This window comes from Bradyrhizobium manausense, from assembly GCF_018130615.1.
GTDB lineage: Bacteria > Pseudomonadota > Alphaproteobacteria > Rhizobiales > Xanthobacteraceae > Bradyrhizobium > Bradyrhizobium manausense_A.
Map to the genome: position 1 here is coordinate 337,025 of NZ_JAFCKB010000002.1, position 224,533 is coordinate 561,557.

Here is a 224,533-nt window from a genome sequence, read left to right on the forward strand (position 1 = left end):
GACGATTTTCCATCCCATCCGATCACCATCATCGTTCCTTTCGCAGCCGGCGGCCCGTCGGATGCGATGGCGCGCGTGCTTGCCGAGCGGATGCGCGTGTCGCTCGGCCAGCCGCTGGTGATCGAGAACGTCACGGGGGCCGGCGGGTCGATCGGGGTAGGGCGTGCCGTGCATTCGCCGGCCGATGGCTACACCATTTCCTTCGGTCATCTTGGCACGCATGTCGCCAACGGCGCGGTCTACAAGCTCAACTACGATCTCGTCGACGACCTTGAGCCAGTGGTGCTGCTGCCGAGCAATCCGATGATTGTGGTCAGCAAGAACGCGGTGCCCGCGACTTCACTGAAGGAGTTGCTGGCGTGGCTGAAGTCGCGCCCGTCGCCGCCAACAGCCGGCACTGCGGGCGCAGGCTCCGGCAGTCACATCGCCGGCGTCTATTTCGAAAGCGTCTCCGGCATCAAGCTGCAATACGTGCCCTATCGCGGCACGGCGCCCGCGCTGAACGATCTCATTGCCGGGCAGATCGACCTCATCGTCGACCAGACCTCCAACTCCATCAATCAGGTCCGCGCCGGTACCATCCGCGCTTATGCCATCACCGACGACAAGCGTCTGGCCTCGGCGCCGGAAATTCCGACCGCGGAGGAGGCCGGGCTGAAGGGCTTCAACATGACGCTGTGGTCGGGAATGTGGGTGCCCAAGGGCACGCCAAAGGAGATCGTGACCAAGCTCAACGCGGCCGCCGTGGAAGCGCTAAATGATCCCGCCGTGAAGAAGCAGCTCGAAAGCCAGGGTCTGGAGATGACGCCGCAGGATCAGCTCGCGCCTGAGGCGCTCGGCAATCGTCAGAAGGCCGAGATTGCCAAATGGTGGCCGATCATCAAGGCGGCGAACATCAAGGTGGAGTGAGGTCGGCGACGTTCCGCCGCGTTTTCCGGACGCCGGGGCCATCACCCCCGGGTTTCGCCGCCCGCCGCCAGCGCCCGCTCCAGGCATCGCATCATATCCGCGGGGGCAAACGGCTTACCGAGAAAACAGGTTGCCCCGGCGTTGAGCGCGCGCGCACGCACGCTCTCATCCGGGTAACCCGTGATGACGATGAACGGGGTAGGCGACCCCTCCGCGCGCATCTGGGTCAGCAGATCGATGCCGGTCATCGATGGCATCTGCATGTCGGCGATCACGCACGAGGTGTCAGTCGCAACGCTCGACCTCAAAAACTCCTCGGCGGAGGCGAATGTGTGGACGATGTATCCGCGGGATTTCAAGAGATTGTTGATCGCGGCCCGCACATAAGGGTCGTCGTCGACCACCGAAATGACCGAAGCCACTGACAAGACGTCCACTCCTTGCCCGGGACAACGCGCTTGCCGTCGTCCGCGGCTGCAGATGGGCACCCAAGGTGGACCTGCCAGTCACCATTGGAAACTCATACTTAGGTTTGTACGTCGCGCTTGCTGGATTGAATTCCGAGCGCCTCGCTCATTCTCACCAGATCGGCGAGCGACTTCGCGCCCATTTTCCGCATGATCTGGCCGCGATAGATCTTGACGGTGATCTCAGCCAATCCAAGCTGGGCGGCCACCTGCTTGTTCATCAGGCCGGCCGTCACCAGCGACAATACGTCTCGCTCGCGCGAGGACAGTGACTCGAAACGCGATTTGACGGTCGAGACCACCCTGTTGAGGTCGCGCCGCTTGCGGTCCCGCTCGATCGCGGCCCGGACTGCGTCCAGGATGTCCTGGTCGCGAACAGGCTTGGTCAGGAAGTCGACGGCGCCGCTTTTCATGGCCCGAACGGTCATGGGAATATCGCCATGACCGGTGATGAAGATGACGGGCGTGTGGATATTGGCCTTGGCAAGGTCGGACTGCAGGTCAAGGCCGCTGGCTCCGGGCAGGCGGATGTCGAGCACCAGGCAACTGGGGACTTCCGGCGGCTTGACCTGGAGGAGCTGCGGAGCCGAGCCGAATGCTTCGACCTTGAGGCCGACCGATTCGAATAGATTGGTGAGCGCACGGCGCATCGACACGTCGTCGTCGACGATGAAGACGATTGGCTGATCGCCATCGTCTTGCGCCGGCGAGGGTTCCGCGCGCTCGGTCACGATGCTTCCTCTCGATGGCGGGGCAGAGCAATCTGAAAAGTCGCGCCGCGCCCCTGGTTCGGTGCTGCGGAAAGACGTCCGCCATGAGCCTCGATGATGGAGCGACAGATCGACAGGCCCATGCCCATGCCGGAGGCCTTCGTTGTAAAGAACGGCGTGAACAGACGGTCTATCGCCTGTTCACTGATGCCGACGCCGCAGTCGGCGACACTTAAAAGCACCGTCTCGTCGTCATCCGCCGCTGAGCGGATGGCCAGCTCGCGCGGGCGATCATCGACGCCTTCCATGGCCTCAATGCCGTTCATGATCAGGTTGATCAGGACTTGTTGCAATTGGATTCGATCGCCAAAGATCTTGGGCACCGCGGACGACAGCGCCATTCGTATCGACACGGAATGGCTGGCCATTTCGCGTTGAACGAGTGCGACGGCCTCGCGCACGACGATATTGGCATCGAGGGGAACCATCTCGATGTCCGACCGCTTGGCGAGCGCACGGACGCGACGGATGACGTCGCTGGCACGGGTGCCGTCCTCGATGATCCATTCCACGGAGCGGCGGGCCGCTTTGAAATCGGGCGGACTGCGCTGCAGCCAGGTCAGGCAGGCGTCGGCATTTGCGATCACGGCTGCAAGCGGCTGATTGATTTCATGAGCGATGGAAGCCGTCAGCTCGCCCAGCGTCGTGACGCGCGTCACATGGGCGAGCTCGGCTTGGGCCTTGCGCAGTGCGTCTTCGGCCTGGTCGGCTCGGATCGCCGCGGTTATGTCGGTGCAGACGCCGCGGTAACCCAGAAAAGCTCCCTCAGCGTCAAAGAATGGCTTGCCGCTGGTCCGGACATAGATCGGCTGGCCGTTGCGGTCTTTGCTGCGATACACCAAGTCGCGGAATGGAACGTGGGCGTCGAGCGCCGCCCGATGTTGCCGCCATTTTTCGGGTTCGAGATCCGCGTCCGGAGCGATGTCCCACCGCGTGAGCCCGATCACGCCCGCTGGGGCGGCGGTGGTATCCGAATGCTCCGAAATCAGGGTAACACGGTGGTCCGGCCCCGTTTCCCAGAACCAGTCAGATGCGGTCTCCGCATAGTCGCGAAAGCGCTGCTCGCTCTCGCGAAGCTTGCGCTCGGCCTCTTTGGTCGCCGTGATGTCGCTCACCGATCCCACGAACTCCACATGACCGGCGGAATCTCGCGTGGCCCGGGCCACCGCACGGACGTACTTGATGGAGCCGTCGGTCATCACGAGCCGATACTCGTGATCGTAATCTTTTCCCGCGCGCGCGGCCCGCCCTGTGGTCCGTTCCACCGCGAGCCGGTCCTCCGGATGGATCCGCTGGAGCATGACCGGGATCTGTGGCTTGCTCCCCTCGTCGCATTCGAAGATGCGGTAGGTCTCCTTGGACCAGGTGATCTCGCTGGTTGCGGCCCGCCAGCCGAAACTGCCGGTGTGGCTCAATTCCTGCGCCTGGGCGAGATAAGCCTCGCTCTGTCGCAGCGCATTCTCGGTTGCCTTGCGCTCGGTGATGTTCTCGCAGGCCACCAGCACGATTGGTCCGCCATCGGCCCGCAGCATGGTCTTGGCGTTCTCGCGCACCCATAGCACCGAGCCGTCCTTACGCACCTTCCGGATCTCCCAGGTGTGGGACTGGTCGACGGTCTGAAGGCACAGCGCAACGCACGCGCGGACGAAGTCGCGATCCTCCTCGAAGAAGACATCCAGCACCGATCGGCCGATCAACTCTGCGGCCGAATAGCCCAACTGCGCGGCGCCGAACGTGTTCACGTTGATCACGGTTCCCGCCGGATCAACCATGAAATACATGACCGGATTATGCTCGAAGACTTGCTGCCACTGCTTGACCGCCTCGAGCAAGCCGCCATCGGGCTCGGATTGCGGCTTGGCGGTTACAGTTTGTCTGACACAGCCGGCGAGGAATTGCGCGGCTGACTTCCCAAACGTCACTGCCCGGCCAGACTTCATCGCAGACGCTCCCGGCGCTCTCTGCGTGACGGCGAGTAGAGCACGTTGCCGCGAGGGGAGCAATTCCGGCCAACCGCTCGCCGCCCTGGCCATCGCTGCGCGGCAACCACGCCCCTGCCGCGAAAATTTCGCCGTGCCCGTGCAGCCGGAGCGTCGTGCGCTGTCTCGTTGAACATGACAAGGGGCGGGACCCCGGGTGAATACGGACAAACCTAGGTATAGCCCCTTCAATCCTAATCATGTCGGCCGTTTACCTCCGTACAATTGAGCGGTTCGTGCTCGGCGCACTACCCTCACGACCAATCGGGAAATGCCGACCAGCCAAATCGCAGAGGGCGCACGAGAACCGGTCCGAGGCTTACGGCCGAAGCGTCTTATCGACAGGCACTTCTCGATGCGCAACGCGATCGCCGCGATTCACGGCCTGCGAGAGGTCGATGGGAACGAACCGGCAAAAGCGCAAGCAACAGAGGGAGACAGCAATGTGTGATGCATCCGCACTTCCCGAGCGTGGCCTAGCGCAGTCCGAGCCTTGCTCTTCAGCCAAAGGCTGTGCGGTCTGTGGCGGAAAATTTGGTCTGATCCGCTACTATTCGTGGCGCACCGCGCTCTGCTCCAAGAAATGCGTCGACCGCTTCCGCACACGCCGCGAACGCGACCGCCGGTGGTTGTTTCGGGCTCAATTCGCGTGAGGCTGAATTAGAAGGCTGACGTCGCTCCGATGGTTTGATCCGGGAGGCCGTGTGTTGAACCGCTCATGCAAGCTCTTGTGCGCGATGGTTCTCCTCTGCTCCACCGCAACGGTCCAGGCGCAGGAAACGGGACAGGGCGCCGTTCATCGCCACCATCCACCCCAGGACCAGGCGCTGCACGAAAAATTCTACTCGACCTGGCAGATGCCGGACAATCCCAGCCTCAGCTGCTGCAACAGCGCTGACTGCTATCCGACCGATATCAAGTACGTCGACGGCCAGATCTACGCGCGGCGCAGGGAGGACGGAAGATACATTCCGGTCCCGCCGCAAAAAGTGGAGCGAAACAGGGATAATCCGGACGGCCGAAACCATCTTTGCGCTCCACCGCCCGCACTGTCTCCATTGGACAGCGTTTACTGCTTCGCTTTGGGAGGTGCCACATGAGATTCGCCTTCGTGCTGGTGAACGGCCGGACGCCGTTCCGGCAGGTGTGTTGCATGCAGTGCTGTGAGCCGATCAGCGGCAGTTATCTCCGCGAGATAGCGACCCGCCTGCCGTACTGCGACTATCAATGCTATGCGCTGTACTGCGAAGCTCTCGCGCAAGATCGCGTTAGGGCGGCTTCATGAAATTCGTGCTGGTCAATCACGAGCCCGCGTTATGCTCGGCGACCTGCAGCACATGCGCGCGCTCGATCCGGTCCGGCTATGTCCGGCACGTGCGGACACAGCGCTGCTACTGTGACTACGACTGCTATCGCCGCGGCGAACTCGGGACGCTGCTGATGCCGTGGCCGATGTTTGGGCGCGGAGAGCCGGGCGGCGGGAACATGATCGAGATGTTGGCGGTCCTGAGTGCCGTCTCGTGCTGGAGCTGTACGATGCAGATCTGGACCTTCGCGAGAGCCGTGAGCGGCGCATTTCTGCACGGTTGCGATCTGATCACGATGGAAGGAGGTGACACCTAGCTGCGCGACTGTACCCGCGCGGGAAGCCGCAGCAACGTAACCTCGCAGGCGCCGCGGTCCAGCCCCGGCGGCGTCGACTAGGGAGCGGGTGCTGCGGCTGCCACGGGTGCCGTTGCGCTGATTTCTTGCGTCACCATGCGCTGGTCGGTCTTGCCGGCGACGGCGCCGCTGCCCTCGAACCTCGCGCGATAGACCAGCACGTTCTCCATCACTCGCTGGACGTAATTGCGGGTCTCCGACAGCGGGATGCGCTCGACCCAGTCGACCGGATCGATTTTGGGGTCGCGCGGGTCGCCATGCGCCTGCACCCATTCGCGCACCCGGCCGCGGCCGGCATTGTAGCCGGCGAAGGTCATGATCTGGTTGCCGCGATATTCCGATAGTAGCGCGCTGAGCTCGGCAGCGCCCATTTGGGTATTGTAGACGGGGTCGGAGACCATCCTGTCCCAATCATAGGTCACGCCGAAACGTTTTGCGGTGTCGCGGCCGGCTTCCGGCGTCACCTGCATCAGGCCGACGGCGTTCGCAGCCGATTTGTCGCGCTGGTCGAACGAGCTTTCGGTGCGTGCCACCGAATAGATCACGCTGGTCTCGATCGCGGGGGCGACCTGCTTGTGCTCGGGGATGCCGATGGTCGGGAAGGCGTAATGGTCGAGCGCCAGCCCGCGAGCCAGCGCCGACTTGCCGATTTCGAGCATGACGCGCGCATCGTTGCGCTGGCCGGCAAGCTCGCCGAGCGCTTCGAGCGCTGCGACATCGGTGCTCTCCTTGGCAAAATCCTCGGCGTAATAGAACACCACGTCGCGCTCGCCGATGCCATACAGCATGTCGGCGGCGCGCACGCGCTCGTCCGTAGCCAGCGTGTCGGCTGCGGCCAGCACGGGCGAGGGGGCGCGCAGCTCGATTCCCTCGATACCGAGCCGTGCACGGGCAAGCTGGCCGTAATAGGCGGTCGGATAGCGCGCGGCAGCCCTGTAGCTCTGCTGCGCATCGGCCGTCGCATTCATCGCTTCGGCCGCACGGCCGCGCCAGTAATGGGCGCGCGACAGCGCGATCGGATTGGCCGAACCTTCGTCGATCGCGGCGAAATGCGCCATCGCCGTCCTGGGATCGTCGAGATAGCGCAGTGCGATCCAGCCGCACATGAAGTGGTAGTCGACGCGGTAGACCTCCATCGCCGGCACCGCGGCCGCGCGCACCACCTCGTAAGCGGTTTGGAATTTGCCCTGGTCGAGCAGCTTTCGCGCCAGCAGGCGCCGCTCGCGCCACCAGGCATCGGTGTCCTGGGCCGCCATCGTGTCGGACGCAGCCGCCAGGATCACTTCGGCCGCATCGTCGATGCGGTCCTTCTGTAGGTGCCATTGTGCGCGGCAGAGGACATAGCCGAGGTCGCGGCGGGCGTCAGCCGGGACGTCGTCGAGATAATCCTTGGCCTTGTCGGCCTTGCCATTGACCGCGGCGCAAGCCTTGACGATGGCGAGGGCGTCCTCACCGAGGCGCTTGGCCGCGCGCTTCGCGCCGGCATAATCCTTGGCGCCCAGGCGCTTGTCCATGCGGGCGCGATGATCTTCAGGCCGCAACAGGTCGTGGAACGCTTCGTAGGAGTCCTCCTCGCTGCGTTCGGACAATTCCTCCGAGCGCCAGGCCGCGCGGACGAAACGCGCGGCCCGGTCGCCGTCGCCCTCGGAGATCAGCACGCGGGCGAGCGCGAAACTGCCCTTGGCGGTGGTCGGCCGGTCCATTGTGAAGGCGTGCACAGTGGCCGCATTGCTCTTCTCCTGCCAAAGCCGTGCCTCGGCGCGGCGGCGCAGCAGCGCGGCGCTCGGCCAATTCGGATTGGCGGCGAGGAAGGCGGCGTAGCGCTTGAAATTCGCGGTGCTCTCGGAATGGCGCAGCATGAACCAGTCGGCGAGCTTTTGTCCGGCGGGATCGGCGATGCGATCGCGCGCTGCGGTCGCGTCATCGGCCTTGCCCTTGCGCGCGAGGTCGATCGCGTCCTTTAGCGCAGCAAGGTCGCCTGTCAGCGGCGGCGGCGCCGGCTTGTCCGCGGGCTCGTCGTCGTGCTTCTTCGATTTGCGCTTGGCCTCGGCATGTTTGGCGTGCTTGCCGCTTGCATGCCGCTGCTTGCCGGCGGATTTGGCTTCGTGCGTCTTCTTCGACGCTGATGATTTGTGACTGCTCTTCGCTGCCACCTCGGTGGGAAGGAGGGCCAAAGCGGCCACGGCAACGACACACGCGAGCGAGCGTAGGCACTGGTTCATTCGATGGTCCCCCTGCGAAACCACTACAAACCAAGGTCCGCGACGACATGCGGCTTGAGAATCAAAGACGACACCAAACGATGCCACGACATCGTTTCGCATTGGTCACGCTCCCGCAACAATGCGGCAAAATACGGATTGGAACTCTGGAACTTCCGAAACGCCGGAAGCGGGGGCGGCTTTAACCTTTGTTAACGATCGGGCCTCGCGCGACGGTTGCGGGCGGCGCGTAGCACCACGAGCGCCTCGATTGCGCGTGTTCCCGGGCGAAAATCCGGTGTATTGAGTTCCAGACCTTCTTTTCAGCCCTTTGCCCGCACCCCATGCCGCTTTTCAACCAGTCGATCCGGCGCAAGATCGTCGGCATCGCCCTCGGATTGATCGTCCTGATGCTGATCACCTCGATCCTGTCGATGGTGATGTCGAGCCAGGTCGGTGTTCTCCTGGACGAGCTGACCAACCGCTACATCCCGGCCTATGGCGATCTGGCGCGGGCCAACATCCGTTCGCTCGAGCGGTCGGTGGCGCTGCGGCGGATGGTCATGATGAAGATGCAGGACTCCTCGGACGAGGAGGCCTATGCGGCGCGCCTGAGGGAGTTCGAGGACGCCGATCGGAAGATCGAAGAGGAGACGTCAGCCGCGCAAAAGCTCATCAACGCGATTATCGACGACACCAGGACGCCGTCGGACAACGCCGCGCTGGCGCGGATCGACACCCGCATCGACACCGCGGTCAGCGAGCTCCGCCGCGACATGAACGCGGATCACGCCAAGCTGCTCAAGCAGGTCGATGCCAAGCAGATGGCGGAGGCGCGCGGGACGCTGGAGCACATCGATGCCACGCGCGATCTATTCAACCAGAGGATCGATGCGATCCGCGCCGACATGCTCAAGCAGGTCTTCGTCTCGACGTCGCAGGTGGTCGGCCACCAGCGCCAGGCGATCATCGTTTCGGGTGCTGTGACATTGCTCGCGGCGATCGTCGGATTTGCCTTTGCGCTGCTGGTCAGCAGCGGCATTACGCGACCGGTGCGGCTGCTGCTCGCGGGCACCCGCGAGGTCGAGGCGGGCCGCTTCGACAAAACCATTGCCGTCTCGACCCAGGACGAGATCGGCGAGCTCGCAGCCGCCTTCAACCGTATGATCGAGCAGTTGCGCCACAACGAGCGCATCCGCGAGACCTTCGGCCGCTACATCGATCCCAAGGTGGTGCAGGGCCTGATCGACCGGCCCGAGGTCGCCATCGACGGACAGCGCCGGGTGATGACCATCATGTTCTGCGACATGAGCGGCTTCACCTCGATGAGCGAGGGCATGACGCCGCGCGGCCTCGTCAAGGTGATGAACCACTACTTCACGGTGATGTCCGGCCCGATCCGCAACAACCGCGGGGTGATCGACAAATATATCGGCGACGCCATCATGTCCTATTGGGGCCCGCCCTTCATCGAGGAAGACGAGCAGGCGCTGCTCGCAGGGCTTTCCGCCGTCGATATGGCCGAGCAGGTACCCGCGCTTCAGAAGCAATTGCCGGATCTGCTCGGCATCCGCGCCATGCCGGTGCCGTGCGATCTGCGCATCGGCATCGCCACCGGCGAGGTGCTGACCGGCAGCATCGGCTCCGAGCTGATGATGAGCTTTACGGTGATGGGCGATGCCGTGAACCTGGCCTCGCGGCTTGAACTGGTCAACAAGGTCTACGGTACCCGCATCCTGATCGCGCAGGCGACGGCGGACGCGATCGGCTCGAAGCTCGAGCTGCGTGAGATCGATCGTCTGGCGGTCGCAGGCCAGAGTGCGCCGCAAGCGATCTTCGAGGTGATGGGCAGGGCAGGCGCGCTGACCGATGCGCAAGAGGGCACGCGAAAGCACTATGCCGAAGGCCTTGCCGCCTATCGCGCGCGCCGCTTCGAGGGCGCACGCGCCGCGTTCAACGCCGCGCTGGAGAGCTGCCCCGGCGACGGTCCTGCGCGCGCGATGCTCGCCCGCATCGCAGAGTTCGAGGCCAGCCCGCCGGCGGCCGATTGGGACGGCGCCTGGCGGATGGACAGCAAATAGCCGTCCGTCTCTGAATAATTCATTCTACTCCATAACGATGTTCGCCGTGACCTAAATTGCGGGCTTAGGTTCACTGTCCCTAAGGCGTTTGATGGGGATACGCCGATGACAGAACTTGAGGACAGGCTGGAGCGGTTCGAGACACTCACCGCCGAATGCGAGCTGATTGCCAAGCTCGCCACCGACAGCACCAAGCGCGAATTCTACCTGAAGCTCGGGGAGCAGTATCGCCAGCTAGCGGTGGACATGCGCCACGTGATCGCGACCAAGGCCGCCGCCTGAGGCGGCCCAGGGGGTTCAGTTGGAGCGAGGCACGATGCGGAGCATCCGTCTCATGACGAGCCGGTGCCCGGTCGCAATCCGTTTTTAACAATTGAGCCGCATTCTGTGTGGGAAGCAGGGAGTCGTGCAGTGCGATTCCCCGCGGTGGGAATGCCTGGGGCAAGTTTGCGATGCAATGTTGCCCGCGAACCTAGCTCGTCCGACGGTTGACATCCCATGCGCCTGATTGCGGTCATCCTGTTTGCGCTTCTGACGGCAGCCTGCAACCAGGAGCAGGACGTCACCGGCTCGACCCCGCTTTGTCCGATGCGCAACTACACGTCCTACAATCCCCGCGACATGAACCAGTGTGTTGCCGCCTGCAAGTCGTGCGACCACGGCAACACGGTGACCTGTACCACCTCCTGCACGCTCAAGGGCGCGCGGTGAGGAAGGGGTCGGGCGGGCCTGATTAGCTGCGCGCCGCCTCGCCCCGCAATTCCGGGAAGATGGCTTCATCTTGAAGGATGACATTGGCTGTTCGCTGGTAGTGCGCCGTCAACAGCTTTACCGCCAGATCGCAATCGCCGCTCAGCACCGCATCCATGATCGCCGCATGCTCGTCACCGACGTGGCGCGACGGAAAGGCCTTGCTGATCGACAGCCGCCGGTAGCGATAGAGCTGGTCGGCCAGCTGGCCGCAGAACGCGATCAGGGATTGCGAGCCGCATTGGCCGATCAAGGTGCGATGGTAGATGCGATGCAGCTTCTCCCATTCGGGATTGTCTTCGAATTCGGTGGCACTCAACGACCGCGGCACGCGGCTCAGCCGATGGTGTGCCAGGACGAGCTGTTCCTCCCAGCCCGGCGTGGACGCTGCCATGGACTCGCGTAGCGCCAGGGCCTCGACCCAGCAGCGCGTCTTGGTCAGCTCGGCTAGCTCGGTGCGGCTGACATCCTTGACGTAGAAGCCGCGCTGCTCGCGGACCTCGACCAGTCCGTCGGCAGTGAGCCGGTTGAGCGCCTCCCGCAGCGGCGTTTGGCCCGTCTGATAGGCCTCCATCAGAAACCGCATCTGCAGCTTGCGCGACGGGGCGAGGCGTCCGGAAAGCAGGTCCTCGCGCAGCCGGTCATAGACATGGCTCGCCTGCGTCGATGGCGCTGGCAGGGGAGAGGCCGCAGTCAAATCCACCGTTCTAGGCTCCGTTGTTCGCTCAGCAGGCGGTCGTCATCATATACATCCGATGATGATTCATAAAAATGTATAAATTTTTGTTGCGATATCGATTTTGTGTAATAAAAGGGGCGTGCGGGTCGTGAAGGTGCGACCGCGATCAAGAAAGCCACGCCTGGTCTGCCCGGATAGTGGCCTGATGGAGGAGTGCGTTCATGCCCCGGTTTCCGGTGACAGCGCTGCGCAGCGTCGATCTCGGCACGCCGGACCTGGATCGCTCCGTAAGGTTCTATTGCGAGGTCTGGGGCCTTGCGCTCGTCACGCAGGCGGCTGGCATCGTCTACCTGCGCGCGACCGGCAGCGATCATCACGTCGTCGCGCTCTATCAAAGTGAGTTGCCGGAACTCGGCGCGGTGACATTTCGCGTCGCGCACGCGGACGATCTCGATGCCATTGCCGCCAACGCGGTCAAAGAAGGCGCCCGGCTGGTGAGCAGTCCGGCTCCCAGCGCGGCGCCCGATGGCGGCATGGTGATGGCCGTTCGTGCGCCCGAAGGTGGCATCCTGCGCTTCGTTCACGACGATGTCGGTCATGCGCCGGAGCCACGGCAAGGCGATCGGCCCGAGCGGCTTGCGCACGTCAATCTCAACAGCACGGATGTCGATCGCTCCGCCGGTTTCTACGAAAGAGTCCTCGGCTTTCAGCTGACCGACCGTTCAAAGGCGATGGCGTTCGTCCGCTGCAACAGCGATCACCATGCGGTCGTGATTGCCGACGCCAACGTCAATGGACTGAACCACGTTGCCTTTCTGATGCCGAACCTCGAGGCGGTGATGCGCGGCTCGGGGCGCATGATCGATTCCGGTTTCCCGATCGCCTGGGGCGTCGGTCGCCACGGCCCCGGTGACAACGTGTTCTCCTACTTCATCGACCCCGTGGGGACCGTGATCGAATACACCGCCGAGGTGCTGCAGGTCGACGACAGCTACGTCGTGCGGGGCCCGGATCATTGGGTCTGGCCGCCGGGCCGCACCGATCAATGGGGCATCGCGCCGCCCAAGGCCGAACACGTCAAGGCAGCGCAACTGTCCGTTCGCTACGCCGCGCCCTGAGCGCGACGATCCATCAACCACGCGAAACGAGGTATCGAGGTCAGTGTCCGGTTCGAACCGCGCGAACGAGTTTCAGGTCGCTGTGGTGGGCTTCGGCCCGTCAGGGGCCGTTGCCGCGAGCCTGCTCGGGGCGGAGGGCATCCGGACGCTGGCCGTCGACCGGGACCGCGCAGTCTATGACAAGCCGCGCGCGATCGCGCTCGATCACGAGATTCTGCGGCTGTTCGACAATCTCGGCATGGCCGGGCAGCTCGCTCCGCACATTGCGCCGTTCCCGGCGTCGGAACATTTCGGCGCGCGCGGCCAGTTGATCCGCCGCATCGACATGGTGAGCGAGCCTTATCCGCTCGGTTACACCCCGACCATGGTGTTCACGCAACCACCGGTCGAGGAGATCCTGCGCGCGCATGCGGGATCCTATCCGTCGGTGGTCGTCGAGCTCGGTACCGAGCTCCGCCAGCTCAGCCAGAACCCGAACGGCGTGACGCTTGAGCTGTGCGGCGACCACGGTACGCGCAACGTCACTGCGGACTACGTCGTTGCCTGTGACGGTGCGTCGAGCGCGGTCCGCCGCGAGCTCGGGATCGGCTTTGACGATCTGGTCTTCGATGAGCCCTGGCTGGTGGTCGACCTCAGGGTCAACGGCGTGGGACTTGCGAAGCTGCCGCGCACGGCGGCGCAGTTCTGCGATCCGTCACGGCCGACCACCTATATCGTCGGACCGGGCTCGCATCGGCGCTTCGAGATCATGCTGCTGCCCGGCGAGGATCCGCGCGCGATGGAGCAGCCCGAGCAGGTCTGGCGGCTGCTGGCGCGCTGGCTCACCCCCGACGATGCGACGCTGTGGCGGGCGGCGAGCTATCGCTTTCATGCCCTCGTCGCCAGCAGATGGCGCGAAAGGCGCGTCTTCCTTGCAGGAGATGCTGCCCACCAGCAGCCGCCGTTCATCGGTCAGGGGATGTGCCAGGGCGTTCGTGATGTCGCCAATCTGGTCTGGAAGCTCGCGCGCGTCTTGCGTGGAAACTCCGGCGAGGCGCTGCTCGATACCTATCAGGACGAGCGCAGTGCCCATGTCCGCGAGTTGACGAGCCGCATCAAGGCGATCGGCCACGTCATCTGCGAGCGCGATCCGGAAGCCGCCGCGGCGCGTGATGATCGCATCCTCGCCGAAGGCGGCGGCGTGCCGCGTACCATCACCCGGCAGGAGATCGTGCCGCCGCTCAGTTGCGGCCTGCGCGCCGACGTGCCGCATGCCGCCAATGGTGTGTTGTTTCCCCAGCCATGGGTGTCGACCGCGGACGGCCGGCAATTGCTCGACACGGTCTGCGGTGCCGGGTGGCGGCTTGTGCTGCGTGGCGACAGCGCGTTGGCGCGGTCGCGCGCGGTCGCGGCACGAGCGGCGGAAATCGGCATGCGCCTGATCGCCATCGCGAAAGCCGACCAGGATCGGGGGCCGGGCGTTCTGCGGGAAGAAAGCGGCGTCGTGACGGACTGGTTCGCACGGCACGCCTGCGCGGCCGCGATCGTGCGCCCCGATCATTACGTCTACGGCGTTGCGACAGACGAAGCGGCACTAGCGGCGATGCTGTCAGGTCTCGCGGCGCGACTTCAATGAATAAATCAACGATAAGATTCAACAGGGGGAAATGATGCCATCATCGGCGAGCTTGACGACGGGGCCCGCGGTGCCCGCGCGTGCCTACGCGGTTCTCATCATGCTGTTTCTGTTTCAGACGATCAATTTCTTCGACAAGCTGGTCTTCGGTCTCTCCGCGGTGCCGTTGATGAAGGAGCTGTCGCTCAGCCCGAAGGAGTTCGGCCTTATCGGCAGCAGCTTCTTTCTCCTGTTCTCGCTCTCGGGCATGGCCGTCGGGCTGTTCGCCGTCGGCCGCTATCCCGTGAAGTGGATCTTGATGCTGCTGGCCGCCATCTGGTCGGCGACGCAGCTTCCGGTGTTCTTCTCGAGCTCTGTCATGGTGCTGGTCGTGTGCCGGATTCTTCTCGGCGCAGGCGAGGGGCCGGGCCTGCCGACGGCGTTGCACGCCTGCTACAACTGGTTTCCCGCCGACAAGCGCAGCGTTCCGAGCGCGATAGTCTTGCAGGGGATCAGCGTTGGACTTTTGGCCGGCGGCCCGCTGCTGACCTATGTGATCGTCAATCACGGCTGGCGCACCGGCTTTCTGGTCTGCGGCCTGCTCGGCATCGCCTGGATCATCGCCTGGAGCGTGATCGGCGGGGAGGGACCTTACGCAGCGGCGAACGCCGGTCACGATGCGCCTGCCGCTGCGCCGAATGTGCCGGCACGGCTCCTGTGGTGCGATCCGACGGTGATCGGCGTCATCATCATGTCGACCATGTCGTACTGGATCGTCGGCATCTCCGCGACATGGCTGCCGCCGTTCCTGCAGCTCGGGCTCGGCTACAAGCCGACCGATGTCGGCTGGATCATTTCGGCCATCTACATGTTCCAGTCGCCGCTGCTGCTCAGCGGCTCCTGGATCACGCAAGTGCTTCAGCGTCGCGGCTGGAGCTTGCGCGCCTGCCTCGGCAACGCATCGGGATTGGCGCTGCTGATCGCGGGCTCGGCGCTGCTGCTCAGCATCGTGACCTCGGGCGCGCTTCAGCTCGTCTGCGTGGCGATCGCCTTCGCAGCGCCCAGCCTGACCACGATCTTTGGGCCGGTGGCGCTTGGTGCCGTGGCGCCGGCGGCCCAGCGCGGCCGGCTGATCGTCGTGATCTACTCGGGCAATGCGGCATCCGCACTGTTCTCGAACGCGCTGACCGGATGGATCGTCGGTGAGGCGGGCAGCAACAGCGCTCTCGGCTACGCCCACGCCATGACGTTCACCGCCGGGATTCTCATCGTCGGTGCGGTGGCCGCATTTGCACTCATCTTCCCGGAGCGGACCATCGCGCGTTTTGCGAAGACCTCTTCGCGGCCATCTTCAGCTACTGCTCTTCCTGCCACGTCGACCTGATCGGCCTATCTCAAGGACACCACATGAAATTCGCAAGCTTTGAAATCGACAACGTCGCCTCATGGGGCCTGGTGGAGGGCGACAGCGTGGCCGATCTCGGGAGTCGCTACCCTGATCTGAAATCGGCGATCGCGGCCGGCAGCCTGGCCGAGGCGGCCAAATCAGCCGCCGGCGCCAAGCGTCATCCGCTGGCAAAGATCAAATTCCTGCCTGTCATCCCAAACCCCGACAAGATTCTCTGCATCGGCCTGAACTACGAGAATCATCGCAAGGAGACCGGCCGCACCGAGGTCGAGAACCCCACTGTGTTCGGCCGCTTTGCCAACAGCCAGACCGGCCATCTCACCGACATCGTCCGCCCGAAGGTCTCGACCCAGCTCGACTTCGAGGGCGAGCTCGCGATCATCATCGGCAAGCCCGGCCGCTACATTCAGAAGAGCGAGGCGTGGGGCCATATTGCCGGCTATGCTTGCTACAACGAAGGCAGCGTGCGCGACTATCAGCGCCACACCCACCAGTTCACCCCAGGCAAGAACTTTCCGGCGACCGGCGGCTTCGGCCCCTTTCTGGTGACGCCGGACGAGGTCGGCGACGTCGGTCCGCTGCGCTTGCAGACCCGGCTCAACGGCGAAGTGGTGCAGGACACCACCATCGATCAGATGATCTTCGATATCCCGCGCCAGATCGAATATTGCTCGCAGTTCACTCGGCTCGAGCCCGGCGATGTCATCGCCACCGGCACGCCGGGTGGCGTTGGCTCCAGGCGCACTCCGCCGCTCTGGATGAAGGCTGGTGATGTCGTCGAAGTCGAGATCGACAAGGTTGGCTGCCTGCGCAACGGAATTGCCGACGAAGCCTGAGCTCGCGCACGACACGTTGGCCTGCACATCGCGGCAACGGTCTGGCGTTGGTGATGCGCGACGGAACACTGGCGCGGATGCGGCCGCCATCGGGAACAGCGCGCGCTGAACCCGCTTGGCGGTGCCGGGGCACCGGAACGATTCACATGGGTTAATCATTAGAGGAGGGCGGCAGGACGCGGAGTCCTATGGAATGGGTATGCTCGATCCCGGTCGATTTCTGGTGTCGTGCTCGCATTGCGAGGCATGGCCGATGGCCGCCAATGTCAAGCGCTCGAGCTGGTCGGCATCGCCGCACGAAGTCCGCTTCGTGTGCCCGCGCTGCCGCCGCGAAGAGACCGCCATCATCTCCGCCTCCGGCGAGCTGACGCCGATCAAGCGCATCGATGTCCCGCCGCGCGACGTCAAAGCGGCTTGGGCCCAGGCCCAGCAGCGGCCAAGAGGGCGGGCATAGCCCGCCGGTCTCAATAACAATAAGAGGGCGGGCATAGCCCGATCGTGTTTTGGAACCCGGCCACGTGTCTGACGTTTCCGCTTCGGCTCCACCGCATCGAGGCTGGCCGCATGATCAGCGAGCATTTCGACACCCGCACACGGATCAACATGAAGCTGGCGCTGGACCGGGTCTGCCGTCATCGCCCCAGTGGCGAGGACCATGGTTTCCGCAGGTTGGTCGCCGAAAACATCATCCGCTGCGCGCTGACCGGCCGCACTGGCATCGGTCAGCTCGTCGATGCCGGCGAACGGGCAACGATCAGGACGCATGCGGCGCGGGAGCCAGTCTGATTGAGCCGGCGCAAGCTTCGGTGCGATGGTTCGACGCTCATTCCACCGGCCGATTGACTCGCCGCGCAGGCGGCCCCTAAATTGATCGGCGACGGTTCTCCTCACGGAGATCAAAAGGGAACGTTGTGCGGGATGTCCTGACGCCAGGATCTTCCTCAAGCAGCGGCTGCCCCCGCAACTGTAAGCGGCGAATCTTTCGTCATATGCCACTGGGAATCTCGGTCCCGGGAAGGCGACGGAGAGGTCACGACCCGCGAGCCAGGAGACCTGCCGTCAGCCGTGGTCACACGCGAAGATGTCGGTCGGGGAGTACAGACATTAGCTTCACCGGAGCAAGCGAGCGCTCTGCCGTGAAACCTCGTTCGCTGTGACGTGCCACTGACGTCATACCGAGGTTGCAAGAGTGTCCCGTATTGTCTCTGCCGCCAGGCGCTTTGGCGCCGGCCTACTCACGTCCGTTTCCCTGTATTTGCTAGATCTTTCCGTCGCCCAGGCGCAGCAGTCCGCGTCGCCCGACTTGCTGCCACCGGTTGAGGTTGCGCCAACTGAGTCCGCGGCCAAGCCGCAGGTTCCCCGGCGTTCGACCGGCAAGCGCGAGCGCCAGCACATCGTTCGCGCGCCAAGGCCGGAGCCGCTGGCATCGCCGCCTGTGCCGGGGGTGTCCGCCGCCAATCTGTTTCCGACAGTCGTCGTCAGTCCAACAGGCATCGTTACGCCGGCGAATCTGGTTGCGAACTCGGTGACAGTCCTGACCGCGCGCGACATGGAGCGCGATCAGCGCCGGACCGCGTCCGATGCGCTCAGCGCCGTTCCCGGGCTCAATCTGGTCCAGACCGGCGGACCGGGCGGACAGGCCTCGATCTTCATGCGTGGAACGAACTCGAACCATACCAAGGTCCTGATCGACGGCATCGACGTCAGCGATCCCAGTAGTCCGAACCGGTCGTTCGATCTCGGCAAGCTGCTCACCTCCGACCTGCAGCAGATCGAAGTGCTGCGCGGTCCGCAAAGCGGTCTCTACGGCGCAGACGCGCTTGGCGGGGTGATCTCCATGGTGACGAAGAAGGGCGATGGTCCCGCCCGGGTGACCGGGTCAATTGAAGGCGGCTCGTTCGGTACGTTCAATCAGACGACCGGGCTGAGCGGCTCGCAGGACCATTTCAACTACGCGTTCAACGTTGCGCATTTCCACGCCAATGATGTGCCGGTGACGCCGGTCGAACTGCTGCCGCCGGGTCAGAAGGCGATCGGCAACTATCACGACAACATGACCTATTCGACCAAGCTTGGCGCCGATGTCAGCGAAAACCTGGCGCTCAACGGCGTCGCACGTTACACCGACGCTACGTTGCGCTTTACCGGCGACACGTTTGATCCCGTGACCTTCGCGAGCTTCCCCGCGGCTGCGCAAAGCACGCAGACGGTGCACCAGGTCTTCACACGGGGAGAGGCCGTCTGGTCTGCGCTCGACGACCGGATGAAGAGCTATTTCGGCGTCAACCATACCAATCATTGGAATTACAATATCTCCCCCGGCGATGCGATGCCGACCATCACCACCGGCGATCGCATCAAATACGATTGGCGCATCACGACCGAGCTTGCGCGCAACAACAATTTCATCATCGGCGCGGAGCACGAGACCGAAACTCTGCAAACCGCGACGGTCTCCGCGCAGAACGTCAACAAGGCCGGATATATGGAACTGCAATCCCAGCTGCGGGACCGTGTTTTCTTCACGGCCAACGTCCGGCAGGACGACAACGAGCGGTTTGGCGGGCATCCGACCTTTCGCCTGGCCTCCGCGGTCATCGTCCCGGTCGCGGACACGAAATTCAAGGGAAGCTACGGCACGGGATTCAAGGCGCCGACCCTCAACCAGCTCTTTGTCAGCTTTCCTGCGTTCTTCTTCTTTGCCAATCCAAACCTCAAGCCGGAAGAGAGCGTTGGTTATGACGCCGGCTTCGAGCAGCCTTTGTTCAACGACCGCGTTCGCTTCGGCTCGACCTACTTCCGCAACAACATCACGGACCTGATCCAGAGCATGTCCGATGCCGTGACGTTCACCAGCACCAATGTGAATATCGGTAAGGCGATCACGGAGGGCACCGAAAGCTTTGTCGCGGCTGCGATCACCGATCGCTTGCGCGTTCGCGCCGATTACACGTTCACCCGCGCCGTCGATGCGACGGCGGGACTGGAGCTCCTGAGGCGTCCGAAAGAGAGGTGGAGCGCAAACGTCATCTGGGATCCGATTGATACACTGACGCTGTCGGCAACAGTGTTGCACGTCGGAAGCTTCGTTGACGGGAGTCGCGACTTCAGCATTCCGCGTCTGCTGGCCCCGGCTTACACGGTTGCCAACGTGGCGGCGGAATATCTGGTCACCGATCAGCTCAAGGTGTTCGGCCGGGTCGATAACCTGGCCAACGCGCATTATCAAAATCCGACAGGATTTCTGCAGCCGGGCCTGGCTGTCTACGGCGGCATCCGCCTGGCCAACCACGATGTCAGGTAGCGGGAGGGAGAGAAGTCCCAGGCATGGCTGCCGAGCTCCGGCGAAACGTGTTACAAATCCGGCAAGGAAATCGCTCCATGACTGTCGCTGTCCTGCCGCACTACGCCGACCGTTTCCGGCTTCATCCGGTCGAGCGGCGTTATGCGTCGATGTTCTGCTTTGCGCTGTTCGCCGCGACGCCCGTCTGGCTGGTCGGCCTTGTCGCCGCTTGCGAAATCGCCCGTCCGTTCGGGCGGGGACGGGCGACTGCTTGAGCAGCGAAGTCCATTGGCGGGACGACATCGCGTCGCTGGTGTTTCCCGTCGCCGGCCACGGCGCGATCTGCGCGGTGCACCGGGGCGCGTTCCGGACGCTGCTCGGCGCCGAGCCCACGCCGGAGGCCTGCCTCGGCTATTTTCGGCGGCTTGAGGCCGTCTTTCGGGCCGCCGCCGGCGCCAAGATCGCCCGCCGGGGCATTTTGCCTGGGACAAGCCTGCATCTTACCAGTCGCGACATTGCCCGGAAGCTGCTAGAAGACGGCCAAATCGCCAATGGAGAATAGAACATGAGCCAGTCCCAGCTCGCGGACGCCCAAGTCTCGGCCCAGATCTCGGCTCAGGCCACGCTTCCGGTCGCCGCCGGGCAGGTAGGACGGCTGTCGCAGGCCGTGATGGCGATGGTGCTCGGCGTGTTCGTGGTCGGCATGGTCGGCTTCTCGCATATCGACGTCGTCCACAACGCGGCCCACGACGTGCGCCACTCGAACGCGTTCCCCTGCCACTGACCGGGGTGGCATGAGCACATTCCGCTCGATCGTCTTCGCCTCGGTCATTGCCGGTTTCATCGTCGGTCTCGTCGTCACGGTCGTCCAGCAGTTCGGCACCGTTCCCCTGATCCTGAAGGCGGAAGTCTTCGAGAAGGCGGCGGAAACGCACCAACACGACGCTGCAGCAGTCCCGCAGCCGGCGGCTGCCGGTCACGACCATGCGGCTCACGATCATGGCGACCATGAGCATGGCGCCGGCGATCACGACCATGGCGCCGGGGCCTGGGAGCCGCGCGACGGGTTTGAGCGCAACGCCTATACCGCTGCCGCCAACATCCTGACCGCGATCGGCTTTGCTCTGCTGCTGGCCGGCTTCTTCGCCGTGCGTTGCGGCACGACCGGGATGAGCGTCTCCTGGCACGAAGGCCTGCTGTGGGGATTGGCGGGCTTCGCCGTCTTCACCCTGGCGCCCGGCCTCGGCCTGCCGCCGGAGCTGCCCGGCGTGCCTGCCGCGCCGCTGCTGTCGCGCCAGATCTGGTGGCTCGCAGCGGTGCTGGCGACAGCCGGAGGGCTTGCCATGATCGCCTTCCGCCGTTCGGTGCCGGCGGCGATTGCCGGCGTGATCCTGCTGACGTTGCCGCATCTGATCGGCGCGCCGGAGCTCGCCAATGTCGAGACCAACGTGCCGTCGTCGCTGACGCATCAGTTCGTCACGGCGGTGACGATGACGAGCCTGGTGTTCTGGACCTTGCTCGGCGGTTTGACGAGTGCAGTGTTCGCGCGCATCGATCGCGGCGCCAACCTGCGCGCCTAAAGCCTGCGCCATCGCCGCACCGCGACCGCCGTCCAGACCGTCTCGACAAGCCCGAACGGCCAGGCGCCCTGGAGAAAGCCGTAAGCGGCGCTGAACGCGCACGCGCCCGCGAAGGCCAGCACGTAATGCGGCCCGCGCGGCTCGAGCGCGTAAAACAGCAGCATCGCGCCGACCGACAGCAGGCCGAAGATGGTCAGCCCGTCCATCAGCCGGCCTGCGGCTTCGGCTTCTTGGCAGCGCCGAGTGCGTGGAAAATGGCGGGCTCCATCACCGGCCACAGCGCGGCCGTCGCGGTCAGCACGGTTGCTGCGCACATCGCCACCAGCACCGATGTGCGGATTTTCAAGCCCGTCCTCCGTGACCGCCACACGATCCAGCCCCACGCGCCGAGCACGACGGCGATGGACAGCCTCGTCATCAGCCCGTGCGCATGGTCGAGCGCGGCGATCAGGCCTCCTGCGCTGGCGAGCACCACGGCGGGCAAGGTGAAGGGCAGCACACAGCACGCCGTGCAGGCTGCAGCGACAACGGCGGTTGCAACCGCCGTGCCTGCGGCCTTGCGGCCGGCGGGCTCGGCCTTCGCCACGCAGCCGCATCCCGGCGACGTCTCGGAGGGGAGGTTGCAGGACGGTCCAATAACGCTCATGTGATTCTCCTCATGCTTGTGCGTCTCGGACCCGATCGCTACGCCCTCAAGCCACTTGAGGTTCAAGCGAAAAGTGAGCGCTTCCATGAGAATTGGCGTCCTCGCCAAAGCGGCCGGCGTCTCCGTCCCCACCATCCGCTATTACGAGAGCATCGGTCTGCTCTCGGCACCGGCCCGCCAGGGCGGCCAGCGCGTCTATGGCAGCGAATACGTCAAGGCGCTCAGCCTGATCAGGCACTGCCGCGATCTCGACTTCTCGCTCGACGAGATCAGCGACATCCTCGCATCCGTGCAGCGGCGCTCGCCCTGCAGCGACACGAAGTCGTTTGCGGAGCAGCACCTCCGTTCGATCAGGAGGAAGATCGCCGAGTTGCGTTCGCTGGAAGCGACGGTGGCCGCTCTCGTCAGCGGCTGCGAGACGACATGCTGCGGCAGCGCCGCGCCGGACTGCGTGATCCTGCAGCCCAGCCAAGCGTGTTGCCGCTGAACGCGGCCCGCTTGCTTCGCAGCAACTACGGCCTCGCACCCACCAGTCGCTCGCGCACCGTCCTTGCGATCGCCGCCGGCGCCTCGTCGGGAATCGCGAAGCACGAGCTCGCGTTGATCTCGCAGAGAACGTAGGTGTCGGCGCCATCAGCATCGCGCGGCCCATAGAGTAGGTCCGCGTCCCAGATCACCGGCAGCGACGCCTCATCGATGGCCAGCAGCTTCATCATCTGCGGCGTCCATTCGTGCTCCATCAGCCGCCGCAGCGTCTGGAATTGAGGCGCATCGGGGCCGTGCATGATCCGTGGGCCCGGTTGCGCCTCGGGCGCATCCGGCCCTTCAGGCGGCGGCGGGATCAGGGCCTTGATCAATTGATGGCCGAAGCCCGCGACTTTGGCGCCGCTCATATAGCAGCGGATCATGCCGTCGGGCAGGCGAGGTTGAAATGGCTGGTCGATGATGCAGCCGCCCCAGCCGAAATACGGCTCGCATCGCGCAATGAAGGCATCGAGCGGCATGTCTTCCGGAAGGCTGCCGCGCAGCGCATGGAGCACGCGAACCGTGGTGGGTGCGTTCGGCAGCACCTCGACCTTCCAGATGCCTTGGCCGCCATTGCCGCGATTCTGCTTGAGCACGCGCGGGCCGTCGCCCCGCAGGCGCTGCGGAAATTGCGCTGCGAAAGCGGATGCGCTGTCATAGCGATGAGTGTCGGCGCCCCAACCGAGACGGCGCGTCCGGTACAGCACCTCCTTGACGCCCATCTTCAGGATGACGTCAGGATGCGCGCTGACCCATGGGCCGCGCGCCGCGACCTCGCGCAGCAGGGCATCAAGCCCCGCGCGCGTCTTGCCCTGATGGATCGGATCGACCCAGACGAGCACGCCGTCGACCGCAAGCAATTGCTCGCGGACCGCTTCAGTGAAGCTTTCATCGTAGATCGCCGGCTGTGCGGCGATGCCGGCGGCGGCGAGGGCTTCGAAGACGCGAACGAAGCGGCTGTTTTGTGCGGTGGCGTCGCGGCGCGCGGCTGCGTCGCCCCGCGAAACAATGGCTACGGAATATCGGTGAGAGGATTGGGTGTCCATGCGCAAGCTCCACGAATTGCGTGCTGCGCAGACTTGGACCGAGGTCTCACGGGGAGTCTGCCTCGTCCCCACCCGGGCATTCTATGCGCGATCGTCCGGAAACCGCAAGACGCGACCGCGTGGCTTTCGCGGCCAGGGGCGCAATCGATTTCGTTCCATTGGACCTTCGAAATCTTTTCGCGGGCCCACTGATTGACAGCTGGGACTGCCGGGCCTCTAGTCGGGACATCGGGGATATGCGGTCTCCCCGCGAGGCGACATGCCCAAGCATCGCGTCCTGATCATCAAGGGCGCAGCATGTCCATTTCACAGACCGAGAGTTCATTCGACAGATTGGCTCATTCGTCTCGCGCGGCATACGCCGGCGCGCGCGGTTCGGATGCCTGCCAGAAAAGATTCGACCTGGGGCGGGACACCAGGAGAAGGACCATGCGACTACGAACACTCTGTCACGCAGTTCTCTTGCTAGCCGCCGTCTTGGGCCTAGCATCGCCCGCAGTGCAATTCGTCTCGCCGGCCCGGGCGGTAGATGTCAATTGGCAGGCGATCGACCAAGCGCTCGGCCGGAAGGCCGCCGTCTCGGATGATGTCCACCGCTACGGATTTCCTCGCAGCGATCTCTCCGTGACCTTGGACGGGGTCGCGATCAGGCCGGCGCTGGCCCTTGGCGGCTGGGTGGCGTTCAAGCCGGTCCATGGTGGCGCCATGGTGATGGGCGACCTCGTGCTGCTCGAGACCGAGATCAATCCCGTGATGGCGAAGATGATCGCGAGCGGCCTCGAGGTCACCGCCGTGCATAATCATCTGCTGCGTGCAAGCCCGGCGACGTTCTACATGCATGTCGCCGGACACGGCGACCCCGTCAAGCTCGCCTCTGCGATCCGCGATGCACTCGCCGAAAGCAAGACGCCGCTGACAATTGCCGCGCCAGCCAATCCGCCGCCCGCGATCGATCTCGACACCGCCAAGCTCGAGCAGATCATCGGCGTGAAGGGACAGGCCAATGGCGGCGTCTACCAATTCAACGTCAAGCGCCGCGATCCGATTACACAGGAGGGCATGCCGCTCACGCCGGTCGGGGCGATGGGCGTCGCGATCGGCATCAACTTCCAGCCAACCGGCAACGGCAAGGCTGCCATCACCGGCGACTTCGTTCTATCGGGTGACGAGGTGAACCCGGTGATTGCGGCGCTGCTGACGAATGGCATCGAGGTGACCGCCCTGCACAGCCACATGCTGGATGAGCAGCCGCGGCTGTTCTTCATGCACTTCTGGGCCAATGACGATGCAATCAAGCTCGCCAAGGGCCTGCGGGCCGCGCTCGACAAGACCGCGAGCGCGAAAGGCTGACCGCGGAAGTAGATGTTGCCGCCCCGCAGCCTGTCACGAGATCAGCTCGTGCAGGCCGGTCCAGCCGGTGTAGAGCCCGACGAAGACGATCAAGGCCGCCGAGACGTAGGGTGCGCGGTGGGCGTAGCGGCTGAAGCCATCCCAGTGACGTTCGACCTGCCGCAGGCTGAGCGCCGCCAGAACGCCGGCCGACACCATGGTGATCGCAAGCCCGATGCCGAAGGACAGCACGAGGACAAAGCCGAGGCTGAACTGCTTCAGCTGAATGCAAAGCAGCAGCACGGTGATGGCGGCGGGGCAGGGGATCAGTCCGCCGGAAAGACCGAACAGGACGATCTGCGCGGTCGTCACGTTGCGTCCCGCAAAGCGCTTGCGGATGTCGGCGGCGTGGGCGCGGGCGTGAGCGTCGTCCTCGTCGCCGAGATCGATGTGGTCGTGATCATGCTCTTCAAAGAGAAGCTCGGTCGCGTCGCCGGCAAGAGCGACACGCGCCTTGAATGCATGCGGTTCGGGAATTTCCTCGACGCTTTCGAGATATCCATGCCGCGCGGCGAACGCGAAGGTCTGCTCCGAGCCGTCCTCGCGGATCGTGGTCACCTTGACCTCGTCGCTGGCGGGAAGCGCGCCGCTCTCGCTGCGAATGCGCCAGCGCGGGGGCACGCCGTCCTCGAACACCTCCAGCAACAGCGGCAGGCCGGCAAGCGAGATGGCTTGCGGCTCGTCGTGGTGGTGGTGCTCGTGCCCGTGGTTCTGATCCCGCCAGGTGCGCCAGACCATCCAGCCGGCGATGCCGACGATGATGATTGCGGATGCCAGTTGCAGATAGGCCTCGCTGCGTTCCCCGGACAATTCCCGGCCGAAATACAGCCCCGCGAGGGCAACCGCCCAGACGATCGCGGTATGGGAGATGGTCGCCGACAGGCCGAGCAGCACGGCCTGAAGCACCGTTCCCCTGACGGCGATGATGAACGCGGCCATCATCGTCTTGGAATGCCCGGGCTCGAGACCATGCAGCGCGCCGAGCAGGATCGCGCTGGGCACGAACAGCCATGCATGCGCGCTGCTCTGCTGGAGCAGATGAGACAGGTCGGTCATTGCGTTCACTTCAAATAGGTTCGGACGACGTCGATGAGGTCGGCGGCGCCCTTGGCTTTCTCCGGATCCTTTTCGTGCGCGGGATCCACGACGTGATGGCGGATGTGGTCCTCCAGCAACTCGGTGGTGAGACCGCTGATCGCGCCCTTCACCGACGCCACCAGCATCAGCACATCGGCGCAGCCGATCTCCGACTCCAGCGCGCGCTCGACCGCCTCGAGCTGCCCCTTGATGCGACGGACCCGGCCAATGAGCTTCGACTTGTGCTTGATCGTGTGCGACATGAAAGTAAGATAGGGGGGTACCCTATATGAGTCAATGCACGCATGCTGCAACGCAATCAGCGCTGCCGGTACGGGGAGACGGGTCCTTGGTTCAACTTTGTCCGCCGCTTCGGGCTCGAGAAGGACTATTGTTGAGCCGGCCATCATCAGTGGGAGGAGCCCAACATGTTGATGCGCACACTCATTCTCGGAGTTTCCCTTCTGCTCGCGAGCGCATTGCCGGCAGATTCAAGAGCAAGCTCCCCATCCAAGGATGATCCCTGGAATCCCGAGCATATCGGCACGCTGCCTCCTGAAATCCGCCAGTACATCGCAAGCATGTGCAAGGGACCGGCCAGCGCCCAGCACGACTTCGCAACCTATTCTCCGGTCGAGAAGCGCTGGCGCATCAACATCGAATATCTGAGGTGTGAGGGGCTCACTGAGGTTCGCCGCGGACACCAATGCGTTGACGTCGACTTCGTCGAGGTCGGCACGCATTTCCGTCTCGCGAGCAGGCAATATCGCGATTGCGGTTTCTAAAGATCACAATTCACTTGCTCCGTCGGACAGGTCAGCCCCCGACCTTTCCTGTGTCGTCTCAGACGAGAGAGTGGAGAGATCGAGGAAAGCTCGAGCGAGTTGCGCCGCGAGGATGCGAAGGAGTGTGTATCCATACGCTCGCTGTCATCGTCCGGCTTGACCGGACGATCCAGTATTCCAGAGGCGGTTGTGATTGAGCCGAGAGGCCGCGGGCGTACCGGATTCCCCGCCTTCGCGGGGAATGACAACGTCGGCTGGAGGATGAGTCCGTGCCCTCACACTCAGTCATTGCCGGCGCCTTGCCCGCCGAAGCCTCAGGATGATGGAGGAGCAGTTTGATCGACTCACGCGGGTGTCTGTCCATCATCGCGCAGGAATCTGGGCGCGCGTCTCGTATGATGAAATCAGAGATTGTGCATCGTCACATTCGCGAGGGTATTACAGTAAGCAACCCCGTGTCTTCCCGGTAACGATTGTGCTGTCTGCGCAACATTCCTGTGCGATTTAACCCTTATCGCAGCCCGTTCGCATCAACGCCGCTTTTTGGCCACACCCGAACATGAATAAAATCGCTCTAATGTTTTCAGGGGCTGGGCTGGTCCCTTGCAGGCGGCGGAAATTCCAAGGTCGATTCAAATCTTGGGTCTGATGTTCCGGGTCTGACAAGGGTTAGCCAAGGAAACTGGTCGCGATGAACGCGAAGACCAACATCAAGCACAGGCTGCCGAGCCGTCACGTGACGGAAGGCCCTGCGCGCGCGCCCCATCGCTCCTATTTCTACGCCATGGGTCTGACCACCGAGCAGATCCACCAGCCCTTCGTCGGCGTCGCCTCGTGCTGGAACGAGGCCGCGCCCTGCAACATCGCCCTGATGCGCCAGGCGCAGGCGGTGAAGAAGGGCGTCGCGTCCGCCGGCGGCACGCCGCGCGAATTCTGCACGATCACCGTCACTGACGGCATCGCCATGGGCCACGACGGCATGCGCTCCTCGCTGCCGTCGCGGGAATGCATCGCCGACTCCGTCGAGTTGACCGTGCGCGGCCACGCCTATGACGCTCTCGTCGGGCTCGCCGGTTGCGACAAGTCGCTGCCGGGGATGATGATGGCGATGATCCGCCTCAACGTGCCCTCGATCTTCATCTATGGCGGCTCGATCCTGCCCGGCAATTTCCGCGGCCAGCAGGTCACCGTGCAGGACATGTTCGAGGCGGTCGGCAAGCACTCGGTCGGCGCCATGTCGGACGAGGACCTCGACGAGATCGAGCGTGTGGCGTGCCCCTCGGCGGGCGCCTGCGGCGCGCAGTTCACGGCGAACACCATGGCGACCGTGTCGGAAGCCATCGGCCTCGCGCTGCCTTACTCGGCCGGTGCTCCGGCACCCTATGAAATCCGCGACGCCTTCTGCATGACCGCGGGCGAGAAGGTGATGGAGCTGATCGCGTCCAACATCCGCCCCCGCGACATCGTCACCCGCAAGGCGCTGGAGAACGCAGCTGCCGTCGTTGCGGCCTCGGGCGGTTCTACCAATGCTGCACTGCACCTGCCGGCGATCGCGCACGAGGCCGGTATCAAGTTCGACCTGTTCGACGTGGCAGAAATCTTCAAAAAGACACCATATGTCGCGGATTTGAAGCCAGGCGGCCGTTATGTCGCCAAAGACATGTTTGAAGTAGGTGGCATACCGCTTTTGATGAAGACGCTGCTCGACAACGGATTTCTCCACGGTGACTGCATTACGGTCACCGGTCGAACGATCGCCGAGAACCTCAAAAGCGTGAAATGGAATCCGCACCAGGACGTGGTGCACCCGGCAGACAAGCCCATCACCGTCACGGGCGGTGTGGTTGGTTTGAAGGGCAATTTGGCGCCAGAAGGTGCGATCGTGAAAGTCGCTGGAATGTCCAACCTCAAGTTTACCGGTCCGGCCAGGTGCTTCGACCGTGAGGAGGATGCTTTCGAGGCGGTCCAGAAGCGCACCTACCGGGAAGGCGAAGTCATCGTGATCCGCTACGAGGGCCCCAAGGGCGGCCCCGGCATGCGGGAAATGCTCCAGACCACCGCAGCGCTGACCGGGCAGGGCATGGGCGGCAAGATCGCGCTCATCACCGATGGCCGCTTCTCGGGCGCCACCCGCGGCTTCTGCATCGGCCATGTCGGTCCTGAGGCGGCAGTCGGCGGCCCGATCGGGCTGCTCGAGGACGGCGACATCATCGAGATCGACGCCGACATCGGCACTCTTAACGTAAAATTGAGTGACGCTGAGCTCGCTCAGCGCAAGACCAAATGGAGCGCTCGCGCGACTAACCACACGTCGGGTGCGCTCTGGAAATATGCCCAGCAGGTTGGACCAGCGGTCGGGGGGGCAGTGACCCATCCGGGCGGCGCGCACGAGAAACAGTGCTATGCGGACATCTAGGCGTGCCATAGTTGCGTTTGTGTTGGGGGCTACCGCGCTGGCCGCGCCGGCGGTCGCCTTCGATGGCGCACCGGTCAACCAGAAGGATGCGGCCATCCCTGTCGTGACCACCTTGCCCGGGGCGGCGGGTGCGATGCGCAAATCGGTGTCGCCGGTTGCGCCCCAGGAAACCTCGCTTAGCGCCCTCCAATATGCCGCCGAGGGCGGTCACCCCATCGCGCAGTGGAAGCTCGGCCGCATGTACGCCAGTGGCGACGGCGTGGCCCAGGATGACGTGCGCGCTTTCGAATATTTTACCCGGATCGCCAATGCGCATGCCGAGGACAGTCCGTCGGCGCCGCAGGCGCAGGTCGTGGCCAACGCCTTCGTCGCGCTCGGCCGCTATTATCTCAGCGGCATCCCGAACTCGAAGATCAAGCCGGATCCGGACCGGGCGCGGGAGATGTTCTCCTATGCCGCGTCCTATTTCGGCAATGCGGATGCGCAGTATGATCTCGCCCGGCTCTATCTGAAGACGCCGGACGCTTCACGCGAGGATTTCCGCTACGGCGCGCGCTGGCTCGGCCTCGCCGCCCAGAAGGGCCAGCACGAGGCCCAGGCGCTGCTTGGGCAGATGCTGTTCAACGGCGACCGTCTGCCGCGGCAGGCCGCGCGCGGCCTGATGTGGCTGACGCTCGCGCGTGACAGCGCGGGCACGGACGAGACCTGGATCAAGGAAAACTACAACCGCGCCTTCGCCAAGGCCTCCGACGACGACCGCGCCATGTGCCTGCAAATGCTGGAACAGTGGGTGCAGGGCCGCCGCGAGTAACTCGGTCTCGTAGGGTAGGGTAGCGACTACGTTCTCGGTCATTCAAAGCGGAACGGCGCAAGCGTAACCCACCGTTCCGCGAGCGGCGTTACGCCGCCTCCAGATCCAGATCCGCCCACACCGGCACGTGGTCCGACGGCTTTTCCCAGCCCCGCACATAACTGTCGATGCCGACATTGGCGAGCTTGTCGCTGGCCTGTGGCGACAGCAGCAGATGATCGATGCGCAAGCCGTGGTTCTTCTGCCAGGCCCCGGCCTGGTAGTCCCAGAAGGTGTAGAGCCCGCCCTCGTCGGTGACGGCGCGCAAGGCATCGGTCAGGCCGAGGCCGAGCAGGGACTGGAAACTCTCGCGCGTCTCGGCCTTGAACAGGGCGTCCTCGGTCCAGGCCGCGGGATTGTGGACGTCGCGGGCATGCGGAATGACGTTGAAGTCGCCGGCGAGGATCAGCGGCTCCTCGGTCTTAAGGCGCTCCTTCGAATACTCAAGAAGCCGCGACATCCATTTGAGCTTGTAGGGATATTTCTCGGTCCCGACCGGGTTGCCATTGGGCAGATAGAGGCATGCAATGCGCAGCACGCCGGACTTGAGCGTGACCACGCCCTCGAGGAAGCGGGCGTGGGCGTCCTCGTCGTCGCCGGCCAGCCCCGACTTGGTCTCGTCGAATTTGAGCTTGGAGAGCAGGGCGACGCCGTTGAACGTCTTCTGCCCGTGCGTCACGACGTTGTAGCCCAAAGCCTCGATCTCCAGCCGCGGGAACGCCTCGTCGACGCATTTGATCTCCTGCAGGCAGACGATGTCCGGCTGGCACTCCCTGAGCCAGGTCAGCAGCAGGTCGATCCGCTGCCGGACCGAATTCACGTTCCAGGTGGCTACTCTGATGGGCATTGGTGAGGGCTCCGGGCGGGGGCCATGGTTAGAACAAAATGCAAACGTGCCCGTCAAGGACGCCGCAAAATCTCCCACAAAATTAACCCGGCTTAAGCCGGCGGCAGGTCATTGATCGTCAAAAGGTTCTTCTGATGGGATGGCCGGACAAATCCATGATGCCAACTGAGCCGCGCGACGGTCTGATCGGCGCATTCCTCTACTGGCTCGGTGGCTTCGAGATCGAGGACGGCCTCACCGCCGATCTCAGCGAGCGCGAGCTGCGCCGGATCCGCGCCAAGCAGATCGACGCTGTAACGAGGACGATCCCGGTGACCATGGCGGTCACCATGCTCAATGTCGGCGTCGTGCTGATCCTGTTCTGGGGCAGCGGCTGGAACGACTTCCTCGCGATCTGGGGCATGACACTTGCCGTCACCGCCTCGCTCGCCGTGCGCGCGTGGAAGCGGTCGCATCGCAATCCGCCGCAGGAGGCTCCTCCGCGCGCGGCGCGCCACATGCTGCGGCAGGCCTTCTTCCTCGCGGCGATCTGGGGCACGCTGCCGCTCGCGCTGTTCAGCCGCGTTGCGCCGACCAGTCAGCTCATCCTGGCCTGCTTGATGGTCGGCATGATGTCGGGCGGTGCCTTCACGCTATCGACGTTCCCCCGTGCCGGCCTCGTTTATCTCGCCACCATGACAGTCGCCTGCGCCGGTGCGCTGCTCTCGTGCGGCGCCGGGCCTTATCTCGTCACGGCGGTATTCCTGACGCTGTTCGCGTTCTTCATGGCGCGCAACATCGTCTCGCAAGGCAATCTGTTCCTCGGCAATCTCAAGGCCCAGCTCGAGCTCGAGCGCCAGACCGAGATCATCTCGCTGCTGCTGAAGGATTTTCAGGACAATGCCAGCGACTGGTTGTGGCAGACCGATGCCGAAGGGCATCTTACGGACGTGCCGCAACGCTTCGCCGACGTCGCGCAGCTGCCGCTTCCGCTGCTGAAGGGATCGCATTTCGCCGATGTGCTCGACATGCTCTGCCCCGAGGACAAGGCGGCCGCCTACAACGTCGTCGGCCTGATGGAGCACGCCGAGCCGCTGCACGAGATGAACCTCAAGGTCGTCGCCGGCGGCGAGGCGCGGCTGTGGTCGTTGACCGCGAAGCCGGCCTATGACCGCGACGGGCAATTTTTAGGCTATCGCGGCTTCGGCCGCGACGTCACCGAACGCTGGCGCGCGGAGAAGGCCGAGGCCGAGAGCCGCGCGAAGTCGGATTTCCTCGCCGTCATGAGCCACGAGATCCGCACCCCCATGAACGGCGTGCTCGGGCTCGCCAGCATGCTGCTCGAGACCGAGCTCGATCCGGAGCAGCGCGAGGCCGTCATCACGATCCGCGAGTCCGGTGACAACCTTCAGCGCATCCTCAACGACATCCTCGATCTCTCCAAGCTGGAGGCCGGACGCTTCCAGTTCGAGGCGATCGACTTTGCGCCGCAGTCGCTGGTCGAGACGGTTGCGACCGTGGTGCGTGCAAGCGCCAAGAGCAAAGGTCTCAGCGTCAAGGTCGAGCTCGATCCGAACCTGCCGCCGACGCTGCGTGGCGACGTCGCGCGCATCCGTCAGGTGTTGCTCAATCTCGTCTCCAACGCGGTGAAGTTCACCGATCAGGGCGAGGTGACGATCAAGGCCATCTGCCAGGCGCGCCGCGATCTGCTCGCGACCGTCGAATGGACGGTGACCGACAGCGGCATCGGCATCGCGCCCGAGAAGCTCGGGCAGTTGTTCTCCGACTTCGCCCAGGCCGATGCCTCGATCAGCCGCCGCTTCGGCGGCACCGGGCTCGGCCTTGCGATCTCCCGGCGCATCATCGAGCAAATGGGCGGCACCATCGCTGTCACCTCGACGCCGGGTGAGGGCTCGACCTTCCGCTTCACGCTGGTGCTGCCGTGGAGCCAGGTGCAGATGTCCGACCAGGACGCCGGCCGGGACGAAGCCGACGATCTCAAGGCGCGTATCGCCGAACTTGATCGGCCGCTGAAGGTGCTCGTCGCGGAGGACGATGCCGTCAACCGCATGGTCGTGAGCAAGATGCTTGGCGCCTTCGACGTCGAGCTCAAGGTCGTCACCGACGGTGTCGAAGCCGTCGCGGCCGTGTCCGAAGGCGATTACGACATCGTGCTGATGGACGTGCGCATGCCTGAGATGGATGGCCTTGCGGCGACCCGGGCGATCCGCGCGGAAGGAGGGCGCTTCGACGCCCTGCCGATCATCGCACTGACCGCCAACGCCTTCCCCGAAGACGTCAAGATCTGCCACGAGGCCGGCATGTCGGACTTTTTGGCGAAGCCGCTACGGAAGCTCGCGCTGGCCGCGGCCCTGCTACGTGCGCTGGATGGACACGTAATGACCGAGGATGCGCCGCTACAGCCGGGGCTGATGCCTGATGAGGTGGAGTGGACGGACGAGGAACGGCAGATCACCGGCGCTTGAAGCTTTTCCATGAAATGTCGGAGGGAGACATTGAGTAAGGAGTTTCAGTTCAGGGCCCCAACGCTTTTCGACGCATCGGCGAAGGTCACTGAAAAAGAGGCACTGCACGATGCGCCCGCCGCAGCTGAAGCTGGTGCAAGGACCAAAAAGGTCGCGTTTTGGCTGAAGTCCGAAATGGTCAACAAAGGGTTGGCGGCGAATGACCCGGAACTCGATGAAGGCGGCTGGCTTTTCTCCGTTCCGCAGGGGGGCGGCCCCTTCGTCCTTTGCATCCTCGGAGCGAGTCCTGACGATCAGTCGCTGCTCGTATTGCTCGTGACGGGCATTGGGGGCGCGACCGAGGACGTTGTTACCGACGCGATCTCACATATTCTTCGCAATGCGAGCGAGATCACGGAGTTGAAGGTCGATTGACAACATCCGGCAAGCCGGTAGCGGAATCCCCCTTATTTTTTACAGCGTCGCGCAAGTAACTGTTAAGCACGCAGCTCCAATTGCGTGTAACGCTATCTTATCAATCAGTAATTGAAAGTAGCCGTATCCTGTCGCGAGGGGGCCGATGTTCGAGGTTGATTATTGCGATCAAACCGGAGTGCAGCCGCCAACTGCCGTTGGGTCATTCAGCTGGTCGGAAGCCGCTCAAATCACGGCGCGGCTGCTCATCGCGGAAAGAGTGCGCCGCGAGTTCGAACGTCGCTTCGAGCGCTTCGACGCGCATGGTGGCGAACTGCCTGCCGCATTAATTGCACCAGGATCGAACACACGAGATTTGACGCTCGACGAAATGGTCGAGGCCGCACTGCATTCGTTTTCGGCCAACCGCTTCTTTCTGCTCGTTGACCGCCGCCAGGTCGTCGATCTCGACGCGCCATTTCCGTTGACGCCGAAAAGCAACGTCGTGTTCCTGCGCCTGACACCGCTCAAAGGCGGCTAACCGCCGTCCCGACCCGCTGCCACTTGGATCATCAACCAAGGCAATCACATGTCCGACCAGCGCCCGCCCACCGAGCTGCTGACCTCATTGCTTGAGGCACATGACAACCTGTTCACAACCCAAGTCTTACGGGAGGAGAACGCGAAGCAAATCATGGTCGCGAAGCGAGATCGCGCCCGCGTCATGCCGGGAGCAGATCGTCAAAGCTTGGCGGACCTCGACATGCTGCTCGATCTGGCCGCGGCTCGGACAGTCCCTACGATGTTCGATTTGGTACACGCTCGGACTTCCCCTGTGCGGTTTCCGATTGGATGGGTGACGTACGACGACGCCAAGGAAACCCGTGCGGCGATCCGCGCGCTGCCGGCCGAACGCCGCGCATCCCTGTTTCGTCATCTTCTCGCAGTCAAGGCTCACCTAGGCTGGGACGGAGATCTCGAAATCCGGACTAACGGCAGCCTCGTTCAGGGACCCGAAGGCGATGTCAGGTTTTTCGAGAAGTTTTGCGAAGGCGTCATGGTCGTCCTGTGCGAGACCGGCTTTCCCGTCGACGCCGAGCTGGTGACGCAGACACTCGATTGGCTCGCCCATCATTGTCCGAGTGACTACCATCTGGCGAACGCCGCCGGCCGCGACTATCGGATGAAATCGTTGGGCGCCGTCAAGGCGATCGCGCAGGCCGCCGCCAAGGGTATGGCATTGCCTGATGCCGCGCGGCGCGACGCGCTGATCGTGTTCGATCGCTATCACGGCGTCAGTGCGGAGACGCGCGACGCATTGCTGGCGAAAGGGGGCACGCTGGAGCCGGGCGCGAGAGCCTTGCTCGACGTTTCCGGCTACGGCCGCCAGGACACGTTCTTTCAGCGCATGAGCCAGTTCGCGCCGATGCGCGCGGCGATGTGGGGCTATGAAAACCTCGACCCCGCGCTCTGGGCCTTCTATCTCGACTTCCACCAGGAGGTTCGCCTGCTCGTCGGCGACGTCAAGCGCGCCTTCGCCGCGAGCTTTGCCGCGCCGAGCTGGTTGAACGATCCCGCGACGTTTCGCGCGACCTTCGAGGTCTCGGACGACGAGATGGGCTGGCCCTGGTGGACCATCGAAGGCGGCACGTGGTCTCCGGCACCGGACATCAAGAGCCAGCCAGGCTTTGCCGCGCTGCGCGAATCCAAAGGGCTGCAAACGATCGCCGATCCCGCCTTCCGGCCCTACACGGACGACGAGCTGGATGGGTTCCGGCGCTTCGCGCGCGGCGAGACCAATCGCTCGCCGTTCACGTTCGACGGCTGGGGCGTACCCGACATCGCCGCCTTGACGTTCGGGGGCGCCGACCCCGAAGGGCATTTCCTTGATCATCTCGTCGGTCTCGATGCGACCAAGCCTTCGGCCAAGTGGCTCAAGACGACCGACGACCATGTTGCGCGTCTTGGCGCTGACGCTGTGCTGGGCGGTTTCATGCGCTGGCTCGATCATCTGACAGACCTATCGCTGGAGAGGGTCGATTGGGCGTACGCCCGGGAAGCCTTCATGGCGTTCAATAACCTTTCGCTTCTTCGGGCCGAATTTGACCGCACGACGCGCAAGCACAGCCGAACCCATGCGTTGCGCCGCCTGGCGTTGCACTATTGCGCGCAAAGCGCACATTTCCTCGGTCCGCGTCATACCCCGTGGGAGGGCGCGGACGCGCGGCGCGATGCCGAACATCGCCTGCGCCGGCCGATGTCGGAGCCGAACGTCGCCATTGCCCGCGGCGTTGTCTGGGCGTTGTCGCGCATTGACGACGCACGCGTGCCTGATCTGCTCGAGGCGGCAGGCCGTGAATTCTACTTCAAGAGGTCCGGTGACTTCCGCTCCCAGGCGGCGGGCAATGCCGTGCTGTGGTCGCTCGGACAAATCGGAACCCTCGAGGCGGCCTATGCGCTGGCGCGGCTGCGACGCGCCATCCGCGACAAGTCGGTCGCCAAGCTGGTTGACACGGCGCTTGCAGCCGCGGGCGCCAAGGTGGGGCTCGGCCTCGACGACATGCACGATCTGGCGACGCCCGATTACGGCATCGGGCCGGACGGCACGCGCACCGAAATGTTGGGGACGCACGCGGTGACGCTGGCCGTAATCTCCTCGCGCAAGGCGGCCCTGACGAGTCTCGATACGTCCGCCCCGAAGGCGCGGAGCAAGCGTGGCATTGCAAAGGCCGCGCTCGTTGACGAGACCGCCAAAGCCCTCGCCGAGGAGCTCACCGAGGCTCAAACTGATATCGCGTTGCTACTGCCCGAGGCGCGCTCGCGTTTGCAATCCTCGTGGCGACGCGACCGCTGCTGGCGTCTCGCCGACTGGCGCGAGCGCCTGCTCGACAATGGCCTAGTCGCCACGCTCTCGCGCAGGCTGATCTGGCGCTTTGATACCGAAAGCGGCGCGATCGAGGGAATTCCGCGCGCTGATGGAACGATTTTGCAGATGGATGGCGCGGTGCTCCCGCTTCCCGGGCCGGAAGCCAGCGTGCGCATGTGGCATCCGCTGACCGAGCGTATGGGCGCCGTCGCGGCATGGCGCGAACGGCTGAAAGCCAGTGGAATACGCCAGCCCTTCGCGCAGGCTTGGCGTGCGAGCTACGTGGTGACTGACGCCGAGCGCGAGACGCGAACCTATTCCAATCGCTTCGCCGGCCATATCCTGCATCAGCCGGTGCTGATCGCAATCCTTCGCAAGCGCGGCTGGATCGCGGCGAGCCGCGTCGCCGACGACGAAAGGTCGGACGCCAAGCCGAACCGGCTGCTGCTGCCGGCCTTCGGGGTAGCGGCCGAGTTCTGGTTCTCCGGCGTCGGCGCGCCCAGCGTACCGGAGGAATACGGCGCGCCGAATTACGAATATGTGACGACGGACCGGCTCGTCTTCCACGCCCTCGATGCGAAAGGCGCCGTCGCGGACGCGCCGCTGCCGCTCGACGAGGTTCCTACCGTGGCGTTCAGCGAGACGTTGTGCGATCTGGAGACCGCCATCGACGCGACCTCCATTGCTGCGGACCGTTTCTGGACTGACCGCGGCGCCGGGGCCTCGATGCCGGTTTCCGAACTGCCCAACGCCGGACGCTACCGCGACGACTTCGCGAGCGCTGATCGTGGCGAGGCTCAGGCGCTGCGAAAGGCGTTCCTGGAGACGCTGCTGCCCTCGCTCGCCATTGCCGAGAGTTGCCATATCGCCGGCGACTGGTTGATCGTCGACGGGAAGCGGACGACGTATCGCATTCACCTGGGATCGGGAGCGAGCCTGCTTGCGGACAGCGGCCGGCACCTTTGCATTGTGCCCAAAGGCGGCGAGGACGAATTGGATTTTCTGCCTTCGGAAGGCAACCCGACGCTGTCGCTGATCCTCTCCAAAGCGATGCTGCTCGCTCAGGACGATCGGATCGAAGATCCCACTATTCTCTCCCAACTCGTTGGGTGAGCGTCGGGCGCCGACAAGGCGCGCGAAGGCGTTAACCCCATGCGCGAATATGCGTGTCCGCACCGGTTGGCCGGACGCTGGCAATTCGGATGCGCCGTGTTACGTTGCGCCGCCATGCGCTTCCTTGCCCTGCTTCTCATCTTGTTCACGGCCTCCGCCCGCGCCGGCGACGGGGCGCTGATGAGCGCGCACATGATGTTGCCTGTCGTGATCTCCGGCAACAATGTGTCGCTTGAAAGCTTCGTGGTTCGTCCTGATCGTCCCGGCAAATTTCCTCTGGTCGTGATCACTCACGGCATGCCTAGCGGCTTCGGCGAGGAATTCTTCACTGAACTCCTCAACCGCTCTCCGGTCGGCTATAGCAAGGCCGCCGTCGCCTTCGCGCAGCGAGGATATGCAGTGGTCTCGATCATGCGTCGTGGTTATGGCCGATCCGGGGGAGGGTTCTCCGAGTCTGCGCGGCAGACCTGCGACTATCTTCCGGCCGTGCACGCCGCCAGCGACGATATCATTGCGGCGGTCGCTTCACTGCGTAATGAGCCCTGGGTCGACGCTGAGCATGTCGTTTTGCTCGGTCATTCCGTTGGGGGGCTCACGGTGATGGCCGTCGCCGCAGAGAACATACCGGGGGTCGTTGGCGCCGTGAATTTCGATGGCGGTCGGCACAGATTTTCCGCACCCAACCAACCCTGCTCACCTGATAATCTGGTCGATACAGTCGCCGCATTGGGGCGCACGGCCCGTGTCCCGGTGCTTTGGCTCTATGCCGAGAACGATCAATTCTACGGTCCCGATTTGGCACGGCGCATGTTCGCGGCCTACAGCGCTGGCGGTGCGCCTGCGCAGTTGCGTCTGCTGCCTCCGTTCGAACCGAATGGCCACAATACCGTCGTGCTCGCGCCGGCAGACACCTGGTTTCCGTCCGTCGATCCCTTTCTTGAAAAATTGGGTCTTCCAACCAAGACAGTCATAGGGGCGCCGTTGTTCGCTGAGCTGCCGATCCCGCCGGGGGCTGTCGCCGCTTGTCAGGACGCGTTCGCGGACTACCTCGCCAATCCCGATGATGCCAAGGCCTTCGCGGTGAGCACGCACGGCCACTGCGGGACTGGATTTGGCCGCACGGCTATCGAGGCGCGCGAGCCTGCTGTGATGAAATGCAAGATCAATTCGCGCGGCGAAGATTGCAGGCTTTACGCGGTCGGACAGAAGCTTGCGGGGGATTGAACCACGGTCCACTCGATCCTTTAGTCTCTGCAAACCCGGGCCGCCAGCTTCTGTTACTGTCGCACGACGATCGGAGCGAAATCTACAGGGGCGTCGGCGGGCGTTTGCTTGCCCGAAAGCGCGCTTGGATACTGGCACCGCGGAAGATTTATAAGGCATCATTTTGGGCCCGAAGACGCCGGAATCATCCGGTCGGCGTTGCTAACCACTCGCTGCGCCTTGCTGTCGATATCGCTGGAGCCTGGCTTGCTTTGGCGTAATGCTTTCTTGACTGCGCTCGTTGCGCTCATCGCTTTGAGCTTTTTGCCATCGCTCCGGAGATCGCGGCGTGGCAGGCTCGCGGCGATAGGCATCGGCCATCCTGTCGACCAGTACTACAAGCAGGGCATCACCATCAGGGCTCCGGAAGAGTTGGGGGACACCCTGGTTCAGCTCATCAATCGACTGTTGCACCCGTCGCCTTGATGCGTCTGTTCGTGCGGAAGCGGCAAACGAAGTGATGCCGCAGTCTGGCATGCTCTCCAGGCGCCAAGGCTGTGATGGGCATCTCGATCTTGTCGCTGTCGAAGATGCCTCGTGATATTGTACGTTTTACAAGCGTTTCGCGAATTGGCGCGATCAATGGGAGGCTGTCAGTGGAGAACGCGGGGATCTCAGTGGAAGCTATTGATCGAAAGCTCAGGTCAGAAAAGGTCCTTCGAGCCGAGGGCGTACCTGTCCTTGCCACATTGCCGGTTATTGAGACCACGGCTGAGGCGCTGAAACGGTCGAAAGAAGAAGTCGCGCTGCGCACTCTTTGTGTCCTTTTCGTTGCTGCAAAGGGCGAAGGACTTGGGGAAGAACTAGTTGAACGACTTCTGGAATCATACGAGCTCCGGCCGCATCTGACTCCCGAGGAGCTCGCCTTCGTGCTCGACAAGTCCCCCTCGCAGCACGACCGAATTCAATTCACGTGGAGGCACGAAGCCGCTTGGACTCTGCTTTGGGCATTGGGTTTCGTGGCCCAACTCGGCAAGCCAGCGCAGATTTGCGATGTGGGTTTCGCCGCAAGCACAATGGCCGAAAGGACAACCTCTGAGTTTATCGAAGACTCCGAACTTCGTCCGATTTCCGAAATCCTTGATCAAGCCGATCTGATCTACAGGTACCACTGGGCTGTTAGAAACGCTCGCATTAAAGGACAGCAGGTACCGGCTGCTCTAGAGCCTGGCGTGACGAAAGAACGACACCACGCTTTGAACTGGCTCATCGGATACGATGACGAAGCGTGGGATGATGTCACGACTCACACCTGACTGCGGCCGGGGTCGCTTCGGTGCGAGGTGGTATCGAACCACGCAGACGTGTCCCGTCGAGCTAACGCTCTTGGGGACCTCACGATGATTACATCCTACCCCTGTTTTGCCCGACGCGTCAAATGAATTTCGCAAAAGCCGAATCGCGCCGTGCCGGCGTCCCGGCTACTGTGCATGGGGTTGTTTTGCAGATTCTGAGTCTGGTCAGATCGAGAAGCTGGTGCCGCAGCCGCAGGACGCCGTCGCGTTGGGATTGTTGACGCGGAACGAGGCGCCGATCAGGTCGTCGACGAAATCGACCTGCGAGCCCGCCAGGAACGGCTGCGAGGCGGAATCGACCAGCACCACCGCGTTCTCCTGCTCGATCACGAGATCGTCGTCGGTGCGGTCGCGGTCGATGTCGAACTTGTACTGGAAGCCGGAGCAGCCGCCGCCCTCGACCGAAATGCGCAGCATCGCGCCGGTGCCTTCGCCCTTGAGGATCTCCCCGATCCGGCGGGCGGCGCGGTCACTGATGGTCACAGGGGTGGTCATAGCTCGTCTCCGATAGGTCCGCGTCATACCCAATTCATTTGGTATCCCGCGTCCGGCATAGTTAAGTGCAAGGATACGCAGAATCAAATGGATAGGGACTAAATTCGTCGTGTCCGTCGGAATGGCAGCCCCCCGCGCGCCCTATGCCTGCGACCCCGAGCGCAGCCGCGGCCGGCTGGTCGCGGAGCCGCCGAGCCGGACCCGGAGCCCGTTCCGCAGGGATTGCGACCGGGTGATCCATTCGACCGCGTTCCGCCGCCTGAAGTACAAGACCCAGGTGTTCGTGTTCCACGAAGGCGACCACTACCGCACCCGGCTGACCCATTCGCTGGAGGTGGCGCAGGTCGCCCGCGCGCTGGCCCGGCAGCTCGGGCTCGACGAGGACCTCACCGAAACCCTCGCGCTCGCCCATGATCTCGGCCATCCGCCGTTCGGTCACGCCGGCGAGCGGGCGCTGGATGCCTGCCTGAAGGATTTTGGCGGCTTCGACCACAATGCCCAGGCGCTGCGCGTCGTCGGTTCGCTCGAGCACCGCTATCCCGAATTCGACGGGCTGAATCTGACCTGGGAGTCGCTCGAGGGCATCGTCAAGCACAACGGTCCGCTGACCGATCGCAGCGGCGCGCCGGTCGGACGCTATCGCGAGCACGGCGTTCCCGTCGGTATCGCCGACTACATCAAGACCTACGACCTCGAACTCTGGAGCTTTGCTTCGCTGGAGGCCCAGGTCGCCGCGATCGCCGACGACATTGCCTATGACGCCCATGATATCGACGACGGGCTGCGGGCCGGCCTGTTCCACCTCGACGACCTCAAGGTCATGCCGCTCACCGCCGAGATCATCGCCGAGACCTCGGCGCATTACCCTGACCTCGAAGACGTCAGGCGCGGGGCGGAGCTGGTGCGCGAGCTGATCTCGCACCTGATCGGTGCGGTGTTCGCGGAGGCGCAGCGGAACATTACCGCCGTCCGGCCCCAATCGGCCCAGGACGTGCGCCAGCAGAGCCGGGCGCTGATCGCGTTTCCGGCCGTGGTGGCCGAGGAGGAGGCCGCGATCAAGACATTCCTCTACCAGCACATGTACCGTCACAAGCGGGTGATGCGGGTGATGGCGGAGGCGGAGCAGATCCTGTTCGATCTGTTCGCGAAATACCTGGCATCGCCGGCCGACCTGCCGCCGGAGTGGCTGGTCGGGGCGGAGGGCGACGACGAGGGCGACCGGGCCCGCCGGATCGGCAATTTCATTGCCGGAATGACCGACCGTTTCGCCCTGACCGAGCATCAGCGGCTTTTTGACTCGACCCCGGATTTGCGTTAGGCGGCGCCCATGCCCGACACATTCTCAGCACCGCATCTGTTCGCCGACGTGCTCGCTCGTGTGCACGCCGCCTGCCGCGCGCTTGCGGCGGCCGCCAACTGGCCCGAGGGCATCGATTTCTCGCGTGTGGTGGTCGAGCCGCCGCGCGATGCCTCCCATGGCGACATGGCAACCAACGCCGCCATGGTGCTTGCGAAAGAGGCAAAGGCGAAGCCCCGCGACCTCGCCGAGCAGATCGCCGAGCGGCTGCGCGCCGACGGGCTGATCGCCAAGGTCGATGTCGCCGGCCCCGGTTTCATCAATCTGACGCTGAAGCCGGCGGCCTGGGCCGAGGCGCTGCGGACGGTGCTGCGCGAGGGCGCCGATTACGGCCGTGTCCGCGGTGGCTCCAAGGTCAATGTCGAATACGTCTCGGCCAACCCGACCGGGCCGATGCATGTGGGCCATTGCCGCGGCGCCGTGTTCGGCGATGCGCTGGCGAGCCTGCTCCAGTTCGGCGGCCACGACGTCACCCGCGAATATTACATCAATGACGCCGGCGCGCAGGTCGACGTGCTCGCGCGCTCCGCATTTCTCCGGTACCGCGAGGCGCTCGGCGAGGACATCGGCGCGATCCCGGAAGGGCTCTATCCCGGCGACTATCTGAAGCCCGTTGGCGCGGCGCTGGCCAAGGAGCACGGCGACAAGCTGCTCGCGATGAGCGAGGCGCAATGGCTGCCGACGGTCCGTGCCAAGGCAATCGCGATGATGATGGACGAGATCAAGGACGATCTCGCCGCCCTCAACATCCGTCACGACGTATTCTTCTCCGAGCGCTCGCTGATCGAGGCCGGCAACAACAAGGTGGCCGAGACCATCGATTTCCTGAAGGCCAAGGGCGACATCTATGAAGGCCGCCTGCCGCCGCCGAAGGGCGCGCCGGTCGAAGACTGGGAAGACCGTGAGCAGCTGTTGTTCAAGGCGACGGCCTACGGTGACGACGTCGATCGTCCGCTAATCAAGTCGGACGATTCCTACACCTACTTTGCCTCCGACATCGCCTACCACAAGAACAAGTTCGACCGTGGTTTCGCGGAGATGATCGACGTCTGGGGCGCCGATCATGGCGGCTACATCAAGCGCATGCAGGCGGCGGTGAAGGCGACGACCTCGGGCAAGGGCGCGCTCGACGTCAAGATCGTCCAGCTCGTGAAGTTGCTGCGCAACGGCGAGCCCGTGAAAATGTCCAAGCGGAGCGGGGACTTCGTCACCTTGCGTGAGGTGGTGGATGAAGTCGGCCAGGACGCCGTCCGCTTCATGATGCTCTACCGCAAGAACGATGCGGTGCTCGACTTCGATCTCGCCAAGGTCATGGAACAGTCGCGCGACAACCCGGTGTTCTACGTCCAGTACGGCCATGCCCGCGGCCACTCGATCTTCCGTAACGCGCGGGCCGAGGTGTTCCCGGAACTGCCCGAGGATGCCAACAAGCGCATCGCTTGGCTGAGTGAGTCGTCGGTGGAACGGCTGTCGGACCCCGTTGAGCTTGATCTTCTTAAGCGCCTCGCAATTTATCCGCGCATGCTGGAAGCCGCCGCAGCGGCCCACGAGCCGCACCGTATTGCCTTTTATCTCTATGACTTAGCGAGCGAATTTCACGCACTTTGGACGAAAGGGCGCGATTTGCCCTATTTACGCTTCATTATCAATAATGATGCAGATCTTACAAAGGCGCGGCTGGCCATGGTCCAGGGCGTCGTCTCTGTCCTGGCATCGGGCCTCGCCATCCTCGGCGTCCATGCTCCGGATGAGATGCGGTAGTTTGGGGCGAACTACTTAAGGGGAATATTGTGGGGGTACCGGCAGAAGCCGGATCGCTTAGACTTGGTTGAAAGCCTTGTGGGTCGAAAGCTGCGCCTTGGTCGAGGGGCGCGCGGCTTTCCCGAAGGGACGCATCATCACGATGGCCGATCGATATCACGACAGACCGTTTCCCTCCGATGACTATGGTCGCGGTGGCGACCAGCATGGGAAGGCGGACAACGATCCCTTGGCCGAGCTCGCGCGTCTGATCGGGCAGACCGATCCGTTCGCAGCGCAGGGCCGCCCGGGTGCGCGACCCGCAGCAGCGCCTGCACCTGCGCAGAGCTATCAGGATGATGATTATCCGCACGACGATTATCAGCAGGATTATGCCGAGCAGGCCGCGCCGTCTCAGCCGGGGCCGCCCTCATGGATGCGGCGCGCCAATGTGCAGCCGCAGCCGGCGCCCGAGCCTGACTATCCCGTCACCGTGAATCCCGTTCATCCGTTGCATCGCTATTCAGCTCAGCCGGCCGTACCCGAGCCGCAGGCCTATCAGGACCGAGCCTATCAGGATCAGGCTTATCAGGATCAAGCCTACCATCAGGAGCAGGCCCAGCACCAAGCCTACGAGGCGCCGTACGAGCAGCAGCCTGATCCGGCGCGCTACGATGATGCGCTCTACGGGCGGCTCGAGACGGGCGAGCAGGATTTTCAGCGCGAGCCGGCCTATCCGGATGATCCTTATGCGTTCCAGAGCGACTATCCCGAGGCCGATCTCGATGAGCCCAGGAAATCACGCGGCGGCATGATGACCGTTGCGGCGATCCTCGCGCTCGCCGTGGTCGGTACGGGAGCGGCCTTCGCCTACAAGACCTATATCGGCTCGCCCCGCAGCGGCGAACCACCGATCATCAAGGCCGACAACACGCCGACCAAGATTGTGCCGGCACCCTCGGATTCCTCGGCCAAGGTACCGGACCGCATGGTGAGCGGTGACGGCAGCGAAAAGATCGTGCCGCGCGAGGAGGCGCCTGTCGACGTCAACGCCAAGGCGGCCGGCCCTCGCGTGATTTTTCCGCCGCTCAACCAAAATGCCAACCCGCCGTCGGTTGCGAGCGTGTCGCCATCGGCTGCTCCGCCGCCGAATGCTGGCCCGACGTCGAGCAACGGGACCATGCCGAACAACGCGCCGCGCTCGATCAAGACTGTGTCGGTGAAGGGTGACCAGACCGACAGTGCCGTGCCGCAGGCCGCCGCACCGTCGCCCGCCAAGCCGGTCGCGCCGCCAAAACCGCTCGCCGCACCGGCTGCGCCGCGCACGCCACCCACCTCTGCCAATGCCAGTGTCAACCAGCCGCTCTCGCTGGCGCCGCAGGCGGCGCCGGCAGAGCCGCCGCAGCGCATGGCCGCGACCAATCCGACGCAGATTGCTCCCGCGAGCAGCGGCGGTGGCTACGTCGTGCAAGTGTCCTCGCAGCAGAGCGAGGATAGTGCCGCCGCGTCCTACCGTGTGCTCCAGAGCAAGTATGGTAGCGTGCTTGGATCCCGCTCGCCGGTGATCAAGCGGGTCGACCTGACCGACAAGGGCAAGGGGATCGTCTACCGTGCCTTCGCCGGTCCCTATGGTTCGGCTGAGGAAGCGACGCAGGCTTGCAACAACCTGAAGTCCGCCGGCTTGTCTGCCTGCTTCGTCCAGAGGAATTAACGGCCGTTTCCTTGACCCCCTCGCGGGGCAGGGTTAATCGGCCCTATGAGCACGCGGGCCTTCATCACCGGCGTATCCGGAACGGAACTGACCGCCGCTGAGCGGGCGCTTGTCCGTGACAAATGCTCGTGGAACGTCATCCTCTTCAATCTCCGCTTCGAGATTTCGACCCAAGTTGCGGGTCCAGCTAGGGAATTGACGACGGCGCGACCGATCGCGGCCGGTCTCAGCATTCCCGTGGATGGCGCCGCCGAGCCGGTCCATCCAGTGACGACTTCTGCGACAATGATTGCTCAGGTGATTCGCAGCGCAATCGGGTTCCAGGGTTTGTTAATGAGTAATGACGTGCCGATGAAGACGCTGGCGGGACGAATTGGCGAGCGGGTTCGCGCCATGTTCGTGGCCGGCGCGCCGCTTCACAGCAACGACAATGCGACACTGGACGCATTGACCGCAAACACGGCATCCGCATGACCGCAGAAATCCTATCGTTTGAAACCGGCCGGCCCGCAGAGCTGGCCGAAGGCGAGCCGGCGTTGGTGGTCGACGTCGAGGGCTATGAAGGCCCGCTCGACCTGTTGCTCGCGCTGGCGCGGCAGCAAAAGGTCGACCTTGCCAAGATCTCGATCCTGGCGCTCGCCGACCAGTATCTTCACTTCATCGAAGCCGCGCGAAAGATCCGGCTTGAGCTTGCCGCCGACTATCTGGTGATGGCGGCCTGGCTTGCCTTCCTGAAGTCGCGCCTGCTGCTGCCGGAGCCGCCGAGCGCGGAAGGTCCGAGCGCCGAGGAAATGGCAACCGCGCTCGCCAACCGGCTGCGTCGTCTGGAAGCCATTCGCGAAGCTGCCAACCGGCTGATGAACCGGCAGCAATTGTTGCGCGACATTTTTCCGCGCGGCGAGCCCGAGCAGATCGCTGAGATCAAGCATCCGAAATATACCGCGACGCTGTACGACCTGCTTACCGCCTATGCCTCACAGCGCCAGTCGCGCGTGCTGGCGAGCGTGCATCTGGCCAAGCGCACCGTATGGTCGCTCGCCGAGGCACGGGCCACGCTGGAGCGGCTGGTCGGCAGCATCACCGAACAGGACGACTGGGGCGTGCTCGACGATTTCCTGATCCGTCACGTCGCCGATCCGACGCAGCGCGCAACGGTGTTCGCTTCGAGCTTCGCCGCCGCGCTCGAGCTCGTGCGTGAAGGTCAGCTCGAGCTGAACCAGAAAGAGGCGTTTGCGCCCATCTATTTCCGGAAGGGGCGCCCGAAACCGGTCGTGGACGCGGCACCTGCGCCCGACGCGCCGGTCGGTTAAGTGCAAGAAGGAGAAGCTGCCATGGCAAGCCTGGCTGAAGTGCGGGTAGAAGAGGCCGAGCCGATGGAGAACGAATCCCAGGCGCGTCCCGAAGAATTGCGGCTGCTGGAAGCACTGCTGTTCGCATCGAATGAACCGCTGGACACCGCGACGCTGGCCAAGCGCATGCCCGAGGGCGTGGACGTCAAGGCTGCGCTCGAGCAGCTCCAGGCCGACTACGCCTTGCGCGGCGTGAACCTCGTGCGGGTCGCCAACAAATGGACCTTCCGCACCGCCGGCGATCTGTCCTGGCTGATGACGCGTGAGAGCACCGAGACCCGGCGCCTGTCGCGCGCGGCCATCGAGGTGCTGGCGATCATCGCCTATCACCAGCCGGTGACGCGTGCCGAGATCGAGGAGATCCGCGGCGTCGTCACCTCCAAGGGCACGCTCGACGTGCTCCTGGAGACCGGCTGGATCAAGCCGCGCGGCCGTCGCAAGACGCCTGGCCGTCCCTTGACCTTCGGAACCACCGAGGACTTCCTGTCGCAGTTCACCTTGGAACAGCTCGGCGATCTGCCGGGTCTGGAGGAGCTGAAGGGCACGGGTCTCCTGGACTCGCGCTTGCCGACCGGTTTCAGCGTACCGACGCCGTCGGACGACCCGGCACTGCGTGAGGACGAGGATCCGCTGGAACCAGGCGAGGAGCTCGATCTGGCGCTGGCGCCCGCTGTCGAGCCCGAGACGCCGCCGGAAGGCGGTAACGAGGGCGGCGAGGGCGGGAGCGAGGAGTAATCCTCCGCGGCCTCTTACGGGCCCCTGCGACTGGTTAACACTAGCAAGATTACGTAGCGCCAACAGCGAATTGGCGCTGCCTTGGTCCTTGTTTTTGGTACCTGCGAAGCCTAGGTTTCGGTGAAGATCGGCCGGGGTCCCGGCCATGCGCGTTTGGAGGGTTGCAGGATGGGTTCGCTTAGCATTTGGCACTGGATCTTGGTGATCGCAGTGGTCCTGCTGCTGTTTGGCCGCGGCAAGATTTCGGATCTGATGGGTGACGTGGCGCAGGGCATCAAGGCCTTCAAGAAGGGCATGCAGGACGACGACAAGCCCGCCGACAAGCAGGAGCCCTCGAAGTCTATCGAGCACAATGCCGCGCCGACCGCGGCGCGATCCGACGTCGGCAGCAAGGCCGTCTGAGCCAGGAGCACGCGAGACGCGGGAAGCGGACCCGATCCTGCGCGTGAGGGATTGGGCCGATCGTGGCTTCGCGTGAACGGAAGACGTCATGTTCGACATCGGGTGGAGTGAACTGGTTCTGATCGGGGTCGTGGCCCTGGTCGCCATTGGCCCGAAAGAGCTGCCGGGCGTGCTGCGCATGGTTGGCCAGTGGATGGGCAAGGCCCGCAAGATGGCCGCCGAATTCCAGGGCCAGTTCCAGGAAGCGATGCGCGAGGCCGAGATGGCGGACCTCAAGAAGAGCTTTGACGAGGTCAAGGAAGCCGCCTCCGGATTCACCGGCGGCGGCTTGATGACCTCGCTGCAGAAGGACGTCAGCGACGCGCTGCGTGTCGACGCGCTCGACAAGCCGGCCGAGACGGCCACGACAGCGGCTGCCATCGAGGCGCCGGCGACTTCAACTGAAGCGCCGGCGACTTCGAGTGAAGCGCCGGTGACCCCAACGACACCTGAAGCCCCCACGCCTGAGACCTTCGTGGAAGCTGAGGCACATGCGGCGGTGAGCGAGCCGCTCGCCATCACCCGTGAGGTCGAGCAGACGCCGGTTGCGCAAGACGCTGTTACTCAAGACACGGCGCCATCCGAAGCGATCAAGGACGCCAAAGCGTCATGAGCGACGCCGATATCGAGGCCAGCAAAGCCCCGCTGATGGACCATCTGATCGAGCTGCGCGCGCGGCTGATCAAGGCGCTCCTGGGCTTCGGCGTGGCCTTCATCTTCTGCTTCTTCTTCGCCAAGCAGATCTACAACGTGCTGGTCTGGCCGTTCGTGTGGGTTGCAGGCGCCGAGAACTCGAAATTCATCTACACGGCGCTGCTGGAATATTTCATCACCCAGCTCAAGCTCGCCCTGTTCGGTGCCGGCTTTATCTCGTTCCCGATCGTTGCGACGCAGATCTACAAGTTCGTTGCACCCGGCCTCTACAAGCATGAGAAGCAGGCCTTCCTGCCATATCTGATCGCGACCCCGTTCTTCTTCGTGCTCGGCGCTGCGCTGGTCTATTTCGTCGTGCTGCCGATGCTGGTTCGCTTCTCGCTCGGCATGCAGCAGATGGGCGGCGACGAGACCGCGCAGATCCAGCTGCTGCCCAAGGTCGGCGAATATCTGTCGCTGATGATGTCGCTGATCTTCGCGTTCGGCATCGCCTTCCAGCTTCCGGTGATTTTGACGCTGCTCGGGCGGATCGGTATCATCACGTCCAAGATGCTGCGCGAGAAACGCCGCTATTTCATCGTTCTGGCCTTCATCATCGCGGCCGTCCTGACGCCGCCGGATATCCTCAGCCAGTGCTCGCTCGCGATTCCCCTGCTTGCGCTCTACGAGGGCTCGATCATCGCGGTGTCGATGGTGGAGAAGAAGGCGGCCGCCTCGCAGGCGACCACCGGCACCGACGTATCGACGCCGGCCAATCCGGCGGAGTAGGGCACTTTCGCTCTATCATATCGCTGTACAGCCGATGATTCGTCATGCCCGGGCTTGACCCGGGCATCCACGACTTGATCTAAGGCGGCAGATACGTGGATGGCCGGGATAAGCCCGGCCATGACGGGAAAACAGCCATGCACGACATCAAATCGATCCGCGACAATCCGCAAGCCTTCGACGCCGGCCTCGCCCGGCGGGGTCTGAAGTCGTTGTCGGCGTCGCTGCTCGCGATCGACGAGAGACGGCGGGCGTCGATCCTGGCGTCCGAGCAGGCGCAGGCGCGGCGCAATGCGGCGTCCAAGGAAATCGGCGATGCCAAGAAAGCCAAGGACGAGGCGCGCGCGGCCAAGCTCATGGCCGAAGTCGCCGAGCTCAAGACCACGATGCCGGAGCTCGAGGCCGCTGCAAAAGCTGCCGACGAGGAGCTGACCAAAGAACTGTCGGCGATCCCGAATATTCCGTTCGATGAAGTTCCCGACGGCGTTGACGAGCACGGCAACGTCCAGCGCCATGTATTCGGCGTTCGGCGCAACTACGGCTTTGCGCCGAAGCTGCACGACGATCTCGGCACCGCGCTCGGCTATATGGATTTCGAGGCAGCGGCAAAACTTTCCGGCGCGCGCTTCGTCGTGCTGAAGAAGGGGCTCGCGCGGCTCGAGCGTGCGATCGGCCAGTTCATGCTCGACCTGCACACGAATGAGCACGGCTACACCGAAATCAATCCGCCGCTCCTGGTGCGCAACGAGGTCATGTTCGGCACGGGGCAGTTGCCGAAATTCGAGGACGACCAGTTCTGGGCGATCAAGGGGGAATTGCTCGCAGCGCCCGATCACGAGCGGCTGAAGACCGAGCGTCTCGGCCTGATCCCGACTGCGGAGGTATCGCTCACCAACCTCGCGCGTGAATCCATTCTCGACGAGAAGCAATTGCCGATGCGGCTCACCGCGCTGACGCCGTGCTTCCGCGCCGAAGCAGGTGCGGCCGGACGCGACACGCGCGGTATGATCCGCCAGCACCAGTTCACCAAGGTCGAGCTGGTGTCGATCACCACGCCCGAGACCAGCAAAGACGAGCTTGAGCGGATGCTGTCCTGCGCGGAACAGGTGCTGCAGAAGCTCGACCTGCATTATCGCGTGATGACGCTCTGCGCAGGCGATATGGGTTTTTCGTCGCAAAAAACCTATGACATCGAGGTGTGGATGCCCGGGCAGGGCGAGGGCGGCATGTTCCGCGAGATCTCGAGCTGCTCGGTCTGCGGCGATTTCCAGGCGCGGCGCATGGATGCGCGCTCACGTGGCCCAGACGGCAAGCCGCGCTTCGTGCATACGCTGAATGGCTCGGGAACGGCGGTCGGCCGCGCGCTGATCGCTGTCATGGAGACCTATCAGCAGGGGGATGGCTCGATTGCCGTTCCGAGCGTGCTGCAGCCTTACATGGGCGGGCTGAAGGTGATCACGCGCGAGTAACAAGCGTGTTGCTTGATGTTGCGGCAGAAACGTTTGGTTGCGAAGATCGGGCGGCCGGCTATCCTGCCGGGCATTCGTCAACACGAACCCGACTGTCCATGGCCTTGCACCGCGACATCTTCTGGGTCGGCCGACAATGGGCAGTGACCGGCGCCGGTATTCAAGCCATCGATCAACGCTTGCGTGGCGTGCTGGACATCGAGATCGCGCGGCTCTGGGACGAGAGCCTCGTGCAGAGCCGGCGCGCGAAGCCCGGTGTCAACGCCGAGGACTTCGACAAGGCGCTGACGATGGCGCGGGAGCGCTTTCCCGAGACGCCGGCATCGGCCCCGTTCCTTGCGCAACTGAAGGCGTTCGGTGTGATTGAAACTCCCGTCGTGCATCCGGTCTTGCCTGCGATGCAGTTGCGTGCCGAAGGCAGGCTCGCGCGCTTCCTGCCGCAATGGCGGGTCCGCCGTTAAAGCCAACGCCATTGCTGCGTCGCAGCAATGGCGGGGATCGCGGGTGAGGTCTGCGCCGAAGCTGGTTTGCCTGATCGGTCCCGGCCGGATAAGACGGCCTGATCCCAGCTCAGGAATCGACCAACGGTATGCGCATTCTCTGCACCAATGACGACGGTATCCACGCCCCCGGACTCAAGGTCGTGGAGGAGATCGCACGCGCGCTGTCCGATGACGTCTGGGTGGTGGCGCCAGAGCTAGATCAATCCGGCGTGTCGCATTCGCTATCACTGAACGATCCCTTGCGCCTGCGCGAAGTCGGGCCGCGGCACTTCGCGGTGCGCGGCACGCCGACTGACTGTGTCATCATGGGGGCCCGTCATATCCTCGGTGCCAAGCTGCCCGATGTCGTGCTCTCCGGCGTCAACAAGGGCCGTAACGTTGCCGAGGACGTGGTCTATTCAGGCACCATCGCCGGCGCGCTCGAAGGCACCATCCTGGGGATCCCGTCGTTCGCACTGTCGCAGGAATTCAGCGTCGAGACGCGCGAGCATCCGCCGTGGGACACCGCGCGCCAATTCGGTCCCGACATTTTGCGCAAGGTGATAAAGGCCGGCATCCCGAAGGACACCGTCATCAACGTCAACTTCCCGTCCTGCGCACCTGAGGACGTGCTCGGCATTCGCGTCACGCGGCAGGGCAAGCGCAATCTGGGTTTCCTCAGGATCGACGAGCGCAGGGACGGTCGCAACAATCCCTATTTCTGGATCGGCTTCGAACGGGCGGCAATGATGGACACACCGGCCGAAGGCACTGATCTCGCGGCGCTGCGCGAGCGCTACGTCTCGGTTACGCCGCTGCGGCTCGATCGCACCAATGAAGCGTTCTCCGAAGAGCTGAGCGCAACGTTGAAGTGACGACGATTCGGAAATAGCGGCTAGCCGCCGCGAAGTGCGGCCTCGATGGTCTTGCCGAGCGCGTCGAGCTGAAACGGCTTCTGCAGCGCAGGCCGGTCGCGATATTGCTCGGGCAGGCCCGAGGAGCCGTAGCCGGTCGCAAAGATGAAGGGGCAGCCCTTGGCCTTGATGACGTCGGCGACCGGCGAGATGACCTTGCCGTTGACGTTGACGTCGAGGATGGCGATGTCGAACTCGGTGGCCTGGGCGAGGCGCATCGCCTCGGCGATGTCGCCGGCTTCGGCTGCGATCTTGTAGCCGAGCTCTTCCAGCATATCCGCAACCATCATTCGGATCATCACCTCGTCCTCGACGAGGAATACAGAGCGCCCGGAAAGCCCAGTCGCGTTCATTGTCGTTGAGTCCTTGCCCATTCTCGAAAACGTTCGCAGATAACTCGAATCGACGCAATGCGCGTTTCGGCCAGCTGGCACGTGAAAATGGCCGTAGCGACGCCTCCGCTGCAAGCCGATTTGTGGTCAAATTGCCAAGCTTCGAGGCTATCATGGGTTCCTGAGCAGGAACAAGATTCTGGCTCGGGGCATGGGCGCCGAAGCCATCGCCGCCGAACCCGTACGAGACGACATAAGCACCGATGATCTCCAATCAGCCTCCGCCGGAAAAGATGATGTTTCAGCTCACCCTGAGGCGTCGTGGCATCAGCGATCAGACCGTATTGCGAACCATGGAGGAGGTGCCGCGCGAGCTGTTCGTCGAGGCCTCTGATCGCGAGGCGGCCTATCGTGACAGCGCGCTGCCGATTGCCTGCGGGCAGACCATCAGCCAGCCCTTCGTCGTCGCCTACATGACCGAGCAGCTTCAGCTCCAGAAGAGCCACCGCGTGCTCGAGATCGGCACCGGCTCCGGCTATCAGGCTGCCGTGCTGTCGCGGCTGGCGCGCGAGGTGCTGACGGTCGAGCGCTACCGCATGCTGGCTGATGCAGCACGCGCCAGGCTTGAAAAGCTGGATTGTCACAATGTCGAGGTGATGCTTGGCGACGGCCTTAATTTGCCGCCCAATATCGGTCCGTTCGATCGCATCATCGTCACCGCTGCGGTGGAGAAGATTCCGGAGAACCTGGTCGAGCGGCTCGAGGTCGGCGGCATCCTGATCGCGCCGGTCGGTCCACATCAAGGCGTGCAGACGTTGACGCGCCTCAGCCGAACCGAAGCCGGCATCGAACGCAAGGAACTCGTCGAGGTCCGCTTCGTACCGGCACTGCCAGGTGTGGCGCGGGAGCTGTAGAACTCCGGATCGGCTGCGCATCCAACATCTTATTGGGAGGGTTAAGCCGTTATTTACTCGGCGCGTGTTTACTTAAAAGACCAGTTCTGTTGCGTACGAGTGAGTAACCATGTCTGTTGTCGCCGAGTTGCTTTACTCGCGCCGCGTACCGCAGGTCGCGGTGCTGGCGCTGATTTCCTTCAGTTTCGCAGGGTGCAGCGCCGACATGTCGTCGCGCCTGTCCCAGTCGAACTTCTCCAACCCCTTCTCGGAATCCACCGGTTCGGTTCAGCAGGCGCCGCCGCCGCAGCGAGAGCTGCCGCAATATGCGCGCCCGCAGACCCAGCCCGGCTATTATCAGTCACAGCCCTTGGCGCCGCCACCGGCGGTTGCCACACCGCAATCCTATCCCGTTGCTGCAGGTGGGGGCGTTTCTGGTGGCGGTCGTGGTCTTGGCTCCTACACGCCGCCGGCCCAGCCGCGTCTCGAAGCCACCGGCACTGTGCCGCTGCGCTCGGTCGCAGCCGCCCAGCCGGTTGGTGGGACCAAGATCATCGTCGGCACCAGCGATACGCTCGATGTGCTGGCCAAGCGCTATCATGTGAGCCCGCAGGCGATCATGGCCGCCAACAGCTACAAAGGCCCGCGCGCGCTCTCGCCCGGTCAGCAGTTGATCATCCCGCATCCCGGTGCGACGGCGGCTGCGCCTGCGATGGCTCCGGTCGCCGCGGCTCCCGCGATGGCACCAAAGCCGGTTGCGGCTGTTGCCGCGCCTGCCAGCTTCCACTTCGTCAATCACGGCGACACGCTCGCCAGCGTCGCGCGCAAGAACCATATCTCCGCCGCCGAACTCGCCCGCGCCAATGGCCTGGAGCCGTCGGCCAAGCTCAAGCTCGGCACCAAGCTGACCGTGCCGGGCTCCAAGACCGCGGCGGTTGCTGCGCCGCTTGCTCCGGCGCCAGTCGCTGCGGCCCCCGTGGCGGCTGCGCTGCAGCCGGTCGCGGCAGCTCCTATACCCACGACCAAGCTGGCTGCTGTCGCCCAACCGGCGCAGAGCGCGCGTCTGGCTCAGGCCACCACCAACATCGAAGAGAAGTCCGCCGAGACGCCGGCGAAAGCCGCAGAGACCACCAGTTCGCTGCCGACCTTCCGCTGGCCCGTGCGCGGCAAGGTGATTACGAGCTACGGCGCCAAGACCAACGGCAAGTCCAATGACGGCATCAATGTCGCGGTGCCCGAGGGGACGCCGGTCAAGGCAGCTGAAGATGGCGTCGTTGCCTATTCCGGCAATGAGCTGAAGGGTTACGGCAATCTCGTCCTGGTTCGGCACTCCAATGGCTACGTCACCGCATATGCCCATGCGAGTGAGCTGCTGGTGAAGCGCGGCGATACGATCAAGCGCGGCCAGGTCATTGCCAAGTCGGGTCAATCCGGGGAGGTGGCGTCGCCGCAGCTCCACTTCGAGATCCGTAAGGGATCGAGCCCGGTTGACCCGCTTCAATTCCTGAACGGGGCGTGAGGCCTGCGTCAGGCTCGCGCTCTCTCCACCAGAACGCAGTTGTCGCCCGCCTCGTGCGGGCGATTTCCTTTCGAGTAGCGCAAAGGGCGGCGGCGTACTCGATTCCCCGCCCTTGCGGGGAATGACAGTTGTGGGTGAGGCGAGGCCTTCCGCTACTTCGCCGTCAGTTTCACGCCGAGCCGGCCCGCCAGCTCCTGCACGAACTGCCAGGCGACACGGCCCGAGCGGGAGCCGCGTGTTGTCGACCATTCCAAAGCTTCCCGCTCCAGCGCCTCCTCGTCGAGCTTGATGCCGAAATGGCTGCAATAGCCACGCACCATGGCGAGGTATTCGTCCTGGCTGCAGCGGTGGAAGCCGAGCCAGAGGCCGAAGCGATCCGACAGCGAGACTTTTTCCTCGACGGCTTCGCCGGGATTGATGGCGGTCGAACGCTCATTCTCGATCATGTCGCGCGCGAGCAGGTGGCGGCGGTTCGAGGTGGCGTAGAGGATGACGTTCTCGGGCCGGCCCTCGATGCCACCTTCGAGCACGGCCTTGAGCGATTTGTAAGACGCGTCATTGCCGTCGAAGGAGAGGTCATCGATGAACACGATGAAGTGGAAGTCGGCGTCGCGAAGCTTCTCCATCAGCATCGGCAGCGTTTCGATATCCTCGCGATGGATCTCGATCAGCTTCAGCTTGTCGGCGGGTTTGCGGTCGGCGTTGATGCTGGCATGCGCCGCCTTCACCAGCGACGACTTGCCCATGCCGCGCGCGCCCCAGAGCAGGGCGTTGTTGGCGGGAAGGCCATTGGCGAAGCGCTCGGTGTTCTCCATCAGGATGTCGCGCATCCGGTCGACGCCCTTGAGCAGAAACAGCTCGACGCGGCTGACCCGCGGCACCGCAGCGAGACGGCCGTCGGGGTGCCAGACATAAGCGTCGGCCTGTTTGAACGACTCGCGCTCGGTAGCCGGCTTGCCCTGGGCAGAAAGGTGCGCCGCGATGGTCTCCAGCGCCCGGACGATCCGCTCCTGAGAAAGGTCCTGGGTGGCCTCCGAGGCTGCCTTGGGAGCCGCGTTTGAGACCACCTTGGGGCGTTTTGCCGCGACCAAAGCGGGCTTCGTGGCAGGGGTACGGGGGCCTTTGCCGGCCGGGCTTTTGCTTGGTTTTTTGGGCATGTCCGAAGTTCCTGAGAATGCAGCCTTATCGGGCCTGACGGCGCGCCGCAAGGTGGCCAAAAGGGCGGTCTGGCAGCGTTGCAATTGGGGCAATGGCCGCTATAGTCCGCGCGAATTTGACCGAACCGGTCGCCTTTGAGGGCCCGGCCGGTTTTCCCCCGTTTCCACGAGGATCGTCCGAATGTTCATTACCCCTGCGTATGCCCAGGCTGCGGGCGCCGGTGACACCAACAGCATGTTGATGTCGCTGCTGCCGTTCGCCCTGATCTTCGTGATCATGTACTTCCTGATTCTGCGCCCGCAGCAGAAGAAGGTGAAGGACCACGCCGAGCTCGTGAAGAACATCCGCCGCGGCGACACGGTCGTGACCTCGGGTGGCCTGGTCGGCAAGGTCACCAAGGTGGTGGATGACGATCAGATCGAATTCGAAATTTCCGACGGCGTGCGTGTGCGCCAGATGCGGTCGATGATCTCGGGTGTGCGCGCCAAGGGCGAGCCGGCCAAGGACAGCGCGAAGGAAAGCGCCAAGGACGACGCCGCGGCGAAGTAGAGCGCTTTCCCGCGAGTCTCTCAAATCTCCTGATCTGACAGGTTCACTCGATGTTGTATTTCACGCGGTGGAGGGCGCTGGGGATCATCCTGCTGGCGCTGATCGTGTGCCTCTGCGCGGTCCCGAATTTCTTTCCCGAAGCGCAGGTCAAGACCTGGCCCGCCTGGGCGCAGCGGCGCCTGGTGTTGGGTCTCGACTTGCAGGGCGGCTCCTATCTGCTGCTCGAGGTTGATTCCAACTATGTGAAGAAAGAAAAGCTCGACCAGGTCCGCGACGACGTCCGCCGCGCGCTGCGCGAGGCCAAGATCGGCTATACCGGCCTCGTGACACGGGGCGACGCGGTCGAGGTCCGGGTCAAGGATGCCGATCTTCAGACCGCGCTGACCAAGCTGCGTGAGCTGTCGCAACCGATCGGCGGCCTGCTCGGGTCGAGCAGCCAACGCGATCTCGACGTCACCGATGCCGGGGGCGGATTGATCCGGCTGGCGCTGTCGCAGCCCGCCATGGTCGAGCGTATGCGCAAGACCATCGAGCAGTCGATCCAGATCGTCGAGCGCCGCGTCAACGAGCTCGGCACCGTCGAGCCGGTGATCCAGCGCCAGGGCACCGACCGCATCCTGGTGCAGGTTCCCGGTCTTCAGGATCCGACGCATCTGAAAGAGCTGCTCGGCAAGACCGCGAAGATGGAATTCCGCATGGTCGACACTTCGGTGCCGCCGGACCAGGCGCAGCGCGGTGGCGTGCCGCCGGACTCCGAGCTCCTGATGAGCCAGAGCTCGCCGAAGGTGCCTTACGTCGTCAAGAAGCAGGTACTGGTCTCCGGCGCTGAGCTCACCGATGCCCAGCCCGGATTTGACCAGCGCACCAACGAGCCGATCGTCTCCTTCCGCTTCAACTCTACGGGGGCCCGCAAATTCGCGCAGGCCACGCAGGAGAACGTGGGGCTGCCGTTCGCGATCGTGCTCGACAACGAGGTGATCTCGGCGCCTGTCATCCGCGAGCCCATCACGGGCGGGCAGGGGCAGATCTCGGGCAGCTTCACGGTCCAGGCCGCCAACGATCTCGCGATCCTGATGCGAGCCGGTGCTTTGCCGGCACCGCTCACGGTGGTCGAGGAGCGCACCGTCGGTCCGGGCCTCGGCCAGGACTCGATCGAGAAGGGCGAGCTTGCGGCCTATGTTGGCTCGATCATGGTCATCGTGTTCATGCTCTTGACCTACCGGCTGTTCGGCGTGTTCGCCAACATCGCGGTGGCCGTCAACGTCGCCATGATCTTCGGCCTGCTGTCGCTGCTCAACGCCACGCTGACGCTGCCCGGCATCGCCGGCATCGTGCTTACCGTCGGCATCGCGGTCGACAGCAACGTGCTGATCTACGAGCGTATCCGCGAGGAGCTGCGCGGCGGCCGCAACGCGATCTCGGCGATCGACGCCGGCTTCAAGCGGGCGCTCGCGACCATCCTCGATTCCAACATCACCACCTTCATTGCCGCCGCGGTGCTGTTCTATATCGGCACCGGCCCGGTGCGCGGCTTCGCCGTGACACTCGGCATCGGCATCATCACCACGGTGTTCACCGCCTTCACGCTGACCCGGCTGATCGTGGCCTGGTGGGTGCGGTGGAAGCGGCCACAGAACGTGCCGATCTAGGAGCCTGACCGTGACTCACACCGTTCTCATCGGGCTCGGCGTCCTGATTGCCGTCCTCACCGTGGTCTCGGTGTTCGGCTGGCTGCCGTCACTGCGCATCGTCCCTGATGCTACGCATTTCGACTTCACGCGCTTCCGCCGCATCAGTTTCCCGATCTCGGCGGCGCTGTCGATCGTCGCCATCACGTTGTTCTTCACCCATGGCCTGAATTTCGGCATCGACTTCCGCGGCGGCACGCTGTTGGAGGTGAAGGCGAAGTCGGGCGCCGCCGACATCGCGGCGATGCGCACGACCCTGGATGGCCTGCGTCTGGGCGAAGTCCAGTTGCAACAGTTTGGTGGCCCGGAGAACGTGTTGATCCGCGTCGCTGAGCAGCCGGGTGGTGACGCCGCCCAGCAGGAGGCCGTGCAGAAGGTCCGCGGCGCGCTCGGCGATTCCGTCGAATACCGCCGCGTCGAAGTGGTCGGTCCGCGCGTCTCCGGCGAGTTGCTCGCCTTCGGCATGCTCGGCCTGATGCTCGCGATCGTCTCGATCCTGATCTATCTCTGGTTCCGGTTCGAATGGCAGTTCGCGCTCGGCGCCATGATCGCCAACGTGCACGACATCGTGCTGACGATCGGCTTCATGTCGATCAGTCAGGTCGATTTCGACCTGACCAGCATCGCGGCGCTTCTGACTATTCTGGGCTACTCGCTCAACGACACCGTCGTCATCTATGACCGCATCCGTGAAATGCTGCGGCGCTACAAGAAGATGCCGATGCCGCAGCTGCTCAACGAGTCCATCAACTCGACGCTGTCGCGTTCGATCATCACCCACTTCACGGTGACCCTGGCGTTGCTGGCGCTGCTGCTGTTCGGCGGTCATGCCATCCACAGCTTCACGGCTGTCATGATGTTCGGCGTGGTGCTGGTCGGCACCTACACCTCGATCTTCATCGCAGCGCCGATCCTGATCTATCTCGGCGTCGGCGAGCATCGCGAAGATGCGAAGGACGAGGCTGCGCCGGCGAAGAAAAACAAGGCATGATCCGAACCGCGGGCCCTCGCAGGAGTTTGCGAGGGCACCAGGCTCATTCGGACGAAGCTCATGGCCGGCGATCCCAACGCTCCCCATTTCCCGCGCTCGGCGCCGATCGAGGCCTACGGCAAGGGCGGCTTTGCCTTTGCCGGCATGTCGCACCGGGGCTCGCTGCTGTGCCTGCCTGATGCGATCTGGGCCTGGGATGTGACCGATCCAACCAAGATCGACCGCTACTCGCTGGATCGGGTCTTCGCTGCTGCCAACAGCATCGATACGCTGCTGGTCGGCACTGGAACCGGGCTCTGGCTAGCCCCGTCGGAACTGCGCCAGGCCCTGAAAGCGGTGAGGGTGGTGCTGGACACCATGCAGACCGGCCCCGCCGTGCGCACCTACAACATCATGATCGGCGAACGGCGCCGCGTCGCGGCTGCGCTGATTGCAGTGCAATGAGCAGCGCTGCGACGCCGCCCGATGGCGTGACCATCTGCGCCGACGTCGTGCGCAGCTATGACTTTCCGCGCTATGCCGCAACCCTCTTCGCTCCGGCCGCCGAGCGCCGCGCGCTACTGGCGCTCTACGCCTTCAATGTCGAGATCGTCCGCGTCCGCGATCAGGTGAGCCAGCCCTTGCCCGGCGAGATACGCTTTCAATGGTGGACCGATCTGTTCTCGGGTCTTGTCCACGGCAGCGCCGAGGGCAATCCGGTGGCCGCGGAACTGTTGCGCGCGATCCGCGATTTTGACCTGCCGGTCGAGCCGCTGTCGCTGCTCGTCGACGAGCATCAGTTCGATCTCTATAACGATCCGATGCCGACCATGACGGCGCTCGAAGGCTATCTGGCGGCGACCTCTTCGGCCCTGTTCGCACTGGCGGCGCGGATCATGGGCGAAGCTTCCGAGGCAGCCGAGCACCTCGCTCGGCACGCCGGGTTGGCGCAGGGCATCGCGCAGGCGATTGCCAACTTGCCGCGGGACTCGTCCCACCGGCAATTGTTCCTGCCGCAGCAGTTTCTGACCAGCCATGGCTGCGCCATCGAGGATGTGTTCGCCGGCAAGGAGACGCCCAATCTTCGTGCCGTCCTGGACCAGCTCGTCGGCGAGGCGCGGCAGCATCTGGCGACGGCCTCGTCACTCCTGGTGCAAGTGCCACCGTCGGCGCGGGTTGCGTTCCTGCCGTTGAGTCACGCGCAGGCCGATCTCAATCGTCTGTCGCGGCCGGGGCGCAATCCTTTCGCACCGCAGCCACCATCGCGCCTGCGCACGCTGTGGACGCTTTGGCGGGCTTCACGATCGCGGGAATTTACCAAATAGCGGTTGGCTTATCGCCCGAGGCGGCCAAATGCTCTATGCTGTCCCATGGCCGAATTGTCCCAAATCGCAATCCCCGATCTGAGCGGCCTTCCGGTCGTGCCCGGTGACATTCACGCTGCCGCAGAGACGATCCGGGGGGCCGTTGTCGAGACGCCCTGTAGCTTCAGCCGGACGCTGAGCAACATCTGCGGCTGCGAGCTTTGGCTCAAATTCGAAAATCTCCAGTTCACGTCCTCCTTCAAGGAGCGTGGTGCGCTGAACCGGCTCACCGCGCTGACGCCGGAGGAGCGGGCGCGCGGCGTCGTCGCTATGTCAGCCGGCAATCACGCGCAGGGCGTCGCCTATCACGCCAAGCGGCTTGGCATTCCCGCCACCATTGTCATGCCGGTGGGCACGCCGATGGTGAAGGTCGAGAACACCAGGCATCATGGCGCCGAGGTGGTCGTTACCGGCGCGACGCTGGAGGAGGCGGCTGCGTTTGCGCGAAGTCACGGCGAAGCCCGCGGCATGATCTTCGTCCACCCCTACGACGATCCGCTGGTCATTGCAGGGCAGGGCACGGTCGGGCTGGAGATGCTCAAGGCGGTGCCGGAGCTCGACACGCTGGTTGTCCCGATCGGGGGCGGCGGCCTGATCAGCGGCATTGCCATTGCGGCGAAATCGATCAAGCCTTCACTGCGGATCCTCGGCGTCGAGGCTTGGCTTTATCCTTCGATGTACAATGCCGTCCATGGCGGCAATCTGCCGGCGCGCGGCGATACGCTCGCCGAAGGCATCGCAGTCAAATCGCCGGGCAAGATCACCACGGAAATCGTCCGCCGCCTGGTCGACGACATTGCGCTCGTGAACGAAGCCGAGCTCGAACGCGCGGTCGCAACCCTGATCTCGATCGAGAAGACGGTCGTCGAGGGGGCCGGCGCCGCAGGCCTGGCGGCGATCATGTCCGATCCCACGCGCTTTGCCGGCGAGAAGGTCGGTCTGGTCTTGAGCGGCGGCAACATCGACACCAGGCTCATCGCCTCGGTGCTGACGCGCGAGCTCGCGCGCGAGGGGCGGCTGACGCAGCTCTCGCTCGATATTCCTGACCGGCCCGGTCAATTGGCCGCGGTCGCGGCACTGCTGGCGGAAGCCGGCGCCAACATCATCGAGGTCTCGCACCAGCGGACCTTCTCCGACCTGCCGGCCAAGGCGACGCTGCTGCAGCTCGTCATCGAGACCCGCGACAGCGCCCATCTCGACGAGGTCATGGCCAAGCTCGGCGCGTCCGGATTGAGCGCGCGCTGCACTTGAGGCGGCTCGAGGGCTACTCCGGCAGCCCCGCGACGCGAAGCGCATCACCGAGCTCCGCGGCCAGCGCCGGAGAGCAGTTGACGCCCTGGAACTGACGGCCGTAGCGGAAGGTCGGGTGCAACTCCATCACCCGAGCCGCGGCCGCTTTCGCCTCCTGCAATCGGCCTAGCTTTGCAAGGGCCGCCGCCAGTTGCACATGGGTGATGCTGTGGCGCGGATTGGCCTGAACGGAGCGGTAAGCGGCGCGACAGGCTTCTTCGTACCGGCCACGGTGGAAATGTCCCATCGCCTGCGCGTCGAAGGCGGCAAAGGCCCAGGAATCGAACGGGCTGAGCCGCATGCCGCGCTCGCTCCATTCGATGGCGCGGTCGGCATCGCCACCCCAACCGAGCATGACGCTTCCGAGGATGTAAGTCAGCGCGGACGACGGGCTGATCGAAAGAGCAGCGTCGAGGGCAGTAAATGCGGCGGCGCGATCGTGCCCATCCATGCCGATCGAAAAGCCCGCCAGCGTGAGGGCCAGCGCGTCGTCCTGCCCGTGGGCGATCGCTGAGCGCGCGTGCCTGATCGATGCCGCGCGGCTCACCTCCCGCAGACCAGCGCGGAGGAACAGGCAATGATGGCACATCGCAGCGTTGCCGTGCGCCAGCGCGTAGGAGGGCTCTAGCGCGATCGCGCGTTCGAGCAATACAAGCGCCTGCGTCACCTGCTCCGGCATGCCGGAATCGACATCCGGCTGGGCTCGCAGGACGAGGTCATAGGCATCGAGGCTATCCGGCCGCTTACGCTTGACCCGGTTGATTTCGGCGCGGCGCAGGCTAGGTGCGATGGCGCCGACGACGGACATGGCGATCTCGTCCTGGAGCGCGAAAATGTCCTCGGACCTGCGGTCGTAGCGCTCGGCCCACACGTGCATTCCGGTCGACGCGTCGATCAGTTGACCGGTGATCCGCACATTGCCGCCGGCTTTCCGGATGCTGCCTTCCAGCACGTAGCGCACGCCAAGTTCGCGTCCGACCTGCTTCACGTCGATCGCTCGGCCCTTGTATGTGAACGTGGAATTTCGCGCGATCACGAACAGCCAATTGATGCGCGACAGGCCGGTGATGATGTCATCGACCATTCCATCGGCAAAATAGTCCTGTTCAGCATCGCCGCTCAGGTTCGCAAAGGGCAACACCGCGATTGATGGCCTCTCGGGCAGTGCCAGTGATGGCGCGGACGCACGGTCCGGGTCGGTCGTCGTCACGGCCGGGCCGATATAGCGATAGCCGCGTCGCGGCAGAGTCTCGATCCACTGCGCCTCTCCGGAAGCGTCTGCCAGCGTGCGGCGGACGGCTGCGATCTGGACGGTCAGGTTGCTGTCCTCGATCGCTTGGGCGGGCCAAGCCGCCTCGATCAGGGCATCCTTGGATACGGGCATGCCGGCGCGCTGCACCAGCAGGGCCAGGAGCAGCACGGCGCGCTGGCCGAGTGGGGTCGGCTCGGCTCCGCGGAACAGAATCCCTGCATCGGCATCGAGGCGGAAGGGACCAAATTCAAGGATCGCGGCCATCGTCGAAGAAGGACACATTTCGCAGGTTTTTTGCAATGTTTTCCGCACCGCTTCGCTACTTCCCGGGGCGGGGGGCGCCATCATGGCGCCATTGCTGCGCAATGGTACGACCAGCCATGGAGGACCACATGAACGCAAAGCCTCTCATCCGCAGGCCCGGCGAGACCGGGGGAGTGATGCTGCGGGGCCAGCCGATGGCTTTTCTGGTGACCGGGCAGGACACGCGGCACACCAGCATGTTCGACTGGACCATTCCGGCCGGGTTCGCCACGGGCCGGCACGTCCATCGTGTGCAGGAAGAGACCTTCTACATGCTTGAGGGCGAGTGCGAATGGCACGTCGCCGAAGAGGTCGTCAGGGCCACGCCGGGGACCTATCTCTTCATTCCACCGGGCGTTCCCCACAATATCACCAATGTCCGCGACAAGCCCGCGCGCGTGCTCATGACGGTGTCTCCACCGGGGCACGAGCATTATTTCGAGGAATTGGCCAAGCTCACCGCCAGCGGACCACCGGATGCGACGGCCATCAGCGAGCTGCGTGCCCGCTTTGACACCGACCAGCTATCGGCACTGACGACGAGAGCCTAGGTCCGGGTCTGGGTCTTGTGTCGTCTGGTGCCACTAATGTTGCGCCAGACCTGCCACGTGGGCGATCAGGAGGTCGATCTCAGCTTCCGTGTTGTAGTAGTGCGGCGAGGCGCGCACGACCACCGGCAGTGCGCGGACTTCCGCATCGATGCGGGTGCTGGATGGATCCGAGGCGCCGATCGTGATGCCGGCCGCGGCTGCACTGCGGACGATAGCATCCGCCTCATGCCCCTCCATCGTGAAGCTGACGATGGCGCCCGGCGCGCGCCCAAGATCGCGAATGGTGACGCCGCGAACTGAAGCGAGGCCATTGCGCAGGCGGTCCGCAAGCAGGCGGCAGCGTTGCGCGATCGGGCCGAGACCGATCGCGAGAGCATAATCGACGGCCGCGCCAAGCCCGAGCCGGGCCGCGTAATTGTTTTCCCAGGTCTCGAACCGGCGCGCATCGTCGCGGAGCTCATACTGGTCCCGCGAGACCCAGGGCGCCGCAAAATGGTCGATCATCGGCGGCTCAAGCTGCTGCAGCAGCTGGCGGCGGACATAGAGAAATCCGGTTCCGCGTGGGCCACGCAGGAATTTGCGGCCGGTCGCCGACAGCATGTCGCAGCCGATCGCTTCGACGTCGACCTGCATCTGGCCGACGGCTTGGCAGGCATCGAGCAGATAGGGAATGTTGTGTGCGCGCGCGATCCGGCCGATGGCAGCGGCGGGATTGACCAGCCCGCCATTGGTTGGAACCCAGGTGATCGCGATCAGTCTCACGCGGTCGTCGATCATGCGTTCAAGCGCGTCGACGTCGAGCTCGCCGGTGGCATCGCTCGGCACGACATCCACGACCGCGCCAGTGCGCTTGGCGACCTGAAGGAACGCGACATAGTTGGCCGCGTACTCCGCCTCGGCGGTCAGGATGCGGTCGCCCTTGCAGAACGGAAGCGAATAGAACGCCATCTGCCAGGCAACCGTCGCATTCTCCACCAGCGCAACCTCATTGGGCGCGGCATTCAGGAGACGCGCCACCGAGCCGTAGACCGCGTCGAGCCGTTCGGATTCACGGTCGGCAGCGGCATAGCCTCCGATCTCGCTCTCCAGATCGATGTGCTCTTTCATCGTCGCAACGACCGATGCCGGCATTAGCGCCGCGCCCGCGTTGTGGAGATAGGCTCTTCGAGAAGCCGCCGGCGTGTCGGCACGCATTCGGTCGATGTCGATCAAGCTGGCTCTCCTGTCGCAATCCATCGGCATGCACTAGACGTGCCGAACACGGCGAGCAAGACGGCGGACAAGCGAGGAACTGGCCCGGCTCGCCTCAGATGCAGAGGCCTAGCAGCTTGACGTGGCAATTGCTGGATTTGGGCTTGCTCGTGGGCGCAGCCTCGCGCTTGACGGCAACCAGAGGCTCTTTGTCCTTGTTCTTCTTGCCCTTCGGCTCGTAATCCCCGGCGATCACCATGGCCCAATAGGTGCGCTTGCCGCTGGGATTCTTCGCACTTGCGATCCCGACGCGAGAGGCGTTGTGCAGCAGCAGGTTCTTGCGGTGTCCCGAGGAGTCGATCCACTGTCCCAGCGTCTTCTCGAAATTATCGTAGCCGTAGGCGATGTTCTCCGCGGCACGGCCCGCGCCAGACGGCGCGACGCGCTTGTTGAACGGGCCGAGGGCGTCGTGGCTGAGATCGTCCTTCGCCGCCATGGCACGGGCCTGGTCCATGGCGATGCGGTCGAGGGTCGCGTCGCGTACGACGCGGCCCTCACCATGCTTCAGCCGGAAGCCGGAGATCTGCTCGGCCGCGGACTCCGCGGCCATCACAGGCGCGGCCTCCAGCAGCACCAGACCCGCCAACAGCAGGGCTGCGCGGCGCCTTATGGTCCCCCAGCGAGTCATTGTTCCCAAGTCAGTACAGTTCCAGGCTTCTCTACCGGCATTGTGGAGGCTTCAAGGCGCGGCGCACGCCGTGGTCTAACCGGTGGGCAGGTTGGCCTCGAAGTTGAAGCGGTCCCGGAGGTTCTTGCGCTGCTCCAGGATGTCCTTGAGGAAAGCGCGGTCTTGGTCGTTCTTCATCATGGGCTCGATCAAGTCGAGCTGGTTCATGGCGACCAGCTGCAGGATCTCGGTGCGCGGCTTGCCGCCGGAGTCGCGTGGTAGGGCGTGGACCACCTGAATGTGCTCCGGTGGCTTCGGCCCCTTGGCGGCAGCGAGCTCGTTGCGGAGCTGGCTTTCGAGCGCAGCCTGATCGGCTTCGACGAACGCATAGAGCCCTACGCCGGAGCGGCGATCGGCAAAGGCAACGATGGCGGTGTCGCGCACGGCGGAGTTCTTGCGGATCAGTTCGGCCAAGACCGGCGCGTCATTGACGAGACGGCGGCCGCCGCCCTCGCGGTCGGTGAAGTTGAACAGGCCGCGGGTGATGGCGCGATAGACCTTCTTTCCGGTGGCGAGCCACAGGCTCGCGGCGAAGGATTTCTTCGCCAGGATCTTTCGCTCGCGCGGCGTCAGCGCCTCGGGCGCATAAGAGCGCTTGTGCTTGAGCAGATGGCGGAGATCTTCGTAAGCGAGGATGCGATAGAGCCGCCCGCGCCGGGCAAAGCAGGCGGCGAGCTGGAAGTCGGTCACGTAGGCGCGGCCGTCGCGGCCGACCAGCCAGTTCTGTTCCTTGGCGAGATCGTTGTGGCAGATGCCGGCGCGGCGCAGCCGGCGCAGGGCCGCCTTGGCCGAGCGGAAATAAGCAAGGTCGCCATGGGGCTTTGCCAGATGCAGCGCAACGCCGCCGACAAAGCCGCGTACCAGCGCGCGACGGCCGGCCCAGAGCAGTTCAGGGCCGACATCGAGGCCTTTGGCGAGCGCCAACGCGTGCTTCTCGCGTGCAAACAGATGGCGCGCCAGCAGGAACGACCACCACGGCACCTCGTCGAGCCGGCGCAGCACCGCGTCGACTTCGCCGCTGTCAGCGCGGAAGCGGCCGCGCTCGACGGTCGAGAACACGTCGCGCTTGAGCAGCACGCCCTCGGTCCAGCGCGCCGAGAGCATCGCGGCGTCGTCTTTCGGGAGACTCATCGAAAACTCACGCGGCTACGGCAATGCGCAAATGATCGGCGATCCAGCGATCGAGATCGGCGAGCGCCAATGCGCTCATCGCCTGCTTCTTGGCCACCGTCTTCTCGTTGCCGCGCAGGCGCGTGCCGTCCGGCTTCTTCGTCGGCGCACTCGCGAGCGGCGGAAACAGGCCGAAATTGATGTTCATCGGCTGGAACGAGCGGGTGCCCGGCTCGATGGTCTCGATATGGCCGCCCGTGATGTGGCCGAGCAAGGATCCGAGCGCCGTCGTAGCCGGCGGGCTCGCAAGCGTCTCGCCGCGCGCGTCGGCAGCCGCATAGAGGCCGGCGATGAGGCCGACACTGGCGGATTCCACATAGCCTTCGCAGCCCGTCATCTGGCCGGCAAAGCGCAGCCGCGGCTGCGCGCGCAGGCGCAACTGGCTGTCGAGCAGCTTTGGCGAGTTGAGGAAGGTGTTGCGATGCAGGCCGCCGAGGCGGGCGAACTCGGCCTTCTCCAACCCCGGAATGGTGCGGAAGATGCGCTGCTGCTCGCCATACTTCAGCTTCGTCTGGAAGCCGACGATGTTGTAGAGGGTGCCAAGCTTGTTGTCCTGGCGTAGCTGCACGATCGCATAGGCTTTGGTGGCGGGATCGTGCTGATTGGTGAGGCCCACCGGCTTCATCGGGCCGTGGCGCAGCGTCTCGGGACCGCGCTCCGCCATCACCTCGATCGGCAGGCAGCCGTCGAAATAGGGCGTGTTGGTCTCCCATTCCTTGAATTCGGTCTTTTCGCCTGAAATCAGCGCGGCGACGAAGCCGTCATACTGCTCCTTGGTCATCGGGCAGTTGATGTAGTCGGCGCCGTTGCCGCCGGGGCCAACCTTGTCGTAGCGCGACTGAAACCAGGCCACCGACATGTCGATGGATTCGCGATGTACGATCGGCGCGATGGCGTCGAAGAAGGCGAGCGCATTTTCGTCGGTCAGCTCGCGGATGGCGTCGGCCAAGGGCGCCGAGGTGAGGGGCCCGGTCGCAACGATCACGTTGCTCCATTCGGCCGGCGGCAGGCCCGCGATCTCGCCGCGGGCGATCTCGATCAGGGGATGGTCGTTCAGGGACTTGGTGACGGCGGCCGAGAAGCCGTCGCGGTCGACCGCAAGCGCGCCGCCGGCGGGCACCTGATTGGCATCGGCCGCGCGCATGATCAGCGAGTCGAGGCGGCGCATCTCAGCATGCAGCAGGCCGACAGCGTTGTTGGCGGCGTCGTCCGAGCGGAACGAGTTGGAGCAGACGAGCTCAGCGAGCCCGTCGGTGCGGTGCGCCTCGGTCATGCGGTCCGGCCGCATTTCGTGCAGCACTACGGGCACGCCAGCCTTGGCCACCTGCCAAGCGGCCTCTGAGCCGGCAAGGCCGGCGCCGATGACGTGCACGGAATTGGATTGGGGTCCTGTCATGGGGCGGACAGGTAGCGCTTTTCGGCGGTCAGTGGAATCGCCGAGATCGAGTTTTCTGCCATCAGAAACGACAACGCCCGCACGAGGCGGGCGCTATCGGTTCGTCCGGTGAAAGGCTGAACGGTATCAGCCCTGATACTGACCGGCGGCAACGCGCGGGATGTCCGAGCGATCGAGGCCGATGTCAGCCAGTTCGCGATCGCTGAGCTGGGACAGCTCGGCAACATTGCGCTGATAGTCCCGGAAAGCTTGGATCATACGGATAAGTGAGAGCAGCATGGTAGTCTCCTGTAGTTCGATTCAGCCCTTGCCGGGCCTCATCGTTGAAATGAATATAGGTGAGAGTAGTGCAGTGCGAAAGTTCCGATGTTGCGATGCAGCTAAGCGTAGCGCGCATGGCGCAGGTAAGGAGCGATTAACCTGTCGAGAGTCCCGCCCAGTAGCCAGGCGAAACCCCGGATGATAAGCAATAAATCCCGTGAAATCACGGGTTTATAGATCCATCTTAGATTCTGATTGTTCAGAAAATAGGTTACATTCCCGTGACCTGCGAGGGCGTCATGTTAGCTCGTGAGCCCAAGTCTGATATGCGTGATTCGCATGATCTGGTTTTTTTAGAAATGAATCTTTGTTCACTTTTACTGGGCGAGATTCTCTCTAATTTCGGAGGAGTCCGAGCTTGGGCTCTAGCTGATTTTGGACGTTTTCGCAGCGGTGCCGGACGGTCCTGCGAAAGATCCTGAGGGCAATTGTCCCATGATGCGCTGCACACACGCCCAGCGTGCAGATTCTGATTACGAAGTTGTAATGAAAATCAGAAATTTCGCATGCGGCTCTGCGCGCTGCGCAACATCACGCAATTCTCGCGCGGAATTTATTGCGGCAAGTTGCCGCGTCAGCAGCAAAGTCATGTTGCAGATTCCGGCAATGTCGCTGGCTCTGTTCCAAGAACAAGAGAAGGAAAGTAACATCATGACGAAGTTACTCGGGGTTATCGCAATTGCTGCCGTCGCATTGGCCGTCGCGCCGGCTCAGGCCGCCAAGCACGCCATGGGCGGCTGCAGCGGGGCCAATCTGGAGAAGACCGAGACCGCGATCGAGGCGATGCCGGACGGCGACAGCAAGTTCGTCGCTGAGAAGGAGGTCACGGCGGCCCAGGACGCGCTACTCAACGGCAAAATGGGGGCGTGCGGCATGCATCTGAACAAGGCGATGCACGCCACCATGGGCAAGTAATCGGGTAGGTAACGCAATCCAAGAGAGGGCCGGTCGCCGGGCGATCGGCCCTATGCGTTTTGTCTTAGTGCGCGTCTTAGGGGGCGTGCGCGAGTTGGGTAGCAAAATAGGCCACCGTCTTGGAATAGACCTCGCTCTTGTTCCACTGCTGGAGCACCGCGAAGTTCGGGCTGCCCGGCTGCCAGTCCTTGCCCTTCTGCCAGCCGTAGCCGGCGAGATAGTTGGCCGTAGAGGCGAGCACGTCGGGCGCGTTATGCAGCAGGTCGCGCTTGCCGTTGCCGTCGAAATCGACGGCATATTTCATCCAGGATGACGGCATGAACTGGGTCTGACCGAGTTCACCGGCCCAGGCGCCTTTCATGTCGGCTGGCGCAAGATCGCCGCGCTGGACGATGCGCAACGCATCCATCAACTCGCCACGAAACTGCTCGGCGCGCCGGCAATCATAGGCGAGTGTCGCGAGCGAGCGGATCGTCGCGAACTTGCCGGTGTTGACGCCGAAATCGGTCTCGAGACCCCAGATCGCGACCAGGATCTCGCCGGGCACGCCATAGGTCTGCTCGATGCGCGACAGCACCGAGCCGTACTGCTTCATCATGTTGGAGCCGCGCGTCATCCGCGGCGGCACCATGCGGCCGGAAAACTCTTCAAAGGTCTGGGTGAAGACCTTTTGCGACTTGTCGCGGTTGAGCACGCTCTGATCGAGCGTCACGCCGGCAAGTCCGGCGGTGATGGCCTGCTGCGAGATACCCTTGGCCGCAGCGTCGGTTTTGAAGTCCGCAAGCCAGGCGTCGAAATTGCCTGAGCCGCAGGCAACAGCGGCAAGTGCTGGCTGGGCGGACAGGATGGATGCGGAGAGGGCGAAGGCTGCGAGAGCGAGACGAGAAATCGTCGGGGTCATCAGATGAAATGGATTCCGTGAAGTGATCTGACCGGCGGGCGCAATCTCGGTTGTAACCGCGGCCAAAGCAAGGCGTATGGTAGCGCGCAGAGCCTGCCCGAGCCAAGCCCGGGCAGGTTCGCATGTCACGATATCGTCAGGCGTCCCTCCGATTTCGCCAGGGGAACAGGTTGGCCGGGAAGTCGGCGGCCGGCTTGCGCGGACGCTGCGGTGGAGGCGGCACCGGCCGTGCGCCGGGCTCGGAGACGATCACCTTGCGGTAGAGATGCCAGGTGGCGTGGCCGAGCAGGGGAATGACGATGGCGAGCCCGAGAAACGCGGGGATGGTGCCGAGCGCGAGCAGCACCGCGACAATCAGGCCCCAAGCCGCCATCGGCACCGGGTTCTTGGCGACGACGCGGAGCGAGGTGACCATCGCCTCGAACGCGCCGGCATGCCGGTCGAGCATCAGCGGGAACGATACAGCGCTGATACAGAGCGCGGCGAGTGCGAACAGGAAGCCCGTGCCACAGCCGACAACGATCAGCCACCAGCCCTGTGATGTCGTCAGCACGCGCGTCACGAAGTCCGAGATTCCAGTCACGCCCTCATAGCCGAACGCCGCAATATAGATCGCCTGCGCGGTCGCGACCCAGGTCACGAACAACGCGAGCAGCAACGTGCCGAGACCGAGCATGGCGCCGAAAGACGGGGAGCGGAGCACGTCCATCGCGTCCCAGGCGCTGGCTTCCTCATAGCGCTCGCGCCGGCTCGAGAGCTCGTAGAGGCCGAGCGCTGCGAACGGGCCGATCAGGGCGAAGCCCGCGGCCAGCGGAAACAGCAGCGGTATCACTGAATAGCCCATTGCGACGCGCGCGATCACGAGGCCGAGCACAGGATAGATCACGCAGAGAATGATGGCGTGGCTCGGCACCGCCTTGAAATCTTCCCAGCCGCGCTTGAGCGCGTCGTGCAGGTCGGAAAGTCGGATGGTTCGGATTACCGGTCCAGCCCCGTCTGCGGTCCGGCCCATCGTGGGGACATTGCCCTGATAGAGTGTGGCCATGGTCGGCTTGCTCCCTTGCCATGCAGCCGAGTTTGGCGCCGGCAACGGCGCAAGCGGCCGCTCTTCTGAGTTTCGCGAGTCCAACCAGGCGCGAATTCCGGATGGCATCGCGAGCTGAACACGAAGCCTACGCCCATTTCCGAGTCCTGTCCCTCACGCTTGGGTGAGATTCGATGCCGCAGCGCAACCTTGACGACGTCATTCGGTCGTCATTTCGCCGCAGATAAGCTCATGCTGCTTGTGGGTCGCGTGAACAGCGCGGGCGCAATGCAGAAACTTCATCTATAAGGGCCCCATTCGGGGCCTTCCAACGGGATCCTTTTCGGGGAGCAGACATGAGCATTTTCGGGAAAATCATGGGCGCAATCTTCGGCAGCCATCCGGCTTCCGCGGCGCCCGCCGGCGGCGCACCCGCGGGTAGCGCGCCTGCAGGGGCCGCGCCGAGCGGATCGGCGCCAGCGTCTGCGCCGGCAGCCGCGCCCGCAGCAACGGTGGACGTCGCCGCGATCGTCGACGCGGCCGTCGCGGCGCACAAGGGCGAGAAGCTGGAGTGGCGCACCTCGATCGTCGACCTCATGAAGGCGCTCGACGTCGATTCGAGCCTTGCCGCGCGCAAGGATCTTGCCAAGGAACTCGGCTACACCGGCGACATGAACGACTCCGCCAGCATGAACGTCTGGCTGCACAAGCAAGTGATGTCCAAGCTCGCCGCCAACGGCGGCAAGCTGCCGCCTGAAATCAAGCACTGACCGACGGATCGGTCGACCTCAAAGGGCCCGCGATGTCGCGGGCCCTTTTCATTTCAGGCAACGAGATCCGCATTCTCCGGATGCCTGTCGAGATAATCGACGACGAAGCCACAACCCGCGACCACCTTCTTGCCGTCGCGCCGGATCAGGTCGAGCGCGCCGTTGATCAATTCGGAGGCTATGCCGCGGCCGCGTAGCGCACGCGGCGTCTCGGTATGGGTGATGATGACGGCCGACGGCGTCAGCCGGTAATTTGCGAAGGCTAGTTCATCGCCGACATCGAGCTCGAAGCGGCTCCTGTCCTTGTTGTCGCGTACCGTTGCCGTCATCCCCGATCCTTCCGAAGCCGTGCTTATTCCCTGATCTAGGCGCCTGAACCAGCCCTTGCCAAGGCGCGACCAAGGGAGGTTGCCGCAGGGGAGATATCTGCAAAATGCGTGTCCCGCTCAGCCTCATGGCCTTGCTCGCCATGGTCGTCTCGACGGCGCCGGTCCCGGCCGCCGCCGAGGGTGGTCCGGCCTGGGAAGCCTGTGTCGGGCTCACCAGCACGCCGGATGAGCGGGTGAAAGCCTGCTCGACCGTGATCGACGCAAGAAGCGAGACCGGCCGGAGGCTCGCCGGCGCCTATTGCAATCGCGGTCACGGCCTGACCGAGAAACGCGAGCTCGATGCGGCGCTGTCCGATCTCGATGAGGCGGTCAAGCTCGACCCGGCTTACGCCTGCGCCTTCAACAATCGCGGCCGCGTCTACGGCTTCAAGCGCGACTATGATCGCGCCATTGCCGACTACGACGAAGCCATCAAGCTCGATCCCTCGCTGGCGATGGCCTACAGCAATCGCGGCGAGTCTCGGTACAACAAAGGCGATCTCGACGGCGCCATCGCCGATTTCGACGCGGCGATCAAGCGTAATCCCAGCTATGCCACCGCCTACGCCAATCGGGGCTACGTCTATGCCCGCAAGCACGACACGGCGCATGCGCTGGCCGACTTCAGCATGCGGATCAAGCTCGCGCCGGATCTGCTTGCCTATATCGACCGCGGCAACGTTTATCGCGACAGCGAGCAGCTCGACCGCGCGGCCGCCGACTATGGCGAGGCGATCCGGGTCGCGCCGACCGATGCGCGCGGCTGGCGCAACCGCGGTATGATCCGGCTCTACCAAGGCGACAACAAGGGCGGACTCGCCGACTACGACAAGGCGCTGGAGTACGATCCGTCTGATGTGTTCTCCTGGAATAATCGCGGTCAGGCCAAGATGAGACTTGGGAACAAGCAGGGCGCCATTGCCGATTTCAGGAAGGCGCTGGAGTTGCGCCCCGGCCTGCCGACCGCACGCGAGGCGCTCCAGAAGCTTGGAGCGCTGTAGCCGCAGTGCGTCATGAATTCCTTGCCGTGAATGTGGAGCGGCGGTCGTGAATAATTTCCGATATCGCTCTTGCAAGTTCCGTGGCGGTTCCCACGTCGATTGCAGGACATACGCCCGAATGCGGCCGGCAGGGTCGCTAGACATTCGGAGTGTCATGATTGCCAGCCGCCCGACGTATGCCTCTTTTGTAGGAGGATACAATGTCGGACTTTGGTTTCTTGAATACTCATCGCACATGGGAAGACTGGTGTGGGATGCTGCTGGGCGCGTTGATTGTCGCCTCGCCGTGGTTTCCCATCCAGGATCAGCCGGGAATCGCCGGACACCAGGCGATGGTCCTGAACGCGGTCGCGGTCGGCCTCGTCATATTTGGCCTAAGCCAGCTCGAATACGTCGCCTTGCAGCGTTGGCAGGAGGTCGCGACGATCCTGGTCGGGCTGTGGCTCATCGTCTCGCCCTATGTGCTCGGCTATTCTGGCGGAGGCTTTCTCCGGATCTACCACACCAGTCTCGGCGCAGTGGCGGTGATCCTGGGCGTGCTGCAGTTGTGGCAGGACTGGGATCTGAGTGACCAGGACTTGCTGAGGCACGGGCAATAGGCCGTGAATGTCGGCAGGCCCGCCGCGCGACCGGCGGGCCTGAGCTTGCTCATTGCTGCACCATATCCGCATAGTCCGGGTGCTTTTCGATCCACGCCCTCACGAACGGGCATTGCGGGATCAGCTTCAAGCCCCTCGCGCGGACCTGATCGAGCGCGCCTTGCACCAGCTTTGAGCCGACGCCTTTGCCGCCGAGCTCTTTCGGCACGTCGGTATGCTCGAAGGTGATGATGTTGCCTTCGAGCTTGTAGTGCTCGGTTGCGAGATGGCCCTCCACCTCGAGCTCGAAGCGGTGATGGGCCTTGTTGTCGATGACGTCGCTCATGGTGTCTCCGGTCAGCTCTTCAGCGTCTCCGTCAGCATCTTGCGGATCGACCAGGCCTCACCGTCCGAAGAGCCCTTGATGTCGTCGATCTTCCAGCTGCCAGTCTCGCGCACGAAGTCGTAACGTACGATCCGGTCGGCCGGTTTGCGGTCGTTGCGGTGGCCGGTGATGGTCACCGCAAGCGTCGCCTTGTCGGCCTCGATCTTTTCCGCGTCAACCTTGAACGCCTTGACGTCGGGTTCCTGCGAATTGGTGACGGGATCGAAATCGATCGGCCCGACGTCGCCCTTCGGTGTATGCGCATCCGCCTTGGCCCACAGCGCAACCAGCGCCTTGGAGAGATATTTCGCTTTCGCGGCCTTGTTCTCGATGACGAAGGCGGCGCCACCATCGCCTTTTCCTTTGGCGGCGCGGGTGTAGATCGCGGTCAGGATTGTGACGGGATCGTTGGCGGTGGGCGCCTGAGCGAAGGCGGGCGTGGCGGCGGCGAAGAGAGAGGCGGCAACGAGGCTGCGGCGGGTGAGCATTGTTCGTCCCTGAGATGTTGGCTCGCGACGATAGGCCGGAATGGCCACGTCAGCGCGGTATCTCAGTAGAGCGGCGGAGGCGTAGTTCGGTTCAATCGACCGCCTTGGCGAGCCGCGAATCTTCCGGCGGTTGTTTCGGGCGGAGGCAGCCCTGGCAGATAACCAGGGAGCGATTGACCTTGGCGTCCTGCTCGGCCTCGATGCCGTCCTGGGCCTGCCACCATTCCTTCGAATAAGGCTGAAGCCCGGCCTGCGACTTGGCTCGCTCGGATGCGTCGACTGTGCGCGCTGCTCGCGACGGCTGGGCGGCGGTATGTGGTCGATTGGGATCTTCGCCAGCGCCATCCCAGGCGTAGCGGGCGGGCCTGAAGGCAGGATCTGAAGCCAAATGCGCTTGCGGGGCCACGGCACATCCGGCAAGCGCCAGCGACAGCAGGAGAAAGGCGGGCGCTTTGACCATGATGGGACACTCTGTACGCGACAACTGATGGAAGTTGCGCCGATCATGTTTAAAATTCCCTGAACAATTGCGACCGCGCAGGCGACCAACGCGCATGCGCTATCTGTTCGTCCTGCTCACGATGCTCACGGCCGCCGCGCGTGCTGACCACGCCAAGCCGTTCAATCCCGCCGACTATCCACCTGCCGTGCAGAATGCGTTGCATTACGCCAATGAGGAATGCGACAGCCAGGGCGGTGGTGCGGTGACCTTCGCGCCGGATACGGTGCGCAAGATCGACCTGACCGGTGACGGTCGCGACGATTACATCGTCGATTTCCGCGACACCAAGTGTGGCGACCGCGAGAGCACCTATTGCGGGACCGGCGGTTGTGCGCTGGACATTCTGGTGACGTGGCCGGACGGCAGCGTCCGTGCTGTGTTCGACGGTTATGTCCGCAGCTACGCCATCGTGGCACCGCCGATGAAGCGCGGCGCGGCGCGTGTCATCCGCTTCGACCTGCATGGCAGCTATTGCGGTGGTTTCGGCGCGCAGGTCTGCGTCAAGGAGAAGGCGATCACGGCGACGCCGTTCGAATTCAGGAAACCGTAGGGCAGATGCGCGGATCGTGGCCTTGCAGGGCCGCGTTCGATGGCGATAAATGGGCTGCAATGAGCAGATGGCTTGCGTGCTGTCTGCCGTCGAAGAGGAAGCCCGATGCAGCCGCTCCGCATGTCCCGCCGCGTCATGAATCTCGCCTACATGCTGACCCAGAATGCACGGCGGCATGGATTGCGCCCAGGTTTCGTCTGGGGTGACAAATCCTGGACCTGGCGCGAAATCGATGCGCAGGTTTCGGCGCTGGCGGCGGCGCTTGCTGCGCGCGGCATCGCCAAAGGCGACCGCATTCTCGTCCATTCCAAGAACGGCAACGAGATGTTTGTCTCGATGTTTGCGGCGTTCCGGCTCGGCGCGGTCTGGGTGCCCACCAATTTCCGCCTGATGCCTGACGAGGTCGCCTATCTTGCGCAGGCCTCCGGCGCGAAGGCGTTTCTCTGCCATGTCGATTTTCCCGAGCACGCGGCGGCGGTGAAAGGAAGTGCACTGGAATTCACCTGGAGCATCGACGGCAAGGCCTCGTTCGGCGAGCGCTCGGTTGCTGACGCCATAGCCTCGCAGGCAGGCCAAGTGGTCGAGAACGTCGCGGTCGAGCACGACGATCCCTGCTGGTTCTTCTTCACGTCCGGTACCACCGGCCGCTCCAAGGCCGCGGTGCTGACCCACGGCCAGATGGGCTTCGTCGTCACCAATCATCTCGCCGATCTCACCCCCGGTGTCACGGAAGCGGATGCGTCGCTGGTGGTGGCGCCGCTCTCTCATGGCGCCGGCGTGCATCAGCTGGTGCAGACTGCGCGTGGCGTCTGCACCGTGCTGCTGCCGACCGAGAGATTCGACATCGACGAGGCGTTCCGCCTGATCGAAAGGCATCGGGTCGGCAATCTCTTCACGGTGCCGACCATTTTGAAGATGATGATCGAGCATCCCGCGGTCGACAAATACGATCATTCCTCGCTGCGTCACGTGATCTATGCCGGCGCGCCGATGTATCGCGAGGACCAGAAGGCTGCGCTGAAGAAGCTCGGCAAGGTCATCGTGCAGTATTTCGGCCTCGGTGAGGTCACCGGCAACATCACTGTACTGCCGGCGGCGCTGCATGATCCGGAGGATGGCCCGCACGCGAAGATCGGCACCTGCGGCTTCGAGCGGACCGGTATGCAGGTCTCGATCCAGGATGACGAGGGCCGCGAGCTCCAGGCGAACCAGAGCGGCGAGATCTGCGTGATCGGGCCTGCGGTGCTCGCCGGCTACTACGACAATCCGGAAGCCAATGCGAAGGCATTCCGCAACGGCTGGTTCCGGACCGGCGATCTCGGTCACATGGATGAGGAGGGGTTCGTCTACATCACGGGACGCGCGTCGGACATGTACATTTCCGGCGGCTCCAACATCTATCCGCGCGAGATCGAGGAAAAAATCCTGACCCATCCCGGAGTCGGCGAGGTAGCCGTGCTCGGCGTGCCCGATGCGACCTGGGGCGAGGTCGGTGTCGCCGTCTGCGTCGCGCGCGACGGCGCGAAGCCGGTGAGCGAAGCGGAGATGGCGGCGTTCCTGTCGCCGAAGGTGCCGCGCTACAAGATGCCCAAGCGGTTCTTCTTCTGGGAGGCGCTGCCGAAATCCGGTTACGGCAAGGTGCCGAAGCGCATGGTGCGCGACGAACTCGAGGCGCGCGGGCTGCTCGATCTCGACCAGACCAAGACAGGCTGAGCGTCGGTGATGCGGACGATCAAGCAGCCGGGCGCAGCTGTCGCCGAACGCATCCAGTGGGTCGAGGCGAGGGGGCGTGCCTTCTCGTTCACGCTTGAAGCAGGCCTGCCGCTGCTGGAAGCCGCGCGCCGCGGCTTTGCGGCGGAGGGCTTTGCGGGCGGCGTCCTGAATTTCGGCAGCGGGGCGCTTGGGCCGTTCGCCTATGTGATGCCGGCATTGTCGAAGACCGGCGAGAATGCCGCGTTCTACAGCGACACGTATCGGCCCGCGGGCGTGACGCGTACGCGGCTCGGCAGCATGACGCTCGGCACGCGCGACGGTGCGCCGTTCTTTCATTGCCACGGACTGTGGACCGAGGCGGACGGCAAGGCCAGCGGCGGCCACATGCTGCCGGACGAGACGGTTGTTGCCGAGCCATTCGAGGTCCAGGCCTTCGGCATCGATGGCGCGATGTTCACCGCCGAGCCCGACCCGGAGACCAATTTCAAGCTGTTCGGGCCTGTCGCCGCCGCGAGCACGGGTGCGCGCACGAGCAGCCGCGCTTTCGCGCTGCGGCTGCGTCCCAACCAGGATTTTGCTGGCTGCCTCGAAGCCTTCTGCAAGGCGCACGGCATTGCGCACGCCAAAATCCACGGCGGTGTCGGCTCGACCATCGGTGCGCGCTTCACCCATGGCGGCACGACCGAACCGTTTGCCACGGAGCTTGCGATCGCCGCCGGGACGATCGCGCCGGGAGGGTCCGGCGCGCTGGAGGCCGCGCTCGACGTCGCCCTCATCGACTACACCGGTGGCATAGCCGAGGGGGGCTTGGTTCGCGGTGACAATCCCGTGCTGATGACCATGGAGCTGGTGCTGGAGCCTGTCGGCTAACCACGACTGAGGCGTGCTGCCGCTCCTCATTGCTACTTTCCTATCTCCGGTGTTCCTGGTATGTTCCAATGACGGCATGGAACCCGAGTTGGGGATCGGCGGAGGGGTCATATGGGTCGAAGGGGCAATCGGACGATCAATTTGCCGGCGCCATACCTGAAACGGGTCTGGCTCGATCCGTCGCAGGTTGGCGATCGTGACGCTTATCCATTCTGTCTTCCGATCTTCGCAGACGATTTCGAGTTCAGCTTCGACACGCCCATCACGATCATTGTCGGGGAGAACGGCACGGGCAAGTCTACCATCCTGGAGGGGATTGCAGCGCTCGCCGGCTACGACGAAGCAGGCGGCGGCAAGGGCTACAGGCCGGTCGATCACTCCATGGCGCTCGAAAAGATGGGTGGGACGCTGTCGAAGGCGCTGCGCGCAAGCTGGTTGCCCAAGATCACCAATGGCTGGTCCTTTCGTGCCGAAAGCTTCTTTTCGGTCGCGAGATACCTCGATCAGGCCGCGCTGGATGACCCGTTCGGGATTCTGCGAAGATCCTGCGGGGTTCATCGACGCCGCGCTGCAGGATGAATAGGGGGCAGAGCAAATGAGCAGGAAAAGACGCCGACAAACCACGCTGCGTGCGCCCTATCTGAGGCGCGTCTGGCTCGACCGCGCACGGGTTGAAGACTGGGAGGCTTATCCGTTCTGCCTTCCGGTGTTCAGGGACGAGTTCGACCACAGCTTCGACGCCGCCGTTACGATCATCGTTGGCGAGAATGGCACGGGCAAGTCGACTATCCTCGAAGGCATCGCAGGGATGGCCGGCTTTGCGAGCATCGGCGGGCGCAAGGGTTTTCATGAGCTCGACGGCGGCGGCATCGAGATCACCGGCGACGAGCTGTCGTCAGCGTTGAGGGCTGCGTGGGTGCCGAAGGTGACCGACGGCTGGTTCTTTCGGGCGGAGACATTCTTTTCGGTCGCGCGTTATCTGGACCGCTCGGCGGTAGATGCAGCGACAGCCATGGAAGGCGTGTTTGGTGCGAGCGTTCAGGAAGCGCCGGACTATCTCTCCTTTTCGCATGGCGAGGGCTTTCTGGTCTTCTTCGAGGAGCGCTGCCAGAAGCAGGGCATCTACATTTTCGACGAGCCGGAATCGGCGCTGTCGCCGGCGCGGCAGATGGACTTTCTCAAGCTGCTGCATCGCATGGATCTCTCCGGCAATTGTCAGGTCATCATGGCGACCCACGCGCCGCTGCTGATGGCCTATCCCAATGCGCAATTGCTTCGACTCGGCAAATATGGCCTCGAACCGACAACGGTCGAGCAGACTGATCATTATCGGGTCATGCGAGAGTTCTGCGCCGACCCGCGCGGCTTCGTCGAGGCGACGCTGGCGGAATAAGTGAGCGGTCGATCACCACGGGCTGGCGCGCATTTTCGTCATGGCCAGATAGGTCGATTCATTAAAGCCCGATATCCCTGTCGAGCTCGATCCTTGGAAGAGGTCGAGCACGGGCGAGTAGGTCTGGCTGGCGTTCTTTGCGTCGTACATGGCCGAGAAACGGCTGAGCAGCTTTGAAACTTTCGCGGGATCGCCGAGATCTTTGAGATTGAGGTATTTTTCCACGATCCTGGCTTGCTGATCGATCTGCATCGAAGCCATCTGGTCAGGCAGATCGAAGGTGGTGCGAAATACTTCCGAAAGGGCCTTGTCGGCTAGGATGTCGTAAGCGGACGTGACGTGTCCCGCCATGCGCTGGAAATACAGCGCCAGACGAACGCCGGGATTTGTATCCCCCTGCTGTTGCTCCAGGCTCTGCTCGAGATAGTTCTTTTGCGTTGCGAGAAATTGATCGCGCTTTTGCGGGCCAATCATCGCAAGTCGCGCGACGTTGCCCTTGCTGTCAAAATTGAACGACGCCGCGATCTCGGCAAAACGCGGATCGCTCTCCGTGTTCGCGAAGCTCTTGGGATCGTTGAGATCGGAGGCGAAGATCTTCTTGAGATAGGCGGTACTCACGTTCGCAGGCTCCAGACCCTTGGCGACCAGAATGAAGTCGACCAGATTCCTGTTTGAGAGCAGATCGGAATCGCTCTTGATGGTGCCAATCGACTGTTGATAGTCCGTCGCTTCCTTCTGGGCTTGAGCTTTGACTTTCGCCTGGTCCTGCGTGCTTGCAGATTTCAATTTCGCGATGACGTAGTCTTTCGCGATATCGAGGATTTCGGCCGAATCCTGGGCCGCCAGGGGTGTCGTCAGATTGCCTTTGGCGTCGAAGTTGAACGCACGCGCGAGCTTGACGTATCGATCGTCCTTGAGCGTATAGACATAGCTCTTGGGGTCGTTGAGGTCGCTTTCGAGCACAGCCTTCACGGTGGACTGCGAGACTTGTGTAGGGTCGAGGCCGACTGCTGCCAGCGCGAAATTATACGCGACGGGCGAGGACACCAGCGCCTGCAGCGTATTCACATTGGGAATGGCTTTTCTGAATTGCCCGATGACCAAGGCTTCCTGCAGCGGACTTGCCGCTGCATAAACAGCCGACTTGCTGTTGTCGAAACTCTGGTTCGTGCTTGCGAGGTTTGCACCGGTCTGCGCGGAGGTGCCTGGTGGAAGCGATCCGTCGGGCGAAAATTCGAACGCGCCGGCCAGGTTCATGAACCGGCCCGTCATCGCGATGGCGTCGTTGGTGCTTGATATGCTGCTCACGGCGGACTGCAGGCGGTATCTTTCGACCAATATCTGGACGTTCAATTGATCGACGTCAGCGCCGGGTTGCGACAGTTGAGCCGTGTAGTCGGCGATCTTCGTGCTGGCGTCGGTTGCATCCGATTTGGCTTGAGCTAGCTGGACGTTGAGGCCATCCAGCTGGGACGAGAAGGTGACATTGACGTAGCTGTTCGGGTCGGATGGGTCACTGGACAGGACCTGCTTGATCGTGTCGCGTGGCCACTTGCTCTGATCGATCCCGAAAGCCGACGCGACATAGTTGCGAAGACGATCGTCGTTGAGAAGCTCGTCGACGCTGGTCACGCTGCCAATCTTGGCATTGTAGTATGTCGTGTCGGCGGCAACTGCATCGACGTTGCTCTTCATGGCCGCCGTGTACAGTCCGATCATGTCGTCGGTCTGGTTCTCCGATTGCGCGACCTTCGTTTCACCGCTGGCGAAGGAAAAGGCCGCGGCAAACTCCCGGTAACGCTTGTCGATCAGCGTATTGGCAAAGCCCTTGGAGTCCGTGAGATCGCTCTGCAGCACTTTCTTCATGAAGGCCTTGGCATAGGCCATGTCTTCCAGGCCAAAGGCCTTCGTCGCGTAATGATACAGGCGATAGTCGTTCATCAGGTCGTCGACGGTCCGCACCTTGCCGATGTTGGCTTTGTAGTAGAGGACTTCGCGCGATACGTCTGATTGCTGCGCCACCCGCGTCAGAGACTGCGTGAGATTGCGCGCGACGTAGCTGTAGCTGAAGTAGGTGGACACCATGGGGAATTCCTGACGGCTCGGCGGGTCCTGGACGTCCGTCAATCATTGCCGGGTCGCAAGGCAGGGGCTGGCTTCATGCCAGCACTCAGAAACATTGTTTCAATTCATTACTGCGATTCTGAGTGGCAACCTTAGGTGTCGCTTGCGTCCAAGCGCCGCATCGGATGCATCTCTCCGGCAAGCTTCCCGCAAGCAAGATGTGGGAGGAGGTTCTTTTCCCTGGAATGCCCGGGACATGATGTATTTCCGAATTCGCGTAAAGCGAAGTATTCGCTCTGGACCCATTTGACCATCGTCTGGCGCGCCTTGCCCGCCGGGCAACGCATGGGCTTCTAGGCCGCGGGCAGCATTGCCGCCACGCCGTCGCCACGAAGCAGTCTCCCCAGGGTCCAAAAATGCGTTACGATGCCCTTAGCGCGCCTCAAGTCGCGCCTGGTGAAAGGATGAGGAAACGAGATGAGGAAGACGATCGGTCGTGCGATCGCCGGGGTGGCGGTGCTTGCAGTGACGGGGATGGCTCTGACGGCGGCTTTTGTCCCGGCCAGGGCGCATGGCCCGACCCGGCAGAAGGTGCGGGAATCCATCGAGATCAATGCGCCGGCGGCCAAGGTCTGGGCAGTGATCGGCAATTTCCAGGATATGAGCTGGCTGCCGCCGGTTACCAAGACTGAGGGCGAGAAGGGCAATGAGATCGGCGCGACGCGGCGGCTGACCCTGACGGGAGGTGCCACGGTCGACGAGGAGCTCTACAAGTTTGACGCCGCCGCCATGACCTATTCATACCGGATCACTGCCGTGGACGTGAAGGTGCTGCCGGTCAACAACTATTCCTCGACGCTGACGGTGACGCCGAGCGCCGACGGCAAGGGTGCAACGCTGGAATGGGCCGGCGCGTTCTATCGCGGCTTTCCGAACAACGATCCGCCGCCAGAGCTGAGCGATGAGGCCTCGGTCAAGGCGGTGAAGGGGCTGTATCAGACCGGCCTCGAAGCGCTGAAGAAGAAGATCGAGAGCGGAAGCTGACCGTGCGGGTCCTGGTCCTGGCGGCGCTCGCCGCCAGCGTCGCGAACGCCTCGGCGGAAGAGGCGTTCGTCACCAACCAGCTCAGCGACGACCTGATGGTCGTCGACCTCGCCACGTCGCGCAGCGTCGCGACCATCCCGATCGGCGGCAAGCCGGCGGGCGTTGCCGTCACCGCGGACGGCCGCTTTGCCTATGTGACGAGCCCCGATGCCAAGGCGGTGACGGTGGTGGACGCCGCCACACGGCAGGTCGCCGGCCGCATCGAGGTCGGCGGTGGGCCGCTCGGCATCGCCGTGACACCCGACGGCAAGACAGTCTATGTCGCCGACTGGTACGCGGCTGCGGTGCGGGTGATCGATGCGGGGGCGCGCAGCGTCACCGCCAGCATCACCGTCGGGGCCTCGCCATCGGGGCTCGCGGTGACGCCTGATGGCAAGCTGCTGCTCTCGGCGGACCGCGACGACGACAGCGTCTCGGTGGTGGATACCGCAACGCGCGAGCGCAAGGCGGTCATCAAGGTCGGCACGCGCCCGTTCGGTGTCACCATCGATGCCGAGGGCAAGCGCGCCTACACCGCCAATGTCGGCTCCAACGACGTCTCCGTGATCGACATCGCGGAGGCACGCGAGATCGGCCGTGTGCCAGTCGGGATGCGGCCCTATGCCGTGGCGCTGACGCTCGGCCGCGGCTTCGTCACCGATCAATATGGTGGCACGGTCAGCGTGTTCGACGTTGCGACGCTGAAGCCGATCAAGCGCATCAATGTCGGCGATTACCCCGAAGGCATCAATGCGACCGCCGACGGCAAGCGCATCATCGTCGCCTGTTGGGAGAGCAACACGCTGGATATCATCGATGCCACCGACCTCAAGGTGATCGGCGAGGTCAAGACCGGCGACGGCCCGCGCGCGTTCGGGGCGTTCTTGCGGAAGACGGAGTAGGGCAGCGCTATTTCGACGCGGCGAATTCCCGCAGTTTCACGAAAAAATCCCTCAGGATTGGGTTGCGACCGTAGGTCACGTAGCGGATCGGATGCCGCCTTCGGTCGATGCTCCACGTCATCTGATCGGTGAGAACGGGGGCGGGGATGATCACGCTCGGTGCCCACATCGGATCGAGCAGCCAGCCGACCGGCGCCATGTCCCAGATCTCCTTGGCCCAGCCCATGTGGTCGGACGAATATTCCTTGAACCGCATCGCGAGGAACGCGCCGATGCCGCCGTGCGGTTCGACGTAGCGTTCGATCTCCGGCACCGTCGAGTGCAGGCGCGAGGTAACGCCCTTGCACGGCACTAGGACGAGTGGCACGCCGCTGTCAAGCAGCACCTGCGCGCCGCCGACGTCCTGCTTGAGGTTGAACTCGACGGTATCGGGCCATTCCAGCGCATGGCCGCCAAGCCAGACCACTACGATCCGGTCGATGATGTCAGGCGCCCTGAGCAGGGCCGAGGCGACGTTGCTGATGGCGCCGATGGCGATGACGAAAAGCGGATTTTCGGCGGAACCGGTGCGCGCCCGGACCACGAGGTCGTCAACGGCGGGCGCCGTCTGCGCCGCCTTGCCGGGGCCGATATAGTCGGTGACGCCGCGATGAACCAGACCATCCGGCGCGACATTCAGACGCTCCAGCAGACGCAGGATTTCCTGATAGCTCAGCTCCATGCCGTGTCCGGGACTGTCCGCGCGCGGGTTGAAGAACGGCGCGGCGTAGATCGCCTCGACGTCGAACCGCTCCGGCGACAGCAGCATCTGCACCAGCGCGAACTGATCGTCGATCTCGTTATAAGTGTCGGTGTCGAGCACGACGCGGACCTTGCCGACGGGAGGTTCCAGGAGTTTGAGGCGGGCTGCGTCCGTGAGTGTCATGAGCTCTCCAAGTGAGAGTAGGGTGGGTTAGCCGATCACACGCGCGGTGCTTCAGCACACGAGGGCGCAAGGCGTAACCCACCATGCCACGCGCGATCGAAGTGGTGGGTTACGCTTCGCTAACCCACCCTACAAGGCGGCAGACCACGCCCGCAATCTCATCCATCTGCGCGAACATGTGATCGGGCGCAAGCGCCTGCAACGCCGCCGGCGCGGCATAGCCCCAGCTGACTGCGCCGCAGGAAATCCCCACTGCGCGCGCCGCCTCGATGTCGCGCACCTCGTCGCCGATCGCGATGACCTTGCCCGCCTCGACGCCGGCACGCCGGATCACCCGGCGGAATTTCGCGGGCTTGCCGAACACCGATGCCGAGCAGTCGAAATGCGAGAATAGCGCGGCGGCCTCGCCGAGCTTGGTCTTCGCATTGGCCTCGCTGTCGGAGCTCACCAGCGCCAGCTGTACGCCGCTGTCCGCGAGCGTCCGCAGCATCGCTTCGGCGCCCGCAAACAGCGAAATCTCCCCCGCCGCCTCGCCCTTCAGCCGCCGCGCATATCGCGCGATCGCCGGCAGCTTCCACACGGGCACCTCGAGCCGGCTGAGGATCTCGCGCGTCGACGCATGCCGCAGCCCTTCGACATCCTCATCCCTGACACGCCGAAAGCCGAAGCGATCTGCGACGTCGTTGATGGTGCGCAGGAACCAGGGGAAGCTGTCGACGAGGGTGCCGTCGAGGTCGAAGATGGCAAGGGAGAAGGGCATGGAGGAGAAATCGCGCCGTTAGGAGTTCCACACGGTCTCCTCGGTCCACCCAAGTTCGGCGAACTCGGAGGCCCGAAGCGGCGCTTCTCCTTCTGCAAAGAACTCATCGAGCTGTGGCGGTGCGACTGACGTTTCGGACAGCATGGCGTGCGCCTGCCCGCGATGATGGATCTGATGCTGGAAGAGATGCATCAGCAGCCGGTCGCGCCGCTCGGTCTGCACGCGCGTATCGCGGTTGACCTTCACGATGTCATTGAGCCCTGAGGGTGTCAGTGCATCGCACACGGCAATCAGGCGCTTGTCGATCGCGGCTTGGGCAGGCTTCAGCGCGCCGAGGGCAGGAAAGGGCACCTCGTTCTTCCAGGCCGCCGGTCCGAGCCACCCGCCCTCGAGTGCATCGATGTAGAAGAGGTCGACGATGTAGATGTGGTTCAGCGTGCGCTGCAAGCTCGGAAAGAAGCCGGTGCGGTGGGCTTCAAATTCCGCCTGGGGTAGTTCGGCGCAGGCGGTGAGGAGGCGATGGTTGGCCCAGGCATTGTTGTGGGCAAAGGCGCGATAGGTTTGCACAAGTCCTGCGGACATGTCGGTCCCTTCCCGGATCCTGATCGACCGTGGCGGATTACGCTTCTCTAATCCGCCGTACGGCCCAAGCTCCTACTCCGCCGCTTCGCTCGTGCTTCGCCGCTTCGGCTTCCTTGCCTTCTTCAACACCGGCTCCAAAAACTTGCCCGTATAGCTCCGCTGCGCTTTCACGATGTCCTCGGGCGGGCCCCAGGCGACGATTTCGCCGCCACCGTCGCCGCCTTCGGGGCCGAGGTCGATGACCCAGTCGGCGGTCTTGATGACCTCGAGATTGTGCTCGATGACGACGACCGTGTTGCCTTGCGCGACCAGCTCGTGCAGCACCTCCAGCAGCTTCTTGACGTCATGGAAGTGCAGGCCGGTGGTCGGCTCGTCCAGGATGTAGAGCGTGCGGCCGGTGGCGCGCTTCGACAGCTCCTTGGCGAGCTTGACGCGCTGGGCTTCGCCGCCCGAGAGGGTCGTCGCCTGCTGGCCGACATGGATGTAGTCGAGGCCGACGCGGTGCAGGGTCTGGAAGGTCTCGCGCACGCGCGGTACCGCCTTGAAGAACTCGGCGGCTTCCTCGACGGTCATGTCCAGCACGTCGGCAATGCTCTTGCCCTTGAACAGGACCTCCAGCGTCTCGCGGTTGTAGCGCTTGCCCTTGCAGACGTCGCAGGTGACGTAGACGTCGGGCAGGAAGTGCATCTCGATCTTGATGACGCCGTCGCCCTGGCAGGCCTCGCAGCGGCCGCCCTTGACGTTGAAGGAGAAGCGGCCGGGCTCGTAGCCGCGCGCCTTGGCTTCGGGGAGCCCTGCGAACCATTCGCGGATCGGCGTGAAGGCGCCGGTGTAGGTCGCAGGATTCGAGCGCGGGGTGCGGCCGATCGGCGACTGGTCGATGTCGATGATCTTGTCGATATGCTCGAGGCCCTCGATGCGGTCATGCGGGGCGGCGCCTTCGCTCGCGCCGTTGAGCTTGCGCGCGATGGCCTTGTAGAGCGTGTCGATGAGAAGCGTCGACTTGCCGCCGCCGGACACGCCGGTGACGGCCGTGAATAGGCCGAGCGGAATTTCCGCGGTGACGTTCTTGAGGTTATTGCCGCGCGCGTTCACCACCTTGATGGTGCGGCGATGGTTCGGCGGGCGCCGTTCCGGCACCTCGACCTCGAGCTCGCCAGTGAGATATTTGCCGGTCAGCGATTTCGGGTTGCGCATGATCTCGTCGGGCGTGCCTTCGGCGACGATGTTGCCGCCATGCATGCCGGCGCCGGGGCCGATGTCGAGCACGTAGTCGGCGAGCCGAATGGCATCCTCATCATGCTCGACCACGACCACGGTGTTGCCGAGATCGCGCAGGCGCTTGAGCGTGTCGAGCAGCCGCGCGTTGTCGCGCTGGTGCAGGCCGATCGAGGGCTCGTCCAGCACGTAGAGCACGCCCGTCAGGCCCGAGCCGATCTGCGAGGCCAGGCGGATGCGCTGGCTCTCGCCGCCGGACAGCGTGCCGGAGGAGCGGGAGAGGGTGAGATAGTTGAGGCCGACATCGAGCAGGAAGGTCAGGCGCTCGCGGATCTCCTTGAGGATGCGCCCGGCAATCTCGTTCTGCTGCGCGTTCAGCGCGGCCGGCACCGTCTCGAACCAGGCGCCGGCGCTCTTCACCGACAGCTCGGAGATCTCGCCGATATGCTTAGCCCCGACCTTGACGCAGAGCGCCTCGGGCTTGAGACGGAAGCCGTTGCAGGCGCCGCAGGGCACGTCGTGGAAATACTTTGCCAACTCCTCGCGCGCCCACTCGCTTTCGGTTTCGCGGTAGCGGCGGTTGATGTTGGTGATGACGCCTTCGAACGGCTTCTTGGTGTCGTAGGAGCGGACGCCGTCCTCGTAGGAGAACTTGATCTCGTCCTCGCCGGAGCCATGGAGGATCGCGTCTCTCGTCTTCTTCGGCAGATCCTTCCACTTTGTGGTCAATGTGAACTTGTAGTGCTTGCCGAGCGCCGTCAGCGTCTGCGTGTAATAGGGCGACGACGACTTGGCCCAGGGCGCGATCGCGCCCTTGCCGATCGCGAGCTCCTTGTCGGGGATGACGAGGTCCTCGTCGACATGCTGCTCGACGCCGAGGCCGCCGCAGGCAGGGCACGCGCCATAGGGGTTGTTGAACGAAAAGAGTCTGGGCTCGATCTCGGGGATGGTGAAGCCGGAAACCGGACAGGCGAATTTTTCCGAGAACAGGATGCGTTCGGGCCCGCTCTTGTCGTGGATTTTTGCGGTCTTCTTTTTCTCTTCGGCAGGCGCAGCGGCGGCAGAAGGTGCATCGGCATATTCGATGACGGCAAGGCCTTCGGCGAGCTTCAGCGCCGTCTCAAAGCTTTCGGCGAGGCGCTGGCCGATATCGGCGCGCACGACGATGCGGTCGACCACGACGTCGATGTCGTGCGGGAATTTCTTGTCGAGGGTCGGCGCCTCAGCGAGCTCATAGAAGGTGCCGTCGATCTTGACGCGCTGAAAGCCCTTCTTGAGCCATTCGGCGAGCTCCTTGCGGTACTCGCCCTTGCGGCCGCGCACGACGGGGGCGAGCAGATAGAGGCGGGTGCCCTCGGGCAGCGCCAGCACGCGGTCGACCATCTGCGAGACGGTCTGGCTCTCGATCGGAAGTCCCGTGGCCGGCGAATAGGGCACGCCGACGCGCGCCCAGAGCAGGCGCATGTAGTCGTAGATCTCGGTGACCGTGCCGACGGTCGAGCGCGGGTTCTTCGACGTCGTTTTCTGTTCGATCGATATCGCCGGCGACAGACCGTCGATCTGGTCAACATCCGGCTTCTGCATCATCTCCAGGAACTGGCGCGCATAGGCCGAGAGCGACTCGACGTAGCGGCGCTGGCCTTCCGCGTAGATGGTGTCAAAGGCGAGCGAGGATTTGCCGGAGCCGGAGAGGCCGGTGAACACCACCAGCTTGTCGCGGGGAATCTCGACGTCGATGTTCTTGAGGTTGTGCTCGCGCGCGCCGCGGATCGTAATTGCGCGCAGGCTCGAGCCCGCGTTCTGCTGTTGGCGCTTCGCCTTGATCACTTCATCCATCCGAGTTGCCCTCAAGGAATCCCAAAGGTGCGCGATCGCGCCGACGTAAAGGCGCGCTTTGCCCGGAACCGGGATCGGCGCCAATGGGTATGCGAGCGAACGTAGGAAGAACGGAGACGGATTTCCAGTGGGACTTGCGAATCGTCAACGGATTGTTGGCGCGCTGGCGGGACTTGGCAGCAGGAAGCCCTGTGGAACAGCGGCGGGAGCGTGCCCTCGAAAACAAAAAGGCCGGCGCAAGGCCGGCCTTTCGTAACGATGTGACGTCGGTCGCGACGATTAGTACTTTGCGACCACCGGTGCGCCGAAGTGATAGTTCACGCCGATCTGCACGGTGTGGAAGTTGATGGTGCCGGAGGGCAGAGCGCCCGAGAAGTAGGTCTCGCCGCCCAGGCTGCGATAGAGGTACTCGCCCTTGACCGACCACTGCGGAGCGAAGAATGCCTCGACGCCTGCGCCGACAGTCCAGCCGGAGTGCCACTTGCTGTCCGACACGGACACGCCGAGTGCGGAGAGGCTGATCTTGTTGTCGATCCAGGCGTAGCCGCCCGTGCCGTAGAACAGGACGTTGTTGACGGCGTAGCCGATGCGGCCGCGCACGGTGCCCATCGCGTCGGTCTTCGAGCTCACGGTCACGACACCGAAGCCAGGAACGGTGCCCGCGGCGGAGGCGCTGACGTCAGCCCAGGCGCCATCAGCCTCGACGCCGAACACGACGTTGCCGGTCTGCCAGTTGTAGCCGGCGGTGCCGCCGACGAACCCACCCTTCATCTTCGGGTCACCAGAGGCGGCTTCCCAGGCGCCACCACCGACGATACCGAGGTAGAATCCGGTCCAGTTGTAGACCGAGGCCACGGCCACTGGAGCCTTGGTGTAGGGGCGCGCAGCCAGATCGGCAGCCGAAGCGGCGCCAGTGAGGGCGAGGAGGCAGGCCGAAGCCAAGAAAATCTTCTTCATATTCAACAAATCCCAGTCCCAGTTTCTGTTTTGACTTCCGTGCGTCGGAAGCAGCATCGGACGCTGTGGTCCAACTTACGCCGTGCTTACACCACTGAAGCTGCAAGTTGTGTCTCTCAAAAGCCACAACAGATACAAAATGTAACCATTGCTGACCTTTAGTTCCCTCAGGGAACATTCAGCAAAAAGGCCGGCGCGAGGCCGGCCTTTGATTCCCGAATGGTTTCAGATGGATCAGTACTTCGCGACGACGGGCGTACCCCAATTGAAGTGGTAGTTCACGCCGGCCTTGATGGTGTGGATCGTGTCGTTCCACTCCGAGCGATTCGTCGCCGGCACTGCGGCGTACTGAATCGTGCTCTTGCCGAGGTCGATGTAGTTGTACTCAACCTTTGCCGACCAGTTTGGAGCGAACATGTACTCCACGCCGGTACCGAGGGTCCAACCCCAGCGCCAGTCGTTCTGGACGAAAGTGTTGGCCGCGCCGCCGTTGAGGGCAGCGTCGTAGCGATGCCGGATATCACCGACAGCCGCACCGCCGCTCACGAACCAGAGCGCCGGTCCCCAGGCGTAACCAACGCGGCCCTTGATGTCTCCGAAGCCGCGCAGTTTGGTGGCATAGGAGTCGCCGAGGTTCGGCGGACCGACATTGATCACCGACGACCGACCGTTGATGTCGGCCCAGTGATAATCGCCCTCAAGACCAACAACGAAGGCGCCCATCTGCCAATTGTAACCGGCAACGCCGCCGACGAAGCCGCCGCTGGTGTCGTAGTTCTGCGTTCCTGCGAAGGCGGGAGTATTGGGGGCAAGGAAGTACGTTTCGTTGCTCCGGCCCCAGCCACCGCCGCCCTGAATACCGAGATAGAAGCCAGTCCAGGTGTAGATCGGAGCAGGTGCCGCAATCGGCGCCTTCGTGTAAGGGCGTGCCGCCAGATCCGCCGCGCTTGCGGGAGCCGACATGCCCAACGCAACGATACCGATTGTTCCGAACAGAATTTTCTTCATTGCAGTCTCCCCAATGTCGACAGCTCCAAAGGTCCCCGGAGCGGTCAGTTAGGCGCGACGCCCAAATGAACAATTTCGGGGCAACCCTACGCCCATCTTGGGGCGGAGTCCGTCTCTGGAATGCAACACTTGCCGATCAATCGAAGGGCGTACAAGTTGATGAATGTTAAGCGGTTTTTGGTATTTTTGGGAACTCGGTAGAGTTCCAATTCATCGCATAGTGAATAGCGACATCAAGAACGCGTTGCGGCAAAATCGGCTCCAGTTTCCCTAGGAACAAATCTGGAACAAATCCCGGGTCGATGCTATATGTGGGGATAACCGAGGGCGCGGCGGGCCGATCGGCGCTCGTAAGCGTATAGGGTCGGCCAACAGGCGGCAGCGCGGGCGCGCCTTTTGAAATTCAGTGGCATTCGGAGTGGAGAGCGGCGATGGCGGGAAGCGTCAACAAGGTCATTCTGGTCGGAAACCTCGGCAAGGACCCGGAAATCCGCCGTACCCAGGACGGGCGGCCGATTGCGAATCTGAGCATCGCGACCTCCGAGACCTGGCGCGACAAGAACAGCGGCGAGCGCAAGGAAAAGACCGAATGGCATCGCGTCGTGATCTTCAATGAAGGTCTCTGCAAAGTTGCCGAGCAGTACCTGAAGAAGGGCGCCAAGGTTTACATCGAGGGTGCGCTGCAGACGCGCAAATGGACTGACCAGAGCGGAGTCGAGAAGTACTCCACCGAGGTCGTGCTGCAGGGCTTCAACTCCACGCTGACGATGCTTGACGGTCGCGGCGGTGGCGGAGGAGGCGGCAGCTTCGGCGATGAGCCGGGCGGCGATTTCGGCTCGTCCGGCCCGGGCAGCAGTGCACCGCGCCGTGCCGTGGCCGCTGGCGGCGGCGGTCGCAACAACGATATGGACGACGATATCCCGTTCTGAGGCGAAGCGGGACTTCGCTCCGACCTTTGCCATGCTCGCGTAAAGCGGCGGGATTCCTTACCAATTGACGGGGCAAGCTCGGTTTTCCGAGCTAGCCTCACCTATTGCCTCAAGTCTTTGACGGGGCGCGATGTGAATGCTATTAACTTTATGTTAATTCTATTTACATGGCCGTTTCCCCGGCCGGAGGTCGCCATATGAGCCTCGCGCCACTGCTTGACGCTGCTCCGGCGATCCCCTTGCACGCCTTCGCGGCGATGGCGGCGTTCGTGCTTGGCATCGTCCAGTTCGCCGCTCCCAAGGGCACGCTGCCGCACCGGACGCTCGGCTGGATCTGGGTGGCGCTGATGGCCGTGGTGGCTCTCTCGTCATTCTGGATCCACCAGATCCGCTTGGTTGGCCCGTTCAGCCCGATCCATCTCCTATCGATCTTCACGCTGGTGATGCTGCCGCTGGCGGTATGGCGGGCCCGCACCCATCGCGTCGTCGCTCATCGATGGACTATGATCTTCCTGTTCACCGGTGCGCTGGTGGTCGCGGGCCTGTTCACGCTGGTGCCCGGACGGATCATGTACCGGGTGATTTTCGGGGCTTGAGCGGCGGTTCCGCCGGGCTCGTTCCGGCCCCGCCCTCGATGGTGCCGGGAAGGGCGTAAGTCTCTGGAAAAACAGTCGGAAAAAGCGCTTCCCAGGACCTCGCAAGGGTGGTTATCAGGGGGCAGATGCGCTATATGATTCCCAGATAAAATTTCACCGGATTCCCCCTTGGCTGACGACGACAACAAGCCCGGCGACCAGCCGGCGCAACCCTCGGATATTCGCCCCGTCTCCATCTTCGAGGAGATGAAGAAGTCGTATCTCGACTACGCCATGAGCGTGATCGTGGCGCGTGCGCTGCCAGATGCCCGCGACGGTCTGAAGCCTGTGCACCGCCGCATCCTGTACTCGATGAACGAGCAGGGGCACACGCCCGACAAGAAGTACGTCAAATCCGCCCGCGTGGTCGGCGACGTCATCGGTAAGTATCACCCGCACGGCGACCAGTCGATTTACGACGCCATGGTCCGCATGGCGCAGGACTTCTCGATGCGCGTGCCGCTGATCGACGGTCAGGGCAATTTCGGCTCGGTCGACGGCGATCCCCCGGCCGCCTATCGTTACACCGAAGCGCGGCTGACCAAGGCGGCGCTGGCTCTGCTGGCCGACATCGACAAGGACACCGTCGACTTCCAGCCGAACTACGACAACAACGAGACCGAGCCGTCGGTTCTTCCGGCCAAGTTCCCGAACCTTCTCGTCAACGGCGCCGGCGGCATCGCGGTCGGCATGGCGACCAACATCCCGCCGCATAATCTCGGCGAGGTCATCAACGCCTGCGTCGCGCTGATCGACAACCCCGCGCTGACCATCGACGAACTCATCAACATCGTGCCGGGACCGGATTTCCCGACCGGCGGCGTCATTCTCGGACGGCAGGGCATCCGCTCGGCCTATCACCTCGGCCGTGGCTCGATCGTCATGCGCGGCAAGGTCGCGATCGAGACCATCCGCAAGGAGCGCGAGGCGCTCATCGTCACCGAGATTCCCTACCAGGTGAACAAGGCCACGATGGTCGAGCGCATCGCCGAGCTGGTCAAGGAAAAGAAGATCGAGGGCATCGGCGACCTGCGCGATGAATCCGACCGCGAAGGCTATCGCGTCGTCATCGAATTGAAGCGTGACGCCGTGCCGGACGTGGTTCTGAACCAGCTCTACAGATTCACGCCGCTGCAGACGAGCTTCGGCGTCAACATGGTTGCGCTCGACAGCGGCCGTCCGCGGATCATGCATCTGAAGGACCTGCTGGCGATCTTCGTCGACTTCCGTGAGCGGGTCGTCACGCGACGCACCAAGTACCTGCTCGCCAAGGCGCGCGATCGCGCGCATATTTTGGTCGGTCTGGCGATCGCGGTTGCCAATATCGACGAGATGATCCGCGTCATCCGGACTTCGCCCGACCCGACCACCGCGCGCGACACCCTGATGTCGCGCGACTGGCCGGCCCGCGATGTCGAGGACATGCTGACGCTGATCGATGATCCGCGCCACCGCATCAGCGAGAACGGCACGATCCGGCTGTCGATGGAACAGGCGAGGGCCATTCTCGATCTGCGCCTTCAGCGCCTCACTGCACTCGGTCGTGACGAAATCCGCGACGAGCTCGACAAGCTCGCCGGCGAGATCGCCGATTATCTCGACATCCTGCGCTCGCGCGAGCGCGTGCTGAGCATCATCAAGACCGAGCTCGCCGAGGTGAAGGCCGAGTTCGCCACCCCGCGCCGGACCATGATCATGGAGCAGGAAGGCGAGGTCGAGGACGAGGACCTGATCCAGCGCGAGGACATGGTCGTCACCGTCTCCCATGCCGGCTACGTCAAGCGCGTGCCGCTGTCGGCCTATCGGGCGCAGCGCCGCGGCGGCAAGGGCCGCGCCGGCATGCAAACCCGCGACGAGGATTTCGTCAGCCGCCTGTTCGTGGCCTCCACGCACACGCCGGTGTTGTTCTTCTCGTCGCGCGGTCAGGTCTACAAGGAGAAGGTCTGGCGCCTGCCGATGGCCGCACCGAACGCGCGCGGCAAGGCGATGATCAACATCCTGCCGCTGGAGCAGGGCGAGCGCATCACCACCATCATGCCGCTGCCCGAGGATGAATCCACCTGGGGCAACCTCGACGTGATGTTCGCCACGACGGGCGGCAACGTCCGGCGCAACAAGCTGTCCGACTTCGTCGACGTCCGTCGCTCTGGCATCATCGCCATGAAGCTCGACGACAATGAAGCGATCGTCGACGTGCAGATCTGCACCGAGCACGACGACGTGCTGCTGACCGGCGCCGGCGGCCAGTGCATCCGCTTCCCCGTGGCCGATGTGCGCGTGTTCACCGGGCGCACCTCGATGGGCGTGCGCGGCATCGCGCTTGGCGAGGGCGACAAGGTGATTTCGCTGGCGATCCTGCGCCATGTCGAAACCACGTCGGACGAGCGCTCGGCGTACCTGAAGATGCGCCGCGCGGTGGCCGGCGAAGCCACAACGGAAGAGGCCTCGGCGGATGCCGAGGCGGAGGAGAGCTCCAGCAGCTTCCAGCTTCCGCAGGAACGCTATGCCGAGATGTCGGCGGCCGAGCAGGTGGTGCTGACCGTCTCCGTCAACGGCTATGGCAAACGGACTTCGTCCTACGAGTACCGCACCACGGGCCGCGGCGGCAAAGGCATCGTCGCCATGAGCGTCAACAACCGCAACGGCAATCTGGTCGCCTCGTTCCCGGTGGAGGACGCCGACCAGATCATGCTGGTGACCGACAAGGGTCAGCTGATCCGCTGTCCGGTCGAGGGCATCCGCATTGCCGGCCGCTCGACGCAAGGCGTGATCGTGTTCGACACCGCCGAGGACGAGCATGTCGTCTCGGTCGAGCACATCACGGAAGAGGCCGAGAGCGGCAACGGCGAGGGCGGGAACGGGGCGTAATGTCCCGTTCTAGCCGGCGTCCGTGAGCTCCGCCGTGAGACCGGCAAGTGCCTCGTGCTTGCCGATCTGCGCCATCCAGCACCAAAGCTCCAGCGTGCAATAGATGCGGTAGAGGGCGAGTGTCTCCCGCCAGTCGGGGCGCCCGATTGGGCCATAGCCGGCGAGCAATCCGTCGCGTTTCGGGGCGTCCTTCGGCGTGAAATAGTACAGCGCCTTCGCGATATCCATCAGCGGATCGCCTGATGTCGCGTTCTCGAAGTCGACGATGCCCGTCAGGTGCGGTTCGCCCTGCGACGTTACCAGCACATTGCCGGCATGGAAATCGTAGTGGCAGAGGCGAGGGGTGATTGCCGCCGCGAACAGGTGCTCTCGCTCCGCAACGCTGTCCCGCAAGCGCGCGGCCAGTGCGGGATCGCCGTCCCGCGCGCAAAATTCCGTCAGCTTCCGCTCGAACTGCGCGGACATGTAGGCATGGTTGCTCGGATGCGCCGTCCAGACGCCATTCGGGCCGATATAGCCAAAGCTGTCGAGGGCGACGTCGTTGATCGCTCGCAATGTTGCTCCCATCTCCGCGTAGATCGCTGTCAGCTCGGCTTCCGACAGCGTCGCCTCGCGGCGGCCGAGCACCGTGCCGTCGAGTCTGGTCATGAGCACATAGTTCAGGTCGATCACTGATCGCGTGTCGTCGGCGAGCAGGATTTTGGGGATGGCTGCGCCGAGGTCCCGCAGGAGACCCAGCACGTAGACCTCCTTGGCCATCTTCCACTGCAGCGATTCCGGATAGACCTTGAGGATGCAGGCCGGTGCGTCTGCCAGCGCGATCTCGAGCACGGTGCTGATCTCCCCGCCGTGCAACTCGGCGATGCCGAGGACGGATGCGTGCGGAGATATCCGACGGATGATCGCCTGCACCTGATCGACCGAGATCGCCAGCCGGGGCTTTAGCTGCAAGAGTGGATCGCTGGACATCGACGCTCGCTTCGGGCAGCACGGCGGAGCCGCGCTAAGGCATGATCCGGAAAAGCGCGCAGCGGTTCTCCGAAAAGATCACGCTCAAACAACGACCTAAAGCGCGATGACGATTCATCCTGATCTCATCGCGCTTTAGATCTCCAGCTCCGTGCCGAATTCCACGACCTGCTTGGTCGGCACGCCGAAGAACGCGGCGGAGCGTTCGGCGTTGCGCTGGAGGAAGGCGAACAGACCTTCGCGCCAGACCCACATGCCCGGAATGTCCTCGCGCGGGATGATGGTCTCGCGGCCGACATAATAGGTGATGTCGGAGAGATCGATGCCGGGCAGCTTGCCCTGCCGGCAGGCGAGGACCAGTCCTTCATAGATCGTCGGGTTCTGCATGAAGCCATAATGCAGGATCACGCGGGTGATGCCGGGGATGATCTCGATGATTTCGGCGCGGTCCTGGTCGGCGATATGCGGCATCTCCTCGATCAGCACGGTCACGAGGACGATGCGCTCGTGCAGGACGTGGTTGTGCTTGACGAACTGCGTGAGCGCCAGCGGCACACCCTTTGGGGCGGAGGCCAGGTAAACCGCCGTGCCGGGCAGCCTGGCGTGGCACTTGTTCACCGCCGTCTCGATCAGGTCCTCCTCGGGCTGGCGCAGCTTTGCGCGCGCGGCCTCGACGAGTTTCACGCCGCTGCGCCAGGTCAGCATCAGGAAGGCAACGAAGGCCGCGAGTAGCAGCGGAAACCAGCCGCCCTCGAACAGCTTGATCGAATTGGCGGAGAAGAAGATGATGTCGATCACGAAGAAGAAGCCGTTCACGGCCACCACGAGCCACGGCGAATAGCCCCACTGGATCGCGACCAGCGCAGCGAGCAGGGTGGTGATCGCCATCAGCAGCGACACCGCGATGCCATAGGCGCCGGCGAGCGCGTCGGACGTGCCGAAACTCAGCACTGCACCGAGCGTTGCTGCCGCGAGCAGCCAGTTCACCAGCGGCACATAGATCTGGCCGATCGCATCGCTGGTCGTGTGGCGGATCTGCATGCGCGGCAGGAAGCCGAGCTGGATTGATTGCTGGGTCAGCGAGAACACGCCGGAGATGATCGCCTGCGAGGCGATCACGGTCGCCACGGCCGAGAACGCGACCAGCAGATAATGCAGGGCGTCGGGGCAGAGCTGGAAGAACGGATTTTCGATCATCGTGGGATCGGTGATCAGGAGCGCGGCCTGGCCAAAGTAGTTCAGCACCAGAGCCGGCAGGCAGATCGCGAACCAGGCGAGCCGGATCGGCAAGCGGCCGAAATGGCCCATATCGGCATACATGGCCTCGCCGCCGGTGACCGCGAGGAAGGCGGCGCCGAGGATGGCGAAGGAGATGTGGAAGTCCTGGTGGATCAGGAAGTCGAAGGCATAGAGCGGGCTGAGCGCGGCCAGAACCGCCGGTGCCTTGACGATGCCGTGGATGCCGAGCGCGGCCAGCACGACGAACCAGGCCAGCATCACCGGTCCGAAGATGCGGCCGATGAAGCCGGTGCCCTGCTTCTGCATCATGAACAGGCCGATCAGGATGGCAACAGTAACGGGCACGACGACCGGCGAGAGCGAGGGCGCATCGACCTTGAGGCCTTCGATGGCTGAGAGCACCGAGATCGCCGGCGTAATTGCGCCGTCGCCGTAGAGCAGGGCGGCGCCGACGAGGCCAACGACGAGCAGATGGGCTCGCCAGGTGCCCGGCTGGGCGTGACGCGCGTGCAGTAGCGCCAGCAGCGCAACGATTCCGCCTTCGCCTCGGTTGTCCGCGCGCAGGATCAGCATCGCGTATTTCAACGAGATGATCAGCAGCAGCGCCCAGAGGATCAGCGAAGCAACTCCCAGGACGGCCTCGGGAGACACTGTGCCGCCATGAGCGGCCGCTTTGGCGGCTTCCTTGAGAGCATAGAGGGGGCTGGTGCCAATATCGCCATAGACCACCCCGAGGGCACCCATGGTCATGGCAAGCGGCAGCGGATCGGGATGATGGCCGGAAGCGACTGCGGGCGTACTGGACAAAGGCAACCCCTCAATGGGATCGCGCCCCACGGGCCATTCCGAGGGGCGCGACCGTCAGACAGTCTGCGACGAGACGTCGCAAATATCCATGGGGATCATGTTGAGATTTATGACGCGGAGCTGACAGACCGCTTACGGGGTGCGGTCCGCCGTGACGAGGCGAGCGACGCGGACATCAGCCTTGGTGCCGGCGCGGCGCAGGCACGACGCCTCGAAGTTCGGCCAAGCCTGCTGCGAGCACTCCCTGCCGATGGTCTTGATATCGAGCCGGTCGCTCTTGGCAAGCGGCTGCGGCACGCTGGCTTCGACCGTGGGGGCAAAACCGGGAAGGAGGGTGAGGGTTGCAGCCACGCACGCGGCGATAGCGATCGCTGAAAGAGCCTTGATCATCGACGGTCCCCTGTGATGCGGCCGCTGCGCCCAAGCTTGCGGCCCGTCATTCGTTGGCCGGATTGATAACCATGACCAGTTTCAGGACGTCTTCGCCGGCGCCGGAAATGGTTTCGTTCGCGCCCCGTTTTGTTTCGTGGGCGGCTCGAGAACGAAACAAATCAGGCCCTTCCGACAGGGATTGGCGGAAAACCGGCAAGAAATCGATGCGGAACCGGCCCCGCTTGCCGGGCCGGGCCGGCCGGGGTAGGAGGAGGCCATGCCGCGCATTGCCTTTTATCCCGGTTCCTTCGATCCCATCACCAACGGCCATCTGGACGTGGTCCGGAGCAGTGTCACGCTGTGCGATCGGCTGGTGGTCGCGATCGGGATCCATCCCGGCAAGAAGCCGCTGTTCTCGACCGAGGAGCGGCTCAAGATGCTCCACGACGTCTGCGGACCGGTGGCAGCACAGGCCGGCTGCACGCTCGAGGCCGTAACCTATGACGATCTCGCGGTCACCGCGGCGCGCAAGTATGGCGCGACCATCATGATTCGGGGCCTGCGCGACGGCACCGACCTCGACTACGAGATGAAGCTCGCCGGGATGAATGGCGCCATGGCGCCAGACGTGCAAACCGTCTTCCTGCCGGCTTCGCCCGTGGTCCGCCCGATTAACGGCACATTGGTGCGCCAGATCGCCGCCATGGGCGGAGACGTTTCGGCCTTCGTCCCGCCGCTCGTTGCATCCCAGCTCAAGGCAAAATTCGCCTGATAACGGCGCGCTTCCTTTCTCATTTCTGATCCGGAGTTGTCATGATCCGAATTCTCGCAGTTCTTGCCGCGCTTCTGTTCGCTGTTCCGGCGATGGCGCAGCAGCTGCCGGCCAATCTCGACAAGGCCAATGCGCTCGTCATCGATACCACCAAGGGCCGCATCGTCATCAAGCTCCGGAACGATCTGGCGCCGCAGCATGCCGAGCGCCTCAAGCAGCTTGCGCGCGAGGGCTTCTACAACAACGTGCCGTTCCACCGCGTGATGGACGGCTTCATGGCCCAGACCGGCGACGGCCAGAATGGCAATGGCACCGGGGGTTCGAAATATCAGAATCTGAAGCAGGAATTCTCCAAGGTGCATTTCGCGCGCGGCGTCGTCGGCATGGCCCGGCGCGGTGACAGCGTCGATACCGCCAACTCGCAGTTTTTCATCATGTTCGCCGACGGCGGCAGCCTCGACAACCAGTACACCGTGGTCGGTGAGGTCGTGCAGGGCATGGACGTCGTCGACAAGCTGAAGAAGGCACCGGCTGGCTCGCCGAGCGGCACCGTCACCGATCCCGACAAGATGGTGAAGGTGCAGGTCGCCTCTGATATCAAGTAGCCGGGATGATGACGCGCCGCGGCGACAGGCTCCTGCTCGCTGCCGCGGCGCTGCTGTTTGGCCTGACCTCTGCGGCCGCAGAGGACGCGCAGGTCAACACGATCCAGGACGTCTTCCAGCACTTGCGGACCTGCTGGAAGCCACCTCCGCCTGCCAAGGCTCGCCCACTCGACATCACGGTCGTCGTGAGCTTTAACCGGTCCGGAAACATTCTGGGCCATCCGAGGATTACCTATGAATCCGCGGAGGCCTCCGACAATGACCGGCTGCAATACCGGATCGCGGTGATGGAGGCGTTGCAACGCTGCACGCCGATGCCATTTACCGATGCAATGGCGGGCGCTGCCGCGGGACGTCCATTCGCGATCCAGTTCCGTAACCGCAAAACGTCACCCGACAAGACTTCACCACCAACGCAAGAGAGACGAGCATGAGCGTCACCGAAAACACATTGATCCTCGAGACCACGCAGGGCCCCGTCACCATCGAGATGCGCCCGGACCTCGCGCCCGGTCACGTCGCGCGCATCAAGGAGCTGGTCCGCGAGGGCTTCTATGACGGCATCGTGTTCCATCGTGTGATCGAGGGCTTCATGGCGCAGACCGGCTGCCCACACGGCACCGGCACCGGCGGCTCGGGCCAGAAGCTGAAGGCCGAGTTCAACAAGGAGCCGCATGTGCGCGGCACCGCCTCGATGGCGCGCGCGGCCAATCCCGATTCCGGCGACAGCCAGTTCTTCATCTGCTTCGACGATGCCCGCTTCCTCGACAATCAGTACACGGTGTGGGGCAAGGTCACCGAGGGCATGGAGAACGTCGACAAGATCAAGCGCGGCGAGCCGGTGCAGAACCCGGACAAGATCGTCAAGGCGCGCATGGCGGCTGACAAGGAGTGACCGCGTAGCGGTCATTCCGGGGCGTGCGAAGCGCGAACCCGGAATCTCGCGCCACGATCTCGAGATTCCGGATCGCCGCGCCCGTTGCGCGGCGTCCGGAATGACGGTGGTGGCGAAACAGACATGCGTACCGACCTCTTCGATTTCAACCTGCCGCCCGAGCGCATCGCGTTGCGCCCGGCGCATCCGCGCGACTCCGCGAAAATGCTGGTCGTCGAGAACGGGTCGTTACGCGACCAGATCATTGCCGATTTGCCGGACTGGCTGAAGGCGGGCGACCAGCTCGTCGTCAACGACACCAAAGTGATCGCGGCGCAGCTCAAGGGCCGCCGCATCGGCCGCGAGACCGAGCCGAAGATCGAGGCGACGCTGATCAAGCGTCTCGACGGCTCGCGCTGGCAGGCGCTGGTGAAGCCCGCCAAGAAGCTCGTTGCTGGCGACCGGATTCGCTTCGGCAATGAGGGCAAGGTCTGCCTGCTCGGCCATCTCGATGCCGAGGTCGAGGCGAAGGGCATGGAAGGCGAGGTGACGCTGTCATTCTCGTTCCACGGGCCCGCGTTGGATCAGGCCATCGCCGATCTCGGCAGCCCGCCGCTGCCGCCCTATATCGCCTCGAAACGCACGCCTGACGACCAGGACCTCGCCGACTACCAGACCATGTTCGCTGCCAATGAAGGTGCGGTCGCGGCTCCCACCGCTGGGCTCCATTTCACCCCGGCGCTCGAGCAGGCGCTGAGCGCGCGCGGCGTCGGCATCGTCAGCATCACGCTCCATGTCGGGGCAGGGACTTTCCTCCCCGTCAAGGTCGACGACACCGACGGCCACAAGATGCACGCCGAGTGGGGCACGATCTCGGCGGAGACTGCGGAACGGCTCAATACCGCGCGAAAGAAGGGCGGCCGCATCGTTGCCGTCGGCACCACGTCGTTGCGGCTGCTGGAAAGCGCTGCCAGCGAGGACGGTACGATCCAGCCGTTTACGGCCGAGACATCGATTTTCATCACACCCGGCTATCGCTTTCGCGCCGTCGATATTTTGATGACGAACTTCCACTTGCCGAAATCGACGCTGTTCATGCTGGTGTCGGCTTTCGCTGGCCTCGACACGATGAAGCAGGCCTATGCGCACGCGATCGCGAAGGGCTACCGGTTCTACTCGTATGGCGACGCATGCTTGCTGTTTCGGGCAGAGCCGTAGGGTGGGTTCGCCGTAAGGCGTAACCCACCACTTCTGTTTCCACGGAGACGAAAGAGGTGGGTTACGCTTCGCTAACCCACCCTACGGACACCGTCCGTTACGCCATCACCCGCTGCGGCAGCAGCTCGGCGATCTGCACGGCATTCAGCGCCGCGCCCTTGAGCAGCTGATCGGCCGCCACGAACATCGAGATCGAGTGCCCTGAGGGATCGCTGAGGTCCTTGCGGATGCGGCCGACCAGAACGTCGTCCTGGCCCGAGGCGTCGATTGGCATAGGGAAGTAGTTCTTCACGCGATCGTCGACGACCTTCACGCCGGTCGCCTGCGCCATGATGGCGCGGACCTGATTCTCGGTAATCGGCTTCTCGCATTCGAAGGTGATCGCCTCGCAATGCGCGCGCAGCACCGGCACGCGGACGCAGGTTACGCCGATTGCGATCTTCTCGTCCTCGAAGATCTTGCGGGTCTCCTGGATGACCTTGGTCTCTTCGTCGTTGTAGCCCGTCTCGGGATCGACGGCGGTGTTGTGGTTGAAGAGATTGAAGGCGTAGGGGTGCGGCATCACCTTGGGCGTATAGAGCTGCCCGTTGAGATTGGCGCGGGTGGACTCGACGAGCTCGTCCATCGCGGCCGCGCCAGCGCCGGAAGCCGCCTGGTAGGTCGAGATGATGACGCGCTTGATGCGGTTCCTCTGGTGGATCGGCCAGAGCGGCACCAGCGCGGTGATCGCGGCGCAATTCGGGTTCGCAATGATGCCCTTGTGATCCCTGATGCGGTTGCCGTTGACCTCTGGGATCACCAGCGGCACGTTCGGGTCCATGCGGAAGGCGGACGAGTTGTCGACGACGACGGCACCGGCCTTGACCGCGATCGGCGCGAACTTCTTGGAGATGCCGCTGCCGGCGGAGAACAGTGCGATGTCGACGCCCTCGAAGGCGCGCTCGGTCAGCTCCTCGATGACGATGTTCTGGCCGCGGAACGAGACCGTCTTGCCGGCGGAGCGGGCGCTGGCGAGCGCCTTGAGCTTGCCGACGCGAAAGCCGCGCTTGTCCATGGTGGCGATGAATTCGGCGCCCACCGCACCGGTGACGCCGACAATCGCGACGACGGGATCGTTACTCACTTTGTCCTCCATTCCATTTCGCTTGAGCTGAGATTCAGGCAACAAAAAAGCCCCGGACCATCGAGGGCGGGGCTTCGGTAGAGCTGATTGCGTTTTAGTCGACGACTACGCGCGCACGCCTCCCCGGGCCCCGAAGGCCGTGGTGGTTTTGGTCGTGCGTTTGGTGGTCGTGAACATGGCGGCGACTTATGCGGGAGAGTCTGGCGTCCGTCAATGGCTCTTGGGCGGGATTGTGGCCCGCGCTATTTGCCCCGGACGCCCGGCGGTTCGAGGAGGACCTCCTTGAGGTCGTCTCCGCTGATGACGACGATCGCGAAATTGAGCCGGCCGCGGTCGCGCACCAGCCCGCCGCTGATGGCCTTGCCAGAGGCCGCCTGCTCGGCGACGCGCACGGCATCAGCCAGGCGGTGCCTGATGGTGCCGAGCGCTGCGAGGTTGCCGCGATCCTCATGATCCAGCTCGGCCAGGGGGAGGGCGGCCTCGCCACCCATGACCTCGCCGGTTGCGGCATTGATGGTGTGCCGCCAGATCCGGTCGTTGTGAAGGGTCTTGACCCGGTACACCGGTACGCCCGAGCCACCATCGAAGCTGATATCCGCTGTGGTCGCGCCGGCGTGACGGGCTTCGGCGATCGCCATGGCCTGGCCGATCGAGATCGACGAACTGCGGAAGCGCTCGATCTCGCGGCTGACGGCCTGGCGGTCCGCCGTGGCGTCGCCATCTGTCTCGCTGTGGAGGGCGGCCGGTGTGCTGCTGGCGGATACGATCGCGCGCGCCGGTGTTGCGATCAGCAGCCCCGACAGGGCGATCGCCAGCAACCCGTACACCCGTGGTCTCGTCGCGCTCATGGTCCAAACCTTCGGCCAGCAAGTGTGCCGGATGTTCGTAAAGAAATCGCGGCCGGCCTTGGGCATCGGCCGGCCGCGGAGCGTCGTGGCGGGCTGTACCCGTCGCGGCGATCCAAGCGGTCCGGTCCTCTTTTGGGGCTGGTGAAAAAAAGTGGCCCGCACCGCTCTATAAACAAAACCATACCGTATCGTTTTATTTTGGTCAACGAAGCGGCCATCGTCCGCAGAGGACAAATCGCCGGTCTCACGTAAATGTCAGCGGGAGGGGCGGCGGCGATGGGCGGCCTTGGCGGTGTCTCTTGCAGTTTCTTGCACGCGGTCGGCGGGGCCAATCGCGCCGGCCAGGAACAGCTTGATCGCCGCGCGCATCCGCTTCTCGGCGGCCTTTAGTGCCATCGGCGTGCCGAATGTCGCCATGCGGTGGGTGTGGCCGACGACGACGTCGAGAAAAACCTCGGCTGCGATCGTGGTGTCGTCGACATCGAGCGCGCCCTGCGCCACCAGATGATCGAAGAAGCGCGCGGTGGTGGCGACGGCCTTCAGCCAACCTTCTTCCTTGCCGAGCTTGGCGATGTCAGGGAAGTTGATGGCCTGCGACGTCATCATGCGGCTGAAGGCCACGGCGTCGGGTCCGCAGGTGAAATTGAGCATTTCGCGCCCGATTTCCACGAGACGCTGTTCCACCGAAATGTCGGAGGAGCTGCCGAGCTGTGTTTCGGCTGCCGCCGACAGCGGCGCAAGCCAGCGCGCGATCTCGCGGCGGAGCACGGCGGCAAACAGGCCGCGCTTGTCGCCGTAGCGCGAATAAACCGTGGGCTTGCTGACGCGGGCCGCTTCCGCCACCGCATCGAGCGAGGTCGCATCAAAACCGCGGTCGAGAAACAGGCGCGTGGCGACCTCGATCAGCCGCTGATCGCGCTCGATCGCAGCGCTCTTCGTCGGCCGGCCGCCGCGCGATTTCGACACCTCGCGCCGAGGTGCTGCCGTTCTTGCCTTGGTCGCGGCCAATCCCATGCCCAATGATATGTCCAATGATTCCTGCGCGGTCGTGCCAGTGTGCATTGCTGTATAACGCGCAGCAACCGGGGCGTCATCGCGAATCTGGCCGAATTGGCCGTATCGTCAACGGTCTCCGACCGACGCCGTTCCGTGACGCGGACCTTACGGCAGCCGCGAGGTCCAGGCCTGGCCGCCGGCCGCTTTCTCATATCCGTATTGATAGAGTGCCCGCATATAGCCGGTGTCGAAACCTTCGGATGGCGGCGCCGGATAATCGCGCTCGATGTACGAGAGATGGAAGCCGAGGTGGTTGCGCTGGGCGAAATCATAGGTCGAAAAGATGATCGAGCGCGTCTGCGATTGCGTGATCGAGGACAGGCTGCGTGAAGCGACATCGATTGTGCTGTTGGCGACGAGCTCGAAGTTGCGTTCGATCTTCTTGTTGACGAGAATATAGATGTCCATCTTCGCGTTGCCGGGCAGGCGGCCCTGGAACAGTAGCGCTTCGGGCAGCGTCAGCACCGGCGCCGTCACCCCGCCGTCGACATGCATCTCCTGAAATTTGCGGCCCTGGCCTTCGGCCTCGATCAGGATCGGCGGAAACACCAGCGGAATGCTGGCGGAGGCGGCCATGACGTCGCGAAACAGTTTGAGCGCTTCGGGCGTGCCGACCGCCGCGATCTTGCCCATATCCCAGATCGCGGTGCGCTGGGTGTCGAGATCCGTGGTGACCACCAATAGACGCCGGCCCTTGGCATTTTCGCGGGCGACCTGCGCCATGATCTCGGGCCCGACATAGCGCGCCACCAGCTCACGCAGCCGCGTGTTGCCGAACAGGCCGGAGCCGAACAGCACGCGCATGATGCTCGGATCGTTCAGCAGGCTCTCGGCGATGCCGCTGGTGTAGAGCTCCCGCAGCGTGTCGTCATATTGCGACCCGAGGAACGCGAAGGGCGCGATCAGGCCGCCGGTGCTCACGCCCGAGACGACAGAGAAAGTCGGTCGGTTGCGCGCTGCGGTCCAGCCGTTCAGCACGCCGACGCCATAGGCGCCATCGGCGCCGCCGCCGGAGAGCGCCAGATAGGTTTTGCTCCCGGTCGCCTTGTCCTGCTCGAAGCTGAACCTGGGGACGGGTTCGTCTGCGTAGCGCCGCAAGCCGTCGATATCGAGCACGCGCGAGCCGCTCGCATCGGCCGCCGTATAGGGCGTGCGGGGGAGCGAAGTGCAGGCGGCGACCGCGAGGCTGCATGTCAGCGCCAGCGACCTGATCAGGTGGGCGGCCGCGCGCCTCGTCCGGCCGCTCTGGAGGGCGGACATCTCATTCGAACATGCGGGGAAGGGCATCGGTCGGTGGCTGGATCACGCATCTACAGCCGTCGGCAATCTGCCACGGCGTCTCGTCCAGCCCCAACTTTGAAACTATACTGTATCGTTTTATTTATCAAGCGTGACAGGGATCACGTCCGCGTCAGCGCTGTCCCAGTCTGGGGCATCGGGTCCGGGCGGGTTGATCGACATGTCACGACACGCAATAAGCACCGCCATGAGTCGTCCTGATACCGGTCTACCCAACCATTTCGAGCTGCTCGGCACCGATGGTGCCGCGCGCACCGGCCGCCTGACCACGCCACATGGAATGGTGCGAACCCCCGCCTTCATGCCGGTCGGCACCGCCGGCGCCATGAAGGGCATGCATTGGCGCGAGGTGCGCGATGCCGGCGCCGACATCGTGCTCGGCAATACCTATCATCTGATGCTGCGTCCCGGCGCGGAGCGCATCAACGCCCTCGGCGGCCTGCAGAAGTTCACCGGCTGGAATGGGCCGATGCTGACGGATTCCGGCGGCTTCCAGGTGATGTCGCTGTCGGACCTGCGCAAGATCAGCGAGCATGCCGTCACCTTCCGCTCGCACATCGACGGCGCCAAGATCGAGCTGTCGCCGGAGCGCTCAATCGAGGTCCAGCGTCTGCTCGGCTCCGACATCGCGATGCAGATGGACGAGTGCGTGCGGCTGCCGGCCGAGCGCGACGACATCGACCGCGCGATGCGTCTGTCGCTACGCTGGGCCGAGCGAAGTAAGCGCGCCTTCGAGAGCGCGCCTGATGGCTATATGCTGTTCGGCATCGTGCAGGGCGGCGACATCCCGCAGCTGCGCCATGTCAGCGCGCAAGGCCTGGTCGAGATCGGCTTCCACGGCTACGCGATCGGCGGGCTGGCCGTCGGCGAGCCGCAGGCGGTGATGCTGGCGATGATCGACGAGACCGCGCCGGCGCTGCCGACGGACCGTCCGCGCTATCTGATGGGCGTCGGCACGCCCGACGACATTCTCGAGGCGGTGAAGCGCGGCGTCGATATGTTCGATTGCGTGATGCCGACGCGCAACGGCCGCCATGGCGTTGCCTTCACGCGCTTCGGCCAGGTGAACCTGCGCAACGCGCGTCACGCCGATGATCCGCGCCCGCTCGACGAAGAGAGTTCATGGCCGTCGGCGCGCAACTACGCGCGCGCCTATCTGCACCATCTCGTCAAGGCCGGCGAGACGCTGGGAGCGATGCTGCTCTCTGAAATCAATATCGCTTACTACCAGTCCCTGATGCAGGGCATCAGGGACGCGATCGCACACGGAACGTTCGATCAGTTCTATCAGCGTACGCGCGAGGATTGGGCGAAGGGCGACATCGCCGCGCGCTAGGCGCGTCAACGATCAGTTGCACACAATCCGTTGTTTAACGGCATGCTTGGTGACGAAGCCATAGCCGCAATTGTCGCAGGTCCAGAGATAGCTGATCATGTGGTCCGAGACGTAGGCAGAAGCTTCGGCGGCGACCATGGAGTCGGCGCAGACGGGACAGGTGGGCAACTCGCTACAACGCGGATCACGCCTTGGTGCGACGGTCGACAACACTTCAGCAACTGCTGACATCGTGGTGACCTCCTGCTTCGAGACCTAAGTCTAACATAAGCAGAATCAGTTGACGAGGTCGCAACACAAATGCGTTGGTTTTCTGATAATTAAAGCTCACGCGATTTTGCGATGCAGCGTATTTAACATGTGCCGCATTGCCGCTTGCGTGTTGTCACAAGCTGTCCGTAACTGGGCAAGCGCTGCGACAGAAGCGCAAACTATTGCCATAGGGAGTTCATCATGGACGCATCGTCCACCACGGGTGCAGCGCACCAACCCGGCCGCGGCCGCGTCTATGAGTCGATCGTCGAGGCTTTCGGCGACACGCCGATCGTGCGCTTGCGCCGGCTGCCGGGTATGCACGGCGTCAATGCGACTGTTCTGGCGAAGCTCGAATATTTCAATCCGGCCGCGAGCGTGAAGGACCGCATCGGTGCGGCCATGATCATCGCCATGGAGAGGGCGGGCATCATCAAGCCTGGCACCGTGCTGATCGAGCCGACCTCCGGCAATACCGGCATTGCGCTCGCCTTCGTCGCGGCGTCACGCGGTTACCGGCTGAAGCTGGTGATGCCGGAATCCATGTCGATCGAGCGGCGTAAGATGCTCGCCTTCCTCGGTGCCGAACTGGTGCTGACGCCGGCTGCGCAAGGCATGAAAGGCGCGATCGCAGCGGCCGAAGAGCTTTTGAAGACGACACCGAACTCGGTGATGCCGCAGCAGTTCAAGAACCTCGCCAATCCCGAGGTGCATCGCCGCACCACCGCGGAGGAGATCTGGAACGATACCGCCGGCAATATCGACTTCTTCGTCGCCGGTGTCGGCACCGGAGGCACCATCACGGGTGTCGGTCAGGTCCTGAAGCCGCGCAAGGCGTCTTTGCGGGTGGTCGCGGTCGAGCCCGAGGAGAGCCCGGTGCTGTCAGGCGGCCAGCACACACCCCATAAGATCCAGGGCATCGGCGCGGGCTTCGTGCCCGACATCCTTGATCGCGGGGTGATCGACGAGATCGTGAAGATCAATTCGACGACCGCGATCGAGACATCGCGGGCGCTGGCGCGGCATGAGGGCATTCCGGGCGGCATCTCCTCGGGGGCTGCGATTGCCGCAGCGCTCCAGATCGGCAAGCGGCCGGAAGCGGCGGGAAAAACCATTTTGGCTATCGTGCCGTCCTTCTCCGAACGATATCTTTCGACCGCTCTGTTTGAAGGGATCTGAGAGATGGCGGAACAACCGAGGCGGCCGCGCACGCTGGGCGATGCGCGGTCGGAGGCCGAGGCGGCGTTCAAGAAAGTGACGGCCAAGGTCGCCGCAGCGCCGCCGAAGCAGAACGTGGCGCCTGGCATCAAGGAGCAGGTCACCCTGCGCATCGACCAGGACGTGCTGGAGTTCTTCCAGGAGGGCGGTCCGGGCTGGCAGGACCGCATCAACGAGGCCTTACGCAAGGCGGCGGGGAAGTAGGCGTCTGACGCACCCCCCAGGGACCTGGCGGCCGCCTCAGAGCACCTGCGACAGGAACCGCTGGGTGCGCGCGTCCCTGGCCGCCGTGAACAATGTGTCCGGCGGGCCGTGCTCGACGATCACGCCGCGATCGGTGAAGTAGACATGGTCGGCGACCTCGCGCGCGAAGTTCATCTCATGGGTGACGAGGATGCAGGTCATCCCGTCCTCGGCCAGCTCCCGGATGGTGACGAGGACCTCCTTGACCGTTTCCGGATCGAGCGCGGCGGTCACCTCGTCGAACAGCATGATGTCCGGCCGCATCGCCAGTGAGCGGGCAATCGCCACGCGCTGCTGCTGTCCGCCGGAGAGTTCACCGGGGTAGCTGTCTTCTTTCCCCGCGAGCCGCACCTTGGCCAGCAGCGTCCGGGCGCGCGCCTCGACCTCGTCGCGGTTCTGGCGAAGGACATGGATCGGCGCCATCATCACGTTTTGCATTGCGGTCTTGTGCGGGAAGAGATTGTACTGCTGAAATACCATCCCGACCTTGCGCCGGAGCGCCAGCTTGTCGAGCTTGGGATCGGTGACCTCGATGCCTTCGATCTGAATGCTGCCGGACGTAATCGGCTGGAGCGCATTGATACAGCGGATCAGCGTGGATTTGCCGGATCCCGACGGGCCGATGATGCAGATCACCTCGCCTTTCCTGACGGAGAGGCTGATGCCTTTCAGGACCTCGAGAGCGCCGAAGGATTTTCTGACGTCGACGCATTGAACGATGGGCTGATCCGGAGTCCAGCTCGTGGCCATGGTCTTGTCCCTCAGCGCACGCGGAACCGGCGCTCGAGGCGGGCGGTCCAGAGGTTGATCGGATAACAATAGAGAAAGAAGCACAGCAGCGCGAAACCGTAGAGCGGCGCGAACAGTTCGGGCCTGCCGCCCTCGGCGGCGTGCACCTGTGCCGTCAGCGTCAGCATCTCCGAAACGCCCACGATCGAGGCCAGGACCGTCGACATCGCAACGAGGGCATAAACGTTCATCCAGGGCGGCAGCATGCGCTTGATACATTGCGGCAGCATGATCAGCCACATCGTCTGCCGCCGTGTGAACGCGAGCGATTCCGCGGCCTCCCATTGCGTCGACGGAATCGAGCGGACGGCGCCACGGACGACCTCGGCGACATTCGCCATGACGGGCAGGGCGAAGCCGACCGTCGCCTTGATCCAGTCCGGCAAGGGGATGGTCGTCTTGAACAGGGTGACCTGGAACGGCACCAGAAACATCACGAAGAACAGCAGTACCAGCCAGGGCGCGTTGCGGAAGAACTGCGTGAGGAGCCAACTGACCGCGGCGATGGGCCGGAACTCCGACAACAGGCCCAGACCGAGGCCGAGCCCGGCAATGGTGCCGAGCAGCATGGCCAGCAGCGAGATCAGGATGTTGAAGGCGAACCCGCGCAAGAGCAAGGGGGACCATTTCAGGATGACCTGGAATGGCGACAGCATGGTCGGTCCGCTCTGCGCCCACGCGGTGGATGCAGCCATGATGGCGCAGAAGCAGAGGATGGCAGCGGACAACGGACTGATCCGAAGGGAGATCCTGACTGGCGCGAGACGATACGGCAGCAGGACGGCAAGCCGGTGCCCGGGCTCCTCGCTCGTCATCGCGCATATCCGGGAATGCGCATCGCCCGCTCCCAGCGATGCATCAACCAGACGAGAATGCCGACAAGGATGCCGTAGGTCGCGAGCAGCACGACCATCATCTCAAAGACGTTCTGCGATTCCGACCAGATCTGCTTGACCGCGTACAGCGTTTCGGGGACGGCGATGGCGTAGGCCAGCGTCGTCGTCTTGAGCAAATTGACGAGGTTGTTGTTCAGCGCGGGAAGGCAAACGCGAAGCGCGAGCGGCAGCACGATATGAACATAGGCCTTGAAGCGCGTGTATCCGAGCGCTTCGGCGGCTTCCAATGTCGTCCTCGGTACCGCCTCGATGCCGGAGCGAAAGATTTCGACATTGAACGCTGCTGCAAACAGCGACAGCGAAATGATCGCCCATTGGACATTGCTCAGCAGCGGAACGCGCATGCCCGCCGTCTCGACGGCCGGCAGCATGGTGCCGAGGCCGAAATAGAAAAAGAAGATCTGGACCAGCGGCGGGGTGTTGCGGAACACCACGACGAAAGCATCGACGCCGATCCGCAACATCCGGGACAGACTGCCCTGCGCCAGGGCCCCAAGCGCACCGATGAGGAGGCTCAGGAGGATGGTCGTGACGCTGAGGAGCAGTGTCATCTTGAGCCCGGCGAAATAGCGGTCCCAGTCGTAGGCGTCGTAAAAGACCGAGAAATTCAGCCCCGTCGTCTCGTAGAGGTGCTGAAACCAGTTGCCGATTGCTTGCATGTTGCGCGACACCGGGATGCCGAGGCGATGCCTCGTATCAATGCATGGGCTCGACCTGTTCAGAGCCCCGGACGTCTCCGGCGCTCCGTTTCGTCAGTCTATTTATCCTTGAATTGCTCGTGCATGGAGAGCGAATACTCGGTCGGCGTGATGCCCCACTTCTTTTCTGCCGCGACGATGAAACCTGTCTTCATCCAGTCCTTTGTCGTGTCCTCCAGCAGCGTCTGGAGGCTGGTATTGTCGAGCGCAACTGCGATCATCCAGGGCGACGGCAGAACGCCTTTCAGCGGGAGGTCGTAGTCCATCTTCCACTCGTCCTCGAGCAATTTGCCTTGCAGGAACGTCTGATCGTAGACATAGCCGACGCAGTTTCCTTGCTTCATGGCGAACAGAGGTTTCTCCGAGCCGTCGAACGCAACGATTTCGGGCCCGTAGGATTTGGCGATGTCCTTGTTGTACCAGGCGCCCGAGGTCGCACAGACGGGTTTCCCCTTGAGGTCGGCCCAGTCCTTGATGCCGGCTTTCTTGTTGAGAAGGATGTTCACATAGTCCGAATAATATAGCGGCTCGATGGCTTGAACGACGCGGCGGCGTTCAGGCCTGTCCGACATGGTCGCAATCAGCAGGTCAATCTTTCCCTGCTGAAGAAACTCGATCCTGTTCGACGCTGCGACGGGAATGAGTTCGAGCTTGACGCCGAGGCGCTTGGCGATGTCCGCGGCCAGATCCGGCTCGATGCCCACGACATTTCCTGCGGGATCGCGGTATCCGAACGGCTTGTAGTCAGCCTTGACGCCGACGTTCAACGTGCCGCGCTGCTTGATGGCATCGACGCCATCGGCCGCTTGCGCACTGCCAAGCATCAGCAGCAGCGTGGCACTTGTCATCATGGAACGGATCAAATTCTTCATCGGATGACACCTCCAGAGTTGCAATCACGATACGTGTCGGTTTTCGGCGGTACAAAGTTCGTGCCAGATCTCACGAAAACCGGGACACGGAGAATGGGGCAAGGTCGATCGCGCTTCGACCTTCGGTCACCATCGCGGCCGCGACATTGCCGATCCCTGCCGAGTGCTTGAAGCCATGGCCTGAGCAGGCCGAGATGACGAAGACCCTGTCCCGGGCGGGATGCCGGTCGATGATGAAGCCTCGATCGGGCGTCACCGTGTAGATGCAGGCGGCCGCCTGTGCGACGCGCGGTGTGGCGCCCGCGAGCCGCCCCTCGACGTGTCTCCGGTACATCTCAGCCGACTCTTTGGGATCAACGGTGCGGGCGACGGTATCGGCCGTCGTGCTGGTTTCGTACTGCTCGGTCGCGACCTTGAGGCGGCGGTCGCCTGATAGGGGCGGGAAGCCGTAGAGGTAATCGATGTCAGTCGCGCCGTGCATCCAGATGAACACGGGAGCGTTGGCGCGATACGCGCTGATGTCATCGAGCTCGTACCAGTGCAGCACCTGACGCTTTACGCTGAGTATGCGGTCGAACGGTGCGCCGAGCAGGTGTGCATTCCAGCCGCCGGCCGACACCACCACTTGGTCTGCTTCGAAAGTACCTGAGGACGTTTCCACCCGAACGGCGGAGCCTCTCTGCACGATTGAGAGAACCTCGACGCCCGTACGTATCGTTGCTCCGAGCTGCTCGGCGCGCGTCAGCTGTGCCTTGATGCAGCGCTCGGGAAACACGTACCCGCCGCCGGGTTCGTAATAGGCCTTCTCGTTACCTTCGAGGTTCAGGAATTGCGGGAAGCGGTGAGCCACCTCGCGCCCGTTGATCACTTCATGCGCGATGCCGAAGTCACGCGCCGCTGCAATCGAGCGTGCGACGAAATCTGGCTTGCCGTGGTGCGACGTCTCGCCAACACCGGGCGCCATGACGACGAGACCGCATGGGTTCAGCAGCTCGGCTGAGGTCTCTGCTTCGAGCTCACGCCAGATCCGGTGGGTGTCGAGCACCAGGGGTACGTAGTCGCGGCCTTCGCCGACCGCCTGCCGGGTGATGCGGGTTTCGCCGTGGCTGGATCCCATGGTGTGGGGAGGGGCAAAGCGATCGAGGCCGATCGCCTTCACCCCTCGCTTGGCCAGTTGATAGAGGGTCGCGCTGCCCATGGCACCGAGGCCGATCACCAGAATATCCGCTCGCTCGCTCATCGATCGAAACTGCTCAATTGTTAGGACAGCGAGGATTGTGCTTTTGAATGCGGCTTCGCGACAAGGATAATTCATGCAATGAAGTGAATTTGCATCTTCATATGACTTTTGCTTAAGTCGTGAAATGCAGCCACCGGTCCCAGACCTACGAAGCCTCCAGATCGTCGCCGCCGTCGCGGACTCAGGCAGCATGCTGGAGGCATCCCGCCAATTCGGGATGACGCAATCCGCCGTGTCCCAGGCGGTCCGGCGCGCCGAGGCCGCGGTCGGGGTCGCGTTCTTCAACCGGACCCGCCGGCCGCTCACGCCCACCCGGGCGGGGCGTATTCTTGCAGGCCGCGTTCTCGACCTGAACCGCGACTTTGATGCGCTTCTCAGCGCACTCCGGGTCGCGGCGGAACAGTCTGAACGGGTTGATCTGAGGCTCGGCCTCGTCGACTCCTATGCCGCCACGGTCGGCGCGCACCTCGTCAAAGAACTCATGACGGGCGACATCGCCCTCAGTCTGTCCGTGTGGTCGGGCCTCGCTCACTCACATGCCGAGGCGCTGATGAATCGCAAGATCGACGCCGCGATCACATGCGATGCGATGGATGACCTGTATGATATCGAGCGCTTTCCGTTCTATCGCGAGCCAAATCTGTTGGTGGTGCCGCGCGGCATGGAGGCCGAATTTGCCGGCCTTGATCTGCGGGAGATCTTCGCACGACATCGCCTGGTTCGGTACAGCGAGCGTTCCTGGGCCGGTGCGCAGGTCGAGCGTCATCTGAGCCGTCTGGGCATTCGTCCGCCACGGGCCTTCGAGTTCGACACCTCGGACAGCCTGGTTGCGATGGTCGCAACAGGAATGGGCGTGGCGATCACCACGCCGCTGTGTCTGTTGCAGGGACTCGCTCATGCGGCTCAGGTCAGTGCGCTGCCTTTGCCGGGCCCTGGATTTTTTCGTGAGCTGCTTCTGGTCACCCGTCGCGGAGATCTCTCGTCCCTGGCCCCGCGCGTCGCAGAGATGGCGCGAATGAGCATCACGACGCAGGCGATGCCGCGAATCCGGACGCTGGTGCCCTGGTTCACTCAGGATTACTAGCTGGCAACGAAAAAGCCCGGCGGTGAGGCCGGGCTTTTTTTGCTTGTGATCTGTTGCGCCTCAGCGGCGGAACATGCCGCCCATCATGCCGCCGACGACGCCGCCGACGAAGGCTGCGCCGGCAGCATCACCCGCGTTGTTACGCTGGGGAGCCGGTGCGCTGCTGGGCGCGCTGGCGCGCCGGGCCGCCTTCTGACTGTTGTCACTTGCGGTCGGCGGGGCAGCCACAATCTCCGAAAGCATGGCCTTGTGCTGAAGCTTGTTGAGGTAGCCCGACGAGGGATAGCCGCGCGCCGCCTGCCAGCGCTTCAACACCGTGCGGGTCTCGTCGGTGAAGACACCCGTCTGCTTGGTGTCGAAGCCGAGCCCCGTGAGCCGACGCTGCACGTCGCGGCGCTGGTTCTTGTCGAGCCCGATCTGGTCCTCGGTGAGCTGGCTCGCCTCTTCGGTGAAGGTCGCGGGATCGACGCCGGCGTTGAGGGTGCGGGTCGTGGTCGACGGTCCGCTCTTGATCGCCGCGAGCCGCGCCAGTGCCAGCGCCTTGAACTGGCCGTTCGGATAGGCGGTGACATAGGCGTTGAGCTCTTCCGCCTTGTTGGACTCCTTCACCGAGCGCCAGAACTCGACTTCAGCCTCTGAGCCGCTGGCCGCTGCGGCTGGCGCAGCGGTTGCCGTTGGCGCCGCGTTGGCGACCTGGGTCGTCGGCGCCTGGTTGAGATAGACCGCGCCGATCAGATTGGTGTGCCCCCAGGGCAGCTGGCCCTTGTGGGTCTCTTCATTGACTTGGGCGCGGACGGAGGTCATCGCCTGCTGGATCTCGACGCCGGGCTTGGTGATGTTGTCGATCAGCGCGCGGGTGAACGGGCTGTTGTTGCCCTCCTGGCCGTCGAGCGCGGTCTGGCCCGGGCCGGTCGCGAACGCGATCAGCGTGCCTTCGCCGGACTTCATCTCGGCGAGACCGCTCCCCACGTTGACGCTGCGGGTGGCGGAGTTCGACTTGATCTTGGCGGCAAAGGGGTTGTCGCGGCAGGCGTCGAGGAACACCAGCTTGACCTTGGCATCTCCCATGGTCTGGTCGAGCGTCAGGTCGATGTTGATGGCGGCCCCGAGCTTGACGTCCATCTCCGACTTGATGTCGGCATCGACGGGCAGAAGATAATTGGTGCCGCCGACTGCAATGCCATGGCCGGCATAATAGAATATCGCAATGTCGGAGCCCTGAGCCTTGCGGCCGAAATCAAGCAGTTTCTCCGTCATTTGGTCGCGCGAGAGATTGGATCCTTCGATCACGTCGAAGCCGACATTGCGCAGCGTCGATGCCATCGCCTTGGCGTCGATCGGCGGGTTCGGCAGTTGCGCGACGTTCTTATAGGCGCCGTTGCCGACGACGAAAGCGACGCGACGGTCGGCCTTCGCGGCGCTGACCGACAGCGCCATGCACATCAGCGAAACGATGATGGTGAGAGTGCGCATGTGGAATCCCCAACAGAATCAAATAATGGGCAGCAACAAATTGGGTGCGAACCTACACGAAAGCCCCCGGCCTCGCGCAAGCAAAACGGCGGTGCACCCAATTCACCCGACCCTGTGACCAAATGTGCACGATGGAATGCTCTTCCAGCGTGATCCATATCACGCTCGATCACTCTGATTTGTCGCGGCAGGCCGCGCCCCGGTTCACTGCGCGCGTGCGGGAACCGGTGCGGCAGGCTTCAGATTCAGGAGATTGCCGAACAGGATCAGGGCCGCACCCAGAACGGTCAAGGAGTCGAGGCGCTCCGAATAAAGCAGCCAGCCGGCCGTCGCGGTGAGGGGAACCCGCAGGAAGTCCATGGGAACCACGATGGTCGCGTCCGCGTAACGCAGCGCGCTGGCGAGGCAATAGTGCGAGAAAGTGCCGCAGACCCCGATGACAAAGAGCCAACCCCAGAGGGTGACCGACGGCCAGGTCCAGACATAGAGCGTCGGCGGCAGGCCCATGACCATCTGCACCACGATCATCCAGAACAGGATCGACAAGGCGCTCTCGGTCCGCGTCAGCGATTTCGCCAGAGCCATGGAAATGCTGAAGCCAATCGCGGCGCCGAGCGCGATCAACTGGCCCGGATCGACCTCGCCCGTGGCGGGCCGCACGATCATGACGACGCCGACGATGCCGAGCACGATGGCTCCGATCTTCCAGCTGGTCATGCGCTCGGACAGGAAGGTCGCGGCCAATAGCGCGGTCCAGATCGGCATCGTGAATTCGATCGCGACGACCTGGCCGATTCCAATCAGCGTCAATGCGTGGAACCAGCCGAGCTGTGCAAAATAATGCACGCCGTTGCGGACGAGGTGTTGAGGCAGGCGTTTGGTTGCGACTGCCTTGGCGCCGCCGGCCCGGTAGATGAGTGGCAGCAGCAGCGTGAAGCCGATCAGCGAGCGTACTTCCATGATCTGGAAGACGCTCAACTCGCGCGTGGTCTCGCGCCCCGCGACCGCCATGACCAGCATCAGGGATAGCCAGCCGGCCATCCAAAGTGCGGCCATCGTTTTGGACGGTGTTGCGCTCATCGATGCGGGGCAGGAGGTCAAAGCTGAGGGGAGGCCGGTATCGGCGACATCGCTGGCATTGGCAACGGCCAAATCTGCGGATGCAGCGATGCAGCGCGGCGTGGTAATCCAGACGCAGATCAACAAGAAGATCGGGAGATCTCCGCTCATGCGCATCTTGCAGCCGGCCGAATGGAAGAAACCCCGGGGTTTTTCACATGGCGTCGTGGCGGAGGGGCCGGGCCGCTGGGTCGTGTTGGCCGGGCAGACCGGCGGCGACGAGACCGGCGATTACCTTCCCGACATGGCAGCCCAGGTCGCGGCCGCGTTGAAGCGGACCATCAAGCTTCTCGCCGAGGCAGGCGCGGGCCCTGAGCACATCGTGCGTTTGACCTGGTATCTGACTAGCCGCAGCGAATATGAGGCCGCAGGCGCCGGCATTGGTGCGGCCTGGAAGGAGACGCTCGGGCGCAATTTCCCGCCGTCGACGCTGCTCTATATCGGTGGCCTCGTCGATGACCGGGCCAAGGTGGAGATCGAGGTCACGGCGTTTGTGCCTGGCGCATAAAAAAAATCGACCCGGCGAGGTCGCCGGGTCGATTGCTTTGTGGCCGGACGGCTCAGCGCGACAGCGTCATGTCTGCGCCGCGAAACTGGCTGTCCGCGCGCATCCGGACGCTCTGCTTGTTGCCAGAGGTCTTCAGCGAGATGTTGGCGTTGAAGCCGGCGGCCGAGGCAACCAGCTCGTAGTTTCCGCCGCCGCCGCGGCCCTGGAGCGAGCCAGAGATGTTGCGGCTGGTCTCCGACCAATTGCCGGTGATGGCACTGCCCTCGGCCTTAACGCTAGCGCCGAGGTTGAATTTGTAGGCATCGCTGGCGCAGGTCAGCGACATCTCCATGGTCGGTCCGATCGGGGCGTATTTGGCCCGGCAGCGGATACGTTCGGTGGACCCGTCATCCAGGGTGACGGTGCCGGCGCCGCTCCAGCTTCCCGCCAGCGGCGCGAAAGGACCGGACTGGGCTCTGCTCTCCGAGCTGGCAACAGCCGTCACAAACAAAACGGCGGCCGCCACGAGCAGCCGCCGGGTGAGGACGCTCGTCCAGAATTGCTTATTGGCGCGATGCTTCCCACCGCCCGCTGCACGGTATGCCTGCAGATGCTCCATTCCACTTCCCCGATCCGGCGTTGCCGCTGAGTTGACCGTTGGCATATGCACCATTGATCGAAACTTTAACAAGGCCCCCACTGCCGATGGTGCCGGAAACGTTAGCACCGGGCGCAGTGATCTTGCCGTCGGCAACCGTCAGCATCGAGCTCGCGGTCGGCTCGCAGGAACCAGTCTTGGTCACGATGGTGACCTGCCAATTGCCGTCAAACGGGGTCTGGGCGACGGCCGGGGCGGCGAGGGGGGCGGTAATAATTGAAGCGGCGCAGAATGCCGCGATGCGACCAAAACGCATGAATTCCGTCCTTGAATCTGTCTGATATGCTGACTCTTATTCGGAGGAAATGTGACGGAAATTTGGTGCAATGCAAGGTCGAAAATTGTTCCTGTGGGAACAATGGTTTATTTGCGTTTTCGGTTCTAATTTTCGAAGCGGAATCAAGGCCCCCTCACGTTAATCGTTAACGTCAGGCGAGACGCAGGATGGAGCAGCTCTAGGACAGGCTCGGAGCTGAGGTCGCGAACTGCTCGTCCTGAGCCTTGGCCGGCAACGCCTTGTGGACCTTGGCGTAGTCGATCACGTCAGCCAGCAGCTTGAGGCCGAGCGGGGCCAGCGCACGCTCCCAGAGCTCGCGGGCGGTCTCGCCCTTCTTGACGAAGCACCAGTCCTGGGCGGCGATGGCGCCGGCGTCCATGCGGTCGGCGAGGTGATAGATGGTGCCGCCAGCGATCGGATCTCCTTCCTTGATGGTCCATTCCACTGCGGCCTTGCCCCGATGGCGCGGCAGCAGCGAGGGGTGATAACCGATGCCGCCGAGCTTGGCGGCGGCGAGGGCGTCCTTGCCGATCCGGGCATGGCTGTGCGCGGTGATGATCAGATCGGTGTCGGGGGCGATTTCGGAGGCGACCACGAGCTTGGGATTGGCCTGCACCACCACCTCGATGCCGGCGGCCTTGGCGGTCGCGGCCAGGCGGTCATCCGCATCGGCCACCACAACCCGCACGATCCCGACGCCGTGCTCGCGGAGCATGTTCAGGGTGGTCACGCCGAAATGGCGGGAGCCGACGAGGGTAATGCGCATGGGTGTCTGATCCGTCTCGCAGCTGCGTCATCCCCCGATAACACGTCCGGCCGTCCTGTCACCACCCGCGCGGCGTTTGCGGCGGTTATCAACAATGCGAAGGGTGGGGAGCGATGAACTCGGCAATTGCGTTGCCGCCTGTTCAGGTGCTTCCATGGGCGTATTACGACCGGCTCGGAGCCAGCACATGCGAAGCGCGTGGTTTGTCCTTCCCGCTGTCCTGATCGCGGCCGCTCCGGCCCGCGCCGGCGGGCCATACCCGGCAGTCCCGCCCGAAATCGGCGTGGCGCCCTTCATCGGTCCGACTTGGGACAGCTATCGCTGCGCGGAAGGAACGATCTACAATTTCTATCACAACGCCTATTACGGCGAGGAGCCGCCGGCGCTTTATCGTGGCTACGCCTACAGGCCGTACTATCGTTACGGCGCCTACCGCAGGCTGCCGCGGAAGTATTTTTGCGTCGTCGACTAGCGTTGCCGCGCGGCAACGCTCAGCCACAAATGATCAATACGCCGGTTCCTGTGTTTCGTTTCCGACAGACGGAAGCCGCTGTGTGTCGTTAGAACGTGCGCTTACCGGGGCTGGCTAAATTTCATTCCGGATCCATTTTCGAACCCGGCTTTGGCCGCTGGCGCGATCGCCAGCGGCTTTTTATTTCTACGACCACAAAATCATCAAACGGTAACGCGTTCTCAACCTGGCTGTCGTATCGACTAATCTGTCGCGGATTTGTATTGCGTACCGCGACACCAAAAATGCCCCGCCGGCGTAGGTGCGCTGTGCGGGCATTTTTGCCGGGACCAATTTCATGTCGAATGCAATTGCGCAAATCGTGGACGCCTATGTGCGCCTGAAGAATCGCCGTGGCCTCGACGAGCTGATGATGCACAGGCAGCGCCTCGCCGTCGATCTGAAGAGCAGGTCGGGTGCTTACGATTTCAGCCTGGCGATCAGCAAGATCGACGAGGAGATCGCGATCATCGAGGAAGGTCTCAGCCGGCTGAAGGCTGAATCCACGGAGCCCGGCGGCACGACGGTCTGACGCGTTCAGTCGCGCCGGCCGCCGTCGATGACGGTGAACAGCGGCCGTGCCGGAGTCGGCTCGACCAGCAACTCCTCTACCAGCGCCGTTGCCGCATCGACATATTTGCGCGTGGGCTTGTCGAGCTCACGTTTTGCTTCGTCGTCGAGCGCGACCTTGGCAGCCTCGACCAGCTTGCGCATGCGCGCGGCGTGATCGTCACCCGCGGTCAGCGTCGCACGCGCCAGCGAGCGCAGCACGAACAGCTCGCCTTCGAGGCGGAGCAGGCGGTCGTTGAGCCTGGTGAGGACGGCGTTGAGGTCGGCCATGGCTGCGGTTCGCTGGAGGAGATCCTGATCCGTCTAGCGGCGATCGGTGAACGGAGTGCAAATGCCGATGGTGCAATTGGGCCGATCTGGCATACCCACGGCCTGTCCGCGTCGCCGAGTTCAGGCGGCGGTTCGCGCCAGATAGTCGCGCGCGAAGGCGAGATACCAGTCGAGGCAGGCCGGATTGGCCATCGCCTCCCGGTTGATGACCTTCTCGACGGGCTGGCCGAGCAAGAGCTTCTTGATCGGCAGCTCCTGCTTCTTGCCCGAGAGCGTGCGCGGGATCTCGGCCACTGCAAAGATCTCGTTCGGCAGGAATCGTCGTGACAAGCCGGCCTCGATCGCCTTGTTGATCTTCGCCTGCATCGCGCCATCGAAGGCGACGCCGTCACGCAGCACGACGAACAGCGGCATGTAGCTGTCGCGGCCGAGATACTCGAGATCGACGACGAGGCTATCGAGCACCTCCGGCAGCGCCTCGATCGCGGAGTACAGCTCGCTCGTACCCATGCGCAGGCCGTGCCGGTTGATGGTGGCATCGCTGCGGCCATAGATCACGCAGGAGCCGTCCGGATTGACCTTGAGCCAGTCGCCGTGGCGCCACACCGGTCCGCGGCCGCTGCCGTCGAAATTGTCGGGATAGGTCTCGAAATAGCTGGCGCGATAGCGAACGTCGCCCTTGTCGTTCCAGAAATAGAGCGGCATCGACGGTATCGGCTCGGTGCAGACGAGCTCGCCGACCTCGTCGATCACGGCGCGACCCTGTTCGCTGAAAGCTTCGACCGCCGCGCCCAGCAGCCGGCACTGCATGGCCCCCGGTGTCTGCGGCAATTCGCGGTTGCCGCCGATGAAGGCGCCGGCGAAATCGGTGCCGCCGGAGATGTTCGCCCACCAGATGTCGGCTTGTGCCGCGCTGCCATTTGTTTTCGACAGCGCCGCGAAGCGGTCGTTGAACCAGGCTTGCGTGTCGGCGCTGAGCGGCGAGCCGGTCGAGCCGAGACAGCGCAATTGCGACAGGTCGCCGACAGCAGCGAGATCAATCTCCGCCTTGGCGCAGTTGGCGAAGAACGCCGCGCCCGCGCCGAACAACGTTGCTTTCGATTGTGCCACGAAGCGCCACAGCGTGGACCAGTCCGGCTTGTCCTTGGTGCCGCCGGGACTGCCGTCGAAGATGCAGCAGGTGGTGCCGCTGAGCAGGCCGCCGACCTGGCAGTTCCACATGATCCAGCCGGTCGAAGAGTACCAGTGATAGCGCTCGCCGAAGGAGTTCTCGTGGTAGGAACAGCCGAGGTCGTTGTGCAGACCGAGCAGGGCCAGCGCCACGATGACGATGCCGCCATGGCCGTGCACAATCGGTTTCGGCAGGCCGGTGGTGCCGCTGGAATAGACGATCCAGAGCGGATGATCGAACGGCAGCCACATCGGCTCGAACGCGTCGATCACGGTGCCCGTCCCTGCGGTGATGTCGGACAGCCGCGCGTCCGCCGCGGCGGCTTCGCTGTGCAGGATGACGTGCTCGACGCTCGGTAGCGATCGCCGCAACTCGGCGACGACGTCCTTGCGATCATGCCCGCGCCCGGCATAGGTGACGGCGTCGCAGGCGATCAGCACTTTGGGCTCGATCTGCTTGAAGCGGTCGATCACGGCGGGCGCGGCCATGTCAGGCGCGCAGACGCTCCAGACCGCACCGATGCTGGCGCTCGCCAGAAACGCGATGATGGTTTCGGGGATGTTGGGCAGATAGGCCGCGACGCGATCGCCGGGCCGGACGCCGCAGTCCTTCAGATGCAGCGCGAGCGCGGCTGCCTTGCGCTTGAGCTCCGGCCAGCTGGTCTCTGTGAGCTTGCCGTCCTCGCCGCCGCTGACGATTGCGGGCAGGCCGGCGGCATGCGCCGCGTCGACATGCCGCAACACCTGCCGCGCATAGTTCACCTGCGCGCCGGGAAACCAGACCGCGCCGGGCATCTTGCGCTCGGTGATGACGGCCTCAAATGGCGTCGGCGATTGCAGATCGTAATAGTCCCAGATGCTGCGCCAGAACCCGTCGAGATCGCGCACCGACCATTGCCGCATATCCTCGTAATTCTGGAATGTCAGGCCACGCCGCGCAGCGAGCCAATTGCGGTAGAGGGCGATCTGCGGGACGAAAGGAGCGGCCATTGCGTGTCGGCTTCGATTTGCGGGGAGGGGGAATGTATGTCGAAAACAACCCCATGCACAGTAGCGGGGGCATTGAATGCATTCGTCATTTTCAGTTGGCGCCGGCCAGGCCCTGCTCGGACCTCGTCCAACGCGATCAGCTCACCTGATCTCGACGGCGCAAGGCGTCGCGTCATCCGGATTTGACACGTCGGGCAAAACAGGAGCAGAGTGGCATCATCGAAAAATTCGTAACGCCCGCGCGGAGAAATCCGGCGCGGTTTTTTTTCATGTCGGAGCAGTTGCCATGATCAAAGGATCGCTGTCGTCCTCTGCAACGGGCAATTGTGGTTCGCTCGGCCGCGCAGGCCTACCACTGCACTCCGGCCCAACGACGGCCGAACACCGCCGGCTTGGTCTTCACCGCCTGCCAGCCAAAGAAATGATGCTTGCCGGACCAGGAGTGCACCTCGCCGCTGCAGATGCTGCATTTGAATTGGCCTGAATGCGGCTCGGCATGCTCCTCCCTTGTCGCGGTGTAGTTCATGCTGCAACCGGGGCAGGTGAATTCTTCGATCGTCCAGAGACTGTTGGCCATTGCACCGCAATTCTTATTGGGGACCTCGACGCAAAGCGTAGATGCGGGCCTTTGCATCGGCGTAAATCGGCCGGCTGAAATCCGGTTAATCGTCGTTAGCCAAACCGGGCTCTCGTCGCCTGTGCCGCAGCCCCAGGGGCCGCCTCGGACTGCCCGGACCGCATGTCGCGGTCGATGCGCATCTGTACGCGCCGGACCGCCAGACGAGGCAGCCGGCCCTGGACCCGTCCCGACCGCACCCTGGCGGCGATCGTGTAGCCGTAGCGCCAAGAGCCGGGTGCGGCGTTCGGCTTGAGCGCCTAGTGAATGCTACGGTGAACAGCTGCGAGGATTTTGGGCTCCCTGGGACGGCGTGCCATGGTCCCGGAATGCCGGCGGGACGCGGCGTTCCTAATCACCCCCAGCCGGAGCCGGGGGCCTGCTCGTCTTGACGCCCGGCCCGGGGCTCGCAATAAGGCTGGGCCCGCGCAAGCGCCGGAACCCGGATCGATGCCGCAAGGAAAGCCGTGCCTGTGAAAAGTCTGCGTCAGCTCCTGACGGGCGAGGACGTTATTCAGCTCGTGATCCGGCTCGGCCTGTTGGCGCTGCTGATCATCTGGACATTCCTGATCATCCGGCCGTTCGTGCCGATCCTGGCCTGGAGTGCCGTGCTCGCGGTCGCGTTCTATCCGGCGTTCAGCTGGGTCGCCAAGGCTCTCGGCGGGCGGCCCAAGACCGCGGCGGCCATCCTGACTCTGATCACGCTCGGCATCGTCCTCGGGCCTGCCACCTGGCTCGGCCTCAGTGCCGTGGACGGGGTGAGGGAGCTCGCGCACCAGCTCGGCACCGGTGATCTCGCGCTCCAGTCGGCGCCGGAGTCGCTCAAGTCCTGGCCCCTTATCGGACCCACGCTCTATGAGCTCTGGGACCAGGCCTATACCAACATCCGCGCCGTGCTGCGCGAGGTCGCGCCGTATCTCCAGCCGCTGGCGGGACCGCTCCTCGTGCTCGCAGGCGATGCCAGTCTCGGCACGCTGCAGTTCCTGGTTTCGGTGTTCGTCGCCGGCTTCCTGTTTCCGCACGGACCGCGACTGGTTGCGGCCGGGCGCGGTTTCCTGTCCCGCATCGTGCCGGAGCAGAGCGAGCATTTCCTCGGACTCGGCGGCGCCACCATCCGCGCCGTTGCGCAAGGCGTGATCGGCGTCGCCATCGTGCAGGCGCTGCTTGCCGGCATCGGCTTCAAGCTCGCGGCGGTGCCGAGCGCCGGCCTGCTGGCCTTCATCGTGCTGCTGCTCTCGATCGTGCAGATCGGCGCCTTCCTCGTGCTGCTGCCCGTGATCGTCTGGATCTGGACCGCCAAGGACGTCACGACGGCGTTGGTGCTCACCGTGTTCTTCGTCGTGGTCGGCTTCATCGACACCATGTTGAAACCGCTCGTCATGGGACGCGGCCTCAACACGCCGACCATCGTGATCTTCGTCGGCGTGATCGGCGGCACGCTCGCCCACGGCATCGTCGGCCTGTTCATCGGGCCGATCATCCTGTCGGTGGCGTGGGAGCTGGCAGCGGCGTGGATCGGGACGGCGGCGAAGCGGGCAGCCGAGGCGCCCACACCCGACGAGACCTGATCGCGCCTCGCGCGCTGGAGACGTCTGCGAGATTGGCCGCGCCTTGCCGCATGTGGATAATTGCGGGCAGCGGCAGCAACCGGAGCGGCCGTCGAACTTGTCTAACGAAATAGACAAGTTACCATGGCTCGATTCCTTTTTCGGTTTGCGACAGGTATGGCGAAGTCTTCCAAGCTGGTTGCCGCCAGGCGCGGCAAGGTTCTGTTGGTCAGGCGACGGGTGGACGGCCTGTGGATGTTCCCCGGCGGCCGCAAACGCGCGCGCGAAACGGAGAAGGCCTGCCTGCGGCGCGAGATCAAGGAGGAGCTGCCCAAGCTGAAGCTCGGCCGGATCAGCCTCTGGAAGGAAGTGAAGGCCAAGAACAAGCGTTCGGGCCGCAAGATGAGCGACGCGATCTTCATCGCGAAAAACGCCAAGGGCCGCCTCGCGATCGGCGACAAAAAGGAGCTCGACCGCGCCGCCTGGCAGAAGCCGCGCGGGGTCCGCCTGACCGCAACCTCGCGCTACATCCGCGATCGCCTGTTTCCGAGGAAGCGGCGGCGGAGCTAGAGCTCGATGGAGTCAGGTTCGGTCGCCGTCACGGATCACCTCTCCCTATGGGAGAGGTGGTCGGAGCTCCCGGTTCGCATCGCTTCAACCAAGACACATTCCGCTTTCGCCGCCCGGGTGCGACAAATAGTTCGGTCGACCGCGCGGCACATGTGAACTAGTTCACAAGCTGCCGTGGAGAGGGCTGCTATAGAGACGTCATTGCCTTACCAATTCATTTTTTTGAAACGCCCCAGTGCTTCTACGCACTGGGGTTTTTCATGTCGGGGCATGATGCTTCTTGCTATTGGAAGATTTGCAAGATCGATGCGCGGTGCAGTCGCCGTATTTGCTCCTTTGCGAAGCAGCCGAATGCATCGTCTCCTGGCCCTCAGCTGTCTTCTGCCGCAAGCAACGGAAGCTCAGCTCTCTGAATGGAAACGGACCATGGACAGTACCGCGCGGGGAAGCCCGGTTGTGACCCGTAGCCGGCATATCGAAATCAAAAAGACCGGAGAGGCCGAGACGAGAAGCAGCGCGGCCTTAACTACGGAAGTCCTTTTGTCGCCGTAAAGGGATTGAACCCACGTTCCGCGAGGGCAGCCCACGAAGCCGCGCCAAGATGTGGCAATCGGAAATAGAGGCGTGGCCTGGCCGGATCGGTATCCAACATGAACCCAGTCGGTAGCGCGCGGACACTCGTGGCATAGAACCCGCCATCCGGCGACCTCTGGGATTCTATGACAGCGATCAATGACTCTGCCCTCCCGATCCTGCCGAGCAATTTCAGCAAGAGAGCCATTTGGCTCGTCCCTTCGGTCCACACACCGTCTCGGTCTTCACCGTAAGAAAAACCCTTGTCGACACTCATTCGCTGTTCGGCGGTCGCAATTGCCGATGCAAATTTCTCGGCCGCTCCGGGGAGCGCCGTTAACGGCCAGACTTGAGCATCAAGGGCCAAAATCGGATTGCGCGTGATGCCGTTTTCGGCGGTCCCTGCGGCGAAACAGGCGCATGCCGGATCCCACATCGTATCGACGAAGCGCTCGGCCGCTGTTGCCATATCACGCCAGCGTGAATCGCCGGTGCGGGTTGCAAGAAGGCCAAACGCGGCGGCGAGGTCAGTATTGTGTTCGGTTGATTTCCATGTCCGTACGTCGGGCGTCGGCTCGTGCCCAAACGTACCGCCCGTGAAGCCGCCAGTGCCGCGCGCGTCGGCCCATTGCGCGATCCAGGTGCCAAGCCGTGCCGCACCGTCGCGGAACCGAGAGCCGGTGTTTAAATCACCAATCGACAGCAACGCCAACATGGCCCATGCCATGTTTCCATTGTCGCTACCCACCTGATATCGATCTTCTAACCACTTGTTCTGCGTATTGTCCCACCAGCCCGGAAGTTTGGCGGAGCCACTGGCCACCACACCCGCGGCGTATGCGTTTCGGAGCCGCCCATCATGCCAGGTGCGGTCGTTATCGATGGCCCAGAGAATCGCCGAGCCAATTCGATACGCCTTGTCTCGCTCACCGCAACCGACCAATGCGATGGCGGCTACCGCATTGTCATAGAGGTAGGCGGCGCCATGGAGAGGCCCCGATTCGACGGTCGGATAGCTGGGCAGGAACAACGGCCCTGACGGCGATGCCTTATCGATTAGACCAGCAAGATATCCGCACGCTGATGCTTGCGGTACTGCTTGAGCACGGAGTGGAGTGGCAACCACAATGATTGTGAAAGTCGTTACGATCCATGCGATCCATGCGAAGGCTGCTATTCGGCCCACTTGCTGTTCTCCGGGTGGACGAGGGTCCTATCTATGCCCATCGGGCAATGTCTTGAAGTGACCCGAAGCGGTCGATGTCGAGCTTGTCCCGAGCCATTATCAGCCTAACTGATCGACCACTGCCGACCATAGAGCCCATGGTTCGTCTCGATGTACCGGGTCCTCAATTGCAGTATGCACCATGACGACCTTAGAGGTCGGATCAACGCAAATATACTGGCCCTTGAATCCTAACAACGCGAACCGCCGCCTCTCACCGGGAAACAACCACAAGAGATAACCGTAACCAAATCCCTTCGTCGCCACGGCCGGTCGCAGATAGTCATCCGAAGCTCGAAGGGTGGTTGCATCGATCATCCATTGCGTCGGAACGATCTGCTTGCCATTCCAGTGACCCTGAGCGGACTCGGGCCTCGTCGCTCATTCAAGCCCAATTCCCGCTCGGCTCCCAGTCGCAAAGTGCTATTCTGAGCAATTGTAAAAGGCATCGCCCTGAACTCTGAGAGGGCTTCTGCACGATTTTGACGGTGTTGGGGAATTTGTCATGACAAATCTACTCGGGCGACACGCGATAGTGATCGGAGCTGGCATTGGCGGCCTAACCGCGGCGAAGGCCCTGTCTTCATACTTCGCCAGCGTCACAGTGCTGGAACGGGATGACTTACCCGCCGCGCCGATCGCGCGCTCCGGCACACCCCAAGCGCGGCAAATTCATGTGCTGCTCAGAGGTGGTCTCGACGCACTTATCGAATTCTTTCCGGAGTCCGAAACAGAACTCGAGCGAGCAGGTGCCGTAAGAGTGAGAGTCGGTTCTGAGTCTCGACTGGAAATGCCAGGATTCGATCCGTTTCCACAGCGTGATCTTGGCTTCGACTATTTGTGCATGACGCGGCCATTGGTGGAATTCGTTCTAAGGCGCTTTGTCGAACAGCAGAGCAATATCGCACTGAGATCGGGTTGCCGCGTTACTCAACTGGTGGAATCGCCCGACCGGAACGCGGTTACGGGGGTTCGTTATGATGAAGCGAACAAACGAAGCACCGAGCTCGCAGCGGATTTTATAGTCGACGCATCGTCCCGCGGTGCGCTTACTCTCGAACTTCTGGACCGGGTCGGTTTGCCAAGGCCGGAGGAGACGGCAGTCGGCATCGACCTGCGCTACGCAACCACAATGTTCGAGATTCCACCCTCTGCGCCACGTGACTGGCGCGCGGTGCTCCACCGGCCCGATGCTCAAAATGGCCGTGGCGGGTTGCTCGTTCCGGTCGAAAATAATCGCTGGCAAGTCAATTTAACCGGCATGCATGGTCAACTCATGCCGGAAAACATCCAAGAATTTATCGCTTTTGCCAAGACGTTGCGGACGCATACAATCCATGACGCAATCAAGGACGCTGTGCCTATTGGACCTATTCACCGGTTCGGCTTTCCCGGCAGTGCCCGGCGCCACTTTGAGCGATTTGACAGCTTTCCAGATCGCCTGTTGCCGCTAAGTGATGTGATTTGTCGATTCAATCCGGCATTCGGTCAAGGAATGAGTGTCGCCGCGCAAGAAGTAGGTGTCTTGAAGCGGCTGATTGAAGTGCGAGCCCTGGATGCTGATCCGTTCAAGAGACTAGGGCAGTCTTTTTTCGCGGCGATTCAGGACTTTCTCGACACGCCATGGACGGTGACTGAAAGCGACTATATTTATGAGAAGACGCGCGGGCAACGCCCGCATGATTTTCAACGTCGCTTACAATTGAACTTCGCGTTGCAGCGGGTCGCCGCGGAGGATGCAGCAGTGCATAAGGTCATGAGCGAGGTAACCCATCTCGTGAAGCGAGCCAGTGCTCTGCGCGATCCGCAGATCATCAAGCGGGTGACGGCCCTGATATCCGCCTCCGCGTGACAGCTGGTGCGTCCGCCGTTGGCTCGTTGCTGACCTGCGCTCAGTTCGCAGTGATGGCTGCTTGCCGAGGGTAAGCCGACCTTCGTCATGTTGGCTGCCGAGTTCAGCTTTTGACCCGAAGCGGACTCGCGGGCTCCCCTGAAACTATTGGTCGTTGCGGCATGTTGGCGTACGTTCTACGGCAACTTTTCAGGAGGGGGATGGACAGGATGATTACTGAAATCGCACCGATCGGGATTAACCCCAGCACCGAAAAAGGACTATGAGGGCGCTATCGCCGCGGCATCTTTCCCGGCGGCCGCAGTCCATGAATCGAGAAGAATAATGCGTCTTGCCTTCCCACGCATCAAGAGTCTCCAGTCCGACGACGGCACGGCATCCATCACCTATCAATCGGTCGATATGAACCGCGATACTGGCGGTTTTACTTTCCTGTTCGTGTTCAAGATGCCGTCCGGCGAGACGACGGTCAATACGACCGTTGCCCGCGTGACAACCTATCCAGCTCGAAAGAAATTTCTTGCCGACACCGGCAAGGACTTGCTGGACCTAAGCACCACCGAGATGAGGAAATACATCGACAAGTATGCCGGCGAATATGGCAATACGTTCGAGGTCCGAATCTTCGAAGTGCCCTCCGGCACGGGCGACGATGACATCGTCGCACTGAGGGATGCGTTCTGCGCGTTGTTCTTCGAGTACTGGTCGTCATACGAATACAACAACTCTGATGACACCAGCGATCCCGCGGATCGTTATCCGGACACGATCAGTTTTCTACCGCAGAATCTGAACAGAAAATTCCACTTGACCATGCTTGCCGGGCAAGGGGGTAAGCCACCGCCTAAATAGCAGGTGAAGCTGACTTCCGCTTGTGGCCCCTTCTCGGAAGTCCGACAACGTCCGCTTTCGCGCCGCTGTTGGGAGACAAGCGGACATCAGGTGCGCCTACTCTTAGCGGCAGATTTTATGAGTACGCACCCCAGAGCGATTATTCCCCCTGAAGAGCCTGCGCTGTTTGTTACGACATTGCTTTTTCTAGGGTGCACTTTGGTTTCGATGCTCTACCTCACAACCAAGGTCTTCTACTTCAACGGCGATCGGTCATCACGCAAACGTTAATTCGGCCAACGAAGGACGACAGGACGGCGCGCTGCGGGTCATGGGAGCCAGTTGCCATCTTTTCGAGTAGCAAGTGGGCCGGCCAAATCCAAGTGAAGCCGGTGGGGCGAGGGATGCTCCTCCATACATCAGCTATGATATGTTGTGCCTTTCTTCATCGCAGGAGATTGACTGACGTGTCCGCCACCCAGAAACTGACCCCCGCACTCTCGACGCCTGGGCGCGACCTGCTGAGGCAACAAATATATGAAGGACTGGCGGTCGGAGCGGCTGGCCGCGTCAATGACCTCGATGGCGACGCCATCCTTGCTAAAGGAAAGAAGCTATTGCAGAAGCGCGCAATCTCCAATGTAAGGCAATTCGGAGTTGATGGTCGAAAGACGCTCTTCTTGCTCCTTCTCCTTTCTGCAATCCCCGCGGATAACTGCTCCGCGCAGACATCGCCGCCCCCAGTCGACGAACATGCCTTGGAGCGCGTAACGCCGACAGTCGTGAAGAGATTGGCGATTCGCTTTTCACTGGGCGCATTCGCCGGCCGCTTCGAAGAGACGCGGCTCGGCGCGGTTCGCGAAGCCGTGGGCGAAGGGATCATCCAACACCAGGGCGACGCCGGAGCTAGCATCTATTGGCTGTGTTATCGGCGCGCGCAACATCGATTATGGGTGGTGTCCAGCGGAGAGATGGGCGGCCCGGACCATCGCGTCACGGAGATCGTTGAAGAACTCACCGGGAAAGACGCCGGGGCCGCGGCCGATTGCGCCATCCTCCCGGAAAAGTTCTCGCCCGTCGTCTTCGACGGCAAGCTGCATTTGGGTATGTCGCGTCAGGAGGTCATCAAAACGTTGGGACCGCCGTCGAAGTCGGAAGCGGCTCAGATGGTGTATTCTCACGAGGGAAAGCTCGCAAACGGTTTCGATGAGGCCGCTTGGCTCATTCTCGGATTTGGTGAGGACAAGCTCGTGTCCATGCGCGGCGGCAAGACCACGACGAATTGAAGTGGATGCGAGCAGCGTTCGGGATCGCCTTTGACGCGTTGCGGACGTTGGTCTCGGCTGCCGATATTCCGTTCTGGACACGCCTTGGGTTCTGCGCGCTGGTCATTCCAATTTCAGGGGCGGCCCGACCAACGCCATTTCGAATGGTAGCCAAAATGCGGGGTCCGTCGGCGCCATCGCGTTACCCTTGGTGATTTCTATGAAGAACGCCTCCGCTTGACCAGCGGGTACGAAGACGAAAGAAATTCGTCCTGGCCCGTCGCTTACGTTGGCCCAGCAGTGGGGTACTCCACGCGGCCCGAAGGCTGAGTCGCCCGGTCCCAGCACGTACCGTTCGTCGCCGATCTCGACAATGTATTTTCCCTCAATGACGTGGAACCACTCGTCCTGATGACGGTGTAGATGTCGAGGAGGACCGCCTTTGGCATGGTGCGCGATCTCGGCCACCAGAAATTCACCGTTGCTGTCCGCAGTGGTCACTTTGAAAGTGAGGGTGCCGATGCCAACGCTGCGATGCACTGCATGTCGGTCATCGTTACGTGCGACCTGAAATGGCGCTATCGGGGTCTTTCCCATTGACGGCCTCCCGCTCCACCAATTCTTATGCCACTTGCACAACACACACGATAGGTTCTGATGCGCGCATTGAGTATCCTCGTGTACCCCGACGCGATCCGGGCCGAACGGCGATTTCATGTTAGTTTCGGACTAATCGCCGGGTGACCTACATCTTCTGCAATTGACCCATCTGCAACCTCAGGGAAAGGTCCGCATTTCGGCCGCTGTTGGTGGGTGACTGGACATCAATTGGCCGGCCGTCGAACGAGCGCACACCCAGCGACGCTGCCTGCTCAGCCCTGCCGCCGCAAAAACCCCGTGATCGTGACCTTCTCCCAGATGCCGGCCGCCGCGAACGGATCGGCGCGGTTGAAGGCCTCGACCTCGGCGCGGCCGGGGGCGTCGATCAGGAACAGGCTGCCGATCATCGTGGCGCCGTCGTCGGCGACCAGCGGTCCGGACATCACGATCCTGACGCCGAAGCGCGAGGTGTCGCTGAGAAACGACTTGTGAGCGTCGTAATTGGCAAGCCGCGTCGGCAGTGTGCCGGCACGGTCGACGGCATGGATGGCAAACAGCATGATGGCTCCGGGATTCCCTGGGACGGCTGTCGTCTCAGCCGTCCTCATTGCTCGATCGGATCGGGACGCGGTTACTTCGCGCCGAGCTTGCTGGCCTCTTCGAAGGTCGGGCAGGTGCGCTGTTCGAGCGGCTGGTCGAAGGGCTGGTAATTGTCCTTGGTGATGACGGTCGGCTTCAGCACGATCTCGGCGATGACAGGCTGCTCGCGCAAGGCTCGGATCGCCATCATGGTGCCGAGGCAGCCTTGGAAAAAGCCGTTATAGTCGCCGCTGGCGAGCAGCTTGCCGGTCTTGATGGCATCGATCGCCTCCTTGGTGCCGTTGATGCCGATCACCTGCGCCTTGCGGTTGGCGCCGTCGAGCGCCTCGATCGCGCCGACCGCCATGGCATCGTTGGCAGCAAGCACGCCGTCGATCTGTGCATTCGACTGCATCAGGTTCTCCATGACCTGGAGCGCCTGCAGCCGCTGATAGTTGCCGGGCTGTGAGGCCAACAGCTTGGCGCCCGGATTTTCCTTCAGAGCGTCGTTGAAGCCGCGGACGCGATCGACATTGGTGAGCGAGCCCTTGACGCCCTCGATGATGACGATGTTGCCCTTGCCGCCGAGCGTCTTGAGCAGGAAGCGCGCGGTCTCGAGCCCGAGGCTGTAATCGTCGGCGCCGACGAAGGAGAGGAACTTGCCGCCGGCGGAGCGGTCGGTGATGTTGACGACGGGGATCTTGGCGTCGTTGATCTTCTCGACGCCCGGCACCATCGCCTTGTAGTCGACCGGCGTGAAGACGATCGCGCTCGGCTTCTTCACCACGACGTCCTCGATCTGGCTGAGCTGCTCGGGGATCGAGTCCGGCTTGGTCGGAATGTACTGCAGCGTCTTGGCGTTCAGCGCCTTCGCCATGGCGTCGGCGCCGACCCGCACCGTCTGGAAGAACGGGTTGGTCTGGTTCTTGGTGAACACGGCGATGGTCTCGCCATCGGCCCGCGCCTGCGTGGTGAGTGCGGCCGCCATCACGAGCGGCAGTGCGAGATAGCCCAGTCTCTGTTTCATGTCGTCTCCGTCCCCAGTTTGATTTGTTGGATTGCTCGAGAACTCATTGCGCGCGGCGGCGGGTCTTCATGTCGAGCCAGACCGCGAGAATGACGATGATGCCGGTGACCAGCGGCTGCCAATTGGCGCTGACCGACAGCAAATTCATGCCGTTCAGCACCAGCGTCAGGATCAGCGCGCCGATGAAGGTGCCGAACACCGTGCCGACGCCGCCGAACAGCGAAGTGCCGCCGATCAGCACGGCCGCGATCGCCGGCAGAGTTAGACTCTCCCCGATGTCGGCCTCGGCGGAGTTGAGCCGCGACAGGAAGATGATCGAGGCGAGCCCGGCCATCGTGCCGGAAACGGCATAGACCAGCAGCAGCCGGCGGGTGACGGGAATGCCGGAAAGGCGGGCGGCGACCGGATTGGCGCCGATCGCATAGATCTCCTGGCCCCAGATCGTGCGCTGGGCGAACAGCGTTCCGATGCCGAGGAACACCAGCAGCAGATAGACCGGGATCGGCAGGCCAAACAGATAACCGCTGCCGATCTGGCGGAAGCCGGCCGGGAAGCCGTGCAGCGTCTCGCCCGCCATGTACCAGTAGGTCAGGCCGTTCAGCACCCAGAGCATGCCGTAGGTGGCGATGAAGGAGGGGATGCGCAGCGCCGTCACCATGATGCCGTTGAGGAGGCCAACGATGCCGCCGCAGGCAAGCCCGGTCAGGATGCCGAGCGTCGCTGATCCCGTGGTGTGGATCACTGTCCCGGCGATGCAGGCGGAGAGGGCAACGTTGGCACCGACCGAGAGGTCGAGGCCCGCGGTGAGCACCACCAGCGTCAGGCCCGAGGCGATGAAGAAGGTGAGGCTCGCCTGGCGCAGCACATTGAGGATGTTGCCAAGGCTGAGGAAGGACTCGTTCAGCACCGCCAGCACGGCGCAGATCAGCAGCACGGCGAGCAGCCGGTAGAACAGCTGGATCGCGTCCTGGGACAGGAACGAACGCGGCGGCGACAGCGCCTCCTTGGTGATGTCGGTCATGACCGGCTCCTGAGGCCGTCGAGGAACAGCGCGACGATGACGAGGACACCGACGCTTGCGACCTGCACCGAGGAGGGCAGCGAGATCAGGTTCAGCCCGTTGCGCAGCACGCCGACGGCGATGACGCCAAGGAGCGTGCCGAGCAGCCAGCCATTGCCGCGCTCGAACGAGGTGCCGCCGACTGCGACGGCGGCAATCGCATCGAATTCGAGCCCGAGCCCGGCGGTCGGATGGCCCGAATTCATGCGGGCGGTCATCAGGAGGCCTGCGACGCCGGCCATGGTGCCGCCGAGCGCGTAGACCGCGATCAGCAGCCGGTTCGGCGAGAGGCCGGCATAGCGGAGCGCCTCGCGATTGCCGCCGAGCGCGAACACGTAGCCGCCGAAGCGGGTGTGGTAGAGCAGGCCGTGAAAGACCGCGTAAGTCACAAACGCCAGCACGATCGGCAGGGGAATGCCGAGCAGCGTCGCCGAATAGATGTCGCGGACGCTGTGGGGAATGCCGACCACGCTCTGCCCGTCGGAGACGATCAGCGACAGGCCCTGTGCCATGCCGAGGGTGCCGAGCGTGGCCACGAAAGGTGGGATGCCCAGGATCGCGACCAGCCAGCCGTTGACGGCGCCGAAGGCCGCACCGACCAGCACGCCGGCACCGAGGCCGAGCAGCATCGACTTGGTCGCGAGCGAGACGATGGCGACGCAGAGCGAGGTCAGCGTCAGCACCGCGCCCATCGAGAGGTCAAGCCCCTCGGTCATGATGATCAGCGTCATCGGCAGCGCCAGCATGGTGAGGATGGTCGACTGCACCAGCACGTTGGAGAGGTTGGCCGGGGTGAGAAATCCAGGCGCGATCGCGCCGAACAGCATGATCAGCGCGCCGAGCACGATGGCGACGCCGGGGATTCGCTGCAGCGGATTGGGCCCTGACACGACCGCGGCCTCACGCATGATGCATCCCCAATCGCACGATGTTCTCCTCGGTGAGCTCGCTACGCGTCAGATGCCCGGCGACACGTCCTTCGCGCATCACATAGGCGCGGTCGCAGACGTGGCAGATCTCGACCTGCTCGGAGGAGATCATCAGAGCTGCCGCGCCTTCGGCAACCAGCCGGTCGATCAGCGCAAAGATCTCGGATTTGGCGCCGACATCGATGCCGCGCGTCGGCTCGTCGAAGATGAAGAGTTTTGCGCCGGCCGCCAGCCATTTGCCGATCACGACCTTCTGCTGGTTGCCGCCGGACAACAGGCCGACGGTGTGGCGCGCGCTCGGGGTGGCGATGCGGAGCTGGCGGATCAGGCCGTCTGCTGTGCGCTGGCCACTGCGCGGATCGAACAGGCCGCTCGGAAACAATTTTCGCAAGGCCGAGACAATGAGGTTGTCGCCGACCGAACGCAGCAGCGCGAGCCCTTCGCTCTTGCGGCTTTCCGGGATCAGCGCGATGCCGCGGCGCGCGGCCATATCAGGCTCGCCTGAGATCGGCTTGCCGTCGAACACGATCTCGCCCGAGGCGACCGGATCGGCGCCGAAGATCGCACGCGCCACCTCGGTGCGGCCGGATCCGACCAGGCCGCAGAGGCCGACGATCTCGCCCCTGCGCACCTCGATGTTGATGTCGGAGATGCCGCTCGGCGCGGTCAGGCCCTTGACCTGAAGCAGCACCTCGCCGGGCTTGTCGGTAAAATTGCGCGGATAGGTCATGTCGACGGTGCGGCCGACCATCATGCGGACGAGCTGGTCGGGCGTGACGTCGGCCGGGCGAACGCCGTCGATGCGGCGGCCGTCACGAAGGACCGTAATGCGGTCGCCGAGCGCGAACACTTCGGCCATGCGATGCGAGATATAGACGATCGAGACGCCGTCGGCCTTCAGCCGCGCGATCAGCGCGAACAGCAGCTCGGTCTCGCGATCGGACAGCGCGGCGGTCGGCTCGTCCATGACCAGGATGCGCGCGTTCTGGCTGATGGCCTTTGCGATCTCGACCATCTGCTGCTGGGCAACACCGAGCGTGTTGACGATGATGGACGGGTCGATGTCGAAGCCGATCGTGTCGAGCAGGCGCTTGGCGTCGGCCAGGATCCTGCGGCGATCGATGGTGCCGGGAATGCGGCCCTTCGGCTCGCGCCCCAAGAAGATGTTCTGGGCGATGTCGAGATAGGGGACGAGGGAGAACTCCTGGAAGATCACGGCGATGCCGAGCTTTTGTGCGTCCGCCGTCGAGGCGATCGTGACCTTGTCGCCTTTGTAGAAGAACTCGCCGGCATCGGCGCTGTAGGCGCCGCACAGCACCTTCATCAGACTCGATTTGCCCGCGCCGTTCTCGCCAAGCAGCATGTGCACTTCGCCGGGGTAGAGCGCAAAGGAGACGTCGTCGAGCGCCTTGACACCCGGAAACGTCTTGCTGATGCCGCGCAACTGCAGCAGCGGAACAGGCGAGGGGGCAATATCAGGTACGGCGGTGCTCATATGGTGGCTCCGCTCGCGAAGATCTTGCCGGGATTCATCAAGCCGTCGGGATCGAGCGCCGTCTTGATCGACCGCATGATGTCGACGGCCTCGCCGAGCTCGTCGGTGAGGTAGCAGATCTTGCCAAGCCCGTGCTCGCTCTCGAGGCGTTTAGCCGAAGCGGCACTATCGACCCGCGGTCCCATCGTCTCTCCCCGTCGTCAATCCTTGTCGCGGAGTGTTGTCAGTCCGCCGATTCGACGTTCGGCTTACGCCGCTCTTGCGTTGCTTGCGGCCTGCTTCAGGCCGAAATCATAATTGAGGTGATAATAGGCGGCATCCAGCGTGCGACCATCCGGCGCACGGCCGGCCGGGCAGCGCACGAAGTCGTGGATCAGGCTGTCCTTGACGCCGAACACCACGTCGCTGTCGAGATATTTGTCGCCGGCAACGAACACATGTGTCACCAGCTGGTCGAAGCCCGGTGCCGAGATCATGAAATGCACATGCGCCGGACGCCAGGGATGGCGGCCCTGGGCCTCCAGCATCTCGCCGACCGGGCCGTCATGCGGGATCGGATAGGCCGCCGGCTTGATCGACCAGAAATGGAAGCGTCCGTTCTGATCGGTGTGGAAGCGCGCGCGCATCGCGAGATCGCCGATCTCATCTAACTGCTGCACGTCGTAATAGCCGTCATTGTCGGAATGCCAGACATCGACCACCGCGCCCGCGAGCGGCTTGCCGTCGACGGTCGACACCGAGCCGGTGACGATCATGGGATCGCCTTCCATGGTGCCCGAGATATCGTCGCCGTTCTGCTTCTCGGGCGCGGCCTGGACGAAGAACGGGCCGAGGACGGTGGTCTCGGTTGCGCCCTCCGGCACCGGATGGTTGATCGCGTCGACCAGCATGGAGACGCCGAGCGTATCCGACAGCAGGATGAACTCCTGGCGCTTGTCGTCGCACATGTGGCCGGTGCGGGTCAGGAAGTCGATGCCGTATTCCCATTCCTGCTGGGTCGGGCGCACCTCACGCACGAAGGCATGGAGGTGACGCACCAGCGCTTCGCTGACCTGCTTGATCCGAGGATCGGTCGCGCCAGCGATGCGCTCTAGCACGGCGTCGGTGATGTTGGTTTCGCCAAGATTACGCAAAATTCGTCTCCGTCGATCAGAGTTTGGGTTCGCCGAGGCCGGACAGCCGTTCGAGATGCTTCACGGTGGCGATGAAGTCGGTCTCGCCGTCGCCTTGCGCGACCAGCGCGCCGTAGGTCTCCCGCACCTGGGCTGCGAGCTGCAGCGGCACGCCGACGGCATGGCCGGCCCCCAAGATGAGGTCGAGGTCCTTGGCCATCTGCTTGCAGGAGAAGCTCGAGACGAAGTCGCGGGTGCGCAGCGGCGCGGTCTTGTACTTCACCATCGGCGAGGCGACGGCGCTCTCGTCCAGCACCTTCAGGATGTCCTGCCAGCCGATGCCGCCTTTGCGCGCCAGCGCCAGGCTCTCGGCCATCATCGCGGCCGAGACCGCGATCATGAGATTGACCGCGAGCTTCGCGTAACGCGCTTCCTCGCCCGGGCCGAGATAGGTCTGCGCGCGGGTAAAGCTTGCAAACAGCGGTTTTGCACTTTCGAACGCATCCTTCGGCCCGGACACGAAGCAGCTCAGCGCGCCGGTGTGGACGATGCTGGCATTGCCGGAGACCGGCGCCCGCAGATAGGAAATTCCGCGGGCCTGTGCTGCGGCATCGACCTCGGCCGAGGCCTCGGCGCTGACCGTGCTGGTCTCGATCAGCACCGCCTTCGGCGCCATCGCACCGATCAGGCCGGTCGGGCCGAGCATCACCGCGCGAAGTGCGGCGTCATCTGGAAGCGACGTGATCGTTGTGGGCCGGTCGTTGACGGCCTCAGCGGGCGAGCCGGCGACGGCAATGCCGTGCTCGCGCGCCTCGTTGAGCCGTGCGGCGCTCTGGTCGAAGGCGGTGACGCTGAAGCCAGCCTTGGCGACGAGAAGCGACATTGGCAGGCCCATCTTGCCGATGCCGATGAAGGCGACCTGTTTGCTTGTCTCGCTCATTGTTGTTGTCCGTTGGCCACGTTACGCGGCGTGCCCTTGTCGTTCGATGTCCCGCACCAGTCGCTGCCCGGATTGCGCCAGCAGCTCCTTCTTCCGCTCCAGCCCATCGACCAGCAGTTTGCCGTTCCGCTTCTTCCAGCGGCCTTCGATCATGACCGCCTCGATATTGGCGAGGCTCGTCTGCATCACCACGGTCGCGACGGGATCGTGCACCGGGAAGAGATTCAGATCGTCGGCGTTGATGATGACGAGATCGGCGAGCTTCCCCGGCGTCAGCGAGCCGATCTGGCCCTCGCGGCCGAGCATGCGTGCGCCTTCGGTGGTGACCCAGGCCAGTGCCTCGCGCGTGGGAATCGTGGTCGTCGCCGGGATCGTTCCCTCGCTCTTGCGCATCTCGGCATTGTCGAGCGCGCGCTGCATCGACAGCGCCACGCGCGCCGCGGAGAAGAGATCGCCGGCCAACACGGACTCCAGGTCGATACCGATGGTCGGGCGGACGCCGCGCTTCAGCAGCCGCCCCGTGATGGGAAAGCCATGGCCCTGGATCATCTCGTTCTCAGGCGTTACCGAGAAGGTGACGCCGAGATCGATCAGTCTTTGCAGGAGCTCATCAGGCAGATCGTTGCCATGGACAATATTCACGTTGGGGCCGACGAGGCCGGCCTCGATCAACTTCTCCCAACCGCCTTGCGTCTTCGCGTGACCGCCACCCTGATGCATCGAGGCGATCAGGCCAAGTTCCCGCGCGAGACGAAAGTCATGCATTGCCACGTCGAGCGTCGAATAATGCGGACCGAGAATGGCCAGGCCGAGCGTGACCAGGCCATTGCGATCGGCGAGGGGACCGGCCAGCAACCGCTCGATCTCGCGGCGGGGATGCGGCACCTCCGAGAAATGCGGCTCGCCCGGTTTCGGCTCGGGCTTCGGTGAGCCGTGGAAGAAGGCGGCGCGAATGCCGCTCTCGACCAGGCCGCGCACGGCGGCGTCGGTGTGAGCCGGCGTCGGGTTGTTGTGGCACCAGTCGACCAGCGTGGTGGTGCCGCAATTGATCTGGTTCAGCGCGCCGACGAGGGTGGCGATGTAGATGTCATCGGGGGCGAACAGGGTCGCGAGCCCGGCATGCATGCGGCGGAAATATTCCAGCAGCGTCCAGTTCGCCGCAAAGCCGCGCAAGCCCGTCTGCCAGGTGTGCATATGCGCGTTGACGAGGCCGGGGATGACGATGCGGCCGCGTCCATCGACGATCTCGGTCTCTGCAGCGCCACTGCCAAGCTCGACGCCGGGACGTATCTCGGCGATCCGCCCGTTCTCCACCAGCACGTCGCCAGCACGGAGATCGCCGATCGAAGCGTCCATGCTGATGACGGTTGCTGACTGGATGAGGATGCGCCGCATATTGCTCACGCCGCCGCTTTGGTGGTGATCGGCGGTTCGCCAGCCCAGGCGCGGGCGATGAGGTCGCGGATGGCGCCCCGCTCGAGCGGGCGCGGATTCCAGTAGGCATTGGTGATGGCGAGGTCGGCGGCCTTGTCGATGCCGCTCTCGGGCATGCCGATGTCTCGTAGCGCGAGCTTGGCGCCCAACCGCTTGGCGAGATCGAACAGCCCCTGCGATGCATCCGAAGCGCCGATTGCACCTGCAATGCGCGCCATCGCCTCGGGCGCCGCGGGCGCGTTGTAGGCCAGCGCATGCGGCAGCACGGTGGTGTGAGTCTCGGCATGGGGCAGATCAAAGGTGCCGCCGAGCGTGTGGCAGAGCTTGTGATGCAGCGCCATGCCGACGGTGCCGAGACACACGCCGCACAGCCAGGCGCCATAGAGCGCATCGCTGCGCGCGGCGCGATCGTCGGGTTTGGCCGCAATCGCGGGTAGGGCGCGCGCCAGCGCGCGGATGCCTTCCTCCGCCATCAGCGAAGTCACGGGATTGGTGTCGCGCGCGTAGAGCGCCTCGACCGCATGCGCGATGGCATTGATGCCGGAGGTGGCGGTGAGGCCCACCGGTAGCGTCATCGTCAGGTCGACGTCGTAGATCACCGTCTCCGGCAGCACGGCTACGTCGCGCACCGTGGTTTTCAGGCCGTTCTCGGTCTGGCCGAGGATCGGCGTCATCTCCGAGCCGGCATAAGTGGTGGGAATACAGAGCTGGTTGACGCCGGTCCGCAGCGCCAGCGCCTTGCCCAGTCCTGTCGTCGAGCCGCCGCCGAGCGCGACCACGCAATCGGCGTCGCATGCCTTCATCGCCGCGATCGCCCGCTCCGTCACCTCGACCGGCGTATGCATGGTGGCGCCGGCGAAGAGGCCGGCATAGAGCTGGCCGAGCGCGGCGCCCAGCGCTTTGCCTTGCGCCTCCTGCTGTGGCGTCGTCAGCACCAGCGCCCGCTTGCCGCCGAGGCGCTCGATCTCGGCCCTGGCCGCGGCAAGCGTCCCGCTGCCGAATACGACGCGGCATGGCAGATTTTCAAAGGTGAACGAACCGATCATGCGCCGGTCTCTTTGACGGGATAATCGACCTGGAAGCGTCCGATCCGCAAGTCGCCGAGCTCCTCCCGCACCCGCAGATGCTCCGGATGGGTGGCGTAGGCTTTCAGGGCCGCGTGATCGGTAAACTCGGAGACGAGGACAACGTCGCAGGCGTAATCGACGTCGCTGATGTCAGCCCCAACCTCGATATGGGTGAGGCCGTCGATCCGGCCCTTGAGGCCTTCGAACAGGGTTTTGACCTTGGTCCGGGCGGCCAGGCGTTCGGCCTGGGTCTCCCCACGCAGCCGCCACATCACGATGTGCTTGATCGGACCTGACATTTCCCAGATTTCCTCGCCTGCGATCTTGCTTGTTCGGGCCATTTTGCCTTGCAGAAATCGGAAATAAAGGCCAAAAATCGTAAGTCTCTTTTCCAGAATGAGGAAGAATGGACCGCCTGCTTCAGCTCGAGGTGTTTTCAAAGACGGCCGAGCTCGGCAGCCTGTCCAAGGCCGCCGACACCTTGCGGATGTCGAACGCGGCGGCGAGCCGGCACCTGAGCGCGCTGGAGGAGCGGCTCGCGGTCCGCCTGATCGAGCGCAACACGCGCCGGCAATGGCTGACCGAAGCCGGGCAGGAGCTGCTGCAGCGATGCAGCACGTTGCTGAACGAGCTCGCGGAGGCTGAGGACGCCGTCAGCGATCGCGCGCTGTCGCCCAAGGGCATGCTGCGCGTCACGAGTTCGCTGTCCTTTGCGATGATCTACATGGCGCCGATGCTGCCGGCGTTTCGGAAGCTCTATCCGAAGCTCGACGTCCAGATCATCGCCGCCAACCGTTATCCTGACTTCATCGAGGCCGGCATCGACGTCGCGATCCGCACAAGGGAGCAGGAGCCGGATTCCAACATCATCATCCGCCGCATCGGACAGATGCGCCGCGTGATTGCGGCGGCACCATCCTATCTCGCGACGCATGGTGTTCCCGAGCATCCCGCCGATCTCGCGCGCCACGACATGCTCATCTACAATTTGGCCAATGATCCCTATTCGCTGCGGCTGAGCAGGGGCAGCACGACGCAGACCGTCCGGATCGCGCCGACGCTCGACAGCAATGACGGCCAGATCATCTGCGGCGCCGCGCGCGCAGGGCTCGGCATTCTGATCCAGCCGCTCTACATCGTGCAAAGCGACATCGCAGCCGGCAAGCTCGTGCCTGTTCTGACGGATTGGGAGCTGCCGCTGCTCACCATGAACGTGGCCTACCAGAACCGCGTCCGGCTGCCGGCCAAGATCAGGGTGTTCTCTGATTTTCTGGTCGACCACATCCGCGTACATTCGGATGCCGGGATCTGGATCGAGACGACGTAGACGGCTGACGGCGCGCTACTCTGCCCGGCCTTGCGCCCGCGTCCGCCCGGTGGACGACCGCGACCGCGGTGCGGCCTGCGGTTCCGGCGCGGCGGAGAGCCTGCCTGCTTCGGCCTCGCGCAGCTCCTTGCGTACTTTCCTAGCGTTGCGCATCGCGCGCTTGATGAAGGGATGTTGCGAGTCCTCGGCGAAGAACAGCACCACCTCGCAACACGGACACTGCCTGGAATAGCCGTCCTGCAATCGTCCCGCGCGATCGCGAAACATCGCCTTGCAACGCGTGCACTGGATCTGGACGGAATTCATTGCGCCGGCAAGTCATGATGATTGGAAATCGGCGGTTACGGTGGGCCGAATGTCTGAAGAAAGCCTGAAGCCGGTTGATTGCCTGATCGCACGCATTGCGTGCAGCCGCACGCGCCCTGCTATTGTTTGGCGGCCATCGCTTCCAGGCAATGGTTGAGATAGACGGTCCGATCTCGCGGCAGCACCTTCTCCAACTCCGCCTTCAGGGCGCATTCGCGCTGACGGATCTGCTCGGCGCGGCGCTTTTCGGCCGCTTCCCGATATTCGGGTGCAACCTTGCTGGGATCGACAAGAGCCTGGGATCTGGCAGGCGCCGTGGCAAGCAGCGCGAGGGCTGCAATGATGAATATGACCTGCTTCAAATGAGCCTCCGCAAAAGGACTCATCCTAGCGCCTGGTTTCGGAAGGCTCAAACGGCAAGTGTGGGGCCGACCAAAAGCGCAGCCTGACCGCAGAGGTCGCCGAGGATCGGCCGTTAGGTTTGGCGACATCAATTTCGCCGAGCGACGTCCCATCACTTCGGGGCGTGGTCGATCTTGTGCCCGAGATGCCCGGTGTCGTGATCGCGACGCAACTGGCTCAGCGACGTCTCGTTTAGCTGGTGCAAGACCTCGCTGAGTGTTGTCGCATCCGGATAGCCGGCCGCAAAACCCTTACCGTAGATCTTGCGCAATGTGCCGACCAGCGTGTTGCCGTGCTTCTTACTGATCGCGCCATCCTTGTCCCGATGGCGACCGTCCAGGCCCGGTTCCTTCATGGGTCACTCCCTGTGCGGCGTCTGCGCGCCTCGTCGAAGGGTGCGCTCAAATGAGTTGATTGGCAACGACGAGGCTCGTGCGAGTTGAGGGCCGCACGCGGCGTTGGTTTCGCGCTCGCAGAAACCATCGCGGCGCGCCAAGCGGCTCAGCGGAAGCTGCTGAGGCTGACGATGGGAAAGCCCATCGTGTTTCCAAGTGATATGTCGAAAGGGCCCCGCGCTCTCAGGCGCCGGGGTCTCAGGCGCCGGGGTCTCATTTCGCGAGGCGGCTAGGCTGCCTGTTCCTCAAACGAAGTGTAGATTCGGCCATTTGGATCAACGATCTGAACGTCCCAGCACCCGTCCTCGATCAGCTCTTTGGCCTTCTTGAGGGCGGCGGCGAGTGACAGCCGCTTGAGGCTGACGACGCCTGCCGTGTCGAAACCGTTGATTTCAAACATGCCGTTCCTCCAGGTTTGTCGAATCCTACACCTTTCTCGCGGGTTGTCTGCTGGCTTTTTTGGGGGGAGGTGACGGAACAGGGGGCAGAACATATCCAGCCGCCGCCGCTGTCATCCACCGACGGCGGCTCAATATCGCGTGGCAGCCTCCGGTCCGATGACGATCACGGCGGATCGACTAGCGTGCCGATCAGGGTGCATATGACCACGGTATTGCTCGACGATTCCGTGCTGATTCTGACGAATGGAAAGCGTCCCTGGCCGATAAGCCATTCTGTGGTCATGTCAAAATAAGCTTTGAACTCCGTGTTGGGTACGGGCCCGGTGTATGCATTTTCCGGAAGGGGGAGCGGTAACCAACGTTGGATGGCGTTTGAACTGCCATCCGTTGAAATGAACAAGCCGCCGACGTAGATCGGCTGCGTGGTTTGAACTTTGCAATGCAGCTTTTTGACCATCACCATCTTGTTCGCTGGCGTCTGCGTCAGGAACGCGCTGCAATTGAGTTGGCCGTTGCATCCGGCGCTGATCGTTTCGTCATAGTATGTGCCGACCACGACAGGCGCTGCATGGGCCTGACTTCCGGCAAAGAGCGCTGCGGCAACAACAGCCGATGTGGCAAATTCTGCAAAACGCATTTTGATCTCTAAATATTGGCTGCGGGTAGCGCAGCGTTGAGTCTGGGCATTGGTAGGTTCCCGCCCGGGAAAGGTTCAAACCCCGGAGCCGCCGCCGGGAGGGGCGCTGCGCGAATGGCCGTCGCGTCGGCGCCATCGCATAGCCCCGTAATCGGCCGGGGGGCCTGGGCAGGCCGGACGGTCACGTCGCTAACGTGGAATTAATCCGAAAAGCCCACAATTTTAGACAGTTGTAGGTGGGTGCTGCGTAAAGGAGGCGTCACGAGGACGTTCCGGCGACGGCTTCCTTTTGCTCGCTCATGAGGTCAATGCGCATGACCACGACATCCGAAACGTTAGGCTTTGCCGAACATCTCGACGCTGCAGCACTCGCAGCCGCAGCATTCGCTCCCCCAGCCGAATCCGAAGCCCCGGAAGCGCCAGTGCCGAACCAGCTGTCCAGCCGGAAGTCGGTCCTGGCGCTGGCGGTGTGTGCCTTGGCGATCAATGGCGCGGCGGCGATCTATACATCGCCGTTCGATCTTCCGTCGCCGAACATCGGCAGTCTGGCCGCACTGCTTCCGAGCCGGGAAGCTGCCGCGCCGAAACCGGATCCTGTCGTCGCTGCCTTGAAGGAGATCCAGTCGACCCAGCAGCAACAGGCTGCTGCACTGCAGGAGATCAATTCCTCCTTGCAGCAAAACACAGCTTTGCATCAGCAGGATTCAACGGTTCTCGTCTCTCTCCGGCAGAGCATCACCGACGAACGGGGCGACGTGAAGAAGATATCGCCGCAGCTTTCGACGCTGATCGCGAAGATCGACTCGCTGCAAAGCACAATGATGTCGGACGTCACGTCCTCCATTCGAAGAGCACATGCTCGCTATGGACTGTCCGAAGCGATGCGCAAGCGGTTGGCTCGGCAGTCGAAATCTGTCGGGCCAATGTCGGTTGGAGGTGCTCCACTGACTGCGCCGGCGACGGTTGCCGCGCCGGAGAGCTGAAGACGCCTCAGGCAAAATAATCTGCGACTCTGTTGGTGCCGGCCTCGTCACTCTTCGGCAAGGAGACTCACTGCGGTGGAACCATCGTACCGGTGATGCTGCAACTCACGCCAAGCCCCAGTGTATCGCCCGGGATCGTCTGGGCCGACAGCACCACGTATCTGTTCTGGCCGACGAGGAAGAAAACGTTCTGATCGAAGTTATAGTAGTAGAAGCCGTTTGTTGCGTTCGCCGTGACCGGCGGAAAACCGAGATATATGCTCCGGACGACGACGGCGCCGGCCGAACCCGGAGGCGCTGTCCAAACCTGAAAATACATCAATTGAAGTTGCGCGCGCGTCGTAACGGCGCAGTACACATGATTGATAGAAAGCAAGGCGTCCGACGGCGTGAGCGATGAGACGGCGCTGCAGCGATTCGTGTTTTGGCAGCCCGCGGGTCCAAAGATGTCTTCATAGTAGATATTCGCGAGCCGATTGACCTGTCCAGCTTGCGCCGGAATGAGCGAAAACGTCCCCATGAGGAATGCCAACAATCGAAGTGCGTTTAGCATCTTGTCGCTCCCAATATTGCCGCCCGCTTGAAATCCAGCGCAGGCGACAGCCATCCGATGCCGGGAGGGTGTGATGCAATACCCCGGTATGGATGGGTCTGAGCTGACCAGCAAAGGTTCAGCAGCAACGTCAAGAACCGCCGCACGACGGGGGGCGTCAGGTCGTGGTCTGTTGCAACAGCAAAACAAGGCGCGGGACTGAAGCCCTCGCGATCCCCGTTTGCAAATTCTCGATCGGGAAGGGACGCAGCAGAGCCGGATCTGGATCCGGAGAAAACAAGGCCCGCCAGCAGGCGCTGGGAGGCCCTGTGCTTTCAGTCGTCCGACAAGTTGCCGACAATGGTGCAGTCGGCAATAACCTGAGAGGGGTTGGCGTTGGGGGCTGATGCCGACGTGATCGAGATGAAGGGAAACCGTCCAGGACCTAGTTTCAAAAAGGTATCGGTGACGACCGAATAGTATCGAAAGCTGATCGAGACCTCTGCCTCAACAGTGCCACGAATGGATTGCGAACGGCCGAGATCGCCCGCCATTCCGTTCGTGGTGGAGCCGCCCACGGATGTACGTCCCAACATCCAACCGAGTGCGGTCTCGATGTCGCAGGCCACGTGCGTGATGTTCAGAAACTTGTCTGCTGGTGCTTGCGCGAACCACAGCGTAGCAAGGTTGCCGCCAATATTGATAGAGGCGCGATCCTCGTACCAATTCCCTGATCTGACTGGCTTGTTGTTCTGCGCCTGAACCGGCGCGGCAAAGACGAGGAGAAACCCAAGAAAGGCGAGGGTGACTTTGGCGAATTCAGCGAAACGCATTTCGACCTCCAAATGAAAGAAGTAGATGCCGGATCTTTTTTGAACGGGCGTGTGTACCGCGCCCCCGATGATCCGCGCGTCATCCAAACGACCGACGCGGCCTGGAGCGCGTTGATCAATTGGCACTGGGAGTCTGACCGACGACCGCAAGGCACGGATCAGCCAGCACAAAGCCGGGCCAGCCCTCGGCGCCGCGATCCTGACCGACGAAGCGTGGCTCGACGTCAGACTGGTGCGGATCGTCCGGTCAGTGATTCAGCGTCGAGGGCGACGTGACGCTTGCGCGCGTCAGCTCCTCCGGCCGCAGCCGCGGCTTGGCAGGGGCCTCCCAATACAATGAGCGGCTCGCCCTGCCATTGGCGAAGCGCAGTTCGCAGCTGCCGCATCACCGGGATGAGAGGCGCCTTATCCACAATGGCAGGGCAAGATTGCTGCGAAAGCGAACAGGATAAGCCCGATTGCGTCCGTCACGCTGTTATCGGCGGCGTTGTCCTTGCCGGACAGCGCAATTGCGGTTGTAAAGCACAATCATTTTAACTAATTTTTTAGACGGCAATTATGCCAAGAAGGGGCTCGTTTAAAATGACTAAGAGATTCCCATTTATATTCGCATTTATGGCGGCGGGCGGACTGTTTGCGGGTCCGGCTTACGCCGCTCAGACGGCCTACGTTCAGGCGACCACAGCCTCACCCGGCGCCTGTACCCAAACTGCACCCTGCACCACCATCGCAGCTGGACTCGCCGCCGCCAGTGCCGGCGGAGAAGTCGTCATCCTGGACTCCGCGACGTACAACGAGTCCAACGCCATCACCAAAACCGTTGTCATTACCGCGCCTAACCGTCCGATCATCGTTCCAGTGTCCGGCCAGCCTGCCTTCACCTTGGCCACGGCCAATGTCAGTCTCAGCATTGGAGGGGTGATCATCGACGGCGCGGGTGGGACGGCGTCGGGAATTGTCGTGACAAACGGCAAGAACCTCTTCGTCTCCGATTCCTCCGTCAGGAACTTCACGGCCGCAGGCGTCGCAGCGATTTACGTGACACCTCCCACTGGTGTTACCCTCAACGTGTTCGTGACCGGCGCCAGCACCAGCGGCAACAACGCGGGAATTGTTGCCGATGGCAGTGCAGGGGGCAGCATTCGCGCCACCCTGCGCAGCTCGCTTGTTTCGGTCAACACCCATGGCGGACTTACCGCAATCGGCGGCTCCGGAAGCTCGGTTTTCCTGCTCCACCAGGTGCTCTTGCAGGGCAACGGCGCTGCCATTTCTGCCTCCAACGGAGGTGGATTTCTGGTCGATGATTGTCGGATTTTCGGCAATTCCGCCGGAATCTCGGCAAGCGCCGGATCCTTCGTTTATTCCTACGGGAACAATAATCTGAACGGGAATTTTGGGAACGACGGTACATTCACCGGCAGTATCGGGCTCCAGTAATCGCAATAAGCGCCTCCGGACGAACCTGGGGTTCGTCCGGAGGACAGTTTCGCGTCGATACGCCACTCAATTGCGCTTTCAGGGGTGGGCTACGGCATTGACGAATGAGTTTCGTGCACTTGCCGCGGTCATCGTTGTCACCATAATCCGGTTCGCCCTAGCGCGCCTTCGTTGGCTCATCAGCTATCGGTCAACTCTCCAACGATGGTGCATGCCCCATTTAGGGCAAAGCTCCCTGTGCTTGCTGCTGTTGCGATAGAGAGCCAGGGATATCGGCCTGGGCCGATTTTGTAATAGACCTGCGTTATGACGGAATAATACTTGCTCCCGCCTGCGGCTTCTCCAGTCGTGTTTCCTCGAACAGACATGGGGCGGCCCAGGTCGACAGCGCCGGGAGTTGTCCCGACTCCCAATTCTGCCACCGCTAGGATTTGATTTGAGAGCACGGAGATGGTGCAATTGACGTGCGTGATATTGAGGAACTTGTCGCTCGGTGTCTGAGTGAATGTGAGCGTAGCCGTTGCAAAGTTCCCGTTTATCGATGCTCGATCTTCGTAGAATGTTCCTGAGATAATTTGCTTGTTGTTCTGCGCGTGAGCGGGGGCAGCAAATGTCAGGACAAACAAGAGCAGCGCAGCAGCGGACTTGGCAAACTGGATGAAATGCATTTCAGCCTCCAAATGTCAGGGCGGGCATTCATCCTCGTACGATTTCGACGACCGAACATCTGACGAATGTCGTAGCCGATGTTCTCGCAGATGCGCCGGTCCGCCGCGTTTGGGACGCCGTGATCGAAGCGTCCGGGAGCGCGCCCCGCGAATCATCGTTCGGTAGCGGCTCGGTTTGCGTGCGAGCTACAGCGCGTTGTGCGTGTGTGGAATCTCTAGCTTGGGCGCATGGCAACTATACAGTGACCGTGCACTCAATTGCGTTTTTCGGAGCTGGGTTACGGTGTTGACGAATGAATTTCGTGATCGAGGGCAGCGCGAAGGCCACGCGTGGCGTGCACCTCGCCGATTTAGCGAAATGGATCGACGTTCGCCGGGCGGCGGCTCAGAAGGAGCTAGACCAGCTACAGGGAAGGCGGTGAAGTCCAAGCGCAAATTCATGGTGTGAGACGCTCTCCCGCGATCATGGGGCTCACCGGTTCACGTTTGGCTGACCCGGCAAATTCGTTCCCTCGATCTCTCATCGTCCAAGCTGAGGCGGCGCAATCGAATCCTCGCAGGTAAATATCCGTGCGTCCGGTCCCTCTGGTACCTGTCCTCTGATCCATTGCGGATTGCTGGCCCATCCGGCCCACGTGAAACGCGTCGGATTTGGATTTGGGTGACTTGGCCAAAGCCTGCCGAGTATCTGGGCCTCGTATGACACGCAGATCCGGACATCGGTAGTCAGGATCTTCGCCGGAATGGCAACCGGATTGGAACAAGGAATAGCGATTGAGTCGCTGGGGCCAAGCGTATTGGTTGAACCCGTCCTAACTACCGAGGCTTCCTGCACTCTGTAATTGGGGTTGTCGTATTTGATGTCGAGGATGTGACAGGTCCAGCGAATATTCCGTAATGTGAATACGTGACTGTTGTTCGTGATCAAGAAGGGATAGGCGAATGGTTTAGTTGGGTCTGATCCCGGCGAAGAAACCGTAGCTCCAATCTCATAGATTCGATCGAAAATCAGGTAGCCTACTGATAGGACCGCCAGCGCTCGAAACAACCATGCGATGACGAGATGGTCGTCACGCCATACCCAGCGTACAAAACGCGCGAGCAAGATTGCGCAGAATGCCAATCCAGCGACGCTATAGCTTAGCAATGCCCTCACTGATCCCGCCCCGTTGAGATCACCGGTACATCTAGGAATTCACGCTGGCCTGCAAGTGCTGCAGCTCACGTTGGTTTGGTGGATTTCGTCGAACATCCCAGGAGTCAGCCGGCTCCACCACCGCCTGCACCTCGCCCATACTTGGCGACATGCGAGACCGATACCACGCCAAGAACTAACCAAACGAGCGCAGTCATGGCCGCGCTCCTGTGTGCATAGTGTGTGCACGCGGGATTTTAGAGATAGGAAGATGTGGTGAGGATTTTAGCGTAAGTCCTTGATTTAGCTTGGTGAGCGCGCTGGGGCTCGAACCCAGGACCCCGTGATTAAAAGTCACGTGCTCTACCGGCTGAGCTACGCGCTCCCATGGCCGCTGGATGGCTTCAACGATTGATCGCCATCGTCTTCGGACATTCGAGAAGCATGTCTTGCCGCTACGCCTGGATTTGCGTTGCGGGGAAAACCGGCTGTTTCCGGATCATGCTTTCGGCTCGCGCTGTGTAGGGGGATGGGGCGCTGAGGTCAATAGCAGGGGTGGCTGCCGAAACTGTTGGCAGGATCGGGGATTTGCCCGCGGTATCCGTCGTTTAGGCCGGAATTCTCAACCCGATTGGCGAGTAGCTATCCACGCCGAACACTGCCGACGGTATGTCGGCGCAGACGTCTTGCCCGCGCGAGGGGACCATTCGTCCCGTCAGTTCGCCTCCCGCCGCACCTCGCTCGGCACCGGTTGCGCATTGCCCGATGTCGGCAGCGCGACCGGGCGCAGGCCGATCAGCTCGGCGGTGCGGATTGCGCTGTCGCGCCAGAACTGGAACGAGTTGATGCGGCTGAGCTCGAGGATGGCGATCGCCACCGCAGCCAGGAACGGCAGGCTCTGCAGCACCAGCACGCCGGCGAAGATGTAGATCTCGGTGATCTGCCTGAAGCTGTTGGAGGCAATCAGCACGCCGGCGCCGACCAGGAGCAGGGTGCCGATCACGGCCTCCCAGAACGCCTGGAACTCGATCGACATCCTGGACAGGCCGCCCTTGGACGTCCGCGCGAACGCGATGTGCTCGGTGATCAGGCCTTGCGCGACCGCGCGCGACACCGTCCATTGCACGCTCATTGCCGCGATCATCGCGCCCAGCATCTGGCCGGGCTTGATCGCAACGCGTGCGCGGTACATCGACAGGAAGTGCGCGAGCGAGACGACGAAGGCGCCGATGATCGGCAGCGTCAGGATCTTGTCGGGGATGGCGATGTCGGCGAAGGCGACGATCGGCACCCAGACGAGGTTGAGCAGCGCCACGACCACGCCAAGGCTTTCGGCACCTAACCAGTTCAGCCAGCCCAGGCCGTATTCGCGCTTCTGGTCGGGTGTCAGCCGGCTCTTGCCGGGCAGGAAGTGCCGCCAGTGCTTCTTCACGATCTGCAGGCCGCCATAGGCCCAGCGGTGGCGCTGCTTCTTGAAGGCCTCGTAGGTGTCGGGGAGCAGCCCCTTGCCGTAGCGGTGATTGGTGTAATGGGTGGTCCAGCCGAGCTCCTGGATCGCAAGGCCGAGGTCCGAGTCCTCGCAGATCGTGTCGCTCGACCAGCCGCCGGCCATGTCCATCGCGGCGCGGCGGATCAGGCACATCGTGCCGTGCACGATGACGGCGTTGAGCTCGTTGCGCTGAACCATGCCGATGTCGAAGAACCCGGCATATTCGCCGTTCATGATGTAGTGCATGATCGACAGGTCGCCGTCGCGATGCTCCTGCGGCGCCTGCACCAGGCCGACGCGGGGATCGGCGAAGGCCGGCACGAGGTCCTTCAGCCAGTCGGGCTCGACGACATAGTCGGCATCGAGAATGCCGATGATCTCGGCATCGACGGCCGTGCGGTCCATCGCAATGCGCAGTGCGCCGGCCTTGAAGCCCTGCACCTTTTCGGCGTTGATGAACTTGAAGCGTTCACCGAGCGTGCGGCAGTGGTCCTGGATCGGCTGCCAGAAGGCGGGATCCGGAGTGTTGTTGATGATGACCACGCATTCGTAGTTCGGATAGTCGAGCCGCGACAGCGCATCGAGCGTCTGCTTCAGCATCTCGACCGGCTCGAAATAGGCGGGGATGTGGATCGAGACCTTGGGGTAGTAATTCTCCGGCACGTCCTCGATCGTCTTGCCCTTGGCGAGCAGCCGCTGCGGCGGCCGGCCGAAGGCGACAGCCGCGATCTCGTCGATGCGGGCCATCGCGATGAGGACGAGAGGAACAAGGAGAATCATGCCGAGCGTCAGCGCGAAGGCCGAGCCGAAGATGAAATAGTGCCCGTTCCAGAATGCGAACACGGTCGCAGCCCAGGCGCCGACACCGTGGGCGGCGGCCGACAGCAGGAGGGCCTGCCTGGCGGTCGGCTGCTCCAGCCGCAGGATCGGCAGCGACAAGAGAATGCCGACCAGCAGTGCGATCGTCATCAGCTTCCAATAGTCGGGATTCTCGACCGGGCCGGTCCAGGCAAATTTCGGCTCGCGGCTGGCGTTGAGGATGCCCCAGTAGGGACCGACGCCGCCCTCAAAATACTTCCAGGGCTGATCGATCGCCTCGACGATGTTGTAGTCCATGCCCAGCGCTTCGGCGCGGGTGACGAAGTTGCGCAGCGTCAGGGCCTGCTGGAACGGACCGGGGTCGGCGTTGCGCAAATTATAGCCCGCGCTCGGCCAGCCGAACTCGGCAATCACGATGCGCTTGCCCGGGAACTGATTGCGCAAGAGGTTGTAGCGGTCCACGGCTTGGTCGACCGCCTGGTCGGAGCGGAAGTTTTCCCAATAGGGCAGCACGTGCGCGGCGATGAAATCGACGTTGGAGCCGAGCTCGGGATTGTCGCGCCAGATGTTCCAGATCTCGCCGGTGGTGACAGGCACGCGCACCGCGCTCTTCACCTTCTTGATCATCTCGATGAGGTCTTCGACCTTCTGCTCGCCGCGGTAGATCACCTCGTTGCCGACGACGACCCCGTTGACGTTGCTGTTCTTGCGGGCGAGCTCGATCGCGGCCTTGATCTCGCGCTCGTTGCGATCCGGGTCCTTGTCGATCCAAGCGCCGACGGTGACCTTGAGGCCGAACTCGGCTGCGATCGGTGGCACCAGTTCCACGCCACCGGTCGACGAATAGAGGCGGATCGCGCGCGTCATGGTCGACAGCGTCTTCAGGTCGGCGCGGATTTTCTCGATGGTCGGGATGTTGTCGATGTCGGGATGGGCCGAGCCTTCGAACGGCGCGTAGGAGACGCTGGGCAACAGGCCTTTGAAGTCCGGCGCGGGTTCCTTGTCGCGCAAGACTCCCCAAAGGCCGGCGTGGAGCACGGACACGAGCAACAGAACGGCGGCGACAACGCGCATCGCGGCTAAACCAAAAGGGGCTGAGGGGGCAGGGAAGCGGATCCGACCCCGAGATCCGACCAAGTCCGCGGCAAATGGAGCATACCTCTGCCGCGCAGTTTCACAACTGTCATGGCCTCATGTCCTTATGAGGGCATGGCATTTTTGGAAGCGCGGAAGTGCCAACCGCCTCTATCGCCGATCGTTCCTGAACGGAGGCTGAAGCCGGCCTGCGGCTATTTGGACGGCGCCGGCGTCGGACTGGCCGCAGGCGAGGGGCTCGCTGCCGGCTGCGGCGGCGCGGCGCCGGCGGCCGGGGCGGGCGCCGGTGAGGAGGCGGCCGCGGTCGTCTGCTGCGGCTGCGCAGCCGGGTTGATCCAGCAGGCCTGGGTCAGATTATTCAGGCTGTTCGGAACCTTGTCGTCGATCTGGGTGAGGAAGCGGGTCAGGCAGCGGAACGCGGCCTGGATGTGGCCGCCGGGGCAGCCGAAGCGGTCATAGAGATCGATGTGGCGGAAGGCGGTATCGAGGTCGTCCCTGTACATCAGCTGGACCGCGCGACGGCCGAGCCAGACGCATTCAGGGTTGCCGGCCGGACCATTCACGGCGCGGGCAGCTTCGGCGAACTCGTCGATCCGCTTCTGATTCTGGTTCTGGTTGGCATCCTTGGCGGCGTCGGTGGCCTGCGCCGCCGGTTGCTTGCCCTGGTCAGGGGCCGGCGTGCCGCTCTGGGCGGAGGCGCCACCGAGGCTGGCCAGGAGGACAAGGGAGGAGACGGTCAAAGTGGCGGCGAGCTGCCGCAGGACCGCATTTCGTAACTCGAACACCCGTCGCCGCATGAATTCCCCAATATCTCAGCCGTCCGCCCGCGGGAGGACCTCGCGAACGCCGACGTGATGGCGTCCAAATGGGTCTCCAATGCGGCGGAAAAGTCCCGCGAAATCCAATGACCCGGAATTGGATTTTTGTCCAGCAAAGTCACGATCCTAAGGCCCGGTCGAACGGCCGCAGCCCAATTGGCCGGGGAGAGGAAGTGCCTCGCGGGCACCACCCCCTTGGCAGATGGCGTGCGAGCAGGTAATCGACGGACCCTTCGCGGAGGACGGAACTATTTCACTTCGTACGCCACTGGCGCTCCTGCTCGTTTCCCTGGGTGCGATTGCTGCCGTGTGGTGGTGGCTTGCCACGCCGATCACGCTCGCGCGCGCCCCCATCGATCCCAATGACAAGGTGCAATGTGTCTCCTATGCGCCATTTCAGGGAGACCAGACGCCGCTGATCGAAAGCACCCAGATCGAGGCCGAACAGATCGAGCGTGATCTGAGGCAGCTCAAGCAAATTACGGACTGCGTGCGCACCTATTCGGTCGAGAACGGTCTCGTCCTGGTGCCGGGGATCGCAGACAAGGTCGGCCTGAAGGTGATCCAGGGCATCTGGCTCGGCAGCAACCGCGCCAAGAACTTTGCGCAAGTGTCGACCGCCGTCCGCCTCACCAAGGACTTTCCCAACACCATTTCTTCGCTCGTCGTCGGCAACGAGGTGCTGCTGCGCGGGGAGATGACGACGTCTGACCTCACCGCCATCATCCGCTCGGTGAAGGCGCAGGTCAGCGTCCCCGTGACCTATGCCGACGTCTGGGAGTACTGGCTGAAGAACCGCGAGGTCTATGACGCCGTCGACTTCGTCACCATTCACATCCTGCCTTACTGGGAGGACATGCCGGTGAAGGCGAAGTTCGCGGCGAGCCATGTCGAGGCGATCCGCGAGCGCATGGCGGTGGCGTTTCCCGGCAAGGAGATCCTGATCGGCGAGACCGGCTGGCCGAGCGAAGGCCGCATGCGCGAAGGCGCGCTGCCGTCACGCACCAACCAGGCGCGCGTCGTCTCGGACATCCTGGGGCTGGCGAAGGCACAAAAGTTTCGCGTCAACCTGATCGAGGCCTATGACCAGCCGTGGAAGCGGCGGCTGGAAGGCACCGTCGGCGGCTATTGGGGCCTGCTCGATTCCGTGCGGCGGCAGCTCAAATATCCGCCGGGCGAGCCGATCAGCAATTTCCCGTTCTGGAAATGGTACATGGGCGCCGGCATGGGCCTCAGCATATTGGTGTTCGCGGTTGCCGGCATCACGCTGCGCCGCCGCCCCTGGACGCCGCGCTTCTCGGCCTGGCTCGGCGTCGGCATCTCCGCGACGTCGGCGGGCATCCTGCTCGGGATCGCTGCCGACAAGATGTATTACGAGAGCTACGGTTGGGGCGGCTGGCTGCAATGGAGCGTGCTGCTGCTCGCCGGCATCCTCTCGCCGATCTTCTGCGCGCAGGCGCTCGTCATCGGCCGCAGCCTTCCGACCTTCCTTGACCTGCTCGGTCCGCGCGAGGGCCGGAAATGGTCGAAGCTCTCCGCCGTGCTGTGCCTGACCCTGGCGGTGACGGCGGTGATCGCCGCCGAGACCGCGCTCGGCTTCGTGTTCGATCCGCGCTACCGCGACTTCCCCTATGCCTCGCTGACGATGGCCGTGGTGCCGTTCGCGCTGCTGATGCTGAACCGGCCGCAGATCGGCGTGCGTCCGATCGCGGAAGCGGTGTTCGCTGGGGTGCTGGCGCTGTCGGCGGTCTACGTGATTCTGAACGAAGGCCGCGACAATTGGCAGGCGATGTGGACCTGCGCGATCTACCTGCTGCTCGCGCTCACGCTGTGGCGGGCGCGGGCCGAGCAAAGCCAAGGGTGAGCAGGCCGATCGCGAGGCCCGTCAGCACGATGTTGTAGAGCACGATACCGAGGCCGGCTGCGACCACGCCAAGCGTCAGCAGCACGATCGAGGGCCGCATCAGGTTAAGCGTCGCGATCACTAGCGCGACGATGCCGAAGACCGAATTCTTGAACAGCGACGTCGTCACCGAGCGCGCCTTGCAGATCATGGTCTGCAAACCGGCATCGCAGGCAAGCGCCGTCTGCGAGAACTCGATCGCGAAATAGCGCACATAGAGCGCCCAGCCGACGGTGACGAAACCGACGACGATGAGAAACTGCACCTGGTAGGGCGTGAGGCGAAACGGCTTTTTTGTCATGCCGGCAATATGGTCGGGATGGCGGGAGGGAGCAACAGGGGCGGGGCATTTTTACACCGGGGGGCTTCTCGGCCCGTCGTCCGCTTTGCTGCAACCCGAATGCATCGGAACCGTAGCGCTACGGATTTGCGAAAGTTCCGGCACCGCCTAACATTCGGCCTCAAGCGCGGGCGTGATCGCTGTTTCGATCAGGAGCAGATCATGCCGTTCAAGAGCGCAATTGCGAGGATGCGAACGAGGTTGGCAATGGCCGAGGCTTTGCAGATCAATTTTGCGCTTTGGGGAATGATCGTCTGCGCTGCAATCAAGATCAACCAGTTGGTCGCAGCTCTCTAACGGCGCGGTCTCAAGAGAGACGCTCCGACGATTCCATCAGGAGCCCTGATGGTCCTACCGCCGGAAGAACGACGATATCGTTGAACTCGCTGACGCCGTCTCTGGCTTGGCTTGAGGGGGCGGCGGCGCAGGTGGTGGCGCGGGCTCCTCGCGCTTTGAGGAGCGCTTTGAGGAGTAGCCACGGCGGCGCTTTTCCGGCTTGGCGGCGGGCGCGGGCGCAGGGGTGGTTTCAGCTTGCGGCGCCGAGTCCTGGCTCTTCTCCGAGCTCGTGTCCTGGTTCTTATCCTGGCTCTTGTCTTGCGATTTGTCTTGGATCTTGTCTTGGACCCTGTCTTGGGACTTGTCCGAGCCGCCGCGCATTGACAGGCGCTGGCCGTCGAACACTGTGGTCTCGCAGTGGCGATTGCTCTCGCTCAGCCCTGCGCAGAGCTTCGCCGCCGCAGCCGCATTGATCAGGGGGCCGGCGCCGAGGCGGAGCTGCATGCCGAGGCCGTTATTGCCTTCCTTGATCATGATGATCGGGCGCAGCACGGCGACTTCCGGATTCGACTTGGTCAGGCCGCGCCAGAGTGCACGCAGGCCGTCGATCGAATTCGCGCCTCCGAGGTCGATGGCAAAGCGCGTCTGCTGGACTGCGATCGCGGGCGCCTCGGCCTCGCCTGCCTCGGACGGTTTGGCAGGTGCCGCGGCAACTTCGGTCGGAGCGGGCGCCGGGTCGGGCTTCTTCTCGGCGGATTTCTCCGTTGAGTCGGGCTGGATCAATTTGGACGCCGCTGGATCAGGCGGCGCCATGATCGACTTCGACGGCAGCAGCGGAAGGACGGGCAGCGCCGATGTCGTCACAGCCGACTGCGAAACGAGCGAGGCAGCAGAAGCAGCCTGCGGCAGCGGGGCCGACTGATCCTTCGCAGCCTCCTTCGAATTGTCCTTGTTCGAACCGTCCTTGTTCAAGCCGTCCTTGGGCTCCTTGCCGGCACCCGTGCGCGGCCTGTCGACCAGCGAGGCCGCGGTCGAGGCGACCGGTGCGACGTCCGGAGCCGGAGACGGTGGCTGCGCAGCGGCGACCGGCGTGTCCTGCGGCTTCGACGCGGGCGCCTGGGGCGATGTCGCGTTCTGCTTGGCGATGGCGCCGGTGACGGAATCAAGCCCTTGCTCGATCACGGTGACGCGCGCGTAGAGCCGGTCGCGATCGGTGTTCAGCGTCTCGATGGCGGAGGTGAGACGGCGGGCTTCGAGCTGGCTTTCCCTGGTCAGCACCTGAAGCCGATCGGCCTGGTGGGCGAGGTCGGCGGAGGCGACCTGGTCGCGCCGCCAGCCGAGCTGGGCCTGGTTGGCCATTACGGCGACCACGACGGCGCCGACGGCGGCGACACCCCAGGAGCCCAGCCGCCACAGCAAGCGGCGATCGAATGCGCTTTCCTCGGCCAAAAGTCCGGAGAACAGGCCGCCGGTCTCCTTGTCGCCGAAGGCATCCGCCAGTGGGTCGGAATCCTTTGCCATGAACGTTTAGTGCCCAGCCCTGTCTGGCTTCCCCGAATCAATCAAGGAACATTAACAGGAAAACCCACGCGCACTTGAATTCCGGGCGTTTGCGGGGGTAGCAAGGCGACAAGCTCAGGCGACACCGGCTCGCCGCCGCTCGCCGTCCCTTGGGGGTGACGACCGATTCGGCCGTATTGACAGGATTGCAATGATTGCCCGCACAAGCCTCACGATCGTTCTCGCCGCCGGCGAGGGCACGCGCATGCGATCGAGCGTGCCGAAGGTGCTGCATCCCGTAGCTTCCCAGACGTTACTCGCCCATGTGCTCGGCGCGGCGCCGCGGGGAACCGGCACCGCCCTCGCGGTGGTGATCGGTCCCGATCACCAGGCCGTCGCGGATGAGGCGAAGCGTATCCGTCCCGATGCGCTCATCTTCGTGCAGGGGCAGCGCCTCGGCACCGCGCATGCGGTGCTGGCGGCGCGCGAGGCGATTGCGCGCGGTGCGGATGATGTCCTGATCGCCTTCGGTGATACGCCGCTGATCTCGGCCGAGACGTTTGCGCGGCTGCGCGCGCCGCTCGCCAAGGGGGCTGCGATTGCCGCGCTCGGCTTCCGCGCGGCGGACCCGACCGGCTATGGCCGTTTCATCGTCCAAGGCGATCGCCTGGTCGCGATCCGCGAACATGCCGATGCCAGCGCGGACGAGCGCAAGATCGATCTGTGTAATGCCGGCGTGATGGCAATCGACGGGCGCCACGCGCTCGCGATCCTGGACGGAATAGGCAATGCGAATTCCAAAGGCGAATACTATCTGACCGATGCGGTCGGCATCGTCCGCGACAATGGATGGGAGTCCGTGGTGATCGAGACCAGCGAGGACGAAGTGCGCGGCATCAATACCAAGGCCCAGCTGGCAGAAGCGGAAGGTGTGATGCAGGCGCGACTGCGCAAGGCTGCGATGGAGGCCGGCGTCACGCTGATCGCTCCTGAGACCGTCTATCTCGCCGTCGACACCGTGTTCGGCAAGGACGTCACCATCGAGCCATTCGTGGTGATCGGACCGGGCGTGTCGATCGCCGACGGCACCGTAATTCATTCCTTCTCGCATATCGTCGAGACCACGCTCGGCAAGAAGGTTTCGATCGGTCCCTATGCGCGCTTGCGTCCCGGCACGTCACTCGGCGACGGCGCGCGGATCGGCAATTTCGTGGAGACCAAGGCCGCGACGCTGGAGGCCGGCGTCAAGGTCAACCATCTCTCCTACATTGGCGACGCCACCGTCGGCGCCAATTCCAACATCGGTGCCGGCACCATCACCTGCAATTACGATGGCTTCAAGAAGCACAAGACGGTGATCGGGCAGGGTGCCTTCGTCGGCACCAACTCCTCGCTGGTCGCGCCGGTGAAGATCGGCGACGGCGCCTATATCGGCTCGGGCTCGGTGATCACGCGCGACGTGCCAGATGACGCGATGGCGCTGGAGCGCAGCCAACAGACCATCCGCGAAGGCGGCGCGGCGCGCTATCGTGAAATGAAGACCAGCGGCAAGAAGCCGGAGAAGTGAGCGCCGGCCGGCTGGTCTGGACATCGTCGGGGGCTAGCCGATGGTCCAGTTCATTGGCGGCATGATCGTCGACCTGATCAGTTTTCTGATCGGGGTCTTCATCGCGGCGACAGGACGAACGCTACTGAAACTCTTCGCCGTAGATGAGCCGTCCGACATTCAGTCTGTCGTCGTCGGACTGGCATTCTGGGGCTTCGTCGCCATGCTCGCCTATGCCACCCTCTAGGACGAGGAGAGGCCGGCGGGGGTTATTCGTCGTCCGCGAATTCAGCGAAGATGGCGCGCGTCAGGCGCCAGCCGCGGGGCTTGGCGCGCTTTGCAGGCTCATTGGCTGCATGCTTGATGAAGACCGGCTTGCTTTCCTTGCCGCGCTGTGGCGGCGGCCAATGCGCAAGGTGCGTGCCCGAGGTCTCGCTGGCACGCATATACGTCAAAGAGTGACCTTTGCGGTCGGACGTGGCTTTCATGGCCTTGATCTCCCGGGGTCGAATCGTTGGCCAAAGTTATTGACAACGAGTTAACGCGCGCGGTTAAAGGCCGGCCACATCGACGTAGGACAGGGATCGCAGTCATCGAACGTTGTCGCAATCCGTTATAATTATTGAGTATCTGGTTCCTTAGGAACTTCGCTAAAAACCGGGCGCGTCGTTTAGGTGATTTTTCGACGATTTGGGGGATATTGATCCGCATGTGCGGGATTGTCGGCATTCTCGGGCGCGAGCCGGTTGCAGAGCAATTGGTGGATTCGCTCAAACGTCTCGAATATCGCGGCTACGATTCCGCGGGCGTCGCCACGCTCGAAGGCAAGCATATCGAGCGCCGTCGCGCCGAGGGCAAGCTGAAGAATCTGGAAAGGCGGCTGGAAGCCGAGCCGCTCAAGGGCACGACCGGTATCGGTCACACCCGCTGGGCGACCCACGGCAAGCCGACCGTCAACAACGCCCATCCGCATGCGACCGAGCGCGTCGCCGTGGTCCATAACGGCATCATCGAGAATTTCCGCGAGCTCCGCGAGGAGCTCGAGGAGAAGGGCACGGTATTCCACACCGAAACCGACACCGAGATCGTGCTGCATCTCGTCGACGATCTCTTGACGCGCGGCAACAAGCCGGTCGAAGCTGTGAAGCTGACGCTGGCGCGCCTGCGCGGCGCCTTCGCACTCGGTTTCATCTTCTCCGGCGACGACGATCTGATGATCGGCGCCCGCAACGGCCCGCCGCTGGCGATCGGCTATGGCGCCGACGAGATGTATCTCGGCTCGGACGCGATTGCGCTCGGCCCGTTCACCGACACGGTCAGCTATCTCGAAGACGGCGACTGGGTCGTGCTGACCCACACGAACGCGACGATTTTCGACAAGGACGGTCAGACCGTCGCGCGCGAGAAGATCAAGCACGCCGCCTCGACCTCGCTGGTCGACAAGGCCAATTACCGCCACTTCATGGCCAAGGAGATCCACGAGCAGCCGGAAGTGGTCGGCCATACGCTGGCGCGCTATGTCGACATGGCGACCGAGCGCGTTTCGCTGCCGGTCAAGCTGCCGTTCGACTTCAAGGACATCCAGCGCATCAACATCACGGCCTGCGGCACCGCGAGCTACGCCGGCACCGTCGCAAAATACTGGTTCGAGCGCTTTGCGCGCCTGCCGGTCGAGGTCGACGTCGCCTCCGAGTTCCGCTACCGCGAAGCGCCGCTGCGCAAGGGCGATCTCGCGATCTTCATCTCGCAGTCCGGCGAGACCGCGGACACGCTGGCCGCACTGCGCTACGCCAAGGCCGAGGGCGCGCACACGATCGCCGTGGTCAACGTGCCGACCTCGACGATCGCGCGCGAGAGCGAGACCGTGCTGCAGACGCTGGCCGGTCCCGAGATCGGCGTCGCCTCGACCAAGGCCTTCACCTGCCAGCTCATGGTGCTGGCGAACCTCGCGATTGCGGCCGGCAGAGCTAGAGGCGAATTGTCCTCGGAAGACGAGACCAAGCTGGTTCACGGCCTGGTCGAGATTCCGCGCCTGATGTCGGATGCGCTCACCACCGAGCCCCAGATCGAGAAGCTCGCGCACAGGATCGCAAAATCCCGCGACGTGCTCTATCTCGGCCGCGGCACCAGCTTCCCGCTAGCGCTCGAGGGCGCGCTGAAGCTCAAGGAAATTTCCTACATCCACGCCGAGGGCTACGCCGCCGGCGAGCTCAAGCACGGTCCGATCGCGTTGATCGACGAGACCATGCCGGTCGTCGTGATTGCGCCCTACGACCGCGTGTTCGAGAAGACCGTCTCGAACATGCAGGAGGTCGCCGCTCGCGGCGGCAACATCATCCTGATGACCGACGCCAAGGGGGCGGCGGAGGCGACCGTAGAGTCGCTCGTCACCATCGTCATGCCCGACATGGCCGCGGCCTTCACACCGATGGTCTATGCCGTGCCCGTGCAGCTGCTCGCCTATCATACGGCGGTGGTGATGGGCACCGACGTCGACCAGCCGCGCAATCTCGCCAAGTCCGTGACCGTGGAATAGGCAAGAGGGATCGGGTCGGATCGCTTCGTGGTCTTCCAAAACCTGCTAGAAGACCCTAGCTTGACCGAAGCGACCGACCTGGAACCCGAATGACCGCCCGCGACGACGCGCCTGCGCCACTTGATCCCGCCCCGGAACCACATACCGGCCTGATGGGCCGTTTCCGCAATTATTTCCTGACCGGACTGATCGTCACCGGTCCGATCGCGATCACGCTGTACCTGGTCTGGTGGTTCGTCACCTGGGTCGACGGTGTGGTGCGGCCATTCGTTCCGCTGGCCTATCGGCCGGAAACCTATCTGCCTTACGGCGTTCCCGGCTGGGGACTGATTGTCGCATTCTTCACGCTGACGCTGGTCGGCTTCCTCGCGGCCAACCTGATCGGCCGGACCCTGGTCGATGTCGGCGAGACCTTCCTCGGCCGGATCCCGGCGGTGCGCGCCATCTATCGCGGCCTCAAGCAGGTGTTCGAGACGCTGTTCTCGGGCAAGGGCTCGAGCTTTCGCAAAGTCGGCCTCGTCGAGTTTCCATCGCCCGGCATGTGGTCGATCGTGCTGATCTCGCAATCGCCGAGCGAGGACATTGCGCGCAGCTTGCCGGGGCAGGAGGAACATGTCTCGGTGTTTCTGCCGTGCTCGCCGAACCCGACCACCGGCTTCTTCTTCTACGTGCCGAAGAGCAAGATCATCGAGGTCGACCTCAGTGCCGAGGACGCCGCAACGCTGATCATGTCCGCCGGCGTGGTCCAGCCCGGCTCGGCGCCCGACCCGAAGAAGGCGGCCGCGCTCGCGGGCATGGCCAATGCCGCACGGATTGCCAACGCCTCCGCGCTTCAGCCCGAGCCTGCGAAGGTGGAGTAGGGCCATTCCGCGGGGAGATGGCCGGGGGCACGCAGGCGTTCGCGTCCTCTGCTAATGTTCCGGTCGAACCGAGCGCAGCGTTCGGAATTTCGAACTGGAGTGCCCGATGTCAAAGACCATTGCGATCCTCGCGCCCGGTGCCATGGGCAGCGCAGTGGCCCGCCGCCTGAGCGAGAACGGCGCGCGCGTGCTGACGTCGCTGAAGGGACGAAGCGAGGCGACGCTGAAACGGGCGGCGGATGCCGGCATGATCGGCGCCGAGGACGATGCGATCGCGGACGCCGACATCATCCTCTCGATCGTGCCGCCCGGCGAAGCGGTGGCGCTGGCCGAGCGGCTCGCAGCGTTGATCGCCGGGCGCAACAAGAAGCCGGTCGTCGTCGACTGCAACGCCGTCAATGTCGACACGGTGAAGCGCATCGAGGAGATCATAGGCTCGGCGCAGGCCCCCTTCGTCGATGGCGGCATCATCGGCTTCCCGCCACAACCGGGCGGCAAGAGCCCTGCGTTCTACATGTCGGGTGAGCATGCGCAGGGCCTCGCCGTGCTCAGGGATTTCGGGCTCGACCTGCGCATCGTCGAGGGCCCGGTCGGCGCGGCCTCCGCGGTCAAGATGTCTTACGCCGGCATCGTCAAGGGTCTCGCCGGGATCGGCTCGGCCATGGTGGTCGCCGCGACCAAAGCGGGGGCTGCGGATGCGCTGCGCGACGAGCTCGCGCTGAGCCAGCCCGCCATCCTGGCGCGGCTCGAGGTGGCTCTGCCGGACATGATCCCGAAGGCCTATCGCTGGGTCGCTGAGATGCGGGAGATATCGGGCTTCCTCGGGCCGGATCATCCGGCAAGCCAGGTCTACGAAGGTTTCGCCAAATGGTTCGAGCATCTGGCCGAGGACGCGAAAGGCGAAGCTGTCGATGCGGCGCTGCTGAAAGCCTTCGCAGCGAGCATCGGGAAGAAAAGAGCCTGACGATCAGGCAGGTGCGATCAGTCTGCTTCGCCCTGCAATGTGACAATGGTTGACGTTCGCAGACGTGAGACGGGAGTTCGAATGAGACTGCTCGTGATCGGCGCGGGCGCGCTTGGCGGCTATTACGGAGCTCGCCTGGTCAGAGCCGGCGGCGACGTGACCTTTCTGGTGCGGGCCGGGCGCGCGGAGCAATTGCGGCGAGACGGATTGCAGGTCGTGAGCCCGCATGGTGACTTTGCCGTGCAGCCGAAGACCATTCTGGCAAATGATCTGAAGGAGCCGTTCGACGTCGTGCTCGTCGGGGTGAAATCCTACTCGCTCGACGATGCGATGGCGCAGTTCGCCCCGGCGGTCGGCGCCAACACGATGATTCTTCCCATCCTCAACGGGTTGAAGCATCTCGACGCCCTGACTGCGCGGTTCGGCGCGGAGCGCGTCCTCGGTGGTTTGGCGAACGTCAGTGCCGGGCTCGATGCGGATGGTCGCGTCGTTCAGTTCATGGCCAATCAAACGATCGTCTTCGGCGAGATCGATGGTTCGCTGAGCGAGCGTGCGTTGGCGCTGGAGACGCTGCTCCATGTTCCCGGCATCGACGTGCGCGCCAGCGAAGCGATCATGCAGGACATGTGGGAAAAGTTCGTGCAGCTCAGCACGCTCGCCGGCATCACCTGTTTGATGCGCGCGAGCATTGGCGACATCCTGGCTGTGCCGAACGGCGAACAGTCGATCTTCCGCCTGTTTGGCGAATGTTGCGCGGTGGCGACGGCCTCGGGTTTCGAGCCGCGCGCCCCGTTCATCGAGTTCGACCGAAAACTTTTCACGACGCTGGACTCGCCGCTCAAGGCCTCGATGCTGCGCGACATCGAGCGCAGCTCGGTCACCGAGGCGGAGCACATCCTCGGCGACATGGCCAACCGGGCCCGCGCGCTCGGCGTCGACACGCCGCTCCTGGATCTGGCCCGCGCGCATGTGGCGGCCTACGAGGTCGGGCGCCGGCGCTCCGCGGGCTAGCCCGCGCCGATCAGCGGGATCGCCTCGTCGCGCTCGTAGAGATACAACAGGCAGCGCAGCGCCTCGCCGCGCTCGCCCTTCAGCTTCGGATCCTCCTTCAGGATCCGCAGCGCCTCGTCTCTAGCCTGCGTGATGAGCTGGCCGTGAACCTCCGACCGCGCGATGCGGTAGCCGGGCAGGCCGCTCTGGCGCACGCCCAGCACGTCGCCTTCGCCGCGCAGCTTCAGATCTTCCTCGGCGATGCGAAAGCCATCGGTGGTCTCGCGGATCACCTTCAGGCGTGCCTTCGACATTTCCCCGAGTGGTTCACTGTAGAGCAGAATGCAGGTCGACGCCTCCGAGCCTCGCCCGATGCGGCCGCGGAGCTGGTGGAGTTGGGCAAGCCCAAAACGCTCGGCGTTCTCGATCACCATGATAGTGGCGGCCGGCACGTCGACGCCGACCTCGACGACGGTGGTCGCGACCAGAAGACCGATCTCGTGGGCGGCGAACTGACCCATGACGCGGTCCTTTTCGGTGCCCTTCATCTGCCCGTGGACCAGGCCGACGCGATCTCCAAAGCGCTTCTGCAGGCTTTCGAAGCGTTTCGTCGCGTTGGTGAGATGCTCGGTGCCCTCGGCCTCGGACTCCTCGACCAGAGGGCAGATCCAGTAGACCAGCTTGCCCGACTCGAGCGCGCGGCCGACCCCGTCCATGACCTCACCGAGCCGGCTCATGGCGACGGCGCGGGTGTCGATCGGCTGGCGCCCTGCGGGCTTTTCGCGCAGCTCGGAGATGTCCATGTCGCCGAAATAGGTCAGCACCAGCGTGCGCGGAATCGGCGTGGCGCTCAGCACCAGCACATCGACCGCATCGCCCTTCGAGGTCAGCGCCAGCCGCTCGCGCACGCCAAAACGGTGCTGCTCGTCGACGACGGCAAGCGCGAGGTCTTTGAAAATGACGTCGTCCTGGATCAGCGCATGGGTGCCGACGAGGAGATCGATCCCGCCGGCTTCGAGTTGCGCCAGCAACTCGCGCCGCTCCTTGCCCTTCTCGCGGCCGGTGAGGATCGCGACCCGCAGGCCGGCGCGCTCGGCGAGCGGCGCAATGGTCTTGATGTGCTGCCGCGCCAAAATCTCGGTGGGGGCCATCAGAGCGGCCTGCTTGCCGGCTTCGGCCACGGCGGCGGCCGCCAGCAGTGCCACCACGGTCTTGCCGGAGCCGACATCGCCCTGGAGCAGGCGGAGCATACGCACGGGTTGTTGCAGGTCCTCGGCGATGGCAGCCGCTGCGCTGCGCTGGGAGGGGGTGAGCGCGTAGGGCAGGGCGTCGATGATCTTGTTGCGCAAATGGCCGTCACCGGCATTGCGCACGCCGGCCGGCCGGCGCAGCTGCGCGCGGATCAGGGCGAGCGCAAGCTGGCCGGCGAGCAGTTCGTCGAAGGCGAGACGCGACCAGTAACGCTGGTCGGGTAGGATGTCCGTCAGCTCGACCGGCTGGTGCACGCGGTTGAGCGCCTCCGCAATCGGCGGAAAATTGCAGCGGCGCAGCACGTCCGGGCTGATCCATTCGGGCAGCGCGGGCAGCTTGAGCAGCGCCTGCGCGATCGCGCGGCGCAGCGAGCCGAGCGCCAGCCCCTCGGTGAGTGGATAAACCGGATCGATCCCCGAGAGCTTCGAGATCGCCTCCTCGTCGAGCACGCGGTCGGGGTGCACGATCTGCGGGATGCCGTCGTACATCTGCAGCGTGCCGGACACGAATCGCTTCTCGCCCATCGGCAGCAGCTTTTCGACATAGCCGGGTTTGGCGCGGAAGAAGGTCAGCACGACGTCGCCGGTGTCGTCGCTGGCATAGACCAGGTACGGCGCGCGGGAATTGCGCGGCGGAGGCGGGCGGTGACGGTCGACGGTGACCTCCAGCGTCACCATGGTTCCCTGGACTGCGTCGCGGATCTTTGGCCGAGCCCGCCGGTCGATCACCTGGCTCGGCAGATGCAACAGCAGGTCCACCAGACGCGGTGTCTCGCTGCGGCTGAGCAGATACTGCAGCAGCTTGTCCTGCTTCGGACCGACGCCGGGCAGGCTGGTCACGGGAGCAAACAGCGGATTGAGCAGGCTGGGGCGCATGGACACGAATCTAGGATCGTTTGGGCTCGTCTTGCCCGGCTTTATGCCGGGCATCCACGCCTTTTTTCGTGCTCCTGGCGGGCAGCGGGACCTGACAAATCGAGGGCTGACACGGCCAGTCCGAGTGGCTATATCACCCCGGCCCGGCACGTCCGGGCTTTCGGCGTTTGACTGGATTTGAGACATGACGGGAACGACACGATCGAGCAGCGGCCTGGATGATCGTCGCAAGCGGCTTCTGTTCCGCTGCTGGCACCGCGGCACGCGCGAGATGGACCTGATCCTCGGCCGCTTCGCGGATGCCGAGATCGGTAACCTGTCCGATACGGAGCTGACCGAGCTCGAGACCCTGCTCGAGGTCAACGATCCCGATCTCTATGCCGCCATCACCGGTGACAAGCTGCTGCCAGCCGACGTCACCGGCGCGCTGTTTGCCCGCATCAAGGCCTATCCGATCGCGGACAGCGACGTATGAAGCAGGGGATGAAATCTCCGGCCGAGCTGCTCACGCCCGGCCGCGCGCTGACGCTTGCCAATGTCGCCGAGGGCGCCGAGGGCCTGATCGTCTCGGATCTCGCCCGTGCCATCGCGGCGCGGCCGAAGAAGCCGGCGGTCAGCCTTGCCGTGGTCTGCCGCGACGGTGCGCGGATGCAGCAGCTCGAACGAGCGCTGCAGTTCTTCGCGCCCGATCTGCCGGTCCTGACCTTTCCGGCCTGGGACTGCCAGCCCTATGACCGCGTCTCGCCGCATGGCGGCATTCTGGCCCAGCGCCTGACGACGCTGGCGCGACTGGCCGCGCTCACCGGCAGCGACAAGCCGCTGATCGTGCTGACCACGGTGAACGCCGTCGTGCAGCGCGTGCCCGCGCGCGAGCTGGTCGCGGCGCAGGCGCTGTCGGTCGCGCCCGGCAATGTCGTGCCGATGGACACCATCGTCGCCTGGCTCGAGCACAACGGCTACAACCGTTCCTCGACCGTGCGCGAGCCCGGCGAATATGCCGTGCGCGGCGGCATTCTCGACCTGTTTCCCGCGGGCCTCGAGCAGCCCGTCCGTTTCGATTTCTTCGGCGACAGCCTGGAATCGATCCGCTCGTTCGACGCCGAGACCCAGCGCACGCTGCTCGACATGCGCTCGCTCGATCTGGTGCCGGTCTCGGAATTCCAGCTTGTCACCGATACCATCCGCCGCTTCCGCATGGGCTACGTCGCCGAGTTCGGCGCGCCCGAGCGCGACGATGCGCTGTACGAGGCCGTCAGCGAAGGCCGCCGCCATCCCGGCATGGAGCACTGGCTGCCGCTGTTCCAGGACCGGATGGACACGCTGTTCGACTATCTGCAAGGGGCAGCCGTGGCGATCGAACCGCAGGCCGAGGACGCCATCCGCGAGCGCTTCAAGCAGATCCAGGACTATTACGAGGCGCGCCGCGATGCGATGGAGCATCCCGGCGGCGGCGCCATCTACAAGCCGCTGCCGCCCGATCGGCTCTATCTGACCGACGGGGAGTGGACCAAGCGTCTTGGTGACATTCCGCTGGCGCGGCTGACGGCATTTTCGGTGCCGACCGACGGCAGCAGCGTCGTCGATGCCGGCGCCCGCAAGGGCCGCGATTTTGCGCCGGAGCGCAACGACAGCACGGTCAACGTGTTTGAGACGGTCGTGAGCCATGTGATGGGTCTGCAGGCCCAGCGCAAGAAGGTCGTGATCGCGCTCTGGAGCGAAGGCTCGCGCGACCGCATGACTTCGATGCTGCGCGACCACAAGCTGGCTCACACCACCAGCGTCAATTCCTGGCGGACGGTGCAGGCGACCCCGCGCAACGAGACCATGCTCGCCGTGCTCGGCCTGGAGAGCGGTTTCGAGACCGACGAGATCGCGCTCATTAGCGAGCAGGACATCCTGGGTGACCGCCTGGTGCGGCCGCGCAAGGCGAGCCGCAAGCTCGACAATTTCATCTCGGAGGTGACGAGCCTCACCGCCGGCGACATCGTCGTCCACGTCGATCACGGCATCGGTCGCTTCATCGGCCTGCAGACGCTGGACGTCGCCGGCGCGCCGCATGACTGCCTCGAGCTGCATTATGCCGCCGAGACAAAGCTGTTTCTGCCCGTCGAAAACATCGAGCTGCTGTCGCGCTACGGCTCCGACCAGACCACGGTCGAGCTGGATCGTCTCGGTGGAAGCGGTTGGCAGACGCGCAAGGCCAAGCTCAAGAACCGCATCCGCGAGATCGCGGGCGAGCTGATCAAGATCGCCGCTGCGCGCCATCTGCATGAGGCGCCCAAGCTGCCGGTGCAGCAGGGCCTCTATGACGAGTTCTGCGCACGCTTCCCCTATGACGAGACTGAGGACCAGCTAGGGGCCATCGAATCCACGCTGAAGGACCTCGAGCTCGGCCGTCCGATGGACCGGCTGATCTGCGGCGACGTCGGCTTCGGCAAGACCGAGGTTGCCTTGCGGGCGGCTTTTGCCGTCGCGCTCGAAGGCAAGCAGGTCGCGGTCGTGGTGCCGACTACGCTGCTCGCGCGCCAGCACGCCAAGACCTTTACCGAGCGCTTCAAGGGCTTTCCGGTCAACGTGGCGCAGGCCTCGCGCCTGATCGCGACCAAGGAGCTGAACCAGGTCAAGAAGGGGATTGCCGACGGTTCGGTCGACATCGTCGTTGGCACCCACGCGCTGCTCGGCAAGGCCATCAAGTTTCGCGATCTCGGCCTTGTCATCGTCGACGAGGAGCAGCACTTCGGCGTCACCCACAAGGAGCGGCTGAAGGCGCTGCGCTCTGAGGTGCACGTTCTGACGCTGTCGGCGACGCCGATCCCGCGCACCTTGCAGCTGGCGCTGACCGGCGTGCGCGAGCTCTCGATCATCGCCTCGCCCCCGGTCGATCGCCTCGCGGTTCGCACCTTCGTCGCCCCGCACGATCCGCTGATGATCCGCGAGGCGCTGCTGCGCGAGCGTTACCGCGGCGGCCAGGCGTTCTACGTCGTGCCGCGCATCGACGACCTCGCCGAGGTCAAGGATTTCCTCGACAAGAACGTGCCGGAGATGAAGGTCGCGGTCGCGCACGGCCAGATGCCGCCCGCGGTGATCGAGGACATCATGACCGCGTTCTACGACGGCAAGTTCGACATCCTGCTGTCGACCACCATCGTCGAATCCGGTCTCGACATCCCCAACGCCAACACGCTGATCGTGCACCGCGCCGATATGTTCGGCCTTGCCCAGCTCTATCAGCTCCGCGGCCGCGTCGGCCGTTCCAAGCTGCGGGCCTATGCGCTGTTCACGCTGCCGGCGCAGCAGAAGATCACGGCGCAGGCCGAGCGCCGGCTCACCGTGCTCCAATCGCTGGAAACGCTGGGCGCGGGCTTCCAGCTCGCCTCGCACGACCTCGACATCCGCGGCGCCGGCAATCTCCTCGGCGAGGAGCAGTCCGGCCACATCAAGGAGGTCGGTTTCGAACTCTACCAGTCGATGCTGGAGGAGGCGATCGTGAACCTCAAGGCCGGCGTCTCCGAGCCGGCTGCCGACCGCTGGTCGCCGACGATCACCATCGGCATGCCCGTGCTGATTCCGGAGGATTACGTCGGCGACCTCTCGGTGCGGCTGTCGCTGTACCGGCGCCTGGCCGATCTCGACAGCGAGGAGGAAATCGAGAACTTTGGCGCCGAGATGCGCGACCGCTTCGGCGTGCTGCCGGACGAGGTGCGCTACCTCTTCAAGGTCGCCGCGATCAAGGCGTTCTGCCGCCAGGCCAATGTCGAGAAGATCGATGCGGGCCCGAAGGGCGCCGTCATCACATTCCGCGACAACTCATTCGCCTATCCCGATCGTCTGGTGAGCTTCATCCGCAGCTACGGTCAGGCCGCCAAGGTGCGCCCCGACATGAAGGTGGTGTTCCTGCAGGATTGGGAGACTCCGGAAGAGCGTCTCGCCGGCACGACCGAGATCATGCGCCAGCTGGCGCAGCTCGCGAAGAGCAAGAAGGCGGCGTGAGCAGAAGACCCTAGCGTTCCGGACGCGGCGCAGTGTAGAGCGGCGCGGCGCTGAGCCGTCTTGGCGCAGCAAACGTTAAGGAGACGGTCATCATCGGCCGACAAATCCTGAGCTTTAGGGTTCAGAGTTGTTAGCAAAGGTCTGGCAGGTTTTCGCGATCTGGTAGCAATCTTGCGGATATTCGCTTGCCGAGGTTTTTTTCTTTTTGGATCTTGGGCCCGCTGGCCCTGCTCCTCGCCCTTCAGCAGGTTCCGTATCTAAACCTCATCCTGCTGGTGGTCGGGGCCGCCGCGTGGTGCGGCCTGCTCGTGCATGGCTTCCTGCTATGCCTCTTGTTTGAAGCTGTGGTCGGACAAGTTCCCCGCGTGCTGATCATCATTCCCCTCGTCGCCTATGGCGGGTACCTTTATCTATACGTGCAACAGGGGAAGGACATCGACGACAAGGCTCGGGAGATGCAACTGAGCAATCCGTCGGCAGTCCTGCAATTCGATCCTGATCGATATTCGCTGGTGCTGCCAGCGTCGCGCGCAGAGAACCTTGCCCAATACTACAATGTTTCGGTTGCCTATTCGGTCAACGCGAACTTCCTGCCTGAGGGATATCTTTCGTATCGCTTGCTTGATCGCGAGCAATGTGTGCGCGCCCGCAGCTTGCGGAACAACCTTCGCGGACAGAAGGTCTCGCCTGCAGCGATCCTCGTCGGCCCGGTCAAGTTTGACAATACTTTCCTCAGCGAAGCCTGCCTCCTGAGATTTCCCGAGAAGCCGCAGTTGCAACAAATCGTCGTCACTGATCGTGGTGACAATGCCGTGTGGAAGCACGAGCGCGCGATCATGGAGCAATTCGTCGACTTCAGCATCGACGGACGAGTCTTCGCGACGTATCGGACGGCTTCGCTCTGGCGACTGTCGGCACTTCCGCTGCCGCTCATCGGCTGTGGATTGAGCGGTGGTAACCTGTCCTGGGGATGTTCTGTGGACTTCCATCGCACCTACCAGGTGATCGACGGGACGCCCAAGAATGTAGACAAGACGCCGCACGATTCGCCGGAAAGCATCGTGCTAGGACTGAGAAAGTTTGCGCGTGGAGACTATGCGCAATTCAAGGGAGATAGCAGGTCGGCCGCGTTCATCGAACGTATCGGCGCCTATTCCGGTGAGCAGGACAAATACAAGACAGAACGGAAATAGGAGTTGTTCGCGCAATTCGTCGAGTTCGGGCACGACTGCGGATATGGGAAAGCTTGGACGTCCGAATCTACGACGCCGCCCTTGACGCGTCCGCCGACAGCCGCCCCAGCAGAGATCTCGCCGTGTCCGATGGCGACAGCGAATCCACACTGACCACGGGATCGCTGCGCATCTCGTGCTTGCCGTTTGATGTGTGCTTCATCACCGCCGAGAGGCGGCGGGCAATCATATGTGCCGTGCGGAAATCGGTCTCGGCGAACACCACGATGACCGAGCCATCCTTCTGTGCGGCGCCAAAATCCATCTGCCGCATCAGCCGGCTGAGGATGCGCGCGGCATCGAGCTGCGCCCGGGGATTGCCGGGATCGAAGGCGAAGCGCGCCACCGAGAGGCCGCCGCCGCGCGCGAGCGTCTGCTCGACGGCCTTGGCGAAATCACGGGCGAAGGCTTCGACCGTCAAGAGGCCGCTGCGGGGATCGAGCCAGCCGCCGGCATCGATCGAGCGCAGCGTCCGGCTCAATTGCGCTTCCATCGCGTGCTGGCGAACGAGCGGCAGCGCGTTGGCGGCGACCTTGGCGGGCTCGCCCGCGATCAGCTCGAGATTGGGCAGATCGTAGCTCTGGGTGAGCTGATGCGCCGTGACGACCACCGGCAGGTTGCGGAAGCGCGTATCCTCCGCGAGCACCGTGAGAAAGGCATCGGTGACGCGCGGGGTGAAACCGTCGGAGAGCACGACACCGTCGATCTCGCGGGTGTTGAGATGTTTGGCCGCGGCCTCGATCGAGAGCGCACCGACCACGCCGGTGCGCTCGCCGAGCGCGACGGAGAGGGCGGGATAAGCCGCGCCGCGGCCGATCAACAGCACGATCGCATCGCGCACCGGATCGGTCTCCGGCAGGACGACCTTCGTCTCCGGCAGCCGGCGCAGCACCGTGGCGTGCAGCGTGCGAACACGGATGGCGGCGCGCAGGCGTGCGATCAGACGTTCGGCGGCGTCGCCGCGCGTGGCGAAAGGCAGGGCGTTGTGGGGCAGTGAGCTCTGCGCATCCAGCGCGACCAGTGGCAGATACAGCGGTTGACCGGCGATCTTCTTTGCGAGCAGCGGCATATGCGGTTCGTGACCGCCGGACATCGCAGCAAGCACGGCAGCCGGCTGCACCTGCTCGACGGCGCGTGCAGCGCTGGCCCAATCGCTGTCGACGACGGGAAAGAGACGGGCCTCGTCCAGCGCCGCAATGAAGGCGGGGCGCTCGGCATTGGAAACAAACAGGATCGGGCCCGCCTGGGACATTCGCAAAACTCTGATCACGCAATCGATGCTGCGCAATCTAGTCCGGTCGCCTTAATGCGCCGTCAATGTTCCCGATGAAACTGAGCCTACACCGGTCCGGAGCGGTCACGAAAAGCCTCGACCATCAAGGGGTTAAGGCCGAGTTCGCTGAGCGCCTCGCGGGCGCGGGAATTGTCCTGGGCCCGGCCCGCCAGCCGGTGCCCCGAGAGCCGGTCGGGCAGGGCCGTCAGCAGCGCGCCCTGGCCGAGCCGGCGTGCCCATTCCTGCAGGTCGTTGGAAAGGAATCGATAGCCGCCGACGGCCATGATGCCGGAGGGTGGCGCGGTGATGCAGATCGCGCCGCTCGCCCGGTCGATCCGCGCGGCATAGCCGGTGTCGACATAGTCGCGCGGCGGCTGCGCCGTCAGCGTCTCACCGACCGGCTGCGGAGGCGCATAGGCCGCGATCGGCACCATCGGGCCGCGCAGGCCGAGCGTGCCCTTCGGCGTCAGCAGGATATCACCCGCGATCGAGGACCCCGATTGCTCGCGCGGGGCGCCATGCGGGCCCGGCAGTACCGCGACTGGCATGCCATCCTCGCCGCGCCGGGCGCCGAACAGCCCGGCCTCGCCGAACAGATAGACGTCCGTGAGCGGAGCATGGGGCGCGGTCCAGGCTTCGCTGGCGGCCACCTGTTCCGGCGCGCGCCAGAGCCCGACGACGTTGCGCAAGGTCGGCATTCGCGCAGCAAGACCTGAATCGCCGAGGCGCAATGCGAGCTGGGCCGGCGCGATCAGCACGTTGCATCCGTGCTCGTTGATCTGCTGCTCCAGCACCTCGCTCTCGAACGGATGATGCAGCGCCAGCGTGCCGCCGCAGAGCAGCCACACCGCGAGCGAGGAGGCGAGGCCCGCGAACGACATCGGCGTGAACGCCGACATCACGGTCGCGCCTTGCTGGATGTCGGCCTCCAGCGACATCGCAAGCCCGCCGGCGATCAGGCTGAAATGCGGCCGCGGCACCGGACGGAAACCTTCCGCCGTGACGTCGAAGGAGATCATCGCCGCCTTGCGGCCGTCCTGGATCACGGCGCGCGTGGCGCCGGGCGGACGTGCCAGCACCTCGTCGAGTGGGGCCATGCCTTCGGGCAGGTCAGAACCGAAGCCGAAGACGTGGCGGATCGAGAAGGCTTCCGCCGCGGCGTGCATCGCGAGGTCGGAATAGCTGACGCCATCGATCTTGCTCATGGTGACGATGGCGCGTGCCGCTGTGCGGTTGAGCGCAGCCGCGAGTTCCGCCTGCCGCCACAGCAGCGGCAGCACCGCAACCACGAGGCCGGCGCGATGGGCAGCGAGCACGGTCAGCACGAACTCGACCGTCGCGGGCAACTGGATCGCGATCACCGAATTGGCCGGCAGGCCCGATTCGACGAAATGCGCCGACAGCGCCTCGATGGCGGTGTCGGCTTCGGCGTAGGTGAGCCGGCGGGGCTGATGCCCGGTGATGCGGGATTTGTTGAGGGGGTCCAGCAAAGCGGGCGCGTGCGGCTGTCGCATCAGCGTCCGCTGGAACAGCGTGTCGAGCGTTGGCGATACGGCTGGCTGGTTCACGGCGTCACTTCGCTGGACTGGCTTGAGGCACACCCTTCGCCCACCAGGTCTCCGGCAGGTAGCCTGAGAGCGCGGTGGTCGATGGTCGTTCTATCCGATTCCAACGCGCGATCCATTGCTCGGATACGTTAAACAGGGGGATTGTGTAGAAGCCCGCGATCAAGGCGCGGTCGAGCGCCCGTACCGCGTCGACAAAATCCGTATGATCACGGGCCTCCAGCAGGGCCTTGATCATGGCGTCGACGGCGGGGTCCTTCGCGCCCATGTAGTTGCGGGTGCCCGGATTGTCCGCGGCCGCGCTGCCCCAATAGAAATACTGCTCGTTACCGGGCGACAGCGACTGGTCCCAGCGGTTCTGGATCATGTCGAACTCGTAGGCCAGCCGGCGTTGATCGAACTGCACAGGATCGACCGCGCGCACGCTTCCCTCGATGCCGGCGCGCTTGAGGTCGCGCTGGAAGGCGAGCGCGATGCGTTCCTGGTCGCGGGTCGTTACCAGCATCTCGAAGGTGAAGGGCGCCTTGGTCGCGCGGTTGCGCAGCACGGTGCCGTCGAGGTCGTAGCCGGCGTCGGACAGCAATTTGAGCGCAGCGCGTAGCGTGGTGCGGTCGCGTCCCGAGCCGTCGGTCACAGGCAGGCGGTAGCTGCCGTCCATGATATCGGGCGGGATCTGCGCGGCGAAAGGCTTCAATAGCTCGCGCTCGCGCGCGTCCGCAGGTCGCGCATAGGACGACAGGTCGGAGCCCGCGAAATAGCCGGCGACACGCGAATAGAGCGAGAAGAAATAGTTGCGATTGACCAGCTCGAAATCGAACAGCAGCGTCAGCGCCTGGCGCACGCGGATGTCGGCGAAAATCGGACGCCGCGTGTTGAACACCAGGAATTCCGAGGGCTGCGGCGTGCCGGGCTTGACGGTGTCGCGGATCACGTCGCCGTTCTTGGCAGCCGGAAAATCGTAGCCGTCGTGCCAGCGCAGCGGCTCGTTCTCGACGCGGAAATCATAGAGGCCGCGCTTGAAGGCTTCGAACTGGCCGTTGGCCTCGCGGTAATAGTCGAGCCGGATCTCGTCGAAATTGAACAACCCGCGATTGATGGGTAAGTCGCGGCCCCAATAATCGGGATTGCGCGAGAGGGTCACGCTGGCGCCGGGCTTGACCGCCGTTACCCGATACGGACCGGAAGCGATCGGCCCGGTCAGCGTCGTCTCCTCGAAGGTCGCAACGTCCACCGCGTGCTTCGGCAGGATCGGCATCAGGCCGAGGATCAGCGGCAATTCGCGGTCGTTGGCGCCGGTGAGGTCGAAGCGAACGGTGAGGGGATCGGGCGCTTCGGCCTTTGCGACCTTGCCGTAATATTGCCGGAGGTTGGGACGGCCATGATCGCGCAGCAGCTGCCAGGAAAACAGCACGTCCTCGGCGGCGACCTGCCTGCCGTCGGAGAAGCGGGCGCGGGGATCGAGACGGAACGTGACGTAGCTCCGCTCGTCGTCGGTCTCGACGGTTCTGGCGAGCAGGCCGTAGAGCGTGAACGGCTCGTCCTGGCCGCGCGCCAGCAGGCTCTCGACCACGTAGGAGCGGATCGGCTGGACCGCCAAACCCTTCACGATGAACGGATTGAGACTGTCGAAGGTGCCAAGAATGCCCCAGGTCAGCCGACCGCCCTTGGGGGCATCAGGATTGGCATAGGGCATGTGGGTGAAATCGGCCGGCAGCGCCGGCTTGCCGTGCATGGCGATGGCGTGGGCCCCTCCGGCCCGCGCCGCGTTGGCCGATAGGCTGACGGCAACGGCCAAAGCGAGACAGCAAAGGCGGACGGCGGGGCCCTCGAGCAGGCGCTGGAACATGAACATTCGGACACGTTGATTCGAGGACCGGCGGGCCTGAATCCTATCACAGGGATTTCACTGGGCGCCCAACCGGATGAGCCCAAAGACGCTTGTCGGCATTGATCTTTTCGTCGACCACGTTAAGAAGGCACGCAATCGCGCAAGAGCGCCGAGCCCGTCACGTATCTGCCTCAATTGACGGGGAGAGAGCCGCACCCAAGGCGGTTTGTTCGGTGCTTCGCAGCGGTTCGGGCACTTCCCGTTCAGAAAGGGTTTTCTGCAATGAATTTCCGTTATTTGGCCGCGTCCGTCCGGCCGCGCGGGCGCCTTCTCGCCCTGTTGACGGCGACGGCATTGGTCGTCCCGTTTGCCGCTGAGGCCCAGGCGCCGGCCCCGGGCGCACCCGCGCCGAAGGCTGCCCCGAAGGCCGCTCCGAAGGCTGCCCCCAAGGCGCCGGCTCCGGCCCCCGCGCCGGCTCCGCAGGCCCAGCAGGCCCCGGCTCAGCAGGGCGCGCCTGCGGCGCAGGGCGGCCAGCCCGCAGATCAGCAGATCCAGCTGATCTACGCCCCCTGGACCAAGTTCTGCCTCAAGGGCCAGGACGCCAATGCCAAGCAGGTCTGCTTCACCGGCAAGGACGGCCGCATCGAATCGGGCCAGCCGGTCATCGCGGCCGTGATCATCGAGCCGGAAGGCGAGCCGAAGAAGATCCTGCGCGTGACGCTGCCGCTCGGCATGCAGCTTGTGCACGGCACCCGCATCATCGTCGACAACAATCCGCCGCTGCAGAGCCCGTATGTGATCTGCTTCCAGAACGGCTGCATGTCGGACTACGAGGCGACCCCCGAGCTGCTCGCCAACATGAAGAAGGGCCAGAACCTCGTGGTGCAGGCGATCAACGCCAACGGTGCGCCGCTGACCCTGCCGCTGCCGCTCGCCGGTGAATTCCAGAAGGCCTATGACGGTCCGCCGACCGATCCGAAGGTGTTCGAGGAAACCCAGAAGAAGCTGCAGGAAGAGCTTCAGAAGAAGGCTGAGGAGCAACGCAAGAAGCTCGAGCAGAACGGCGGTGCGCCTGGTGCCCCCGCCGCAGCTCCGGCCGGTCAGAAGTAGTCGGGCTCAAATCCCGGACACGAAAAAGGCGCCCGAACGGGCGCCTTTTTTACTGGCCGCTTGCTAGCGGAGAAGTTCAGTTCAGAGAGGGATTACGCGGGCGGTAGCCGCCATCCTTGTTCTTGATGAAGATCTCGGCCACCTGGGAATGGCGGATCGGTTCGCCGGACTCATCGGGCAGAAGGTTCTGCTCGGACACGTAGGCGACATATTCGGATTCCGCGTTCTCCGCGAGCAGGTGGTAGAACGGCTGGTCCTTGTGGGGCCGCACCTCCTCGGGGATCGACAGCCACCACTCCTCGGTGTTGTTGAATTCCGGATCGATGTCGAAAATCACCCCCCGGAACGAGAAGATCCGGTGGCGAACGACCTGACCGATCTGAAATTTGGCGGTCCGCGCTTTAATCATCCTCCGTCGATAGACCAGGATTGTGGCCGATGCTAGTGCCCTGATCTGGAATTGCCCCGCGGTTGCGGGGCAGATAGCCACCAGATCCTCAGAAAACACTTCATCAATGGTTGATATCCTCAATCTGGCGCTACCTTATTTCGGCTTGATCTTCGTTGGTTTCGCGTGCGGCAAGGCCAAGTCGCTGCCGGAATCAGGCCTCGCCTGGATGAACTTCTTCCTGCTCTACGTGTCGCTGCCGGCGCTGCTGTTCGCGATCATGTCGAAGACGCCGTTTTCGGAATTGAACAATCCGCCGTTCCTGGTCGCGACCACGCTGTCGACGGTGGCGGCGTTCAGCATCGCGCTGGTGGTCGGCAAGGTGCTGGGCGGGTTGACGCTGCGTGAGGCGACGCTTGCAGGTCTCTCCGGCGGTTACGGCAATATCGGCTATATGGGGCCGGGGCTCGCGCTCGCCGTGCTCGGGCCAAAGGCGGCGGCGCCGACCGCGCTGATCTTCTGCTGCGACAGCATCTTCCTGTTCACGATCGTGCCGTTGCTGATCGAGCTGTCTGACCGCGATCATCCCTCGATCGTGCATGCCTTCGGCGTCGTGCTGAAGCAGATCGTGCTCAACCCGCTGATCATGTCGGCCTGTTTTGGCGCGGCGGTGGCGGCGCTTCATATCGAATTGCCAGTGGCGCTCGACCGCACCATCACCTTCCTCCAGAACGCCGCAGCGCCGACCGCGCTGTTCGTGCTCGGCGTGACCGTGGCGCTGCGCCCGTTCGACCGCGTACCGTGGGAGGTGCCGTGTGTGATCGCGGTCAAACTCCTGATTCATCCACTCGCGGCATTCGGCCTGATGCTGGCGTTCGGGCCATTTGCGCAGCCCTGGGCCGCGACCGCCATCCTGATGGCCTCGCTGCCGCCGGCGCTGAACGTGTTCGTGATCGCCCGCCAGAACGATGCCTGGATCGAGTCCGCCTCCGTCGCCGTGCTGCTCGGCACGTTTGCATCCGTGGTCACGCTGACCAGCGTGATGTGGTTGCTTCAAACCGGGCGGCTGGCGTTTCCGTAAGAGACAGCTTGCGCGACGGGATGTTCACCTCTCCCCGTCGGGGAGAGGTCGGATTGCGTAGCAATCCGGGTGAGGGGCCGCAGCAGCGCTCAGTAAGACCGTAAGCCCTCACCCGGATCGCATCTTCGATACGATCCGACCTCTCCCTACGGGAGAGGTGTCCGAGCGGGCGCTCCGGTTGATCGCTAATTCGCGGCTACTTCCGCCAGGTCGGCGTCAGCCCCTCGCGCATGGCAAAGCGCCTGAGCGGGCCGATGGCGCCGAGCAGGTGCATGCCGACGGCGCGGACAGGCTGGAGCGGCAGGAAGTCGTTGAGCAGTGAGCGATTGGCGATATCGATCGCAAACGTCCGGCTCAAAATGTCGGGCCGCCGTGCCCGGTCGTAGCGCTTGAGCACCTCATCCGCGCCTGGATCCTGGCCCGCTGCGACGGCCTCGGCCGCGAGCCGCGCGATATCCGCAGCATCCCGCAGACCGAGATTGAGGCCCTGGGCACCGATCGGGGGAACCACATGGGCGGCTTCGCCGACCAGCGCGATGCGATCGCGGGCGAAGGATTTTGGGCGCTCGATCGCGAGCGGAAACAGGTTGCGGCCGGGCTCGACCGCCATGCGGCCGAGGATCGAATGCGACTGCTTTTCGATCGCAGCGGAGAGCTCCTCGTCGCTCAAGCCACGGAGCCGTTCGGCGTCGGCAGGGGCCGAAACCCAGACGATGCTGGAACGATTGCCGGGCAGGGGCACGAACACGCAAGGGCCATGCGGCGTGTGGAACTCGGTCGAGACGTTTCGGTGCGGCCTGGTATGGCTGACGTTGAACGTCAGCGCGGTCTGCGTCAGGTCGCGCCGCGTGACTGCAATGCCGGCGGCCTCCCGGCACAGCGAGTGGCGGCCGTCGGCGCCGACGACGAGCCGGGCCGAGAGGAATTGGCCGGAGGCCGTGCGGATTGCGACATCACCGGCTTCGATGACGCTGCTTTCGGCCTCGTCATCGAAACGGACGAGGTTTTGCAACTCGGCGGCGCGCGCCTCGAGCGCCAGCATCAGCGACCGGTTGTCGATGTTGTAGCCGAAGGCGTCGAGCCCGATCTCGTGGCAGGAGAACCTGACCTCGGGCGCGCGGAACAGCCGGCCGGTGTCGTCGACGAGGCGCATCACCTCGAGGCAGGCCGCCTTGTCCTTGCAGCGCGGCCAGACGTCGAGGCCCTCCAGGAGATCGACGGAGGCGCCCAGCAGCGCAGTGGTCCGATTGTCGGCGTAGGGCAGGCGCCGGGCCACCAGCGCGGTTCGCGCGCCGGCTTGGGCCAAGGCAATTCCGGCCGCAAGACCCGCCGGTCCGCCGCCGATAACGCTTACGTCAAAGAGTGTCGATGCGTCTGTCATGGAACGACATTTGACACGGCCCGCGGCAAATTCAAGCCACCTATTTTGCCCGATTTTTGTGACGAAATGCGCGGCGCAATGCCGCGACGGCGGATGTGCAAACCGGTCCCGTTCTGGTAGCAGGAGTCATGGAAGCTCAGATGGACAGCCAAGAGGACTCCCTGAAGCCGAAGCCCGCGATCCGTGCCGCGGCGTTCTCGGTGCACATCTTCACCGCCTTCGGCGCGGCGATCGCGCTATTGGCGATGCTGGAGGCCGTGCGCGAGCACTGGGCGGCAATGTTCGGATGGCTGGGCGTCGCGCTCATCATCGATGCCATCGACGGGCCGATCGCGCGCCTGCTCGACGTCAAGAACGTGCAGCCGAACTGGTCGGGCGACGTGCTCGATCTCGTGGTCGATTTCCTCACCTATGTCTTCGTGCCGGCCTATGCGATCGTGGCGAGCGGCCTGCTGCTGCCAGTCGCCGCACCCTTGCTCGGCATCGCCATCATCGTCACCAGCGCATTATACTTCGCCGATCTGCGCATGAAGGCGGATGACAATCATTTCCGCGGTTTCCCGGCGTTGTGGAATGCGGCGGCGTTCTATCTGTTCCTGCTGCACTGGCCGCCGCTGTCCTCGACGCTGCTGGTTGCGGCGCTGGTGGTATTGACCTTCGTGCCGTTTCACGTGCTGCATCCGGTTCGCGTCGTGCGGCTGCGCTGGCTGACCATGTCGTTGATCGTGCTGTGGGGGCTGCTCGGGTTCTACGCGCTGGAGATGGATTTTCGTGTCGGCACCGGCGTGACCGTCGTGCTCTGCGCGATCGCGCTCTGGATCGCCTTTAGCGATGCATTGATCCGGCTGGTGAGATCGTTCGCATGATGCATCTTCTGACCAGCCCCGAGGCCTGGGCCGCGCTGCTCACTTTGACCTCGCTCGAGATCGTGCTCGGCATCGACAACGTCATCTTCCTGTCGGTGATCGTCTCGCGCATCCCCGAGAAGCAGGCCCATCGCGCGCGCCAGATCGGGCTGGCGCTGGCGCTGGTCTTCCGCATCATCCTGCTCAGCGTGCTGGTCTGGCTGATCGGCCTGACTGCGCCGGTGTTCTCGTTCTCCGGCTACGATTTCTCCTGGCGCGATCTCATCCTGATTGGCGGCGGCCTGTTCCTGATCGCCAAGGCGACGCACGAGATCCACGCCGAGGTCGAGGCCGACGACGGCGAGGGGACGCAGGACTCCGGCGGCCGCGCCTTCTTCTGGGTGATCGTCCAGATCGTGATCATCGACATCGTGTTCTCGCTGGATTCGATCATCACCGCGATCGGCATGGCGCAGGACATCGAGATCATGATTGCAGCCGTCGTGATTGCCTGCCTGATCATGTACATTTCGTCGGGGCCGGTGGCGCGATTCGTCGCCGAGCATCCGACCACCAAGATGCTGGCTCTGGCCTTTCTGGTGTTGATCGGCGTGGCGCTGGTCGCGGACGGATTCAAATTCCACATCCCGCGCGGCTACATCTATTTTGCAATTGCGTTCTCGGCGGCGGTCGAGTTCTTCAACGTGCTGGCGAAGCGCAATCGCAAGAGAGCGAGCAAGCCGTCCGCCTAGCCGCTTCGGCTGGCGTCAAGTTGACAAGGCAGTCGCGATGGCTTTCGCTGGCCTTGGAGAAGAGGAGGTCAGGTGATGACCAAAGCCGTTCGTGTGCACAAGGTCGGAGGCCCCGACGCCCTGGTCTATGAGAGCGTCGAGGTCCCGGCGCCTGGCCCGGGCGAGGTGCGCATCCGGCAGCACGCGGTCGGCCTGAACTTCATCGACGTCTACTATCGCACCGGCCTCTACAAGGCGCCGGGGCTTCCCTTCATTGCCGGCAACGAAGCCTCGGGCGAGGTTGTGGCCGTCGGCCCGGGCGTGACGAATTTCCACCCCGGCGATCGCGTCGCCTACTATCACAATCTCGGCGCCTACACGAGCGAGCGCAACATTCCCTGGGAGAAGCTGGTCAAGCTGCCCGACCACATCACTCACGAGCAGGGCGCCGTGCTGATGCTCAAGGGTCTGACGGTCTGGTATCTCCTGCACAAGACCTTCAAGGTCGAGCCGCATCATCGCGTGCTGATCCATGCCGCGGCCGGCGGTATCGGACTGTTGGCCTGCCAATGGGCAAGGGCGCTCGGCGCGCATGTCATCGGCACGGTCGGCTCGCGCGAGAAGGCCGAGCTCGCCGAGGCCAACGGCTGTGACCACGTCATCCTCTACAACGAAGAAGACTTCGTCGCCCGCGTGAAGCAGATCAGCCGCAACGAGGGCTGCGATGTCGTCTATGACGGCGTCGGCAAGGCGACCTTCCCGGGCTCGCTGTCATGCCTGAAGCCGCGCGGCATGTTCGTGTCCTTCGGCAACGCCTCAGGTCCCGTGCCGCCGTTCTCGATCGCCGAGCTGAACAATCACGGCTCGCTGTTTGCGACGCGGCCGAAGCTCAACGACTATGTCGGCACCCGCAAGGAGTTGCTGGAAGGCGCCGACACGCTGTTTTCCGCCGTCATCAACGGCAAGCTGCACGTGCCGATCAACCACGCCTATGCGCTGAAGGATGCAGCGAAGGCGCATATCGACCTGGAAAGCCGCAAGACGACGGGCGCGTCGATCTTGAAGCCGTAGGCGCCGCTTGATTGCTCCGCTGAAACGATGCTATTTTCAGGCGCAGAGGATAGCGCAGTGAATTTTGCCAACCTACGAATCCTGAATCGAATGTCCCGGCCCGACCGCAAGGAGGTTTGCCGGAGGGGATAGCGCGCGCCTGGCGCGTTGCGTGTGAGCTGAATCCAGCCCTTCCGTCGATGCGGGAGGGCTTTTTCATGTCGACGGATTCAGCGCCATTTCAACGCGAAAGAGCGCTCCCCATGGCCAAGATTCTCATCACCAGTGCGTTGCCTTACGTCAACGGCGTCAAACATCTCGGCAATCTCGTCGGCTCGCTGCTTCCCGCCGACGTGCATGCGCGGTTCAGACGACAAATCGGCGACGAAGTACTGTTCATCTGTGCGACCGACGAGCACGGCACGCCGGCCGAGCTCGGCGCGCTCAGAGCGGGCGAGGCAGTCGATGAATTCTGCACCCGGCAGCACGTCATCCAGGCCGATATCTATCGCCGCTTCGGCCTGTCATTCGATTATTTCGGCCGGACCTCGTCGCCGCAAAACGCGGTGCTGACGCAGCATTTCTATCGTCGGCTCGATGCGGCCGGTCTGATAGACGAGCGCGGATTGCGGCAGGTCTGGTCGCCCGTCGATCAGCGATTTCTGCCCGATCGCTATGTGCTGGGCACCTGTCCGCATTGCGGGCACGGCGAGGCGAGGGGCGACCAGTGCGACGGCTGCGGCGTGTTGCTCGATCCGGACGAATTGATCGCGCCGCGCTCGGCGCTGTCAGGTGATACCGCGCTCGAGATCCGCGCGACGCGACATCTGTTCTTGCGTCAGTCCATTCTAGTCGAGCCGCTGCGGAGCTGGATCAACCAGCGCAACGGCTGGCCGCCCTTCGTGGTGTCGACCGCCAGAAGCTGGCTGACGGCCGAGCTCAGGGATCGCTGCATCACCCGCGATTTGGCTTGGGGCATCCCAGTCCCGCGCGCTGGTTTCGAGAGCAAGGTGTTTTACGTATGGTTCGATGCGCCGATCGGCTACATCGCCGCCACCCAGGAATGGGCTCAGGCAGCGCCCGGCCGCGATTGGCAACGCTGGTGGTGGCAGGCCGACGACGTCGGATACATCCAGTTCCTTGGCAAGGATAACGTTCCGTTCCATGCCGTCAGCTTTCCGGCGACGCTGCTCGGATCGGGCGAGCCTTGGAAAACGGTCGATGTCATCAAGGGCTTTCACTGGCTCACCTACGAAGGTGGCAAATTCTCGACCAGCGCACAGCGTGGCGTGTTCACCGACGCGGCCCTCGAGGAGCTGCCGGCGGACTTTTGGCGCTGGTGGCTGATCGCCAACGCGCCGGAAAGCGCGGATACCGATTTTTCCGTGCCGCGCTTTGTCGCCGATGTGAACAAGGACCTTGCCGACGTATTCGGCAATCTCGCCAACCGGGTCATCAGCTTTGTGCACAGCGCCTTCGACGGCCGCATTCCCGAAAGCGGCGAGCCATCGGAGCTAGAACTTGAGCTGGCGGTCGAACTGGACCGACGCATCGCCACACTGCGTCGCCATCACGAAGCTCTGGAGTTTCGCGCGGCCGCCGCAGAGACGCGCGCGATCTGGAGTGAGGCCAATGCGTATCTCCAGCAGGCCGCGCCGTGGGTTGCGATCAAATCCGATCGCGCCAGAGCCGCAGCGGTCACGCGTACGGGGCTCAACCTCGTGCGTCTGTCAGCGGTGCTCGCCTGGAGCATCATTCCGGAGCTGTCGGAGAGGGTTTTGCACGCCTTCGGCTGCGGTGGCAGCATTCCAGATTGGCCGACAGGGCCATGTCTTGAGCTGCTCGATAATCATGCCGGCGGTACGGTCGCGAAGCTGGCACCGATTGTTGTGAAGATCGACCCGGACAAAGCAGCCCACCTCGCGCAGCGCTTTGGCGCGGCATGAGCCCAGGCCAAGCCGTAGGGTGGTGGTCCCGCGAGGACTCGAACCTCGAACCCCCGCGCCCGCAACGCGGTGCTCTATCCATTGAGCTACGGAACCACGCCACCCTCAGTTTCGGTCGGGGCCGGCCGACCTACGCCACCCGTCTCGCCGCGCCGGCCTTGGTTAGGATCCCGTCGAGGCAGTCGATCATCTCGGCGATCTCTCCCTTCGTGACGTTCAGCGCGGGCATGAAGCGCAGCGTGTCGACCTGCGGCGCGTTCAGCAGCACGCCGGCCTCGAAGGCTTGCGCGACGATTCCCGGCGCGATCGGCAGCTTGAGGTCGAGCGCGAGCAGCAGTCCGCGTCCGCGCACGCCGCCGAGGCCGTGCCGGGCCGAGACCTTCTGCAACTCGCTTTCGAGCAGCAAGCCGGTCTCGGTGGCCGACTTCAGGAACTCCGGCTTGCCGACCTCGTCGAGCACCGCAAGACCGGCCGCGCACATGAGCGGATTGCCGTTGAACGTGCCACCCTGGTCGCCGTGCTCGAAGCAGGAGGCGCGGTCGGTCGCAAGCAGGGCTGCGAGCGGCACGCCGCCGCCGATGCCCTTGCCGAGCGTCATGATGTCGGGCGCGATGCCGGTGTGTTCATAGTGGAAGAGCTTTCCGGTCCGGCCCATACCGGTCTGGATCTCGTCGAAAATGAGCAGCAAACCATGCGCCTCGGTGAGTGTGCGCAGGTCTTGCAGGAACTGATCGGTCGCGGGCCACACGCCCGATTCACCCTGGATCGGCTCGAGCATCACGGCGACGGTGTTGTCGTTGATCAGCTTCTCAACCGAGGCGATGTCGTTGAGCTTCGCCTTCTTGAAGCCGGCGACTTTCGGCTCGAACAGCGGCTCGAATGCCTTCTTGCCCGAGGCCGACATCGTCGCCAGGGTTCTTCCGTGAAAGCCGCCCTCGAAGCTGATGATCTCGAACGCGCCGTTCCTGTGCAGGGTGCCGTATTTGCGCGCGAGCTTGATCGCGCCCTCGTTGGCTTCCGCGCCGGAATTGGCAAAGAATACCTGGTCGAACGCGCTGGTCTCGACCAGCGCCTGGGCGAGCTTGAGACTCGGCTCGTTGTAGAAGGCCGGGCTGGGCGTCAGCAGCCGCTTGGCTTGCGAAGCGAGCGCATCGGCAACCGCCGGCGGGGAGTGGCCAAGGCAGTTCACGGCCCAGCCCTGCACGAAATCAAGATAGCGCTTGCGGGTGTCGTCCCAGAGGTAGGAGCCGGCGCCGCGGACGAACACGGCCTTGGGCCGTGCTGTGATGTCCATCAGTGCATCATACGGATGGGTGGCGGTGGTCATGTCGAACTCCTCTTGAGCTAGCGAAGATCTTTGGGGGCGGGTGGAAAAGGGACGCGAAAAGCAAGAAGGCCGCACTTTGCGGGTGCGGCCTTCTCGAAAACTGTGCTGATGTCAGGAGATCAGCGGCGTCGTCGGACATGGCGCAACCCATCATCGTCGCTGGTGCGACGACGGAAAGCTGCGCGGCGGTTGGTCCGAGAGTTGATCATGGGGCGCGTCCCTACAGCCGAAGGGCAGGGGTTGTCAAGCGGGTGTCTTGCGAGATGGCGCGCTGAGCACGCATCGCTCAGGTCGGATGCGCGGCTTCCTCGGCCTCGTCACCGCCCCAGTCGGCACTCGCAATCGCGCTGTCGATCAGTTCGCCGCGCATCAGCTTGAGCGGCGAATTCCAGTACAGCGCGATATTGTGGAAGGGATCGGTCAGCACCTTGAACACCCACACCAATCCGGTCACGACGCCGCGCGTGGCGAAGAGCTGGAGCATGCGTGCCAGTCCGCCACTAATGCCGATTGCGAGCCAGAGTGCGCCGATGTGGCGGATGAAGTCGGCACGATCGGCTGGCGGAGCAAACAGGCCGAACAGCGTCGGATCAACGTACAGTGCAATTGGCGCGCTGCCCCAGACCAGCAGCAAGATGATCTTGCGGGTCTGGTTGTAGCCGACCTTGACCGCTTCCTTGTATTCGTTGCTGACGTCGTTGACCGCGTCGTAGCCATTCGGTTCGAAGAAGAAATGGCCGGTCTGCCGCGCCAGCATCGCGAGCCAGCCGACAAGTCCGGCAAGTGCCGGATCCCTGAACAGCAGTGCGTAGCAGCCGAGGAAGATCACGGCGCTGACGAGGTGCAGCGTCTGATTGACAGTGCTCTGGTGGTAGAAGCGGTAATCGTCGAAGCGCTGCGTGCGCAGCATGTCCGAGAGGCGGCTCATTCCTCATTCCTCGCTCGCGTTGAAAGCGCGCGAGAGTTAGGATGAGTCCGTGACCTCTGCGTGAATGCATTATAGTGTCACATTGTGCGCGTGACGCTGCGGGCGACGGTTACTCGACGCCGTAATGCCCGAACACCTCCGCGATACCGCCGTTGATCGCTTTCGCCGCAGCGATGTCGCGCGCGGCGCCCTCGTCGTCGCCTTTCTTCCGCTTCGCAAGCCCGCGCCCGTAGAGCGCGCTGTCGAGCCCCGGCTTTGCGCTCAATGCCGCATCGTAGTCGGCGATCGCCGCGTCGAGATTGCCGAGCTTGAGTTGGACGAGGCCGCGGCTGTCCAGCGTGTAGGGATCGTTCGGACGCATTCGCAGCGATTGCTCGCAGTCGGTCAGTGCCTCCTGCAATTGCCCGAGGATCGCATGCGTCATGCAGCGCGAGTTGAATACGCCGGAATAGCTTGCATTGGCCTTGATCGCGCGGTCATAGTCCGCGAGCGCCTGCGCGTAGTCATGCGCGTCGAAATACATGTTCGCGCGCGCATAATAGTCGCGGTCGTTGTTCGGGCTGAGCTGAAGCGATTTGGCAAAATCGGCCAGCGCGCGATCCCGCTCGCCCTTGTCGCGAAAGATGCGTGCGCGATTGCCGTAGGCTGGACCATAGTTTGGATCGAGCTTGATCGACATATCGAAATCGGAAAGCGCACGGTTGGCCTCGCCATGATTGCGATAGGCCGTGCCCCGGTTGAAAAAGGCGAGCGCGAATTTCGGATCGAGCTTGATCGCGCGATCATAGTCGGCGAGCGCGCGCTCATGGTCGTTCTTGCCGATGTAGGAATTTCCGCGGTTGTTGTAGTACTGCGCCTCGTCGGGCTTGAGCCGGATCGCGCGCGTGTAGTCCATGATGGCGTGGTCGAGGTCGCCGAGATCGTCATGGACGATGCCGCGATTATACCACGCGATGGCATCGCTCTCGTCGAGATCGATCGCGCGGTTGAGGTCGGCCAAGGCCCGCTCGGTCTCGCCCTTGCGCCGAAAGATCTCGCCGCGGTTGGCGAGCGCAAGCTCGTTCGACGGATTGGCCTGGAGCACGGCCGAGCAACCGATGAGCCGTCGGTCGTCACTGACCCGTTCGGAACCGAAGCACCACTGCCGTGCCTGTGCCGCCGACGGCGATTGCGCGGCGGCCGGAAACGCGAGCAGGGTCAATGCGACAGCCAGGGCGCACCGTCCTAATGGGATTTTGATCTTGTGATGGCACGTCATTTGATTGCTGCGCAGAAACCAACAGGCCCCTAGCGCGTTTGTGATCGCAGGACGCGAATTGGTTCGAACCGGATGCTTGTCGGTTCAGACCAAAAGGGCGGGACCAACCAGATAGTTTTCAGCCTTGTCCGATACACCATACCCGATCGATCTCGACAGCATTCGCGGCGCGTTTCCGCCGGGCATCGAAGCGCCGCCTTTATTGGTGGATTTCGCCGGCTGGCTGAACGGACGCCCCTGGGGCAGCGTCGGCTGCTTCTCGCTGCAGGGCCAGTTCTCCGACCAGGCCCCGATCTTCGACGGCAGTCCCTTGCGCGACCGTTTCGCGCTGTTCATGCGCCTGCCGGACGGCTCGGCCGTCGGCGGCTGGTACGGCGCCGGTCTCGACCGCGACGATCCGCCGATCGTGGGGCTGGGCTCGGAGGGCGATTATGAGCTGCTCGCGCCGTCCCTGGATGCGCTGCTGACGAAACTGACATCCCAACAATTCGACAAAGCTTGGCATGATCTGCGGCCGCACGACGAGGTCGAGCCTCAGACGGTCGAGCTTGCCCAATGGCTTGCGCGACGGCCCGCTGGCGAGCCTGTTGCGTGCGAGGACGGCGCCTCCGAGCTGCCCGACTTCCGCGGCTTCGTCGAGAAATGGAGCCGGGATCGCGAGGAATACTGGGCCAATCATCGCCTGATGGCTGAACTCGGCTGGCGGCTGGCCGCGCATCTGCCAAAGGGCAGGAACGCCTGGGACAAGACGCATTTCGAGGTCGCGATCGTCGGCAAGCTCTACGAGGCGCGTGTCCTGTCGCGCGGGCCGCAGCCGTTCGAGGAAGCCGCCTCGATCGAATCCCTGCTGCGCGACTTGCGCGAGGAGATGCGCCGCGCGCAGCCCGAGCTCGGACTGTGGTACGCGATGAAATTCGGCCTCTATGCGGATGGCCGCGTCATGCCGAATTTCGAATACGATATGCGCCCGACCATCGAGGGCGCGCCGGCAAAATTGTCCGAGGCTCAGGCCGATCTCGCCCGCGCACCGCGCCCGGAGCGCTGGGTGCCGAAATGGCTGGTTTAAACTGAAGGCAAGTCGAGGTTTGGTCGTGCGTTTCGGTGCCCACCTCTCCCTACGGGAGAGGTGAACCGAGTGGCTCCAGCTGACATTGTCAGAATCCCGCGACGCTGCCGTGCAGATCGTACTGGTCTGCGCGCTCGATCTTCGCGGTGACGATCTCGCCGACGCGGAGTGGACGGCGGCTCGACAGGTACACCGCGCCGTCGATCTCCGGCGCATCGGCCTTGGAGCGGCCCTTTGCGACCGTGGGGCCGACCTCGTCGATGATGATCTGCTGGCGCGCGCCGACCTTGCGCTTCAACCGGCGCGCCGAGATCTTCTGCTGGCGGGCCATCAGGGCGTTGTAGCGCTCCTGCTTGACCTCTTCCGGGACCGGATTTGCGATCGCGTTGGACGTTGCGCCCGCAACCGGCTCGTATTTGAAGCAGCCGAGCCGATCGATCTCGGCTTCATCGAGCCAGTCGAGCAGATAGGCGAAGTCGGAATCGGTCTCGCCGGGGAAGCCGACGATGAAGGTCGAGCGCAACGCGAGGTCGGGGCATTCCTCACGCCAGCGCTTGATCCGCGCCAGCGTCTTGTCCTGCGCCGCCGGGCGCTTCATCGCCTTCAGCACTTCGGGGCTTGCATGCTGGAACGGGATGTCGAGATAGGGCAGCACCTTGCCCTCGTTCATCAGCGCGATGACTTCGTCGACGTGCGGGTAGGGGTAGACATACTGCAACCGGACCCAGGCGCCGAGTTCGCCGAGCTCGCGCGCGAGATCGAGGAATTTGGCGCGGACCTGGCGATCCTTCCACGGGCTCTCGGCATATTTGAGATCGACGCCATAGGCCGAGGTGTCTTGCGAGATCACCAGCAATTCCTTGACGCCGGCGCCGACCAGTCGCTCGGCCTCGCGCAGCACGTCGTCGGCCGGACGCGAGACAAGATCGCCGCGCAGCTTCGGGATGATGCAGAAGGTGCAGCGGTTGTTGCAGCCTTCGGAGATCTTCAAGTACGCGTAGTGCCGCGGCGTCAGCTTGATGCCCTGCGGCGGCACCAGGTCGAGATGCGGATTATGCGCCGGCGGCAGCGCGCGATGTACGGCATCGAGCACGCTCTCGTATTGCTGCGGGCCGGTGATCGAGAGCACGCCGGGATAGGCCTGTTCGATCGCTTCCGGCTCCGCGCCCATGCAGCCGGTCACGATCACCTTGCCGTTCTCGGCCATGGCCTCGCCGATCGCCGACAGCGATTCCTGCTTGGCGCTGTCGAGGAAGCCGCAGGTGTTGACGATGACGATGTCGGCCCCGTCATGCTTGCGGGCGAGCTCATAGCCCTCCGCCCGCAGGCGCGTGATAATGCGCTCGGAATCCACCAATGCCTTGGGGCAACCGAGTGATGTGAATGAAATACGCGGCGCTCTTTCCATGTAATCGCCTGGAGCCTGCATCTGAATTGTCTGGATGGCGATCCAACTAATTGATCCGATGGAAAAATTCAACCACTACCCATGTTCCGGCGACGATAAAGTGGGCTCGTCGCAGCTCCTACCTTGGTCCCATTTACCGGGTTCCAATTCCTGCTCTGAATGCGAACCCGTCGTTTCCGACCGTCCGCGCTGTTCTTGAGCCTAGCGCGCCGGGACCGGACGTGAACCATTTTTGGGAGGCGGTCTGTGGCAGCGCGTTCCATGGTTATTGTGGCGGCGTACGCGATCTTCCTCGTGGAGCCTGATGTCGTTGCGGCGCAATCGGACGAGTTCAAGCTTGTGACTCCGCCGCTCAGCATATTCAGGGAGATTATGCGGCCCCCTGCAGCCACCTTGCCGGTGCCGGCGGGATATACGAGGGATGACATTCTGCACGGCGACCGTGTGTTTCACGGAGAGGCCGCGAACGGGCAGTGCAGCGTCTGTCACGGCGTGGATGGCAAGGGAACGCCAAATGGCAACGACCTGACTGCCGGGATGTTCGTTTGGAGCGACGGCAGTGTCAGAGAGCTGAAGCGTACGATATTGCATAACATGGCCGTGGCCCCGGGAATGGATGGCGACCTGAAGCCAGAGGATGTTGATGCAGTAGCAGCCTATGTCTGGGCCATCAGCCATCAGCCCGAGTGAAGCTTCGCCGCATCATTTTGCTTCACGGCGAATGGACCTCAACCTGTGCCCGGCAGAGCTACGTGATCCGCTCCGTGCTGCTGTTCGATATCTCTTCGCATCCGAAAGCCGACATCTTGTCTTGATGCGACGCGCCCTGACGACGGCCGCCTCGGGCGGCATGTTTGCTGGGGATGGATGGCTCAAAGATTTGTCGGCTCAGGCGCAGCCGAGCGACACGAAGCTGACCGTGGGCGCAGCCGTCTGATCCATATCTGATCTGCCTGATTGACTGGCCTCGGCTAGTCCCAATTGCCCACAATTACAACCCTTTGCAGGACGTTCCGGCGTGCTATGGATGAATCACCTGCCATGAGTGAGCTATGAGCGCCGAACAGTCGCCCAAAATCGTGATCGTTGACGAAAGCCCGATCCGGGCCGCGATCCTCGAGGAGGGGTTGCGGGAGGCCGGATTTACGCAGGTCGTCCATATCCGCGAGATGCAAAGCCTGCTGGCCCGTATTTATGCGGTGGACCCCGACATCATCCTGATCGATCTGGAAAACCCCAGCCGCGACGTGCTGGAGGCGATGTTCCAGGTCAGCCGCGCCGTGAAGCGACCGATCGCCATGTTCGTCGATCAGAGCGATTCAGCCTCGATCCAGGCCTCGGTCGAAGCGGGGGTGTCCGCGTACATCGTTGACGGGCTGAAAAAGGAGCGCATCAAGCCGATCCTCGACCTCTGCGTGTCCCGCTTCAACGCCTTCGCCAAGCTCCAGGAGGAGCTGGAGCGAACCAAGTCGCAGCTCGAGGATCGCAAGATCATCGAGAAGGCCAAGGGTATCCTGATGAAGGTCAAGGGCCTTACAGAGGACGAGGCCTATGTGCTGCTGCGCTCCACAGCCATGCGCGAGAAGAAGAAAATCGGCGAGATCGCTCAATCGATCATCACCGCGTCGGAGATGCTGAAATGAACGCGACCCTCCGCATCGGGTTCATCCCGCTGGTCGATGCCGCCGCCCTGATCGTCGCCGTCGACAAGGGATTTGCCGCGGCCGAAGGGCTCGAGGTCGAGCTGGTGCGCGAAGTCTCGTGGTCCAACGTCCGCGACAAGCTGAACATCGGGCTGTTCGATGCCGCGCATCTGCTCGCGCCGGTTGCGATCGCATCCTCGCTCGGGCTCGGCCACGTCAAGGTGCCGATCGCAGCCCCCTTCAATCTCGGCATCAACGGCAACGCAATCACGGTCTCGCCGGCGCTGCATGCCGCGCTGATGGAGGAGATCGACGGAGACCGCTTCGATCCGCTGGTCACGGCAAAGGCACTCGCGAAGGTCGTGGCCAAGCGGCGCAAGGCGGGCGCCGATCCGCTGACCTTCGGCATGACGTTCCCATTCTCGACCCACAATTACCAATTGCGATTCTGGATGGCGGCGGCCGGTGTCGATCCCGACGAGGACGTGCGTCTGGTGGTGCTGCCGCCGCCCTACATGGTGGACAGCCTCGCCAATGGCCATGTCGATGCTTTCTGCGTCGGCGCGCCCTGGAATTCGGTCGCGGTCGATCTCGGCATCGGCCACATCCTGCACTTCGTCTCCGACATCCTGGTGCGCGCGGCGGAGAAGGTGCTGGCGGTCCGGCAGGTCTGGGCCGACAAGCACCCCGACGTTGTCGCGGCGCTGGTGCGTGCGGCCGTGAAGGGCGCCCAGTTCATCGAGAGCCCGGAGAACCTGACTGAGGCGGCGCAGATCCTGGCACAGCCCGAGCGGATTGGTGTCGATGCCGAGGTGATCCAGCGCTCGCTGACCGGGCGCCTGAAGATCTCGCCCGAGGGCGCGGTGCGCGAGAGCGGCCGTTATCTCCTGGTCGGACGCGAAGGGGCAGGGCGTCCGGACCCGGTCCAGGCTGCCTGGCTCTATGCGCAGATGGTGCGCTGGGGGCAGACCGCACTGAGCGCTGAAGCACTCAAGACCGCCATGGCCGTATTCCGGGCGGACCTTTACGATGCCGCCCTCGGGCGCAGTGGAGACGACCAGACCAGCGCCCCATTCGGCGCCTTTGCGGGACCGGCTTTTGATCCCCGGGATCTCGGTGGCTATCTCGCCTCGTTCGAGGTGGGACGGAGCGCTCTTTAGCGCCTGCCTAAAAAATAGCCATTCTGATTCGAAGCTCAAGTTTTGGGCCGTTGCTGCCCGAAGCAGCATGAACCTCAATCCACTTCATGCGCTGCACCTAAATCTAAGTCGCTGATTTCAGGTGATTTTGCAGTTTTTGCTGCGTTGGCACACTCCTTGAATAGAGAGAACCCAAGCCGCCGGCGTGGGCGCTGGCGGCTCCAAGTCCATGGTGGATTTCCGCAGCAACGAGGCTGATCGGATCGCCCAGGGTTCCGGCCAAGGCGCATGCCTGCCGCCGGCTCCCAGCGATCAACGTCCGTTCAACCCGTTGACGCCGCCTCTCGCGCGGCAAGCTGGAGCTTCGATATGGATTACGCGAAACCCTCTGATGTTGTGGCCTCGATGGTCGATGCCAGCCTGAAGAAGCTGGCGCTCGCCCCGCGCGACATCATGATCCGCGGCGCAATTTCCGGCGCACTTCTGGGTGCGGCCACGACGCTCGCCCTGACCGGCGCGGTGACGACGGGGCAGCCCATCGTCGGCGCGCTGATCTTTCCGGTCAGCCTCGTGATGATCGTGCTCCTCGGTCTCGAGCTCGTCACCGGAAGCTTCGCCATCGTGCCGCTGGCCCGCCTCGAGGGCAAGGCGAGCTGGAATGCGGTCATCGCCAACTGGTCCTGGGTCTTCGTCGCCAACCTGGTCGGCAGCATCGCTGTCGGTGCACTGATCGCGATCTCGCTCACCAACATGGGCAAGCTCGAAGTCGCCGGCGTCGCCGCGCGCATCGTCGCGGTTGCCGAGGCCAAGACGATCGGCAACGCCGCGATCGGTACGGCCGGCATGGTCTCCGTCTTCGTCAAGGCGATGCTCTGCAACTGGCTGGTCTGCCTCGGCGTCGTCATGGCGATGACCTCGACCTCCACGGTCGGCAAGATCACGGCGACCTGGCTGCCGATCTTCCTGTTCTTCGCGCTCGGTTACGAGCATGCCGTCGTCAATATGTTCGTGATCCCGACCGGCATGATGCTCGGCGCCAAGGTCAGCGTCTCCGATTGGTGGCTGTGGAATCAGATCCCCGTGACGCTCGGCAATCTCGTCGGTGGCTTCGTCTTCACCGGCCTCGCACTCTACACGACGTACAAGCCCGCCAAGCCCTCGGCCGACATGGCGCAGGTTGCGGTCCAGCCAGCAGAGTAGGTCCATTCAGTCCATGAAACTCGATACAGCACCCACGGCCGACTTCTCCGACGAGCAGAAGCGCTATCTCGAAGGTTTCATGTCCGGCATGCAGGTCGGACGTGTCGGGCGCGCTTTCGCAGCAGGTGGCGCGCCTGCCGGCGGAGGCAGCGCGCCGTCCGAGCCGACCGGTCCCGACGCAGCGGCGATCAAGGCGCAGGACAAGCTCACGGCGGCGGGCAAGAAGCTCACCGACCAGGAGAAGTTCAAGCGTGAGATGCATCCGTTCGATTCGTACGAACGGTTGAAGGACCAGGCGCGCAACAACGCCAATCCGACGCCGGCGGACAATTTCCGCTGGCGCTATTACGGCATCTTCTGGGTGGCGCCGGCGCAGACCTCCTACATGGCGCGTTTGCGCATTCCCAACGGCATCCTGAAGCATTGGCAGATGTCGGGCCTCGCGGACATCGCCGAAAGCTGTGGCGGCGGCTACACCCATGTGACCACGCGCGCCAACTTCCAGATCCGCGAGATCGAGCCGAAGAACGCCGTGGCGCTGATCGAGGGCGTCCAGGACATCGGCCTGTGCTCGCGCGGCGCCGGCGCCGACAACATCCGCAACGTCACGGGCACGCCGACCGCGGGCATCGATCCGCAGGAGCTGCTCGACACGCGCCCCTATGCGCGTGAATGGCACTACCACATCCTCAACGACCGCTCGTTGTTCGGCCTGCCGCGCAAGTTCAACGTCGCCTTCGACGGCGCCGGCAAGATCGCGGCGCTGGAGGAGACCAACGACATCGCCTTCACCGCGGTCGAGGTGAAGGACGGCCATGGCGTCGAGCCCGGGGTCTGGTTCAAGCTCGGCCTCGGTGGCATCACCGGTCACAAGGATTTTGCGAAATACTCCGGCATCGTCGTTCGCCCGGAGGACGCGACCGCCGTCGCCGATGCCATCGTGCGCGTCTTCATCGAGCACGGCGACCGTACCAACCGCACCAAGGCGCGGCTGAAATACGTGCTCGACAACATGGGGCACGACGGCTTCCTCAAGCTGGTCGAGGAGCGCCTCAAGAAGCCGTTCTCGCGCGTGCCGGCCGAAGCGCTGCTGCCGCGTCCCTTGTCCGATCGCATGGCTCATGTCGGCGTGCACAAGCAGAAACAGGCCGGCCTCAACTGGGTCGGCGTGGCGCTGCCGGTCGGCAAGCTCACTTGCGAGCAGATGCGCGGTGTCGCCAAGATCGCGCAGGATCTGGGCGACGGCGATATCCGCCTGACGGTCTGGCAGAACCTGCTGATCTCTGGTGTGCGTGACGAGAACGTCGCGCTCGCCACCGCTGCGGTCGAGAAGCTTGGCCTGGCAACGCAGGTTTCGAACGTCCGCGCCGGCCTGATCGCCTGCACCGGTAACGCCGGGTGCAAGTTCGCGGCCTCCGACACCAAGCGCCATGCTGCCGCGATCGGCGACTGGTGCGACGAGCGCGTCAATCTCGATACGCCGCTCAACATCCATCTGACCGGCTGCCATCACTCCTGCGCCCAGCACTACATCTCAGACATCGGGCTGATCGCGGCCAAGGTGCCGGGTGCGAGCGAGGACGACCAGGTGGAGGGCTATCATCTCTTCACCGGCGGCGGGTTCGGTCCCGATGCCGATATCGGGCAGGAGGTGTTCCACGACGTGAAGGCAGAGGATGTGCCGAAGACGGTCGAGGGCCTGCTCAAGGCCTATCTCGCCAACCGCACCTCGCCCGAAGAGACGTTCCTGACCTTCTCCCGTCGCCATGACGGTGAAGCCCTGCGCAAACTCGCCGAAGCGGAAGTAGCAGCATGACCCAGATGACCGTGCCTCCCAAGATCGAGATCATTCCGGCCAATGCTCCGTTCACCGAAGGCCAGCGTCTCTGGCTGAACGGGTTTCTCGTCGGCATGTTCGGTCTCGACGGCTCGACGGCGCTGTCGCCGGCTGAGAACGGTGCGGTGCTGGCGCCGCAGGGGGACAGCGACGACGGAGAGGCCCCTTGGCACGATCCGGCGATGCCGATCGCCGATCGCATGAAGCTAGCGGAAGGGCGTCCGCTCCGCCGCCGCATGATGGCGGCGATGGCGCAGCAGGATTGCGGCCAGTGCGGCTACAATTGCGCCGACTATTCCGACTCGATCGCGAACAAGAGCGAAGCGCGCCTCAACCTCTGCGCCCCCGGCGGCAAGGAGACGGCGCGGATGCTCAAGCAGCTCTTCGAGGAGATCGACAAGGCGCCGGCTGCGGAGCCGGCCGGCGCCGCCGCCGCGCCCGCTGCAAGTGCGCCGGCTGTGCCGGAAGTGAAGGCCGAGCTCGGCCGTGCCCGCGAAAATCCGGCTGAGGCGACCTTCCTGTCGCGACGCCTGCTCAACAAGGGCGGGTCGGAGAAAGAGACCTATCACGTCGAGTTCGATCTCTCCGACAGCAAGCTCGACTACGTCGTCGGCGACAGCTTTGGCGTGTTCGCACGCAACGACCTCGGCCTCGTCGACCAGATCATCGCGCTGCTCGGCGCCTCCCATACCACCAAGATCAACAGCAAGACGCTGCGCGAGGCGCTGGTCGAGGACGTCTCGCTGTCGCCGGCGCCCGACAAGCTGTTCGAGCTGCTCTCCTTCATCACCGGCGGCGCCCAGCGCGAAAAGGCGAGGGCGCTGGCGCAGGGCGAGGATCCCGATGGCGATGCCGCAACGCTCGATGTGATGGCCGCGCTGCAGAAGTTTTCGGGCACGCGGCCGCATCCCGAGGCCTTCGTCGAAGCGCTGGAGCCGCTGCAGCCGCGGCTTTACTCGATCTCCTCGTCGCACAATGCGACGCCCGGCAAGCTGTCGCTCACGGTCGACTCCGTGCGCTACGTCATCGGCAAGCGCAAGCGGCTCGGGGTCGCCTCGACCTTCCTCGGCGAGCGCATCAACGAGGGCGACAAGCTCAAGGTTTACGTGCAGAAGGCACACGGCTTCGGCCTGCCGCAGGATCCGAAGACGCCCGTGATCATGATCGGCCCCGGCACCGGCGTCGCGCCGTTCCGCGCCTTCCTGCTCGACCGCAAGGCGACCGGCGCGCAAGGCAAGAACTGGCTGTTCTTCGGCCACCAGCGCAGCGATTGCGACTTCTTCTATCGCGACGAGCTCAACGCGATGAAGACCTCGGGGCTTCTGACGCGTCTGTCGCTCGCCTGGTCGCGTGACGGCGAGAAGAAGTTCTACGTGCAGGACCGCATGCGCGAGCTCGGCCGCGAGGTCTGGACGTGGCTCGCCGAGGGCGCGCATCTCTACATCTGCGGCGATGCCAAGCGCATGGCCAAGGACGTCGAGCGCGCGCTGGTCGACATCGTCGCCCAGTTCGGTGCGCGCTCGACCGACGAGGCCGTCAGCTTTGTCGCCGATCTCAAGAAGAAGGGACGATTCCAGGCGGACGTGTACTGACCCTTGCTCGGGCTGTCATTCCAGTGTCATCCGAGCCGGTTCCATCTGGCTCGGAATTTAACGAATAAGATTCTCTGAACCCGGGCCTCGGAAGAATTTGTGCCTGCGAGGCGCGGTCTTGAGAGAAGCGCATCGCTATTTCCGCGGCCGTCTTGTCCGCCACCCAGGTCGATCCCTCATAATCCCGCACATGGGGCGTTGGAGATCGACCATGCGCGAACTATCGGCGGAAGCCAGGCTGCACTTCTACGCGCGCTCGCTCTCGCGTCGGACGGTGGCGAACGCCCATCACATCGGGCTCTACAGCGCTTTCGCCGTCATCGCAGCGATCGTGTTCGGCACGCTGTCGGTGCACCCGTTCTAGGTTGTCGTTCCGGGGCGGCGGAGCCGAACCCGGAACCTCGAGATTCTCGGGTGCGCAATTTCGCACCATAGTCCGATGCTTTCGCATCACCCCGGAATGACGATAGACCTCACCCGCGCTTGAACGGCGCGACCTCGATGCCTGCATCCTTCAACGCCTGACGCAAGGTCCGCGCGATCTCGACCGCGCCGTGCGTGTCGCCATGGATGCACACCGTGTCCGTGCGCATCTTGATGACCTTGCCGGTCACCGACACCACCGCGCCATCCTGCACCATCCGCACCACGCGATCGGCGATCGCCTTGGCATCGTGCAGCACGGCACCGGGCTTCTTGCGCGAGACCAGATTGCCGTTGTCCTCGTAGGCGCGGTCGGCGAATACCTCGTGCACCATCGGCAGGTTCGCCTCTTCGCCGGCCTTCACCAGCTTCGAATTGGCGAGCACGACGAAGATCAGGCTGGGGTCCACCGCCCTGATGCCGGCGGCGATCGCCTTCGCCGTCATGTCGTCCTCGCAGGCCACGTTGGAGAGTGCGCCATGCGCCTTCACATGCGTGACCTTGTGGCCGGCTGCCGTTGCGATCGCCTGCAGCGCGCCGATCTGATAGGCGACGAGGTTCTCGATCTCGGAGGATTTCAGGCCGGCGATCGGGTGCCGGCCGAAGCCGTGCAGGTCCCGGTAGCCCGGATGCGCGCCGACCGAGACGCCACGCGCCTTTGCGAGCTCAACCGTCCGCCGCATGATGTCGGGATCGCCGGCATGGAAGCCGCAGGCGACGTTGACCGAGCTTGCGAGTTCGATCATCGCGGCATCGTTGCCCATCTCCCACGCGCCAAAACCTTCGCCGAGGTCGCAATTGAGATCGATCGTCTTCATGGTTGCTCTCCGCCTTTGGTCTTGTTGTCTACGGCTCGGCCGTGACCTGCCACGTCCCGGCATCCATGGCGCTCACCGCATAGCCCGCGACATTGGCATCGCTCAGTGCGTCGATGTTGAGCTCGACGGTGTCGGAGGAGCGCAGACGATCGGGCAACGTACGGATCATTTGCTGGAATTTGCGCGCCTCGTCCTGCGCCTCGGCCATGGTGACGGCCTTGAAGCGGAATGACGTTCCGGCCGAGGTCTGGGCGAGGCGACCGACATCGGCCGTGATCACGGTTGCGATCTTGGGATAGCCGCCGCTGGTGCCGCGGTCCATCATCAGTGCGATCGGCGCACCATTGCCGGGCACCTGGATGCTGCCGTTGACGGTGCCGTCGGAGACGATGTTGTGGCCGTGCAGGTGCTTGATCGCGGGGCCTTCGAGCCGGTAGCCCATGCGGTCGGAGGTCGCCGAGATCTTCCAGTCGCTGTCGAGGAACAATGCCTTGTTGGCGTCGTCGAACTCGTCGTCTTGCGGGCCCAGCACGACGCGGATCGGCCCGCTCACCGGCTTCGGCAGCTCGATGCGCAGCTCGGGCGCGCCGCTCGCGGCATCGACGGTGAATTCATCGCCGGCCTGAAGCGGGCGCGGGTAGGGGCTGCCGAGACCGGCGCGCGCATTCACCGCGAGGCTGCCGAACACCAGCTCGCCCTTGATGGCGCCTTCGATCGCGAGATACGTGAACGCACCGCCTCGCGCGAAACCGAGCGTGAGCGTCTCGCCGTCCTTCAGCGTGATGGATGTGTCCATCGCCACGGGTTTCCCGGCGATGTCGGCATTGCGCGGCGCGCCGGCGATTGCGACGCGCACCGCGCCGTCCTTGGCCGTGAACGTGGCGCCGAACGGGCCGACCTCGACAGCGGCTGCGAACGGCTCGTTACCGACCAGCGTGTTCGCTGCGGCCAGCGCCAGCCGGTCCATGGCGCCGCTCACCGTCAGGCCATAGCGCTGCGCACCGTGCCGTCCGCCGTCCTGGACGGAGCTCGCAGGCCCGATGCTGGCGACGATGAGCCGGCTCATGCGTCGACCCGCTCGGCAATGATCTCGCCGGCTTCGGCGGCGCGGTCCTGCTCCTCGAACGTCTTGTGGTCGATGGGGAAAAACGTCACGCGATCACCGGGTTCGGTGAGGAAGGTCGGATTCCGGTGGAGCTGGTAGGTGCGCACCGGCGTGCGGCCGAGCAGGTGCCAGCCGCTGGGCGCGGCAAGGCACTGGATGCCGGCCTGGATGCCGCCGATCGAGATCGTGCCAGCGGGCGTGAACAGCCGCGGGCTCTGCCGTCGCGACATGTGCAGGGATTTGTCGAGGCCGCTGAGATAGGACCAGCCGGGCGTGAAGCCGATCATGGCGACGCGATAGTCGCCGCCGGCGTGGCGGGCGACGATGTCGTCGGGCGTGGTGTTCAGCGCTTTCGCGACATCCTCGAGGTCGATGCCGTGCTCGCCGCCATAGGCGACGGGAATGCGCCACCGCCGCGCTTTGGTGCTCGCAGGCAGCGGCTGGCCGGCGATCGCGAGCAATTTTTCGCCGAGTGCGTCGAAGCCGATCTTGCCGGGATCGTAATGCACCAGCAACGAACGATAGGTCGGGATGGTCTCGGAGATGCCGTCGATGGGCGCGGCGGCGAGCGCCTTGTCGAGCGCGAGCACGCGCTCATTGGCGGCGTCGTCGATGGTGCGGCTGAACTCGACCGTGACGGCGCTGTCGCCACTGGGCAGAAGGCGGGGCGGGGGGAGCGTCGCGGCCATGAGATGTCGAATTCGGGCCTTTGGAAATGCGCGGGCTCGACCTTGAGTTCCGCCTTGTCCCTGCTTCGCGTAAATGCGCCCGCAAGTCCAATAAATTAATCCCGGGGGTGGCGATAAAGCCTTGTTATCGTGGTGCATAACAGCCCGGCAGGGCCGCGTTCTCGTCAGGGCTTTGGGCCTTGACGGCAAGCGTCCGGCTCGCAAGATGCGCGCGTTCTTTCCCGCACCTCGGAGCTCGTTCTCGTCCATGTCGCTGTCCCCCGAAGCCCGCAAGACCCTCGCCGGCATCACCACTGCCACCATCACCACGGTCCTGCTGAAGAAGGGCCTGCGCAATGTGTGGATGCGCGGCGCGCGTCCGCTGCGCCCGGGCCTGCCGCGGCTGGTCGGACCCGCCTTCACGCTGCGCTTCGTGCCCGCGCGCGAGGACCTGGCGACGCCGGAATCCTGGTCGTCGCCGATCTCGACCCGCACCGCGATCGAGGCGATGCCTGATGGTTGCATCGCCGTGGTCGACGCCATGGGCATCACCGACGCCGGCATCTTCGGCGACATTCTCTGCGCCCGCATGGTGAAGCGCGGTGTCACCGCGCTCGTCACCGACGGCGTGGTGCGTGACGTCGAGGGCGTGCTCGGCACCAATCTGCCGGTGTGGTGCGACGGCTATGCCGCGCCGCCTTCCGTGGCCGGCCTGACTTTCGTCGGCTGGGGCGAGCCGATCGGTTGCGGTGGCGTCGCCGTGTTCCCGAACGACATCGTCGTCGCCGATCAGGACGGCTGCGTGCTGATCCCGCAGGCGATGCTCGAGCACGTCCTCAATGAAGGCGTCGAGCAGGAGCGCATGGAAGCCTGGATCGTCAACGAGGTGAACAACGGCGCCGTGCTGCCGGGCCTCTATCCCATGAACGCCGAGACCAAGGCGCGCTACGCCGCCAGCAAGAAGTAACAGGAAACGAGGTACTCCATGGATATCACGCTCGCCGGTGCGCGGCCGACCCGCCGCGCGCCCAAGGAACACTTCACCGGCACGGTGCTGCAAGATCCCATCAACATGGCGCCCGCGCCGGCGCGGTTGAATGTCTCGCGCGTCTCGTTCGAGCCGGGCGCCCGCACCAACTGGCACCATCATCCGCTCGGGCAGACGCTCTACGTGATTTCGGGCGTCGGCCGCGTCCAGACCAAGGGCGGTCCGGTCCAGGAGATCCGTCCCGGCGACACCGTCTGGATCCCGCCGGGCGAACTGCACTGGCATGGCGCCTCGCCGGGCAACAGCATGTGCCATATCGCGATGCAGGAAGCGTTGGACGGCGTGTTCTCGACCTGGCTGGAGCCGGTGACGGACGCCGAATATAACGCGCCGCTCGGCTAGCCAGCGGCCTCTCTGACAAGACGCATCGCCGTTGGGCGGTGCGTCTCTCATTCTCGGCTTGGAGCTACAACCGCTCCGCCGTCCACGTGCCCGAGCACAGGGCGCCGCGCCAGGTGCCGGAGCCCGAGGTGCCGCTGAGGCGCCCGAAGCCGACGGCGTGCTTGATGCCCGTGCTCAGGCTGACATTGATCGCGCCGGCGTCCGCGACGCGGCCCGACGCGGTTACCGCGGCGCTGCTCGAGGCGATCTGACCGTTACTGATGCCGATCGCGACGGTCGCGCCGTTGCCGCAGGTCTCGCTCGATGACGAGATGCGGACGTTCCATGTGCCGTCGAAAGTCGAGCCCGCGGCATCCGCCTGCGTGAGCGGGAAGGCGATCGCGACAATGGCGGCGAAGAGTCCTTTGCAAAATCCGTTCATGACGCGCCCCTTGGGGTTGACCATGCGGGGATCGTGTCATGGGCGCGGAAGGAGCGATGTGAGGACTATCACGCGTGCGAGATGCTCTGTGAGGTGACGCACGTCGCAGGGATAGCGCGGAGCAAACGCAAAGGGCCCGGATCACGGGCCCCTTGTCCGTCTCGCTACGTTGCGTTCGATCCTAGTTCACGCGCGTCCAGGTCTGGCCGCCGCAGAACATGCCGCCGAAGGCGCAGCCCTGCACGCGCAGGCGGTCCGTGCCCTTCAGGGTAATGGTCGAATCGTAGGTCGAGCCGGAGTTGGGATCGAGGATGCGCCCGGACCATTTCTGGTCCTTGCCGGGCTTCATGTTGATCAAGACCTGTTCGCCGTTCTGGTTCGATTTGCTGTCGACCGAATAGCCGCAGAGGTTATTGCCGCACTGCTCGATGCGAACCTTGCCTTCCTTCTCCTCGGTGAGCCAGACGCCGAGCGGCGAGGTGAGATCGCGCGCAGGCCCGGCAGCAGGTGGCGGCGGTGCGACGGCGGCGGACTGAACGGGAGCGGGAGCGGCCGCCGGCGCAGGTGGCGGAAGCGGAGCCGGCGGCGCGGCTGCAGCGGTCGGAGCTGGCGGGGGAGGCGGTGCGGGCGGCACTGCGGTCACCGTCGGGGCAGCGCTCGGCGCCGGTTGAGGTGGCGGCACCATCGCGTCTTCGGCCGGCGCGTTGTTGGCGGTTGTGGCCGGAGGCGGCGCTGGCGGGGGCAGCGGAGCGGGAGGCGGTGCTGCGGCTGCGGGGGCGGGAGCAGCAGGCGCTTGTTCTGCCGCGGACGGGGCTGCCACAGGCGCGGGGGCCGGCGCTGGCGCGGCCGGTGCTTGCGGATCGGACTTGGCCTGTTGTGGGGCCTGCTGGTCCGGCTTGGTATCGTTCTTCTTGGCCTTCTTGGCCTTGCCCTGACCGGTGTTGTCGTAAACGCCGGGAATCTGCACCGTGCCGCGGTCCGGATCGATGCGGATGGTGCGCCCGCCATATTCGAAAGTGTACTGCGCTTGTGCTGCGGTGCTCGCCAAAAGGAATGCGGCCGTGGCCAACAGCTTCCTCATTTCCATCTCCCGAACAGGTGGTCCCCGCACCGACGCTTACGCTCCGGTCCGATCGCGAAAAGTGATCTAGATCACTGTCACGGTATGAGTCGTCTGCCGGCGGTTCAGGGTTCAATAACGCGAAACTCGGTCCAGAGTTGGACGCGCGGTTGCGACCAGCCGCCGCGCTTCGTCCAGCTACTTCTCCGCGCAGCCTGAATCCGCGGCCTGCTCGGCGCGGGAGAGGGCCGCCGCGTTGGCCTTGTCGGTGTGGATCTCGACCGCGCCAACAAGACAGGCCTTCTCGCCATTGATCGCGAACACCTTGAGCTCCTGGACCTCGCGCTCGTCGTCACCGACCCGGCTCCAGGCGCGTATGATCGCGGCCCTGGGCGCACCGGCGCGCATGATCCACTGCACCTTGTCGCCAAAGGCCTTGCCGGCGCCGCGCCATTGCGCCGTCGGTCCCTGCAGCTTTTCGATCGATCGCCTGGGGGCGATCGTGAGTGACACGATGTTGCCCTCGTCGGCGAAGCGCACCACGTAGCCGGCCGGGCCGGGGCAGGTCCACAGCCCGAACCCTTCCTTGGATTGATCCCTGCAGGCGGGGCCGGTCGCCGGCGTGAAGGGCGTCTGTCCGGATGCGTTACCAGCCCCGGCCACCGCGAGCGCCAACGCGATCATCAGCCGCATGCTAGTCGAACCAGGCGGCGTAGATCTTCTTGTAGCTGCCGTCCTCCATGGAGAGGTGCAGCCATTGATCGACGAAGGCTTTCAGCGCCGTGTCGCGCTGGAGCCAGTAGGCCTTCTCCGAGAAGTCGAACGGTTTGTCCGGGTGCACCGCGCAGAGCACGCCTGAGTGCTGCTTTTGCTGGTAGCGGGTCTCGGAGGCGTCCGTCATCATCAGATCGGCATTGCCCTTGGCGATCTCGTCAAAGATCGCGGTGTTGTCGGGGAAGACGGTGATGTCGGCATCCTTGACGTTGGCGCGCGCGAAACGCTCGTTGGTCCCGCCGGGATTGACGATGACCCGGGTGCCCTTCTTGTCGATGTCGGGAAGCGTCTGATACTTGCCGACGTCGGCGCAGCGCGCGATCGGCGTCTTGCCCTCGCGCATGATCGGGATCGAGAAGAATCCCTTCTTCTGGCGGTCGAGCGTGACCGAGACGCCGCCCATGGCGATGTCGAACTGGTCAGCCTCAAAATCCTTCATCAGCTTCGGCCAGGCCGTCGGCACGAACTCGACCTTGACGCCGAGCGCCTTGCCCAACGCCTCGGCCATGTCGACGTCGAAACCGGAGAACTGCTGCGTGGCCTTGTCCAGATAGGTGAAGGGCTTGTAGTCGCCGGTCATGCCGACGCGCAATGTGCCGCGCTTGATGATCTCGTCGAGGCGCGAAGGGGCCGCCTGCTGTGCGTAAGCCGAGAGGTTTGCCAGCGACATTACGGCCAAAGCCGCCAAGATCCGAACAGTCACTCGAACGATCATCTCTTTTCCACCCAAGTCTTTTCCACTCATGCCCAAGCTGTCATTGTGCAGCCGTAAGACGTGGATTTAGACCAGATGCCAGTTTCTGGCGAGGCGGAATTGAAAGGAATCTTGGCGTGACGATCTCGATGTACGAGGCCTCGGTGGGCCTCTTCGTGCCTTACCTGCGCAATCTGTCCGTCCTGCTCGACAAGGGCGTTGCCTATGCCGAGACCCGCAAGTTCAATCCTGCGGTCCTGCTCGGCATGCGCATGGCGCCGAACATGTACGATCTGGCCCAGCAGGTCGGCGAAGCCTGCCGCCATGCCACTGTCGCTCCGGCCTTGCTGGCCCAGTGCGAACCGGTCGCGCTGCCGCCGCTGGAGCACGACATGGCCGGGCTTCAGGCGCGGATCGCCACCTCGATCGAATTCATTGAAAGCCTGCCGCGCGCCGAGATCGATGCGGCTGCCGAGCTGAAGGTGTTCTTCAGGCTCAAGAACGGGACCGAGCTGCCCTTTACCGGGCGGACGCTGCTGCTCACCAACAGCGTCCCGCAATTCTTCTTTCACGTCACGACCGCGTACGACTTGCTACGGCACGCCGGCGTCGAGCTCGTGAAGAAGGATTTTTTGGGCCGCAAGTAATTGGCGGGCCCGATGTACACCTCTCCCGTCGGGAGAGGTGCACGGAGACCTCCTGCCAGTGTTACGCTTCGCCCTTGCGCTCGTAATCGGCGAGCGAGCTGCGGCCGGCGATCTCGCTGCGGAGCAGCTCGAAGCGCCGACGGGCCTCATCCTCGTGCTCGTCGACGAAGCGTACGGCGGCCTCGCTCGTCATCGGGCCGCTGACCACGGGGGCCGACTGCTCGCCGATGGTCTCGTGAACGTAGTACTGGCGGTCGTCGCCCCGATGCACCGTCCATTTCAGGCGGATCGCGACCATCGGTCCGGGGCCGACCTTGCTGTAGCCGTCAGCGTCGGTGTGGTCCGGCACCAGCGGCTGCTCCTCGATCATCGGATGCTCGTCAGCGACCGGTTGCTCGTCAACCGCATGATGTTCTTCGACGACCGGCTGCTCACCAACGACGACGATCTCGGTCTCGCGGATGATCTCGGTTTCGCGGACAACCAGGGCCGGCTCGGGGTGCTCCAAAATGCTGGCGATGGTCGCCAGCGCGTGGTCGGTCGGGTCGATCTCTGACAAGGGTCCATCCTCCAGCTCGACGCGGCCGGCAAAGTCTGTCCCACTGCCGCCGCGGCCGGATACATTACGCGGGTTTGATTAAGGCTGAGTTGGGGCCTGATCTGCACCAAAATGGGACGCATTCTGGCCTTCCGAAGGCCACCAGACCAACCATGATCCGGAAAAGTGCGCAGCGTTTTCCGGAAAGATCGCGCACAAACAATAAGCTAAAGCGCGATGAGGATTCATCGCGCTTTAGCCGCCCGCCTTCGGATTTACCTCAACCAAGCACGTCCTGATTGATGATGTTCTGCCGGATCGGATCGCCGTCCAGCACGCTCAGGATGTTGCGCGCGGTCTGCTCGCTCATGCGGCTCACCGCCTCGACGGTGACGCCGGCGACATGCGGGGCCATGATGACGTTGGGCAGCGCGAACAGCGCATTGCTGACCGGCGGCGGCTCGACCTCGAACACGTCGATGCCGGCACCGGCGAGCTTGCCGGAGACGAGCGCGTCGTACAGCGCCGCTTCCTTCACGATGCCGCCGCGCGCGGTGTTGATGAGATAAGATCTCGGCTTCATCCGGCCGATCCGCGCCGCGTCGAATAGGCCGATGGTTTCCGGCGTCTTCGGGCAATGGATGGTGACGAAATCGGCGTTGGGCAGCGCGGCGTCGAGGTCAGTGACCGGCTCGCAGCCGGCGGCCTTGATGTCGGCCGCTCCCTTGTAGGGATCGTAGACCTGCACGTTCATTTCCATCGCGAGGCACCGTTTGGCGGTGCGGCTTCCGATGCGGCCGAAGCCGATGATCAGCACGGTCTTGCCGTAGAGGTCGAACGGCAGCATGCCGAGTCGGTTGGCCCATTGGCCGTCCTTGACGCAGGCGTGCATCTCATTGGCGCGCTTGGCCAGCGTCAGCATCATGAACAGCGCTTGCTCGGCGACTGAGGGCGAGTTCGCGCTGCCCGCGACCATCAGCGGCACCTTGCGGCGGGAGAGGGCGGGCACGTCGACGGCGTCGTAGCCGACGCCGATGCGTGTCACCACTTTCATGTCCCTGGAGGCTTTGAGCTCGGTCTCGCCAAAGGCGGTGGCGCCGAGCGCGACGCCGTGAACCGGCGCATGGCTCTTCAGCAGCGCTTCAAAGTCCTTGGCGGAGATCAGGTTTGGAAACTCGACGAGCTCGATATCGTCCCGCTGGGTGAGGAGGGCTCGTGCCCCCTGCGACAAAGTTTGTGTAACGAAAATCTTCTTCTTGTTGGTCGCCATCGTTCCCTGCCTGCTCGCGTTTCTTCGGTCGGCATCACAGCACGACGCCGCTCTCCTCGTTTAGCAGGTGCATATTGTTGAGGTCCATCGCCAAACGCATGGGGGCTCCGTCCTTGGCGCCGGCATTGGGATTGACGCGGCCGCACACCGGCGTGCCGTCGAGGCCGAAATAGACCAACGTCTCCATTCCCATTGGCTCGGTGACGTCGAGCACGGTGTCGAAGGTCTCGACGCCGGGATCCAGATGTGCGTGCGCCTCGGTGAGATGCTCAGGGCGGATGCCGAGCAGCAGTCTGTCAGTGCGAGGCAGCGCATTGTAGCGCGCGGCGCGGGCCGGCGGCAGAGCAAAGGCGATGCGGTCGGTCAGGCGGATCTGGAGCGTGCCGCCGGCATCTTCGAGCCGGCACGGAATGAAATTCATCGCCGGTGAGCCGATGAAGCCGGCGACGAAACGCGTCGCCGGCTTGTGGTAGAGCTCGTTCGGCGTGCCGATCTGCTCGATCCGTCCCTTGTTCATGACCACCACGCGGTCGGCCAGCGTCATCGCTTCGACCTGGTCGTGAGTGACGTAGACGGTGGTGGTGCGAACCTTCTGGTGGACCTTCTTGATCTCGATCCGCATCTGCACGCGCAGCTTGGCGTCGAGATTGGACAGCGGCTCGTCGAACAGGAAGACTTTCGGATTGCGCACGATGGCGCGCCCCATGGCGACGCGCTGGCGCTGGCCGCCGGAGAGCTGCTTCGGCTTGCGGTCGATCAGATCGGTGATATCGAGCAGGCGGGCTGCCTCCGTCACCCGCGCCTTGATCTCGGCCTTGGGATAGTGCTTCAAGCGCAGCCCGAACGACATGTTCTCGGCGACCGTCATATGCGGGTAGAGCGCGTAGTTCTGGAACACCATGGCGATGTCGCGGTCCTTCGGGGGCACGTCGTTGACGACGTCGCCGCCGATCATGATGTCGCCGTCGCTGATGTCCTCGAGGCCGGCGATCATGCGCAGCGTGGTCGACTTGCCGCAGCCGGAGGGGCCAACCAGCACGATGAACTCATGATCGGAGATATCAAGATCGATGCCGCGTACCGCTTCGACATCGTCATAACGCTTGATCACCTTACGCAGGGAAACGTCGGCCATTGAACTTGAACCTCTCGATTTCAACCCTTCGTCGCGCCGGCGGTCAGGCCGGCAATGTAGTAGTCCATCAGGAAGGCGTAGATGATCAACGGCGGCGCCGCGCCGAGAAGCGCGCCGGTCATGATCTGACCCCAGTTGAAGACGTCGCCCTTGATCAGCGTGGTGATGATGCCGACCGGCAGCACGAGCTGGTCCACGGATGTCGTGAACACGAGGGGATAGAGGAACTGGGCCCAGGACACCGTGAAGGCGAAGATAGTGGCCGCGATCAGTCCGGGCAGAGCCACCGGAATGAAGATCCGCAGCAGGGTCTGCAGCCAGGAGGCGCCATCGATGATCGCTGCCTCGTCGAGCTCCTTCGGGATCGAGGCAAAATAGCCGATCATGATCCAGGTGCAGAACGGCACGGTCAGGGTCGGATAGACGAACAGCAGCACGTACCACCGGTTGAGCAGCGTGATGCCGGTCAGGTCCTGAACAAGCGCCAGCATCTTGAACAGGGGGATGAACAGCAGGCTGTCGGGGACCAAATAAGTCAGAAACACGCCGGTCGCGAGCGTAGCCGAGCCCCAGAACTTCATCCGCGCCAGCGCGAACGCCGCCGGGATGCTGATCAGCATGGTGATGATCACCACCACGATCGACACAATCGACGAATTCCAGAAGAAGCGCAGAAACTGGTTCGACGTCAGAAGCTCGACATAGTTCGAGAGCGTCGGGTGAAACACCCACCACGGGTTGGTCGCCGCCGAAATCTCCGCGCTGCTCTTGAGCGAGGTGATCAGCATGTAGACCGGTGGCGTCAGGAAGAAGATCGCAAACAGCACCAGGAAGAAATAGGACCAGCGCAGCGCCCAGGTGCGATCCCGACTCATACTTCCGTATTTGACCTTGCGGCTCGGTCCGGCTTTGTCGATTGCCATCGTGCTCATCAGGCTTCATTCCCGCGTTTGGTGACATCGCGCAGGATGAAGATCGCTGCGACGGCAAGGATCGGCACCATGAACAGCGAGACGCAGGCGCCGAGCGGGATGTCGCTGCTCTGGATGCCGACCTGGAACGCCCAGGTCGCGAACAGTTGCGTCGTATCCAGCGGGCCGCCCGCGGTCAGGATGCGCACGATGTCGAAATTGGCGAAGGTCACGATCAGGGAGAACAGTGTCGTGATGGCGATGATGTTGCGCATCATCGGCAACGTGACGTACCAGATCTTCTGCCACCAATTGGCTCCGTCGATCGCGGCTGCCTCATAGAGCTGGTCGGGAACCGACTTGAGCGCGGCCAGATACATGATCAGAAAGAACGGCGCTCCGTACCAGACGTTGACGAGGATGACGGAGAAGCGCGCCCAGAAGGTTTCGCCGAGCCAGGGGATCGGACCGATACCGAAGAAGGAGAGCGTGTAGTTGAAGGCGCTGTAGGAGGGATCGAACAGCCAGAGCCAGGCCAACGTGCTCATCGCGGGCGGAATCACCCAGGGCACCAGCAGCATGCCGCGCCATTTGCGCTGCTTCTTGCCGGGAATGTTGTGGACGAAATGCGCGACGATGAAGCCGATCAGCGCCTTGAAGATCACGGCGGTGACCGCAAAGATGCAGGACTGCTTCACCACCATCCAGAACGTCTCGCGCTTGAACAGGAAGGTGAAGTTGCCGAGCCCGACGAACTTCTGCATCGACTTGTTCAGGGTCGCCAGGTGCACCGAATAGATGGCAGGATAGAGCACGAGGAGGGCGATCACCAGGATTAGGGGCAGCGTCAGGAAAAACGCCACCGTTGATTTTCGCCCCAACACGTTGTGCAGGCTTGCGCCCTTGCGCTGGCTCGTGCGGCCGACGCGACCTTGTTCTACGACGACATCGGCCATGGGGCAGCGTCCTTGCTGGGTGTACAACGGCAAGCCGGCCGCATTGGTCGGCTTCTCATGCGGGCGGATCGGAGCCCTGGGCGGCTCACGCGCGGTTAGCGTGAACCGCCCTGGCACACCCCGGCATCAGCTTCGCATGAATCCTTCGCACTCGCTCTCGGCCCAGGCGAGCGTATCTTCCATCTTCTCGCCTTGAGCGTAGCGCAGCACCATCTTGGTCAGCGTTCCCTGATTATAGATCTGCTCCGCAATCTTTGGCGGCGCTGGTGCGGCCGCAATCGACAACGTCTGATGATTGTAGGGGTTCGGATAGTGATAGAGCGTGCCCTTGGGAGGCGCTTCTTCGGCCCAGGTCTTCAGTGTTGTCATATTTGCGTACGCAGGCAGATCGTAGCCGCCGCTCGCCTGAACAAATCTTTCGATCGCGGATGGCTGCGACAGGTGGCTCAGCAGGCTCTTGGCTGCTTCCTTGTTCTTGGAAAACTTCCAGATGCTCCAGAAGAACGGCTGGAAAGGCGCAAATCGGCCCTTCGGTCCGGACGGAAAACCGTGCGTCCAGCATTGCTCGGCAACTTGCGGCGCATCGCGCTTGGCAACCGCCCAGGCGCTCGGGGGGTTCATGATCAGCGCGCCCCGGCCGGAAATCAGCCATTTATTGTTAGAGGCGTCGTCCCACGAGGGAGCGTCCGGCGGCAGGAAGGCGATCAGCTTCTTGTAGTATTCGAGCGCCTGGCGGACTGCGTCCGTCTTCACGGTTATGTCGCCCTTGGCGTTGACGAGTTCGGCGCCGAAGGACTGGAAGATCGCACCTGCGGTATCGATACTGTCCGGAGTCTGGCCGAGGCCGATGCCGAAGGGGAAGCCGCCCTTCTGACAGGCTTCAGCCGCCTTGAGGAACGTATCCATCGTCCAGTTGTCCGCTTTGGGCGGTGAACCGGCCGGATACATTTCCTGTACATCGATGTTCGCGTATTTCTTCATCAGATCGATACGCGAGCAGGGACCTTTGATCTGACTGCCAGCGGTCCCGGGCACGGCGAGCCATTTGCCACCGGACTGACCGAGATACTTGACCGTGCCGTTGACCTCGCCGTTCTGCTTGATGACCGGCTCCATGACGTCATTGACCGGTTCAAGCAAATCGTCATAGGCGTGCGGTTGCCAGCCGATTTGGGACGACAGGATATCGTGACCGGACTTTGCCTGGGCTTCGGACGCCATCGTCAGGAGGAGCTTGTTGCCCTGGCTGGTGATGTAGTCGATGGAAACCTCGACCTTCTCCTTCTCGGCCCATTCATTGACGAGAGCGGTGGACGCCTTGTTGGCGTCGGGCACCCAGTGGTCCCAGAATCCGATCGAGAGTTTGCCGGCGGCATAAGCGCCTCGGACATAGGGCGCTGCGATCAGCGCCGTGGAGGACATTGCAGTGGCAGCTACAAATTGACGTCGCGTCAGTGTCTTGCGTGACATCTCGTTTCCTCGCCTTGGTGTGTTTTGTTGTTCTGTCGTTTCCTCTGAATTTTCCGAGTTTGTTTATGATATTGTCGTGGGACGTTTCTTATTGGCGCCGTCGTTGCCAGCCGCAAATCACGCTGTAACGCGGCAAAATTGATAGCGCGATCAGATCATGATTGATTGCATCTGTCGAGAAAGCCGAATGCCCCGCGCTCTAGAACTAACGTTGTGTACGGGAAGGCCGAGGCGTGCGTCGGCCGTCCGCCGACGCTGTTTCTTTTGCGACGCACACGCCGAGCTGCGCCGGTGCAAGACGATCCATGCGCAATTACGCCGCAGTTCCGATTGAGCCTGCATAGCCGCTTTGCGCCACTCAATTTTCAAGCGGGGACAGCGATGGTCCGCGCCTAGACCTCCGCGTGGCGAGAACGGTAATGTTGCAACCGGCAGGAGGCCTGCCGTTTCCCAAGAGGGCAAGCAGATCGAGATGGAGACCAAGATGATCACCCCGGCGCCGCCTGCGCGGCTTGGCCTGCGACGATGGCTCGCGCTCGGGTCCGTGCTGACTGTGCTGGTTGGCGCGGCCGCAGTTGCGAACGCTCAAGGTTTGGTCAAGGGCGTCCAGGACGGTGCCGCAGCCGGCAACAAGGCGGCAGGTCCCGTCGGTGGCGTCCTGGGCGGGGCCATTGGCGGCGTGGTCGGTGTCTTCACCGGTGTGCTCGGCGTCAACAACAATAATGGCAATCAGGCGCCCGCCGCCAAGGATTCGAGCAAGGATGCATCCAAGGATGCCAGCAAAGACTCGAAGCAGCCGGGCGCCAAGGACAAGGACGGCAAGACGGCGAAAGGCGCCAAGGGTGCCAAGGCCAGCAAGGAGGCCAGGAACACTCCGCCGGACGCCAAGGACAAGGACGTCACGGTCCTGACCCAGCCCGGCACGCCACAACTGACCGCCGACCAGATCGTCGCCAACAGCGATTCCTATATCGAGCGCATCAAGACCGAGCTGAACCTCACGCCCGATCAGGAGAAGCACTGGTTCGGCTTCTCCAGCGCCATGCACTACCTCGGGCACAATGGCGCGGAGCGCCTGAATCTGCGCATTGCGCGGGCCAAGCGCGATCCGCCCGATGACATCATCGAGCAGATGCGCAACGAGTCGCAGTTCCTGATCGATCGCGCCGCCGATCAGCGCAATGTCGCCGATGCCGCCGAACCGTTGTTCTCGAGCCTCGACGACAAGCAGAAGGAGGTGTTCATCCAGGAGATGGTCCGCCTCAGCCACGAGCGCGGCCTGGATTGATCGAACTTGAATCGGATTTGCGTGCGTAGGGCAATTTGGCAGGCCACGAATTCGTGAATCCTTTTCGCAAATCGGGTATGGTTAGCTTCGCAAAGAGGCTTGCGGGGTTGATATGGCGGACGGACTCTCCGTTTTCCTGGTCGAAGACGAGGCGTTGATCCGAATGATGATCGCCGACATGGTGGAGGAGCTTGGCCACCATGTCGTCGCGGAAGCGGACAATGTGCGCGATGCGAGCGCCTTTGCGATGACGGCGCAGTACGACTTCGCCATCCTCGACATCAATCTGATGGGCGTCTACGTCGACCCCGTCGCCGACCTGATCGAGCGGCGCGGCAAGCCATTCCTGTTCGCGACCGGCTACGGGCCGGAATTGCTGCCGTCCTTGCTCCGGCGCCGGCCGATCCTGCGCAAGCCGATTGCGCTCGACCAGCTCAAGACCATGATCGACTCGCTGTTTCCGGACGCGGTCGCCAAGGCGCCGCACTGAAGGGCGCCACGCTGACGGTGTCAGCGATAAGCCGCCGTGAACGAAGATGGCCGCCCGAGAGGGCGGCCATTCGGTGACGGAAGATCCGTCGATATTTCACATCAGGCCGATGCTGAGATCGATGCCATGCGCCATCAGGCTGAACGAGGCGACAAGGCCCATGCAGCAGAAGATGATAATGGCTTTGAGAGAAAAATCGTTCGACCGGGTCTGGACGGCAGCCGGCATTTCGGCGAGCGAAATCATGCTCATGTTCATTCCCCCCTGTGTATTGATCCTGAATTGGATCAGGTGAGGGAACTCTTAGAGCAAAAAGTTTGATGCGGGATTGCCAGGGATCCTTAACGGAATCGCAATCGATCGCGGACTCCTCGCGGCGTGACAGCAGGTCCTGCAAGCCTTAGTTGCGGCCGGCCCTCAGTACCGTCGCAATGGTGTGGGCCGTCATCGCGGCGCGGTCGGAGGCGCGCTGGGCGGCCAGCCGGTCCCGGGCCTTTTCCTCGATCAACAGCTCGATCAGCGCCATGCGCTTGTCGTCATCGTCCGCTTCGGTCAACAGCCGATGATAGCGGTGATAGTCGAAGCCAACATCCTGCTTACGCATGTCACGCCCCCGTACCTACGCTACACACGCGCGAATTGTTTCCCATCGGAAACAAACGGGCAAGTGCAATTCTGCATGGGGCCACGCGTGCGCCGCAATCAGCTGTGAATTCGCGGACCCGCCGATGTGAAGGCGGGTGCGCCTCACCCTGCAGTGTGGTCGGCGAACATCTTCAGGCCGACGAAGCTCGCGTCGGGCTTGGTGACGAGGCGCGTCGGGATGTTGCGCAGATAGTCCTGGAAGCGCCCCTTGGCCTCGAAGCGGGCGCGAAACGCGGAGGCCGCGAGGAATTCCGGAAAGCGCGGCACGATTCCGCCGGCAATGTAGACACCGCCCCTGGCACCGAAGGTCACCGCGAGATTGCCGGCCACGGAGCCGAGGATGGCGCAAAACATCTCCAGGGTCGCGCGGCTGAGCTCGCAAGTTCCTTCCAGCGCCGCCTTGGTGATACCGGCGGCGTCGCGTTGCGGCACCTGGGCTTCATCGACCTCGGCCATCGCCTCATAGAGGGATTGCAGCCCGGAGCCGGAGAGGGCGCCGCGCTCGATGGAGACATGGCCGAAGCGCCGGCGCATCGCGGCGATCACCCGCTCCTCGCGCTCATTCTCCGCCGGCAGGGTGGCGTGACCGGCCTCTGTGACGACGGCGAGCCGGGAGCCGTGGCGCTCGACCAGGCAGGAGACGCCAAAACCGGTCCCGGGCCCGACCACCAGCAGCGGCTCCCCGGACATGCCATCCTGTCCGCCGAGCGGAATCAGGTCGGCCGGCTGCAAGGCCGGCAGCGACCAGGCCATCACCTCGAAATCATTGAGCACGTGGACACTGTCGAAGCCGAGCGCCGGCTGGAGCTCGTTACCGTCGATGACCCAGGGGCTGTTGGTCATGACACAGCGATTATTGGTGACGGGACCGGCGACGGCCAGGACGGCCCTGATCGGCTTCTCGCTGTCGGCGCGCCGAAGCACGTCGGCGATGGCCTCGCGCACGGTGGGATGATCGGCGACCTTCACATAGTCGATCGCACCGATCTGCTCGCCATTGCTCAGGGCGAAGCGCGCATTGGTACCGCCGATATCGGCGAGAAGAATGTTTCCTGTCTTGCCGATACTCATGACCATTGGGCTGCCGGGCCTTGCGGGCCGCGGGAACCCTTCTCCTCCACTCCTTCGCCCCGATCCCCATGTCGCGGGCACCGGAGAATCCGTCCTTGGGTGCGGCTAGTCAACACGTACGGCCCCAAAGCGTTGCATCCAGGGAAGATCGGCCCGCCATTCGCGCGACAGCGGCGCAAGGTGCCGGTGGTTGCGAAGCAAGCCGGGAAGATCGACACTGGCGAGAACGGCCGGCGTCCGTTGCGCCGGGGCGGATGACATGGGACCCGCAATGAAGATATCCGACCGCGACGTGCTGCTGGTGATCGACGTGCAGAACGATTTTTGCACGGGCGGGGCGCTTGCCGTTCCCGGCGGCGAGAAGGTGGTCCCCGCCATCAACCGGATCGCCCAAAAATTCGCCAATGTGGTGCTGACGCAGGACTGGCATCCCGGCGACCACGTCTCCTTCGCGCCGAATCATGCCGGCCGCCAGCCGTTCCAGACCATCGAGCTCGACTACGGCACCCAGGTGCTCTGGCCGACGCATTGCGTCCAGGGCACGGCCGGCGCCGAATTCCACCGCGATCTCGACGTCAGGCGCGCAAGCCTGGTGGTGCGCAAAGGCTTTCGCCGCGGGATCGATTCTTACTCAGCGCTGTTTGAAAACGACAAGAGGACGCCGACCGGCCTGCTCGGCTATTTGCGCGAACGCGAGCTGAAGACCATCTTCGTCGCTGGCCTCGCACTCGATTTTTGCGTCCGCTTTTCCGCGGAGGATGCGCGCAAGGCGGGCTTCGAGGTTGCCGTGATCGAGGACGCCTGCCGCGGCATCGATCTCGACGGCTCGGTCGCTGCGACCCATCACAGCTTTCGGCAACTCGGCATTTCGGTCGTCGGCCTGGAGGCGTTCCTGTGAGGAAGACCCGATAATGGCGGTGGAGAAGAGCAGCCAGCAGCCCGGCGGAACGGGCCGCGATCCCGACGATCCGATGTTGTGGCCGTTTGCGGCGGCACGGCTCGCGATGGACGCCTGCCTCTGGTGGCTGGAGCGCAGGCCGGTGGAGCAGGCCGAGGACGAGCTCCCCTGGACCACGCCAGCCACCGTGGCGCTGGAGCTTGCCACCATGCGCCTGCGCGATTGCTCGCGGACGCGATCCGGCCAGCCGGCGCTGGTCTGCGCGCCCTATGCGCTGCATCGGGCGCTGATCGCCGATTTTGCGCCCGGCCACAGCGTGGTGCAGTCGCTGCAAGATGGCGGCATCGATCGGATCTATCTCACCGACTGGCGCTCGGCCTCGCCTGACATGCGCTATCTCTCGATCGACAGCTATCTGTCCGATCTCAATGTCGCCGTCGACGAAATCGGCGCACCGGTCGATCTGGTCGGCCTGTGCCAGGGCGGCTGGCTGTCGTTGCTCTATGCGGCGCGCTATCCGGCCAAGGTGCGGCGGCTCGTCCTGGTCGGCGCGCCGGTCGATCTCTCGGTCGAGTCGAGGCTCGCGCAACTCGCCCGCAACGCGCCCGAGATGGTCTACGACCAGCTCGTTGCGCGCGGCGGCGGCAACGTCAGTGGCGAAGAGATGCTGCATGTCTGGTCGAAAGCGCCTGACCACAACGACATCGCGGCGGCGTTGCAGAGAGATCTCTCGGACAAGGAGGGGACGGCCCTGCTCGAACGCTTCGATCGCTGGAACACCGAGACGCTCAACCTGCCGGGCGCCTACTATCTCCAGATCGTCAACTGGATCTTTCGGGAGAACAGGATCGCAGCAGGCAATTTCACAGCGCTCGGCCGCGCCATTGAGCTGAAGGACATCAAGGCGCCGCTGTTTCTGCTGGCCGGGCTCGACGACGATGTCGTTCCGGCCGTGCAGGCGCTTGCGACGGCCAGCCTCATCGGCACGCAGCCGGCTTTCGTCGCTGCGGCGTCCGAGCCCAGCACCCATCTCGGCCTGTTCATGGGCGCGCGGACTCACGCCCATGCCTGGCCCCGGATCGCTGAATGGCTGCGGGATGACCTTTCCAGCGTGCTGGCACGAAGCGCCTGACGCTACCGAACAGGCCGGCGAAGCTGCAAATCCGTTATGCATGATGGCGGATGGCCTGCACGGGGCCCGGCCGATGGGCTAGATAAGAGTCCGGAGCCGGCTGCAGTCGGCTTGCGACAAGATTCAAGATTTAAGGGTTCTTTGCGCGATGAGCTTCCACTCGATCTACGCCCACGGATTTGCGCGCGTGGCGGCCTGCGTCACCACCTCTCATGTGGCCGATCCCACGGCCAATGCGAAGGCGATCCTGACAGCTGCGGGGGCCTGCCATGACCAGTCGGTGGCGGTTGCCGTGTTTCCTGAGCTGTGCCTGTCCGGCTATGCGATCGAAGATCTGGTGAAGCAGGACCCGCTGCTTGACGCGGTCGAGCGCGGCCTCGTCGCGATCGCCGAAGCCTCCTCCGCGCTCATGACCGTCCTGATCGTCGGTGCGCCGCTGCGCTTCGGTCATCGCATCTACAATTGTGCCGTCGTCATTCATCGCGGCAACGTGCTTGGCGTCGTGCCCAAGAGCTATTTGCCGACCTATCGCGAATTCTACGAGGGGCGGCATTTCGCCTCCGGCACCGGCATCGCCGGTGAGGCCGTCGCCATCGGCACGTTTCGCGCCCCGTTCGGGACCGACCTGCTGTTTGCGGCCGACGACGTTCCGGGCCTGACCATCGGCGTCGAGATTTGCGAGGACATGTGGATCCCGGTGACGCCGGCGTCAGAACTCGCGCTTGCTGGTGCCACGGTGCTGATCAATCTCTCGGGCAGCCCGATCACGATCGGCCGGGCGCGCTCGCGCGCCTTGCTGTGCCAGTCGACCTCGGCGCGCTGCCTTGCGGCCTATGTGTATTCCGCCGCCGGAGCAGGGGAATCCACCACCGATCTTGCCTGGGACGGCCAGACGTCGATCTACGAGAATGGCGCGCTGCTCGCCGAGGGCGAGCGGTTCCGCCAGGGCGGCCAGATCACCACCGCGGACGTCGATCTCGATCTGCTCAGGCAGGAGCGCGCCCTGATGGGCACGTTCGACGACAATCGCCGGCAGCGCGAGGGCAGCTTCCGCAAGGTCAGCTTCGCCCTGAAGCCGCCGGCCGCCGACATCGGTTTCCTTCGCAAGATCGAGCGCTTTCCATTCGTGCCGAGCGACGAAAGCCTGCTCGAGCAGGATTGCTACGAGGCCTATAACATCCAGGTCGCCGGCCTCGTGCAGCGCATGCGCGCCACGGGCACCAGGCGCGTCGTCATCGGCGTCTCGGGCGGCCTCGACTCCACCCATGCGCTGATCGTCGCCGCCAAGGCCGTCGACCTGCTCGGTCTGCCGCGCGAAAACATTCTTGCCTATACCATGCCCGGCTTTGCCACCGGCAGCGAGAGCAAGACCAATGCACTGGCACTGATGAAAGCGCTCAAGACGACTTGGCAGGAGCTCGACATCCGCCCCACGGCGACGCAGATGCTGAAAGACATCGGTCATCCCTTCGGTACGGGCGAGAAGGTCTACGACGTCACTTTCGAGAACGTTCAGGCAGGCCTGCGCACCGACTATCTGTTCCGGCTCGCCAATCATCATGGCGGCATCGTCATCGGCACCGGTGATCTCTCCGAGCTCGCACTCGGCTGGTGCACCTATGGCGTCGGCGACCAGATGGCGCACTACAATGTCAACGCCGGCGTGCCGAAGACGCTGATCCAGCATCTGATCCGCTGGGTGATCGCCTCGAAGCAGTTCAGCGGCGACGTGAACGGGACGTTGGCCTCGATCCTGTCGGCCGAGATCTCGCCGGAGCTGGTTCCGGTCAAGCCGGGCGAGAAGCCGCAGAGCACCGAAGCCTCCGTCGGGCCCTATGAGCTGCAGGATTTCAACCTGTTCTACACGCTGCGCTTCGGCCTGCGGCCGTCCAAGATCGCCTTCATGGCGTTGCACGCCTGGAAGGACGTCGCCAAGGGCGAGTGGCCGCCGGCGTTCCCGAGCGACAAGCGCAGGGCCTACGATCTTGCCGAGATCCGCCGCTGGTTAGAGGTCTTCCTGCGTCGCTTCTTCGCGTTCAGCCAGTTCAAGCGCTCGGCGATGCCGAACGGACCAAAGGTCTCGGCCGGCGGTTCGCTGTCGCCGCGTGGCGATTGGCGTGCGCCCTCGGATTCCAGCGCGGCGGCGTGGCTGGAAGATCTCGAGCGTCACGTGCCGAAGTGATCGATGTGCGCGTTTCCGATGGTGGGGAGATGATCTGATGTCCGGCGGGGGCGGATCAGAAGCGGGTGACGAAACCAGGGTCGTCAACGGCCTCTACATCTTCGACATCGAAATGCGCGATGGAAAGCGCGGGCAGGCGAGGGGCGTGGTTGTGCTCTGCGACGGACGCATCATGGGCGGAGACAGCTATTTCTATTACACCGGCAGCTACACGTTCCGGAACGGCAAGTGGCGCGGCGACATGATCGTCAATCAGCATACCGAAGCCGTCGGCCGGAAGCTTGCGTTCGGAGGCAGGGAAGTTACTTGCGGCTTCTCGGGTGACTATTCCGCCGGCGGTGCCGTGGTCGAAGGCATGGCGCTGGTTGGCAAGACCAGCGTGACCTTCACGGCGCGGCTGACGCTCATGGACGCGATGTAAGCGCGACCTGATCTGCTCTCCTTGGTGGAATAGCGACGTTCCTGCTCAGGAACATTCGGACCGACAGGACGTTCGCGTCTGTTGTTGCGAATTGTCGAGGAGAGGGACCATGCGTAAGCACTTGATGTTATCGACCGCCGCCTTTGGACTTATGCTCGCATCCGGCGTCGCCTATGCCCAGGCACCCGGTGAACGCAAAGACGAGCCGAGGCGGACTGAGGAACCGGCGAAGGGCGCAGCGTCCCAGCACGGTGGAGCAGCCCAAGAGCGCGCCCCGGAACGCGTTCAAGAGCGCGCGCAGGGCGCCCGGGAGCGGCTGCAGGGTGCAGGCCGCGAGGAGAAAGGCGGCGCGGTCAAGCACGAGGCCAACGAGGACAAACGCCAGCCCGCCACGGCTGCCGAGCGCAACTCACCGAATGCGAAGGAGCAGGCACAAGAGTCCCGCGGACCATCGAAAGACCGCGACCGGGAAGCCGACAGCGCGAAACCGGGACGCGACGCCGATAAGGGCCGCGCTGAGACGAAGCAGGACAAGTCTGCGCCGCCGAAATCAACGGCAGAGTCCGAGAAGTCAAAGAGCGGTCCCACCGGCCAGCAGAACGAGCGCGCGGGAGCGGCAGTCAACCAGGGCGAGCATAATCAGAGCCAGCCTCCGCGCAACGCGGCAGAGCAGCAGCCTGCGCAACAGAGCAACCGGCCTGCCACTGCAACCGACACCAGCCGGACGCCGCCGACCAACAGCGCACAGGGCGCGCCGTCTCAAACCGGAACCCAGACCAATCAAGCCAATCAAACAACGCAGACCAACACGCAAGTCAGCCAGCAGACCCGCGTGAACTCCGAGAAGCAGGTGCAAATCT

General features: G+C 63.7%; 224 protein-coding genes, 2 tRNA genes, 2 pseudogenes and 1 riboswitch (2 of these 229 cut by a window edge). Of the genes and pseudogenes, 118 read left to right on the plus strand and 110 right to left on the minus strand.

Annotated elements, in window-relative coordinates; translation table 11 throughout:
- Positions 1–909, plus strand: the 3' portion of a protein-coding gene (locus JQ587_RS05265; RefSeq protein WP_212424599.1) for a tripartite tricarboxylate transporter substrate binding protein BugD. The gene continues 63 nt to the left of window position 1, outside the view; 909 of the gene's 972 nt are visible here — the last part of the coding sequence; its start codon lies off the left edge, out of view; its stop codon occupies positions 907–909.
- A 41-nt stretch (positions 910–950) separates the two neighbouring features.
- Here JQ587_RS05265 and JQ587_RS05270 read toward each other — a convergent pair whose 3' ends face one another.
- From JQ587_RS05270 to JQ587_RS05285, 4 genes are all read right to left on the minus strand, one after another.
- The gene (locus JQ587_RS05270; RefSeq protein ID WP_433995261.1) at positions 951–1,331 is read right to left on the minus strand and encodes a response regulator transcription factor; all 381 of its coding nucleotides are present in this window, start codon (positions 1,329–1,331) and stop codon (positions 951–953) included.
- Between the two features lie 104 nt (positions 1,332–1,435).
- Positions 1,436–2,107: a response regulator transcription factor gene (locus JQ587_RS05275; RefSeq protein ID WP_212300817.1), complete on the minus strand. Its 672-nt coding sequence runs from the start codon at positions 2,105–2,107 to the stop codon at positions 1,436–1,438.
- Entirely contained in the window at positions 2,104–4,086 is a 1,983-nt protein-coding gene (locus JQ587_RS05280) for a PAS domain S-box protein (RefSeq protein ID WP_212424600.1), read from the minus strand. Before JQ587_RS05280 ends, JQ587_RS05275 begins: the two co-directional genes overlap by 4 nt.
- 755 nt (positions 4,087–4,841) lie before the next feature.
- Complete coding sequence (locus tag JQ587_RS05285) at positions 4,842–5,153, minus strand: hypothetical protein (RefSeq protein ID WP_212424601.1); 312 nt, start codon at positions 5,151–5,153, stop codon at positions 4,842–4,844.
- Between the two features lie 253 nt (positions 5,154–5,406).
- Here JQ587_RS05285 and JQ587_RS05290 point away from each other — a divergent pair, with 253 nt between their 5' ends.
- On the plus strand, positions 5,407–5,748 hold the full coding sequence (locus JQ587_RS05290) for a hypothetical protein (protein WP_212424602.1): 342 nt from the start codon (positions 5,407–5,409) through the stop codon (positions 5,746–5,748).
- Between the two features lie 77 nt (positions 5,749–5,825).
- Here JQ587_RS05290 and JQ587_RS05295 read toward each other — a convergent pair whose 3' ends face one another.
- Positions 5,826–8,009, minus strand: a complete 2,184-nt coding sequence (locus JQ587_RS05295; protein WP_212424603.1) for a lytic transglycosylase domain-containing protein — start codon at positions 8,007–8,009, stop codon at positions 5,826–5,828.
- 323 nt (positions 8,010–8,332) lie between these two features.
- Here JQ587_RS05295 and JQ587_RS05300 point away from each other — a divergent pair, with 323 nt between their 5' ends.
- The 3 genes from JQ587_RS05300 to JQ587_RS05310 all read left to right on the plus strand — a co-directional run bounded on the left by JQ587_RS05300 (position 8,333) and on the right by JQ587_RS05310 (position 10,780).
- Entirely contained in the window at positions 8,333–10,069 is a 1,737-nt protein-coding gene (locus JQ587_RS05300) for an adenylate/guanylate cyclase domain-containing protein (RefSeq protein ID WP_212424604.1), read from the plus strand.
- A gap of 105 nt (positions 10,070–10,174) precedes the next feature.
- Entirely contained in the window at positions 10,175–10,351 is a 177-nt protein-coding gene (locus JQ587_RS05305) for a hypothetical protein (RefSeq protein ID WP_212300812.1), read from the plus strand.
- Positions 10,352–10,567: 216 nt separating this feature from the next.
- Entirely contained in the window at positions 10,568–10,780 is a 213-nt protein-coding gene (locus tag JQ587_RS05310; protein WP_212300811.1) for a hypothetical protein, read from the plus strand.
- A gap of 22 nt (positions 10,781–10,802) precedes the next feature.
- Here JQ587_RS05310 and JQ587_RS05315 read toward each other — a convergent pair whose 3' ends face one another.
- On the minus strand, positions 10,803–11,522 hold the full coding sequence (locus JQ587_RS05315; RefSeq protein WP_212424605.1) for a GntR family transcriptional regulator: 720 nt from the start codon (positions 11,520–11,522) through the stop codon (positions 10,803–10,805).
- Between the two features lie 197 nt (positions 11,523–11,719).
- On the opposite strand from JQ587_RS05315, the gene JQ587_RS05320 reads away from it, so the two are divergent.
- From JQ587_RS05320 to JQ587_RS05370, 11 genes are all read left to right on the plus strand, one after another.
- On the plus strand, positions 11,720–12,616 hold the full coding sequence (locus JQ587_RS05320; protein ID WP_212424606.1) for a VOC family protein: 897 nt from the start codon (positions 11,720–11,722) through the stop codon (positions 12,614–12,616).
- Between the two features lie 43 nt (positions 12,617–12,659).
- Positions 12,660–14,231 (plus strand): bifunctional 3-(3-hydroxy-phenyl)propionate/3-hydroxycinnamic acid hydroxylase MhpA, encoded by a 1,572-nt coding sequence (gene mhpA / locus JQ587_RS05325; RefSeq protein ID WP_212424607.1) that lies wholly within the window; start codon positions 12,660–12,662, stop codon positions 14,229–14,231.
- 34 nt (positions 14,232–14,265) lie between these two features.
- Complete coding sequence (locus JQ587_RS05330; protein ID WP_212424745.1) at positions 14,266–15,594, plus strand: MFS transporter; 1,329 nt, start codon at positions 14,266–14,268, stop codon at positions 15,592–15,594.
- Positions 15,595–15,617: 23 nt separating this feature from the next.
- Positions 15,618–16,454, plus strand: a complete 837-nt coding sequence (locus JQ587_RS05335) for a fumarylacetoacetate hydrolase family protein (RefSeq protein ID WP_212424608.1) — start codon at positions 15,618–15,620, stop codon at positions 16,452–16,454.
- A gap of 193 nt (positions 16,455–16,647) precedes the next feature.
- Entirely contained in the window at positions 16,648–16,908 is a 261-nt protein-coding gene (locus tag JQ587_RS05340; protein ID WP_212300806.1) for a hypothetical protein, read from the plus strand.
- Between the two features lie 110 nt (positions 16,909–17,018).
- A complete protein-coding gene (locus tag JQ587_RS05345; RefSeq protein WP_212300805.1) occupies positions 17,019–17,240 on the plus strand; it encodes a hypothetical protein in 222 nt (73 codons plus the stop codon).
- Between the two features lie 75 nt (positions 17,241–17,315).
- Positions 17,316–17,529: riboswitch (cobalamin riboswitch) on the plus strand.
- Positions 17,530–17,757: 228 nt separating this feature from the next.
- Entirely contained in the window at positions 17,758–19,758 is a 2,001-nt protein-coding gene (locus JQ587_RS05350; RefSeq protein ID WP_249154179.1) for a TonB-dependent receptor plug domain-containing protein, read from the plus strand.
- A gap of 77 nt (positions 19,759–19,835) precedes the next feature.
- Positions 19,836–20,012, plus strand: coding sequence for a hypothetical protein (locus tag JQ587_RS05355; protein WP_212424610.1), 177 nt, complete (start codon positions 19,836–19,838; stop codon positions 20,010–20,012).
- Positions 20,009–20,299, plus strand: a complete 291-nt coding sequence (locus JQ587_RS05360) for a hypothetical protein (RefSeq protein WP_212424611.1) — start codon at positions 20,009–20,011, stop codon at positions 20,297–20,299. Before JQ587_RS05355 ends, JQ587_RS05360 begins: the two co-directional genes overlap by 4 nt.
- A gap of 3 nt (positions 20,300–20,302) precedes the next feature.
- Positions 20,303–20,521 (plus strand): CbtB domain-containing protein, encoded by a 219-nt coding sequence (locus JQ587_RS05365; protein WP_212300801.1) that lies wholly within the window; start codon positions 20,303–20,305, stop codon positions 20,519–20,521.
- Between the two features lie 10 nt (positions 20,522–20,531).
- Entirely contained in the window at positions 20,532–21,317 is a 786-nt protein-coding gene (locus JQ587_RS05370; protein ID WP_212300800.1) for a CbtA family protein, read from the plus strand.
- On the opposite strand, the gene JQ587_RS05375 is transcribed toward JQ587_RS05370, so the two are convergent.
- Positions 21,314–21,523, minus strand: a complete 210-nt coding sequence (locus JQ587_RS05375) for a hypothetical protein (RefSeq protein ID WP_212300799.1) — start codon at positions 21,521–21,523, stop codon at positions 21,314–21,316. The genes JQ587_RS05370 and JQ587_RS05375 overlap by 4 nt on opposite strands.
- Positions 21,523–21,963 carry a hypothetical protein gene (locus JQ587_RS05380; RefSeq protein WP_212424612.1) on the minus strand — a complete coding sequence of 147 codons (441 nt, stop codon included), beginning with the start codon at positions 21,961–21,963 and terminating at the stop codon, positions 21,523–21,525. The genes JQ587_RS05375 and JQ587_RS05380 overlap by 1 nt, the downstream gene beginning before the upstream one ends.
- Positions 21,964–22,048: 85 nt before the next feature.
- Here JQ587_RS05380 and JQ587_RS05385 point away from each other — a divergent pair, with 85 nt between their 5' ends.
- Entirely contained in the window at positions 22,049–22,450 is a 402-nt protein-coding gene (locus JQ587_RS05385) for a MerR family transcriptional regulator (protein ID WP_212424613.1), read from the plus strand.
- Between the two features lie 25 nt (positions 22,451–22,475).
- Here the strand turns inward: JQ587_RS05385 and JQ587_RS05390 are convergent, their stop codons facing one another.
- Entirely contained in the window at positions 22,476–23,534 is a 1,059-nt protein-coding gene (locus tag JQ587_RS05390) for a Cj0069 family protein (protein WP_212424614.1), read from the minus strand.
- Between the two features lie 429 nt (positions 23,535–23,963).
- Here JQ587_RS05390 and JQ587_RS05395 point away from each other — a divergent pair, with 429 nt between their 5' ends.
- Positions 23,964–24,884, plus strand: coding sequence for a DUF1259 domain-containing protein (locus tag JQ587_RS05395; RefSeq protein ID WP_212424615.1), 921 nt, complete (start codon positions 23,964–23,966; stop codon positions 24,882–24,884).
- A gap of 33 nt (positions 24,885–24,917) precedes the next feature.
- On the opposite strand, the gene JQ587_RS05400 is transcribed toward JQ587_RS05395, so the two are convergent.
- The gene (locus tag JQ587_RS05400) at positions 24,918–25,979 is read right to left on the minus strand and encodes a nickel/cobalt efflux transporter (protein WP_212300794.1); all 1,062 of its coding nucleotides are present in this window, start codon (positions 25,977–25,979) and stop codon (positions 24,918–24,920) included.
- Positions 25,980–25,984: 5 nt separating this feature from the next.
- A complete protein-coding gene (locus tag JQ587_RS05405) occupies positions 25,985–26,263 on the minus strand; it encodes a metal/formaldehyde-sensitive transcriptional repressor (protein ID WP_063706516.1) in 279 nt (92 codons plus the stop codon).
- Between the two features lie 165 nt (positions 26,264–26,428).
- On the opposite strand from JQ587_RS05405, the gene JQ587_RS05410 reads away from it, so the two are divergent.
- The 3 genes from JQ587_RS05410 to JQ587_RS05420 all read left to right on the plus strand — a co-directional run bounded on the left by JQ587_RS05410 (position 26,429) and on the right by JQ587_RS05420 (position 30,012).
- Positions 26,429–26,785, plus strand: coding sequence for a hypothetical protein (locus JQ587_RS05410; RefSeq protein ID WP_212424616.1), 357 nt, complete (start codon positions 26,429–26,431; stop codon positions 26,783–26,785).
- A gap of 691 nt (positions 26,786–27,476) precedes the next feature.
- Complete coding sequence (gene ilvD / locus JQ587_RS05415) at positions 27,477–29,201, plus strand: dihydroxy-acid dehydratase (protein WP_212300792.1); 1,725 nt, start codon at positions 27,477–27,479, stop codon at positions 29,199–29,201.
- Positions 29,188–30,012 (plus strand): tetratricopeptide repeat protein, encoded by an 825-nt coding sequence (locus JQ587_RS05420; protein ID WP_212300791.1) that lies wholly within the window; start codon positions 29,188–29,190, stop codon positions 30,010–30,012. The genes ilvD and JQ587_RS05420 overlap by 14 nt, the downstream gene beginning before the upstream one ends.
- A gap of 88 nt (positions 30,013–30,100) precedes the next feature.
- On the opposite strand, the gene xth is transcribed toward JQ587_RS05420, so the two are convergent.
- Positions 30,101–30,898 (minus strand): exodeoxyribonuclease III, encoded by a 798-nt coding sequence (gene xth, locus JQ587_RS05425; protein ID WP_212300790.1) that lies wholly within the window; start codon positions 30,896–30,898, stop codon positions 30,101–30,103.
- Positions 30,899–31,032: 134 nt separating this feature from the next.
- Here xth and JQ587_RS05430 point away from each other — a divergent pair, with 134 nt between their 5' ends.
- The 5 genes from JQ587_RS05430 to JQ587_RS05450 all read left to right on the plus strand — a co-directional run bounded on the left by JQ587_RS05430 (position 31,033) and on the right by JQ587_RS05450 (position 38,959).
- Positions 31,033–33,363: an ATP-binding protein gene (locus JQ587_RS05430; protein WP_212424617.1), complete on the plus strand. Its 2,331-nt coding sequence runs from the start codon at positions 31,033–31,035 to the stop codon at positions 33,361–33,363.
- Positions 33,364–33,393: 30 nt separating this feature from the next.
- Positions 33,394–33,777 carry a hypothetical protein gene (locus JQ587_RS05435; protein ID WP_212424618.1) on the plus strand — a complete coding sequence of 128 codons (384 nt, stop codon included), beginning with the start codon at positions 33,394–33,396 and terminating at the stop codon, positions 33,775–33,777.
- A gap of 145 nt (positions 33,778–33,922) precedes the next feature.
- Complete coding sequence (locus JQ587_RS05440; RefSeq protein ID WP_212424619.1) at positions 33,923–34,297, plus strand: hypothetical protein; 375 nt, start codon at positions 33,923–33,925, stop codon at positions 34,295–34,297.
- 315 nt (positions 34,298–34,612) lie between these two features.
- Positions 34,613–37,735: a DUF4132 domain-containing protein gene (locus JQ587_RS37015; RefSeq protein WP_212424620.1), complete on the plus strand. Its 3,123-nt coding sequence runs from the start codon at positions 34,613–34,615 to the stop codon at positions 37,733–37,735.
- Positions 37,736–37,774: 39 nt separating this feature from the next.
- Entirely contained in the window at positions 37,775–38,959 is a 1,185-nt protein-coding gene (locus tag JQ587_RS05450; RefSeq protein ID WP_249154180.1) for a dienelactone hydrolase family protein, read from the plus strand.
- Between the two features lie 158 nt (positions 38,960–39,117).
- On the opposite strand, the gene JQ587_RS36625 is transcribed toward JQ587_RS05450, so the two are convergent.
- On the minus strand, positions 39,118–39,312 hold the full coding sequence (locus tag JQ587_RS36625) for a hypothetical protein (protein WP_249154181.1): 195 nt from the start codon (positions 39,310–39,312) through the stop codon (positions 39,118–39,120).
- Between the two features lie 186 nt (positions 39,313–39,498).
- On the opposite strand from JQ587_RS36625, the gene JQ587_RS05460 reads away from it, so the two are divergent.
- Positions 39,499–40,254 carry a DUF4272 domain-containing protein gene (locus tag JQ587_RS05460; RefSeq protein ID WP_212300783.1) on the plus strand — a complete coding sequence of 252 codons (756 nt, stop codon included), beginning with the start codon at positions 39,499–39,501 and terminating at the stop codon, positions 40,252–40,254.
- Between the two features lie 204 nt (positions 40,255–40,458).
- Here the strand turns inward: JQ587_RS05460 and erpA are convergent, their stop codons facing one another.
- Positions 40,459–40,788 carry an iron-sulfur cluster insertion protein ErpA gene (erpA, locus tag JQ587_RS05465; RefSeq protein WP_212300782.1) on the minus strand — a complete coding sequence of 110 codons (330 nt, stop codon included), beginning with the start codon at positions 40,786–40,788 and terminating at the stop codon, positions 40,459–40,461.
- Between the two features lie 109 nt (positions 40,789–40,897).
- Between erpA and JQ587_RS05470 the strand changes: the two genes are divergently transcribed.
- The 12 genes from JQ587_RS05470 to surE all read left to right on the plus strand — a co-directional run bounded on the left by JQ587_RS05470 (position 40,898) and on the right by surE (position 52,369).
- Positions 40,898–42,106: a deoxyguanosinetriphosphate triphosphohydrolase gene (locus tag JQ587_RS05470; RefSeq protein ID WP_212424622.1), complete on the plus strand. Its 1,209-nt coding sequence runs from the start codon at positions 40,898–40,900 to the stop codon at positions 42,104–42,106.
- A gap of 9 nt (positions 42,107–42,115) precedes the next feature.
- Positions 42,116–43,906 (plus strand): arginine--tRNA ligase, encoded by a 1,791-nt coding sequence (gene argS, locus JQ587_RS05475; protein ID WP_212424623.1) that lies wholly within the window; start codon positions 42,116–42,118, stop codon positions 43,904–43,906.
- A gap of 142 nt (positions 43,907–44,048) precedes the next feature.
- Complete coding sequence (locus tag JQ587_RS05480) at positions 44,049–45,596, plus strand: SPOR domain-containing protein (protein ID WP_212424746.1); 1,548 nt, start codon at positions 44,049–44,051, stop codon at positions 45,594–45,596.
- A 45-nt stretch (positions 45,597–45,641) separates the two neighbouring features.
- Positions 45,642–46,070, plus strand: a complete 429-nt coding sequence (locus tag JQ587_RS37125) for a hypothetical protein (protein ID WP_212424624.1) — start codon at positions 45,642–45,644, stop codon at positions 46,068–46,070.
- Positions 46,067–46,906, plus strand: a complete 840-nt coding sequence (locus JQ587_RS05490) for a segregation and condensation protein A (RefSeq protein ID WP_212300778.1) — start codon at positions 46,067–46,069, stop codon at positions 46,904–46,906. Before JQ587_RS37125 ends, JQ587_RS05490 begins: the two co-directional genes overlap by 4 nt.
- Before the next feature lie 21 nt (positions 46,907–46,927).
- Positions 46,928–47,680, plus strand: a complete 753-nt coding sequence (gene scpB, locus JQ587_RS05495) for an SMC-Scp complex subunit ScpB (RefSeq protein WP_212300777.1) — start codon at positions 46,928–46,930, stop codon at positions 47,678–47,680.
- 168 nt (positions 47,681–47,848) lie between these two features.
- Entirely contained in the window at positions 47,849–48,082 is a 234-nt protein-coding gene (locus tag JQ587_RS05500; protein ID WP_212300776.1) for a twin-arginine translocase TatA/TatE family subunit, read from the plus strand.
- Between the two features lie 88 nt (positions 48,083–48,170).
- Positions 48,171–48,734: a Sec-independent protein translocase protein TatB gene (tatB, locus tag JQ587_RS05505; protein WP_212424625.1), complete on the plus strand. Its 564-nt coding sequence runs from the start codon at positions 48,171–48,173 to the stop codon at positions 48,732–48,734.
- Positions 48,731–49,543, plus strand: a complete 813-nt coding sequence (tatC, locus tag JQ587_RS05510) for a twin-arginine translocase subunit TatC (RefSeq protein WP_212300774.1) — start codon at positions 48,731–48,733, stop codon at positions 49,541–49,543. The genes tatB and tatC overlap by 4 nt, the downstream gene beginning before the upstream one ends.
- Positions 49,544–49,680: 137 nt before the next feature.
- The gene (gene serS, locus JQ587_RS05515) at positions 49,681–51,012 is read left to right on the plus strand and encodes a serine--tRNA ligase (RefSeq protein ID WP_212424626.1); all 1,332 of its coding nucleotides are present in this window, start codon (positions 49,681–49,683) and stop codon (positions 51,010–51,012) included.
- Between the two features lie 98 nt (positions 51,013–51,110).
- Positions 51,111–51,473 (plus strand): hypothetical protein, encoded by a 363-nt coding sequence (locus JQ587_RS05520; protein WP_212424747.1) that lies wholly within the window; start codon positions 51,111–51,113, stop codon positions 51,471–51,473.
- A 128-nt stretch (positions 51,474–51,601) separates the two neighbouring features.
- The gene (gene surE, locus JQ587_RS05525; protein ID WP_212424627.1) at positions 51,602–52,369 is read left to right on the plus strand and encodes a 5'/3'-nucleotidase SurE; all 768 of its coding nucleotides are present in this window, start codon (positions 51,602–51,604) and stop codon (positions 52,367–52,369) included.
- 20 nt (positions 52,370–52,389) lie between these two features.
- On the opposite strand, the gene JQ587_RS05530 is transcribed toward surE, so the two are convergent.
- Positions 52,390–52,761 (minus strand): response regulator, encoded by a 372-nt coding sequence (locus tag JQ587_RS05530; RefSeq protein WP_212424628.1) that lies wholly within the window; start codon positions 52,759–52,761, stop codon positions 52,390–52,392.
- Between the two features lie 242 nt (positions 52,762–53,003).
- On the opposite strand from JQ587_RS05530, the gene JQ587_RS05535 reads away from it, so the two are divergent.
- Positions 53,004–53,654 (plus strand): protein-L-isoaspartate(D-aspartate) O-methyltransferase, encoded by a 651-nt coding sequence (locus JQ587_RS05535; protein ID WP_212424629.1) that lies wholly within the window; start codon positions 53,004–53,006, stop codon positions 53,652–53,654.
- A gap of 109 nt (positions 53,655–53,763) precedes the next feature.
- On the plus strand, positions 53,764–55,152 hold the full coding sequence (locus JQ587_RS05540) for a LysM peptidoglycan-binding domain-containing M23 family metallopeptidase (protein WP_212424630.1): 1,389 nt from the start codon (positions 53,764–53,766) through the stop codon (positions 55,150–55,152).
- Positions 55,153–55,304: 152 nt separating this feature from the next.
- On the opposite strand, the gene JQ587_RS05545 is transcribed toward JQ587_RS05540, so the two are convergent.
- The gene (locus tag JQ587_RS05545; protein ID WP_212424631.1) at positions 55,305–56,309 is read right to left on the minus strand and encodes an ATP-binding protein; all 1,005 of its coding nucleotides are present in this window, start codon (positions 56,307–56,309) and stop codon (positions 55,305–55,307) included.
- Positions 56,310–56,490: 181 nt separating this feature from the next.
- On the opposite strand from JQ587_RS05545, the gene yajC reads away from it, so the two are divergent.
- The 6 genes from yajC to JQ587_RS05575 are packed head-to-tail and all read left to right on the plus strand — an operon-like array spanning position 56,491 to position 62,132.
- Positions 56,491–56,859, plus strand: coding sequence for a preprotein translocase subunit YajC (gene yajC / locus JQ587_RS05550; RefSeq protein ID WP_148753779.1), 369 nt, complete (start codon positions 56,491–56,493; stop codon positions 56,857–56,859).
- 50 nt (positions 56,860–56,909) lie between these two features.
- Positions 56,910–58,508 carry a protein translocase subunit SecD gene (secD, locus tag JQ587_RS05555; RefSeq protein WP_212424632.1) on the plus strand — a complete coding sequence of 533 codons (1,599 nt, stop codon included), beginning with the start codon at positions 56,910–56,912 and terminating at the stop codon, positions 58,506–58,508.
- 10 nt (positions 58,509–58,518) lie between these two features.
- Entirely contained in the window at positions 58,519–59,538 is a 1,020-nt protein-coding gene (secF, locus tag JQ587_RS05560) for a protein translocase subunit SecF (RefSeq protein WP_212300766.1), read from the plus strand.
- Positions 59,539–59,598: 60 nt separating this feature from the next.
- Positions 59,599–59,982, plus strand: a complete 384-nt coding sequence (locus JQ587_RS05565; protein WP_212424633.1) for an Mth938-like domain-containing protein — start codon at positions 59,599–59,601, stop codon at positions 59,980–59,982.
- The gene (locus tag JQ587_RS05570; RefSeq protein ID WP_212424634.1) at positions 59,979–60,842 is read left to right on the plus strand and encodes a phytoene/squalene synthase family protein; all 864 of its coding nucleotides are present in this window, start codon (positions 59,979–59,981) and stop codon (positions 60,840–60,842) included. The genes JQ587_RS05565 and JQ587_RS05570 overlap by 4 nt, the downstream gene beginning before the upstream one ends.
- 45 nt (positions 60,843–60,887) lie before the next feature.
- Complete coding sequence (locus tag JQ587_RS05575) at positions 60,888–62,132, plus strand: threonine ammonia-lyase (protein WP_212300763.1); 1,245 nt, start codon at positions 60,888–60,890, stop codon at positions 62,130–62,132.
- Positions 62,133–62,145: 13 nt separating this feature from the next.
- On the opposite strand, the gene JQ587_RS05580 is transcribed toward JQ587_RS05575, so the two are convergent.
- Positions 62,146–63,687, minus strand: coding sequence for a winged helix-turn-helix domain-containing protein (locus JQ587_RS05580; RefSeq protein ID WP_212301106.1), 1,542 nt, complete (start codon positions 63,685–63,687; stop codon positions 62,146–62,148).
- Positions 63,688–63,815: 128 nt separating this feature from the next.
- On the opposite strand from JQ587_RS05580, the gene JQ587_RS05585 reads away from it, so the two are divergent.
- A complete protein-coding gene (locus JQ587_RS05585; RefSeq protein ID WP_212300762.1) occupies positions 63,816–64,277 on the plus strand; it encodes a cupin domain-containing protein in 462 nt (153 codons plus the stop codon).
- Positions 64,278–64,310: 33 nt separating this feature from the next.
- Here JQ587_RS05585 and JQ587_RS05590 read toward each other — a convergent pair whose 3' ends face one another.
- The 5 genes from JQ587_RS05590 to JQ587_RS05610 form a co-directional block, all read right to left on the minus strand.
- Positions 64,311–65,489, minus strand: a complete 1,179-nt coding sequence (locus JQ587_RS05590; RefSeq protein WP_212424635.1) for an aminotransferase class V-fold PLP-dependent enzyme — start codon at positions 65,487–65,489, stop codon at positions 64,311–64,313.
- A gap of 94 nt (positions 65,490–65,583) precedes the next feature.
- Positions 65,584–66,156 carry a CAP domain-containing protein gene (locus tag JQ587_RS05595; RefSeq protein WP_212424636.1) on the minus strand — a complete coding sequence of 191 codons (573 nt, stop codon included), beginning with the start codon at positions 66,154–66,156 and terminating at the stop codon, positions 65,584–65,586.
- A 75-nt stretch (positions 66,157–66,231) separates the two neighbouring features.
- A complete protein-coding gene (locus JQ587_RS05600; RefSeq protein WP_212424637.1) occupies positions 66,232–67,326 on the minus strand; it encodes a serine/threonine protein kinase in 1,095 nt (364 codons plus the stop codon).
- 7 nt (positions 67,327–67,333) lie between these two features.
- On the minus strand, positions 67,334–68,761 hold the full coding sequence (trmFO, locus tag JQ587_RS05605) for a methylenetetrahydrofolate--tRNA-(uracil(54)-C(5))-methyltransferase (FADH(2)-oxidizing) TrmFO (RefSeq protein WP_212424638.1): 1,428 nt from the start codon (positions 68,759–68,761) through the stop codon (positions 67,334–67,336).
- A 126-nt stretch (positions 68,762–68,887) separates the two neighbouring features.
- Entirely contained in the window at positions 68,888–69,040 is a 153-nt protein-coding gene (locus JQ587_RS05610; protein ID WP_007590701.1) for a DUF1127 domain-containing protein, read from the minus strand.
- A 630-nt stretch (positions 69,041–69,670) separates the two neighbouring features.
- On the opposite strand from JQ587_RS05610, the gene JQ587_RS05615 reads away from it, so the two are divergent.
- Entirely contained in the window at positions 69,671–69,997 is a 327-nt protein-coding gene (locus JQ587_RS05615) for a hypothetical protein (protein WP_212301105.1), read from the plus strand.
- 76 nt (positions 69,998–70,073) lie between these two features.
- Here JQ587_RS05615 and JQ587_RS05620 read toward each other — a convergent pair whose 3' ends face one another.
- Positions 70,074–70,898, minus strand: a complete 825-nt coding sequence (locus JQ587_RS05620; protein WP_212424639.1) for a lytic murein transglycosylase — start codon at positions 70,896–70,898, stop codon at positions 70,074–70,076.
- A gap of 136 nt (positions 70,899–71,034) precedes the next feature.
- Entirely contained in the window at positions 71,035–71,943 is a 909-nt protein-coding gene (locus JQ587_RS05625) for a DUF2189 domain-containing protein (RefSeq protein WP_212300756.1), read from the minus strand.
- A 335-nt stretch (positions 71,944–72,278) separates the two neighbouring features.
- On the opposite strand from JQ587_RS05625, the gene JQ587_RS05630 reads away from it, so the two are divergent.
- Positions 72,279–72,692 (plus strand): DUF3597 domain-containing protein, encoded by a 414-nt coding sequence (locus JQ587_RS05630; RefSeq protein ID WP_212300755.1) that lies wholly within the window; start codon positions 72,279–72,281, stop codon positions 72,690–72,692.
- 53 nt (positions 72,693–72,745) lie between these two features.
- Here the strand turns inward: JQ587_RS05630 and JQ587_RS05635 are convergent, their stop codons facing one another.
- Positions 72,746–73,021, minus strand: coding sequence for a GNAT family N-acetyltransferase (locus JQ587_RS05635; RefSeq protein WP_212300754.1), 276 nt, complete (start codon positions 73,019–73,021; stop codon positions 72,746–72,748).
- Between the two features lie 104 nt (positions 73,022–73,125).
- On the opposite strand from JQ587_RS05635, the gene JQ587_RS05640 reads away from it, so the two are divergent.
- Positions 73,126–74,061: a tetratricopeptide repeat protein gene (locus JQ587_RS05640; RefSeq protein ID WP_212300753.1), complete on the plus strand. Its 936-nt coding sequence runs from the start codon at positions 73,126–73,128 to the stop codon at positions 74,059–74,061.
- A 200-nt stretch (positions 74,062–74,261) separates the two neighbouring features.
- Positions 74,262–74,660 (plus strand): SPW repeat protein, encoded by a 399-nt coding sequence (locus tag JQ587_RS05645; protein ID WP_212300752.1) that lies wholly within the window; start codon positions 74,262–74,264, stop codon positions 74,658–74,660.
- Between the two features lie 49 nt (positions 74,661–74,709).
- Here the strand turns inward: JQ587_RS05645 and JQ587_RS05650 are convergent, their stop codons facing one another.
- From JQ587_RS05650 to JQ587_RS05660, 3 genes are all read right to left on the minus strand, one after another.
- Positions 74,710–74,985: a GNAT family N-acetyltransferase gene (locus JQ587_RS05650; RefSeq protein WP_212300751.1), complete on the minus strand. Its 276-nt coding sequence runs from the start codon at positions 74,983–74,985 to the stop codon at positions 74,710–74,712.
- Positions 74,986–74,996: 11 nt separating this feature from the next.
- The gene (locus tag JQ587_RS05655) at positions 74,997–75,512 is read right to left on the minus strand and encodes a DUF3828 domain-containing protein (protein ID WP_212424640.1); all 516 of its coding nucleotides are present in this window, start codon (positions 75,510–75,512) and stop codon (positions 74,997–74,999) included.
- Between the two features lie 91 nt (positions 75,513–75,603).
- Positions 75,604–76,068, minus strand: coding sequence for a hypothetical protein (locus JQ587_RS05660; protein ID WP_249154183.1), 465 nt, complete (start codon positions 76,066–76,068; stop codon positions 75,604–75,606).
- Between JQ587_RS05660 and JQ587_RS05665 the strand changes: the two genes are divergently transcribed.
- The 5 genes and pseudogenes from JQ587_RS05665 to JQ587_RS05685 all read left to right on the plus strand — a co-directional run bounded on the left by JQ587_RS05665 (position 76,067) and on the right by JQ587_RS05685 (position 80,540).
- Positions 76,067–76,564, plus strand: a complete 498-nt coding sequence (locus JQ587_RS05665; RefSeq protein ID WP_212424641.1) for a hypothetical protein — start codon at positions 76,067–76,069, stop codon at positions 76,562–76,564. The two genes, JQ587_RS05660 and JQ587_RS05665, sit on opposite strands and share 2 nt — an antisense overlap.
- 105 nt (positions 76,565–76,669) lie before the next feature.
- Positions 76,670–78,277 carry an acyl-CoA synthetase gene (locus JQ587_RS05670; RefSeq protein ID WP_212424642.1) on the plus strand — a complete coding sequence of 536 codons (1,608 nt, stop codon included), beginning with the start codon at positions 76,670–76,672 and terminating at the stop codon, positions 78,275–78,277.
- A gap of 9 nt (positions 78,278–78,286) precedes the next feature.
- Positions 78,287–79,147: a PCC domain-containing protein gene (locus JQ587_RS05675; protein WP_212424643.1), complete on the plus strand. Its 861-nt coding sequence runs from the start codon at positions 78,287–78,289 to the stop codon at positions 79,145–79,147.
- Positions 79,148–79,258: 111 nt separating this feature from the next.
- Positions 79,259–79,666, plus strand: a pseudogene (locus tag JQ587_RS05680) (AAA family ATPase); the annotation flags it as partial.
- A gap of 76 nt (positions 79,667–79,742) precedes the next feature.
- A complete protein-coding gene (locus JQ587_RS05685; RefSeq protein ID WP_212300745.1) occupies positions 79,743–80,540 on the plus strand; it encodes an AAA family ATPase in 798 nt (265 codons plus the stop codon).
- 12 nt (positions 80,541–80,552) lie between these two features.
- Here the strand turns inward: JQ587_RS05685 and JQ587_RS05690 are convergent, their stop codons facing one another.
- A complete protein-coding gene (locus JQ587_RS05690) occupies positions 80,553–82,625 on the minus strand; it encodes a DUF1217 domain-containing protein (protein WP_212424644.1) in 2,073 nt (690 codons plus the stop codon).
- Between the two features lie 456 nt (positions 82,626–83,081).
- Between JQ587_RS05690 and JQ587_RS05695 the strand changes: the two genes are divergently transcribed.
- Together JQ587_RS05695 and JQ587_RS05700 are read left to right on the plus strand one after the other, a co-directional pair.
- Positions 83,082–83,648 carry an SRPBCC family protein gene (locus tag JQ587_RS05695; protein WP_212424645.1) on the plus strand — a complete coding sequence of 189 codons (567 nt, stop codon included), beginning with the start codon at positions 83,082–83,084 and terminating at the stop codon, positions 83,646–83,648.
- Between the two features lie 2 nt (positions 83,649–83,650).
- Complete coding sequence (locus JQ587_RS05700) at positions 83,651–84,589, plus strand: YVTN family beta-propeller repeat protein (RefSeq protein WP_212300742.1); 939 nt, start codon at positions 83,651–83,653, stop codon at positions 84,587–84,589.
- 7 nt (positions 84,590–84,596) lie between these two features.
- Here JQ587_RS05700 and JQ587_RS05705 read toward each other — a convergent pair whose 3' ends face one another.
- The 6 genes from JQ587_RS05705 to JQ587_RS05730 all read right to left on the minus strand — a co-directional run bounded on the left by JQ587_RS05705 (position 84,597) and on the right by JQ587_RS05730 (position 91,875).
- Positions 84,597–85,514, minus strand: coding sequence for a nucleoside hydrolase (locus JQ587_RS05705; RefSeq protein ID WP_212424646.1), 918 nt, complete (start codon positions 85,512–85,514; stop codon positions 84,597–84,599).
- A 109-nt stretch (positions 85,515–85,623) separates the two neighbouring features.
- The gene (locus JQ587_RS05710) at positions 85,624–86,274 is read right to left on the minus strand and encodes an HAD-IA family hydrolase (RefSeq protein ID WP_212424647.1); all 651 of its coding nucleotides are present in this window, start codon (positions 86,272–86,274) and stop codon (positions 85,624–85,626) included.
- Between the two features lie 18 nt (positions 86,275–86,292).
- Positions 86,293–86,856, minus strand: a complete 564-nt coding sequence (locus tag JQ587_RS05715; protein ID WP_212424648.1) for a DinB family protein — start codon at positions 86,854–86,856, stop codon at positions 86,293–86,295.
- Positions 86,857–86,928: 72 nt separating this feature from the next.
- Positions 86,929–89,910: an excinuclease ABC subunit UvrA gene (gene uvrA / locus JQ587_RS05720; RefSeq protein WP_212303873.1), complete on the minus strand. Its 2,982-nt coding sequence runs from the start codon at positions 89,908–89,910 to the stop codon at positions 86,929–86,931.
- A gap of 279 nt (positions 89,911–90,189) precedes the next feature.
- Complete coding sequence (locus JQ587_RS05725) at positions 90,190–90,867, minus strand: outer membrane protein (RefSeq protein WP_212303872.1); 678 nt, start codon at positions 90,865–90,867, stop codon at positions 90,190–90,192.
- Positions 90,868–91,101: 234 nt separating this feature from the next.
- Positions 91,102–91,875, minus strand: coding sequence for an outer membrane protein (locus JQ587_RS05730; RefSeq protein WP_212424649.1), 774 nt, complete (start codon positions 91,873–91,875; stop codon positions 91,102–91,104).
- Between the two features lie 431 nt (positions 91,876–92,306).
- Here JQ587_RS05730 and JQ587_RS05735 point away from each other — a divergent pair, with 431 nt between their 5' ends.
- The 3 genes from JQ587_RS05735 (at position 92,307) to gyrA (ending at position 96,307) form a co-directional block, all read left to right on the plus strand.
- A complete protein-coding gene (locus JQ587_RS05735) occupies positions 92,307–92,804 on the plus strand; it encodes a single-stranded DNA-binding protein (RefSeq protein WP_212424650.1) in 498 nt (165 codons plus the stop codon).
- Between the two features lie 197 nt (positions 92,805–93,001).
- Positions 93,002–93,400 carry a DUF2306 domain-containing protein gene (locus tag JQ587_RS05740; protein WP_212424651.1) on the plus strand — a complete coding sequence of 133 codons (399 nt, stop codon included), beginning with the start codon at positions 93,002–93,004 and terminating at the stop codon, positions 93,398–93,400.
- 168 nt (positions 93,401–93,568) lie between these two features.
- On the plus strand, positions 93,569–96,307 hold the full coding sequence (gyrA, locus tag JQ587_RS05745; protein WP_212424652.1) for a DNA gyrase subunit A: 2,739 nt from the start codon (positions 93,569–93,571) through the stop codon (positions 96,305–96,307).
- Positions 96,308–96,316: 9 nt separating this feature from the next.
- Here the strand turns inward: gyrA and JQ587_RS05750 are convergent, their stop codons facing one another.
- The 3 genes from JQ587_RS05750 to JQ587_RS05760 all read right to left on the minus strand — a co-directional run bounded on the left by JQ587_RS05750 (position 96,317) and on the right by JQ587_RS05760 (position 99,712).
- Positions 96,317–97,276 carry a phosphotransferase family protein gene (locus JQ587_RS05750; RefSeq protein WP_212424653.1) on the minus strand — a complete coding sequence of 320 codons (960 nt, stop codon included), beginning with the start codon at positions 97,274–97,276 and terminating at the stop codon, positions 96,317–96,319.
- Positions 97,277–97,411: 135 nt separating this feature from the next.
- Positions 97,412–99,265, minus strand: a complete 1,854-nt coding sequence (locus JQ587_RS05755) for a potassium transporter Kup (RefSeq protein WP_212424749.1) — start codon at positions 99,263–99,265, stop codon at positions 97,412–97,414.
- Between the two features lie 189 nt (positions 99,266–99,454).
- The gene (locus JQ587_RS05760; protein ID WP_212303867.1) at positions 99,455–99,712 is read right to left on the minus strand and encodes a hypothetical protein; all 258 of its coding nucleotides are present in this window, start codon (positions 99,710–99,712) and stop codon (positions 99,455–99,457) included.
- Between the two features lie 259 nt (positions 99,713–99,971).
- On the opposite strand from JQ587_RS05760, the gene coaD reads away from it, so the two are divergent.
- From coaD to queA, 5 genes are all read left to right on the plus strand, one after another.
- Positions 99,972–100,466, plus strand: coding sequence for a pantetheine-phosphate adenylyltransferase (coaD, locus tag JQ587_RS05765; protein ID WP_212424654.1), 495 nt, complete (start codon positions 99,972–99,974; stop codon positions 100,464–100,466).
- 41 nt (positions 100,467–100,507) lie between these two features.
- The gene (locus JQ587_RS05770) at positions 100,508–101,071 is read left to right on the plus strand and encodes a peptidylprolyl isomerase (RefSeq protein WP_212424655.1); all 564 of its coding nucleotides are present in this window, start codon (positions 100,508–100,510) and stop codon (positions 101,069–101,071) included.
- An 8-nt stretch (positions 101,072–101,079) separates the two neighbouring features.
- Positions 101,080–101,505 (plus strand): UCP034077 family protein, encoded by a 426-nt coding sequence (locus tag JQ587_RS05775; protein ID WP_212303879.1) that lies wholly within the window; start codon positions 101,080–101,082, stop codon positions 101,503–101,505.
- On the plus strand, positions 101,502–101,966 hold the full coding sequence (locus JQ587_RS05780; RefSeq protein ID WP_212303863.1) for a peptidylprolyl isomerase: 465 nt from the start codon (positions 101,502–101,504) through the stop codon (positions 101,964–101,966). The genes JQ587_RS05775 and JQ587_RS05780 overlap by 4 nt, the downstream gene beginning before the upstream one ends.
- A 123-nt stretch (positions 101,967–102,089) precedes the next feature.
- Entirely contained in the window at positions 102,090–103,163 is a 1,074-nt protein-coding gene (gene queA / locus JQ587_RS05785; RefSeq protein ID WP_212424656.1) for a tRNA preQ1(34) S-adenosylmethionine ribosyltransferase-isomerase QueA, read from the plus strand.
- 97 nt (positions 103,164–103,260) lie between these two features.
- Here queA and JQ587_RS05790 read toward each other — a convergent pair whose 3' ends face one another.
- The 4 genes from JQ587_RS05790 to JQ587_RS05805 form a co-directional block, all read right to left on the minus strand.
- Entirely contained in the window at positions 103,261–104,298 is a 1,038-nt protein-coding gene (locus JQ587_RS05790; RefSeq protein WP_212424657.1) for an aspartate-semialdehyde dehydrogenase, read from the minus strand.
- A 230-nt stretch (positions 104,299–104,528) separates the two neighbouring features.
- Positions 104,529–105,134, minus strand: coding sequence for a PepSY domain-containing protein (locus JQ587_RS05795; RefSeq protein ID WP_212424750.1), 606 nt, complete (start codon positions 105,132–105,134; stop codon positions 104,529–104,531).
- A 255-nt stretch (positions 105,135–105,389) separates the two neighbouring features.
- Positions 105,390–106,148, minus strand: a complete 759-nt coding sequence (locus JQ587_RS05800; RefSeq protein WP_212424751.1) for a TetR/AcrR family transcriptional regulator — start codon at positions 106,146–106,148, stop codon at positions 105,390–105,392.
- Between the two features lie 147 nt (positions 106,149–106,295).
- Positions 106,296–107,450, minus strand: coding sequence for a patatin-like phospholipase family protein (locus JQ587_RS05805; protein WP_249154184.1), 1,155 nt, complete (start codon positions 107,448–107,450; stop codon positions 106,296–106,298).
- A gap of 226 nt (positions 107,451–107,676) precedes the next feature.
- Between JQ587_RS05805 and tgt the strand changes: the two genes are divergently transcribed.
- Positions 107,677–108,825: a tRNA guanosine(34) transglycosylase Tgt gene (tgt, locus tag JQ587_RS05810; protein WP_212424659.1), complete on the plus strand. Its 1,149-nt coding sequence runs from the start codon at positions 107,677–107,679 to the stop codon at positions 108,823–108,825.
- Positions 108,826–108,837: 12 nt separating this feature from the next.
- On the opposite strand, the gene JQ587_RS05815 is transcribed toward tgt, so the two are convergent.
- The gene (locus JQ587_RS05815; RefSeq protein WP_128951697.1) at positions 108,838–109,056 is read right to left on the minus strand and encodes a hypothetical protein; all 219 of its coding nucleotides are present in this window, start codon (positions 109,054–109,056) and stop codon (positions 108,838–108,840) included.
- Between the two features lie 222 nt (positions 109,057–109,278).
- On the opposite strand from JQ587_RS05815, the gene cysK reads away from it, so the two are divergent.
- Positions 109,279–110,256 carry a cysteine synthase A gene (gene cysK / locus JQ587_RS05820; RefSeq protein WP_212424660.1) on the plus strand — a complete coding sequence of 326 codons (978 nt, stop codon included), beginning with the start codon at positions 109,279–109,281 and terminating at the stop codon, positions 110,254–110,256.
- Positions 110,257–110,259: 3 nt separating this feature from the next.
- Positions 110,260–110,499 carry a BrnA antitoxin family protein gene (locus JQ587_RS05825; RefSeq protein WP_212424661.1) on the plus strand — a complete coding sequence of 80 codons (240 nt, stop codon included), beginning with the start codon at positions 110,260–110,262 and terminating at the stop codon, positions 110,497–110,499.
- 36 nt (positions 110,500–110,535) lie between these two features.
- Here JQ587_RS05825 and JQ587_RS05830 read toward each other — a convergent pair whose 3' ends face one another.
- The 5 genes from JQ587_RS05830 to solA all read right to left on the minus strand — a co-directional run bounded on the left by JQ587_RS05830 (position 110,536) and on the right by solA (position 115,033).
- Positions 110,536–111,288 (minus strand): amino acid ABC transporter ATP-binding protein, encoded by a 753-nt coding sequence (locus tag JQ587_RS05830; RefSeq protein ID WP_212424662.1) that lies wholly within the window; start codon positions 111,286–111,288, stop codon positions 110,536–110,538.
- A gap of 11 nt (positions 111,289–111,299) precedes the next feature.
- Positions 111,300–112,142, minus strand: coding sequence for an amino acid ABC transporter permease (locus JQ587_RS05835; RefSeq protein ID WP_212424663.1), 843 nt, complete (start codon positions 112,140–112,142; stop codon positions 111,300–111,302).
- Positions 112,139–112,882, minus strand: coding sequence for an amino acid ABC transporter permease (locus JQ587_RS05840; RefSeq protein WP_212424664.1), 744 nt, complete (start codon positions 112,880–112,882; stop codon positions 112,139–112,141). Before JQ587_RS05840 ends, JQ587_RS05835 begins: the two co-directional genes overlap by 4 nt.
- A 98-nt stretch (positions 112,883–112,980) precedes the next feature.
- Positions 112,981–113,793 carry a transporter substrate-binding domain-containing protein gene (locus tag JQ587_RS05845; protein ID WP_212424665.1) on the minus strand — a complete coding sequence of 271 codons (813 nt, stop codon included), beginning with the start codon at positions 113,791–113,793 and terminating at the stop codon, positions 112,981–112,983.
- A gap of 70 nt (positions 113,794–113,863) precedes the next feature.
- Entirely contained in the window at positions 113,864–115,033 is a 1,170-nt protein-coding gene (gene solA, locus JQ587_RS05850) for an N-methyl-L-tryptophan oxidase (protein WP_212424666.1), read from the minus strand.
- 124 nt (positions 115,034–115,157) lie between these two features.
- Here solA and JQ587_RS05855 point away from each other — a divergent pair, with 124 nt between their 5' ends.
- Positions 115,158–116,117, plus strand: coding sequence for a LysR family transcriptional regulator (locus JQ587_RS05855; RefSeq protein ID WP_212424667.1), 960 nt, complete (start codon positions 115,158–115,160; stop codon positions 116,115–116,117).
- Between the two features lie 60 nt (positions 116,118–116,177).
- On the opposite strand, the gene JQ587_RS05860 is transcribed toward JQ587_RS05855, so the two are convergent.
- Positions 116,178–117,590, minus strand: coding sequence for a caspase family protein (locus tag JQ587_RS05860; protein ID WP_212303856.1), 1,413 nt, complete (start codon positions 117,588–117,590; stop codon positions 116,178–116,180).
- Positions 117,591–117,794: 204 nt separating this feature from the next.
- Positions 117,795–118,670 carry a DMT family transporter gene (locus tag JQ587_RS05865; RefSeq protein ID WP_212424753.1) on the minus strand — a complete coding sequence of 292 codons (876 nt, stop codon included), beginning with the start codon at positions 118,668–118,670 and terminating at the stop codon, positions 117,795–117,797.
- Positions 118,671–118,818: 148 nt separating this feature from the next.
- Between JQ587_RS05865 and JQ587_RS05870 the strand changes: the two genes are divergently transcribed.
- Positions 118,819–119,217 (plus strand): RidA family protein, encoded by a 399-nt coding sequence (locus tag JQ587_RS05870; protein WP_212424668.1) that lies wholly within the window; start codon positions 118,819–118,821, stop codon positions 119,215–119,217.
- 52 nt (positions 119,218–119,269) lie between these two features.
- On the opposite strand, the gene JQ587_RS05875 is transcribed toward JQ587_RS05870, so the two are convergent.
- The 3 genes from JQ587_RS05875 to JQ587_RS05885 all read right to left on the minus strand — a co-directional run bounded on the left by JQ587_RS05875 (position 119,270) and on the right by JQ587_RS05885 (position 120,897).
- Positions 119,270–119,815 (minus strand): hypothetical protein, encoded by a 546-nt coding sequence (locus tag JQ587_RS05875; protein WP_212424669.1) that lies wholly within the window; start codon positions 119,813–119,815, stop codon positions 119,270–119,272.
- Entirely contained in the window at positions 119,760–120,110 is a 351-nt protein-coding gene (locus tag JQ587_RS05880; RefSeq protein WP_212303853.1) for a hypothetical protein, read from the minus strand. The genes JQ587_RS05875 and JQ587_RS05880 overlap by 56 nt, the downstream gene beginning before the upstream one ends.
- A gap of 199 nt (positions 120,111–120,309) precedes the next feature.
- Positions 120,310–120,897: a formyltransferase family protein gene (locus JQ587_RS05885; RefSeq protein ID WP_212303852.1), complete on the minus strand. Its 588-nt coding sequence runs from the start codon at positions 120,895–120,897 to the stop codon at positions 120,310–120,312.
- Between the two features lie 187 nt (positions 120,898–121,084).
- On the opposite strand from JQ587_RS05885, the gene JQ587_RS05890 reads away from it, so the two are divergent.
- On the plus strand, positions 121,085–121,369 hold the full coding sequence (locus tag JQ587_RS05890) for a hypothetical protein (RefSeq protein ID WP_212424670.1): 285 nt from the start codon (positions 121,085–121,087) through the stop codon (positions 121,367–121,369).
- A 337-nt stretch (positions 121,370–121,706) separates the two neighbouring features.
- Positions 121,707–121,940, plus strand: a complete 234-nt coding sequence (locus tag JQ587_RS05895; protein ID WP_212303850.1) for a hypothetical protein — start codon at positions 121,707–121,709, stop codon at positions 121,938–121,940.
- 5 nt (positions 121,941–121,945) lie between these two features.
- On the opposite strand, the gene JQ587_RS05900 is transcribed toward JQ587_RS05895, so the two are convergent.
- The 3 genes from JQ587_RS05900 to JQ587_RS05910 all read right to left on the minus strand — a co-directional run bounded on the left by JQ587_RS05900 (position 121,946) and on the right by JQ587_RS05910 (position 124,985).
- Entirely contained in the window at positions 121,946–122,248 is a 303-nt protein-coding gene (locus tag JQ587_RS05900) for a hypothetical protein (protein ID WP_011087444.1), read from the minus strand.
- Between the two features lie 120 nt (positions 122,249–122,368).
- On the minus strand, positions 122,369–124,408 hold the full coding sequence (locus JQ587_RS05905; RefSeq protein WP_212424672.1) for an acetoacetate--CoA ligase: 2,040 nt from the start codon (positions 124,406–124,408) through the stop codon (positions 122,369–122,371).
- A gap of 349 nt (positions 124,409–124,757) precedes the next feature.
- The gene (locus JQ587_RS05910; protein ID WP_212424673.1) at positions 124,758–124,985 is read right to left on the minus strand and encodes a hypothetical protein; all 228 of its coding nucleotides are present in this window, start codon (positions 124,983–124,985) and stop codon (positions 124,758–124,760) included.
- Between the two features lie 506 nt (positions 124,986–125,491).
- Between JQ587_RS05910 and JQ587_RS05915 the strand changes: the two genes are divergently transcribed.
- Both JQ587_RS05915 and JQ587_RS05920 read left to right on the plus strand, forming a co-directional pair.
- Positions 125,492–126,592, plus strand: a complete 1,101-nt coding sequence (locus JQ587_RS05915) for an AI-2E family transporter (RefSeq protein WP_212303847.1) — start codon at positions 125,492–125,494, stop codon at positions 126,590–126,592.
- Between the two features lie 156 nt (positions 126,593–126,748).
- The gene (locus tag JQ587_RS05920; RefSeq protein ID WP_212303846.1) at positions 126,749–127,141 is read left to right on the plus strand and encodes an NUDIX hydrolase; all 393 of its coding nucleotides are present in this window, start codon (positions 126,749–126,751) and stop codon (positions 127,139–127,141) included.
- A 526-nt stretch (positions 127,142–127,667) separates the two neighbouring features.
- Here JQ587_RS05920 and JQ587_RS05925 read toward each other — a convergent pair.
- The gene (locus JQ587_RS05925) at positions 127,668–128,744 is read right to left on the minus strand and encodes a hypothetical protein (protein WP_212424674.1); all 1,077 of its coding nucleotides are present in this window, start codon (positions 128,742–128,744) and stop codon (positions 127,668–127,670) included.
- A gap of 700 nt (positions 128,745–129,444) precedes the next feature.
- On the opposite strand from JQ587_RS05925, the gene JQ587_RS05930 reads away from it, so the two are divergent.
- The 3 genes from JQ587_RS05930 (at position 129,445) to JQ587_RS05940 (ending at position 132,908) form a co-directional block, all read left to right on the plus strand.
- Positions 129,445–130,791 carry an NAD(P)/FAD-dependent oxidoreductase gene (locus JQ587_RS05930; protein WP_212424675.1) on the plus strand — a complete coding sequence of 449 codons (1,347 nt, stop codon included), beginning with the start codon at positions 129,445–129,447 and terminating at the stop codon, positions 130,789–130,791.
- Between the two features lie 324 nt (positions 130,792–131,115).
- The gene (locus JQ587_RS05935; protein WP_212424676.1) at positions 131,116–131,643 is read left to right on the plus strand and encodes a hypothetical protein; all 528 of its coding nucleotides are present in this window, start codon (positions 131,116–131,118) and stop codon (positions 131,641–131,643) included.
- A 446-nt stretch (positions 131,644–132,089) separates the two neighbouring features.
- Positions 132,090–132,908 (plus strand): hypothetical protein, encoded by an 819-nt coding sequence (locus tag JQ587_RS05940; RefSeq protein WP_212424677.1) that lies wholly within the window; start codon positions 132,090–132,092, stop codon positions 132,906–132,908.
- Between the two features lie 102 nt (positions 132,909–133,010).
- Here the strand turns inward: JQ587_RS05940 and JQ587_RS05945 are convergent, their stop codons facing one another.
- The 12 genes and pseudogenes from JQ587_RS05945 to JQ587_RS06000 all read right to left on the minus strand — a co-directional run bounded on the left by JQ587_RS05945 (position 133,011) and on the right by JQ587_RS06000 (position 143,429).
- Positions 133,011–133,484 (minus strand): cupin domain-containing protein, encoded by a 474-nt coding sequence (locus JQ587_RS05945; RefSeq protein WP_212424678.1) that lies wholly within the window; start codon positions 133,482–133,484, stop codon positions 133,011–133,013.
- A 275-nt stretch (positions 133,485–133,759) separates the two neighbouring features.
- Complete coding sequence (locus tag JQ587_RS05950; RefSeq protein WP_212424679.1) at positions 133,760–134,047, minus strand: YciI family protein; 288 nt, start codon at positions 134,045–134,047, stop codon at positions 133,760–133,762.
- A 71-nt stretch (positions 134,048–134,118) separates the two neighbouring features.
- Positions 134,119–135,093 (minus strand): sugar ABC transporter substrate-binding protein, encoded by a 975-nt coding sequence (locus tag JQ587_RS05955; protein WP_212424680.1) that lies wholly within the window; start codon positions 135,091–135,093, stop codon positions 134,119–134,121.
- Positions 135,094–135,136: 43 nt separating this feature from the next.
- Positions 135,137–136,114, minus strand: a complete 978-nt coding sequence (locus tag JQ587_RS05960; RefSeq protein ID WP_212302372.1) for an ABC transporter permease — start codon at positions 136,112–136,114, stop codon at positions 135,137–135,139.
- The gene (locus tag JQ587_RS05965; RefSeq protein ID WP_212424681.1) at positions 136,111–137,061 is read right to left on the minus strand and encodes an ABC transporter permease; all 951 of its coding nucleotides are present in this window, start codon (positions 137,059–137,061) and stop codon (positions 136,111–136,113) included. The genes JQ587_RS05960 and JQ587_RS05965 overlap by 4 nt, the downstream gene beginning before the upstream one ends.
- Positions 137,054–138,577 carry a sugar ABC transporter ATP-binding protein gene (locus JQ587_RS05970; RefSeq protein WP_212424682.1) on the minus strand — a complete coding sequence of 508 codons (1,524 nt, stop codon included), beginning with the start codon at positions 138,575–138,577 and terminating at the stop codon, positions 137,054–137,056. Before JQ587_RS05970 ends, JQ587_RS05965 begins: the two co-directional genes overlap by 8 nt.
- A pseudogene (locus tag JQ587_RS05975) lies at positions 138,574–138,708 on the minus strand (FAD-linked oxidase C-terminal domain-containing protein); the annotation flags it as partial. The pseudogene JQ587_RS05975 and the gene JQ587_RS05970, both read right to left, overlap by 4 nt.
- A gap of 117 nt (positions 138,709–138,825) precedes the next feature.
- Positions 138,826–139,710 (minus strand): intradiol ring-cleavage dioxygenase, encoded by an 885-nt coding sequence (locus tag JQ587_RS05980; RefSeq protein WP_212424683.1) that lies wholly within the window; start codon positions 139,708–139,710, stop codon positions 138,826–138,828.
- A gap of 16 nt (positions 139,711–139,726) precedes the next feature.
- Positions 139,727–140,629, minus strand: a complete 903-nt coding sequence (locus JQ587_RS05985) for an NAD(P)-dependent oxidoreductase (RefSeq protein ID WP_212424684.1) — start codon at positions 140,627–140,629, stop codon at positions 139,727–139,729.
- Positions 140,630–140,650: 21 nt separating this feature from the next.
- Positions 140,651–142,024, minus strand: coding sequence for an amidohydrolase family protein (locus JQ587_RS05990; protein ID WP_212424685.1), 1,374 nt, complete (start codon positions 142,022–142,024; stop codon positions 140,651–140,653).
- Between the two features lie 5 nt (positions 142,025–142,029).
- A complete protein-coding gene (locus tag JQ587_RS05995; RefSeq protein ID WP_212424686.1) occupies positions 142,030–143,109 on the minus strand; it encodes a maleylacetate reductase in 1,080 nt (359 codons plus the stop codon).
- Positions 143,106–143,429 (minus strand): Dabb family protein, encoded by a 324-nt coding sequence (locus JQ587_RS06000; protein WP_212302365.1) that lies wholly within the window; start codon positions 143,427–143,429, stop codon positions 143,106–143,108. The genes JQ587_RS05995 and JQ587_RS06000 overlap by 4 nt, the downstream gene beginning before the upstream one ends.
- Positions 143,430–143,536: 107 nt before the next feature.
- Between JQ587_RS06000 and JQ587_RS06005 the strand changes: the two genes are divergently transcribed.
- A complete protein-coding gene (locus tag JQ587_RS06005; RefSeq protein ID WP_212302364.1) occupies positions 143,537–144,457 on the plus strand; it encodes a LysR family transcriptional regulator in 921 nt (306 codons plus the stop codon).
- A 15-nt stretch (positions 144,458–144,472) separates the two neighbouring features.
- On the opposite strand, the gene JQ587_RS06010 is transcribed toward JQ587_RS06005, so the two are convergent.
- The 5 genes from JQ587_RS06010 to JQ587_RS06030 form a co-directional block, all read right to left on the minus strand.
- Positions 144,473–144,763, minus strand: a complete 291-nt coding sequence (locus tag JQ587_RS06010) for a hypothetical protein (RefSeq protein ID WP_212302363.1) — start codon at positions 144,761–144,763, stop codon at positions 144,473–144,475.
- A 119-nt stretch (positions 144,764–144,882) separates the two neighbouring features.
- Positions 144,883–145,125 carry a hypothetical protein gene (locus tag JQ587_RS06015; protein ID WP_212302362.1) on the minus strand — a complete coding sequence of 81 codons (243 nt, stop codon included), beginning with the start codon at positions 145,123–145,125 and terminating at the stop codon, positions 144,883–144,885.
- A gap of 152 nt (positions 145,126–145,277) precedes the next feature.
- Positions 145,278–145,520, minus strand: coding sequence for a hypothetical protein (locus JQ587_RS06020; protein WP_212302361.1), 243 nt, complete (start codon positions 145,518–145,520; stop codon positions 145,278–145,280).
- Positions 145,521–145,789: 269 nt separating this feature from the next.
- Complete coding sequence (locus tag JQ587_RS06025) at positions 145,790–145,960, minus strand: hypothetical protein (protein ID WP_212302360.1); 171 nt, start codon at positions 145,958–145,960, stop codon at positions 145,790–145,792.
- A 164-nt stretch (positions 145,961–146,124) separates the two neighbouring features.
- Positions 146,125–146,598, minus strand: a complete 474-nt coding sequence (locus tag JQ587_RS06030; RefSeq protein WP_212302359.1) for a hypothetical protein — start codon at positions 146,596–146,598, stop codon at positions 146,125–146,127.
- A gap of 308 nt (positions 146,599–146,906) precedes the next feature.
- On the opposite strand from JQ587_RS06030, the gene JQ587_RS06035 reads away from it, so the two are divergent.
- Complete coding sequence (locus JQ587_RS06035; protein WP_212302358.1) at positions 146,907–147,581, plus strand: hypothetical protein; 675 nt, start codon at positions 146,907–146,909, stop codon at positions 147,579–147,581.
- A gap of 67 nt (positions 147,582–147,648) precedes the next feature.
- Here JQ587_RS06035 and JQ587_RS06040 read toward each other — a convergent pair whose 3' ends face one another.
- Both JQ587_RS06040 and JQ587_RS06045 read right to left on the minus strand, forming a co-directional pair.
- Positions 147,649–148,134, minus strand: coding sequence for a hypothetical protein (locus JQ587_RS06040; RefSeq protein ID WP_212302357.1), 486 nt, complete (start codon positions 148,132–148,134; stop codon positions 147,649–147,651).
- Between the two features lie 314 nt (positions 148,135–148,448).
- Complete coding sequence (locus tag JQ587_RS06045; RefSeq protein WP_212302356.1) at positions 148,449–148,946, minus strand: hypothetical protein; 498 nt, start codon at positions 148,944–148,946, stop codon at positions 148,449–148,451.
- A gap of 582 nt (positions 148,947–149,528) precedes the next feature.
- Here JQ587_RS06045 and JQ587_RS06050 point away from each other — a divergent pair.
- A complete protein-coding gene (locus JQ587_RS06050; protein WP_212302355.1) occupies positions 149,529–150,383 on the plus strand; it encodes a right-handed parallel beta-helix repeat-containing protein in 855 nt (284 codons plus the stop codon).
- 179 nt (positions 150,384–150,562) lie between these two features.
- On the opposite strand, the gene JQ587_RS06055 is transcribed toward JQ587_RS06050, so the two are convergent.
- Positions 150,563–151,051, minus strand: a complete 489-nt coding sequence (locus JQ587_RS06055) for a hypothetical protein (protein WP_212302354.1) — start codon at positions 151,049–151,051, stop codon at positions 150,563–150,565.
- A gap of 293 nt (positions 151,052–151,344) precedes the next feature.
- Here JQ587_RS06055 and JQ587_RS06060 point away from each other — a divergent pair, with 293 nt between their 5' ends.
- The gene (locus JQ587_RS06060; RefSeq protein WP_212424687.1) at positions 151,345–151,473 is read left to right on the plus strand and encodes a pyocin activator PrtN family protein; all 129 of its coding nucleotides are present in this window, start codon (positions 151,345–151,347) and stop codon (positions 151,471–151,473) included.
- A 1,022-nt stretch (positions 151,474–152,495) separates the two neighbouring features.
- Here the strand turns inward: JQ587_RS06060 and JQ587_RS06065 are convergent.
- The 3 genes from JQ587_RS06065 to JQ587_RS06075 all read right to left on the minus strand — a co-directional run bounded on the left by JQ587_RS06065 (position 152,496) and on the right by JQ587_RS06075 (position 156,386).
- Positions 152,496–152,571: transfer RNA gene (locus JQ587_RS06065), tRNA-Lys, on the minus strand.
- Positions 152,572–152,901: 330 nt separating this feature from the next.
- The gene (locus JQ587_RS06070) at positions 152,902–155,568 is read right to left on the minus strand and encodes a glycosyltransferase (RefSeq protein WP_212424688.1); all 2,667 of its coding nucleotides are present in this window, start codon (positions 155,566–155,568) and stop codon (positions 152,902–152,904) included.
- A gap of 215 nt (positions 155,569–155,783) precedes the next feature.
- Positions 155,784–156,386, minus strand: coding sequence for a beta-1-3, beta-1-6-glucan biosynthesis protein (locus tag JQ587_RS06075; protein ID WP_212424689.1), 603 nt, complete (start codon positions 156,384–156,386; stop codon positions 155,784–155,786).
- 223 nt (positions 156,387–156,609) lie between these two features.
- Between JQ587_RS06075 and JQ587_RS06080 the strand changes: the two genes are divergently transcribed.
- Positions 156,610–158,271: a glycoside hydrolase family 17 protein gene (locus JQ587_RS06080; protein WP_249154185.1), complete on the plus strand. Its 1,662-nt coding sequence runs from the start codon at positions 156,610–156,612 to the stop codon at positions 158,269–158,271.
- On the opposite strand, the gene JQ587_RS06085 is transcribed toward JQ587_RS06080, so the two are convergent.
- A complete protein-coding gene (locus tag JQ587_RS06085) occupies positions 158,231–158,611 on the minus strand; it encodes a hypothetical protein (RefSeq protein WP_212302350.1) in 381 nt (126 codons plus the stop codon). The two genes, JQ587_RS06080 and JQ587_RS06085, sit on opposite strands and share 41 nt — an antisense overlap.
- Before the next feature lie 201 nt (positions 158,612–158,812).
- On the opposite strand from JQ587_RS06085, the gene JQ587_RS36855 reads away from it, so the two are divergent.
- Positions 158,813–158,947, plus strand: a complete 135-nt coding sequence (locus JQ587_RS36855; RefSeq protein ID WP_283815591.1) for a hypothetical protein — start codon at positions 158,813–158,815, stop codon at positions 158,945–158,947.
- A gap of 54 nt (positions 158,948–159,001) precedes the next feature.
- Here JQ587_RS36855 and JQ587_RS06090 read toward each other — a convergent pair whose 3' ends face one another.
- Entirely contained in the window at positions 159,002–160,447 is a 1,446-nt protein-coding gene (locus JQ587_RS06090) for a hypothetical protein (protein ID WP_212424691.1), read from the minus strand.
- A gap of 190 nt (positions 160,448–160,637) precedes the next feature.
- On the opposite strand from JQ587_RS06090, the gene glmU reads away from it, so the two are divergent.
- Positions 160,638–161,993, plus strand: a complete 1,356-nt coding sequence (gene glmU, locus JQ587_RS06095; protein WP_212424692.1) for a bifunctional UDP-N-acetylglucosamine diphosphorylase/glucosamine-1-phosphate N-acetyltransferase GlmU — start codon at positions 160,638–160,640, stop codon at positions 161,991–161,993.
- A gap of 40 nt (positions 161,994–162,033) precedes the next feature.
- Positions 162,034–162,219, plus strand: coding sequence for a hypothetical protein (locus JQ587_RS06100; RefSeq protein ID WP_212302347.1), 186 nt, complete (start codon positions 162,034–162,036; stop codon positions 162,217–162,219).
- Between the two features lie 22 nt (positions 162,220–162,241).
- Here JQ587_RS06100 and JQ587_RS06105 read toward each other — a convergent pair whose 3' ends face one another.
- The gene (locus JQ587_RS06105; RefSeq protein ID WP_212302346.1) at positions 162,242–162,460 is read right to left on the minus strand and encodes a hypothetical protein; all 219 of its coding nucleotides are present in this window, start codon (positions 162,458–162,460) and stop codon (positions 162,242–162,244) included.
- A gap of 221 nt (positions 162,461–162,681) precedes the next feature.
- Between JQ587_RS06105 and glmS the strand changes: the two genes are divergently transcribed.
- The 4 genes from glmS (at position 162,682) to panE (ending at position 167,343) form a co-directional block, all read left to right on the plus strand.
- On the plus strand, positions 162,682–164,508 hold the full coding sequence (gene glmS / locus JQ587_RS06110; protein ID WP_212302345.1) for a glutamine--fructose-6-phosphate transaminase (isomerizing): 1,827 nt from the start codon (positions 162,682–162,684) through the stop codon (positions 164,506–164,508).
- Positions 164,509–164,597: 89 nt separating this feature from the next.
- Positions 164,598–165,368: a DUF502 domain-containing protein gene (locus JQ587_RS06115; protein WP_212302344.1), complete on the plus strand. Its 771-nt coding sequence runs from the start codon at positions 164,598–164,600 to the stop codon at positions 165,366–165,368.
- Positions 165,369–165,474: 106 nt separating this feature from the next.
- Positions 165,475–166,332 (plus strand): NAD(P)-dependent oxidoreductase, encoded by an 858-nt coding sequence (locus JQ587_RS06120; RefSeq protein WP_212302343.1) that lies wholly within the window; start codon positions 165,475–165,477, stop codon positions 166,330–166,332.
- 81 nt (positions 166,333–166,413) lie between these two features.
- Positions 166,414–167,343 carry a 2-dehydropantoate 2-reductase gene (gene panE / locus JQ587_RS06125; protein WP_212424693.1) on the plus strand — a complete coding sequence of 310 codons (930 nt, stop codon included), beginning with the start codon at positions 166,414–166,416 and terminating at the stop codon, positions 167,341–167,343.
- Here panE and recG read toward each other — a convergent pair.
- The gene (gene recG / locus JQ587_RS06130) at positions 167,340–169,448 is read right to left on the minus strand and encodes an ATP-dependent DNA helicase RecG (protein ID WP_212424754.1); all 2,109 of its coding nucleotides are present in this window, start codon (positions 169,446–169,448) and stop codon (positions 167,340–167,342) included. The two genes, panE and recG, sit on opposite strands and share 4 nt — an antisense overlap.
- Positions 169,449–169,632: 184 nt before the next feature.
- On the opposite strand from recG, the gene JQ587_RS06135 reads away from it, so the two are divergent.
- From JQ587_RS06135 to JQ587_RS06145, 3 genes are all read left to right on the plus strand, one after another.
- Positions 169,633–169,923, plus strand: a complete 291-nt coding sequence (locus JQ587_RS06135; RefSeq protein ID WP_212424694.1) for an FAD assembly factor SdhE — start codon at positions 169,633–169,635, stop codon at positions 169,921–169,923.
- On the plus strand, positions 169,920–173,438 hold the full coding sequence (mfd, locus tag JQ587_RS06140; RefSeq protein WP_212302340.1) for a transcription-repair coupling factor: 3,519 nt from the start codon (positions 169,920–169,922) through the stop codon (positions 173,436–173,438). Before JQ587_RS06135 ends, mfd begins: the two co-directional genes overlap by 4 nt.
- 185 nt (positions 173,439–173,623) lie before the next feature.
- On the plus strand, positions 173,624–174,631 hold the full coding sequence (locus JQ587_RS06145) for a hypothetical protein (protein ID WP_212424695.1): 1,008 nt from the start codon (positions 173,624–173,626) through the stop codon (positions 174,629–174,631).
- A 67-nt stretch (positions 174,632–174,698) separates the two neighbouring features.
- Here JQ587_RS06145 and JQ587_RS06150 read toward each other — a convergent pair whose 3' ends face one another.
- The 3 genes from JQ587_RS06150 to JQ587_RS06160 form a co-directional block, all read right to left on the minus strand.
- Complete coding sequence (locus tag JQ587_RS06150; protein ID WP_212424696.1) at positions 174,699–175,922, minus strand: GGDEF domain-containing protein; 1,224 nt, start codon at positions 175,920–175,922, stop codon at positions 174,699–174,701.
- A gap of 86 nt (positions 175,923–176,008) precedes the next feature.
- Positions 176,009–177,511, minus strand: a complete 1,503-nt coding sequence (locus JQ587_RS06155) for an AMP-binding protein (protein WP_212302337.1) — start codon at positions 177,509–177,511, stop codon at positions 176,009–176,011.
- Between the two features lie 4 nt (positions 177,512–177,515).
- Complete coding sequence (locus tag JQ587_RS06160) at positions 177,516–179,360, minus strand: extracellular solute-binding protein (protein ID WP_212424697.1); 1,845 nt, start codon at positions 179,358–179,360, stop codon at positions 177,516–177,518.
- A gap of 258 nt (positions 179,361–179,618) precedes the next feature.
- Between JQ587_RS06160 and JQ587_RS06165 the strand changes: the two genes are divergently transcribed.
- Positions 179,619–180,446 carry an invasion associated locus B family protein gene (locus JQ587_RS06165; protein ID WP_212302335.1) on the plus strand — a complete coding sequence of 276 codons (828 nt, stop codon included), beginning with the start codon at positions 179,619–179,621 and terminating at the stop codon, positions 180,444–180,446.
- Between the two features lie 76 nt (positions 180,447–180,522).
- Here the strand turns inward: JQ587_RS06165 and hspQ are convergent, their stop codons facing one another.
- Positions 180,523–180,855 (minus strand): heat shock protein HspQ, encoded by a 333-nt coding sequence (hspQ, locus tag JQ587_RS06170; RefSeq protein WP_018317973.1) that lies wholly within the window; start codon positions 180,853–180,855, stop codon positions 180,523–180,525.
- A 106-nt stretch (positions 180,856–180,961) separates the two neighbouring features.
- On the opposite strand from hspQ, the gene JQ587_RS06175 reads away from it, so the two are divergent.
- Positions 180,962–181,915: an AEC family transporter gene (locus tag JQ587_RS06175; protein WP_212424698.1), complete on the plus strand. Its 954-nt coding sequence runs from the start codon at positions 180,962–180,964 to the stop codon at positions 181,913–181,915.
- Between the two features lie 196 nt (positions 181,916–182,111).
- Here the strand turns inward: JQ587_RS06175 and JQ587_RS06180 are convergent, their stop codons facing one another.
- On the minus strand, positions 182,112–183,296 hold the full coding sequence (locus tag JQ587_RS06180) for a UbiH/UbiF family hydroxylase (RefSeq protein WP_212424699.1): 1,185 nt from the start codon (positions 183,294–183,296) through the stop codon (positions 182,112–182,114).
- 140 nt (positions 183,297–183,436) lie between these two features.
- On the opposite strand from JQ587_RS06180, the gene pcsA reads away from it, so the two are divergent.
- From pcsA to metG, 4 genes are all read left to right on the plus strand, one after another.
- Positions 183,437–184,162, plus strand: a complete 726-nt coding sequence (gene pcsA, locus JQ587_RS06185) for a phosphatidylcholine synthase (RefSeq protein ID WP_249149163.1) — start codon at positions 183,437–183,439, stop codon at positions 184,160–184,162.
- Positions 184,159–184,893 carry a TerC family protein gene (locus JQ587_RS06190; protein ID WP_212424701.1) on the plus strand — a complete coding sequence of 245 codons (735 nt, stop codon included), beginning with the start codon at positions 184,159–184,161 and terminating at the stop codon, positions 184,891–184,893. The genes pcsA and JQ587_RS06190 overlap by 4 nt, the downstream gene beginning before the upstream one ends.
- A gap of 75 nt (positions 184,894–184,968) precedes the next feature.
- Entirely contained in the window at positions 184,969–185,943 is a 975-nt protein-coding gene (locus JQ587_RS06195; protein ID WP_212424702.1) for a quinone oxidoreductase family protein, read from the plus strand.
- 116 nt (positions 185,944–186,059) lie between these two features.
- Positions 186,060–187,868: a methionine--tRNA ligase gene (gene metG, locus JQ587_RS06200; RefSeq protein WP_249154186.1), complete on the plus strand. Its 1,809-nt coding sequence runs from the start codon at positions 186,060–186,062 to the stop codon at positions 187,866–187,868.
- 20 nt (positions 187,869–187,888) lie between these two features.
- Here the strand turns inward: metG and JQ587_RS06205 are convergent.
- From JQ587_RS06205 to JQ587_RS06220, 4 genes are all read right to left on the minus strand, one after another.
- Positions 187,889–187,964 (minus strand) — tRNA-Arg (locus JQ587_RS06205).
- Positions 187,965–187,998: 34 nt separating this feature from the next.
- A complete protein-coding gene (locus JQ587_RS06210) occupies positions 187,999–189,195 on the minus strand; it encodes an acetylornithine transaminase (RefSeq protein ID WP_212424703.1) in 1,197 nt (398 codons plus the stop codon).
- 286 nt (positions 189,196–189,481) lie between these two features.
- Entirely contained in the window at positions 189,482–190,123 is a 642-nt protein-coding gene (locus JQ587_RS06215; protein WP_212424704.1) for a hypothetical protein, read from the minus strand.
- A 109-nt stretch (positions 190,124–190,232) separates the two neighbouring features.
- Positions 190,233–191,324, minus strand: coding sequence for a tetratricopeptide repeat protein (locus tag JQ587_RS06220; RefSeq protein ID WP_249154187.1), 1,092 nt, complete (start codon positions 191,322–191,324; stop codon positions 190,233–190,235).
- Between the two features lie 181 nt (positions 191,325–191,505).
- On the opposite strand from JQ587_RS06220, the gene JQ587_RS06225 reads away from it, so the two are divergent.
- Positions 191,506–192,447 carry a hypothetical protein gene (locus JQ587_RS06225; RefSeq protein ID WP_212302327.1) on the plus strand — a complete coding sequence of 314 codons (942 nt, stop codon included), beginning with the start codon at positions 191,506–191,508 and terminating at the stop codon, positions 192,445–192,447.
- Between the two features lie 88 nt (positions 192,448–192,535).
- Here JQ587_RS06225 and rimO read toward each other — a convergent pair whose 3' ends face one another.
- A complete protein-coding gene (rimO, locus tag JQ587_RS06230; protein WP_212424706.1) occupies positions 192,536–193,855 on the minus strand; it encodes a 30S ribosomal protein S12 methylthiotransferase RimO in 1,320 nt (439 codons plus the stop codon).
- Between the two features lie 246 nt (positions 193,856–194,101).
- Between rimO and JQ587_RS06235 the strand changes: the two genes are divergently transcribed.
- From JQ587_RS06235 to JQ587_RS06265, 7 genes are all read left to right on the plus strand, one after another.
- Positions 194,102–194,545, plus strand: coding sequence for a c-type cytochrome (locus tag JQ587_RS06235; protein ID WP_212424707.1), 444 nt, complete (start codon positions 194,102–194,104; stop codon positions 194,543–194,545).
- A gap of 362 nt (positions 194,546–194,907) precedes the next feature.
- Complete coding sequence (locus tag JQ587_RS06240; protein WP_027559205.1) at positions 194,908–195,498, plus strand: ANTAR domain-containing response regulator; 591 nt, start codon at positions 194,908–194,910, stop codon at positions 195,496–195,498.
- Entirely contained in the window at positions 195,495–196,658 is a 1,164-nt protein-coding gene (locus JQ587_RS06245; RefSeq protein WP_212424708.1) for a CmpA/NrtA family ABC transporter substrate-binding protein, read from the plus strand. The genes JQ587_RS06240 and JQ587_RS06245 overlap by 4 nt, the downstream gene beginning before the upstream one ends.
- A 348-nt stretch (positions 196,659–197,006) precedes the next feature.
- Positions 197,007–197,837 (plus strand): formate/nitrite transporter family protein, encoded by an 831-nt coding sequence (locus JQ587_RS06250; RefSeq protein WP_212302322.1) that lies wholly within the window; start codon positions 197,007–197,009, stop codon positions 197,835–197,837.
- A gap of 13 nt (positions 197,838–197,850) precedes the next feature.
- A complete protein-coding gene (locus JQ587_RS06255; protein ID WP_212424709.1) occupies positions 197,851–199,653 on the plus strand; it encodes a NirA family protein in 1,803 nt (600 codons plus the stop codon).
- Positions 199,650–201,266, plus strand: coding sequence for a sulfite reductase subunit alpha (locus tag JQ587_RS06260; protein WP_212424710.1), 1,617 nt, complete (start codon positions 199,650–199,652; stop codon positions 201,264–201,266). The genes JQ587_RS06255 and JQ587_RS06260 overlap by 4 nt, the downstream gene beginning before the upstream one ends.
- A gap of 211 nt (positions 201,267–201,477) precedes the next feature.
- On the plus strand, positions 201,478–201,630 hold the full coding sequence (locus JQ587_RS06265; RefSeq protein ID WP_212302319.1) for a hypothetical protein: 153 nt from the start codon (positions 201,478–201,480) through the stop codon (positions 201,628–201,630).
- A gap of 109 nt (positions 201,631–201,739) precedes the next feature.
- Here JQ587_RS06265 and JQ587_RS06270 read toward each other — a convergent pair whose 3' ends face one another.
- The 3 genes from JQ587_RS06270 to pxpB are packed head-to-tail and all read right to left on the minus strand — an operon-like array spanning position 201,740 to position 204,301.
- Positions 201,740–202,507, minus strand: coding sequence for a LamB/YcsF family protein (locus tag JQ587_RS06270; RefSeq protein WP_212302318.1), 768 nt, complete (start codon positions 202,505–202,507; stop codon positions 201,740–201,742).
- Positions 202,508–202,535: 28 nt separating this feature from the next.
- Positions 202,536–203,573 (minus strand): 5-oxoprolinase subunit C family protein, encoded by a 1,038-nt coding sequence (locus tag JQ587_RS06275; RefSeq protein ID WP_212302317.1) that lies wholly within the window; start codon positions 203,571–203,573, stop codon positions 202,536–202,538.
- Positions 203,570–204,301, minus strand: a complete 732-nt coding sequence (pxpB, locus tag JQ587_RS06280) for a 5-oxoprolinase subunit PxpB (protein WP_212302316.1) — start codon at positions 204,299–204,301, stop codon at positions 203,570–203,572. The genes JQ587_RS06275 and pxpB overlap by 4 nt, the downstream gene beginning before the upstream one ends.
- Positions 204,302–204,548: 247 nt before the next feature.
- On the opposite strand from pxpB, the gene JQ587_RS06285 reads away from it, so the two are divergent.
- Positions 204,549–205,247 carry a ribonuclease activity regulator RraA gene (locus tag JQ587_RS06285; protein WP_212302315.1) on the plus strand — a complete coding sequence of 233 codons (699 nt, stop codon included), beginning with the start codon at positions 204,549–204,551 and terminating at the stop codon, positions 205,245–205,247.
- Between the two features lie 18 nt (positions 205,248–205,265).
- Positions 205,266–205,670, plus strand: a complete 405-nt coding sequence (locus tag JQ587_RS06290) for a (R)-mandelonitrile lyase (protein WP_212424711.1) — start codon at positions 205,266–205,268, stop codon at positions 205,668–205,670.
- Positions 205,671–205,734: 64 nt separating this feature from the next.
- Here JQ587_RS06290 and JQ587_RS06295 read toward each other — a convergent pair whose 3' ends face one another.
- The 4 genes from JQ587_RS06295 to JQ587_RS06310 all read right to left on the minus strand — a co-directional run bounded on the left by JQ587_RS06295 (position 205,735) and on the right by JQ587_RS06310 (position 208,640).
- The gene (locus tag JQ587_RS06295) at positions 205,735–206,115 is read right to left on the minus strand and encodes a hypothetical protein (RefSeq protein WP_249154188.1); all 381 of its coding nucleotides are present in this window, start codon (positions 206,113–206,115) and stop codon (positions 205,735–205,737) included.
- Between the two features lie 157 nt (positions 206,116–206,272).
- Entirely contained in the window at positions 206,273–207,172 is a 900-nt protein-coding gene (locus tag JQ587_RS06300; RefSeq protein WP_212424712.1) for a DUF2147 domain-containing protein, read from the minus strand.
- A 177-nt stretch (positions 207,173–207,349) separates the two neighbouring features.
- Positions 207,350–207,844 (minus strand): hypothetical protein, encoded by a 495-nt coding sequence (locus tag JQ587_RS06305; RefSeq protein ID WP_212424713.1) that lies wholly within the window; start codon positions 207,842–207,844, stop codon positions 207,350–207,352.
- A gap of 1 nt (position 207,845) precedes the next feature.
- On the minus strand, positions 207,846–208,640 hold the full coding sequence (locus JQ587_RS06310) for a transporter substrate-binding domain-containing protein (RefSeq protein ID WP_212424714.1): 795 nt from the start codon (positions 208,638–208,640) through the stop codon (positions 207,846–207,848).
- 128 nt (positions 208,641–208,768) lie between these two features.
- Between JQ587_RS06310 and JQ587_RS06315 the strand changes: the two genes are divergently transcribed.
- Entirely contained in the window at positions 208,769–209,266 is a 498-nt protein-coding gene (locus JQ587_RS06315; protein ID WP_212302389.1) for a DUF1993 domain-containing protein, read from the plus strand.
- 61 nt (positions 209,267–209,327) lie between these two features.
- Here the strand turns inward: JQ587_RS06315 and JQ587_RS06320 are convergent, their stop codons facing one another.
- From JQ587_RS06320 to JQ587_RS06345, 6 genes are all read right to left on the minus strand, one after another.
- Positions 209,328–209,825, minus strand: a complete 498-nt coding sequence (locus tag JQ587_RS06320; RefSeq protein WP_212424715.1) for a hypothetical protein — start codon at positions 209,823–209,825, stop codon at positions 209,328–209,330.
- Positions 209,826–210,084: 259 nt separating this feature from the next.
- The gene (locus tag JQ587_RS06325; protein WP_212424716.1) at positions 210,085–211,074 is read right to left on the minus strand and encodes a hydroxyacid dehydrogenase; all 990 of its coding nucleotides are present in this window, start codon (positions 211,072–211,074) and stop codon (positions 210,085–210,087) included.
- A gap of 34 nt (positions 211,075–211,108) precedes the next feature.
- Positions 211,109–212,209, minus strand: a complete 1,101-nt coding sequence (locus JQ587_RS06330) for an ABC transporter ATP-binding protein (protein ID WP_212302308.1) — start codon at positions 212,207–212,209, stop codon at positions 211,109–211,111.
- Between the two features lie 20 nt (positions 212,210–212,229).
- A complete protein-coding gene (locus JQ587_RS06335; RefSeq protein ID WP_212302307.1) occupies positions 212,230–213,141 on the minus strand; it encodes a carbohydrate ABC transporter permease in 912 nt (303 codons plus the stop codon).
- Positions 213,141–214,076, minus strand: coding sequence for a carbohydrate ABC transporter permease (locus tag JQ587_RS06340; protein WP_212424717.1), 936 nt, complete (start codon positions 214,074–214,076; stop codon positions 213,141–213,143). The genes JQ587_RS06335 and JQ587_RS06340 overlap by 1 nt, the downstream gene beginning before the upstream one ends.
- A 126-nt stretch (positions 214,077–214,202) precedes the next feature.
- Positions 214,203–215,546 (minus strand): ABC transporter substrate-binding protein, encoded by a 1,344-nt coding sequence (locus JQ587_RS06345; RefSeq protein WP_212424718.1) that lies wholly within the window; start codon positions 215,544–215,546, stop codon positions 214,203–214,205.
- Between the two features lie 484 nt (positions 215,547–216,030).
- Between JQ587_RS06345 and JQ587_RS06350 the strand changes: the two genes are divergently transcribed.
- Both JQ587_RS06350 and JQ587_RS06355 read left to right on the plus strand, forming a co-directional pair.
- Complete coding sequence (locus JQ587_RS06350; RefSeq protein WP_212302388.1) at positions 216,031–216,834, plus strand: Spy/CpxP family protein refolding chaperone; 804 nt, start codon at positions 216,031–216,033, stop codon at positions 216,832–216,834.
- 112 nt (positions 216,835–216,946) lie between these two features.
- A complete protein-coding gene (locus JQ587_RS06355) occupies positions 216,947–217,324 on the plus strand; it encodes a response regulator (protein WP_212302304.1) in 378 nt (125 codons plus the stop codon).
- Positions 217,325–217,420: 96 nt separating this feature from the next.
- Here JQ587_RS06355 and JQ587_RS06360 read toward each other — a convergent pair whose 3' ends face one another.
- The 3 genes from JQ587_RS06360 to glk all read right to left on the minus strand — a co-directional run bounded on the left by JQ587_RS06360 (position 217,421) and on the right by glk (position 219,040).
- Positions 217,421–217,576: a hypothetical protein gene (locus JQ587_RS06360; protein WP_212302303.1), complete on the minus strand. Its 156-nt coding sequence runs from the start codon at positions 217,574–217,576 to the stop codon at positions 217,421–217,423.
- 148 nt (positions 217,577–217,724) lie between these two features.
- Positions 217,725–217,928 (minus strand): hypothetical protein, encoded by a 204-nt coding sequence (locus tag JQ587_RS06365; protein WP_128966278.1) that lies wholly within the window; start codon positions 217,926–217,928, stop codon positions 217,725–217,727.
- A 143-nt stretch (positions 217,929–218,071) separates the two neighbouring features.
- Positions 218,072–219,040, minus strand: a complete 969-nt coding sequence (gene glk / locus JQ587_RS06370; protein ID WP_212424719.1) for a glucokinase — start codon at positions 219,038–219,040, stop codon at positions 218,072–218,074.
- Between the two features lie 259 nt (positions 219,041–219,299).
- On the opposite strand from glk, the gene pncA reads away from it, so the two are divergent.
- From pncA to JQ587_RS06395, 5 genes are all read left to right on the plus strand, one after another.
- Positions 219,300–219,938 (plus strand): bifunctional nicotinamidase/pyrazinamidase, encoded by a 639-nt coding sequence (gene pncA / locus JQ587_RS06375; protein ID WP_212424720.1) that lies wholly within the window; start codon positions 219,300–219,302, stop codon positions 219,936–219,938.
- Between the two features lie 13 nt (positions 219,939–219,951).
- A complete protein-coding gene (locus JQ587_RS06380) occupies positions 219,952–221,070 on the plus strand; it encodes an alpha/beta fold hydrolase (RefSeq protein WP_212424721.1) in 1,119 nt (372 codons plus the stop codon).
- A gap of 148 nt (positions 221,071–221,218) precedes the next feature.
- Positions 221,219–223,252: an NAD(+) synthase gene (locus tag JQ587_RS06385; protein WP_212424722.1), complete on the plus strand. Its 2,034-nt coding sequence runs from the start codon at positions 221,219–221,221 to the stop codon at positions 223,250–223,252.
- 37 nt (positions 223,253–223,289) lie between these two features.
- A complete protein-coding gene (locus JQ587_RS06390; RefSeq protein WP_212424723.1) occupies positions 223,290–223,673 on the plus strand; it encodes a GrlR family regulatory protein in 384 nt (127 codons plus the stop codon).
- Positions 223,674–223,782: 109 nt separating this feature from the next.
- Positions 223,783–224,533: the 5' portion of a DUF1236 domain-containing protein gene (locus JQ587_RS06395; protein WP_212424724.1), read on the plus strand. Its footprint extends 521 nt past the window's final position; 751 of the gene's 1,272 nt are visible here — the first part of the coding sequence; the start codon lies at positions 223,783–223,785; the stop codon falls past the right edge of the window.

Coding starts and splice junctions, on each gene's coding strand:
- JQ587_RS05280 (WP_212424600.1), bottom strand. CDS start 4,086: ATGAAGTCTGGCCGGGCAGTGACGTTTGGGAAGTCAGCCGCGCAATTC.
- JQ587_RS05285 (WP_212424601.1), bottom strand. CDS start 5,153: ATGGTTTCGGCCGTCCGGATTATCCCTGTTTCGCTCCACTTTTTGCGG.
- JQ587_RS05290 (WP_212424602.1), top strand. CDS start 5,407: ATGAAATTCGTGCTGGTCAATCACGAGCCCGCGTTATGCTCGGCGACC.
- JQ587_RS05295 (WP_212424603.1), bottom strand. CDS start 8,009: ATGAACCAGTGCCTACGCTCGCTCGCGTGTGTCGTTGCCGTGGCCGCT.
- JQ587_RS05300 (WP_212424604.1), top strand. CDS start 8,333: ATGCCGCTTTTCAACCAGTCGATCCGGCGCAAGATCGTCGGCATCGCC.
- JQ587_RS05305 (WP_212300812.1), top strand. CDS start 10,175: ATGACAGAACTTGAGGACAGGCTGGAGCGGTTCGAGACACTCACCGCC.
- JQ587_RS05310 (WP_212300811.1), top strand. CDS start 10,568: ATGCGCCTGATTGCGGTCATCCTGTTTGCGCTTCTGACGGCAGCCTGC.
- JQ587_RS05320 (WP_212424606.1), top strand. CDS start 11,720: ATGCCCCGGTTTCCGGTGACAGCGCTGCGCAGCGTCGATCTCGGCACG.
- JQ587_RS05330 (WP_212424745.1), top strand. CDS start 14,266: ATGCCATCATCGGCGAGCTTGACGACGGGGCCCGCGGTGCCCGCGCGT.
- JQ587_RS05335 (WP_212424608.1), top strand. CDS start 15,618: ATGAAATTCGCAAGCTTTGAAATCGACAACGTCGCCTCATGGGGCCTG.
- JQ587_RS05340 (WP_212300806.1), top strand. CDS start 16,648: ATGGGTATGCTCGATCCCGGTCGATTTCTGGTGTCGTGCTCGCATTGC.
- JQ587_RS05345 (WP_212300805.1), top strand. CDS start 17,019: ATGATCAGCGAGCATTTCGACACCCGCACACGGATCAACATGAAGCTG.
- JQ587_RS05355 (WP_212424610.1), top strand. CDS start 19,836: ATGACTGTCGCTGTCCTGCCGCACTACGCCGACCGTTTCCGGCTTCAT.
- JQ587_RS05365 (WP_212300801.1), top strand. CDS start 20,303: ATGAGCCAGTCCCAGCTCGCGGACGCCCAAGTCTCGGCCCAGATCTCG.
- JQ587_RS05370 (WP_212300800.1), top strand. CDS start 20,532: ATGAGCACATTCCGCTCGATCGTCTTCGCCTCGGTCATTGCCGGTTTC.
- JQ587_RS05375 (WP_212300799.1), bottom strand. CDS start 21,523: ATGGACGGGCTGACCATCTTCGGCCTGCTGTCGGTCGGCGCGATGCTG.
- JQ587_RS05380 (WP_212424612.1), bottom strand. CDS start 21,963: ATGAGCGTTATTGGACCGTCCTGCAACCTCCCCTCCGAGACGTCGCCG.
- JQ587_RS05385 (WP_212424613.1), top strand. CDS start 22,049: ATGAGAATTGGCGTCCTCGCCAAAGCGGCCGGCGTCTCCGTCCCCACC.
- JQ587_RS05390 (WP_212424614.1), bottom strand. CDS start 23,534: ATGGACACCCAATCCTCTCACCGATATTCCGTAGCCATTGTTTCGCGG.
- JQ587_RS05395 (WP_212424615.1), top strand. CDS start 23,964: ATGCGACTACGAACACTCTGTCACGCAGTTCTCTTGCTAGCCGCCGTC.
- JQ587_RS05400 (WP_212300794.1), bottom strand. CDS start 25,979: ATGACCGACCTGTCTCATCTGCTCCAGCAGAGCAGCGCGCATGCATGG.
- JQ587_RS05405 (WP_063706516.1), bottom strand. CDS start 26,263: ATGTCGCACACGATCAAGCACAAGTCGAAGCTCATTGGCCGGGTCCGT.
- JQ587_RS05410 (WP_212424616.1), top strand. CDS start 26,429: ATGTTGATGCGCACACTCATTCTCGGAGTTTCCCTTCTGCTCGCGAGC.
- ilvD (WP_212300792.1), top strand. CDS start 27,477: ATGAACGCGAAGACCAACATCAAGCACAGGCTGCCGAGCCGTCACGTG.
- JQ587_RS05420 (WP_212300791.1), top strand. CDS start 29,188: ATGCGGACATCTAGGCGTGCCATAGTTGCGTTTGTGTTGGGGGCTACC.
- xth (WP_212300790.1), bottom strand. CDS start 30,898: ATGCCCATCAGAGTAGCCACCTGGAACGTGAATTCGGTCCGGCAGCGG.
- JQ587_RS05430 (WP_212424617.1), top strand. CDS start 31,033: ATGGGATGGCCGGACAAATCCATGATGCCAACTGAGCCGCGCGACGGT.
- JQ587_RS05440 (WP_212424619.1), top strand. CDS start 33,923: ATGTTCGAGGTTGATTATTGCGATCAAACCGGAGTGCAGCCGCCAACT.
- JQ587_RS05450 (WP_249154180.1), top strand. CDS start 37,775: ATGCGCGAATATGCGTGTCCGCACCGGTTGGCCGGACGCTGGCAATTC.
- JQ587_RS36625 (WP_249154181.1), bottom strand. CDS start 39,312: ATGCCTATCGCCGCGAGCCTGCCACGCCGCGATCTCCGGAGCGATGGC.
- JQ587_RS05460 (WP_212300783.1), top strand. CDS start 39,499: ATGGGCATCTCGATCTTGTCGCTGTCGAAGATGCCTCGTGATATTGTA.
- erpA (WP_212300782.1), bottom strand. CDS start 40,788: ATGACCACCCCTGTGACCATCAGTGACCGCGCCGCCCGCCGGATCGGG.
- argS (WP_212424623.1), top strand. CDS start 42,116: ATGCCCGACACATTCTCAGCACCGCATCTGTTCGCCGACGTGCTCGCT.
- JQ587_RS05480 (WP_212424746.1), top strand. CDS start 44,049: ATGGCCGATCGATATCACGACAGACCGTTTCCCTCCGATGACTATGGT.
- JQ587_RS37125 (WP_212424624.1), top strand. CDS start 45,642: ATGAGCACGCGGGCCTTCATCACCGGCGTATCCGGAACGGAACTGACC.
- JQ587_RS05490 (WP_212300778.1), top strand. CDS start 46,067: ATGACCGCAGAAATCCTATCGTTTGAAACCGGCCGGCCCGCAGAGCTG.
- scpB (WP_212300777.1), top strand. CDS start 46,928: ATGGCAAGCCTGGCTGAAGTGCGGGTAGAAGAGGCCGAGCCGATGGAG.
- JQ587_RS05500 (WP_212300776.1), top strand. CDS start 47,849: ATGGGTTCGCTTAGCATTTGGCACTGGATCTTGGTGATCGCAGTGGTC.
- tatB (WP_212424625.1), top strand. CDS start 48,171: ATGTTCGACATCGGGTGGAGTGAACTGGTTCTGATCGGGGTCGTGGCC.
- tatC (WP_212300774.1), top strand. CDS start 48,731: ATGAGCGACGCCGATATCGAGGCCAGCAAAGCCCCGCTGATGGACCAT.
- serS (WP_212424626.1), top strand. CDS start 49,681: ATGCACGACATCAAATCGATCCGCGACAATCCGCAAGCCTTCGACGCC.
- JQ587_RS05520 (WP_212424747.1), top strand. CDS start 51,111: ATGGCCTTGCACCGCGACATCTTCTGGGTCGGCCGACAATGGGCAGTG.
- surE (WP_212424627.1), top strand. CDS start 51,602: ATGCGCATTCTCTGCACCAATGACGACGGTATCCACGCCCCCGGACTC.
- JQ587_RS05530 (WP_212424628.1), bottom strand. CDS start 52,761: ATGAACGCGACTGGGCTTTCCGGGCGCTCTGTATTCCTCGTCGAGGAC.
- JQ587_RS05535 (WP_212424629.1), top strand. CDS start 53,004: ATGATCTCCAATCAGCCTCCGCCGGAAAAGATGATGTTTCAGCTCACC.
- JQ587_RS05540 (WP_212424630.1), top strand. CDS start 53,764: ATGTCTGTTGTCGCCGAGTTGCTTTACTCGCGCCGCGTACCGCAGGTC.
- JQ587_RS05545 (WP_212424631.1), bottom strand. CDS start 56,309: ATGCCCAAAAAACCAAGCAAAAGCCCGGCCGGCAAAGGCCCCCGTACC.
- yajC (WP_148753779.1), top strand. CDS start 56,491: ATGTTCATTACCCCTGCGTATGCCCAGGCTGCGGGCGCCGGTGACACC.
- secD (WP_212424632.1), top strand. CDS start 56,910: ATGTTGTATTTCACGCGGTGGAGGGCGCTGGGGATCATCCTGCTGGCG.
- JQ587_RS05565 (WP_212424633.1), top strand. CDS start 59,599: ATGGCCGGCGATCCCAACGCTCCCCATTTCCCGCGCTCGGCGCCGATC.
- JQ587_RS05570 (WP_212424634.1), top strand. CDS start 59,979: ATGAGCAGCGCTGCGACGCCGCCCGATGGCGTGACCATCTGCGCCGAC.
- JQ587_RS05575 (WP_212300763.1), top strand. CDS start 60,888: ATGGCCGAATTGTCCCAAATCGCAATCCCCGATCTGAGCGGCCTTCCG.
- JQ587_RS05580 (WP_212301106.1), bottom strand. CDS start 63,687: ATGGCCGCGATCCTTGAATTTGGTCCCTTCCGCCTCGATGCCGATGCA.
- JQ587_RS05585 (WP_212300762.1), top strand. CDS start 63,816: ATGAACGCAAAGCCTCTCATCCGCAGGCCCGGCGAGACCGGGGGAGTG.
- JQ587_RS05595 (WP_212424636.1), bottom strand. CDS start 66,156: ATGACTCGCTGGGGGACCATAAGGCGCCGCGCAGCCCTGCTGTTGGCG.
- JQ587_RS05600 (WP_212424637.1), bottom strand. CDS start 67,326: ATGAGTCTCCCGAAAGACGACGCCGCGATGCTCTCGGCGCGCTGGACC.
- trmFO (WP_212424638.1), bottom strand. CDS start 68,761: ATGACAGGACCCCAATCCAATTCCGTGCACGTCATCGGCGCCGGCCTT.
- JQ587_RS05610 (WP_007590701.1), bottom strand. CDS start 69,040: ATGCTGCTCTCACTTATCCGTATGATCCAAGCTTTCCGGGACTATCAG.
- JQ587_RS05615 (WP_212301105.1), top strand. CDS start 69,671: ATGTTGCAGATTCCGGCAATGTCGCTGGCTCTGTTCCAAGAACAAGAG.
- JQ587_RS05620 (WP_212424639.1), bottom strand. CDS start 70,898: ATGACCCCGACGATTTCTCGTCTCGCTCTCGCAGCCTTCGCCCTCTCC.
- JQ587_RS05625 (WP_212300756.1), bottom strand. CDS start 71,943: ATGGCCACACTCTATCAGGGCAATGTCCCCACGATGGGCCGGACCGCA.
- JQ587_RS05630 (WP_212300755.1), top strand. CDS start 72,279: ATGAGCATTTTCGGGAAAATCATGGGCGCAATCTTCGGCAGCCATCCG.
- JQ587_RS05635 (WP_212300754.1), bottom strand. CDS start 73,021: ATGACGGCAACGGTACGCGACAACAAGGACAGGAGCCGCTTCGAGCTC.
- JQ587_RS05640 (WP_212300753.1), top strand. CDS start 73,126: ATGCGTGTCCCGCTCAGCCTCATGGCCTTGCTCGCCATGGTCGTCTCG.
- JQ587_RS05645 (WP_212300752.1), top strand. CDS start 74,262: ATGTCGGACTTTGGTTTCTTGAATACTCATCGCACATGGGAAGACTGG.
- JQ587_RS05650 (WP_212300751.1), bottom strand. CDS start 74,985: ATGAGCGACGTCATCGACAACAAGGCCCATCACCGCTTCGAGCTCGAG.
- JQ587_RS05655 (WP_212424640.1), bottom strand. CDS start 75,512: ATGCTCACCCGCCGCAGCCTCGTTGCCGCCTCTCTCTTCGCCGCCGCC.
- JQ587_RS05665 (WP_212424641.1), top strand. CDS start 76,067: ATGCGCTATCTGTTCGTCCTGCTCACGATGCTCACGGCCGCCGCGCGT.
- JQ587_RS05660 (WP_249154183.1), bottom strand. CDS start 76,068: ATGCGCGTTGGTCGCCTGCGCGGTCGCAATTGTTCAGGGAATTTTAAA.
- JQ587_RS05670 (WP_212424642.1), top strand. CDS start 76,670: ATGCAGCCGCTCCGCATGTCCCGCCGCGTCATGAATCTCGCCTACATG.
- JQ587_RS05675 (WP_212424643.1), top strand. CDS start 78,287: ATGCGGACGATCAAGCAGCCGGGCGCAGCTGTCGCCGAACGCATCCAG.
- JQ587_RS05685 (WP_212300745.1), top strand. CDS start 79,743: ATGAGCAGGAAAAGACGCCGACAAACCACGCTGCGTGCGCCCTATCTG.
- JQ587_RS05690 (WP_212424644.1), bottom strand. CDS start 82,625: ATGGTGTCCACCTACTTCAGCTACAGCTACGTCGCGCGCAATCTCACG.
- JQ587_RS05695 (WP_212424645.1), top strand. CDS start 83,082: ATGAGGAAGACGATCGGTCGTGCGATCGCCGGGGTGGCGGTGCTTGCA.
- JQ587_RS05705 (WP_212424646.1), bottom strand. CDS start 85,514: ATGACACTCACGGACGCAGCCCGCCTCAAACTCCTGGAACCTCCCGTC.
- JQ587_RS05710 (WP_212424647.1), bottom strand. CDS start 86,274: ATGCCCTTCTCCCTTGCCATCTTCGACCTCGACGGCACCCTCGTCGAC.
- JQ587_RS05715 (WP_212424648.1), bottom strand. CDS start 86,856: ATGTCCGCAGGACTTGTGCAAACCTATCGCGCCTTTGCCCACAACAAT.
- uvrA (WP_212303873.1), bottom strand. CDS start 89,910: ATGGATGAAGTGATCAAGGCGAAGCGCCAACAGCAGAACGCGGGCTCG.
- JQ587_RS05725 (WP_212303872.1), bottom strand. CDS start 90,867: ATGAAGAAGATTTTCTTGGCTTCGGCCTGCCTCCTCGCCCTCACTGGC.
- JQ587_RS05730 (WP_212424649.1), bottom strand. CDS start 91,875: ATGAAGAAAATTCTGTTCGGAACAATCGGTATCGTTGCGTTGGGCATG.
- JQ587_RS05735 (WP_212424650.1), top strand. CDS start 92,307: ATGGCGGGAAGCGTCAACAAGGTCATTCTGGTCGGAAACCTCGGCAAG.
- JQ587_RS05740 (WP_212424651.1), top strand. CDS start 93,002: ATGAGCCTCGCGCCACTGCTTGACGCTGCTCCGGCGATCCCCTTGCAC.
- JQ587_RS05750 (WP_212424653.1), bottom strand. CDS start 97,276: ATGTCCAGCGATCCACTCTTGCAGCTAAAGCCCCGGCTGGCGATCTCG.
- JQ587_RS05755 (WP_212424749.1), bottom strand. CDS start 99,265: ATGACCATGGGTGCCCTCGGGGTGGTCTATGGCGATATTGGCACCAGC.
- JQ587_RS05760 (WP_212303867.1), bottom strand. CDS start 99,712: ATGATCAAGGCTCTTTCAGCGATCGCTATCGCCGCGTGCGTGGCTGCA.
- coaD (WP_212424654.1), top strand. CDS start 99,972: ATGCCGCGCATTGCCTTTTATCCCGGTTCCTTCGATCCCATCACCAAC.
- JQ587_RS05770 (WP_212424655.1), top strand. CDS start 100,508: ATGATCCGAATTCTCGCAGTTCTTGCCGCGCTTCTGTTCGCTGTTCCG.
- JQ587_RS05775 (WP_212303879.1), top strand. CDS start 101,080: ATGACGCGCCGCGGCGACAGGCTCCTGCTCGCTGCCGCGGCGCTGCTG.
- JQ587_RS05780 (WP_212303863.1), top strand. CDS start 101,502: ATGAGCGTCACCGAAAACACATTGATCCTCGAGACCACGCAGGGCCCC.
- queA (WP_212424656.1), top strand. CDS start 102,090: ATGCGTACCGACCTCTTCGATTTCAACCTGCCGCCCGAGCGCATCGCG.
- JQ587_RS05790 (WP_212424657.1), bottom strand. CDS start 104,298: ATGGAGGACAAAGTGAGTAACGATCCCGTCGTCGCGATTGTCGGCGTC.
- JQ587_RS05795 (WP_212424750.1), bottom strand. CDS start 105,134: ATGAGCGCGACGAGACCACGGGTGTACGGGTTGCTGGCGATCGCCCTG.
- JQ587_RS05800 (WP_212424751.1), bottom strand. CDS start 106,148: ATGGGATTGGCCGCGACCAAGGCAAGAACGGCAGCACCTCGGCGCGAG.
- JQ587_RS05805 (WP_249154184.1), bottom strand. CDS start 107,450: ATGTCCGCCCTCCAGAGCGGCCGGACGAGGCGCGCGGCCGCCCACCTG.
- tgt (WP_212424659.1), top strand. CDS start 107,677: ATGAGTCGTCCTGATACCGGTCTACCCAACCATTTCGAGCTGCTCGGC.
- JQ587_RS05815 (WP_128951697.1), bottom strand. CDS start 109,056: ATGTCAGCAGTTGCTGAAGTGTTGTCGACCGTCGCACCAAGGCGTGAT.
- cysK (WP_212424660.1), top strand. CDS start 109,279: ATGGACGCATCGTCCACCACGGGTGCAGCGCACCAACCCGGCCGCGGC.
- JQ587_RS05825 (WP_212424661.1), top strand. CDS start 110,260: ATGGCGGAACAACCGAGGCGGCCGCGCACGCTGGGCGATGCGCGGTCG.
- JQ587_RS05830 (WP_212424662.1), bottom strand. CDS start 111,288: ATGGCCACGAGCTGGACTCCGGATCAGCCCATCGTTCAATGCGTCGAC.
- JQ587_RS05835 (WP_212424663.1), bottom strand. CDS start 112,142: ATGACGAGCGAGGAGCCCGGGCACCGGCTTGCCGTCCTGCTGCCGTAT.
- JQ587_RS05840 (WP_212424664.1), bottom strand. CDS start 112,882: ATGCAAGCAATCGGCAACTGGTTTCAGCACCTCTACGAGACGACGGGG.
- JQ587_RS05845 (WP_212424665.1), bottom strand. CDS start 113,793: ATGAAGAATTTGATCCGTTCCATGATGACAAGTGCCACGCTGCTGCTG.
- solA (WP_212424666.1), bottom strand. CDS start 115,033: ATGAGCGAGCGAGCGGATATTCTGGTGATCGGCCTCGGTGCCATGGGC.
- JQ587_RS05855 (WP_212424667.1), top strand. CDS start 115,158: ATGCAGCCACCGGTCCCAGACCTACGAAGCCTCCAGATCGTCGCCGCC.
- JQ587_RS05860 (WP_212303856.1), bottom strand. CDS start 117,590: ATGCGCACTCTCACCATCATCGTTTCGCTGATGTGCATGGCGCTGTCG.
- JQ587_RS05865 (WP_212424753.1), bottom strand. CDS start 118,670: ATGAGCGCAACACCGTCCAAAACGATGGCCGCACTTTGGATGGCCGGC.
- JQ587_RS05870 (WP_212424668.1), top strand. CDS start 118,819: ATGCGCATCTTGCAGCCGGCCGAATGGAAGAAACCCCGGGGTTTTTCA.
- JQ587_RS05875 (WP_212424669.1), bottom strand. CDS start 119,815: ATGGAGCATCTGCAGGCATACCGTGCAGCGGGCGGTGGGAAGCATCGC.
- JQ587_RS05880 (WP_212303853.1), bottom strand. CDS start 120,110: ATGCGTTTTGGTCGCATCGCGGCATTCTGCGCCGCTTCAATTATTACC.
- JQ587_RS05885 (WP_212303852.1), bottom strand. CDS start 120,897: ATGCGCATTACCCTCGTCGGCTCCCGCCATTTCGGCGTGACCACCCTG.
- JQ587_RS05890 (WP_212424670.1), top strand. CDS start 121,085: ATGCGAAGCGCGTGGTTTGTCCTTCCCGCTGTCCTGATCGCGGCCGCT.
- JQ587_RS05895 (WP_212303850.1), top strand. CDS start 121,707: ATGTCGAATGCAATTGCGCAAATCGTGGACGCCTATGTGCGCCTGAAG.
- JQ587_RS05900 (WP_011087444.1), bottom strand. CDS start 122,248: ATGGCCGACCTCAACGCCGTCCTCACCAGGCTCAACGACCGCCTGCTC.
- JQ587_RS05905 (WP_212424672.1), bottom strand. CDS start 124,408: ATGGCCGCTCCTTTCGTCCCGCAGATCGCCCTCTACCGCAATTGGCTC.
- JQ587_RS05910 (WP_212424673.1), bottom strand. CDS start 124,985: ATGGCCAACAGTCTCTGGACGATCGAAGAATTCACCTGCCCCGGTTGC.
- JQ587_RS05920 (WP_212303846.1), top strand. CDS start 126,749: ATGGCGAAGTCTTCCAAGCTGGTTGCCGCCAGGCGCGGCAAGGTTCTG.
- JQ587_RS05930 (WP_212424675.1), top strand. CDS start 129,445: ATGACAAATCTACTCGGGCGACACGCGATAGTGATCGGAGCTGGCATT.
- JQ587_RS05935 (WP_212424676.1), top strand. CDS start 131,116: ATGCGTCTTGCCTTCCCACGCATCAAGAGTCTCCAGTCCGACGACGGC.
- JQ587_RS05945 (WP_212424678.1), bottom strand. CDS start 133,484: ATGGGAAAGACCCCGATAGCGCCATTTCAGGTCGCACGTAACGATGAC.
- JQ587_RS05950 (WP_212424679.1), bottom strand. CDS start 134,047: ATGCTGTTTGCCATCCATGCCGTCGACCGTGCCGGCACACTGCCGACG.
- JQ587_RS05955 (WP_212424680.1), bottom strand. CDS start 135,093: ATGAAACAGAGACTGGGCTATCTCGCACTGCCGCTCGTGATGGCGGCC.
- JQ587_RS05960 (WP_212302372.1), bottom strand. CDS start 136,114: ATGACCGACATCACCAAGGAGGCGCTGTCGCCGCCGCGTTCGTTCCTG.
- JQ587_RS05965 (WP_212424681.1), bottom strand. CDS start 137,061: ATGCGTGAGGCCGCGGTCGTGTCAGGGCCCAATCCGCTGCAGCGAATC.
- JQ587_RS05970 (WP_212424682.1), bottom strand. CDS start 138,577: ATGAGCACCGCCGTACCTGATATTGCCCCCTCGCCTGTTCCGCTGCTG.
- JQ587_RS05985 (WP_212424684.1), bottom strand. CDS start 140,629: ATGAGCGAGACAAGCAAACAGGTCGCCTTCATCGGCATCGGCAAGATG.
- JQ587_RS05990 (WP_212424685.1), bottom strand. CDS start 142,024: ATGCGGCGCATCCTCATCCAGTCAGCAACCGTCATCAGCATGGACGCT.
- JQ587_RS05995 (WP_212424686.1), bottom strand. CDS start 143,109: ATGATCGGTTCGTTCACCTTTGAAAATCTGCCATGCCGCGTCGTATTC.
- JQ587_RS06000 (WP_212302365.1), bottom strand. CDS start 143,429: ATGTCAGGTCCGATCAAGCACATCGTGATGTGGCGGCTGCGTGGGGAG.
- JQ587_RS06005 (WP_212302364.1), top strand. CDS start 143,537: ATGGACCGCCTGCTTCAGCTCGAGGTGTTTTCAAAGACGGCCGAGCTC.
- JQ587_RS06010 (WP_212302363.1), bottom strand. CDS start 144,763: ATGAATTCCGTCCAGATCCAGTGCACGCGTTGCAAGGCGATGTTTCGC.
- JQ587_RS06020 (WP_212302361.1), bottom strand. CDS start 145,520: ATGAAGGAACCGGGCCTGGACGGTCGCCATCGGGACAAGGATGGCGCG.
- JQ587_RS06025 (WP_212302360.1), bottom strand. CDS start 145,960: ATGTTTGAAATCAACGGTTTCGACACGGCAGGCGTCGTCAGCCTCAAG.
- JQ587_RS06030 (WP_212302359.1), bottom strand. CDS start 146,598: ATGCGTTTTGCAGAATTTGCCACATCGGCTGTTGTTGCCGCAGCGCTC.
- JQ587_RS06035 (WP_212302358.1), top strand. CDS start 146,907: ATGCGCATGACCACGACATCCGAAACGTTAGGCTTTGCCGAACATCTC.
- JQ587_RS06040 (WP_212302357.1), bottom strand. CDS start 148,134: ATGCTAAACGCACTTCGATTGTTGGCATTCCTCATGGGGACGTTTTCG.
- JQ587_RS06045 (WP_212302356.1), bottom strand. CDS start 148,946: ATGCGTTTCGCTGAATTCGCCAAAGTCACCCTCGCCTTTCTTGGGTTT.
- JQ587_RS06050 (WP_212302355.1), top strand. CDS start 149,529: ATGACTAAGAGATTCCCATTTATATTCGCATTTATGGCGGCGGGCGGA.
- JQ587_RS06055 (WP_212302354.1), bottom strand. CDS start 151,051: ATGCATTTCATCCAGTTTGCCAAGTCCGCTGCTGCGCTGCTCTTGTTT.
- JQ587_RS06060 (WP_212424687.1), top strand. CDS start 151,345: ATGAATTTCGTGATCGAGGGCAGCGCGAAGGCCACGCGTGGCGTGCAC.
- JQ587_RS06070 (WP_212424688.1), bottom strand. CDS start 155,568: ATGCGCGTTGTCGCCGCCGTTCTGTTGCTCGTGTCCGTGCTCCACGCC.
- JQ587_RS06075 (WP_212424689.1), bottom strand. CDS start 156,386: ATGCGGCGACGGGTGTTCGAGTTACGAAATGCGGTCCTGCGGCAGCTC.
- JQ587_RS06080 (WP_249154185.1), top strand. CDS start 156,610: ATGGCGTGCGAGCAGGTAATCGACGGACCCTTCGCGGAGGACGGAACT.
- JQ587_RS06085 (WP_212302350.1), bottom strand. CDS start 158,611: ATGACAAAAAAGCCGTTTCGCCTCACGCCCTACCAGGTGCAGTTTCTC.
- JQ587_RS36855 (WP_283815591.1), top strand. CDS start 158,813: ATGCCGTTCAAGAGCGCAATTGCGAGGATGCGAACGAGGTTGGCAATG.
- JQ587_RS06090 (WP_212424691.1), bottom strand. CDS start 160,447: ATGGCAAAGGATTCCGACCCACTGGCGGATGCCTTCGGCGACAAGGAG.
- glmU (WP_212424692.1), top strand. CDS start 160,638: ATGATTGCCCGCACAAGCCTCACGATCGTTCTCGCCGCCGGCGAGGGC.
- JQ587_RS06100 (WP_212302347.1), top strand. CDS start 162,034: ATGGTCCAGTTCATTGGCGGCATGATCGTCGACCTGATCAGTTTTCTG.
- JQ587_RS06105 (WP_212302346.1), bottom strand. CDS start 162,460: ATGAAAGCCACGTCCGACCGCAAAGGTCACTCTTTGACGTATATGCGT.
- glmS (WP_212302345.1), top strand. CDS start 162,682: ATGTGCGGGATTGTCGGCATTCTCGGGCGCGAGCCGGTTGCAGAGCAA.
- JQ587_RS06115 (WP_212302344.1), top strand. CDS start 164,598: ATGACCGCCCGCGACGACGCGCCTGCGCCACTTGATCCCGCCCCGGAA.
- JQ587_RS06120 (WP_212302343.1), top strand. CDS start 165,475: ATGTCAAAGACCATTGCGATCCTCGCGCCCGGTGCCATGGGCAGCGCA.
- panE (WP_212424693.1), top strand. CDS start 166,414: ATGAGACTGCTCGTGATCGGCGCGGGCGCGCTTGGCGGCTATTACGGA.
- recG (WP_212424754.1), bottom strand. CDS start 169,448: ATGCGCCCCAGCCTGCTCAATCCGCTGTTTGCTCCCGTGACCAGCCTG.
- JQ587_RS06135 (WP_212424694.1), top strand. CDS start 169,633: ATGACGGGAACGACACGATCGAGCAGCGGCCTGGATGATCGTCGCAAG.
- mfd (WP_212302340.1), top strand. CDS start 169,920: ATGAAGCAGGGGATGAAATCTCCGGCCGAGCTGCTCACGCCCGGCCGC.
- JQ587_RS06150 (WP_212424696.1), bottom strand. CDS start 175,922: ATGTCCCAGGCGGGCCCGATCCTGTTTGTTTCCAATGCCGAGCGCCCC.
- JQ587_RS06160 (WP_212424697.1), bottom strand. CDS start 179,360: ATGTTCATGTTCCAGCGCCTGCTCGAGGGCCCCGCCGTCCGCCTTTGC.
- JQ587_RS06165 (WP_212302335.1), top strand. CDS start 179,619: ATGAATTTCCGTTATTTGGCCGCGTCCGTCCGGCCGCGCGGGCGCCTT.
- hspQ (WP_018317973.1), bottom strand. CDS start 180,855: ATGATTAAAGCGCGGACCGCCAAATTTCAGATCGGTCAGGTCGTTCGC.
- JQ587_RS06175 (WP_212424698.1), top strand. CDS start 180,962: ATGGTTGATATCCTCAATCTGGCGCTACCTTATTTCGGCTTGATCTTC.
- JQ587_RS06180 (WP_212424699.1), bottom strand. CDS start 183,296: ATGACAGACGCATCGACACTCTTTGACGTAAGCGTTATCGGCGGCGGA.
- pcsA (WP_249149163.1), top strand. CDS start 183,437: ATGGACAGCCAAGAGGACTCCCTGAAGCCGAAGCCCGCGATCCGTGCC.
- JQ587_RS06190 (WP_212424701.1), top strand. CDS start 184,159: ATGATGCATCTTCTGACCAGCCCCGAGGCCTGGGCCGCGCTGCTCACT.
- JQ587_RS06195 (WP_212424702.1), top strand. CDS start 184,969: ATGACCAAAGCCGTTCGTGTGCACAAGGTCGGAGGCCCCGACGCCCTG.
- JQ587_RS06210 (WP_212424703.1), bottom strand. CDS start 189,195: ATGACCACCGCCACCCATCCGTATGATGCACTGATGGACATCACAGCA.
- JQ587_RS06215 (WP_212424704.1), bottom strand. CDS start 190,123: ATGAGCCGCCTCTCGGACATGCTGCGCACGCAGCGCTTCGACGATTAC.
- rimO (WP_212424706.1), bottom strand. CDS start 193,855: ATGGAAAGAGCGCCGCGTATTTCATTCACATCACTCGGTTGCCCCAAG.
- JQ587_RS06240 (WP_027559205.1), top strand. CDS start 194,908: ATGAGCGCCGAACAGTCGCCCAAAATCGTGATCGTTGACGAAAGCCCG.
- JQ587_RS06245 (WP_212424708.1), top strand. CDS start 195,495: ATGAACGCGACCCTCCGCATCGGGTTCATCCCGCTGGTCGATGCCGCC.
- JQ587_RS06250 (WP_212302322.1), top strand. CDS start 197,007: ATGGATTACGCGAAACCCTCTGATGTTGTGGCCTCGATGGTCGATGCC.
- JQ587_RS06255 (WP_212424709.1), top strand. CDS start 197,851: ATGAAACTCGATACAGCACCCACGGCCGACTTCTCCGACGAGCAGAAG.
- JQ587_RS06260 (WP_212424710.1), top strand. CDS start 199,650: ATGACCCAGATGACCGTGCCTCCCAAGATCGAGATCATTCCGGCCAAT.
- JQ587_RS06265 (WP_212302319.1), top strand. CDS start 201,478: ATGCGCGAACTATCGGCGGAAGCCAGGCTGCACTTCTACGCGCGCTCG.
- JQ587_RS06270 (WP_212302318.1), bottom strand. CDS start 202,507: ATGAAGACGATCGATCTCAATTGCGACCTCGGCGAAGGTTTTGGCGCG.
- JQ587_RS06275 (WP_212302317.1), bottom strand. CDS start 203,573: ATGAGCCGGCTCATCGTCGCCAGCATCGGGCCTGCGAGCTCCGTCCAG.
- pxpB (WP_212302316.1), bottom strand. CDS start 204,301: ATGGCCGCGACGCTCCCCCCGCCCCGCCTTCTGCCCAGTGGCGACAGC.
- JQ587_RS06285 (WP_212302315.1), top strand. CDS start 204,549: ATGTCGCTGTCCCCCGAAGCCCGCAAGACCCTCGCCGGCATCACCACT.
- JQ587_RS06290 (WP_212424711.1), top strand. CDS start 205,266: ATGGATATCACGCTCGCCGGTGCGCGGCCGACCCGCCGCGCGCCCAAG.
- JQ587_RS06295 (WP_249154188.1), bottom strand. CDS start 206,115: ATGGTCAACCCCAAGGGGCGCGTCATGAACGGATTTTGCAAAGGACTC.
- JQ587_RS06300 (WP_212424712.1), bottom strand. CDS start 207,172: ATGAGGAAGCTGTTGGCCACGGCCGCATTCCTTTTGGCGAGCACCGCA.
- JQ587_RS06305 (WP_212424713.1), bottom strand. CDS start 207,844: ATGCGGCTGATGATCGCGTTGGCGCTCGCGGTGGCCGGGGCTGGTAAC.
- JQ587_RS06310 (WP_212424714.1), bottom strand. CDS start 208,640: ATGATCGTTCGAGTGACTGTTCGGATCTTGGCGGCTTTGGCCGTAATG.
- JQ587_RS06315 (WP_212302389.1), top strand. CDS start 208,769: ATGTACGAGGCCTCGGTGGGCCTCTTCGTGCCTTACCTGCGCAATCTG.
- JQ587_RS06325 (WP_212424716.1), bottom strand. CDS start 211,074: ATGGCGACCAACAAGAAGAAGATTTTCGTTACACAAACTTTGTCGCAG.
- JQ587_RS06330 (WP_212302308.1), bottom strand. CDS start 212,209: ATGGCCGACGTTTCCCTGCGTAAGGTGATCAAGCGTTATGACGATGTC.
- JQ587_RS06335 (WP_212302307.1), bottom strand. CDS start 213,141: ATGAGCACGATGGCAATCGACAAAGCCGGACCGAGCCGCAAGGTCAAA.
- JQ587_RS06340 (WP_212424717.1), bottom strand. CDS start 214,076: ATGGCCGATGTCGTCGTAGAACAAGGTCGCGTCGGCCGCACGAGCCAG.
- JQ587_RS06345 (WP_212424718.1), bottom strand. CDS start 215,546: ATGTCACGCAAGACACTGACGCGACGTCAATTTGTAGCTGCCACTGCA.
- JQ587_RS06350 (WP_212302388.1), top strand. CDS start 216,031: ATGATCACCCCGGCGCCGCCTGCGCGGCTTGGCCTGCGACGATGGCTC.
- JQ587_RS06355 (WP_212302304.1), top strand. CDS start 216,947: ATGGCGGACGGACTCTCCGTTTTCCTGGTCGAAGACGAGGCGTTGATC.
- JQ587_RS06360 (WP_212302303.1), bottom strand. CDS start 217,576: ATGAGCATGATTTCGCTCGCCGAAATGCCGGCTGCCGTCCAGACCCGG.
- JQ587_RS06365 (WP_128966278.1), bottom strand. CDS start 217,928: ATGCGTAAGCAGGATGTTGGCTTCGACTATCACCGCTATCATCGGCTG.
- glk (WP_212424719.1), bottom strand. CDS start 219,040: ATGAGTATCGGCAAGACAGGAAACATTCTTCTCGCCGATATCGGCGGT.
- pncA (WP_212424720.1), top strand. CDS start 219,300: ATGGGACCCGCAATGAAGATATCCGACCGCGACGTGCTGCTGGTGATC.
- JQ587_RS06380 (WP_212424721.1), top strand. CDS start 219,952: ATGGCGGTGGAGAAGAGCAGCCAGCAGCCCGGCGGAACGGGCCGCGAT.
- JQ587_RS06385 (WP_212424722.1), top strand. CDS start 221,219: ATGAGCTTCCACTCGATCTACGCCCACGGATTTGCGCGCGTGGCGGCC.
- JQ587_RS06390 (WP_212424723.1), top strand. CDS start 223,290: ATGTCCGGCGGGGGCGGATCAGAAGCGGGTGACGAAACCAGGGTCGTC.